Raw genomic sequence first — 230,686 nt, 5'->3', positions numbered from 1 at the left:
CGTCGCGACGACCTGCTTCTTGTGGGCCTCCCAACGCGACTGGGCCAGGGCGTACTCCTGCTCCCAGGCGTCGCGCTGCTCCTCGAAGCCTTCCTTCCACTCGTTGGTCTCGGGGTCGAAGCCTTCGGGGTACTTGTAGTTGCCCTGCTCGTCGTACTCGGCGAGCATGCCGTAGAGCGCGGGGTCGAACTCGGTGCCCTCGGGGTCGACGCCCTCGTTCGCCTGCTTGAGCGACAGTGAGATGCGGCGGCGGTCGAGATCGATGTCGATGATCTTGACGAACAGCTCCTGGCCGACCGAGACGACCTGCTCGGCGAGCTCAACGTGACCGGTCGAGAGCTCCGAGATGTGCACGAGGCCCTCGATGCCGTCGGCGACGCGGACGAACGCACCGAAGGGAACGAGCTTGGTGACCTTCCCTGGCGCGATCTGGCCGATGGCGTGCGTGCGGGCGAGCACCTGCCACGGGTCTTCCTGGGTCGCCTTCAGCGAGAGCGAAACGCGCTCGCGGTCGAGGTCGACCTCGAGGATCTCGACGGTGACCTCCTGGCCAACCTCAACGACCTCGCTTGCGTGGTCGATGTGCTTCCACGAAAGCTCCGAGACGTGCACGAGGCCGTCGACGCCGCCGAGGTCGACGAACGCGCCGAAGTTGACGATCGACGAGACGACGCCCTTGCGGACCTGGCCCTTCTGAAGGTTGTTCAGGAAGTTGGCGCGGGTCTCGGACTGGGTCTGCTCAAGGAGCGCTCGGCGCGAGAGCACGACGTTGTTGCGGTTCTTGTCGAGCTCCAGGATCTTGGCCTCGAGCTCCTGACCGAGGTACGGCGAGAGATCGCGGACGCGGCGCAGCTCGATGAGCGACGCGGGCAGGAAGCCGCGCAGGCCGATGTCGACGATGAGGCCACCCTTGACGACCTCGATGACCGTACCGGTGACGACGCCGTCGTCTTCCTTGATCTTCTCGACGTCGCCCCACGCGCGCTCGTACTGCGCGCGCTTCTTCGAAAGGATCAGTCGGCCTTCTTTGTCCTCCTTCTGGAGCACAAGGGCTTCGACGGCGTCGCCGACCTCGACGACCTCCGTTGGGTCGACGTCGTGCTTGATGGAGAGCTCGCGCGAGGGGATGACGCCCTCGGTCTTGTAGCCGACATCGAGGAGAACCTCGTCCCGGTCGATGCGAACGACGGTACCTTCGATGAGGTCGCCGTCGTTGAAGTGCTTCATCGTCGATTCGACCGCGGCAAGGAAGTCCTCAGCAGATCCGATGTCATTTATGGCGACCTGCTTGGTTGCCTGATCGGTCGTAGTAATGGTCATGTAGCTTGTGCTCCGGATTGGGGATGCTCGGCCCCGACGGGCCTGCCACGATGACCGCGACGGGCGCATCCGTCGAGGAGAAAACGGATAGGAAACGCACAGGAGTGCCCGTCAAGCTTAGCCGGTCGGTCCAAGTTCTGACAAGCTGGGCGCCGGCCGCCTCAGCGTGTCGCGGCGACTCGCATCAGACACGCCCGAGACTGCGGACGGATCGCAGTGAGCGGGGGCACAATGACCGAAGGAGGTCATCATGAGCCCTGCAGCCGCGTCCCCCACCATCATCGTCGGCGTCATTCCCGGTCGCACCGCGGCCGTGGTTCCGAGCGCCGTCGAGTTCGCCGAACGATTCCGTGCCTCGCTGCTCTTCGCATACGTGGATGCTGCGAGCGCGCTCGTGAGCCCCGTGCCCGACGCGACGTTTGTCGCCACCCCGCTTGCGCCCGAGGTCATCGACGAGATCGAGCAGACGGCGGGCGAGCAGCTGACGGCTGAGATCCGGCCGCTGCTCGACGGCCACGCCGTCGAATGGTCGGCGGTCGGGCGCGTCGGCGACCCGGCGCGGTCGCTCATCGGGCTGGCCGATGACCGTGAGGCACTCATGATCATCGTCGGCACGCGCGAGGGGTTGCGCGGATCGATCCACGAGTTCTTCAACGGCTCGGTCGCCGCCCGGCTGTCGCACTGGCAGCACCGGCCCGTCGTCGTGATCCCGCTGGCGCCGAAGGGCGTCGGCGCCCCGCTGCCTTGGAACAGGGGCGGCGACGCGGGGAGCGAGCCGGCCGATGGCGCCGGACCGGCCGGCACGTCGGGCGGGCCGGAGGCGTCTGGCTAGTCGGCCTGGCCCGTACCGGCCGGTCGGTCCTGCGAGCCGTTCGGGCGCGGTCGGCCGGCGGGATCGACGAGCTCGGAGCGGATGAGGAAGCGCTTTCCTTCCGGGGCCTCGAGCGAGAAGCCGGCGCCCCGGCCGTCGACAACGTCGACCGTGAGGCGCGTGTGCTCCCAGTAGCGGAATTGCTCGCGCGACATCCAGAACTCGAGCGTGCTCGGCTCCGTCTGCGTTCCGTCGGGACCGGACGAACCCGGCAGTTCGAAGACGCCGAGCAGCACGTCGGCGTCGCCGGTCATGAACTCACCGGCCGGGTAGCACATGGGCGCGGAGCCGTCGCAGCATCCGCCCGATTGATGGAACATGAGCGGGCCGTGCGTCGCGGCGAGCTGCTGCAGCAGCGAGATCGCCGCGGGCGTCAATGCGACGCGAGATGCGGTCTCGCCCGGGATCGTCGGCGTCGACGCAAGCGCTCCGGTTTCAGACATGCGGGCCTCCAGAGTGGTGAGCGGTGGGTGATGAACGGTGCGCGCCCAGATGCACGTGGACGTCCGGGCGCGCCGTCAGCGGCGTCGCGAAGCCCGCGGCGACCGCTGCCAGTGTCGTTCGTGGGGTGCGGGACGCGTCAGAAGAATCCGAGCTTCTGCTCGCTGTAGCTCACGAGCACGTTCTTCGTCTGCTGGTAGTGGTCGAGCATCATGAGGTGGTTCTCGCGCCCGATGCCCGACGACTTGTAGCCGCCGAAGGCCGAGTGCGCCGGGTAGTTGTGAAAGTGGTTCACCCACACGCGCCCGGCCTGGATTGCGCGGGACGCTCGGTAGACGGTGTTGCCGTTCCGCGTCCACACGCCCGCGCCCAGGCCGTACAGCGTGTCGTTCGCGATGGCGATCGCGTCGTCGTAGTCGTCGAACGCCGTCACGGCGACCACGGGCCCGAAGATCTCCTCTTGGAAGATGCGCATGGAGTTGTCGCCCTCGAAGATGGTCGGCTGCACGTAGAACCCGCCCTCGAGCTCGCCGCCGAGTTCGGCGCGGGCACCGCCGATACGGATTTTCGCGCCCTCCTGCGTCCCGATGTCGATGTAGCTGAGGATCTTCTCGAGCTGATCGTTCGATGCCTGCGCGCCCATCATGGTCTCGGTGTCGAGGGGGTTGCCCTGCACGATGCGGGACGTGCGCTCGGCGACCGTGTCGAGGAAACGGTCATAGATCGATGACTGGATGAGGGCCCGCGACGGACACGTGCAGACCTCGCCCTGATTGAGGGCGAAGAGCGTGAAGCCCTCCTGCGCCTTGTCCCAGTACGCGTCATCGTGCGCCATGACGTCGTCGAAGAAGATGTTCGGGCTCTTGCCGCCGAGCTCGAGCGTGACGGGGATGATGTTCTGCGAGGCGTACTGCATGATGAGGCGGCCCGTCGTCGTCTCGCCGGTGAACGCGACCTTGGCGATGCGGGGGTTCGAGGCGAGCGGCTTGCCGCACTCGACGCCGAAACCGTTGACGATGTTGACCACTCCCGGCGGCAGGAGGTCGGCGATGAGCTCGATCAGCACGAGGATCGATGCGGGCGTTTGCTCGGCGGGCTTGAGCACGACGCAGTTGCCTGCGGCGAGCGCGGGCGCCAGTTTCCAGACGCCCATGAGGATCGGAAAGTTCCACGGGATGATCTGCCCCACCACGCCGAGGGGCTCGTGGAAGTGGTAGGCGGTCGTGTCATTGTCGAGCTGGCTGAGGGTGCCCTCCTGCGCTCGGATCGCACCTGCGAAGTAGCGGAAGTGGTCGACGGCGAGGGGGAGATCGGCGTTCAGGGTCTCGCGCACGGCCTTGCCGTTGTCCCAGGTCTCCGCGACCGCGAGCAGTTCGAGGTTCTCCTCGATGCGGTCTGCAATCTTGTTGAGGATAATCGCGCGCTCGGTCGGGCTCGTCGTGGTCCACGCGGGCGCCGCCGCGTGGGCGGCGTCGAGCGCTGCCTCGATGTCCTCGGCCGTACCTCGCGCGATCTCGGTGAAGACCTGCCCTGTCACCGGGGTCACGTTCTCGAAGTACTGGCCCTTCGCGGGGGCGGTCCATTCGCCGCCGATCCAGTGCTCGTAGCGGGGCTTGAACGAGACGACCGATCCGTCGGTCCCGGGGTTCGCGTACACAGACATTCGTGCTCCTTCGACGTCGTTGTCGGGTGCTGGCATCGCGCGGGTGCGCGATTCGCGCAGCCTATGCAGCGGAGGGTTGCAACACGGTTGCGACGGCGAACGGCCGCGGACCGGGCGGTGCCCGTGACGCGCGAAGGGATGCGGTCGAGGCGAAAGGCCGGGCTTGCCGCTATGCGCCGAGGGCATCGAGCCGCGCGATGATTGCGGCGCGCCGCGGCGAGCGCGGTGGCAGCAGCCTGAGGGCGAGCAAGTTGGCCTCGATGTCGTCGGCGTGGCCCGGTCGTTCGAGGAGGGCGATGACCGCCTCGGCGTTTCCGTGACCGAGCACCGCCTCGCGCAACGTCGTTGTCGTGCGCGCGCGAATCGCCTCGACGCCCGGCGCCTCTGAACCGGGAAGCGGTGCACCCGCGTAGTCACGCAGGGCCCTGCGGTGCGCGCCGCGGTCGATGGAACGCAGGACGTCGTCGGCGTCGGTGCCGAGTTCGGCGTTCAACCGGTACGGCTGCGAGGCGAGCCGGATGCCAGGGTCGAGTCTGGTGAGCGCGGCGCGCAGCCGCGTGACCTCGGCGCGCAGGGTCACGGCATTGCCGTCGTCGCGGTACAGCTCGGCCGCGAGCTCCGGGCCCGAGAGTCCGGACGGGTGGGTCGCCAGCAGCAACATGATCTCGCTGTGCCGCGGGGTGAGCTCGATGCGGGCGCCGTTCGACGCGGCGAGCTCGGCACGGTCGCGCCCGAGCAGGCGCAGGTGGAGCCGGGCCGGCGCGCGCGCCTCGCCGGACGCGTGCCCGTTGAGCGCTGAGCGTATCGACCCACTCCCCTGGGCCAGGGCCCGGACGTGCAGCTCGGTCGTGGCCGCCGCGGCGGCGGCCCGCAGGAGCGGAATGGTGTGGGGCCCGATCGCGTCGGTACCGCCCGTGACGTCGATGACGCCGAGCAGCTCCCCCGATCCGGGCCTGCGGACGGGGACGGCGCTGCAGCTCCACGCCTGCGCGGCCGGAGCGAAGTGTTCGCGGCCGGCGACCTGCACGGCATCGCCGGTCTCGAGGGCCGTGCCCGGCGCGCACGTCCCCACCGTGCGCTCCGACCAGTCGGCGCCCGGCACGAACGCCATGCCCTCCGCGCGGCGCAGGGTCGCGTCGTCTCCCTCGACCCACACGAGACGACCGGCCGCATCCGTGATCGCCACGATGAGTCCCGTTGCCGTCGCGGGCTGCACCAGCAGGGTGTGCAGGACGTCGTAGACGGGTGCGAGCGGATGCCCCGCGCGTCGGCGATCGAGGTCGGCCTCCGCCGCATCGACGGCCGGCTGCGCTCGGTCGGGCGAGCCGAGGAGGCGAAGCGAACGACGGCGCGACGCGGCGACGAGGTCGCGCATGCGCTGCGCGGTGCTCCCTCGTGGAGCGCCTCGTTCCGCGGCGATCGTCATCGGTGGCCTCGACCCCTTCGTCTCGGTGCGATCAGCATACGGCGCCTCGATGCAGGTGGGCGGGTTCCCTGTGGCGACGGCCCATGCGTTGCTCCGGCGCCCACAACTTCCGCGCTCGCGGTGACCAGCGCTCGCGGTCACCGGCGCTCGCGGTCACCGCGCGACGACGGTGCGCAGCGTGTCGAGGCCGACACCACCGAGGTCGAGCGCGCGGGTGTGCCACGCGCGCAGATCGAACGCGGCGCCCCTGGCCGCCTCTGCGCGGGCGCGAACTTCCTCCCAGATGCGCTGACCGACCTTGTACGACGGGGCCTGTCCCGGCCAGCCGAAGTACCGGTTCACCTCGAATCGAACGAACGCATCCGGCATGTTGACGTTGCGGCGCAGGAACTCGAGCGCGACGTCGTGGTCCCACACCTGGGCCACGCCGATCTCCGCGGAGGCGGGCACGCGTTTGCCGAGGTGCACGCCGATGTCGAGCACGACTCGGGCGGCGCGCATGCGCTGGGCGTCCAGCATGCCCAGCCGATCGGCCGGGTCGTCGAGGTAACCGAGCTGCGCCATGAGGCGCTCGGCGTACAGTGCCCATCCCTCTCCGTGGCCGCTCGTCCAGTTGTTGCGGCGCCATGAATTGAGGTGGTCCTTGCGGGCGATCGCGTGCGCGATCTGCAGGTGATGCCCTGGAACGCCCTCGTGGTAGACGGTGGTGAGCTCGCGCCACGTATCGAACGCCGTGACACCGGGCGCGACCGACCACCACATGCGTCCCGGCCGTGAGAAGTCATCGTTCGGACCGGTGTAGTAGATCGCGCCCTCCTGTGTCGGCGCGATGCGGCACTCGAGCGTGCGCATGGGTGCGGTGATGTCGAAGTGCGTGCGGCCGAGCTCGTCGATCGCACGGTCGCTCGTCTCCTGCATCCACGCGCGCAGCGCCTCGGTGCCGTGCAGCTTCCGCGACGGGTCTCCCTCGAGCCGGGCGATCGCATCGGCGACCGTGCCGCCCGGCACGAGTTCGTTCGCGACCGCCTCCTGTTCACCGGTCATTCGGGCGAGCTCGTCGAGTCCCCACTCGTAGGTCTCATCGAGGTCGATCTCGGCGCCGAGGAACGACCGCGATGCGAGTGCATAGTGTTCGCGTCCGACGGCGTCCGTCTCGGCCGCGACGGGGGCGAGCTCGCGCGCAAGCACATCGGCGAGATCGGCGTACGCCCGTTGAGCTGCCGCCGCACCCCGCTCCAGGTCGACGGCGAGGGACGCTGCCGCGCCGATGCCGGATCTCGAGCCCGTGGCGACCGCGAGGGTCGCGAAGAAGCCGTCGGGCTTGGCGTACTCACGGACCTGGGCGACGACCTCGGCGACTTGGCGTCTGGCGGGCACGATCCCCCGCCGAACGCCTTCTCGAAGCGTCTCGAGGTACCCGCCGAGGGCGGCGGGGATGTTCGCCATGCGTCGCGCGATCGCGGCGCGGTCGTCATCCGTGTCACTCGGCATGAGGTCGAAGACCATGCGCACCGCTTGTGCGGGCGAGGCGATGTTGTTGAGGTCGCGGTAGCCGACGCCGGCCGCGAGCTCGTCGAGCGCGAGACGGAGGGTGCGACGCAGTTCGAGCAGCGTCACCCGATCGACCTCGTCGACGGGTGACGCGTCGTCGAGTCTGCGAAGCGTCGCCGTCACGGCCTCGCGACGGGCCTCGAAACGGTCGGGTGACAGGTCGCCGTACTCGCTCTGGTCGCCCGGGAGGCCGAGCTCGACACGCCGCTCCGGCTCGAGCTGGACCTCGGTGCCCATCCACTCCTCGGCGACGCGATCGATGTCGGTCTGCGGGCGCGGGGCGTCGTCGATCATTGCGTCAGCGTAATGGGGCGGCCGCTCGACCTCGTGGAGGGGCGAGCAGCGGCGTCGCTGCGCGATCGCTGTCACCGGCTCGCCGCGCGGCTTCTGGGTCGCACCGCCGAAGAACGAGCGCGCTGCGCGTGCGCGTCGTGGTCACCGGACGGACCGTCAGCGCTCCCGGGTCGGCTGCGTCGTGCGCGGAGGCGGCGTCGGCTGCGTCGGCTCCCCCACGAGCTCTCGCAGCAGCAGGACGCCGCCGGCACTCAGCGCCGGCGTCGCGACGACGGCGCCGCCCGGCACGAGGAAGCTCAGGTACGCGCCGATGCCGAAGCCGAGCGACAGGGCGCGCCGGCTCGCGAGCAGGCGCTGGCGCTGCGTCAGCGTCAGGCCGCGATCATCACCAGGGGTTCCCGTCAGCTCGATGGCGAGAGCCCGGCCGCCGAGGACCGCGCCGGTCGTCCAGCCGAGCACTCCGCCGACGAGCGGGATCAGGCCGAGCAGGAACACGGCGACGCCCGAGAGGAGCGCAGTGCCGACGAGCACGACGCCGTCGCCGATGCCGCGGCCGAGCGCCGTCCAGAAGCGCTCGTCCGCGCCTTCCGGCGCCGCGCCGAGTCGGCGATCGGTCAGCCGGGCGATCTGTTCGGAGAACGGCGACGCGACCGTGAGGGTGACGGCGGCGAACGTGAGCGCGCCCACCGCGATTGCGGCCGCGACGATCGCGACGCCGACGAGCACGCGGACGCCGTCTCGCCAGACGGCATCCCACTCGTCGGCGAATGGCGTCGCCCACTCCGCAATTCCCGGGACGAAGACCGCCAGCGTGACGATTGCCGCGAGATAGACCGCGCTCACGATGAGCCCGGGGATCGCCCCGAGCGCCATGAGCCTCGGGCTGCGGCCCCACATCCCGAATCCGCGCACGAACAGGCGCAACCCGAGGAAGAAGTCGGACACCGCGCCGATCACCTGCCCGTCCCCTCGCCCTCGGCGTCCCTAGTGGGCGGCCGCATCCCAGTTCGGCCCGATGCCGACCTGCACGTCGAGCGGCATCGCGAGCTCGGCCGCACCCGACATCTCGGTGCGGACGAGCGCCTCGAGTACCTCGGTCTCGCCAAAAGCGACCTCGAAGACCAGTTCATCGTGCACCTGGAGAAGCATCCGGCTCGAAAGGCCCGCTGCCCGCACCCGTGTGTCGATCGCGATCATCGCGCGCTTGATGATGTCGGCGGCAGACCCCTGGATCGGCGAGTTCAGGGCCGCGCGCTGGGCGTTCTCGCGCGCGAGCCGGTTCGTTGACTTGAGGTCGGGAAACGGGCGGCGGCGACCGAAGATCGTCTCGGTGTATCCGTTCTCCGTGGCCTGCTCGACGACACCGCGCAGGTAGTCGCGGACCTTGCCGAAGCGGGTGAAGTAGTCCTCCATGAGGCCCTTCGCCTCCGCGACCTCGATCTGCAGCTGCTTCGAGAGCCCGAACGCGCTGAGCCCGTAGGCGAGGCCGTACGACATCGCCTTGACCTTCGAACGCATCTCAGGCGTCACATCGGCCGGATCGACGTGAAACACGCGCGCCCCCACGAAGCGGTGCAGGTCCTCCCCCGCGTTGAACGCCGCAATGAGCTGCTCGTCGCCCGAGAGGTGCGCCATGATGCGCATCTCGATCTGTGAGTAGTCGGCGGTCAGCAGCGTCTCGAACTCGCCCCCGTGCGTGAAGGCCTGCCGGACGCGCCGTCCCTCCGACGAGCGGATCGGGATGTTCTGCAGATTCGGATCGTTCGAGCTCAGACGACCCGACGCCGAGCCGACCTGCACGTAGGTCGTGTGGATCCGGTCGCTGCCCGGCGCCTCGCCCACGATGATCGCCCTCATGAGGGTCTCTTCGATCTGCAGCAGCTTCGTGGTGTCGCGGTAGAGGCGGAGCGCGCCGAGGAATGGGTGCGGGTTCGACCGCTCCAGCTCGGCGAGCGCGTCAGCGTCGGTCGAGTACCCGGTCTTCGTCTTGCGCGTCTTCGGCATGCCGAGCCGATCGAACAGCACCTCCTGCAACTGCTTGGGCGAGCCGAGGTTGACGCTCTCGACACCGGCGGCCTCGAGGGCAGCCGTGCGCAACCCCTCGACTTTCGCCCGCTGTTCGTCGATGAGCGCCTGCAGGAAGGAGCGGTCGACCGCGACGCCGTCGAGCTCCATGCGCGCAAGTACCGTCAGCAGCGGTGCCTCGATGTCGTCGAAGACCCCGCGTGAGCCGGGATCGAGTCGGGCGAGCGCCTCGAGGGTCGCCCGTCGCACGAACCATGCGTCGGAGGCGGCGAACGAGACGGCGTCCTCGGGCGGCACGAGCTCGTTCGGGTCGCCCTCCGGCAGTGCCTCGTCGAGTTGCTGCTGTACGAACTCCGCGAGGCGCTTGGGCGGATTCTGGGGCCGCGCGAGCCACGACGCGATCTGGCCATCGACGATGGCGCCACCGACCGCCAGGCCCGCCCGGAGGAGTGCCTTCAGTTGCGCCTTCGCGTCGAACATGATCTTGGGAGCACCGCTCGCGAGCCACGACTCAAAGGGGGCGTAGTCGGCCCGGCCGGGAATCCAGGTGAGGAACGTCGCCTCGTCCGGGCCCGAGATGCCGACCTCGGTGACGATGCCCTCGAGCGTGCGCACCGTCAGCGCAAGCCCTTCCGGCGACGCCGCTACGGCCGTCTCGAGCCAGCGCTCGAGCTCTTCGTCGAGCAGCTCCGCGCGGACGGGGGCGGCCGCCTGCGGGGGTGCCGACGTCTCGGCCCCGTTGCTCTCGGCCAGCGCGAGGATTCGCTCCTGCAGTGTGCGGAACTGCAGGCGCGTGAACACCTCCCGGATCGCCGTCGTGTTCATGGGGCCGCGCGCCAGGTCGCCCGGCTCAACGGGAAGATCGATGTCATCGACGAGCCGGTTCAGCTTTCGGTTGCGAACCGCCTCCTGCTGGTGCTCGCGGAATGACTCGCCCACCTTGCCCGTGATCTCGTCCTGATGGTCGAGGATGCCCTGCAGCGATCCCCATTTCGCGAGCCATTTCGCGGCCGTCTTCTCTCCCACCTTCGGGATGCCCGGAAGGTTGTCGGACTTCTCGCCCACGAGGGCGGCGACATCGGGGTACTGCTCCGGACGCACGGCGTATCGCTCGACGACGGCATCCGGCGTGTAGCGCTTGAGCTGCGAAACGCCCTGCGTCGACGGGTACAGCAGCGTGACCTCGTCGTTCACGAGCTGAATGGTGTCGCGGTCGCCCGAGACGAGGAGCACGTTGAACCCCTCCTCGCGGCCCTTGCGGGCGAGCGTTGCGAGGATGTCGTCGGCCTCGTAGTCCTCTTTCGTGAGCGTCGGAATGCCCATCGCGCGCAGCGCATCCTGCAGCAGCGGCACCTGCCCCTTGAACTCCGGCGGCGTCACGTCACGCGTCGACTTGTAGTCGGCGTACTCACGCGTGCGGAACGAGTGACGAGAGATGTCGAACGCGACAGCGAGGTGCGTCGGCTGCTCGTTTTGCAACAGCAGCACGAGCATGGAGATGAACCCGTGGATGCCGTTGGTGTGTTGGCCGTCGTTCGTCACGAAGCTGTCGACCGGCAGCGCGAAGAAGGCGCGGTAGGCGAGCGAGTGGCCGTCGATGACCATGAGCGTAGGCTTTTCGGGCGCTGTCACCCCGGCAGCCTATCGCCGCCACCGAGGAGCAGCATGGCCGACGCGAGCGCGACGACGTTCCCGCCCTACCCCTACGCCGAGACCCCGGCAGAGGTCAACGGCTACGAGATTCCCGATCAGGACGCGCTGCGAAGTCGGTTCGGCGGGTTCGGCGACCACCACGTCGATCTCGCACGACGGCTCGGGGTGCTGTACGTGAAGCTCGACGCCGAGGAGTCCATCGCGGTCATGCCGGTCGACGGCAACACGCAGCCGCTCGGGCTCATGCACGGCGGCGCGTATTGCGTGCTCGGCGAGTCACTCGGCTCGTTCGCTGCCAACGCGCACGCGCTGCCCGAGCGTATGGCGCTCGGGGTCGACCTCAACGCGACGCACACGGGGTCGGCCTCGAGCGGGTTCGTCACGGGCGTCTGCCGTGCCATCCATCTGGGCGGCAGTCTCGCGGTTCACGAGATCGTGATCACCGACGCACGCGGCCGCCGGTGCTCCACGGTCCGCATCACGAACATGCTGCGGCCGGTGCGCGGGGCGCGATAGGGGCCGGTGCGCGGCACCGGAGAGGCCGAGTCGGGCTACGCCGAGTCCTTGGCGCCGTCGTTGCCGTCGGCGCCGTCGTTGTCCTTGCCGCCGTCCTTGCCCTTCTTCGGCGGAGCGAGCTGCAAGATGACGGCCTGGGCGACCTCGAGCATCGTCAGGCGACGATCCATCGACGCCTTCTGAATCCACCGGAACGCTTCCGGCTCCGAAAGCCCCATCTTCGCCGTGAGCAGCCCCTTCGCGCGGTCGACCTGCTTCCGGGTCTCAAAGCGCTCGGCGAGGTCGGCGACCTCGGATTCGAGGGCGAGGATCTGCTGGTGACGGGCCAGCGCGATCTCAATGGCTGGGAGCAGATCGTTCTGCGTGAACGGCTTGACGACGTAGGCGAGGGCGCCCGCCTCAGTTGCGCGGTCGACGAGCTCCTTTTGGCTGAACGCCGTCAGCAGCACGACGGGCGCGACGTTGTTCTTCGCCAGCTGCTCGGCGGCCGAGATGCCGTCGAGCTGGGGCATCTTGACGTCCATCACCACGAGGTCTGGGCGCAGTTCGTTCGCGAGCGCGACGGCGGTCTCGCCGTCGCCGGCCTCTCCGACAACGTCGAACCCGTTATCGCGGAGGATCTCGACGATGTCGAGTCGGATCAGCGATTCATCTTCGGCGACGACGACCCTGCGCGGGGCCTGGTTTGCTTCTTCGGTCACATGAGGAGCCTACGGTATCGTTGCAGCGCTCAGGTCAGCCGGCTTGGCGGAACGGTAGACGCGACGCACTCAAAATGCGTTATCCGAGAGGGTGTGTGGGTTCGAGTCCCACAGCCGGCACCGCGCGCAGCTTGCGTCGTCCGCCTTTCTTCTCCTACTGCACGGCTCCTCACCGGCCCGCGCCGCCACGCTGAGACGCGTCACACGTCGTCACGAGCGGGCGCACGACGAGTCCGGGCGGGTCGCGGCCGTTTCCGTGCGGCTACGCTGATCGACACCGCGCTCGCGACGCACGGTTCTGCGATGCACCGTTCTGCGATGCGCGATCGACGCATCCAACGACGGTTGAAGGACACGCCGCATGCAGCACTCTCCCGATGGCCCGGTCGTGCGCGAACTCGAACCGAACCCGGGCATGCCGGCGAGCGTGTGGCGCCTTCGACTCGACGCCTGGGAATATGTGCGGTATGCGGTGAGACTGCTCGCACGCGGCGACACCGACCTCAGTGACGCGGCCGGGCTCAGTGAGATCCACCGCTCGCTCCGTGCGCTCGAGACCGTCGAGATGTACTGGGCGGGATTCGGGCAGCGGTACGTCAAGAGCATCCGCTCGCTCATCGACGCCGGCGAATACCGGGCCGCGCTCGATCGCATCGGCCCCGTCATGCAGCGCATGCGTGGGAGCGGCTCGCTCGATGCCCCGGAGCGTCCAGGCGAGAGCGAGCAGGCGGCGAAGCTCGCCGACGAAGGCATCGACGCATCGGCCGATGCACGCCCGCGTTTCGAGGTGCTCGTCGTCGACGAGATGAGCCCTGCCGATCGCGACAATCTGAAAATCGAGATGCTCCGGATGCGCGCCGAGGCCGACGACTTCATCTACGACCTCGTCATCGTGCCGAGCGTCGAAGATGCGATCGCCGCCGCGCTCACGAACCCCAATCTGCAGGTGTGCGTCATCAGGCCGGGCTTCACCGGCCGGTCAACGCAGGCGCTCAGCCGGGACCTCAGACGCACGATCACGCTCGCCTACGAGCAGTACGGCGGAACGGGGAAGGGGCGCTCGTCCCGGGGCACGTCGACGCAACTCGCCTCGATCCAGCGCATCGTGTCGCTCGCGGATACGCTGCGCGGCATCCGGCCCGAGCTCGACCTCTACCTCGTGGCGGGCGCGCACATCGAGGACCTCGCCGGGGCGCTCTCGCGTCGGTTCCGTCGGGTGTTCCGGCGCGAAGACCGCTTCGAGATGCACCTCTCCTTCCTGCGCCGCATCTCGCATGTCTACGACGCGCCATTCTTCACAGCGATCCAGGAGCACGCGCGCCGTCCGGCCGGCGTGTTCCACGCGCTGCCCGTCTCGCGCGGCGGCTCGGTCGTCGGCTCGAAGTGGATCCGCGACATGGCCGACTTCTACGGCCTCAACCTGCTGCTCGCCGAGACGAGCGCGACGTCAGGCGGCCTTGACTCGCTGCTGGCGCCCGTGCACACGCTCAAGAAGGCGCAGGAACTCGCGGCGCGCGCCTTTCACAGCGACACGACCTGGTTCGTGACGAACGGCACCTCGACGGCGAACAAGATCGTGCACCAGGCCGTCACGGCCCCGGGCGACATCGTCATCGTCGACCGCAACTGCCACAAGTCACACCACCATGCCCTCATGTTGTCGGGCGCACGGGTCGCCTACCTCGACGCCTATCCCCTCAACGACTACGCCTTCTACGGCGCGGTCCCCGTCAATCGCATCAAGCAGCTGCTGCTCGACTATCGTGCGGCCGGCCGGCTCGACGAGGTGCGCATGGTCACCCTGACGAACTGCACGTTCGACGGCATCGTCTACGACCCGGAGCGCGTCATGGCCGAGTGTCTCGCAATCAAGCCCGACCTCGTCTTCCTGTGGGATGAGGCATGGTTCGCGTTCGCGGCCTTCCATCCCGTGACCCGCCGGCGCACCGCAATGTCAGCCGCGAAGCAGCTCGAGGCGCTGAAACGGAGCGCCGAGCACGCCGATGCCTACGCGAAGCAGCGCGCCCGGCTCTTCGATGCGGAGACCGGCGAGCCCGTCCCAGACGACGTGTGGCTCGGCGAGCAGCTGCTGGTGCCGCCCGACGCGACGCTCCGCGTCTACGCGACGCAGTCGACGCACAAGACGCTCACGGCGCTGCGACAGGGGTCGATGATCCACGTGCGCGATCAAGTGTGGCGCACCGAGGCGGAGGAGGCCTTCCACGAGGCCTATATGACGCACACGTCGACGTCGCCGAACTACCAGATCCTCGCCTCGCTCGACATCGGCCGCCGTCAGGTCGAGCTGGAGGGCTTCGAACTCGTGCAGCGTCAGCTCGACCTGGCCACGAGCGTCGCGCACGCCGTCGCGAGGCATCCCCTCCTCAAGAAGACCTTCCGGGTGCTCACGACCCACGACCTCGTGCCCGCCGAGTACCGCAGTTCGAAGCGCCCGATGCCCCATCGCGACGGGCTCTCGACCATGTGGGAGGCGTGGGCGGGTGACGAGTTCGTGGTCGACCCGAGCCGCATCACGGTCGAGATCACGCGAACCGGCGTCGACGGCGACACCTTCAAGCACGAGTACCTCATGGATCGCTACGGCATCCAGGTCAATAAGACGAGCCAGAACACGGTGCTGTTCATGACCAATATCGGCACGTCGCGAAGCGCCGTCGCCTACCTCATCGAGGTGCTCGTCAAGCTGGCCGAGCAGTTCCAGGACGACGAGGTTCCGCCGACGTCGGCGGCGGAGCCGGCCGACCGCTCACTCCCCCCGCTCCCTGATTTCAGCGAGTTCGCGGGCGGGTATCGCGCGGCCGACGGACTGCCCGACGGTGACATCCGCACCGCCTACTACGCGGGACTGCGCGGCGGCCAGGTCGAGCTCGTGCCCGGCGAGGAGCTCCGCAGGCGGGTCGCCGCGGGCGAGCGCCCGGTATCGGCGGGATTCGTCACGCCGTATCCCCCGGGGTTCCCCGTGCTCGTACCCGGACAGGTCATCACGCCGGACGTGCTCGCCTTCATGGCCGTGCTCGACACCCGCGAGATCCACGGCTATGACGCTCGCCAGGGCTACCGCATCATGCCGGAGCCGACCGGCTGACGCGCGTCACGGGCGGGAGACCGCGCCGACGCCCTCAGCGTGTGGCAGGGAGCGCGCCGGCCGGTGCGGCGGGTACCGCGGGCGCATCGGGGTCGGAGGCCCGCGTGACCGCCGGGCGCGTCGTCCGCGCCGCAGGCGCGGGTGCGGCCGCCCGCCCCGCCCCGCCCCGGTTCGGCGGAGGCGGCAGCTCGGGCGACCAGAAGTAGATGCCGAGCGGTCGCCCCTCGATCTCGTGGATCGGAATGTGCATGTCATAGATCTCGGCGAGCCGAGACGTCTGCATGACGGTCTTCGGCGTGCCCTGCAGCACGACCTCGCCGTCGCGCATGGCGATGATCTCATCGGAGTACACGGAGGCGAAATTGATGTCGTGGATGACGATGACGATGGTCTTACCGAGATCGGTTGCGATGCGCCGGAGATGCTGCATCATGTTCACCGCGTGCCGCATGTCGAGGTTGTTGAGCGGCTCGTCGAGGAGCACGTAGTCGGTGTCCTGGCAGATCACCATGGCGACGTAGGCGCGCTGGCGCTGCCCGCCGGAGAGTTCATCGATGTATCGGTCAGCGAGGTCGGTCAGGCCGAGGAACGCGAGTGCGTCGTCGATGTGCCGGTGGTCGTCGGCCGTCAGGCGGCCCTTCGAGTGCGGGAAGCGGCCGAAGGAGACGAGGTCGCGCACGCTCAGGCGCACGGACAGGTGGTTCTCCTGCCTCAGGATCGCGAGACGGGTGGCGAGCAGCGTCGACTTCGTCGTCGTGACATCGAGCCCGTCGACGGTGATGACGCCGGCTCCCATGGGCTCGAGGCGACTCATGAGGGCCAGGAGCGTCGACTTGCCGGCCCCGTTCGGGCCGATGATCGAGGTGATTCCCCCGGAAGGGATGCGGAGGTTGATGTCGTCGACCACGACGGTCTCGCCGTATGATTTCGTGACGGAGTCAAGGGTGATCACCGTGCCGTGCTCCTCGTCTTCAGGGCTGTTCGGGCGAGCCTTCAGGGCTGTTCGGGCGTGCCGCCGCGTTGCCGGCCGACCACTGTTAGGTTAGCCTAACCTGCGTCACCCCTGAATCCGGCCTCGCTGGCCGCTGACCCTCGGAGATCTCCTTGCGGAACACATCCACACGCTTTCTCGCTCTCGCCGGTGTCGTCGCCGTCGCCCTCACGGGCTGCGCGCCCGGCGGCGGTGCGACAGCCGACGACGGCGGCGCCGACGCGGTCGGCACGGTCACGGTCGAAGACAACAGCGGCACGCACGAAGTGCCCTCGCCTCCGCAGTCGGTCGTCGCCCTCGACAACCGTACCTTCGAGCTGCTCTCCGATTGGGGCGTCGAACTGTCCGCGGCGGCCGTTTCGCTCATGCCGGACACGATCGGCTACGTCAACGACCCCGAGGTCGTCGACGTCGGCACGCATAATGAGCCGGATCTCGAAGTGATCGTCGCCGCGCAGCCGGACGTCATCATCAGCGGCCAGCGTTTCTCGCAGTACGACGAGGACATCGCGAAACTCGTCCCCGATGCCACGATCATCAACCTCGAGCCGCGCGACGGCGAGCCGTTCGACGCCGAGCTGCGCCGCCAGATCGAGGTGCTCGGCGAGATCTTCGGCAAGCAGCCGGAGGCCGAGCAGATGATCGCCGACTTCGACGCGGCGATCGAGCGCGTGAAGGCGTCGTATCCCGCGGATGCGACGGTCATGGGCGTCAGCACGTCCGGCGGGGAAATCGGCTACCTCGCACCGAGCGTCGGCCGCACCATCGGCCCGCTGTTCGACATCTTCGGCTTCACGCCGTCGCTCGAGGTCGACGATGCGTCCGACAACCACATGGGTGACGACATCTCGGTCGAGGCGATCGCCCAGTCGAACCCAGACTGGATTCTGGTGATGGACCGCGACGGTGCCATAACCCCGGACGACGCCGAGTACACGCCAGGTGGCGATCTCATCGCCGGCTCTCCCGCGCTGCAGAACGTGACGGCGGTGCAGGAGGGGCACGTGGTGGTCATGCCGCAGGACACGTACACGAACGAGGGAATGCAGACGTACACCGAGTACTTCAACCAGCTCGCTGACGCCTTCGAGGCCGCCGCGTAGTCGATTCGCGACCGCGCGCGTGTTCACGCGCGACGTTCGTGGCCGGGGCCGGATCGGCTCCGGCCACGATGGCGCCGAGGCGGCCGTGAAGGCCGCGACCGCAGGCGCCCGTTCCACCGCATCCGAGGGACTCATGACCACGACCGCCGACCGCAGCCGCAGCCGGAGCCAGACCGCGCCGCCGCGGCGCTTCGACTGGACGCTGCTGCTTGCCGTCCTCGGCGTCGCCGGCCTCCTCGCCCTCTCACTCGTCACGGGCGTCTACGACATCGCTGGCGCCGACGACGGGGCCGAGATGTTCGGCATCACGCGCGTTCCGCGCACCATCGCCCTCGTGCTCGCGGGCGCCGCCATGGCGATGTCCGGCCTCGTGATGCAGCTGCTCACGCAGAACCGCTTCGTCGAGCCGAGTACGACCGGCACGACCGAGTGGGCAGGACTCGGCCTCCTCGCCGCTCTCGTGCTCTTTCCTTCCTCGAGCATCCTCGTCAAGATGGCGTGCGCGGTCGTCGCCGCGTTCTTCGGCACGATGGTGTTCTTCGCGTTCCTCCGTCGCGTGTCGGTGCGCTCGTCACTCATCGTGCCGATCGTCGGGATCATGCTCGGCGCGGTCGTGAGTTCCATCTCCACGTTCTTCGCCCTGCAGACCGACATGCTGCAGAACCTCGGCGTGTGGTTCGCCGGCAGCTTCACCTCCGTCATCAAGGGCCAGTACGAGGTGCTCTGGGTGGTCGCGGTCGTCGCGGTCGCCGTCTTCGTACTCGCCGACCGCCTGACCGTGGCCGGCCTCGGTGAGGACGTCGCGACCAACGTCGGCCTGAACTACCGCCGCATCATGCTCATTGGAACGGGGCTCGTGGCCATCGCGACCGGCGTCGTGACGGTCGTCGTCGGCAACCTGCCCTTCCTCGGGCTCATCGTGCCGAACGTCGTCTCGATGTTCCGCGGCGACAATCTCCGCAGCAACCTGCCATGGGTGTGCCTGCTCGGCATCGCGATCGTGACCGCCTGCGACCTGCTCGGCCGCGTCATCATCATGCCGTTCGAAGTGCCGGTGTCACTCATCCTGGGCGTGCTCGGCGCCGCCGTGTTCATCGTCCTGCTGCTGCGAAAGCGACGCTATGGCTGAGCCGCCCGTCCGTACGCCCGCCAACAACAACGAGGGGCCGCCGTCAGCAACAGGCCCGACCGGCGCGCAGCCACGCAGCCGGGCCATTACAAGGGTGCCCGCGCCGGCAGGGCGCGGCAGCGGGCCCTTCGCGACGCCGAAGCACCGCCGACGGTACTGGTTCGCGTTCGGCGCCCTCGCCCTCGCCGCCCTGTTCTTCGCCGGAGCTCTGCTCTGGTACGGGAATCCCATGCCCGTCGACGACCCGGCGTTCTGGCTCATCGCGGAGCGACGGGCGACGAGCGTGTTCGTGATGCTCGTCGTCGCGATCTGCCAGGGACTCGCGACCGTCGCGTTCCAAACCGTCACCAATAACCGCATCCTGACCCCATCGATCATGGGGTTCGAATCGCTGTACATGGTGATCCAGACCGGGACCCTGTTCTTCTTCGGCGCGACGGCCCTCATTGGATTCCGCGGGCTCTGGCAGTTCTCGCTGCAGGTCGCGCTCATGATGGCGCTGGCACTGCTGCTCTACACGTGGCTGCTCAGCGGCCGGTTCGCCAACCTCCAGATCATGCTGCTCGTCGGCATCATCATCGGTGGCGGGCTCGGTTCCGTGTCCACGTTCATGCAGCGACTGCTCACGCCGAGCGACTTCGACCTGCTGACGGCCAGGATGTTCGGTTCGGTCAACAACGCCGATCCGTCGACGTTTCCCGTCGCGATCCCGATCGTCGTCGTTGCCGCGGCGCTGCTCGTGCTTCGCTCACGCCGCCTCAACGCGATCGCACTCGGTCGCGACATCGCGGTGAACCTGGGCATCTCGCACAAGCGAGAGCTCATCATCAACCTCACGCTGATCTCGGCGCTCATGGCCGTCTCGACCTCGCTCGTCGGCCCGCTCACGTTCCTGGGATTCCTCGTAGCGACCCTCGCCTATCAGCTCGCGCCGACCTATGACCATCGCTACGTGTTTCCCATGGCGGCGCTCACGGGCTTCGTCGTGCTCACCGGCGCCTACTTCATCATGAACCACGTGTTCTACGCGCAGGGCGTCGTCGGCATCATCATCGAGCTCGTCGGCGGCCTCGCGTTCCTGGTGGTCATCCTCAAGCGCGGCAGACTCTGACGGCAGCAGCCCCGTCCGAGTCGCTCGGCCGGGGCTGCTGCCGGGAGTGAGGCGGGCAGGTGCGACTACTCGCCCGATCCCGCGGCCGTGTCGGCGCCGCTCGTGCGGAGGCCGGGCACCGGGAACCTCGAATGGCGCGCCTCGTACGCGGGGGCGGCGGCGTCGACGGCGTCGCCGATGGTGTGCACGCGCATGTCGTTCGTCGAACCGGCGATGCCTGGCGGCATGCCGGCGACGATGACGACCTTCTCGCCGCGCCCCGCGAGGCCGAGGTCGAGCAGGGTCTGGTCGACCTGCATGAACATCTCGTCGGTGTGCATGACGCGGTCGACGAGAAACGCCGAGACTCCCCAGTACAGGTTCATTCGCCGACGGATCGACTCGCGCGGCGTGAAACCGAGGATTGGAATGCCAGCGCGCAGGCGGGACATGCGACGCACCGAGTCGCCCGACTCGGTAAAGACGCAGTAGTAGCGCGCGCCGAGGAACTCGCCGACCTCGGCCGCCGCGAGCGTGATGGCGCCACCCTGCGTGAAGGGCTTCGTGCCGAGCGGCGGGATGCGGTCGAGGCCGTGCGCCTCGGTGGACTCGATGAGGCGCGCCATGGTCTCGACCGCCGTGATGGGGTGCGCCCCGACGGAGGTCTCCCCCGAGAGCATGAGCGCGTCGGCGCCGTCGAGGACGGCGTTCGCGCAGTCGCTCGCCTCGGCGCGCGTTGGCCGAGGGTTCTGGATCATCGTCTCGAGCATCTGGGTCGCCACGATCGATGGCTTCGCCCGACGACGCGCGAGTTCGATCGCGCGCTTTTGCACGATAGGCACCTGCTCGAGGGGAAGCTCGACGCCGAGATCGCCGCGGGCGACCATGATGCCGTCGAATGCATCGACGATCTCGCGGAGGTGCTCGACGGCCTGCGGCTTCTCGATCTTGGCGATGACGGGCAGCGTCACGCCCTCCTCCGCCATGATCTCGTGCACCCGCACGATGTCGTCCGGTCCCCGAACGAACGACAGCGCGATCATGTCGGCGCCGATGCGCAGCGCCCACCGCAGGTCGTTCTCGTCCTTCTCGCTCAGGGCCGGGACGTTGACCGCCACGCCGGGCAGGTTGATGCCCTTGTTGTTCGAGACGGTGCCGGGCACGATGACCTCGGTGGTCACGGAACGCTCATCCACCTCGATGGCGCGCACGCGCACCGCCCCGTCGTCGATGAGCAGGTCGTCCCCGGGGTGCACGTCGCCGCTCAGGCCCTTGTACGTGGTGCTGACGCGGTCCTTCGTTCCCTCGACGTCGTCGACCGTGATCGTGAAGGTGTCGCCGGCCTCGAGTCGGTGGGGTCCGTCGGCGAACGTGCCGAGGCGGATCTTGGGGCCTTGGAGATCGACGAGGATCGCGATGGCCTCGTCGGCCTTCTCCGCGGCGTCGCGCACGAGGCGGTAGTTGGCCTCGTGAACGCTGTGGTCGCCGTGACTGAGGTTGAAGCGCGTGACGTTGACACCCGCTTCGATGAGTGCGCGGATGCTCTCGGGGGTGTTCACTGCCGGTCCAAGGGTCGCGACGATCTTTGCTCGACGGCTCATGACGTTCTCCTCGCATTCGACGCACGATGGCTCGGCGGCCACAGTACGGCACGACGGTTTCGATGGTGTGGATCCTGCGACGGGTGGTGAGGACGGGCCGCGCACGGCGAAAGTCCGGTCCCGTTGGGAGACCGGACCTTCGTGGTCTGGCGGGAGACCCGCGCGACTACACCGACATGGCGCGGGCGTGCGCCGGAATCGGAGCGGGCAACGAGGTTCCGCCCTCAAGATACCGGTCGACGGCCGCCGCCGCCGCGCGTCCCTCAGCGATGGCCCACACGATCAGCGACTGTCCGCGGCCCGCGTCGCCGGCGACGAACACCCCCGGCACGTTGGTGGCGTAGTCGTTGGTGCGCTCCACGTTGCCGCGGTCGGTGAATTCGATGCTGAGCTGCGACGACAGCGCCTCCCGTTCGGGGCCGGTGAAGCCCATGGCGATGAGCACGAGGTCGGCGGGGAGCTCACGCTCGGTCCCCGGCTTCGGCACGCGCCGACCGTCGTCGCGGAACTCGGTCTTGGCGACCTTGACGGCGCGCACGGCGCCGGCGTCGCTGGTCGCGAACTCAATGGTGGAGGCCTCGAAGGCGCGCTCGCCGCCCTCCTCGTGGGCGGTAGAGACCTCGTACACCGTCGGCTGCATCGGCCATGGCTGGTGCGGGGGCCGCTCGAGCGGCGGCATCTTGCCGATCGCGAGGTTGGTGACCGACTTCGCGCCCTGGCGGTGCGCCGTGCCGATGCAGTCGGCGCCCGTATCGCCCCCGCCGATCACGATGACGTGCTTATCCTCCGCCGTGATCTGCGAGGCGACGTCGTCGCCGGCGACGGCGTGGTTCGACTGCACCAGGTAGTCCATTGCGAAGTTCACGCCCCGCAGGTCGCGGCCCGGCACCGTCAAGTCGCGCGGCACGGTCGCCCCGGTCGCGATGACGATCGCGTCGTAGCGCGTGCGCAGCTCGTCCCACGAGATGTCGATGCCGATCGTGACGCCGGGGCGGAAACGCGTGCCCTCCGCCCGCATCTGCGCGAGGCGCGCGTCGAGCACGCCCTTCTCCATCTTGAAGTCCGGAATGCCGTAGCGGAGCAGACCGCCGATGCGATCGTCGCGCTCGAAAACCGCGACCGTGTGGCCGGCGCGCGTCAGCTGCTGCGCGGCGGCGAGGCCCGCGGGACCGGAGCCGACGACCGCGACCGTCTTGCTCGTGAGCCGCTCGGGCGCGTGCGGCTCCACCCAGCCGTGGGCGAACGCCTGGTCGGCGATCTCCTGCTCGACCCGCTTGATCGTCACGGGCGGCTGGTTGATGCCGAGCACGCACGATGCTTCGCACGGTGCCGGGCACAACCGTCCGGTGAACTCCGGAAAATTGTTCGTCGCGTGCAGACGCTCCGATGCGGCGCGCATGTCGCCACGGTAGGTGAGGTCGTTCCACTCTGGAATGAGATTGCCGAGCGGGCAGCCCTCGTGGCAGAACGGAATGCCACAGTCCATGCAGCGGCTCGCCTGGCGGCGCAGCTGTGACTGGTCCTGCTGCTCGTACACCTCCCGGAAGTCCATGATCCGGACGGGCACGGGACGGCGAGGGGGAAGCTCCCGCTCGCGGTGAGTGAGAAATCCGCGCGGGTCAGCCACGAGTCGCCTCCACAATCTTCTGCCACGTGTTGTGGTCGTCGGGGTCGAGGCCGCTCTCGACGGCCTCGCGCCGTATGTCGGTGACGGTCGCGTAGTCACGCGGCAGCACCTTGGTGAACTCGCGCGCCGTCTCGCCGAAGTCCGCGAGCAGGTCGCGGGCGAGCGCGGAATCCGTCGCCTCGACGTGCTGCTCGAGCAGGTCGCGCAGGATCTCGGCATCGGCGTCGGTCAGCGGGTGCAGCTGCAGCTCGCCGGATGAGAGCGAGTCCGGGTTGACGAGGCGCGGGTCGAGGTTCCGCACGAACGCGACGCCGCCGGACATGCCGGCGCCGAGGTTCTTCCCGGTCGGGCCGAGGATGACGGCCTGGCCGCCCGTCATGTACTCGAGCGCGTGGTCTCCCACGCCCTCGACGACCGCGGTCGCGCCCGAGTTGCGGACGAGGAAGCGCTCGCCGACGACGCCGCACAGATGCAGGGTGCCGCTCGTGGCGCCGTACCCGATGACGTTGCCGGCGATCACGTTCTCGTGGGCGGTGAACGCTGCACGCGCATCCGGCCGCACGACGATCTCGCCGCCCGAGAGGCCCTTGCCCACGTAGTCGTTCGCGTCGCCGAAGAGGCGGATGCGTACCCCTGCGGGCAGGAACGCGCCGAGCGATTGGCCGGCGGTGCCCCGCAACACGATGTCGATCGATCGGGCAGGAAGTCCGTGCTCGCCCGCCGCGAGGGTGACGGCGTTGCCGAGCATCGTGCCGACGGCGCGGTCGGTGTTCTGCACCGGCAGGTCGAACGCGACCGTCTCGCCGTTCGCGGCGGCGGAGGTCGCCGCCAGGAGCTGCTGGTCGAAGTGCGCGTCGAGCTCGTGCTCCTGTTGCCGCAGATTGCGGCGCGGCGTGTCGGTCGGGAACTCCCGCGCGCCGAGGATCGGCGCGAGGTTGAGGCCCTCGGTCTTCCACGTGCGGACCGCGTCGTCGACCGACAGCAGGTCGGCGCGACCGATGATCTCGTCGAGCGATCGTGCGCCCAGTTGCGCCAAATACTCGCGCACCTCCTGTGCGATGAACTCGAAGAAGTTGACGACGTGGTCGGCCTGACCCGTGAAGCGCTCACGCAGCTCGGGGTTCTGGGTCGCCACGCCGACAGGGCAGGTGTCGAGGTGGCAAACGCGCATCATGATGCAGCCCTCGACCACGAGCGCGGCAGAGGCGAACCCGTACTCCTCGGCACCGAGCAGGGCACCGATCACGACGTCGCGCCCCGTCTTCAGCTGCCCGTCGACCTGCACGACCACGCGATCGCGCAGCCCATTGATCATAAGCGTCTGCTGTGTCTCGGCGAGGCCGAGCTCCCACGGCGTTCCGGCGTGCTTGAGGGAGTTCAGCGGCGAGGCACCGGTGCCGCCGTCGTGGCCAGACACGAGGACGACATCCGCGAGGGCCTTCGTCACCCCGGCCGCGACCGCGCCGATGCCCGACTCGCTGACGAGCTTGACGTGGACGCGAGCCTTCGGATTGGCCCGCTTGAGGTCGAAGATGAGCTGCTTGAGGTCTTCGATCGAGTAGATGTCGTGATGCGGCGGGGGCGAGATGAGGCCGACGCCGGGGGTCGCATGACGCGTCCGCGCGATCCACGGATACACCTTCGTCGGCGGGAGCTGGCCGCCCTCGCCGGGCTTCGCGCCCTGCGCGAGCTTGATCTGGATGTCGTCGGCGTGCGTGAGGTACATGCTCGTGACGCCGAATCGCCCGGAGGCCACCTGCTTGATGGCACTGCGACGCGTCGGGTCGAGGAGCCGCTCAACGTCCTCGCCGCCCTCACCCGTGTTCGACTTGCCCCCGATGCGGTTCATCGCGATCGCGAGCGTCTCGTGCGCCTCCTTCGAGATCGAGCCGTAGCTCATGGCGCCCGTCTGGAAGCGACGCGTAATCGACTCGATGGGCTCGACCTCGTCGATCGGGATCGGCGTGCGACCCTCGGTAGTGAACGTGAACAGCCCGCGCAGCGTCATGGCGTGCGCCGCCTGTTCGTCGACGAGCTTCGTGTACTGCTTGAAGATGTCGTACCGGCGCTCGCGAGTCGAATGCTGCAGGCGGAAGACGGTGTCGGGGTTGAACAGGTGGGGCGGGCCCTCACGGCGCCACTGGTACTCGCCGCCGATGTCGAGCGGCCGATGCGAGACCGGCGCTGCGTCGATCGGGTACGCGCGCAGGTGGCGCTGCTCGTTCTCGGCGGCGATGACCGCGAGGCCGGCACCGCCGATGCGCGTCGAGGTGCCGGGGAAGTACTCGGCGACGAACTCCGCATCGAGGCCGACGGCCTCGAACGTCTGCGCGCCGGCGTACGACGCCACCGCCGAGATGCCCATCTTCGACATGATCTTCAAGACGCCTTTGCCGAGGGCCTTGATGACGTTCGCGACCGCCTGCTCGGCCGAGACGGTTGGCAGCTGGCCCGAGCGCACCATGTCCTCGCACGTCTCCATCGCGAGGTAGGGATTGACGGCGCTCGCGCCGTACCCGAGCAGAGTGGCGATGTGGTGCACCTCTCGCACGTCGCCGGCTTCGACGACGAGACCAACGCGCATGCGCCGCTGGGTCGCGATGAGGTGGTTGTGCACGGCGCTTACGAGCAGCAGCGACGGGATCGGCGCGTAATCGCGGTTGGAGTCGCGGTCGGAGAGGATGAGGAAGCCGACGCCGTCATCGATCGCACGGTCGGCCTCCTTGAACAGCTCCGTCAGGCGCTCGCGCAGGCTGTCGACGCCTCCGTCGGCGCGATACAGCCCGCGCAGGGTGCGAGCGGCGTCGACACCGGGGCGCTCCTCGATGTGCTGGATCTTCGCGAGCTGGTCGTTGTCGATCACGGGGAAGTCGACGACGACCTGGCGCGCGTGCTTCGGCCCGTCGGTCAGCAGGTTCGCGCTCGGGCCGATGGTGCTCGACATGCTCGTCACGATCTCCTCGCGGATCGAGTCGAGCGGCGGGTTCGTGACCTGCGCGAACGCCTGGGTGAAGTAGTCGAAGAGGAGGCGCGGGCGTTCGCTGAGGACCGCGATCGGCGTGTCCGTTCCCATTGCGCCGATCGGTTCCGCCCCCGTGCGGGCCATGGGCGCGAGCAGCACGCGGAGCTCTTCGTCCGTGTAGCCGAAGGCGCGCTGGCGCCGTTCGACCGACGACGGGGTGTGGGTGACGTGCTCGCGCTCGGGGAGCTCGGCGAGGTTGATGCGGCCCTCGTCGAGCCAGTCGCCCCACGGCATGAGCTCGGCGAGGTCGCGCTTGACCTCGTCGTCCTCGATGATGCGTCCGACCTCCGTGTCGACCAGCAGCACCTGGCCTGGGCGCAGGCGGCCCTTGCGCTCGATCGTCGCCGGGTCGAGGTCGAGCACGCCGACCTCTGAGCCGAGCACGACGAGCCCATCGTTCGTGACGACGAAGCGGCCGGGGCGCAGGCCGTTCCGGTCGAGGGTCGAGCACACGTACCGACCATCGGTGAAGCTCATCGACGCCGGTCCGTCCCACGGCTCCATGAGCATCGAGTGGTACTCGTAGAAGTCGCGGACCTCGGCGGTCAGGTCATTGGCGTTCTCCCACGCGGCCGGCACCATCATGTGCACCGCGTGGGGCAGGGAACGGCCGGAGAGGGTCAGCAGCTCGAGCACCTCGTCGAACGACGCCGAGTCGCTTGCGCCCTCCGTGATGATGGGGAAGAGGTCGCTGATGTCGCCGAGCAGCGGGCTCGCGAGCTGCGATTGGCGGGCGCGCATCCAGTTGCGGTTGCCGCGCACCGTGTTGATCTCGCCGTTGTGCGCCATCATGCGCAGGGGTTGCGCGAGGGGCCACGACGGGAACGTGTTGGTCGAGTAGCGCGAGTGCACGATCGCGAGCTTCGAGGCGAAGCGCTCGTCCTGCAGATCGGGGTAGAACGGCTCCAGCTGCAGCGTGGTCACCATTCCCTTGTAGGTGACCGTCCGGCATGAGAGCGACATGAAGTACACGCCGTACTCGTGCTCGACCTGCTTGCGGAGGCGGTAGCACTGGCGGTCGAGGGCGAGGCCCTTGCGCGGGTTCCCGCGGTAGTTCTGGCGCTCCGACCGAACGAACAGCTGCTCGATCTTGGGCATCGCCTCGCGGGCGAGCTTGCCGAGCCCCTCAGGATCGATCGGCATCTCGCGCCATTCGAGAATGCGCAGCTCCTCCTGGGAGGCGATGCGCGCGATGCCCTCCTTGACCCGCGCGCGCTCGTCGGGATCCTCGGGAAGGAAGGCGTTGCCCACGGCGTATCGGCCGGCCGGCGGCAGCTCGATCCCGACGACCGAGCGGAAGAACTCGTCGGGGACCTGCGTGAGGATGCCTGCCCCGTCGCCCGTTCCGGCGTCGGAACCCACCGCGCCGCGGTGCTCCATGTTCCGCAGGGCGGCCAGGGCGTGGTCGATGATGTCGTGTCCCGCGTGCCCCCGGAGCGTCGCGACCATGGCAAGGCCGCACGAGTCGTGTTCGTTGACCGGATCGAAGAGCCCGCTTGCGACGGGCATCGCGGAAAAGGCCTGCATGCCGGTGGCTGCAGTCTCGCCTGCAGTTGGCGATACGTCGTTCGTCATGGTCGTCACCCCTCGTGTCGTGATCTGGGGCCGGCCAGGGCGCGGTCCCTGAAAAGGACGCACGCCATCGGGCTCGGTAGGCGCAGAAAAGCGAAGGTAATACTATGACGCGTCGTGTTACCGGGATGTTTCGGAGGGGTGTTCCGAGTCGACCTCGGTGGTCGCGGTGCCGTCGTCGTCGGCGCCCGCGTCGGGCTCGTCCCGGGTCTCGGGCTCGTCCTGTCGTGCCGCGGCGGCATCGAGGTCGGCCGGACCTCGGCCAGGGAGGTAGACGCCGGGTTCCGGTTCCGGGTGCCGCCGGGCCTGCACAATGTAGATCACGATTCCGATGATCACGAGACAAAGTGCCCCGAAAACGTTCGAGCGCATCCCGAGAATGATCTCGGAATAGTCGACGCGCAGCGATTCGATCCAGATGCGACCGATGCCGTACCAGACGAGATAGAGGGCGATGGCCTTGCCCCAGCGCAGGCGGAACATCCGCTCGGCGAGGAGGATCAGGGCGACGCCGGCGAGGTTCCAGAGCAGCTCGTACAGGAACGTCGGGTGGAAGAGGGTTCCCTCGGGGAGTCCGACCGGGAACGCCGGGTTCGAGGCGTCGATCTGCAGGCCCCACGGCAGGTCGGTCGGCTGGCCGAAGAGCTCGTTGTTCACGTAGTTGCCGAGACGGCCGATGGCCTGCGCGAGCAGCAGCCCCGGCGCGAGCGCGTCGGCGAAGCTCCAGAACCGGATTCCGGTGTACCTGCTGGCGATGAAGATGCCGACGGCGCCGCCGATGAGCGCGCCGATGATGGCGTTGCCGCCCTCCCAGATGAAGAAGATCGCCAAGGGGTTCGCGCCTTCGTAGAAGTAATCGGCGGGGTGCGTGAAGACATGGTAGAGACGCGCGCCGAGCAGCCCGAGCAACACGGCCCAGAGGGCGATGTCCATGACCACCCATGGCTCTCCCCCGCGCTTCGTGAGCCGGTGGTTGGTCCACAGCGTCGCCGCGACGATGCCGATCAGGATGATGATCGCGTACCAGTGCAGCGTGAGGGGGCCGAGCGTGAACGATGCCCACTCGATAGGGGGCGAGGGGATGCCGGCGCGCAGCGTCATCGGGATCGGCTCGCGCGGGCGCCTGCGGCGAGGTCGCTGGCGAGTCCTCGAACGCGTTCGACGCCGCCGTCGGTGAGCGCACGAACGAGGGCCGACCCGACGATCGCCCCCTCCGCGTACTCCAGCACGTCGGCGACCTGTTGCGGGGTCGAGATGCCGAGGCCGACGCACGCTCGCGCGCAGCCGAGACCGTGCAGGCGATCGGCCAGGACGCGCGCGGCCCGGTCGACGTCGTCTCGAGCACCCGTGATGCCCATGGTCGATACCGTGTAGACGAACCCTCGGCTGCGCTCGATGACGGTGCCGAGCCGCTCGTCGGACGACGTCGGCGCGGCGAGGAACACCCGGTCGAGCCCGTGCGTCTCGGACGCGGCGAGCCAGTCGGCCGCTTCGTCGGGAATCAGGTCGGGGGTGACGAGGCCCGCTCCCCCGGCCGCCGCGAGGTCGCGGGCGAACGCCTCCACGCCGTACTGCAGCACGAGGTTCCAGTAGGACATGACGAGCACGGGCTTGCCGGTGCGCTCGGTGACGCGCCTCGTGGCCTCGAAGACGTCGGCGACGCGGAACCCGTTCTCGAGCGCCTGCACCGTCGCGGACTGGATGACCGGGCCGTCCATGACGGGATCGGAGTACGGCAATCCGAACTCGAGCACGTCCATACCGCCATCGAGGATCGCGCACGCCGCCTCGACGGATTCGTCGAGGGACGGGAATCCGACGGGGAGGTAGCCGATGAGCGCCCCCTTGCGTTCGGCCAGCGCGGCGTCGATGGCCCGCTCGACCGCGCTCACGAGTCGCCTCCGATCTTTTCCACGGCCTCGGCCTCCTCGGCGGGCATCACCTCGAGGTCGGTCCGATCGGGCTCGCCAAGCTTGAAGTACTCCATCGCCGTTTCCATGTCCTTGTCGCCGCGCCCGGAGAGCGAGACGACGATCGTCGCGTCCGGCCCGAGCTCGCGGCCGAGATCGAGCGCACCGGCCAGGGCGTGCGCGGACTCGATCGCTGGGATGATGCCCTCGGTGCGCGACAGCAGCCGCATCGCCTGCATGGCGGCGTCGTCGGTCACGGGCACGTAGGTGACCCGGCCGATGTCGGCGAGCCAGGCGTGTTCGGGCCCGACGGCCGGGTAGTCGAGGCCGGCCGAGATCGAGTGCGACTCGATCGTCTGACCGTCCGAGTCTTGCAGCAGTCTCGTGCGGGCTCCGTGGAGCACGCCCTTCCCGCCTTTGGTGAGGGTGGCCGCGTGCCTCGGTGTGTCGGCGCCCTCGCCGGCGGCTTCGAATCCGTAGAGGCGCACCTCTTCGTCGTCGAGGAAGGCATTGAAGATGCCGATAGCGTTCGATCCCCCGCCGACGCACGCGACGACGGCCGTCGGGAGCCCGCCCGTCATCGAGATGGACTGCTCGCGGGCCTCCTCGCCGATGATCGACTGGAGGTCGCGCACGAGCTCGGGGAACGGGTGCGGCCCCGCGGCCGTTCCGAACACGTAATTGGTGCGCTCGACGTTGGCGACCCAGTCGCGCATGGCCTCGTTGATGGCGTCCTTCAGGGTGGCGCTACCGGCCTCAACGGCCACGACCTCGGCACCGAGCAGGCGCATTCGGGCAACGTTGAGGGCCTGGCGCGCGGTGTCGACGGCACCCATGTAGACGGTGCACTCGAGGCCGAAGAGCGCCGCAGCCGTCGCGGTGGCCACGCCGTGCTGGCCCGCGCCCGTCTCCGCGATCACCCGGTCCTTGCCGAGTCGCTTCGTGAGGAGCGCCTGGCCGATCACGTTGTTGATCTTGTGCGAGCCCGTGTGGTTGAGATCTTCGCGCTTGAGCAGGATGCGTGCGCCTCCCGCATGCTCGCGAAGCCGTACGGCGTCCGTGAGGAGCGAGGGGCGCCCCGAGTAGTCGCGGTGCAGCCGCGCGAGTTCGTCCTTGAATTCGGGGTCGGCCTTGGCCGCAGCCCACTCGGCGGCGATCTCGTCGAGCGCGGCGATGAGGCTCTCGGGGACGAAGCGCCCCCCGTACTCACCGAAGTAGGGGCCGGATGCGTCGCGAAGATGTGTCATGCGTTGAGGAAGCTTTCGAGTGTGGCGGCGGGGTCGGCGCCCGTGACGAGCGCTTCCCCGATGAGGACGGCGTGAGCACCGGCGTCGACGTAGCGACGAACGTCGGCCGGTGTTTTGACCGCCGATTCGGCGACTCGGACGGCATCGCTCGGGAGCTCTGCGGCGAGATCGCCGAAGCGCTCCGGATGCAGCTCGAACGTGTGCAGATCGCGGGCGTTGATGCCGACGACGGTGGCACCGGCGTCGACCGCGCGAAGCGCCTCGTCGCGGGTGTGCGCCTCGACGAGCGCGGTCATGCCGAGCTCGCGCGTGAACGCGTGCAGTCGCTCAAGCAGCGGCTGATCGAGGCAGGCGACGATGAGCAGCGCGATGTCGGCACCCGCGGCGCGAGCCTCGAGCAACTGGTACTCCTCGCCGATGAACTCCTTGCGGAGCACGGGCACCTCGACGGCGTCGCGCACGGCGCGCAGGTCGTCAAGCGAGCCCTTGAATCGCCGTTCCTCCGTGAGCACCGAGATCGCGGCGGCTCCCGCCCCCGCATAGGCGGCGGCCAGCGCGCTGGGATCGGAAATGTTCGCGAGGTCGCCGCGCGAAGGGCTCGCGCGCTTCACCTCGCCGATGATGTTGATCCTGTCGCTCCGGCGCAGCGCGGCCTCGGCGTCCATGGCGGGCGCACGGTCGAGGGCGTGTCGTTCGGCGACGCGGGTCGGAACGGCGCTGCGTCGTCTGGCGGCGTCTTCGAGCGAGCCGCGCAGCAGCTCCTCGAGCACTAGTCGTCCTTCTCGCCGACGCCGGCGGCCTTGAGGATCGGCCACATGATGGCGCCGAGCAGGGTGATCCCGACCCCGACCCACACGGCGACCTCGATCGCGAGGTAGAAGCTCACGGTGCCGATCAAGAAGCCCACGATCATGGTGAGCACGCACACCCAGCCGATGATCGAGTGCCCCTCGTCATCGTGGTGTTCGGCCTCGATCGACGTGCCCTCCGCGTCGGTCGTCCCCTGCGTGTCAGTCATGCTCGGGTCTGCCGTGCTCCGGTCTGCCATGCTGTTCTCCTTGTGCTGGTGGCCGGGGGCCAGTCTAGTCATTGCGCTCGTCCGCGTCTGGCCGCCCGTTCGGTCGGGCAGTTTTCTCGCCGTCGGCGCCGCGGTCGTCGTCCCGTTCGTCATCGGGGTCGTCGTCCTGTTCGTCACCGGTACCGTCGCCCGCCCACGTCGGGTCGTCTCCGCTCGAGAGCGCATCCCACCGCTCGACGCTGTCGACGGGCAAGCCGGTGTCGGCTTCGACGAAGCGCGTCTCGAATCGCCGGCCGCTCGACGGCCACCGCCCGGCCGTGACGACGACGGCGGCGCCGAGCGCGGCGAGCAGCACGCCTGAGAGCACGCCGACCCACGGCCACGGCGTGGCCACGACCCCGGCCGGATCGACGAGGTCGGTCGTCGACGTGCTCCCCGCGACGCCCGTCAGATCGGTGACGAGTCGCGACACCGCCCTGACGGGGTCGGCGATCGCCAGCGCGCTCGTCGCGATGGCCGTACCCCCGATCACGACGACCAGGGCGCCGAGCACCCATCGCAGGATCACGCCGGCTAGGGCGAGGCCGGCGAGTGCCGCGAGCCCGGCCAGGGCGAGCGCCATGAGCGGGGGCGCCGCGACATCGCCGCGCGCCTCCGCCTCGCCGCCCAGGTGCGTGCCCGCAACCTCCGTCAGATGAAACCAGGGCTGCGACCACGCGAGCACGGCGAGCCCACAGCCGAGCGCGAGTCCGAGTAGCAGCACGCGCTTCGTGCGAGCGCCCGCCCGTTCGTCGCGCGCCGGCGTCTCCGCGACCGTCACGCGCGCTCACCGGTGGCGTCGGCGAATCGCACGGCAAGCTCGTCGCCGTCGAAGCAGGTCCGCGTGCCGGTGTGACACGCTGGACCGACCTGGTCGACCTCGAAGTGCAGGGTGTCGGCGTCGCAGTCGAGCGCGAACGCCATCAGGCGCTGCGTGTGACCAGAGGTCTCGCCCTTGCGCCACAACTCGCGTCGCGAACGCGACCAGTACGTCACCCGCCGATCGCTCAGCGTTGCCCGCAGTGACTCCGCGCTCACGTAGGCGAGCATGAGGAGCTCGCCCGTTCCGTGCTGCGTGACGATCGCTGGGGCGAGGCCCCGCTCATCGAACGCGATTCGGCCCACGACCTCCTCGATCTGTTCGTCCGTGAGTGCCGCCGCCACGCGCTCGTTCGCGCTCATGCGCCGGCCTGCCGCACGGTAATGCCCGCATCCGCCATCGCCGACTTCACGTCGGGGATCGTGAGCTCCCTGTGGTGAAAGACGCTCGCGGCGAGCACGGCGTCGGCTCCCGCTTCGACGGCGGGGGCGAAGTCCGTGACCTTGCCCGCACCACCGGACGCGATGACGGGCACGCTGGCGAGTTCGCGCACGAGGCCGATGAGCTCGAGATCGAACCCGCGTTTCGTGCCGTCAGCATCCATCGAGTTCACGAGCAGTTCGCCGGCCCCGCGCTCGCAGGCCTCACGGGTCCACTCGAGCGCGTCGAGACTGGTCTCCGTTCGGCCGCCGTGGGTGGTGACGACGAAGCCGGATGGAGTGCGAGGAGAGCGCTTGATGTCAAGCGAGAGCACGAGCACCTGGCGCCCGAACGCCGCGGCGATCTCGTCGAGCAGCTCGGGCCGCGCGATCGCTGCCGAGTTGACGCCGACCTTGTCGGCGCCGCAGGCGAGCAGACGGCGCACGTCGTCGACCGAGCGCACCCCGCCGCCGACGGTCAGCGGAATGAAGACGTGCTCGGCGGTCCGCGTCACGACGTCGTAGGTGGTCTCGCGGCCGTCCGAGGTCGCCGTGACATCGAGGAAGGTGAGCTCGTCGGCCCCCTGGCTCGCGTAGAGGGCCCCGAGCTCGACCGGGTCGCCCGCGTCCTGCAGGTTCTCGAAGTTCACGCCCTTGACGACGCGCCCCCCTGCGACGTCGAGACACGGGATGACCCGGGTCGCGAGCGTTTCGGGTGCGGTGGTTGCTGCTGCGGTTGTCGTCACGACGCGCCTACATCCGCGCGGCCTGCAGCGCGGTCACGAAGATGGCGCGCGCGCCGAGGTCGTGGAGAGCATCCATGAGTTGATTGACATCGCCCGTCGGCACCATCGACCGTACGGCGGACCAGCCCGGCTCGCGCAGCGGCGAGACCGTCGGCGACTGGAAGCCCGGCGTGATCTTGGTCGCCTCCTCGAGGTGCTCGTTAGCGATGTCGTAGTCGATGATCGCGTAGCGGCGTGCAACGAGCACGCCGTCGAGCCGGCCGAGCAGGGTCTTGGCGGCCTGCTCCTTGGCGGGGGTCGAGATGAGGACCGCGGTGGACTCGAGGATGACGGGACCGAACACCTCGAGGCCGGCCTTGCGCAGGGTCGCTCCGGTTGACACGACGTCGGCAACCGCGTCAGCGACGCCGAGGCGGATCGCCGATTCAACGGCTCCGTCGAGCTTCACGAGCGTCGCATCGATACGGTGCTCGGCGAACCATCGCTCGAGCAGCCCCGTGTAACTCGTTGCCACGCGCTTGCCCTCGAGTTCGTGCACGTCGGCGAACGCGCCGGCGGGGCCGGCGAAGCGGAACGTCGAATCGCCGAAGTCGAGCGAGCGGATCTCGATCGCCGGGGATGCGGCGTCGAGCAGCAGGTCGCGACCCGTGATGCCGACGTCGAGGACGCCCGAGCCGACGTAGGTGGCGATATCGCGGGGACGGAGATAGAAGAACTCGACATCGTTCTTCGGGTCGATCGCGTTGAGCTCTTTCGCGTCGCGGCGGCCGCGGTAGCCGGCCTCCTGCAGCATCTCGTTCGCGGTCTCGGCGAGCATGCCCTTGTTGGGCACGGCAACACGCAACATTGTTTGGGGTACTTTCGGGTCGAATTCTGGTGAGTCGTGACAGCCGGAGCGTGCCGTCACAGATGTCGGTACACGTCGGCGGGCGTCAGACCTTTCGCGAGCATCATGACCTGCACGTGGTAAATGAGCTGACTCATCTCGGCCGCGGCCTCGTCGACGCTCTCGTACTCACTCGCCATCCAGACCTCTGCGGCCTCTTCGACGATCTTCTTGCCGATGAAGTGCACGCCGGCGTCGAGTTCCGCGACGGTACCCGATCCCTCGGGCCGGGTACGAGCCTTCTCGCTGAGCTCATCGAACAGTGCATCGAACGTCTTCACGGCACCAGCCTACTTGCCGCCGCGCCTCAGGGCGCGCCGGCACCCGTCAATGGGCGTGGGCCGCGGCCGCCCGCCGGAGTGCGTCGATGCGTTCGGCCGGGTCGCCACGGAAGACGGCCGAGCCGGCGACGAACGACGTAGCGCCGTGCTCGGCCGCCATGGCGATCGTGTCTTCGGCGATCCCGCCGTCAACCTGCAGGTGCAGATCGAGGCCGGTGCGGTCGGCCAGCTCGCGCGCGGCGCGCAACTTCGGCATGGTCTCCGGCATGAAGGCCTGTCCCCCGAATCCGGGCTCGACGGTCATGATGAGCAACTGGTCGAACGACCCGAGCAACTCGTCGACGGCCGAGAGCGGCGTGCCGGGGCGCAGCGCGATGCCCGCTCGCGCGCCGCGTTCGCGAATGCGGCGCGCGAGCGTCGCGGGCGCTGTCGCCGCCTCCGCGTGGAAGGTGACGGACCACACGCCGAGCTCGGCGAATTCGAGCGCCCACCGGTCGGGCGCCTCGATCATGAGATGGAGGTCGAGCGGGATGGGGCTCACCTGCTGCAGGCGCGCGACCATGGGCTGCCCGAACGTCAAGTTGGGCACGAAGTGGTTGTCCATGACGTCGACGTGCGCCGCATCGGCGGTCGAGATGCGCTCGAGTTCGCGTTCGAAGTTCGCGAAGTCTGCCGCGAGGATCGAGGGATGGATGCGTGGCGCGCGGCCGCTCGGGCTGGTGTCGTTCACTCGGGCTCCGTCGGGTTGTGGATGCGTGGATGCGTGGATGGCGTGGCGGCGGATGCCACGGATACGTGGACCGCGCGGGTCACGACCGCGCCGGTCTGCGCAACAGCGCGAGGAACATCGCGTCGGTGCCGTATCGGTGGGGCCACAGTTGCACGGTCGAGCCGCCCTCGAGGGACCGCTCGGGGAGATCGACGCCCGGAGTCGAGCAGACGTCCGCGACGACGCGCGCGGCGTCGAGCACCTCGAGGCCGCGACGCCTGACCGCGCGCCGCACGATACTCGTCGTCTCGGCGAGGTGCGGAGAGCAGGTGACGTAGGCGACCACCCCACCGGGCACGAGCGCCGCCACGGCGGCATCCAGCAGGTCCTCCTGCAACGCGGTGAGCTCGGCGACGTCGGCCGGCGTCTTGCGCCACCGAGCCTCCGGCCTTCGGCGGAGCGCGCCGAGCCCGGTGCAGGGCGCGTCGACGAGCACACGGTCATACCTCGCCGGTCGCTCGCGGCCGATCTCGCGGCCGTCGAGCTCACTGACGTCGACGCCCAGCCCGAGCGGTTCGACCGAGCGGCGCACGAGCCGTGCACGGGCGGGAACGGGCTCGTTGGCCTCGACCGTGGCGTCGGGCGCTGCCGCGGCCGCGAGGAGGGCGGTCTTCCCTCCTGGGCCGGCGCACAGGTCGAGCCAGCGCTCGCCCGCGCTGATCGGGGCGGCAGCCGCGAGCGCGAGGGCGACGAGCTGCGACCCTTCGTCCTGCACCCGCACATGGCCACGATCGACGCCGGGGATCATCGCTGGGTTGCCGCGCTCGAGCTTGAGCGCGACGGGGCTCAGCTCGCCCTCGTGGAGCGTGCCGTCGGCGCCCGCGACCACATCGTCGCGATCGGCGAAACCGGGGAGCACGGCGAGCGACACCGTCGGCGACGCGTTGTCGGCCTCGAGTGCGGCCTCGAGCTCGTCGCCCCGTCCCTCGGCCTCGAGCGATTCGCGGATGGCGCGGACGATCCAGGCCGGGTGCGACGTGCGCACGCTGAGGCGATCCTCACCCGTCATGCCCTTCGAGGCGACGTCGGGCCACGCGTCCGCGTCGGTCCGCGTCATGGTGCGAAGCACGGCGTTGACGAACCCCGAGGCGCCGCGTGCACCGATCTCGCGCGTCAACTCCACCGTCTCGTGCACGGCAGCGTGGGTCGCGAGCCGCATGTCGAGCAACTGGTGGGCGCCGAGCCGCAGCACATCGAGCACCGGCGCGTCGATGTCGTCGGTCGAGCGTCCGGCCGCCACCTCGATGACGGCGTCGTAGTAGCCGAGCATGCGGAGGGTGCCGTACGTCAACTCGGTCGCGAGCGCGGCATCCGGACCGTGCATGCCCGCGTCGCGCAGCCGCGTCGGCAGCAGGAGATTGGCGTAGGCGTCGTCGCGCTGCACGGCCCGCAGCACGTCGTAGGCCACGCGCCGCGACGACGGGGCGGCTGGTGCCCCGGCACGCCGCGCGCCGCCCTGCTCGCCGCCGCGGTGATCGGCGCCCTGGTCCCCGCCCCGCGCGCCGGAGCCCTGCTGCCGGTCTCCCGGACCGCGCCGGTCTCCCGGACCGCGCCGGTCGCGGCGGCCGCGGCCCGCGGGCCCCGAGGGCCCGCCTTCCGGGGAGCCTGGCCGTCGGCCACCGGCTCCCCCGCTGCTTCGGTCACGCCCCGCGTTCACTCGAACACCGCCCCATCCGCATCCCTCGCCCCGCGCACCCAATCGAGGGCGGGCATGCCCCGCTTTCCCGGCGGCTGCACCGTGACGAGCTCGATCGTTCCATCGTGCGTGTCGACCAGCACCCGCCCGTCTTCGAGTCGGATGCGCCCGGGCTCGCCATCCGGCGCGGTGGCGCCGACGCGGGCGCGAAGCACCTTGTACGGCGCCCCGCGGAACGTCGTCGTCGCCCCCGGTTCCGGGGTCGCGCCGCGGATGCGCGCCGAAACGTCCGCCGTCGACTGCGCCCAGTCGATTCGGCCGTCGTCGGCGCGGAGCTTGGGAGCGTACGTGGGTTCGCCTGCCTGGGCCACGGGCTCGGCGCCCGCCTCGATCGCCTCGATCGCGTCCAGCACATCCTGCGCGCCCTCGACGCCGAGACGCTCGAGCAGCTCACCGGCCGTCTCGTCGGGCCCGATGGCGACCCTGCGGCGCACGAACGTCGGACCCGTGTCGAGCCCGGCCTCGAGCCGGAACACGCTCACGCCGGTCGATCGCGCTCCCGAAAGCACGGCGCGCTGCACCGGGGCGGCGCCCCGCCAAGCCGGGAGCAGCGAGAAGTGGAGGTTGATCCATCCGTGCGCCGGCACCGCCAGCAGCGGCGGGCGGATGAGCCCGCCATAGGCCACCACCACACCCAGCTCCGGCTTCAGGGCGGCGATCGCGCGGGTCTCGTCGTCACCGAGCCGGGCCGCGCGCAGCACGTCCAGACCGAGCTCGTCGGCGCGACGCGCGACGCGTGACGGCGTGAGCACTCGTTTCCGCCCCACGGGCGCATCGGGACGCGTGACGACCGCCGCGATCTCGTGATCGGCGGCGTGGAGGGCGTCGAGCGTCGGCACGGCAACGTCGGGAGTACCTGCGAAGACGAGTCTCATCGCCGCAAGCGTAGTGCGCTGCGCCCGGTGACGCCGCGAGAGGCCGGTGACGCCGCCTGTGGCGCTGCGTCAGAACCGGCCCGGTTCGTCGAGGTGGACCCGGAGGGTCGAGGCACGCGGGGCGGACCGGCCCCCGCGCGCAGCGCGCCGCGCCGTCGCGCCTCGCACGAGTTCGGCCTTCAGGCGCCTGGCGACCTCACCCCCCGCCGCGTACGCGAAGCGGAGCGTTGCGACGACCGCGTCGTCGGCGACGGGCTCCCCGTTCGCGTCGAGGTCCGGAGCCGGACCGTCGACTCGCAGCTGCTCGACGCCGTCGAGCACGTCGAGCGCGGCCTTCACCTCGGCGCGCGTGCCGCGGAGCGCGCCGACCCGGACGGCCGGGGGAAACGCCAGCGCGCGCCTAGCTGCCAGCTCGTCGCGCGCCGCATCCGCCTGTCGCCAGTCGCGCAGGGCGCGGCCAGGCCCCTCGTCGGCGCCGACGAGGAGCACCGTGGCACCGTCACGGGCAAGGGCGGCCGCATTCGACCACCACCGCAGCGTGTCGGCCCCCGCGTCGAGGGCCTCGCGCGCGAGCAGGCGTTCACCGTCGAGCAGGAGGACCGCCCGGTACCCGCCTCGCGCGGCGGGCTCCGCGCCCCGCGTCGCGACCACCAGGGCGGGTGAGTCGCCCACCTCCACGCGCCTGGTCTCGCCGTCCGCCACGATGACGGGCACACCGGGAAAGGCGCGTCCGAGCTCCTCAGCGGTCCGCCCGACCCCGACGCTCATCGCCCGGAGCGTCGCACCGCCGCACGCGCCGCAGTGCCACGTCGGCTCGGCCGCACCGCACACGGTGCATCGCGGCACGGACGATCGCGCGGCGAGCCGCAGAGGGCCGCCGCACGTGCGGCAGCGGGCGGCCTCGCGGCACGCGCCGCAGGCGAGGCGCGGCACGTAGCCTGCGCGAGCCACTTGCACGAGCACCGGCCCGTCGCGGAGGGCGTCGGTGGCGGTTCGCCACGCGATCGAGGGGATGCGCGCGTGTTGCGCGAGCCGCTCGTCGCCGACGACCGCGTCGCTCGGGACGACCCTCGGAGGACGTCGAACCGCAGATGCGCTCGTAAGCCAGCCGAGCTCGACCAGGCGTTGCGCCTCAAGGCTCGGCGCGTGCGATGCCAGCACGAGCGTGCATCCCTCTTGCCGCTGTCGCTCGAGCGCCACCTCGCGGGTGTGCGGGTACGGCGTCAACGGCTCGACGTAGCTTTCGTCGGCGTCGTCCCACACGAGCACCACACCGAGCCGCGCGACCGGAGCGTACACTGCGGAGCGGGTGCCGATGATGGCGACGGGGCCGTCGAGGCAGGCGAGGTAGTCGCGATAGCGATCGGTCGGTTTCGCGGCCGCGTCCGCTCGCCGGACGAGCGGCGCATCGAGCCGGCTGAGAAGGGCTCGCCGACCGAGCTCGACGTCGCGGAAGTCGGGCACGATCATGATCGCGCCCCGCCCGGCACGCACGTGCGCCGCCGCGATGTCGGCGAGCATCCCGAGCGCGTTCGGCACGGCATCGGGGCCGACGCCGACCGGGGCTCGCACGGCGACTCGCGCCCCGGGCTCGCCCGTGAGCGCGCCCGCGGCCTCTGGCCCCACGGCCGCCTCGACGGAAGCGCGGTCGTCCACGGCGGCGGCGCCGCGCGACGGTTGTCGCGCCGCTGGAAACGCGCCGTCACCGCGGGCGGCGAGCCACTCGGACTCGACCCGCGCCCGGCGGGTGGGGATCGCGAGCCGGAGGACGTCGGCCGTCGTGCCGGCCTGCCGGTCGGCGACGGCGCGCGCGAGCCGCGCGACCGCGGGCGTCAGCACCGGTGCCGGCGATAGGAGCGCATCGAGCTCGGACAGGGTGCCCTCGAACTGCGGTCGGTCGGTCACCCGGAGGACGAAGCCGTCGAGGGTGCGCCGGGCACTGCGCACGGGAACGCGCACGCGCATCCCGGGACCGACCTGTCCCTTGAGGTGCTCGGGAATGCGGTACTCGAACTCGCGGTCGAGCTGCGGCAGCGGCGACGCGACCACGACGACCGCGACGTCGGCCGTCACGTGGCTCAGACGCCGACCTCGCGGCGAAGGTCCTCGACGCGGTCGGTGCGCTCCCACGTGAACTCGGGCAGCTCGCGGCCGAAGTGCCCGTACGCGGCAGTCTGGGTATAGATGGGGCGCTTGAGACTGAGATCGCGGATGATTGCGGCGGGGCGGAGATCGAAGACCTCGCGCACGGCGGCCTCGATGCGGGCCACGTCGGCGTGGGCGGAGTCGAAGGTCTCGAGGTACAGGCCGACGGGATCCGCTTGCCCGATGGCATAGGCGACCTGCAGCTCGACCCGGTCGGCGAGGCCGGCGGCGACGATGTTCTTCGCGACCCAGCGCATGGCGTAAGCGCCCGACCGGTCGACCTTCGACGGGTCTTTCCCGCTGAAGGCGCCGCCGCCGTGCCGGGCCATGCCGCCGTAGGTGTCGACGATGATCTTGCGGCCCGTGAGGCCCGCGTCGGCGCGCGGACCGCCGTCGATGAAGCTGCCGGAGGGGTTGACGAGTACCTTCGGGGTCGCGTCGCCGAATCCCGTGCGCTGCAGCACCGGGCGGATGACGTGCTCCTCGACGTCGTTCGTGATCTGAGCGAGCGGGATGCCGGGATTGTGCTGGGTCGACACGACGATCGTCTCGACGGTGCGAGGAATCGATCCCTCGTACCCCAGCGTGACCTGCGTCTTGCCGTCCGGCCGCAGATACGGGACGGTGCCGTCCTTGCGCACCCGGGCGAGTCGTTCGCTGAGGCGGTGGGCGAGCCAGACGGGAGCCGGCATGAGGACCGGGGTCTCGTTGCTCGCGTAGCCGAACATGATGCCCTGATCGCCGGCGCCGAGGCGCTGCAGCTCATCGGCCGAGCCCTCTCGGTGTTCGAGTGAGGTCTCGACCCCCTCGGCAATCTCCTTCGACTGCTCCCCCACCGAGATCGACACGCCGCAGGACCGGCCGTCGAAGCCCACGTCGCTGGACGTGTAGCCGATCTCGCTGATCTTGCGGCGCACGATACCCGCGATATCGGCGTACCCCGCGGTAGCGACCTCGCCGGCGACGTGGACCTGACCGGTCGTCACGAGCGTCTCGAGGGCGACGCGCGCGTCGGGGTCCTGCGTGAGCAGCGCGTCGAGGATGCTGTCGGAGATCTGGTCGCAGATCTTGTCGGGATGCCCCTCGGTCACCGACTCGGACGTGAATGTGCGCAGCTCTGGCATCGTGCCTCCTCGGCGGCTTGGACGTGGTGGACGGCTCGGGCGTGCCGGGTCACCCGGCGACGACGTCAAGGATGGCATCGGCCACCGACATCTTGTCGCCCTCGTGTCGTCGCACGACGTCGCCGTCCGCCGCGAGAATGACGACGGAGTTCTCGTCCCGCTGGAACCCCTCGTGCCAGCCGACGCGGTTGACGGCGAGGTAGTCGCAGCCCTTGCGGGCGATCTTGGCCCGCCCGAGCTCGAGGAGTTCGTCGTCGTCGGCCGCGGTCTCTGCCGCGAAGCCGACGATGATCTGGCCGTCGACGCGAGCGGCCGAGAGGTCGCGCAGGATGTCGGGGTTCTTCGTGAACGCGATCGTCAGCTCGTCGCCCGACTGCTCCTTCTTGATCTTGCTGTCGGAAACCCGGTCGGGACGATAGTCGGCGACGGCGGCGGCCATGATGATGACCTCGCGCCGGGGGGCGATCTCGGCGCACGTCTCCGCCATCTGAGCGGCCGTCGAGACCTCGACCACGTGCACGCCGTCCGGGACCCCGACCTCGAGATTGGCGGCGACGAGCGTCACGTCGGCCCCGCGGGCCGCGGCGCGCGCCGCGATGGCGACGCCCTGCCGGCCGCTCGATCGGTTGCCGAGGAATCGAACCGGGTCGAGAGGTTCGCGCGTGCCGCCGGCCGTGACGAGCACGGTGCGGCCGGCCAGATCGTGCGATCGGGCGGCGGCGGCCCGCGACGCGTCGGCGCGACCGGCCGCACGCTCGATGGCCGAGACGATGGTCTCGCTCTCGGCGAGGCGACCCGGTCCGACATCGTCGCCCGTCAGCTGCCCCGAATCGGGGCCGACGATGATCGCGCCGCGCGCCGCGAGTCGTTCGACGTTGGCCTGCGTCGCAGGATGCTGCCACATCTCGGTGTGCATGGCCGGTGCGATGACGAGCGGGGCCGTCGAGGCGAGGGCGGTGGTGCCGAGCAGGTCGTCCGCGAGCCCGTTGGCGAGGCGCGCTATGGAGTTCGCCGTCGCGGGGACGACGGCGATGACGTCGGCGCGCTGACCGAGCGCGACGTGGCGCACTTCGGCCACGTCGTCGAAGAGGTCGCTCGTGACCGGATTGTGCGAGATCGCCTCGAACGTCGGCCTGCCGATGAACCGCAGCGCCGATTCGGTCGGCACGACGTCGACGTGGTGGCCGGCGAGCACCAGATCACGGACGACCTGGACGGCCTTGTAGGCGGCGATGCCGCCCGTCACGCCGACGACGACGCGAAACGCGCGCCCGTTGTCCGACTCCTCGTTCACCGGGTTCGCTATTCGGTCGTCGACCCCGGGTCGTCGTCGAACGAGAGCAGCTCGCCCTCGTCGTCCGCCCCGGTCTCCTCCGCGACGAGCGGCAGCGGCTTCGGCGCTTCGGCCATGACGAGCTTCTGCTCGTTGATCTCGCGCAGCGCGATCGACAGCGCCTTGTCGTCGATGTTCGACTCGACGAGCGGCCCGACGTTCTGGTACAGCGCGCCTTCGTGCAGGTCGGCGTAGTAGTCGTTGATCTGCCGGGCGCGACGCGAGGCGAAGATCACGAGCTGGTACTTGTTGTCGACGCGCTTGAGCAGCTCGTCGATGGGCGGGTCGATGATGCCCGGGTTCTTCTCCGTCACGTGGACTCCCTCGGTGGTCGTATTCAGTGGTTGGACTCGGCGGTGCGCCGGTCAGTCGGTGGAGCGCGCCTCGCTCGTAAGCGCCTCCGGCGAGAGACCCATGAGCTCCACGAGCCGCCGAGCTGCCTCTGGCACCGTGTCGTTCACGATCTCTTCGTCAAACTCTTCTCGCGCCGCCAGCTCGACCTTCGCCGTCTCGAGGCGCCTGGCTTGCTCTTCGGCCGATTCAGTGCCCCGCCCCGTGAGTCGTCGGACGAGTTCGTCCCAGCTCGGCGGCATCAAAAACACCAGTCTAGCCTCTGGCATGCGCCGCTTCACCTGGCGGGCACCCTGAATGTCGATCTCGAGGAGCACGGGCGAGCCCGTGGCGAGCGCGCGCTCGATCGGCGGCCGCGGCGTGCCGTAGCGGTGGGCGTTGTGCACAGTGGCGTACTCGAGGAACTCATCGCGTTCGATCATGCCGTCGAAGTCGTCCGGTTCGAGGAAGAGGTAGTTGACGCCGTGCACCTCCCCGGGGCGCGGAGGCCGAGTCGTGGCCGAGACGGAGAGCAGCACCTCGGGATAGTGCTCGCGAATGTAGTTCGAGACGGTGCCCTTGCCGACGGCTGTCGGGCCCGCGAGCACCGTCAGCCTCCGTGTCGCCCGCGACGGCTTGGGCATCCGCTCGACGAGATACTCGCGCAGCCGCTCGCGTTGCTTCGCGCCGAGGCCCCCGAGCCGCTTCGAGGGCGAGATCGCGAGATCGTCGAGGACCCGCGTCATCTTGGTCGTGCCGACGTGCGGAATCGAGAGCAGGAAATTGGTCACGCGAAGCGAATGCTCGGCGGCGTTGGTGACATCGGCGCTCGCATCGAGCACCTCCACGGGCGTGCGCTCCCCCGCCGCGATGGCCCGCTTCACCTCGGCGCGGGCGCGCCTGGCGGCGACTGCGGCACGTGAGGCCGCGGCCCGGTCGACCGGGGGTGGCACCGGGGTCATGCGTAGGCCTCGCGGAGCGCGTCGACCTGTGCCTCGATCTCGTGCTCGAGGCCGTCCGGACCGGCAGCGAGTACGCTCCGTGCCGAGGTCACGATGGTCGCGTCGGCGACCTGACCGAAGATTCCGCGAACGTCGCTGAACGACGCCCCCTGGTGGCCGAAGCCGGGGGCGAGCACGGGGGTCGTCGGTGCCCCCGCGAGGTCGTCGAGGTCGATGCCGAGGAACTCGAAGTCGAGGGTCGCCCCGAGCACCACGCCGATCGAGCCCGCCGACCTGCCCGCGGCGTGCTCGCGGTTCCATTTGGCGGCACGACCGGCGATGCCGCCGGCGACCGTTCGACCGTTCATCGACCCTCGGATGCGGCGTGCGGTTTGGATGCTCGCCGATTCCGGGTTCGAGGTGGCCGCCAGGATGAACAGCCCTTTGCCGTGCGTCTCGGCGAGTTGGAGCGGGTGCGCGAGCGTGTCGAAGCCCTGGTACGGGTTGAGCGTCATCGCGTCCGCCTCGAGTGGCATGCCGGGAGTGAGCCACGCCTCGCTGTACGCCTCGAGCGTCGTGCCGACGTCACCGCGCTTGACGTCGGCGATCACGATGAGTCCGGCATCCCTGGCGGCCTCGAAGACCTCCTCGAGCACCTTGTACCCGATGGACCCGAAGCGCTCGTAGAACGCGACCTGCGGCTTCACGATGCCGACGCGCCCCTTCAGCGCCTCGACGACGCGCAACCCGAACGCGTGTGCGCCGACCGCCGAGACCGGCAGCCCCCACTGCTCGAGCAGGTAGGTGTGCGGGTCGATGCCGATACACAGGTGCCCGTACCGATCGATGGTCTCGGCGAGCCGATCGCCGAACGGCACGATGCCGTGGCCGTCGTCGGTGGAGTTTGTCACGTCGTCAGTGTCCTTCCCCGTCACCCGCCCCGTGCGCGTTCGCGCGCAGTGCGTTGTACTCCTGTAGCGACCGGACGTCGAATCCCCGGGCGAGGGCCCGGTAGGAGCCCACTGCCGCGGTGAGTTCGGCGATGGTCGTGAAAATCGGGAGATCCGCGGTGATGGCCGCCGCCCGGATCTCGTACCCGTCTGCACGGGCCCACTGGCCGGACGGCGTGTTCACGACCATGTCGATCTCGCCGCCTTGGATCATCTCCACGATATTGCCACTCGGCGTCTCGCCACCAGTGGGCCCGGTGCCGCGCGCGCCCTGTGCACCGACGCCGCCGGCGAGCTGGGAGTACTTGCCGACCACCCGGGAGGGGATGCCGTGCCGCCGCAGGACGAGCGCTGTGCCTTCCGTCGCGACGATCTCGAAGCCGAGGTCGACGAGCCGGGCGACCGGGCTCACGACCGACCGCTTGTCCGTGTCGGCGACCGAGACGAACACGGTGCCCGAGGTCGGCATGCCGCCGTACGCCGCGATCTGACTCTTGGCGAACGCGGTCGGGAAGTCGACGTCGATGCCCATCACCTCCCCGGTCGAGCGCATCTCCGGGCCGAGCACCGAGTCGACGGCGCCGCCCTCGACGGTGCGGAAGCGCTTGAACGGCAGCACCGCCTCCTTCACGGCGATGGGGGCGTCGATCGGCAGATACGTGCCGTCCTCGGCGCGCAGGAGGCCTTCCGCGCGGAGTGAGGCGATCGTGTCGCCGACCATCACGCGCGCGGCGGCCTTTGCGAGCTGGGTGCCGATCGCCTTGGACACGAACGGCACGGTGCGCGAGGCTCGCGGATTTGCCTCGAGCACGTACAGCACGGGACCGGCGAGGGCGAACTGCACGTTGAGCAGGCCCCGCACGCCCACGCCCTTGGCGATCTCGAGGGTCGCCGCACGGACCCGCGCGAGATCGGCGTTGGCGAGCGAGATCGGGGGCAGCGTGCAGGCCGAGTCGCCCGAGTGGATGCCGGCCTCCTCGATGTGCTCCATGATGCCGCCGAGGTAGAGCTCCGTGCCGTCGTAGAGCGCGTCGACGTCGATCTCGGTCGCATCGTCGAGGAACCGGTCGACGAGCAGCGGGTGGTCCGGCCCGACGATGGCCTGCCCCTCGATACGCGCGAAATAGTCGACGAGTTGTGCTTCGTCGTACACGATCTCCATGCCGCGCCCCCCGAGCACGAAGCTCGGCCGAACGAGAACGGGGTAGCCGACCTCGGCGGCCACCGTCGCCGCGCTCGCAAGATCGGTCGCGGTGCCGTTCTCAGGCGCGCGAAGCCCCGCGGCATCCAGGATCCGCGAGAATTGGCCGCGCTCCTCGGCGAGATCGATGGCCGCGGGCGAGGTGCCGAGAATCGGCACGCCCGCGTCTTCGAGCCCCTTCGCGAGTCCGAGGGCGGTCTGGCCGCCGAGCTGGACGATGACGCCGAGCAACTCGCCCCCCGCCCGCTCCGCCTCGATGATCTCGAGCGTGTCCTCGAGTGTCAGCGGCTCGAAGTAGAGGCGGTCGGAGGTGTCGTAGTCGGTCGAGACCGTCTCCGGGTTGCAGTTGATCATGATGGTCTCGTAACCGGCCTCGGCCAGCGCGAACGAGGCGTGCACGCACGAGTAGTCGAACTCGATCCCCTGGCCGATCCGGTTCGGTCCGGAGCCGAGGATGACGACCTTGCGACGATCGGACGGCGTCACCTCGGTCTCGGTGTCGTAGCTCGAGTAGTGGTACGGCGTGTGGGCGGGGAACTCGCCGGCGCAGGTGTCGACCGTCTTGAAGACGGGCCGGATCCCGGCGCCCCAGCGCCGCGCGCGCAGCTCGGCTTCCGTCGTCCCGCGCAGCTCGGCGAGCTGCGCGTCCGAGAAGCCGTGGCGCTTGGCGTGGCGAAGCAGCCGGTCGTCGAGCGTCTCGGCGTCGGCGACCTGCTCGGCGATCTCGTTGATGAGCGCGATCTGGTCGATGAACCACGGGTCGATGCCCGTGGCGTCGAAGACCTGCTCCGGCGTCGCGCCCTTCGCGAGGGCGATCTGCACGTCGATGATGCGGCCGTCCGTCGGGGTGCGCATCGACGCGAGCAGCTCGTCGACGCTTCGGGGATCGTCGGCCCACGTGAACGAGGATCCCCGCTTCTCGAGCGAGCGCAGGGCCTTCTGCAGCGCCGTCGTGAAGTTGCGACCGAGCGACATCGCCTCGCCGACCGACTTCATCGTGGTGGTGAGCATCGGGTCGGCGGCCGGGAACTTCTCGAAGTTGAAGCGCGGCACCTTGACGGCCACGTAGTCGAGCGTCGGCTCGAAGCTCGCGGGCGTGACGCGCGTGATGTCGTTCGGAATCTCGTCGAGGCGGTAGCCGAGGGCCAGCTTGGCCGCCATCTTCGCGATGGGGAATCCGGTCGCCTTCGACGCGAGCGCGGAGGACCGAGACACGCGGGGGTTCATCTCGATCACGATCACGCGGCCGGACGCGGGCTCGACGGCGAACTGGATGTTGCAGCCGCCGGTGTCGACGCCCACGAGCCGGATGATGTCGATGCCGATGTCGCGCAGGCGCTGGTACTCGACGTCCGTGAGGGTGAGCGCCGGGGCCACCGTGATCGAGTCGCCCGTGTGCACGCCGACCGGATCGACGTTCTCGATCGAGCAGACCACGACCGTGTTGTCGGACGTGTCGCGCATGAGCTCGAGCTCGTACTCCTTCCACCCGAGGATCGACTCCTCGAGCAGCACCTCGCTCGTCGGCGATGACTGCAGGCCGTCGCCGACGAAGCGGATGAGCTCCTCGCGCGAGTGGGCGAAGCCGGAGCCGAGGCCGCCCATCGTGAAGGAGGGACGCACCACGAGGGGGTACCCGAGGTCGTCCGCGAACTCGATGGCCTCGTCGAGCGTGCGGGCGATGTGGGAGCGGGCCACCTCGGCCCCCGCCTCGATGACGAGGTTCTTGAACTGCTGTCGGTCCTCGCCGCGCCGAATCGCGTCGACCTTCGCGCCGATGAGCTCGACGCCGTGGCGCTCGAGCACACCTTCCTCGTGCAGGCGGATCGCCGCGTTGAGGGCCGTCTGACCGCCGAGCGTCGGCAGGATCGCATCCGGTCGTTCGGCGATGATGATCTTCTCGATGATCTCGGACGTGATCGGCTCGATGTACGTGGCGTCGGCGAAGTCGGGGTCGGTCATGATCGTCGCGGGGTTCGAGTTCACGAGGATGACGCGAACCCCCTCCTCGCGCAGCACCCGGCAGGCCTGCGTGCCGGAGTAGTCGAACTCGGCGGCCTGGCCGATGACGATCGGGCCCGACCCGATCACGAGCACCGAATTGATGTCGTCGCGCTTGGGCATTACGCCTCCTTGCTCTTGGGGCCGGCGGGCTGCGTGCCGGCGATGTGCTCGAGCACCATGTCGCGGAACCGGTCGAAGATCGGGGCCGCGTCGTGGGGACCGGCGGCGGCCTCTGGGTGGAATTGGACGCTGAACGCGGGCAGGTCGAGGCAGCGCAGGCCCTCGACCACGTTGTCGTTGAGGCCCACGTAGCTGACCTCTGCCCGGCCGAAGCCCGCCGGGGTCTCGACGACCTCGCCGATTGGAGCGTCGACCGCGAAGCCGTGGTTCTGCGCCGTGATCTCGATGCGGCCCGTCGCCTGCTCGCGCACTGGCTGATTGATGCCGCGGTGACCGAACGGCAGCTTGTACGTGCCGAATCCGAGGGCGCGCCCGAGCAACTGGTTGCCGAAGCAGATGCCGAAGAACGGCACGCCGTCGCGCAGAACGCCCCGCAGCAGCTCGACGTGGTCGTCGGAGGCGTCGGGGTCTCCCGGACCGTTGGAGTAGAAAACGGCGGTTGGAGCGAGCTCGCGCAGCTCCTCGACCGTGATCGTTGCCGGCACGACGTGCACGTCGAAGCCGCGCGCCGCGAGGGCGCGGATCGTGGCGCCCTTGATGCCGAGATCGACGATGGCGACCGAGCCGATGCGGTCGGTCGTAGCCGGGTGCACGTAGGCCTCGGCGGTGGTGACGACGTCCGAGAGGTTCCTCCCGGTCATGGAGTCCTGCGCGCGCACATCGTCGAGCTGTTGCCGGGGGTCGCGGTCGGCGGCCTCACCCGAGAAGATGCCGCCGCGCATCGCGCCCTCCGACCGGATGCGACGTGTCACCGCGCGCGTGTCGATGCCGGCGATGCCGACGACGCCGCCCGTGATGAGGGCGTCATCGAGCGTGCCCTCCGCGCGCCAGTTCGATACGACGCGGCTGGGGTCGCGCACGACGTAGCCGGATGTCCAGATGCGGTGCGACTCCATGTCGGTGGCGTTGATGCCGGTGTTGCCGATGTGCGGGGCTGTCTGGACGACGATCTGCCCGGCGTAGCTCGGATCGGTCAGGGTCTCCTGATAGCCGGTCATGCCGGTCGAGAAGACGACCTCGCCGAGCGTCGTGCCGACGGCGCCGAACGCCTCGCCCTCGTAGCGGGTGCCGTCCTCGAGTACGAGCACGGCTGGAGTGAAAGTGGTCATCGTGACTCCTCGTTCGATGGTGTCGTCGCCGGGCGGAGCGTCGCGAGCGCCGCCTCGAGGCGGTCGCGCTCGGCGCTGTCGACGACGCGGAAGCTGGTGTGAACGACGATCGACTCGGCGTCGGCGTCGGCGGCGGCCACGGGCGGGGCCGACGCGCGCGCGCCGCCCTCGGCGGTCGCGAGCCGCCAGGAGACGGTCGTCAGGCCGTCGCGTTCGACGACGCGGTCGATCGTGGCGGTGCGGGCGCCGACGGCCACGATCGACGACCGCGGGATCGCGAAGCTCTCGATGCCGCGGATCGTCACGCGCACGCCGTCGACGAGCACCTCGAGCAGGCAACGGCCGCGGAACGCGAGGGGCGCGTGCACGATGCGCTCGAGCGGGCGTCCGTCGAGCGTCGTGGCGACGTAGTGCACGTCGTCGAGGCGCTCGACGAGCCGGCCTCCGACGGCGTCTCCGGGCGGAGGCGGGCAGATGTCGGCCTGGGCGCGGCCCTTTGCCCGCCACCCAGCCCGAAGGGCGAAGAGCAGGAGCACGAAGACCGCGAGGATTGCTGCGCCGATCAGCCAGCGCGCGTCGAGATCGCTCATGCGGAAACGCCCCTCGCGTGCATGGCATGACGGGTACGGGCCCGGTCGGCGGCCGTCGACGGGTCGACGAGCTCGCCGTCGACCAGCGTGACGCCGCCCCGGTAGACGGTGTGTACGACGCGGCCGGGCAACTGGCGACCGAGGAACGGCGAGTTGATGCTCTTGCCGCTGAGATCGGCGGTCGTGAACTCGCCGCCGTCGTCCGGGTCGTAGACCGCGAGGTTCGCGAGCTCTCCGACGGCGATCGGGCGCCCGGCCGCGTCGTCCAGCCCGATGCGGGCGGGCGTCTCCGACAGCACGCGCGCGACGCCGCGCCAGTCGAGCCTGCCGGTCGCCACCATCGTGGCGTGCACGACGCGCAGCGCGGATTCGAGCCCGACCATGCCCATTGCGGCCTGGTCCCACTCGGTGTCCTTCGCATCGACCGGATGGGGCGCATGGTCCGTCGCCACGATGTCGATCGTGCCGTCGGCGAGCGCGTCGCGCAACGCATGCACGTCGTCCTCCGTGCGAAGCGGCGGATTGACCTTGAACCGGGCGTCGAACCCGCGCACGAGCTCCTCGGTCAGCAACAGGTGGTGCGGCGTGACCTCGGCGGTCACGTCGATGCCGCGAGCCTTCGCCCAGCGGACGACGTCGACCGAGTCGCGCGTCGAGACGTGGCACACGTGCAGGCGCGACCCAACGTGCTCGGCGAGCAGCACGTCGCGCGCGATGATGGAGGTCTCCGCGACCCCGGGCCATCCCTCGAGGCCGAGCTCGGCGGCGAGAGCGCCCTCGTTCATCTGGGCACCCGGTGTGAGGCGGGGATCCTGCGCGTGCTGCGCCACCACTCCCCCGAACGTCTTCACGTACTCGAGGGCGCGTCGCATGATGAGCGGGTCGAAGACGCACCTGCCGTCGTCGGAGAACACGCGGACCCGGGCACGGCTCGTGGCCATGGCGCCGATCTGGCTGAGGCGTTCGCCCTCGAGGCCGACGGTGACCGCTCCAATGGGGCGCACATCCGCATACCCGGCCTCGCGCCCGAGCGCGGCGACCGACTCGACTACGCCCGCCGTGTCCTGCACGGGAGACGTGTTGGCCATTGCGAACACGGTCGTGAAGCCGCCGCGGGCCGCCGCCTGCGTGCCGGTGCGGACCGTCTCGCTCGACTCCGAGCCAGGCTCGCGCAGGTGCGTGTGGAGGTCGACGAGGCCGGGAAGGACGACGAGTCCGCCCGCGTCGAGCCTGGTGCAGTCGGCGGGTGCATCGAGCGAGCCAGGCTCGCCGATCGCCGTGATGCGGTCGCCCTCGATCAGCACGTCGCGGGTGTCGTCGCCGTACAGGAGGCCGCCCTCGATGAGGATGGCGACGTCCGTGCCGTCGGGGGTGATCGGGATGCTGGTCACGCGGCGCCCTCCTGCGATCCTGAGAGAAGGTGGTAGAGCGCGGACATGCGCACGGCGACCCCGTTCGCGACCTGTTCGAGCACGGTGGACTGGCTGGAGTCGGCGGCGGCCGACGAGATCTCGAGGCCACGGTTCATCGGCCCGGGATGCATGATGGCCACCTCCGAGCCGAGGGCGTGGAAGCGCGCCTCGCTGAGGCCCCAGAACGTCGCGTACTCGCGCGTGTTCGGGAAGAAGGCGTCGCGCATGCGCTCCGCCTGGATGCGCAGGAGCATGACGGCCGTCGGATCGTCGGCCAGCGCCTCGTCCAGGTCGTAGGTCGTGCGCGCCGGCCACATGGACGTGTCGGCCGGCAACAGCGTCGGCGGCCCGACGAGCGTGACGCGCGCCCCGAGCGTGCTCAGCAACCACACGTTGGAGCGGGCGACGCGGGAATGCAGGATGTCGCCGACGATGACGACGTGGGCGCCATCGAGGCCGGTGCCGCGCGCGCCGTCGCGGCCGTGCAGCCGGTGGCGGAGCGTGAACGCGTCGAGCAGCGCCTGGGTCGGATGCTCGTGCATGCCGTCGCCCGCATTGAGGATCGGCGTGTCGATCCAGTCGCGCTCGGCCAGCAGCTGCGGCGCGCCCGATGAAGGGTGACGGATCACGACCGCATCTGCGCCGATGGCGCGGAGCGTCTGCGCGGTGTCCTTCAGGCTCTCCCCCTTCGAAACGCTCGAGCCCTTGGCGGCGAAATTGATGACGTCGGCGCTCAAACGCTTCTCGGCGGCCTCGAACGAGATGCGGGTCCGCGTCGAGTCCTCGTAGAAGAGGTTCACGACGGTGATGCCGCGGAGGACGGGGAGCTTCTTGACCTCGCGGTCGCTGACGTCAGCCATGTCCTCGGCCGTGTCGAGCAGCATGATGGCGTCGTCGCGACGGAGATCGCGCGTGGCGAGCAGATGCTTCACTCCGCCTCCCTGGTCTGTGTGTCGGTCGCGTCCGTGATGACCACGGCATCCGCACCGTCGATCTCGGCGAGCTCGACGCCGATCCGTTCGCTGCGCGCGGATGGCAGGTTCTTTCCGACGAAGTCGGCACGGATCGGCAGCTCGCGGTGACCGCGGTCCACGAGCACGGCGAGCTGCACGGCGCGCGGCCGCCCGACGGCGCTCACCGCGTCGAGGGCGGCGCGCACGGTCCTCCCCGAGTACAGCACGTCGTCGATGAGCACGACGGTCTTGTCGTCGACGCCCATCGGGGGGATCCGCGTCGGCTGCGGGGCGCGCGGGGCGCGGCGTCGCAGGTCGTCGCGGAACATGGTCACGTCGAGTTGGCCCGTGATCGACGCGGGATCGAGCTCGTTGCCGGCCTGCTGCTCGATGCTGGCGAGGTTGCGGGCGAGCCGCTTGGCGAGGGCCACGCCTCGGGTCGGGATGCCGAGGAGCACGACACCGTCGATGCCCCGGTTGTGCTCGATGATCTGGTGCGCGATGCGGACGAGCGCGCGCTCGATGTCGGCGGGAAGCAGCACGGTGCGCTGGCTCACGTCGACCCTCCCTTCCCCGCCTCACTGGACGGCATTAAAAGGTTGGTCGGAACGACGATCAGGGTAGCACCCGCGCGAGCGTCCGCTGGACGGGCGCTCTCGATGCCGTCGAGAGGCGGTGCGGCCGGGAAACAAGCCCCGACCTGGGGATCACGGCGACGTCGGCAGCTCGGCGATGCGGCCGAGGACGCCGTGTACGAAGCGGCCCGAGTCCTCGGTCGAGAGCGTCTTCGCGCTCTCGACGGCCTCGGTGATGGCGACGGACGGCGGCACGTCGCTGCTCCAGCGGAGTTCCCAGACGCCAACCCGCAGGATCGCGCGGTCAACGGCGGGCATGCGATCGAGCGGCCAGCCCCTCGAGTACGTCGTGAGGAGCTCGTCGATCTCGTCGCGGTGCTCCCCGACGCCGAGAAGGATCTGCCGCGCGAACGCCCATGACGTGGCGCGCTCGGGCTCGTGCTCCGCTCGCGATGCCTCCTGGGCCAGGATCTCGGCGACCGGGACGCCGCGCACGTCGGCGGCGTAGAGCACGTCGGTCGCGCGCCTGCGGCCCTTGGTGCGTGCGCCCATCAGTCGTTGACGCGGCTGAGGTACTCGCCCGTTCGCGTATCGACCTTGACCCTCGTGCCGGCGTCGACGAACAGCGGCACCTGGATCTCCGCACCGGTCTCGACGGTCGCGGGCTTCGTGCCGGCGTTCGACCGGTCACCCTGCAGGCCGGGTTCCGTGTAGGTGATCTCGAGCACGACCGACGGGGGCAGTTCGATGTACAGCGGCTCGCCCTCGTGCAGCGCGATCTGCACTTGCTGCTGCTCGAGCAGGAAGCCCGCGGCGTCGCCGACAAGGGTCTCGTTCAGGGTGAGTTGGTCGTAGTCGCTAGTGTCCATGAACACGAAGCCGTCACCGTCTCGGTAGAGGTACTGGTAGTCGCGTCGGTCGACCGTCGCGGTCTCGATCTTGGCGCCGGCGTTGTAGGTGCGGTCGACGATCTTGCCTGAGACGACGTTCTTGATCTTCGTGCGAACGAACGCGCCGCCCTTGCCGGGCTTGACGTGCTGAAACTCGACGACCTGCCAGAGTTGGCCGTCGATCTTCATGACGACGCCGTTCTTGATGTCCGCGGTCGATGCCATACCGTGTGCCTCTCGGTTCTGTGCCCTGTGATCTGCGTGCCGTGCGGGCGGGCGGCCCGACGGGCCAGCCTACCGCGTCGCCGTGGCGTGCGAGGGCGCGCCGCCACGGCGGCCCGGCCGGGCGGCGTGCTGGATCGCCGTCAACGCCGCGAGGTACGAGCCGAGACCGAAACCGGTGACGCTGCCGGTCACCGCGCTCGCGACGAAGTTGACCTGTCGGAAGGCCTCCCGCCGGTGCGGGTTCGAGAGATGCACCTCGACAACCGGCGTGCCGGTCTCGATGACGATGGCGATGGCGTCGTGCAGTGCGACTGACGTGTGCGTCAGCGCGCCAGCGTTGAGGATGACGGGCGATCCCGTGTCGGCGGCCTCATGCAGCCAGCCGACGAGGTCTCCCTCATGGTTCGTCTGCCGGCCGTCGATCTCGACGTCGTCGCCCGCGGCGTTCTGCAGGGCGGCGTGGATGTCGTCGAGCGTGTCGGTGCCGTAGACGTCAGGCTGCCTGGTGCCGAGTCGATTGAGGTTGGGGCCGTTCAGCACGAGGATGCGCATGGCGCCATGGTAGCGAGAGAACGAAGGTGATCCGGAGCTAGACGGACGAGCCGACGAGGACGGCCCCGAAGATGCCGATGAACACCAGCACGTACAACAGGTAGAACAGCACGATACCGACCCACACTGCGGTGAAGACGTAGCCGATGATGAGTCCCGCGAGGGCGAGGCCGTGTCCGTCTTCGCCGGTCCGCTTGATCTGGTTCAGGGCGATGTGGCCGCAGACAATGCCGACGACGCCGGTCAGGATGCCACCGACGAGGGCGATGATCGCCATGGTGTTCGTCGGCCGCGGGGCCGCGTAGGACTGGGGCTGATACGGCACGGGCGCGTAGCCCGGAGCCGGCGGCACAGCGCCGTGCGATGGGGCCTGGGCGCCGCCGGCTCCCGGGTCGTGGCGTGCGCCCTCGATGGACTGCCCGTGGGGGCCGCTCGTGGTCACGCGGTGCCTTTCTGTCGGTCAGCCGTGCTTCTGCCGAAGCGTGCGGCTGCTGCCGCTCAGGAGTACGTCGTCGAGTAGCTGAAGACCCAGGCGAAGAAGACCACGTAGAGGATGACAACGATCACCGTGATCGCCAGCATGACGTAGCCGATGATGAGGCCGGCCATCGCGAGACCGCGTCCCTGCTCGCCGGTCTTCTTGATCTGGTTGAGCGCGATGTGGCCGCAGATGATGCCTGCGATCGAGATGAAGAACGACGAGACGAGCGCGATGATCGCCATCGTGTTCGTTGATTGCGCTGGCGCCGGGCTCGCGCCCGGGTAGCCGCCAGGAGCGGGAGCGCCGTAGGCGGGCGGAGGAGGCGGTCCGGGCTGGACCTGATTGGGCTGGCCGTATGGGTCGTTGTTCGACACGACGGAACCTTTCGTGTAGAGGGGCGGCGCGGCCCCCGAAGCGTGCGGGCCGCGCCGCCCGGAGACTAGTTGTAGGTGACCGCGGCCCCAATGCCGGCGAAGACGATGATGATGCCGATGATGGCGATCGCGGTGTACACGTATCCGATGACGAGGCCGATGATGGCGAGCACTCGGCCGCCTTCGCCCGTCTTCTTGATCTGGTTGAGCGCGATGTGGCCGCAGATGATGCCCACGATCGGGATGAGGATCGAACCCACGAGGGCGATGATCGCCATCGTGTTGGTCTTCTCCTGCGGCGCGACGCCACCGGCGTTGTAGGGGGCAGGCTGGGTCATGAGGAAGTCTCCTGGGAGTGTTGCGGAACGGCGAAGCCCCGGCAAGTCGGGGCTCGCCCTCTATTCTGCACGACGGTAGGGGCCGACCGCGCCAAGTCATCCCGGTGACGCGAAACGTCAACCAAAAGTTGGCCGGGGGCATCCGCGGGTCGCGCCGGACTCGCGGCGCGACGGCGGATGCTGCGCTACGTGGCGATCTCCTGATACGCCGCGAAGAGCAGCGACTCGTCCGGCGCCTGGATGACGGTCGGCTTGGCGAGGCCGTCGAGCACGACGAAGCGCAGCATCGCACCTCTGGCCTTCTTGTCGCGACGCATCGCGGCGAGCAGCGTCGGCCAGCGCGAGGCCGGATATCCCATTGGCAGGCCGAGCAGCCCGAGGATGCGTGTGTGGCGATCGGCGGTCTCGTCGCTCAGCCGGCCCGACAACCGGCCGAGTTCCGCGGCGAAGCGCATGCCGATCGCGACGGCCGCGCCGTGGCGCCACTGGTAGCGCTCAGCGAGCTCGATCGCGTGCCCGAGGGTGTGGCCGTAGTTCAGGATCTCGCGCCGTCCCTGCTCGGTGAGGTCGTCGCCGACGACGTCGGCCTTCACGCGGATGCTCAGCTCGACGACGCGGCGGAAGGCGGGCGTTCCGGGGTCGGTCGCGGCGTCGGGGTCGGCCTCGATGAGGTCGAGAATTTCGGGCTCGGCGATGAACCCGGCCTTGACGACCTCTGCGAAACCGGCGAGCAGCTCGTTGCGCGGGAGGCCTGCCAAGACGTCGAGGTCGACGACCACGCCGGCCGGCGGATGGAAGGCGCCGACGAGGTTCTTCCCCTCGTTCGTGTTGATGCCCGTCTTGCCGCCGACGGCCGCGTCGACCATCGCGAGCACGGTCGTCGGCACGTGCACGACCTTCACGCCGCGAAGCCACGTGGCGGCGATGAACCCGCCCACGTCGGTGGTCGCGCCCCCGCCGATGGTGATGATCGCGTCGGAGCGCGTGAAGTCGGCCTGACCGAGGATCTGCCAGCAGAACGCGGCGACCTCGACGCGCTTGGCGCCCTCGGCATCCGGGATCTCGGCCACGAGGACCTGCGCGTACTCGGCCGCGAGCGTCTCTCGCACGTCGTCAGCGATCGCGGCGAGCGTCGGCGCGTGCACGATGAGCAGCTTCTCGACCTTGCTGCCGAGGAGCGGAGGCAGGAGTTCCCGCAGCGACGCGATGAGCCCGCTGCCGACGAGAACCGGCCCGTGCTCGCCGGACACCTCGATCGTGGTGTGGCTCATATCGTGCTCGTCCCTTCGTGTCGTGCCGTGCCGAGCACCGCGTGATTCGTTTCGCGGAGCCACGCCTCGATGTCGTCGACGACGCGGCTCATCGGCCGGAACGACGTGTCGAACGTCGCGTCGGCCAGCCGCTCGTAGACCTCGCGGCGACGCTCGTAGATCGCGCGCCAATCGTCGAGGCTCTTGATGAGCGGCCGCTTCGTGCTGCCGGAGATGCGCTGTTCGATCGCCGCAGGGGAAGCGAGCACCTGGATGACCGTGTGATGGCCGAGCAGCGCCTGCGTCGCGTCGTCCATGACGGCGCCGCCACCGAGTGACACGACCTCGACCTCTCGCAGTGCGCGCGCGACATAATCGCGCTCGAGCGCCCGGAACGCTGCTTCGCCCCGCGTCGCGAAGAGCTCGCTGATGGGGCCGTGATCCGCGGCGATGCGCCGGTCCGTGTCGGCGTAACTCGCGCCCAAGCGCCGCGCGAGGCGCCGGCCCGCGCGCGATTTCCCGGCGGCGGGTGGACCAATGAACGCGATGGTCATACGCGCCACTCGCTCAGCGAGTCGCCCATCGGCGACTCGTCCACCTCGGCCTCGGCCGGGCGGGCGGACGCGGGATCGGCGAGTTCCGGTGTCGTGCGCAAGTGCGCGGGAATCGACCGGACGTAGGCCTCCAGGTTGCGGCGGGTCTCGCCGACGCTGTCGCCGCCGAACTTGTCGAGCAGCGCGTCGGCGATCGTGAGCGCGACCATCGCCTCGGCCACGACCCCGCTCGCGGGCACGGCGCAGACGTCGGACCGCTGGTGGTGCGCCGTCGCGTCGCCCCCGGTGGCGACGTCGACCGTATGCAGGGCGTGGGGCACGGTCGCGATGGGCTTCATGCCCACCCGTACCCGCAGCCGGGTGCCCGTGGTCATGCCGCCCTCGATCCCGCCAGCCCGGTCGCTCGAACGCGCGATGCCGTCACCGGTCGCGTAGAGGGGGTCGTGTGCCGCCGAACCGCGTCTGCGCGTCGTGCGGAACCCGTCGCCGATCTCGACGCCCTTCATGGCCTGGATGCTCATGAGCGCTGCGGCGACTTTGGCGTCGAGCCGGCGATCCCAGTGCGCGTACGAGCCGATGCCGCTGGGAAGGCCCGTGACCACCACCTCGGTCGATCCGCCGATCGTATCGCCGTCCTTGCGGATCTCGTCGATCAGTTCGACCGCGCGGGCCGACGTCTCGGGGTCGAGGATGCGGACGGGATCGGCGTCGATGGCCTCGAGATCCGCCAGCGTCGGCACGCGCGCGTCGTCCGGCACCTCCACCTCGCCGATCGCGATGGTGTGGCTGACGGTCTCGATGCCGAGCTCGGCGAGGAAACGCTTGGCGATGGCGCCGAGCGCGACGCGCGCCGCGGTCTCCCGCGCGCTCGCGCGCTCGAGGACCGGGCGTGCCTCGTCGAAGCCGTACTTCTGCATGCCGGTGAGGTCGGCGTGACCGGGGCGCGGACGCGTGAGCCGCTGGCCGCGGCCGGTCTCGAACACCGCGTCGTCGACGGGGTCCGGGCTCATGACCTCGGTCCACTTGGGCCATTCGGTGTTGCCGATGCGCAGGCCGATCGGCGACCCGATCGTGAGCCCGTGGCGCACGCCCGCCGAGAGGTGGAGCTCGTCCTGCTCGAACTTCATGCGCGCGCCCCGCCCGTAGCCGAGCTTTCGGCGCGCCAGGTCGGCGCGGACGTGGTCGAGTGAGAGCCGCACGCCGGCGGGAAGCCCCTCGAGAATGGCGAGCAGTTCTGGGCCGTGCGATTCACCGGCCGTGAGCCATCTGAGCATTCGGCCATTGTTCCATGTCGGGGGTGCGCCCGTCGGCCATCGCGGGGCGGCGCCCGAGGCCATAGGCTGAGCGCCGAGCGCAACCCGAGGACAGCAGCGAGTGACGATGCCGAACCGCAGGACCACACCGATCAGGTCCCCTGACACGTCCGTTCCGCCGGCCACCGGCAGCGATGCGGCGACGCCGTTGTCGGCCGGTGCCGCGGCCACCGCGCAGTTCCCGCGGGGGGCGGCGCCGAGGAGCGCGGCGATGGCGACGCGTTCGTCGTCGTCGAGGGCGGTGAATTGCGCATCGACTTCGATGACCGCGCGGCCGAGGGCGATCCATGGGTGCCGAACACGCTCGTCGAGCGATCGCCATGGGGGTCCGCGGACGGACTCGAGCTGGCGGTGACGGTCGGCACCGACGGCGCGATCGACGTCGACCTGTCGGCGTTCTAGCGCGGCCGCAGCTCGGAGCCGCCGGACCCGGTCACCTCCCGAGCGCAGCGCGCATCGCGGCGAGGAGTTCGGCGTCCGTGACAGCCCGCGCGCCATCCTCCGGACGCGTGAAGAGTCGCACCTGCGCGATCGCCTGGTACAGCAGCATGTCGAGCCCGCTCACGACCTGCCCGCCGGCGTCGAGCCAGTGGGCGGCCAAGGACGTCGGCCAGGGGTCGTAGATCACGTCGAACAGGGTCGCCGTTCGGCGCACGGGCTTGGGATACCGCACGCGCAGTCGGTCGCCGCCCGGGATCGTATTGATGACGAGGTCGACGTCGTCCATGCCGTCACCGGTGCGGGCCGGGTCATCGTCGAGGTGCACCACGCGCACGGACATGCCGAGCGACGCGGCGAGCCGCTCGGCGTCGCGGGCGCGCTCTGGCGCGCGGGCACGGATGACCAGCTCGGTCGCCCCGCGCTCCGCGCACGCGAGCAGCACGCTCGACGCCGTGCTGCCCGCACCGAGCAGTTCGACGCGCGCCGTTCCGGCGCCCGCCTCATCGAGGGCGCGCCGGACGCCCTCCACGTCCGTGTTGAAGCCGTCGAAGGGCGCATCGGGCTCGGGGCCGTCGAACACGATCGTGTTGACAGCGTCCGCGCGTTGCGCAACGGGCGAGACAGTGCGGCACATGGGAACGGCGACCGACTTCAGCGGCATCGTGAGCGAGCATCCGCGCCACCCGGGTTCCCGCGAGGCCAGAAACCCGGCGAGTTCGTGTTCGCGGAGTTCGACGGCCGAGTACTGCCGTTCGACGCCGAGCGCCCGGGCGGCCGCCTCGTGCAGCCGCGGCGATTTGGAGTGCGCGATCGGCGAGCCGAGCACGGCGAGCCGTTGCGGTGACGGGGTGCGCATGCGGCTACTGGTACTCCGGGTGGTCCGCCATCCACGCCTGCCACTTGTTGACCGCCGCCAAGTGCTCCTCGTACGTCGTCGAGAAGATCGTCTCCCCCGTCTCGAGGTTCCAGGTCACGAAGTAGAGCCAATCGCCGTCGACGGGATTTACGGCGGCGTCGATCGCCACGTCGCCGGGATTCGAGATGGGACCGACGATCATGCCCGGATGCACGTACGTGTTGTACGGATTGGACGCGTCGACGCGCTCGGCCTCCGTCGTCTCCACGTGGTCATCCCTGCCGACGCCGTAGTGGACGGTTGAATCCGCCTGCAGCGGCATGCCGATGTCGAGCCGATTGAAGAACACGCGCGACACTTTGTAGAAGTCGTCGCGCAGCCCGGCCTCGCGCTGCACGAGCGATGCCATGCGGATCACGTCCCAGCGTTCCTCGGGGGCGACGCCCGCGGCGTCGAGCGACTGGAAGGAACGGTCGACCATGGTCGCGAGGACCGTGCTGGCATCGGTCTCCGGCGGGAACTCGTAGGTCGCCGGGAAGAGGAATCCCTCGAGGGTCGTCGCCTCGGCGGGCAGGCCGTACGACGCCACGTCCGCTGCCGCGGCCTCGAGGTCCGCGAGCGGGATGCCGAGGCCGTCCTCGATGATCGCGAAGATATCCTTCATCCACGTGCCCTCCGGCACGACGAACGAGCCGTGCTGCAGATTACTCGCGTCGGTGAGCGCATCCACGGCGGCTGCCGCGCTCATCTGCTCCTGCATCCCGTAGGTGCCCGGCATGAAGGTCGGCTCCGGGTCACGGCTCACCACCTCGGCGACGAAGGCGTCGCTCGTTTTCACGATGTCAGCCTCGGCGAGGCGCTCACCGATCGAGGTGCCCGTGTCGCCGTCTTGCACCGTGAACGTCACCTCGGTGCCGTTCCCGGGGCCGCTGTAGTCGTCGGCCCCGAACATCGAGCCGATCCGGTCGCCGAACACGACCCACCCGATTGACCCCGCCGCGATGAGGGCAATCACGACGATCACGACGATGATGATGCGGTGCCTCACCGCTCGGCGGCGCTGCTCGCTTCGCCGACGATGACGGCGGCCACCGGACGCCGCGGTCGCGCCGGCGCGATCTTCATCGCGGTCATCGAGCAGCCCGGCAAAGTCGTCGCGCTTCTCGGTGTCAGGCATGGTCGTCCTTTCCGGTGACGAGCGTTCCAGGCGGTGAACCCGTGGATCGCTCGCCGTCGAGGGCGTTCTGCAACAGTACAACTGCAGCGAGTTGGTCGATACGGTCTCGCGACGTGCTGGCCTTTCGCCCCACCTCGCGCAGCTGCCGCGTCGCGGTCACGGTCGTGAGCCGTTCGTCGACGAGACGGACGGGGATGTCGACCGCGGCGGCGATCTCCTGCGCGACATCGCGGGCATCCTGCGTCGAGGCCGTCTCGTTCCCGCTGAGCGCGATCGGCAACCCCACGAGCACCTCGACCGCCTTCGATTCGCGTGCGTGCGCCGCGATCGCCGCCACGTGGACCCCACCGCCGCGGTCTCGCGCGACCGTCTCGATCGGGGTCGCGATGAGGCCGTGCGGATCGGAGCGCGCGACGCCGATGCGGGCCTTTCCGACGTCGATGCCGAGGCGGGTACCGGTCCGCACGCTAGTTGCCGGCCAATTCGCGCTCGACGGCGGCGAGCGCGTCACGGAGTTTCGTGGGGTCCTGTCCCCCGCCCTGCGCGAGGTCGTCCTTCCCGCCGCCCCCGCCGCCAAGCACCGGCGCGGCGACGCGCACGAGGGCTCCGGCCTTGACCCCCGCCTCACGGGCGGCCGCATTCGTCGCGACGAGCACGACCGGCTTGCCGTTCGAGACCGCGCCGAGCGCAACGACCGCCGGTGCCGACCCGAGCCGTTCACGCACGTCGATGGCGAGCTTGCGCACGTCGTCGCCGCCGCGCACGTCGCCGAGCTCCGCCGCGACGAGCCGTACCGCGCCCACCGAGCGTGCCGAGGACACGAGCGACGGCGCGCGTGTGAGCAGGGCCGCCGCCTCAAGGTCGGCGATGCGCTTCTCGGCCCGCTTGAGGTCGTTCACGAGACTCATGACGCGCGACTCGAGCTCGACGCGAGGCGTCTTGAGATTCGACGCGAGCGTCTGGACGATCGCCCGCTCCGCGGCGAACTCCTTGAATGCCTCCCGGCCGACGAGCGACTCGACGCGGCGGTTGGCCGCGCCCACCGATCCCTCACCGATCAGGTTGATGAGGCCGATCTCGCTCGAGTGCGCCACGTGCGTGCCGCCGCAAAGCTCGCGTGACCAGGGGCCTCCGATGTCGACCATGCGCACGATGGCACCGTACTTCTCGCCGAACAGTGCCTTGGCCCCGAGCGCCTTGGCCTCATCGATGGGCAGCTCGCGGGTGACGACCTCGTAGTCCTGCCGGATCGCGTTGTTCGCGATCTCCTCAAGCTCGCTGCGGGTCTGACCTGAGAGCGGCTGCGACCACGAGAAGTCGAGGCGCAGGTAGCCGGCGCGATTGTACGAGCCTGACTGCAGGGCGTCGGGCCCGAGCACATCGCGCAGGGCCGCGTGCACGAGGTGGGTCGCCGAGTGCGCCTGGTTCGCACCGCGCCGGTAGGCGGCGTCGACGATGGTCTCGACGCGGTCGCCGACGGCGACGTGACCGCTGGTGACCGTGACGGTGTGACTCACGAGCCCCGGCACAGGCCGCTGCACGTCGACGATCTCGGCGGCGAAGTCGCCCGCGTGGCCAACGATCGTGCCGGAGTCGGACTCCTGGCCGCCCGACTCGGCGTAGAGCGACGTGCTGTCGAGGATGAGCTCGACCTGCTCGCCGGACACCGCCTCTGCGACCGGGTGGCCGTCACGCAGGATGCCGAGTACCTCGGCCTCGTGCTCGAGGTCCGTGTAGCCGACGAAGCCGGTCTCGCCGAGGGCCCGGAACTTGCTGTAGACCCCGAGGTCGGCGAGGGCGGTGCGCTTCGACTTGGCGTCGGCCTTGGCACGAGCGCGCTGCTCGGCCATCAGCTCGTCGAAGGCGGAGCGGTTGACCTGCAACCCGGCTTCCTCTGCCATCTCGACCGTGAGGTCGATGGGGAACCCGAAGGTGTCATGGAGGAGGAACGCCGTGTTGCCGGGAAGTGTCGAAACGCCCTCGTGGCGGGTGCGTGCGACCGCGTCGTCGAGGATGGCCGTGCCCTGGGAGAGGGTACGCAGGAAGGTCTGCTCCTCTGCGAAGGCGAGGCGCCCGATGCGGTCGAAGTCGGTCGCGACCTCGGGGTAGGCGTCGCGCATCGCGTCGCGCGACGCGGCGAACAGCACGGGGAAGGTCGCGCCCTCGACACCGAGCAGACGCATCGAGCGCACGACGCGCCGCAGCAGGCGCCGGAGGATGTAGCCGCGGCCCTCGTTGCCCGGCTGCACGCCATCCGACATGAGCATGAGCGAACTGCGCACGTGATCGGCGATGATCCGCAGCCGCACGTCATCCTCGTGGGTGCGGCCGTACGAAACGCCAGCCAGCTCCGCCGCGGCGTCGAGTACTGGGCGCACCTGATCGATCTCATACATGTTGCCGACGCCCTGTTTGATGAACGCGATGCGTTCAAGCCCCATGCCGGTGTCGATGTTCTTGGTCGGCAGGTCGCCGATGATCTCGTAGTCGTCCTTGGACGTGCCCTCGCCGCGCACGTACTGCATGAACACGAGGTTCCAGATCTCGACGTAGCGGTCGTCGTCGGTTGCCGGGCCACCGTCGGCGCCGTGCTCCGGACCGCGGTCGAAGAAGATCTCGGAGCACGGGCCCGCCGGGCTGCCGGCGCCGCCGGCTGACCAGAAGTTCTCGCCCATGCCGAGCCGCTGAATGCGTTCCTCGGGGAGGCCTGAGATGGAGCGCCAGATGTCGTGCGCCTCGTCGTCGTCGAGGTACACCGTGACCCAGAGGTCGTTGGGATCGAACCCCAGACCGCCGTCGGCCTCCGGGGTCGTCAGTAGCCCCCAGGCGAAGGCGATCGCCTCGCGCTTGAAGTAGTCGCCGAACGAGAAGTTGCCGCACATCTGGAAGAAGGTGCCGTGGCGAGGGGTCTTGCCGACCTCCTCGATGTCGTTCGTCCGGATGCACTTCTGCACGCTCGTCGCGCGCGGATACGGCGCGGGCACCACGCCCGTGAGGTACGGGATGAAGGGAACCATGCCCGCGATCGTGAACATGATCGTCGGATCGTCGCTCACGAGCGACGCGGACGGGACGGGCGTGTGACCGTTTCGCTCGAAGTAGTCGAGGAAGCGCTGTCGGATCTCGGCGGTCTTCATTCGGTCATCGTCATTCGACGGTGTTCATTGGGCGTGCGCATTGAGAATCGGGTGTGCCTTTGGCTGTGAGGGCGGCTGGGGTGTCGTCAGCCCGGCAGGTCGTTCGAACGACCCGCGGGCGTCCGTGCGAGTCAGCGATCGATCGCGTCGAGCAGCTCGTCCGTGCGGGCGTTGTAGCCGTCTTTGACGGCGCCCACGAACTCGTCGACGCGCTCGTTCACCCGCCCGAAGACGGCGCGGCCGCGCTCCGTCGAGTTGATGATGTGGGCTGCGGCGAAGCCGAGGGCGACGCCGCCGATGAGGAAGAGCGCGGACTTCACGGCGACCCCTAACGTCCCCTGCGCGCGCTGCGCAGCGAGGAAAGCCCGGCCTTCACCGCGGCGGTGAACCCGGCGAGCTTGATCAGCGGCCCACCGAGCGTCGCTGCGGTGAGCGCGACGAGGCTCGAGACGTTCGTCGTCGTGTCCGCCACGTTGGTCGTGATCGTGTCGACCTTCTCGAGCTGCTTGTTGGTCTCCTTCACCGTGACCTGCGTCTCGGCGAGCGTCGGCGTCAGCGCATCGACCGATTCGCGGATACCCGCGCGCAGTTCGTCGAAGACGCCGCCGAGCTTGAGCAGCGGCACCGCGAGCAGTGCGGTCAGGACGAGGAACACACCTGCGGCGATGAGCCCGGCGATGTCACCTCCGGTCATATCGAACCCCAATTCTCCTTGAGTGAGCCGGCCCGGGAGGCCATCGTCGTCCCGGGTCCGCCGAGCGTGCACGAAGGGCGGGCCACGCGCGGATTGCGCATGACCCGCCCCATCGTAGCGGCGCTCGGTCCGTCGGCTTGGCCGGGATTAGCGAGCGGCGTAGTACTCGACGACGAGCTGCACTTCACACGTGACGGGCACCTCGGCGCGCTTCGGGCGACGCTCCAGCTTGGCCGTGAGCGTCGCGGCGTCGCTCGAGAGGTAGCCCGGAACCTTGGGCAGCACGTCGAGGTGACCGCCCGCGGCGGCAACCTGGAAGGGCTCGAGCTCTTCCGAGCGCTGCTTGACCTGGATAGTCTGCCCCGGCTTCACGCGGAAGCTGGGACGGTCGACGATCTTGCCGTCGACCATGATGTGGCGGTGCACGACGAACTGCCGGGCCTGCGAGGTCGAGCGGGCGAAGCCCGCGCGCAGCACGAGCGCGTCGAGGCGCATCTCGAGCAGCTCGACGAGGTTCTCACCCGTCAGGCCGGGGTGTCGGCGCGCCTCTTCGAAGGTGATGCGCAGCTGCTTCTCGCGGAGGCCGTACTGCGCCCGGAGGCGCTGCTTCTCGCGAAGGCGAACCGCGAAGTCGGAGTCGGTCTTGCGGCGCGTGCGGCCGTGCTGGCCGGGCGCGTACGGGCGCTTCTCGAGGGCGCGAGCGGCCTTCGGGGTCAGTGCGACACCGAGGGCACGGGAAAGGCGAACCTTCGAGCGGGTGCGTGAGGTCTTGGACATGAGTTCCTTATCGGTCGTTCGGCGCGCGTGAGCGCGCAGAGGTGCTCCGCATCCGGATGCTCGCCCGCACGAGGGATGCGGGCGCACCCTGAGGATGCGTCAAACGAGGCGGTCGCGTGGCGCGCCCGGCTACAGGGCTCCGCCGTCCCTTCGGCGCCCAGCCGCAGGCGACACGAATCGGCGACCGTGTCACATTACCAGATGCAGCGAAGTACGGGGCGGCGCGGTGCGCACCTCAATCGGCGCGGGTGATACGGCGGATGCGTTCGAGCCGCGCCGCGAGGTCGCGCTCGGCGCCGAGGGGGCGGGGCGTGAAGTACTCGACGCCCTCGAGCGTGTCCGGTAGGTACTGCTGACGCACGACCCCGTTCGCGTGATCGTGCGGGTAGACGTAGCCCTTTCCGTGCCCGAGCCGCTTCGCGCCCGCGTAGTGCGCGTCGCGCAGGTGCTTCGGCACCCGTCCCGACTTCCCGGCCTGCACGTCGGCGATCGCCGCATTGATCGCGGTGTAGGCCGCATTCGATTTCGGAGCGGTCGCGAGGTAGATGGTGGCCTCGCTGAGGGGGATGCGACCCTCCGGCATACCGATGAGCTGGACGGTCTGGGCCGCGGCCACGGCGATGGGCAACGCCTGCGGGTCCGCCAGCCCGATGTCCTCCGCGGCCAGGATCATGAGCCGGCGGGCGATGAACCGGGGGTCCTCTCCGGCGACGATCATGCGCGCGAGGTAATGCACCGCCGCGTCCGGGTCGCTGCCCCTGACCGACTTGATGAACGCGCTGATGACGTCGTAGTGCTCGTCGCCGTCCCGGTCGTAGCGAAGCAGCGCCTGGTCGGACGCCGCCTCGACGTGCTCACCCGTCACGCGGGACTCGTCGGATGCCTTCGCGGTCGCGGCGGCGGCCTCGAGGGTCGTGAGCGCCCGCCGGGCGTCGCCGGAGGCGAATTGTACGATCGCGCGGCGAGCATCCTGGTCAAGGTCGATCGCGCCGCCGAAGCCGCGATCGTCGCTGATGGCCCGGTCGAGCAGACCCTCGAGGTCTGCGTCGTCGAGCGGGTGCAGCGTCAGCAGCAGACTGCGGCTGAGCAGTGGTGTGATGACCGAGAACGACGGGTTCTCGGTGGTCGCGGCGACGAGCGTGACCCAGCCGTTCTCGACACCGGGGAGCAGCGCATCCTGCTGCGCCTTCGTGAAGCGGTGGATCTCGTCGAGGAAGAGGACGGTCTGCCGGCCGTACAGGTCTCTGCGGCCGAGCGCCTCGTCCATCGCCGCGCGCACGTCCTTGACCCCTGCCGAGATCGCGCTCAACTGTACGAACGAACGGTCGGCGGTGTGGGCGATCGCCTGTGCGATCGTGGTCTTCCCGGTGCCGGGCGGGCCCCACAGGATGACCGAGGTCCCCGCCGAGTGGGGATCTCCGGGCTCGGCCAGCTTGCGGAGCGGTGATCCGGCTCGAAGCAGGTGACGTTGGCCGACGACCTCGTCGAGCGAGCGCGGGCGCATCCGCACGGCGAGCGGCGCCGTCGCCGACGCCCCCGTGAGGCCCACCGCGCCGCTCGTCATGATCGGCAATGGTAGGCGCTGCGCCGGCGAGACGACGAACCGGCCCGCCCTCCGACCGGCGCACGGTCCCGACAGGTCAGGCGAACGGGGCGCCGACCGGGCTGCGGGTAAACTCGCTGCGGCGCCGGGCCCGGCGCGAGACAGGCCGAGCGAAGAGGAACCGTGGCGAGCTCCAAGAAGACGAAGGAAGAACGTCGGCGCAAGCGCGAGTACGAGGCGCGCGTAGTGGTGAACGAGCGCCAGGTCAAGCGCAACAGGCGCGACAACATCGCGGCCCTCGTCGCCCTCGCCGTCGTCGTCGTGCTCGTGACCGGTGCACAGGTGTACTACTTCACGGGCGGGCCGGGGTCGACGGCGGCGGAGACGAGCGACCCCGCGACGACCGAGACGGCGCCCGCGACTCCCGACGCCACCGAACCCGAGCTCGACCCGAACGTGCCGTCGGCCGACCTCGCCGAGGGCCGCTCCTGGACGGGCACCATGACGTTCAACGACGAGCTCGAGCTGGGCATCGAGCTCGACGGGTCGTCGGCTCCGCAGGCGGTGTCGAACATGATCGCGCTCGGCGAGGAGTCCTACTTCGACGGCACGTCGTGCCACCGACTCACCACCTCCGGGCTGTTCGTGCTGCAGTGCGGCGATCCGGAGGGGACGGGGACCGGCGGCCCCGGCTACTCGTGGGGCCCCGTCGAGAACGCGCCGGAAGACGGCGTCTACCCCGCGGGCACCATCGCCATGGCGCGCGTCGGCAACGACGGGTACAGCATGGGCAGCCAGTTCTTCATCGTCTACGAGGACACCGAGTTGCCGGCGGATTCCGCGGGCGGCTACACCGTCATGGGCCAGGTGACGAGCGGGCTCGACGACCTCGTCGCGCAGATCGTCGACGAGGGCGTCGAGGGCGGGGCGACCGACGGTGCGCCCGTCGCCCCCGCGGTGATCACCGACCTGACGCTCGAGTAGCGGCTCGCCGGGCCGCCGCTCCCGCGCGCTGGGCGTGCCGGGACGCCGTCGCGGCGGTATCCCGGGGGCGGGGCCAGGGTGGGCCGAGTCGCTCCCGTGCCCTAGGCTTGTCGCACTTGCGTCACGCCTATCCCTGAGGAACCTCCACTCATGTCCGAGCTCACTGGCTCCCCTTTCGGCCGCGTCGACGACGACGGTACGGTCTACGTCATCGAGAATGGCGCCGAGCGCGCCGTCGGCCAATACCCGGACGGCTCGCCGGAAGAGGCGCTCGCCTACTTCACGCGTAAGTTCGCCGATCTCGAAGGTCAGGTCGCGCTGCTGGAGCAGCGCGTTCGCAACGGCGCCCCCGCCGATGCGGTCGCCCGTTCGGTGGCGCACCTGCAGGAGCAGCTCGTGGGCGCCAACGCTGTCGGCGACTTCGCGAGTCTCAAGGAGCGCGTCGCGGCGCTCGGCGGCACGGTCTCAGAGCTCACCGAGCTGCAGCAGGAGGCGTCGCGAGCCCAGCTGCAGGAGGCCATCGCCGAGCGCGAGGCGATCGTCGTGGAGGCTGAGCAGCTCGCGGCGCAAGATCCCGCGAGCATCCAGTGGAAGCAGACGCAGGTGGCCATCGAGGCGCTCTTCGCGCGCTGGCAGGCGCACCAGCAGACGGGACCGAAACTGCCGAAGGGCGAGGCGAACGCCCTGTGGAAGCGGTTCCGTCAGGCCCGCTCGACCCTCGACACCGAGCGGCGTGCATTCTTCGCGAAGCTCGATGCGGCGCACCGCGAGGCGCGCGAGGCCAAGAACGAGCTGATCGCCAGGGCGGAGGCGCTCGCTCCCAAGGGCGCAGACGGCGTCGGCGAGTACCGCCGCCTGCTCGACGAGTGGAAGGCCGCGGGACGTGCCGGCCGCAAGCACGACGACGCCCTCTGGAACCGGTTCAAGGCGGCCGGCGACGTGCTCTTCCAGGCGAAGAACGAGGTCGACGCCGCGGAGAACGAGGAGCTCAGCGGAAACCTGGAGCGGAAAGAGCAGCTCCTCACCGAGGCCGAGCCGCTCTTGCGAGCGCAGGACCACCGGGATGCCCGTGCCAAGCTCACCGACATCCAACGCCGGTGGGATGAGATCGGTCACGTTCCCCGTGATCGTTTCCGCCAGGTCGAGGATCGCCTCCGAAAGATCGAGCAGCACGTGCGCACCATCGAAGAGGAGCACTGGGCCCGGTCGAACCCGGCGAAGCAGGCTCGCAACGAGGGACTGCAGTCGCAGCTCAGCGAGGCCATCGCCAAGCTCGAGGCCGAGCGAGACGCGGCGGCCGCGAGCGGCAATGCAAAGCGGCTCAAGGAGGCCGAGGAGGCCCTCGAAGCCCGGAAGACCTGGCTCGGGGCGCTCGGCAACTGAGGCCTGACGCCTGAGGCCTGACGCGGAGTATCCACAGGCCGCCGACCTGCGCCACGCGCGCGGCGCGGACCATGCGACGATGGCGTTCGTGCGTGCGATCCCACTTGCTGCGTTGCCCGAGGTCGAACGTCAGGCTATGCGGCTCGACGGGGACGTGATCGTGGCCGGCCCGGCCGACGCGGCCGTCTGGATTCCGCCCGACCAGCCCGACGACCCGGGGTTCCGGGCCTCGCTCCTCCGGCCGCTCGTGCCGGCGGGCTGCGTCGTGTCGGGTGCGACAGCGGCGTGGGTGTACGACGGCCTGTGCCCGGGCAGGCGGCTCGAGCTCGTGGCCGAGCGACGGCGACGTCGCCCTGTCCGCCGGCCGGACCTGGTGATCCGGTTCGCCCGCGCGCCAGAGCGGCATGTCGTGACGATCGCTGATGTGCGCCTAACGAGCATCCCCCGGACGCTTGTCGACCTCGCGGTCGCCGACGCCTGCGACGTGAACCGCCTGGCGGCCCTGTGGTCGTCGGTCGCGGGCGTCCGCAGCGACGACGAGCGCGCGGAGCTCATCGAGGAGAGCCGTGCCGCCATGTGGCGGCGTCGCGGGGCCGAGCGCGCCGCCGGCCGCCTGCGCGCGGCGCTCGGGCCAGAGTGGGACCGGCCTGACCGGGCGGCGCCTACGAGGTGATGCGGTAGACGTCGTAGACGCCGTCGATGCGGCGCACGGCGTTGAGCAGCCGGTCGAGGTGCACGGTCTCGCCCATCTGAAACGAGAATCGGCTCGTCGCCAGGCGCGCGGTCGTGGTCTGCACGGAAGCAGAAAGAATGTTGACGTGGTGTTCACTCAGCACGCGCGTCACGTCCGACAGCAAGCCCGATCGGTCGAGGGCCTCGACCTGGATGTTCACGAGGAACACGCTCGTGCTCGACGGCGCCCACTCGACGTCGATGAGCCGTTCGGGCGACTGCTGCAGGTCTGCGGCGTTCGAGCAGGTGATCCGGTGCACGCTGACACCTTGCCCGCGGGTGATGAAGCCAAGGATCTCGTCGCCCGGAACAGGGGTGCAGCACTTGGCGACCTTGACGAGGATGTCGGGCGAGCCGCGCACAAGGATTCCCGAGTCGCCCGTGCGCGGCGGGCGCGCGCCGACGACGGGGATGCTCGCGGTCGCGGTGCCTTCAGGGTCGCTACGCAGCTCTTGCTGCAGTTTCTCGATGACCGACTGCGACGACACGTGTCCGTCACCGACGGCCGCGTAGAGCGCCGTGACGTCGTTGTAGCGAAGCCGGGAGGCGACCCCTCGGAACGCTTCGGCGACCCCGTCACCGCTCAGGGACAGATTGGCCTTGCGCAGCGCCCTCGCCATGGCGTCTTTGCCCTGCTCGATGGCCTCATCGCGGCGTTCCTTCGAGAACCACTGCCGGATCTTGTTGCGCGCACGAGCCGACGTGATGAAGCCGAGCCAGTCCTGCTTCGGCCCGGCGTCGGGGCTCTTCGACGTGAAGACCTCGACGACGTCGCCGATGTTCAGCACGGTGTTGAGCGGTACCAGCCGGCCGTTGACCTTGGCCCCCATAGTCCGGTGGCCGACGTCGGTGTGGATCGCATAGGCGAAGTCGACGGGCGTGGCATCGGCGGGAAGCCCGATGACCTTGCCCTGGGGCGTGAAGACGTAGAGCTCCTTGACGCCGATCTCGAACCGCAGCGAGTCGAGGAACTCGCTCGGATCGGTCGTCTCCGCCTGCCAGTCGTTGAGGTGCTGCAGCCACGCCATCTCGGTGCGCTTCGGCGACGACGAGGGGGCACCGCTGTTCCTGCCCTGCTCCTTGTATCGCCAGTGGGCCGCGACGCCGTACTCGGCGCGGCGGTGCATGTCCTCGGTGCGGATCTGGATCTCGACGGGTTTGCCATCGGGCCCGACGACCGTCGTGTGCAGTGACTGGTAGAGGTTGTACTTCGGCGTCGCGATGTAGTCCTTGAACCGCCCGGGCATCGGCGTCCAGCGAGCGTGAATCGATCCCAGCACGGCGTAGCAGTCGCGAACCGTGTCGACGATGACGCGAATCGCCGTGAGGTCGTAGATCTCGTCGAAGTCGCGCCCTCGTTGGATCATCTTCTGGTAGATCGAGTAGAGCTCCTTCGGCCGGCCGGAGACCTCGGCCTTCACGCGCATGGCCGCCAGGTCGGCCCGGACCAGGGCGAGCACCCGGTCGACGTACTGCTGGCGCTCCGGTCGCCGCAGCGCGACCAGATTCGAGATCTCAGAGTAGATCTTGGGGTAGAGCACACCGAACGAGAGGTCCTCGAGCTCGTTCTTGATGGTCTGGATTCCCATGCGGTGCGCGAGCGGGGCGTAGATCTCGAGCGTCTCCTTCGCCTTGCGCTTCGCCGACTCGGGCTTCATGAAGCCCCAGGTGCGGGCGTTGTGCAGGCGGTCGGAGAGTTTGATGACGAGCACGCGGATGTCTTTTGACATGGCAACGACCATCTTGCGGACCGTCTCGGCCTGGGCGTGGTCGCCGTAGGTCACCTTGTCGAGCTTGGTGACGCCATCGACGAGCATCGCGATCTCATCGCCGAAGTCGGTGCGAACGTTGTCGAGCGTGTACTCCGTATCCTCGACCGTGTCGTGGAGCAGCGCAGCCGAGACGGTCACCGCGCCCACCCCCAGGTCGGCGAGGATCTGCGCGACGGCGATGGGATGCGTGATGTAGGCCTCGCCGCTGCGACGGAACTGCCCCTCGTGCGCCCGCTTGGCCACCTCGAACGCGCGCTGCACGAGCGCGACGTCTGCGCGAGCATCCTGCCGTCGGAGCGTGCGGACAAGCTCGTCGATCTCCGGTGCTTCGCTCGCGCGCGTGAAGAGCCGCGGTACGAGCCATCGCAGTGACGACGGCGAAGTATCGCTCATCGTCACCTCCCGGGATTCTGCGCCCCGCGCGACTGGGCTCGAGGGTCGGCCCCGGCGGGGTGCGATAAAACTACACCACCCCGGCCGCGGGTCGTGACGCGGCCGGGGCGATGTTCGCTCTCGGCGCCGCTACCGCCGCCGGCGCTTGCGCTTGCGCGCGTTCGGCCGCTGTCGGCCACGGTTGCCGACCCCGGCCTCCGCCTTCTCGCGGCCCGACGCGGTGCCCTCCTCGACCGTCGCGTCGGGATCGACATCCTCGTCGTCGCCCGGCTCGTCGTCAGCTGACTCGTCGTCGCCCGGGACGCCGTCGACTCCGTCGTCGAGTGGCTCGTCGTCGAGTGGCTCGTCGCCCGGCTCCTCGTCCACCTCGGCGCCCTCGAGCTCCCACGGGCTGTCCGCGTCCTTGCTCGCGCGGGACTCGCGTTCGGCATCAGGATCCCCCGCGACCGCGGTCGGGCGGCGTCGGCGGACCGGTTCCTCGACCGGCTCCTCTGAGACCTCGACATCTTCGCCGCGCAGCTTCCTGACGCGTGCGTCGATGTGCTTGATCCGCGCTTCGCCCGACCGGAGCCAGGCGTAGACGGGACCGGCGAGGAAGATCGTCGAGAGTGCACCGACGAGGATGCCGATGAACAGCGCGAGCGCGATGTCGCGAAGCGTGCCCGCGCCCATCACGACGGCGCCGATGAACAGGATCGCGGCGACGGGCAGAATCGCGACGACCGACGTGTTGATCGAACGCACGAGCGTCTGATTGATCGCGAGGTTGACGAGCTCGCCGAACGTGCGCGAGCCGTCTGGCAGATGCTCCTCCGTGTTCTCGCGGACCTTGTCGAACACCACGACCGTGTCGTACAGCGAATAGCCGAGGATCGTCAGGAAGCCGATGACGGCAGCAGGGGTCAGCTCGACCCCGGTGATCGCGTAGACCCCGACCGTGACGACGATGTCGTGCGCCAATGCCGCGAACGCGGCGACGGCCATCTTCCAGGTACGGAAGTACAGGGCCATCAGCGCGGCCGCCAGCAGGATGAACACGCCGAGGCCGACGAGCAACTGCCGGGTGATGTCGGCGCCCCACGACGGACCGATCGTGGAGACCGCGACCTCGGTCACGTCGACGCCGAACGCGTCTGCGAGTTCCTGGCGCAGCTGCGCGTTCTCCTCCGCCGTGAGCGATTCCGTCTGCACGCGAACGGAGCCGTCGCCGACGACCGACACCCGCGGGGGTGTGTCGGTGTATTGCTCGGCGATCTCGGTGCCGACCGCCTGGTCAGGAGTGGTCGACCCGGAGACGGTGAACTCGCTCCCGCCCGTGAACTCGATGCCGAGCTCGAGGCCGCCGCGCGCGAACGGCGCGGCGATGGCGACGGCCATCAGGAGCGCGGCGATCAGGACGAACAGTCGGCGACGCCCGACGAAATCGATCGACCGCTCCCCCGTGTAGAGCTTGTTGCCGAGCTTCTGGAAGCTGGCCATCAGGCGTCCTCCCCGTTCGTCGAGGCGGCTCGGCGTCGTGCGCGTCGCCGCCGTGCGCGTTGCAGTGCGGGGCTCTCGTCGGCGGCGTCGTCGACGCCCGTCGGCGACGCGATCGCATCATCCTCGGTGTTCGCCGCGCTGGGCTCTTCCGCGTCTGCGTCTGCCTCGACTGCGTCGGCCTCGGCGTCGTCCGCGTCGGATTCTGCCTCGCCGGACTCGGCCGCGTCCGCGTCCGCTTCGTCGGCGGCTTCGTCTTCGGCTGCGTCCGGCTCATCTGCGTCGTCCGCCTCATCGAGCGCGGCATCCGTCGCGCCAGGGGCCTCATCGTCGGCGAGGTTCCGGTCGCGGAGATCGTCCTCGCGGAGGTCGTCCTCGCTCGTGAGCTCGTCGGTGTCGTCGTCGCGCTCGAGGGTTGCGGTCGACGTGCGCTCGGCCGCCTCGGTTTCGCGGGTGCGTGTGGACGGCGCCTCGGCGCGTTTTCTGCCTCGTCGCCTCTTCGGCGGCGCCTCGACGGGCTCGTCCTCGAGCACTTCGCCGCGGGCTTCCGCCGCCTTGCGCTCGGCGAGCGTTCGCCGCCGAGCGGCTTCGCGGGCCGCCCCCTTGCGGCCCCCGGCCGAGCCGCGGAACGAGCCGCGCCCGCGGTACACGGCGCCGAGCGCGCGGGGGTCGAGGCCGGACGCCGGATGCCCGGAGCCGAAGAAGCGCGTGCGAGCCAGCAGGCGCATGACCGGGTGCGTGAACATCGTCACCATGATCACGTCGACGATCGTCGTGAGGCCGAGCGTGAGCGCGAAGCCGCGAACGTTGCCGACCGCGATGAAGAACAGGACCAGCGACACGAGCAGCGTCACGGCGTTCGACACCAGGACGGTACGGATGGCGCGCGACCAGCCGGTCTCGACGGCGGACGGCAGGCTCTTGCCGTCTCGCAGCTCGTCCTTGATGCGCTCGAAGTAGACGACGAACGAGTCGGCCGTGATGCCGATCGCCACGATGAGCCCCGCGACACCGGCGAGCGACAGGCGGTAGCCCTCCTGGCTCGATAGCCAGGTCACGACGAGATATGCCACGCCCGCGGCGATCGCGAGCGAGGCGATCGTGACGAGCCCGAGCACGCGGTACTGGAACACCAGGTACACCACGACGAGCGCGAGGCCGATCGCGCCGGCGATGAGGCCGCTGATGAGCTGCGATGTCCCGAGCGTCGCGGAGATCGTCTGCGACGACTGGGTCTCGAAGGTGAACGGGAGGGCACCGAACTTGAGCTGGTCGGCCAGCGCCTGTGCGCCCTCCTCCGTGAACGAACCGGAGATCTGCGGACGCCCGTCGGTGATGATGGCGTTCGTCGTGGGAGCGACGATGACGCGATTGTCGAGGGTCGCCGCGAACTGGTTCTGCGCCTCGGTCAGGTTGTAGAGGCGCTGCGTCATGCTGGCGAACGCCTCGGTGCCCGCGGCATCGAACTCGATGTTGACGGCCCACTGGTTCGTCGTCGCGCCCGTCGAGGACTGCACGAGCCCGGCGTTGGCGTCGCTGATGTTGGCGCCGGACACCTCGACGGGTCCGAGGATGAATTTCTGCTCCCCGGTCTCGTCACAGGTGATGAGCGGCTCTGCGGGGTCGATCTCGCTGGCCGGCCTGAGATCGGTCTCGCAGTTGAACTGCAGGAAATCGACGTACAGCGTGTCGTAGACCTGCACGAGGTCGCTCGGGTCGGTGGGCTCGGTGGCCGGCGCCGTCGAGAGGTCGTCCGGCAGCATCTCCGGCGGGATCACCTGCGTGTTCGCGGCAGCGTCGGTCACGAGCACGGGGCGGAAGTCGAGGCGTGCCGAGCTCTCGATGCGGGAGCGGGTCTGGTCATCCATCTCGCCCGGCACGGCGACCACGATGTTGCGGCCACCCTGCGTGGTGATCTCGGCCTCCGAGACACCCGCAGCGTCGACGCGCTGGCGAATGATCGAAACGGCCTGCTGCATCTGCTCCGCGGATGGGTCAGAGGCGCCCTCAGGCAGCTGCGCCTCCAGAACGATCTGCGTACCGCCCTCGAGGTCGAGGGCGAGCTGTGGCGCCCATGTGCCGCCCTGGAACGCGACCGCGATCCAGTTGAGCCCTCCGAGCACGAGAATGAGCAGGAGCAACCAGGTGAGGGTACGCACCGCTTTGGTCGCGGCGCTGGCGCCGTACCTCCGCTGCGTGCCTGTCGATGAGGACTTCGCCAACGCAGTTATGCCTTTCGCCCGATGGGGCAGGTGTGAGGTGGGTCAGGCCTTCGCGGGGCCGTTGTCGTCGCCGCGGTACTGACCGAGCGGGTCGTCGCCGTTCGCCGACTCCACCTCATCGGCCTCGATGGCGTCGGGGTCGATGTCGGCTTCGCGGTTGTCGAGCCCATCGTCAGCGTTCTCGAACTCCGCGCCGAGCTCGTCGTCGGTCTCCTCGAGATCATCCTCGCGCTCGTCGTCGTCCCACGCCTCGGTGTCATCCGCGTCCAGGGCGTCACCATCTGCGGGCGCCGCAGCCCCGGCGGGCTGGGGAAGGCCGTCGTCGTCCAGCGCGGAAGCGTCATCCGGCACGGTCGGCGAGAGCACATTGATCACGGTCGCCGTGTGCACCCGGAGGGTCGTTCCCGGCGAGGTCTCGAGCGTCGTGACGTTGTTGTCCGCGTCCTGCGCAACGATGGTGCCGTAGATGCCGGCCTGCGTCATGACCTCGGCGCCCACCACCATCTGCTCGCGCAGCGACTGTTGCTGCACCGCACGCTTCTTGTTGCCGCGCCACATGAAGACGAGCAGGACCGCGATCAGCAGGAGTGGGATGAGGAGCATTGGGTCCATCGGCGAAACCTTTCAATAGCCGGCTGGGTGGAGAGGCCACCCCGAGCGAACGGCAAACACGCCGAGTATACGCATGCCCGTGCGCCGAACCGTGAATCAGACGCCGTCGAGGGGCACGTTCCCGCCGGTGGCGGCGCCCGGACGAGCGTATCCGAGATGAGCGTAGGCCGCGGGCGTGGCGATTCGCCCGCGCTGCGTGCGCGCGATCAGCCCGGTACGCACGAGGAACGGCTCGACGACCGCCTCGACGGTCTCGGCCTCCTCCCCCACGGTCACGGCAAGGGTGCGGATGCCGACCGGTCCGCCCTCGAACCGGGCGATGAGCGCCTCGAGCACGGCGCGGTCGAGGCGGTCGAGGCCGAGCTCGTCGACGTCATACACGTGCAATGCGTGCTGCACTGCGGCAAGGTCGGCCGGCGTGTCGTGCACGAGGGCCACATCGCGAACGCGCCGCAGCAGTCGATTCGCGATGCGGGGCGTTCCGCGCGACCGTTTCGCGATCTCGCGGATCGCCGCCCGCTCGACGTCGAGCCCGAGCAACCCGGCCGCGCGAGCGACCACCTTCTCCAGCTCATCGTCGGCGTAGAACTCGAGGTGGGCAGTGAATCCGAAACGGTCGCGGAGCGGGGTCGGGAGCAAGCCCGCCCGCGTCGTCGCGCCCACGACCGTGAACGGCGCGAGCTCGAGCGGCACGCTCGTCGCCCCCGCGCCCTTGCCGACCATGATGTCGATGCGAAAGTCCTCCATCGCCAGGTACAGCATCTCCTCGGCCGTGCGCGCCGTCCGGTGGATCTCGTCGATGAAGAGGATCTCGCCCGGCACGAGGCTCGAGAGCACGCTCGCCAAATCGCCCGCATGCTGCAGTGCCGGCCCGCTCGTGAGGCGGATCGGGTGCCCCGTCTCCTCGGCGACGATGAGCGCAAGGGTGGTCTTGCCCAGCCCCGGCGGGCCCGCGAGGAGGATGTGGTCGGGCGCTCGCTGCTGGAGCGCTGCTGCCCGCAGCAAGAGATCGAGCTGAGACCGCACCTTTTGCTGACCGACGAACTCGGCGAACGACGCGGGTCGCAGCGCCCCCTCGAACGCGAGTTCCGCGGCCGACTCCACGACGCCCGCCGGTTGTGGAGCGCGCGATGCGCCGTCGTCGCCGGGGGCGGTCATCGGCGTCCCTTCGGTGCGGACAGGATGCGCAGGGCCGCCCGCAGGAGCGAGGCGACGTCGAAGAGACGTCCGTCGTCGGGAGCGTCCGGAGCGTCGACGAGCGTGGCCGCGGCGTCGTCGACCGCAGGGCCGGCGATCTTCTCGGCGTATCCGAGGCCGACGAGCGCTTCGACGACGTCTGCGCGCGTGCTCGGGGCAAGGAGGCCGGCCGGGGCGGCGCCGTCGACGGCGTCTTCTGGGTGCTGCGGCGTCGCCCCCCTCGTCACGGGAGCGACGATCTTCCCCTTGAGCGAGACGATGATGAGGCCCGCGCTCTTGGGGCCGATGCCGCTCACCCGCTTGAACGCGGCGACGTCCTCGTTGGTGACGGCCCGCGCGACGTCATCGGGGCTCAGCTGCGAGAGGACGCCCAGCGCTGACTTCGGCCCGACGCCAGAGACCGAGATCAGGTGCTCGAAGATCTCGAGCTCGTCGTCGTCGCGAAATCCGAAGAGGGTCCACGCGTCCTCCCGGACGACGAGGTGAGTGATGACGTATGCCTCGTCGCCGACGCGGAGGTCGAGGGCGTGCCTCGGCGTGACGTGGACCCGGTAGCCCACGCCCTGGACGTCGAGGTGCACGGTTTGCGCGCCGAGCGCGAGCACCGTGCCGCGGAGTGAGGCGATCACCCCGTCACACTAGGCCGTCCGGCCCGCGCTCCGCCGCAGCAACACGGGGCTCTTCGGCCGTCACCCGAGCCCGGTGACGGGAGCATTCCCTCGCGAGGGCGTCTCAGCGTCCGCGGGAGCGCCGCTCCGCGTCCGCCCACGCGCGCTGGGCCGGTGTGAGGGTCTCTGAGCCTGACGCCCGCGCAGCAAGCAGGCCACGGCGTTCGGCCGCGGCTTCGCTGGCGGCGGCCGCGACGGGCGATTTCCAGGCGGCGCAGATGGCGAGCGCGAGCGCGTCGGTGGCATCCGCGGGTCTCGGCTGCTCGGCGAGGCCGAGAATGCGCTGCACCATGACGCCGACCTGCGGCTTGTCGGCCGAACCGTAGCCCGTGACCGCGGCCTTCACCTCGCTGGGGGTGTGGAGGGCGACGGGCAGGCGACGCTTCGCCGCCTGGTACAGCACGACGCCCGAGATCTGCGCCGTGGCCATGACGGTGCTCACGTTGTGCTGGGCGAAGACGCGTTCGAGCGCGACGCGGTCGGGCGCGTGCGCGTCGAGCGCTCGCTCGATCCCCTCGCCGATGACCCGGATGCGATCGCCGAGTTCGGCGTCGGCGCTCGACCGCACGACCTCGACGTGCACGAGGGAGACGCGGCGGCGCGCATCCACGTCGATGACCCCGATCCCACAGCGGGTGAGACCGGGGTCGATACCGAGAATGCGCGCCATGCCGGCGACCCCGCCGCTACTCGTCGTCCTCGTCGAGCTGCGACCGCACCTCTGGCGTGAGCTCCATGCTGGTGTACACGTTCTGCACGTCGTCGCTGTCCTCGAGCGCGTCGACGAGGCGGATGACCTTGCGCGCCGTCTCGGCGTCGACCTCGATCTTGACGCCGGGCACGAACTCGGCGTCGGCCGAGTCGTAGTCGATGCCCGCGGCCTGGAGCGCGCTTCGGGCGCCCACCATGTCGCTCGCCTCGGTGCGGATCTCAAAGGCTTCGCCGTGGTCAATGACCTCTTCGGCCCCTGCGTCGAGCACGACCTCGAGCACCTCGTCCTCGGTGGGCGTCTCGCCGTGCGGCACCGCGATGATGCCCTTGCGCTCGAAGTTGAAAGCGACCGAGCCCGGATCGGCCATGTTGCCGCCGTTTCGGGTCATTGCGGTGCGGACCTCGGCGGCGGCGCGGTTCTTGTTGTCGGTCAGACACTCGATGAGCAGGGCGACGCCGCCAGGCGCGTATCCCTCATACATGATAGTCGCGTACTCAATGGACTCGCCCGTGAGGCCCGCGCCACGCTTGACGGCGCGATCGATGTTGTCGTTGGGCACGCTCGTCTTCTTCGCCTTCTGAATGGCGTCGGCGAGCGTCGGATTGCCCGACGGGTCGGGGCCGCCCGTCTTCGCGGCGACCTCGATGTTCTTGATGAGCTTGGCGAACGACTTGGCACGGCGCGCATCGATGACGGCCTTCTTGTGCTTGGTCGTGGCCCACTTGGAGTGTCCTGACATACGGCTTCCTCGATTGTGAGTACGTAGCTCACAATGCTAGGGCGTCGCCGCCGGGCGGCGCGGAGGCGTGCCGTGGCGGGTCCGAAGGAGCACCCCGGCAAGCAGGGGGAACACCAGGACCGTGACCGCGCCTGCCGTCACCATGATGGAGGCGGTGGCATCCGTGATGACCTCGGACGAGGCGGCGACCTGCGTGACGGCGACGATGATGGGCAGCCCCGTCGCTGCGAAGAGGCCGAGGGCCGCGCGGTCGCTCGTGCGCGTGAGCCCCGAGTGCGTTTCGGTCCATTGCTCGCGGAGGAACACCGGCAAGCCCCGCACGAGGGCGATCACGACCACGAAGCCGACGAGCAGCGGCCATTCCTCGAGCACGGCAACCGGATCTATGCCCATGCCGCTCGTGACGAAGAAGACCGGGATGAGCAGGCTGAAGCCGACGACCTCGACTTTGTGCATGATCTCGGTCGCGTGGTCGGGAGCCGCGCCCTTGATCATGGCGTTCAGCAGGAGGCCGGCGGTGAACGCCCCGAGGGCGACGTCGAGCTCGAAGACCGCCGTGAGCAGCATGAGCGTGAGCAGCACGAGCACGGTGACGCGAAGCGTCGTCTGCATCGTGGAGTTCGAGGCGGCGACGAAGGCCCGTCCGAGCAGCGGCACGCGACGGAAGATGCGACCGGGCACGGCGACCGTCAGCACGGCGGCGAGCGCGAAGGCGATGAGCAGCAGCGCCGACAGACCGGTGCCGTGCGCCGACAGCAGGAGCGACATCGCGACGATCGGGAGCAGCTCGCCGTACGCGCCGTGCATCAGGGTGGCCCGGCCGAGCGGGGTGGGGAGCGTCCCGGCGTCCTTGAGAATCGGCAGCAGCGTGCCGAGCGCGGTCGACGTCGAGGCGATTCCGAGCACGATCGCGACGTGCCAGTCCCCCTGCACGAGCAGCATCCCCGCACCGACGCCGAGCGCGGCGCAGATGAACCAGGTCAGCGCCGCATGCCGTCCCTGCCGGCCCCGCATGTCGGTCGTGTTGACCTCGAAGCCCGCCAGGAGGAAGAGGAACCCGATTCCGAGCTCACGGATGAACGCGACCGACCCGGTCGATTCGGCGACGCCGAGCACATTGGGGCCGATCACGACGCCGAACGCGAGAAGCCACACCACGTCGGGGATCACGCGGCGCGTGACGAGCGCCAGGATCGGCGCGAGCACTGCCGCGAGGCCGATCCACCACATCGAGAGCAGGTTGTCGATGAGCAGGTGCGCCTCGTCCATCCGATGAGGCTAGCGTCCAGGTGTCAGGCGTGCTCGGGCCAGCCGCCCGCGAGGAACACCGCCAGTGCGCGCTCGAGCGCGTGTGCATCGGCGATCGCGCATACCTCGCGCGCCGAGTGCATCGAGAGGATCGGGATGCCGACGTCGACGGTCGAGACGCCGAGCCGCGTCGCCGTGATCGGTCCGATCGTGGAGCCGCAGGGGATCGAATTGCGTGACACGAACGGCTGCGTGGTTACCCCCGCGTTCGAGCAGACGCCCGCCCAGAGCGCCGCTCCCCTGGCGTCGCTGGCGTAGCGCTGGTTGGCGTTGACCTTCAGGATCGGCCCGCCCCCCGCGATCGGGCGGGCGCCGTCATCGTGCCGCTCGGGGTAGTTCGGGTGAATGCTGTGGCCGACATCGCTCGAGACGCACCAGGATGCCCCGAGTGCGCGCGCGCGGTGGCTGGGTGAGACGGCTCGCGCATCCTGGATTCGGTCGATCACCTGCTCGAGGAGCGGGCCCGCCGCCCCGGAGCGCGTGCCGGAACCGACCTCCTCGTGGTCGAACGCCGCTATGACGGGGATCACGCCGGAGGGCACGGTGTCGACGATGGCGCGCATTGCCGCGTGCACGCTGACGAGATTGTCGAGGCGGCCTGCGGCGAGCATCGTCTCGTCCGAGCCCAGGAAGGCGGGTGCCTGCGTGTCGGCGAGGGCGAGGTCCCACGCGACGAGGTCCTCCGCCTCGACGCCGGCGGCGGCCGCGATGATGCTGCGGGCATCGGGCCCGTTCTCGGGCCCGGTGACGGGGGCGGTGTGCAGTTGGGGGTCGAGTTTGAGCCCCTCGCTGTTCACCTGCCGGTCGAGGTGCACCGCGAGCTGCGGAATGCGCGCGATGGCGCCGGTCTGCACGAGCCGGGTCGAGCCATCCGTCAACGACACGCGTCCCGCGAGGCGCAGCTCGCGGTCGAGCCACGAGTTCAGCAGCGGCCCGCCGTAGACCTCGACCGCGAGTTGACGCCAACCGTGCGCGACACGGTCGGGCGACGGCTTCAGCCGAAACCCCGGCGAGTCGGTGTGCGCGCCGACGATGGCGAAGGGCGCGGTGTCGTCGATCTCCTCGGGGATGCGCCAGGCCACGACCGCGCCATCGCGCAGCAACACGTAGTCACCCGGTTCGGCCGGCCACTCGTCACGCTCCTCGACGCGGGCGAATCCCGCGGAGGCGAGGTGGTCGGCCACTGCCGCAGCGGCGTGGAAGGAGCTCGGCGATCGCTCCACGAACTCCGCGAGCGAGTCGGCGCAGGCGCGCTGACGCTGAACGTGGGAATTGCGGCGTCGTGCGGCGGCCATGGTGGGCTCCTTCGATCGTCGACGGTTGCGAGATGCTGGCGGGTGGTCGGTCAGTCGGCGTCGCCGGCCGCGACTCTGGCGAGAAAGTGGCGGTGCAGGCGCGTCTCGCCCGCGACCTCGGGGTGGAAGGCGATGCCGATGAGATTGTCCTGCTCAATGGCGACGACGCGGCCGTCCGGCAGCGCACCGAGGACGGTGGCCGACGGACCCACTTCGGTGACCAGCGGTCCGCGGATGAACACGGCGTGCACGGGGTCGTCGCACACGAGGGGCATGTCGAGATCGATTTCGAAGGAGTCGCGCTGCGAGCCGAAGGCGTTGCGCTGCACGGTGACGTCGAGCCCGCCGAACGTCTGCTGATCGGGCAGGCCGTCGACGATGCGGTCCGCGAGCAGGATGAGCCCGGCGCACGTGCCCAGCACGGGCATGCCGTCCGCGACGCGATCCCGGATCGGCTCGCGCAGGCCGAAGATCCTCGACAGCTTGTCGATCGTGGTCGACTCGCCGCCGGGGAGGACGAGGCCGTCGACGGTGCCGAGGTCGTGCGGCGTGCGCACGAGCACCACCTCGGCGCCGAGCGAGCGCAGCGCGGCCACGTGTTCGCGCACGTCGCCCTGGAGGGCGAGCACGCCGACACGCGGCGGCGCTGCGTGCGACTGCGGCTCGGCCGTATCCGGTGGTGACTCGGGCGTCACCGACTACCAGCCGCGCTCGGCAAGGCGGTGCGGCGCCGGGAGATCGGCGACGCTGATGCCGACCATGGCCTCGCCGAGGCCGCGCGACGCCTCGGCGACCGCCTTCGCGTCGTCGTACATGGTCGTGGCCTTGACGATCGCGGCGGCCCGCTTCTCGGGCTCCCCCGACTTGAAGATGCCAGAACCCACGAAGACGCCGTCGGCGCCGAGCTGCATCATCATCGCCGCGTCCGCGGGCGTTGCGACGCCGCCGGCCGTGAACAGCACGACGGGCAGCTTGCCGGTCTCGGCGATCTCGGCCACGAGCTCGTAGGGCGCCTGCAGTTCCTTGGCGGCCACGTAGAGCTCGTCGGCGCTCTTCGACCGCAGGGCGCGGATCTCGCCGGAGATCTGCCGGATGTGCTTCGTGGCCTCGCTCACGTCGCCCGTGCCGGCCTCGCCCTTCGAGCGGATCATCGCCGCGCCCTCGGTGATCCGGCGCAGGGCCTCGCCGAGGTTGGTCGCGCCGCAGACGAATGGCACGTCGAACTGCCACTTGTCGATGTGATTGACGTAGTCGGCCGGGCTCAGCACCTCGGATTCGTCGATGTAGTCGACGCTCAGGGCCTCGAGCACCTGCGCCTCGACGAAGTGGCCGATGCGCGCCTTCGCCATCACGGGAATCGACACCTCGGCGATGATCGCCTCGATGAGGTCGGGGTCGCTCATGCGGGCGACGCCCCCCTGCGCGCGAATGTCGGCGGGGACGCGCTCGAGCGCCATGACGGCGACCGCGCCCGCGTCTTCCGCGATACGCGCCTGCTCGGGCGTGACGACGTCCATGATGACGCCGCCCTTGAGCATCTCGGCGAGGCCGCGCTTGACCCGGCTCGAGCCGGTCGTGACGACCTGGGTGCTTTCGTCGGTCATGATGTCCTTTCTGGTGCCCGGGTCATCGGGCGTTGTGGTGTTCCGCGCGGTGTGGCGGGGCGAGCCTCGTGCCCTATTTCGGCCACGCCGCCGCAAGGTGGTTGCGGAGGTCGCCGAGCAGCACGGGGAATGCCTTGGTCTTTGCGATGATGGGAAAGAAGTTCGCGTCGAGTGGCCACCGCGGCACGATGTGCTGATGCAGGTGACCGGCGATGCCGGCACCCGCGATCCGGCCCTGGTTCATGCCGAGGTTGAAGCCCTGCACGTGCGACTGCTCCCGCATCACCCGCATTGCGGTCTGCGTGAGTCGGCCGATCTCGAGGATCTCGTCGTTGGTCGCCTCGTCGTACATCGCGATGTGACGATAGGGACACACGAGCAGATGTCCATTGTTATACGGATAGAGGTTCATGACCACGAACGCGTGTTCGCCGCGAGCGACGATCAGGACCTCTTCATCGGGCCGTTCCGGTCCCCGGCAGAACGGGCAGACATCCTCGTGGGGATCCTGTCCATCCGTGATGTAGGTCATGCGGTGGGGCGTCCACAGCCGCTGGTACTCGTCCGGAACGCCCATGAGCTCGTCCGATGTCTGCACCTCGACGTCCTCGAGTTCCTCGGCCGGAAACCCGAGTCCGCCCCTCGCGCCCATCCCGGCCGGAAAGCGAAGGCGGCCGGACGCCGCACCTGAGGTGCCGGCGGCCGCAGCAGCGCCGTCGGCGGCGGGGACGTCCGTCGCGCCCCGTTCGTCGCCCGTCAGCATCAGAGGTCGCTTTCGCCGTTCACGAGGTCGTGGCGCTTGATCGCGGCGAGGATGCGCGCGACCGCCTCATCGACGTCGACGCCGTTGCGCTGGGAGCCGTCGCGGAAGCGGAAGCTCACTGTGCCGGCGTCACGGTCCTGCTCCCCCGCGATGAGCATGATCGGGACCTTGGCAGTCGTATGGCTGCGGATCTTCTTGGGCATGCGGCCGTCGCCGTCATCGAGGTGCGCGCGGACGCCCTGTGCTTTGAGGGTGTCGATCACGTCGCCCAGGTACTCGACGTATTCGTCGGCGACGGGGATGCCGACCACCTGTTGCGGCGCGAGCCACACGGGGAACGCGCCGGCGTAGTGCTCGACGAGCACGCCGAAAAACCGCTCGATCGACCCGAACAGGGCGCGGTGGATCATGACGGGCCGCTTGCGAGTGCCGTCCGACGCCGCATACTCGAGGTCGAAGATCTCGGGAAAGTTGAAGTCGAGCTGAATCGTCGACATCTGCCAGGTGCGGCCGATCGCGTCGCGCGCCTGCACCGAGACCTTCGGGCCGTAGAACGCGGCGCCGCCCGGATCGGGGACGAGGACGAGGCCGGATGCCTCGGCCACCTCGCGGAGCGTGCGCGTCGCCTCCTCCCAGATGTCGTCGCCCCCGACGAACTTCTCGGGGTTCTTCGTCGACAGCTCGAGGTAGAAGTCGTCGAGACCGTAGTCGCGCAGGAGTGAGAGGACGAAGTCGAGCGTGGTCGTGAGCTCATCGCGCATTGACTCGTGCGTCGTGTAGATGTGCGCGTCGTCCTGGGTGAAGCCGCGCGCGCGGGTCAGTCCGTGGACAACGCCTGACTTCTCCATGCGGTAGACCGTGCCGAACTCGAACAGCCGCAGCGGCAGTTCGCGGTACGACCGCGCCCTGCTGCGGTAGATGAGCGTGTGCATGGGGCAGTTCATAGGCTTCAGGTAGTAGTCCTGCGCCGGCTTGGTGACGTTGCCCTCGGCGTCGCGCTCCTCGTCGATCTGCATGGGCGGGTACATGCCGTCGGCGTACCAGTCGAGGTGACCCGACGTCTCGAAGAGCTGGCCCTTCGTGATGTGCGGCGTGGTGACGAAGCTGTACCCCTCGGCGATGTGGCGCTTTCGCGAGTACTCCTCCATCTCGGTGCGGATAATGCCGCCATTCGGGTGGAAGACCGGCAGACCGGAGCCGATCTCGTCGGGAAAGCTGAAGAGGTCGAGCTCGCGACCGAGACGTCGGTGATCGCGCTTCTGGGCCTCCTCGACGCGGGCCTGGTAAGCGCGCAGCTCGTCCTTGGTCGGCCAGGCGGTGCCGTAGATGCGCTGCAGCATCGGATTGCGCTCGCTGCCGCGCCAGTACGCGCCCGAGGAACGGGTGAGCGCGAACCCGTTGCCGATGAGTCGCGTCGACGGAAGGTGCGGCCCGCGGCACAGGTCGCTCCAGTACCGCTCTCCCGTCTTGGGGTCGACGTTGTCGTAGATCGTCAGCTCGCCGGCTCCGACCTCGACATCCTCGCCGTTGCCGGCGTCATCAGCGTCGGCGCTCGAGCCCTTCAACCCGACGAGCTCGAGCTTGTACGGCTCGTTCGCGAGCTCGGCTCGTGCCTCGGTTTCGGTGACGACGCGTCGGGCGAAGCGCTGCCCCTGGCGCACGATTCGCGACGCCTCTTTCTCGATGGCCTTGAGGTCGTCGGGCGTGAATGGCTCCGCGACGTCGAAGTCGAAGTAGAAGCCGTCCTCGATGGGCGGACCGATCCCGAGCTTGGCCTCGGGGTTGATTCGCTGCACGGCCTGGGCGACGACGTGGCCGGTCGAGTGGCGCAGGATCTTCAAGCCGTCGGGCGAACCGATCTCGATCGGCTCGACCTCGTCGCCGTCGGCGAGTTCCCGAAACAGGTCCTGAGGCTCGCCGTTGACCCGCATGGCGATGATGCTGCGATCGCTGAAGAGGTCGAAGCCGGTCTGCCCGGTCGCCGCGACGATCGCCTCGGGCGTCGCCGTCACGCCGGCCGCGGGATTCGTCGTGTCGACGCGGCCGTCGTTCGAGTGTGACGGGGATGCGTGTGCGCTCAGCTGAGCGGCTTCGGCCATTCGAGGGCTCCTTCGGCGTGCGGTTCGCGCCATACCCGGGCGCGATGCGGACCAAGTTCCCAGTCTATCCGCCCGCGCGCCGCGCTGTCGCGCCAGGCCGAGCCGCGTCTACGCGGGCCGTGACGCCCGCCCGTCGTCACTCACGTTCCGGAACTCGCCGAGGTGCTCGGCGTCGGGAGCCTCATGGCCGGCGGCGGTATCGCCCGGGCTTCGTCGTGCGTGGTCGACGACGAACTCGATGGCCTTGAGCGCGACGAACAGCTTGTTATGGTGCCGCCCCTGCCATCGTTCGTCGAGCTGCTCGGCCCACTCGACCGCCTTCACCTTGATGGCGGTCTCGCGGCCGACGACCGCCTTCTCGAGACCGCCGCGCAGCTGATCGACACGCTGATTGACGGCGTGGGACTTCCGCCCCGACGTCGAGCCGTCGGGCGTGTGCCCGTGTGCGCCGTCGCGCGCGGTGCTGTCGGACTGCTGGGTCATGGCACCCTCCGCGGTTCCAAAGTGGCCGGGTCGTCGAGGCGCGCGGCCATCGCGCCGGGCAATCGTACGCCCGCTTCGCGATATATCGCGTGTGAGGATGCTGGGTGCCGACGGTGACCCGGTTGGTCACCGAGGTGCGAGACGACGCAGAAAAGCCCCCTGGCTTGTCCGCCAGGGGGCTTTCCATCCGTGCGCGATACTGGGATCGAACCAGTGACCTCTTCCGTGTCAGGGAAGCGCGCTACCGCTGCGCCAATCGCGCATACCTCCGCTGAACCGCCAGTTCTGCCGAACGCCGTCAGTAGAGATGTGCTCTGTGATGCTGTTGTCAGGTGCGTTACCGCAAGCTGCTCCCGAGGGAGCGGCCGAGGTGACGACGGGATTCGAACCCGTGTACGCGGCTTTGCAGGCCGCTGCCTCGCCTCTCGGCCACGTCACCGTGTGGGTTTTCATACCCGTGCTTCACGACTGAGCGGGACCGCTTGGCCTGCGTGCTTTCGCCGCAGTCAAACTGGTCCCGCTGCAGTGCATGTCACACTCGAGCGGATGACGAGACTCGAACTCGCGACCCTCACCTTGGCAAGGTGATGCGCTACCAACTGCGCTACATCCGCATGCTCCGACGTGGTCGGCGTTGCTCGGTTTCCCGGGCTTCGCATCCCTCGTTCAGCGCGTCATTGACTCTAACGGAAGTTCCACGGCTTCGCAAAACCACCCCGGCCGCGAGTACGCAAACCCCAGATCACCGTCGGGAAAATTGCTGTTCACACCGGTGTCATTCACCCGCTTCGCACCGTTCAATCACGCGACCACCCCGTGCGTTCACGTCTGCCATCCGGACACTGCCTCATCGACGGCGGTCAGTGCGACACGCACGGGCGAGCCGGACTCGCCCGCGCACCGATCGTGTGGCAAGATGATTCGTCGTTGCGCTTCACGCGCATCTGGGCGATTGGCGCAGCTGGTAGCGCGCTTCCTTCACACGGAAGAGGTCGTCGGTTCGAGCCCGGCATCGCCCACCCAAGCATTCTTACGGGAACACGACATCGAGAGATCGAGCGGGTTCCCGTTTGGTGTCTTTGCTTCCCCCGCTGCTGCTGTTCGCGTCGTGGCCCGGTCCGCTCGCCGTGCTCATCGCCCTTCCCGCTTCCTCAACTGCGCCCTCCTGGTGCGTGTCTGATGGGACCTCCGCCGTCACCAACCGTGCCTGGCGGCGCTTCGTCGCGCCGGACTTCTTCGCCAGTTTTCTCACTACGCTCCTGCTGATCATCGAATGGAGCAACGCATGACCGACCATTCCCACACGCCGCATTCTCGCGGCCGCCTGCGCGAGCACGATTCGGCGTTCAACGTCGCCTCCGGCGTGCTCGTGGATACCTTTGTGGTGCGAACCTTGGTCGTACCCGTGTTTTCCGACATTGGGTGCTCGATCCGGCGGCGGTCTTCGAAGCTGAGCCCGAGCCACACCGCGCACCCGCGATGAGGCTCTGGTCGTTGCATCCGCAGCACCTGGATCGGGCGGGCCTCGTCGCCGGATGGCGCGAAGCCCTGCTTGCCCAGGCGGTGCTCGCCGGGCGAACGAAGGGTTATCGGCATCACCCGCAGTTGGTGCGCTTCACGGCGACGCCCAAGCCCCTGGAGTCAATCGGGGCGTTCTTGTCCGGTCTTCGGGATGAAGCGGAGCTGCGCGGGTACCAATTCGACGCGAGCCGGATTCTCGAACCCGCCGCCGAGGTCGCACAGATCCCCGTTACGCAGGGTCAAATCACCTTCGAATGGCATCACCTGGGCAAAAAACTGATGCGTCGAAGTCCGGAGGATGCCCACCGCTGGGAGCACTCCGGCCCGTCCCCACACCCTCTCTTCATCGTCGTTTCCGGCGAGATGGAACGCTGGGAGCGACCATGAGTCGCTCACCAAGGATCGAATGGGCGCGACGCAGGGTGCCATGACATGGACGATCCCGCTTGTCGCCGGCGGTTGCCTGATCGTCCGTGGAGTTCCCGCTGATCACGGGATCCAGCGAACATTGAGTGCATCTCTATCAAGTTTTGAACCTTCGCGGCCTGCGGCGTCGCATAATGGAGCCACCTGCAAAGGAACCGAGTGGATGGGTGTCCCTCGGGTAATCGCGCCACACGCGGCGCTGACGGAGAAGGAGTGATTGAGAGTTGTCGAACACCATGCTGATGAACCCGTTCCGCGACATCGAGCGCTTGCTCTCTGACGCGGCGCGGCCTTCGGGGACCTTCGCGATGCCCATGGACGTCTTCCGTGACGGCGAGAACTTCGTCGTCAAGGTCGACCTGCCCGGTGTCGCCCCAGAGTCCATCGACGTCGACGTCGAGGACCGCACGCTGACCATCCGCGCGGAACGCCGCGACGAGGAGCAGCGTGAAGGGTTCGAGTGGCTCGTTCGCGAGCGCCCGGCGGGGAGCGTCGCCCGCCAGATGACGCTCGGCACGAGCCTCGCGACCGACCGCATCTCGGCGTCGTTCGAGGACGGCGTGCTTCGCGTCACCATTCCGGTTGCCGAAGAGGCGAAGCCGCGGAAGATCAGCATCGAACGCGGCGGAAGCAGAACGCAGCTCACGAGCTAGCACGGTCCGCGCGGTGGCTGACGCCGCGGAGCGCTCGTGCGCTGTGGGCGGCCGACTCACCCGGGGCTCGAGGTCGGTGACCTCGAGCCCCGTTTCGTCGGCGCGGGGCGGCTCCGCCCGGGCCCTAGGCGGTGCGCTCGTACTGCCGCGCGCGGCCGCGAAGACCGGCGAAGCGGAACGGCCCCGTCGTCACGCGCGGCGTCTCGACGTCCCCGTCGTCGGTGCCGATCGCGGCGTGGAGCGAACGATACGTCGCGACGTCGATGCGCGTGCGAGCATCCATCGCCGCGGCCGCCCGGGCCGGGTCGAGCGTCGCCCGGTACCCTGGCTGCACGATGCCGGTGAAGAGCTCGCTGACCGCGCCGGATCCGTAGCTGAAGAAGCCGAGGCGGGCGCCCTCGAGGCCGCGCGCGGCACCCCGTCCCTCATCGAGGTCCAGCAGCGCGGCGAGTGCGCCGTAGATGGACGCCGTGTAGGTGTTCCCGATGCGCCGGTTGTAGGCGAAGCTCGACTCGAGCGTTGACTCGTCGAGGGGCGCTCCCGTGACCTTTGCGAGGTGGCGGTGCCCCTTGCGGGCCATCTTCGTGAACGGCTGGTGGTAGAGGAACCGTTCGATCTCGCCGATCGGCGCGCCGCCGCGCGCGGCGAAGTCGCTCCACGCCTGATGCAGGGCGTCGAGGTACGCGGTGACCGACAGTGCGCCGTCGACGACCGCGGTCGTCGAACCGTTCGGCCGCCAGAAATCGTCGACGTCGGTCGTGCTGACCCCGGAGACGGGCTCGATGGCGACGAGCGCAGGGTCGGTGCTCACGAGGAACGCGACGGCACCGGCCCCCTGCGTCGGCTCCCCCGACGAATCGAGCTCGTAGCGGGCGATATCGCTCGCGATCACGAGCACGCGCTCGTCGGGGTTGCGGGCGATCATGCCGGCGGCCATCTGGAGGGCCGCCGTCGCGCTGTAGCAGGCCTGCTTGAGCTCGACGACGCGCACGGTCGGCGAGAGTCCGAGCAGACGGTGTACGAACACGCCCGCCGACTTCGACTGGTCGACGCCCGTCTCGGTAGCGAAGAGCAGCGTGCGGATGCCGCCGGTTCCGTTGCGTTCGAGGATGGGCGCCGCGGCCTCCGCCGCCATGGTGACGATGTCCTCGTCCGGTGCAGCAACGCTCATCTCGTCCTGCCCGAGGCCGATGCGGTACTTGTTGGGGTCGATGCCGGCATGCTCGGCGAGGTCGCCGAGGTCGAGCACGTGGTGCGCGGTGGCGAGTTGGATGTCGTGAATGCCGATCTCAGTCATGCCTGCTCCTTCTGGGCTCGCTCGAGCTGCACGTGGGCGCGCATGAGCTCGCCGGGGTTCGTCTGCGCGGCGAGCAACGAGAGCTCGCCGCAGAGCACCGTCGCCGCGATGAGGCCCGCGAGCCGTCGCGCGTTCTCGCCCGGTTCGCGCGGCTCGCGGCAGCCGAGCCGCTCGAGTGCGGCCTCGACGCCGGTGAGGTGCTTGCCGTTGCCGACCGTTCCGACGATGAGGTGCGGCAGCTGGCATGAGAAGTACAGATCGCCGTCGCGGTTCTCGGCGTAGGTTATGCCCTGCGAGCCCTCGACGATGTTGGCCGCGTCCTGCCCCGTCGCGAGGTAGAAGGCGAGCAGCATGTTCGCGTAGTGGGCGTTGCCAGAGCGCAGCGCCCCCGCGATGGTCGACCCCACGAGGTTCTTGCGCACGACGAGGTCGCACATGCGCGCTGCGGTCGTGCGCAGCTGCTGCTCGACGAGTTCGCGCGGGATGAGGATGTCGGCGACGGCGCTGCGGCCGCGGCCCAAGATGCCGTTGACCGCCGTCGCTTTCTTGTCGGAGCAGTAGTTGCCGGAGATCGAGCCGTACTCGAGTCCCGACTCCCACGAGCGCACCAGCGCGATGAGCGCGTCCGCGGCGTTCGTCACCATGTTGTGGCCCGACGCGTCGCCCGTCGCGAACGCGAAGCGGATGAACAGCAGGTTGCCGACGATCTCGCTGTGCACCTCGAGCAGCCGGGCGTAGGAGCTTTGCGCGGAGACGGCTGCGGCGAGCTCGTCCTGGCGTTCCCTGATGCGCTGCGCGGCCGCGTGAGCCTGTGCGGCGTTGGTCGCGGTCAGGATGACCGAGCGCGTCATGCGCTCATCGACGACCGTGACCTGGATGCCTCCCTCGACGAGGCGGGAGATGCGCGCGCCGCGGCCGACCGATGGCCACAGCGGCGTCTCGTACGTCGCGAGGGGCACGCGCACCTCGTCGTCGACGGCGTTCCCGCTCACGCGGATCGGGCCGACCCAGCTGGTCGGGATCGGGGTGACCTCGGTTGCGCTCAACATGGTCATACCTCCAGGTCGCTTCGTGCGTTCCGTTTCACAACTCTCACCGCGCGCTCGGTGCGTCGGGCGCCCGGCGGCGGGTGGGGTCGATCCCCCGCAGCTCGCAGAACTCGCGCACGCGTCCGCGCACGAGCACGTCGTGCGACGCGAGCTCGGCGACAGTCTCGGCGCCGAGCATCGCGAGCAGCTGAGCGAGCTGGGTGCGCCATGCGCCGATCACCTGAACGGCACGGGTCTCGCTCTGCATCGCCGCGCGAAGGAAGACGCCGGCGACGCCGACCGCGTCGGCCCCCAGCGCGAGCGCGCGGACGGCGTCCAGCGGCGTGCGAACCCCGCCGGAGGCGAGCAGGGCCGGCAGCACGCCCCGGCCCTCGAGCAAGCACTCGACCGCCGACTGGCCATACCCGGCGAGATAGGCGAAGTCACCGGTATCGCGGCGGTCGTTCTCGATGCGCGCGAAGTCGGTGCCGCCCCGCCCGGCGACATCCGCGACGCGCACGCCGAGGTCGCGCAGCCGGTGCAGCGTTCGCCGGCTGAGCCCAAACCCGACCTCCTTCACGAACACCGGAACGGGCGACGCGGCGACGATCGCCTCGATGAGCGGGGCCCAACCCGAGAAGTCGCGCGCGCCCTCCGGCATGACCGTCTCCTGCACGGCGTTGAGGTGCACCTGCAGCGCATCCGCCTCGAGGAGTTCGATGGCTCGCAGCGCCTCGTCGGCGCTGCGCCCGGCGCCGAGGTTGGCGATGACGATGCCGTCGGGGTTTTCGTCGCGGAGCACCCGGAAGGTCCGCGCCGTTTCGGGGTCGTCGAGGGCGACGCCGACTGATCCAGATGCCACGGGCATGCCGTGCTCGCGCGCCGCGACGGCGAGGGCGCGGTTGATGCGCTCCGAGCCGGCCGACCCCCCGGTCATGCCGTTGATGAAGAGCGGAACGGGCCAGCGCCAGCCGTCGATGCTGGTGTCGAGGCACACGCGCTCCGCGTTCACGCCGTCGAGCGCGTGGTGCACGAGCTCGACGTCGTCGAAGTCGTTGGCGGCCGCGGGCGACTGCGACGAGGCGAGCTCGATGTGCTCGTCCTTGCGGCGTGAGGCCTGTGACGGCCCCTGGCGGTCAGCGCTCATGCTGGTCTTTCTCCGTCGGGTGCACGGTGAGCTCGAGCGGCCGGATGCCCGCGGCGCGCCACGCGTCGTGCATCGCGTCGGCGTCGACGTGGCCCGGTGCCAGCACGATGCCGCAGTCGCCCCCGCCGGCGCCCGAGGGTTTGCCCGCCGCTCCGCCGCGCTCGGCGCTGTCGCAGAGTCTCCGCAGCGTCGGCGTCTCGATCTCGATTCCGGTCGCGTCGCCGAGCGCCTGCAGCAGGCGGCGGGCCCGGCGGATCGCGTCGAGCGCGACGGCGGGCGAGCCGCTCGGCGTCAGGTTATCGACGAGATCCGCGACGCAGCTCGCGCTCTCGGCCAGGAAGGTCTCGTAGTCCGGGCCGCGGCGGTGGGCGCGTCCCCCGGCGCCACCACGCACGCCTCTCACCAACCGCTCCGTGGAGGCTGGCGAGCCCGTCCAGCCGACGAGCAGCCTCAGGCCGGCCGGGGGCTCGAGCGACGCGACGTCGAATCCCTGCCAGGCTTCGGCATCCGAGAGCGTCGCCGCGATGCCGTGCTGATCGACGTGCGATGCGAGCCGGGAACGGTCGGGGGCCGAGTACCGGATCCACCCGCCGTAGGTGCTGGCGGCGAGATCGCCGCCGGATGCGCCCGGCGCGATCGTGATCGTCGCCAGCAGCGCGAGCTGGAAACGCTCGGTGCGGCTGAGCGACATGCCGTAGAGCTCATCGAGCGCCGCGACGACGGCGACCGTGACGGCGGCCGACGATCCGAGCCCGAACTTGCGGCCGTCGGCGTCGTCGAGCTCGCTGGAGATATGCAGGTCGAAGTAGTGCCCGGGAATCCCGCGTTCGACCCGCAGGCGGTCGACCGTCGCGATGGCGCTCATGACGTAGTCGGCGGGTTGGTGCTCGATGACGATGCGATCCCCGTCGGGGTCGCGCGACCACACGAGCGGCAACCGCCCGTATTCGGACGAGTGCACGCGGCCTTCGTCCTCACTCGGCGTCACGCCGACGGTGATGTACCGGTCGACGGCGACGAGCACCGAGGGCTGCGCCGGCTCGACGACCGCGTACTCGCCGGCAACGAAGAGCTTGCCGGGTGCGCGGGTCTCGATCACGCGGTGCCTCCGGCCGGTTCGACCAACGCGGCACCGGGCCCGGGACCTGCGATGGTGGTCTCGCCGAGGTGCGCGAGCGCGTCCGCGACGGCCTCGGCGTCGGCGGGGCGCGCCAGCGCGACGACGTTGGGGCCCGCGTCGGCGGTTGCGTACGCCTCGAGTCCCTCCGCGCGCAAGCGGCGCACTTCGTCGAACGCCGCGACGCTCGTGGGGGCGAGATACTGGATCGGTGGGTCGGCCGACTGGATCACGGCGTGCATTCGCAGGGCGTTCGTCTCGGTGATGCGGCCGATCCGTGTGAAGTCGCCGTCGCGGCAGGCGACCAGCATCGCCTCGAGCGCCTGGGCCGTGTCGGAGATCCAGGCAGCGTGGAACGGCGACGTGAGCGCCGTTCGGCGCATGGCCTCGCGGCTTGAGACGGCCTTCATCGCCCGGTCGATCGTCACGATCACCATGCTGAGCGGCGGCGCGTCGACGGGCTCCGCGAACGACGACCCGTCGTCTTCGCCCGCATGCCACACGGCGACGCCGGGCACGATCGATCGCGCGGCCGATCCAGAGCCTCGGCGGGCGAGGCGGCTGAGCGCGAGCCGGTCGGCGTCGAGACGGTAAGCCGCCGCGGCGCTCACGGCCAGAGCCGCGAACCCCGACGCCGAGCTCGCAAGGCCCGCGCCCGTCGGGGCAGCGTTCGTGGAGCGCACGACCGCGCGCGCCGTCGTCCCGGCGCGTTCGCGGACGAGATCGAGAAAGCGCGTCACGCGACCGGTCTGCTCCTCGCTCGCGGGCGCGCCGTCGAGCTCGAACCGGTCACGATCGGCGCCGGGATCAACCGTCACGGTGGTCTCGGTCGGGAAGACGTCGAGGGTGAGCGAGAGGCTTCCGGCTGCCGGCAGCATGAGCCGTTCGTCGCGCTTGCCCCAGTACTTCACGAGCGCGATGTTCGGGTAGGCGCGCGCGGTCGCCGATGCGTTCGAGGTCTGGGCGCGCTCATCGCCCGCTCCTGCCGATGGCGCCACCGTCGTCATTCCGCCTCCTGATTCGAGCTTGCGCCCACGGTCGTCGTCCAGACCCTCGCCGCCCCGGCGGCGACGAGCGCCGACGCGAGCGGCGGTGCGTCCTCACGGGAGGGGGCGAGCGCCAGCACGCAGCCGCCCCGTCCTCCCCCGGTGAGCTTCGCACCGAGGGCGCCGGCGGCGGTGGCGGCGACCACGAGCGCGTCGAGCTCGTGGCTCGAGACGTCGATGCGGACGAGCAGGGCGTGCGCCTCGTTCATCCGGTCACCTAGCGCATCCGCGCGCCCGTCGACCAGATCGGCGGCGGCCTCGTCGGCAAGCGTTGCGAGCCGCCGGATGACCGCGTCGATCCCGGCCCGGTCGGCCTCGCGGCGCGCGCGGACCGAGGCGACCGCCTCACGGGTCGAGCCGCGCACGCCGGTGTCGGCGACCACGAACGTCAAGGGCGACGCGACGCCGGCCGGCTCGGCGCGCCCCCGGTCGAAGCGGATCGGCGTCGGCGCGACGACGGCGCGCGCGTCGAGCCCGCTCGGCGCGCCGTGCGCGACCCGCTCGGCGCGCTGGATGAGTTCGTGGCGCGTGTCCTCGTCCGGCGCGGCACCGACTGCGTCGGCGACCGCCGTGACGATGGCGGCGGCGGTTGCGGCGCTGGAGCCCAGTCCCCGTTCGTACGGAATGTCGCTGTGCAGGGTCAGTTCGAACGGGCCGGCACCGGGTGCGAGGACGGCGCGGGCGGCGCGAACAGCCTCGACGATGGGCGCGAAGCGCGCGGGGGCGCCGTCGACGGCGCCCTCGTAGAGATCGCTCGCGATGCGGGCCTCTGGTGCGGCACGGATGCTCGCCGTCGCGTTCATCTCCAGGAGCGGGAGCGCGATCGCCGGTCCCTCGTACACGATCGAGTGCTCGCCGAGCAGGATCGCCTTGCCGTGCCCGCGTCCCGTTCCCGTCGATCCCTCACGGAGTGACGACGGACGAGCGCGCGCGGTGGCGTTCCGGTGGTCGTGTCGCTGAGACGTCATGCCTGTTTCCTCCCGGACACCGCGCACGGCGGGCGCCGGGATTGCTCGTGGGGCGCGCACCTCATCCGGACCGTGGCCAGGGCGTTGCGCAACCAGGACAGCCTAATCCACGCGCGCGGGGTGTTGCCGCTCCGCGTGGACGCGACACGTGGCGGCCGCGGCATGCCCGCGAACGCCGGCGCGGCGTCGTCACGCCCCGGTCGCGAAATGCACGAGGATCGAGATCGCGAGGACCATGAACGCGAAGAAGGCGCACGCGAGCTCGATCAGCATGCCGAGCCCGAGCGACTTCATCGCGACCCACGACGTGTCGAGCGCCTGCTTCCAGTCACCGAGCCGGAAGTACTCGGCGACGACGAGGCCGACGATGAATCCGATGGGGAGCCCGAGCAGCGGGATGACGAAGAGACCGACGATGCCGGCCCCCGCAGCGACGAGCACGGGCCAGTTCGGGATCTTGCGCTTGTCGAGCCCGCGCTTGGCCAGCACCCAGCCGCTGATCATGCCGATGAGCACGGGAACCCCGCCGATCGCGAAGGCCGCCCAGGCCCATCCGGAGCCTCCCCAGATCGCCCACACGAGCAGCCCGATCAGCACGGTGATGGAGCCGGGCAGGACCGGGAGGATGATGCCGAGCACGCCGACGATCGCGAGGATGCCGGCGACGATCGCGGCGATGACATCGGGGGCCATTCCTCCAGGCTAGCTGGACGAATGGCCCCCGATGCTGAGGCGGCGGACGCACGGGTTCCGCGAGCGCGTTATGGACGCGTGGTCACCGCGCCAGCGCGTACCCGGTTTCGCCGTGCACGACCACGTCGACGCCCGCCACCTCGTCTTCATGCCGGATGCGGAATCCGACGGTCTTCTGGATCACCGACGCGACGACGAACGACACAACGAAGGAGTAGACGAGCACCGCGACCGAGGCGATTACCTGGACCAGAAGCTGGCTCGCGTCGCCGCCCGTGAAGAGGCCGGTCTCGAAGGCGAACAGGCCAGGGAAGATCGAGCCGATGAGGCCGCCGACGAGGTGCAGGCCCACGACGTCGAGCGAGTCGTCGAAGCCGAGCTTGAACTTCAGCTCGACAGCGAGGCAGCACAGCACGCCGGAGACGAAACCGAGCAGGAGGGCCCAGCCGGGGGTCAGTACCGCGCAGGCCGGCGTGATAGCGACCAGGCCGGCGATGGCGCCCGACGCGGCGCCGATCGACGTGGGACGACCGTTGCGGATGCGTTCGATGAGGATCCAGCCGAGGATGCCGGCGGCGGGGGCGGCCATCGTGTTGATGAAGATGAGCCCCGGCACGCCCTCGATGAGGTTGGCCGTGCCTTCCGCGCCGACGTTGAACCCGAACCAGCCGAACCAGAGCAGGGCGGTCCCGATGAGCACGAGCGGGACGTTGTGCGGCTTGAGGATTCCCTTCTCGAAGCCGTGGCGACGGCCGAGCACGATGGCCAGCGCGAGTGCTGCGGCGCCGGCGTTGATGTGCACCGCGGTCCCGCCGGCGTAGTCGATGACCTCGATGCCCTCGAAGCCCATCGCCTCGCCGAGCTGCATGATCCAGCCGCCGCCCCAGACCCAGGCGGCAACGGGGAAATACACGAGCGTCGCGAACACGCCGGCGAAGATCATCCAGGAGCTGAACTTCGCGCGGTCGGCGATCGCGCCGGAGACCAGAGCCGTCGTGATGATGGCGAAGGTCGCGCCGAAGGCCGAGCCGGCGAGGCCCTCGTTGTCGTCGACGAGGCTCGTCATCGCGAAGTCCTCGAATGGGTTCCCCGCGAACTGGAAGAACGACTCGCCCGAGACGGCCGACATGCTGTGGCCGTAGAGGATCCACAGGACGATTACGAGCCCCATCGAACCGAAGCTCAGCATCATCATCGAGATGACGCTCTTCTCCTTGACCATGCCGCCGTAGAAGAACGCGAGACCGGGCGTCATCAAGAGCACGAGAGCTGCGCTGATCAGCAGCCAGGCCATTCCACCAGTATCCATCGTGAGTCCTTTCGTGACCCGCGGTGCCACTGGTTCGGTGGCGGTGTCGTGACGCGGGTCCGCTGTCAAGGAGTCAACGGCGCTGCGGTGTCATCCGCGCTGCGGTCGGGTTTCGAACGTGTTTCGATGCAGGCGAGCGCGTTACGTCTGTGTTTCGACGGCGGGCGCGACTCGGTTTCGACGACGGGCGCGACTCGGTTTGGACTACGGGCGCGACTCGGCGGCGGCGGCCGTCGAGGCGATGAGACGCGAGACGCAGCGCAGGTACTTCTTGCGGTAGCCGCCCTCGAGCATCCCGCCACCGAAGATCTCATCGAGCGCCGTGCCCGACGCCGTCACCGGCACCTGTGCGTCATAGATGCGGTCGATGAACGCGACGAAGCGAAGGGCATCGGCCTGGTCGGTGAGTTCGTAGACGTCGTCCAGGGCGAGCGCGTCGATGCCGGCGACGAGGCGGACGTACTTGGAAGGATGTACGCGGGCCAGGTGGCGGATGAGGGTGCCGAAGTGGTCGTGCGCCACGATCTGACCGGCCGACACGCGGGCGTCGACCTCGCGCTCGAGCGCGCTCGGCGGCGTGACCTCGGCGTGCCCCGCGATCGTGCGACGCCGGTAGTCGGTGCCATCGATGCGGATGGTCTGGAAGACGTCGGCGAGCTTCGTGATCTCACGGAGGAAGTCCTGCGCCGCGAACCGCCCCTCGCCGAGAGCGTTCGGCGGGGTGTTGCTCGTTGCGGCGACGTTGGTTCCCGTTTCGACCAGCTCGCCGAGCAGTTTTGACATCATCATGGTGTCGCCGGGGTCGTCGAGCTCGAACTCGTCGATCGCGATGAGCTTCGTTCCGCGGAGCGTGCGAACGGTCTCGCTGAATCCGAGCGCGCCGATGAGCGCGGTGTACTCGATGAACGTGCCGAAGTACTTGCGGCCTGGATACGCGTGCCAGATCGAGGCGAGCAGGTGGGTCTTGCCGACCCCGAAGCCGCCGTCGAGGTAGAGCCCCGGCTTGACGGCGGGCTGCGGCTTGAACCGGTCGAAGAAGGATCGACCGCCCGTGGCCGCGGCGGCGACCTTCTGCCCGCTGAACCGCTGTGCGGCGAGGAGTGCCTCGGCCTGCGACGGGTACTCGTCGTCGGGCCGGTACGTCTCGAAACGGGCCTCATTGAACTGCCGCGGTGGCACGAGCGCGCGCACCATCTCGTCGGCCGACACCTCAGGCACGCGTTCGGACAGGTGAACGATGCGACCGTTGCTCATGCACTTCCTTCGCGTTGTCGCCGGCGGACGCCGGCTGCGGCCCGGCCGGCTGATCGAGGCGATCTCAGCGACGGGCGATCGGGCGACAACAGCGTAGTCGGATCGGGAAGGATGCAGTGTCGGCGGGTGTTTCTAAGATGGGTGAGGTCGCGCAACCCGCGTGGCCGCCGCTGAGACATGCGGTTGCCGACCCCGCCGCCGCCCGCGGCGTCGGCGCATCAGACACCGAAGGAGCAGCCATGCCCGTCGACATCGACCGCGATCCCCGCTTCGCCGAGTACGCGCATCCCGAGCGACTCGTCTCGACCGAGTGGGTGGCGAAGCACCTGGGCGAGGACGGGCTCGTGATCATCGAGTCCGACGAAGACGTGCTGCTGTACGAGGTCGGTCACATCCCGGGCGCCGTCAAGCTCGATTGGCACGTCGACCTGAACGATCCGGTCACGCGCGACTTCGTCGACGGCGCGGGGTGGGCCAAGCTCATGAGCGAACGCGGCATCTCTCGCGACGACACGCTCGTCATCTACGGCGACAAGAACAACTGGTGGGCGGCGTACGCGCTGTGGATCGCCACGCTCTTCGGGCACGAAGACGTGCGGCTCATGGACGGCGGCCGCGACGCGTGGATCGCTGAAGGCCGAGAGCTCACGACCGAGGCGACGCGGCGTCCTCCCACCGACTATCCCGTTGTCGTGCGCGATGACGCCACCTTCCGGGCGTTCCGCGACGACGTCGTCGCGCATCTCGGCAAGCCGCTCGTCGACGTGCGCAGCCCCGAGGAGTACTCGGGCGAGCGCGCCACGGCGCCCGCGTACCCGGACGAGGGGGCGCTTCGCGCGGGACACATCCCGTCGGCCGCCTCTGTCCCGTGGAGTAAGGCCGTCGGCGAGGATGGGCGCTTCAAGCCGCGCGCAGAGCTCGAGTCGATCTACTTCGGCAGCCCCGAGGCCGGTGGCGCGGGCGTCGACCCCGACGGGCCGGTGATCGCGTACTGCCGGATCGGCGAACGCTCCAGCCACACCTGGTTCGCCCTGCATCACCTGCTCGGCATCGAGAGCGCCCGCAACTACGACGGGTCGTGGACCGAGTGGGGCAGTCTCGTCGGGGCCCCGGTCGTCAAGGGTTCCGCCCGCGGTGAGGTTCCCGCGTGACCGGCGCGAACGAGACCGGCGTCGCGGGGGGCCGTGACCGGCTGCCCGCGCCGCTTGCCGAGATCCGCGGTGAGTTTCACGACCTTCCCGCGTCGGAGCGGCTGACGTTGCTGCTCGAATTCGCCGGCGAGCTGCCGGATCTGCCGTCCCGCTACGCCGATCATCCCGACCTGCTCGAGCGCGTCCTCGAGTGCCAGTCGCCCGTGTTCCTGTTCGTCGAGGTCGACGATCGCGACGAGGTGCGGATGTTCGCGTCGGCCCCCGAGGAGGCCCCGACGACGCGGGGTTTCGCGTCGATCCTGCAGCAGGGCACCGAGGGCATCGGCGTCGACGAGCTGTTCGCGATCGACAGCGATATGCCCTTCGGCCTCGGACTCACCGAGCTCGTCTCGCCGCTTCGTCTGCGCGGCATGGTCGGCATGCTCGAACGGGCCAAGCGCCAGGCGCGGCTGCGGCTCGATGAGCGGGCGGCGGCGGCCGCCGGTGCGGCTTCGGCCCCGCCCGGAGACGAGTCGTGACGTTGCCGATGCCGGCGCCCCGGGAGTTCCGCCTGCTCTGGAGCGACGGTCGCGTCGCCCCGCCCATCACGCCCGGGTCGGTGATCGACGTCGGCACTGACGAGGCGCTCGCCGAGCTTGATCGCCTCTACGCCCCGCCCCCGGGGCCATGGGTGCGCATGAACATGCTCGGCACCCTCAACGCCCGCGCGGCCGGGCCGGACGGGACGAGCGACTCGATCTCGAACCGCGCCGACCGAGCGATTCTGCGACGCATCCGGCTCGCAAGCGACGCGATCATCGTGGGCGCCGAGACCGTCCGGCAGGAAGTGCACATGGCGACCGGCCCGCGGCGACTCGTCGTCGTGACCAACAGCGGCGATCTCACAGGCCACCACATCAGCCCGGCGATCGCCGAACAGCGCGTCACGGTGGTGTGCCCGCGAAGCGCCGCCCCGACCGTCGCGCGCACCATGCCGGGAGCGTCCATGCATCATCCGACCGGCGAGCGCTTCGGCGTCGACGCGGTCGTCGAGTGGTGTCGCTCACACGGCCTCGACCGGCTGGTCGTGGAGGGCGGTTCCGGCCTCATCGCCCAGTTCCTCGACGCGGAGGCCATCGACGAGGTGTGCCTGACACAGGCGCCCGTCTTCGGCGATCCGGACTCGCCGGGGCTTCCCGGCTCGACGGCGCCGCGCCGATACCGGCGCGCCCTCCTCGCGGCCGACGACCTCGGATTCGTCTACTCGCGGCTCGTGGCCGAAACCGCTGACGCCTCCTCGACCGAGGTGAACTGACGCACCCACTGGCGCCACGCCCGCTCCCACCGGGGGGCGTCGACGTTCCAATTGCGCACGTGGAGCGCCTCGTCGAACTGCTCGTACGTGACCAGGTCGGGCCGGGCGCGGGCCAGGCGGGCACTGGGGTGGTACGGCACAACGGTGTCGCCCGTCGAGTGGAACAGCAGCACCGGCACGCGCAGATCGCCCGCCCGCCGCGTCAGCTCCATCGCGTCGATCGGGATGGGCGCGGCGGTTCGCACCAGGAGCGGCGCGAGCGGCGAGGCCAGGAGCCACGTGGTGAATCGGATGACCCACCACGGCAGCTTCAGCCGGCGCCCCTGCAGCGCGAGCGTCGCGCGCCAGCTCACGACTGGCGACTCCAGCACGACGCCGATCACCCTGTCGCGGTGCGCCGACGCGAAAAGTGCCTGCATCACGGTCGCCCCGCCCATCGACCAGCCGACGAGCAACAGGCGCTCCGCGCCACGAGAAAGCGCGAACGCCATGGCCGCTTCGACGTCGCGCCATTCCGTCGCGCCGAGACCGAACTTCCCGTCGGGCGACCGGGGTGCGCCGAGATCGTTTCGATACGAGATCACGAGCGAAGTCCAGCCCTCGTCATGCAGGAGCCGCACCGACCGCAGCGGTTCGGTCAGCACGGCGCCTCGCCCGTGCACATGGATCGCCCAGTCACGCGAACCTGGAGCCTCGAACAGCCATGCCGGAGCGTCGCCGAGCTCGGTTGGCACGCGACGTTCACCCCAGGGAACCCCGACGTCGTCGATCGAGCGTTCGGGCGCAGAGGCGACGCGCACGAACTGCTGCTCCTCGAGGGCGGCGCCCGTCTCGTCGGAGTAGCGGCGGGTGACGGTGCGCTCGTTCTCCGAGACGATCTCACCGAGACGGCAGCTGCCGCGGCCGGCCGCATACACCAGGGTGTAGTTCCCGGCAGCTGCCGATTCCGTCGTGCGCGCCAGGGTCACGGTGCTCGCGGCCGGATCGATGGCGTGCAGACGCACAGGGTCGCGACGCTGATCCGGCGGCGTTACGACGGCTCGTCCGACGAGGACGCCGACCGTGCTGCCCACGGCGGCGATGGTGGACATCACGACGGTGGCCGCCAGCGACAGTCCGGCAGCGGCGCGCGCGACCTCGGCCCCCCACGTCGCCGTGCGATCGCGCCGTCCGGTGCTGCGTCGAAATCCGGGCATGAACGTACCGTCCTCGTCGAAGTCGATGCGGTGCTCGGTGCGTCGCCGCACACGCGGCGTGCCGCCCCCGGGAGGGCACCCGACGAGCATAGTCTCGACGCGTGGTAGTGAGCCTGCATGTCCCGCCCGGAGCCTTCGAGGCCGCGGCCGATTCGGTGCGCGGGGCCACCTATAGGTCCGAGGTCCGCGTGCACGAGATCCGCTCCCCCGCCGGACTGGCGCCGAATTCGATCGCGTTCGCGGGCGATGTCGACCCCATGGCCGACGAAGGCGACTCCGAGGTCGGAACCGGACGGTTCATCCTGTTGCACGACCCCGACGAGCCCGACGCGTGGCACAGCGACTTCCGCGTCGTCACGTTCGCGCAAGCGCCGCTGGAACCCGAGATCGGCGTCGACCCGTTCGTCTCGGAGGTGGCGTGGGCATGGCTGGTCGACGCCCTCGCCGCGCGTGGCGCCGACTACACGCACGCATCCGGCACGGCGACCATCATCAATTCACGAGGGTTCGGTGAGCTCGAATCGCAGGGCGTCGGCGCGCAGATCGAGATCCGCGCCTCGTGGACCCCGCGCGACACGGCGTTCGCGGCGCATGCCGAAGCCTGGGGAGACCTGCTCTGCCTGCTGGCAGGGCTGCCACCGGTCGAAACCGACGACGTCGCCGTGCTTCGCCCGCGCCGGGGACCCCGTGGCAGCTGAGCCGTTGACCCCCTGGACGTCCTCCGGGCCCGAGCCTTCGGGCGCGGAGCATCCCGCCGCCGAGCACCCCGCGGGCGAACGGCCGGCCGTCGACCGACTGGCCGTCGTCGACACCGGACCGTTGCTCGAGCACGCGATTCGGCGCCTCGGCCAGGGCATTGGTCCCGTTGCGGTCGATGCCGAGCGCGCGAGCGGGTTCCGGTACTCCGACCGCGCCTATCTCGTGCAGTTCTACCGGAGGGGCGCCGGCACGTTCCTGATCGACCCGATCCCCTTCGGCTCGCTCGGCGACCTCGGCGACGTCATCGGCGACGAAGAGTGGGTCTTCCACGCCGCGACGCAGGACCTTCCCTGCCTGCGCGAGATCGACCTCGACCCGGAACGCATCTTCGACACCGAGCTCGGCGCCCGGCTGCTCGGCATGGAGCGCGTCGGTCTCGGCGCCGTCGTCGAAGAGCTCCTCGGGGTGCACCTCGCCAAGGCGCACTCCGCAGCCGACTGGTCGAAGCGGCCACTCCCCCGCGATTGGCTCGAGTACGCCGCCCTCGATGTCGAGCTCCTGCTCGATGTCCGAGACATCATGGCGGAGCTCCTCGACGAGGCGGGCAAGGCGCGCATCGCCGAGGAGGAATTCGACTCGATCCTCACCCGCGAACTACAGCAGAAGCGCGAAGAGCCATGGCGTCGCCTGACGGGTCTCTCGAAGCTGAAGACGCCGCGACAGCTGGCGGTCGCACGCGAGTTATGGCACGCCCGCGATGAGTACGCGAGGCAAACCGATCGTGCTCCGGGGCGCATCGTCCCCGACCGGGCGCTCGCGGCGGCGGCGCTGGCGATGCCTTCATCCATGGGCGCGCTGCAGGCGCTACGCGAGTTCACGGGCCGCGAGTCGCGGTCGCAGCTTCCGCGGTGGTGGGCCGCGATCGAACGTGGGCGCGCGACCGACGAGCTGCCGTCCCGTCGCGTCTCGAGCGGCAACGGGATGCCATCGCATCGCACGTGGTCGCAACGCGACCCCGACGCCGACCTGCGCCTCAAATCGGTGCGCGCCGAACTCGCCGAACTCGCTGAGGTGCTCCACATGCCGGTCGAGAACGTGTTGACGCCCGACACGCTGCGCCGGGTCTGCTGGTCGCCGCCGGCGGATCCCACGCCCGAGAGCGTCGGCGCGATACTCCGCGAGTACGGCGCGCGCCCGTGGCAGGTACAGGCCACGGCTGCCGTCATCGCCGCCGCGCTCCGCGACGCGCCGGCACTCGCGGCGACGGGCTCGCAGGAGGCGGAAACGGCGGAGCGCGCGGCCGGTTCTCCGACGTCCTCCGCTGAGTGACGGCGCACCGCCTTCGGCGATGGGCCGATGCGGCTTGTGGAAGGTGTCCAAGCGAACCGGGCCGCACCCGCGCCTCGTTCGTGATCCCATGACGGCCATGCGTCACTCACCCGCTCCCTCTCTAGGATGACGGTAACGATCCAACCAATGGAGGCAGCGTGGGCAATCGCGACCGCGACGTCCTCTTCGTCGATGGCGTTCGAGTCCCCTTCGGGCGCGCCGGCGAAAAGGGCATGTACTGGAAGACCCGAGCCGACGATCTGGCCGTCAAGACCGTTCGTGCCCTGCTCGAGCGCAACCCGTCGATCCCGCGCGATCGTTACGACGACATCGCCATCGCGGCGACGACGCAGCAGGGCGACCAGGGGCTGACGCTCGGCCGCTCGGTTGGCATCCTCGCCGGCCTGCCCGACACCGTGCCCGGTCTCGCGATCGACCGCATGTGCTCTGGCGCCATGACGGCGGCCACCGCGATGGGCTCCGGCATCGCGTTCGGCGCCTATGACGTCGCGATCGCCGGCGGGGTCGAGCACATGGGCCACCACCCCCTCGGCGAGGGGATCGACCCGAACCCTCGCTTCGTGTCGGAGAAGCTCGTCAGCGAAGACGCGCTCAACATGGGCAAGACCGCGGAGCGCATCCACGACCGGTTCCCCCATCTCACGCGCGAGCGCTCCGACCGGTATGCCATGCGAAGCCAGCACAAGGCGGCGGCCGCATACGAGGAGGGACACATTCCGCCCGACCTCGTGCCCGTCGCGCTCGAAAGCGAGTCGGGCTGGGGGCTCGCCTCGCGCGACGAAACGCTGCGCCCCGACACCGACATGGCGACGCTCGCAACGCTGAGCACCCCGTTCCGCCCGCACGGCCGCGTCACGGCCGGCAACGCCTCCGGACTCAACGATGGCGCGACCGCGTGCATCCTCGCCTCGAGCCAGGCGGTCAAGGACTTCGGCCTCGAGCCGCGAATGCGCATGGTGCAATTCGCGTTCGCCGGCGTGGAGCCCGAGATCATGGGCATGGGCCCGATCCCCTCGACCGAGAAGGCCCTGCGTCGTGCGGGGCTCACGATCGACGACATCGGCCTGTTCGAACTCAACGAGGCCTTCGCGGTGCAGGTGCTCGCGTTCCTCGACCACTTCGGGATCGAAGACGATGATCCCGCCGTCAACCGCTGGGGCGGGGCGATCGCCTTCGGTCACCCGCTCGCCTCATCCGGGGTGCGCCTCATGAGCCAGCTCTCGCGTCAGTTCGAAGCCCACCCGGAGGTTCGGTACGGCATCACGGCCCTGTGCGTCGGCCTCGGCCAGGGCGGAACGGTCATCTGGGAGAACCTCAACTGGAACGGCAAGAAGCACAGCCGCGCCGCCGCCACCGGTAGCACCCCCAAGAAGGGACGCAACAAGTGACAGATCTGCGCACTCGATACGCCGACCTGCTCGCAGTCGCCGACGACGAGGTCGCCACGCGCGGGCTCGTGCGCGACGTCGACCTGCCAAGCGGCGCGACGCTCGCGCTCATCACCCTCGACAACGGACACGACTACAAGCGGCCCAACACTCTTGGCCCCCGTTCGCTCGTGGGGCTCGGCGAGACCTTCGCCCAGCAGCGCGAGCGGGCCGCACGCGGCGAGATCGACGCGCTCGCCATCACCGGCAAGCGGTTCAACTTCGCCGCGGGCGCAGATCTCTCGCGGGTCAATGACATCCCCTCACGCGAGGTCGCGGCACTCCTCGGTCGTCTGGGGCACGAGGTGCTGGGGGCGCTCACGGGCTTCGGCGTGCCGACGTTCACCTTCTACAACGGGCTGGCGCTCGGAGGCGGCGTCGAGATCGGCCTCAATTGCGACTACCGCACGATCGACGCGTCGGTTCCGGCGTTCGCACTGCCAGAGGTGTTCCTCGGCCTCGTTCCCGGCTGGGGCGGGGCCACGATCCTGCCGAACCTCATCGGTATCGAGAATGCGCTCAAGGTCGTCATCGAGAACCCACTCAAGCAAAACCGGATGCTCAAGGGCCCCCAGGTGGCGGAGCTCGGCATCGCCGACGTGATGTTCGAGCCGGTGAACTTCCTCGAGGACTCGCTGCGCTGGGCCGACGAGGTGATCACCGGTGCTCGCACGCCCTCGCGCCCGCACGAGCCGGGCAAGCTCGAGCGTCTCGCGAAGTGGGACATCGCGATCGGGATCGCGCGCAAGTCCCTCGAGGAGAAGATCGGCACGACGCCGGCCTCGCCCTACCGCGCGCTCGACCTGCTGAAGCTTGCCAAGTCGAATGACCGGGCGAAGGGGTTCGCAGCCGAAGACGACGCGCTCGCCGACCTCATCTCCGGTGACCAGTTCATTGCCTCGATCTACGCGTTCAACCTCGTGCAGAAGCGGGCCAAGAAGCCGGCCGGCGCACCGGATGCGACGCTCGCGAAGCCGGTCACGAAAGTCGGCATCGTCGGCGCGGGGCTCATGGCGAGCCAGTTCGCGACGCTGTTCGTCCGGCGTCTGCAGGTGCCGGTCGTGATCACCGATGTCGACCAGGCGCGCGTTGAGAAGGGCCTCGACTCCGTGCGTGGGGAACTGCAGGAACTGGCCGACAAGGGGCGCATCGGTCCGGACGAGCACAACCGCCTGATCGGTCTTCTGCGCGGCACGACCGACCGCCGCGAGTTCGCCGACTGCGACTGGGTCATCGAGGCCGTCTTCGAAGAGCTCGAGGTCAAGCAGCAGGTGTTCCGCGACATCGAGCAGATCGTCGCCGACGACTGCATCCTCGCCACCAATACGTCGGGACTATCGATTCCCGACATGGCGAGCGTGCTCGAGCATCCGAACCGCCTCGTCGGCTTCCACTTCTTCAACCCGGTGGCGGTCATGCCGCTCATCGAGGTCGTCAAGACGGGAACGACCGACGACACGACGCTCGCAACCGCGATGAGGACGGCGAAGGCGTTGAAGAAGACGGCGATCATCACGCGTGACACGCCTGGCTTCGTCGTGAACCGCATTCTGGCCAAGGTCCTCGGCGAGGCGATGCGCGCCGTCGACACAGGAACGCCGTTCGAGGTCGTCGACAACGCGCTTGACGACTTGGGCATGCCCATGTCGCCCTTCGAACTGCTCGAGCTGGTCGGGCTCAAGGTGGGGGCGCACGTGCTCGACACCAACCATGCCGCGTTCCCCGACCGCTTCTACCGGTCGGAGAACCTGCACCGGCTCGCCGACTACGGGAAGCTCTTCGATCGCGACGGCAAAGGCAAGATCAAGGGCTTCGACAAGCAGGCTCGCAAGATCGTCGCCGGCGGGAGCGAGCCGATCACGGCCGAGGAGTTCCAGCAGCGCGTCGAGGTCGGCCTCGCTGACGAGATCAAGCGAATGCTCGACGACAACGTCGTTGCCGCCGCGGAGGACATCGATCTCTGCATGATCCTCGGGGCCGGGTGGCCGTTCCACGCGGGCGGCATCACGCCGTATCTTGACCGTGCCGGTGCCTCGCAGCGGGCGTTCGGCGACACCTTCCATCACCCGCCGCTTCGAGGGGCTGCGCACCGCTGACGCGCTCGCGCCGGGCGCCTCGCTTCGGGAACGGGCTCGCGCTACCGGTGCGAGACGATTCGGTAGCCATGTACGCGCGGCGGAGCGCCATGGTCGCTAGCCCGGGTGATGGCCCGACCACGGGCTCGCGACGCCGGCCGCCGGGGCGGGCGAGGCTAGACGCTGCGGGTCGCCGCGTCGGGCGCTCGCTCGGCGTCGCGCGCTCGCTCGCTCTCGACCCCCCGCTCGGGGCGGGCATGGGGAACGCGGATGCCGAGCACCTGTGCGACGACGTCGCGCGCGATGCGCTGGGGCGTGAGCCCGGCCTCGGCGAGGATCTGCGCCCGCGAGCCGTGCGGGATGAACGCGTCGGGCAGTCCGAGTTCCGTGACCGTCGTGTCGATGGCGGCCGCACGCAGATCCTGGCGGATGCGCGTGCCGACTCCCCCGACGACGATGCCGTCTTCGATGGTCACGACGAGGCGGTGCGAGCTCGCGAGCTCGAGCACCGTCGCCGGCACGGGGACGACCCAGCGCGGGTCGACGACGGTCGCGCCGATGCCCTGCGCCTCGAGTCGCTCAGCGACCTCGATCGCGAGCTCGACCATCGGGCCGACACCGACGAACAGCACGTCCCGCCTCGAACCCCAGCGCAGCACGTCAACGCCGTCGCGCAGGCGCGCGCTCGCGACCAGTTCGCGACCGACGCTGCCCTTCGAGAACCGAACGACGGTCGGTGCGTCGTCGACGGCAACGGCTTCGCGCAGCTCCTCCCGGAGACGCGCTGCGTCGCGGGGAGCCGCGATGCGGATGTGCGGCACGGACTGCAGCAGCGCGAGATCCCACATGCCGTGGTGGCTCGGACCGTCCGGGCCCGTGATGCCTGCGCGGTCGAGCACGAAGGTGACGCCGGCGCGATGCAGTCCGACGTCCATGAGGATCTGGTCAAACGCTCGATTGGCGAAGGTGGCGTAGATCGCGACGACGGGGTGCATCCCCCCGAAGGCGAGGCCGGCGGCCGAGGTGACCGCATGCTGCTCGGCAATTCCGACGTCGAGGACACGATCGGGAAACGCCGCCGCGAACTTGGCGAGCCCGACGGGGCGAAGCATTGCCGCAGTGATGCCGACGATACGCGGGTCCTGTGTGGCCAGTTGCACGATCTCGTCGGCGAAGACGCCCGTCCACGACTGCCCGGCCGCGGCCGAGACGGGCTCCCCTGTGATGGGATCGATCTGGCCGACCGCGTGGAACTGATCGGCCGCGTCGTCGATCGCGGGCTGGTAGCCGCGCCCCTTCTGGGTGATCGCGTGAACGATTACGGGAGCGCCATAGTCGCGCGCCTGACGGAGCGTGTGCTCGAGGGCGCCGAGATCATGCCCGTCGACCGGGCCGAGGTACTTGATGTCGAGGTTCGAATAGAGCTCATCGGTGTTGGTGAAACGACTCAGGAAGCCGTGCACCCCGCCCCGTATGCCGCGGTAGACGGACCGGCCAAGTGCGCCACCGAACCGGCCGAATGCCTCGTCGCTCTGGCGCTGGAGCATCCGGTAACTGCGCTGGGTGCGGACGGTGTTCAAGAAGCGGGCGACGCCGCCGATCGTCGGGGCGTAGGAGCGCCCGTTGTCATTGACGACGATGATGAGGCGGCGGGCGTTGTCGTCGGAGATGTTGTTGAGGGCCTCCCAGGTCATGCCGCCGGTCAGTGCGCCGTCGCCGACGACCGCGACGACGCGTCGGTCGGCCTGTCCGGACAAGCTGAAGGCACGCGAGATGCCGTCGGCCCAGCTGAGCGACGACGACGCGTGCGACGACTCGACGATGTCGTGGGGCGATTCCTCGCGCTGCGGGTAGCCGGCGAGTCCCCCGCGCTCGCGCAGCCGAGAGAAGTCCTGCCGGCCCGTCACGAGCTTGTGCACGTACGACTGATGCCCTGTGTCGAAGATGATTGGGTCGCGGGGCGAGTCGAAGACCCGGTGGAGTGCGAGCGTCAGTTCGACGACTCCGAGGTTGGGGCCGAGATGGCCGCCGGTGCGAGAGACCTCGTCCACGAGGAACGCCCGGATCTCCTCCGCCAAACGCGTGAGCTTGCGCGCCGGCAGCCGCCGCAGATCCGCGGGACCGCTGATCGTCGGGAGGATCTGGCAGGCCATCGTGCTCCTGGGGTCGGTCGTCAATGCCGGGGCGGGCGTGCCCGAGCGGGCTCATGAGTCTACGCGCGACGACGCGGCTGACGCCGAAGCCGTGGACGGCGGGTGTGCGGACGGGCCCCGGCCGATCACCCGGAGTCCATTCCACCGGGAGACGGTGATCGATCGGCGCCGGTCAGCTGCCGCAAGACGAACGCTCACTCCCTCGCTGCCCCTTTTCAGCGCTCTCCACCGTGCCGGCGTCGGCTCGACTTCGACCGATTGAGCCAAGCCCGTTCTTCTCGCGGATTCGGGCGTCGCGTATCGCTGGTGTGGAATGGTGATCATGGAGTATCGGCGGTTTGCCCCGGATCCGCGCTTGAGCGAGACGGTGGAACACTATTGGCTGATCGTCGCGCCAGCACCCGTTGAGGAGATCCGCGCAGTGCTCATCCCCAACGGCAGGGCCACGGTGCAGTTCTGTCTCGGTGAGCCCGGTCATCGGCTCCGACCCGGTACAACATCGGTCGAGCTGAATGCTGACGTGCTGCTGCCCGTGACAACTGATCCCTATGTTCTGGTGCAGAGCGGCCCATCTCACTATGTCGGAGTGCAATTCACACCGTGGGGCGCAGCGACCGCGTGGCACGATGCGCCGCGCGAGCCGACTCCGATCGGTGACGTGGCTACGGGTCACCCAACGGACGCGGCACTGAAGGACGATCTCTGCGCCGCGCTCGACCGATGGCTCCTCGCGGAGCTGTCGCCCGGCCCGGTGCGAGGGCGACGGGATACTGTCGTCTCCGCCGTCCGGATGGTGGATCAGGACACCGAGGGGCACACCGTCGCAAGCCTGGGAGCCACACTCGGGGTGTCGACCGCGACGCTGTATCGCGCATTCCGCCGATGGATCGGCATCAGCCCGAAAGAGTACCTGTCAGTGCGTCGCTACGAACGCTTCATGGCCCGGCTGATTGAGCAGTCGCGAGGCAATAGCCCGGCGATGCTGGCCGCCGCCGCCGGGTACGCGGATCAGGCGCACGCCGCGCGCGAGTTCCGGCGGCACACCGGGATGAACGCGACCGCGTTCCGTGATCGTCTGGACGGAATCGCCGAAATGATGTTCCGCGACATGCCGCCACGGTGACCGGTCTGCCGCCGATCGAAGTGAACGATTCGTTCAAGACGGGGCAGTGCATTCGTCCTACGTTGGCCTGCATGGGACGAATCATTCATTTCGAGATCACTGCCGATGACCCCGAATCGACGGCACGGTTCTACGCGGACGCCTTCGGCTGGCAGAGCGAGACCTCACCCTTCGTGCCCGGATATCACCTCGTCGACACCGGCGACGGAAACGGAATTAACGGAGCGGTCATGAGCCGGGAGTACCGTCGACAGCCGGCGATCCTCTGGCTGGAGGTCGACGACATCCGTGACAGCGTCGCCGCTGTCGAAGCGGCGGGCGGGCGGCATGACGGAGCCGTGAATGAAATTCCCGGCCAAGGACTCGTCACCTACGTCACCGACCCGAGCGGCACGGCGATCGGCCTCAAACAACCCCTTCACTGATCGCGGATTCCCGATCGCTCGGCGGTTCCACCCCGGCCGGGCCCTGATCGTTGGAAGACCTGCCCGTACCGGCCACTGCCTATCAGCACGGAACAGCAAGCACCCCGCCAGGCCGAAGCCTGACGGGGTGCTTGTGCGACATTCCGCGGCAGCTGGCTACCGCCTCCTCGCTGAGCTTCGAACCCTTCAGCTCAGGAAGCGACGAGCTGCCGCAGCACGTACTGCAGGATGCCGCCGTTGCGGTAGTACTCGGCCTCACCGGGGGTGTCGATGCGCACGATCGCGTCGAACTCGACCGTCTGCTTGCCCTCGGCCGAGTGCTCGCTCGGTTCGGCGACGACGTGCACCGTCTTCGGGGTCACGCCTTCGTTGAGCTGCTCGAGCCCCGTGATCGAGACGACCTCGGTGCCGTCGAGCCCGAGCGACGACCAGCTGGATCCCTCGGGGAACTGCAGCGGAACGACGCCCATGCCGATGAGGTTCGAGCGGTGGATGCGCTCGAAGCTCTCGGTGATAACCGCTTTCACGCCGAGCAGGCGCGTGCCCTTCGCGGCCCAGTCGCGCGACGATCCGGATCCGTACTCCTTCCCGCCGAACACCACGAGCGGGACGTCCTGCTCCTGGTAGTTCTCGCAGGCGTCGTAGATGAACGACTGCGGGCCGTCCGGCTGCGTGAAGTCGCGGGTGTAACCGCCCTCGATCACCTTGCCGTTGTTGACGGCGGCGGTGAGCTCGTTCTTGAGGCGGATGTTCGCGAACGTCCCGCGGATCATGACCTCGTGGTTACCACGACGCGACCCATAGGAGTTGAAGTCCTTCTGCGTGACACCGTGCTCGGTGAGGTACTGTGCCGCCGGCGTGCCGGCCTTGATCGTACCGGCCGGGCTGATGTGGTCGGTCGTCACCGAATCCCCGAGCGTCGCCATCACGCGGGCGCCGGTGATGTCGGCGACCGGCTCGAGCTCCGTGCTCATGCCGTCGAAGTACGGGGCCTTGCGCACGTACGTCGAGTTCGTGTCCCAGTCGAAGGTCGGGCCGGTCGGCGTCGGCAGGTTGCGCCAGCGCTCGTCACCGTCGAAGACAGTCGCGTACTGCTTGATGAACTGCTCACGCGAGATCGACTCGTCGATGACCTGTTGCACCTCGTCGGGCGCAGGCCAGATGTCCTTGAGGTAGACCGGGTTGCCCTCGCGATCCGTGCCGAGCGAGTCGGCGTCGAAGTCGAAGTGCATCGAGCCGGCGAGCGCGTACGCGACCACGAGGGGGGGCGAGGCGAGGTAGTTCATCTTGACGTCGGGGCTGATGCGTCCCTCGAAGTTCCGGTTGCCCGAGAGCACGGCGGTGACGGCGAGGTCGTTGTCGTTGATGGCCGACGACACTTCTTCGATCAACGGGCCCGAGTTGCCGATGCAGATCGTGCACCCGTAGCCGACCGTGTAGAAACCGATCGCCTCCAGCGACTTGTCGAGCCCCGACTTCTCGTAGTAATCGGTGACGACCTTCGACCCCGGCCCGAGCGTCGTCTTCACCCACGGTTTCCGGTCCAAACCCTTCTCCACCGCCTTCTTGGCGAGGAGTCCGGCGGCGATCATGACCGTCGGGTTCGACGTGTTGGTGCAGGAAGTGATCGCGGCGAGCGTGACGGCGCCGTTGTCGAGCACATAGGAGTAGCCCTCCTTCGTGTCGACGCGCACGGGATTGGACGCGTGAGCGACGCTGCCGCTGCTGATGATCACGGTGCCGTTGGTCTCGTCGTCTTTTCCGGGAGCGTTGCCGGGGTCGGACGCCGGGAAGGAGTCCTGCGACTCGAGGTCGACGATGTCGTCGCTCGATGACACGCTCGCGTAGCTGACGATGTCCTTCTCGAACTGCTCCTTGGCCTCCGACAGCAGGATGCGATCCTGCGGACGCTTGGGGCCGGCGATCGAAGGGACGACCGTCGAGAGGTCGAGCTCCATGTACTCGCTGAACTCGGGCTCGCGGCTCGGGTCGTGCCAGAGGGTCTGCTCCTTGGCGTACTGCTCGACGAGCGACACCGCGTGCTCCTCGCGGCCGGTGAAGCGCAGGTACTCGAGCGTGACGTCGTCGATGGGGAAGATCGCGGCGGTCGAGCCGAACTCCGGGCTCATGTTGCCGATCGTCGCGCGGTTGGCGAGAGGGACCTCGGCGACGCCCTCGCCGTAGAACTCGACGAACTTGCCGACGACGCCGTGCTTGCGGAGCATGTCGGTGATCGTCAGCACCACGTCGGTCGCCGTGACCGCCGGTGGGATCTCGCCCGAGAGCTTGAAGCCGACGACGCGCGGGATGAGCATTGAGACGGGCTGGCCCAGCATGGCGGCCTCAGCCTCGATGCCGCCGACGCCCCAGCCGAGCACGCCGAGGCCGTTGACCATGGTCGTGTGCGAGTCGGTGCCGACGCACGTGTCGGGGTAGGCCCGGAGCACACCGTCGACCGTGCGGTCGTAGATGACCTTCGCGAGGTGCTCGATGTTGACCTGGTGCACGATGCCGGTGCCGGGGGGAACGACCTTGAAATCGTCGAATGCGGTCTGGCCCCAGCGGAGGAACTGGTAGCGCTCGCCGTTGCGCTCGTACTCGATCTCGACGTTGCGCTCGAGGGCGTTCTCGGTGCCGAACACGTCGGCGATGACGGAGTGGTCAATGACCATCTCTGCCGGCGAGAGCGGGTTGATCTTGTTCGGGTCGCCGCCGAGCTCGGTGACGGCTTCGCGCATCGTCGCGAGGTCGACGATGCAGGGCACGCCCGTGAAGTCCTGCATGACGACGCGCGCGGGGGTGAACTGGATCTCGGTGTTCGGTTCGGCAGATGGGTCCCAGGCCCCGAGCGCGCGAATGTGATCAGCGGTGACATTGGCGCCGTCTTCCGTGCGCAGCAGGTTCTCGAGCAGAACCTTGAGGCTGAACGGGAGGTCCTCGTACCCCTCGACCTTGTCGATGCGATAGATCTCGTACTCGGTGCCATCGACACGCAGCGTGTCCTTGGCGCCGAAACTGTTGACTGCAGTCACGTCGGTTCTCCTTCGTAGCGACATTCGGTTCGGGTGCCCAGTCCCATTATGTCGCCAGTCGTTCGGCAGCCGTCGTGAGGGGCGCTCTGGCGTTCGGCACGCGCGGCTGCGTTCGTCGTCGATGTATCTCGACGTCGAGATAATTGTACGCGATCGCGCTCAGAATGCGAACGCGATGCGGGGCGTTTCGCGCGCCGCGTGGTACACCCGTCAGCCGCCGTCAGCTCGTCGGGAGGCCTCCACGGCGCCGCGCTCCGCGTCGCCGTCGCCGAAGCCAGCCGCCCGGAACGCGCCGCGGGCGAACAGCGCCGTCACGACGAGCAGCACGCCGTACATGGGGGTGCCCATGACGAGTCGAGTGACGCCGAGCGCTTCAACGTTGCCCGCGAAGTAGAGCGGCAACTGCACGGCGAGCCGCAGCGCGAAGAACACGACCCACCCGAGCGTCACGAGCGTCATCCACCGCTTCAGCCTGGCGTTGGCGCGCCAACGCCCGCCCGCATTGAACAGCAGTCCAGCGAGGACGCCGATGAGCGGCCAGCCGACCACGACGGACACGAGGAACGCCGCCCCGTACGCGCCGTTCGTCCAGAACCCCGTGAGGTAGTAGTCGATGCCGTCGCCGCTGCGGATGGCGAGAAATCCTGAGATGACGGCGCCGAGGAGACCGGCGATGGCTGGCATGGCGGTCTGCCTCGCGATGAGTCGCGCCACGATGAAGACGACGCCGAGCGCCGCAGGGACGCCGACCGACCACCACAGGTCGCCCGTGAACGTGAAGAGCACGAGGAAGGCGAGACCCGGTACAACCGCTTCGACGATGCCGCGCACCCCGCCCATCGCGGCCAGGAGCGATCGACCCCCGAGGCCGCCCTCGACCACGCGGCCGAGTGCGCTCGCTCGCGCAGCGTCGGCGGCCGATCGCGCGCGGTCGTCCGGCTCAGCCGTCACGGCGCTTCGACGAGCGCCCCTCGGCGCGCTTCGAGTCGGGTGAGGGGCTGGATGCCCCACCGGAGTCGACCGTGCCGGCCACCTTCGCGGTCTGTGCGGCCCGGGGCTGCTTGGCGTCGGCCATGTGCTCGGCCATGGCCTTCGGAACGACGAGCGGGAGGAGCTCGCGCGGCGGCATGGCCTCGTCACCCCGAACGACCACGATGCTGCGGAAGAGCTCTTCCATCGCGTCGCGCGCGGCTTCGTCGCGGAGGGCCTCGCCCGTGAGCACGCCCCGGAGGAACCAGCGCGGGCCGTCGACACCGATGAACCGGGCCGATCGGTGCCCCACTCCCCCCGACGCCCCCTTGGCGACCGGCAGCTTCGTGTCGAGCACGGTCCCGAGGGCCGCCTCGACCTCTTCGGCCTGGCCGCCCTGTTTCTCGACCTGCTCCACGAGCTGACGACGGATGGGGTGCCAGAGTCCCGACGACCGCGGGGCGGCGAACGCCTGCACCTGCATGGTGGATCCCTGATAGTCGAGAGCGACGGCGACGAGGCGCTTTGTGCGCTCCTCGACCTCGAGCCGGAGGCCGAGACCGGTGCGAGCCGGCACGCGGATGGCCCCGAGGTCGACGTAGCGCTTGGCCGGATTCGCCTCGGTCACGTCGAACGGGCCGCGCTCCTCGCGATCGTCGGGCGCAGACTTGTCGTCGAAGCGTTCGTCATCATCGTCATCGCCCTCGTCAGCGACGACGTCGGAGTCGAGGTCGTCGTCGGCGACGAGCCGATCGGCCTTCTGTCGCGGCGTATCGTCGTCGCGGCGCAAGAAATCAAGCAGCCCCATCGGATGCCTCTTTCGTGGTCGTGTATCCGGTTGAACCGAAGCCCGCTTCGCCTCGCTCGCTCTCGGACAGCTCGCCGACCGGCACGAACTCGACGGGCGGAATCGGTATCACGATCAGCTGCGCAATCCGGTCGCCCGCCTCGATCGTGTAGGTCTGCGCGGCGTCCGTGTTGAGCACGATCACTTTGAGCTCACCGCGGTACCCCGCGTCGATCGTGCCGGGTGAGTTCACCAGCGTTATGCCGTGCTTCGCCGCAAGGCCACTGCGCGGGACGACCAGTCCGACGGTTCCCGACGGCAGGGCGATCCGCACCCCCGTTGGCACGACGGCGCGGGCTCCGGGCGGCAGGATGGTGCGCTCCGCCGCCGTGAGATCGGCCCCTGCATCATCCGGGTGTGCGAATCGGGGCTGGTCGCCGACAACGGGCACGCGGATCGGGGAAGTCACGACCACTACCGTACGCCACGGCGATCGGACGATGAGCATCCCTCGAGGGCGCCTGAGGGTGGCGAACGGACGTGCGATCGGTCGTGGGATGGAGCGCCTCCTCACCGGGCGCACAGTGATCGCGGGCCGCGCGTCCAGGGCGCACCGGCGCAACGTGCTGGAATAGGGGCATGAATCGGTACCACGAGCGCGTCTGGCCCTCGGCGTGGATGTTCATCGCAGCGCTGCTCGTGATTCCCGCGACGGTGCTCGTGTTCCTCCGCATCAACGTGTGGGTCGGCGTGTTCCTCGGGATCGCGATTTACGCCGGCTACGTCGCGCTGCTGATCGTGGCGTCCCCCGTCGTCGAGGTGTCGAATCGGCAACTGCGCGTCGGGAGTGCACGCATCCCCCTCACGGTGACGGGCGACGTGACGGCCTACTCGACCCGAGAGGCCGCCCGCGTGGCTGCCGGCCCGGACCTCGACGCCAGGGCGTGGCTGTGCCTTCGCGGATGGGCTCCGACCTCGGCTCGCGTGGACGTGACGGATCCCGTCGACCCGGTGCCCTATTGGCTGTTCTCGACCCGGAACCCGGATGCCGTGCGCGCGGCCATCGAAGCCGCCCGCGCAACGCAGGCGCGCGACGACCTCCGGTGAGGAGTGCGCGCGAGCGGTACTGCGGGCACGCGAAACGCCCGCCGATGTCGGGAGCACCGCGAGCGTTTCGATAATGCCGGACCTGGCCGCGTGACGGGCCGGTACGGCTTAGAGGCCGGCGCAGTCCCGGCAAATGGGGCCGTCGGCGGTCTTCTCGGCGAGCTGCGAACGATGCTGGGCCAGGAAACAGCTCACGCACGTGAACTCGTCCTCCTGGACCGGGATGACGACCGTCTCGAGTTCGACGTCGGCGAGGTCGGCCGCCGACAGGTCGAATGAGCCCGGGTTGTCGGCATCTTCGGCATCGACGCTGCCCGACATACGGTCGGGAACGCGCTCCTTCAGGGCCTCGATCGAATCCGCCTCGTCGTCGGTCTTGCGCGGTGCGTCGTAGTCCGTTGCCATGCCAGTCCAAATCTCTCTGCCGCGGGCTGGGTCACCGACGGCGCCGACATACTGCACGACGCGATGCAGGAGTGCAACTCGATGCGGGCGTGTTCGCCGTCAACGCAATTCGCGACGGTCACGCGACCCGGGTCGAGGTCGATCCTGCGGACTCCCTCGTGCCCGCCCGCCCGCGGCGCGAGCAGGAGGCAGCAGGGCAGATTGGGCGGCGCGCCCGGCCGCCATCGCCGTATTCGTCCGGCGCCGTGTGATGCTGTGGCAAATCAGGCGTCGCAGTGGCGTCGACACGACGTCGCAGTGGCGTCGACACAGGGCCCCGCGAGGAAGACGGACATGCAGGAACTCAGGTTTATCGCAGCCGACGACGCTGCGCTCATCGTGTCTGACGAAGCCGGCGAGCAGTACCGCGTCATCGTCGATGACGCGCTTCGCGACGCGCTGCGGCCGAGGCCGCACGTGCGCGCCGAGGCGCCAAGGGTCGCTCCGCGCGAGATTCAGCAGCTCATCCGATCCGGCCGCACGGTCGACGAGGTCATCGAGCTGACGGGAGCCGAGCGCTCCGACGTCGAACGCTTCGAGGGACCGGTCCGCGCCGAGCGCGCGCATATCGTCAACCAGGCCCGCCTCGTCAGGGTGCGCGTGCAGCCCGACGCCGACCCGCTCGACCCTGACGCGGCGACCTTCGGTTCGGTCATCGATGACCGCCTGGAGGCGCTCGGCGCCGCATCCATCGAGTGGGATGCGTGGAAGGACCCGGAAGAGGGCTGGCGCATCGGTCTCGAATTCGCCGTTGAGGGCATCAGCCGGGACGCCCTGTGGGCCTACGATCCGCGAGCCCGCGCCCTGTCGCCGCGGAACCCCGCCGCAGTGACGCTCTCGCAGCAGGGCGAGCTGTCATCGCTGCAGGCGCCGCGGCTGCGGGCCGTCGAGCCGGAGCTCCCCGACTTCGCGGGATCGCTCCACGAACCGGGCGAAACGCAGCCGACCGATCCCGCGAGCCAGGCGGCGTCGTCGGGCCCCGAGGCTCGCAACGGCGAGAGCCCAGTGCCGTCTCGGGCATCAGACCCGCGTGGGGCCGGATGGGTCGGGGCTGCCGTCGCGGACATCGGCCAGCAGCGTACCGATTCGCCGCGCGACGAGACGGCGGATCTGCTCGAGCAGCTACGGCGCCGCCGAGGTGAGCGAACGCACCAGCCCTTCGAGGAGTTCGACGACGAGACCGGCGATCCTCTCGACGCGGCGCACGGCGAACTGGGCGATGGCGTTGAGCCGGACGGCGGCGAACTCCGCCCCGCTGCGCCGTCGACCGTGACATCCCTCTCTTCCGTACGGGAACGCTCGAACCGCACCCGCGAAGGCACGTCGACCATGGGCCTGGACGACACCGGGGCGGAAGCCGACGAGACACCGGGCACGGAAGGCTCCGGCCCGGACGAGGCGGTGGCGCCTCCGACCGGTGCCGGCCGGGTCCGCGCCGTCGACGTGCCGCTGGATGGGTTCGAGACCTCGGACGACAGCCCGCGTCACTCGTCCCGCACGGCGCTCGTCGGCCGCGGCACGACTGGCCCGGTGTCGCGGAAGCGCGGACGCGCCTCGCTGCCGAGCTGGGACGAGATCGTCTTCGGCACTCGCAGCGACGACTGACCGCAGGGCTCCGGGCGGGTCGTGCGCCTCACTCGATCGTGAAGGCGCCCTTGCGGATGAGCGGGACGATGGTCTCCTCGGGCGAGACCGAACCGTGCTGGCCGATGACGTCACGCTGGCCGCCCTGCATCCACTCGGCGTAATAGGTGACGCCCCTCGTTGCGGCGACGATCACGTCACCGAGGCGAGCGGCGGCGGCGGGGTGGACGTGGCCGGGATCGCCGTACCACCCGGCGGCGAGCGCGTCGCGCCGCGTGATGGCCGTCGCTCGGTCCCCCTCCGCCGAGTTCCAGCGGGCGGCGAGGCGCTCGGCGTCGGCGCGGGTCGCGTCGTCGCCAAGGGAGAGATGCCGCAGCCGCGGTTCCCCGGCGACCGCGACGACGCCCTCGAGCAGCTCCGAATCCGCGGGGATGTCGCGCTGGCGTTCCCGGGGGATGTCGAGCATGCCGTGGTCGGCCGTCACGAGAAGTCCGACGTCATCGGGGAGACCGGCCTCGAGCGTCGCGAGCGCAGCGTCGGTCTCCTCGAGTCGCTCGATCCACGCGTCCGACTCCCAGCCGTGCTTATGGCCCGCCTGATCCAGCTCCGCGACATAGAGATACACGAGCGAACGGTCGGATGCCACGGCGTCGAGCGCGCGATCGACCCGGTCCGCGATCGTGTCGCCGACGATGTACTCGGCACCGCGCAGAGACGCGCGCGTGAGGCCGCTCGCCTCGTACGCCGAGAGCCCGATGGCGACCGGGCGCAGGTCGCCCCGGTCACGGAGCGTCTCGAAGACGGTCGGCTGCAGCTGCCACGTGTACGGGTCCATGTCGGCACCCCAGCCGTGGAGCTGGTTTCGCACCAGGCCGGCCGGGCGGTCGTAGAGCGAGTACCCGCAGAGGCCGTGCACACCGGCAGCCGTCGCCGTCGTCAGGCTCGTGACCCCCGCGACGGTCGTCGAGGGAAAGCTGTGGGCGGTGTGCTTCCTGCCCCACCCGTGCATGAAGCGGCGGGCGTGGCCGGCACGCGAACGGAGCATCCCCGCCCCCAGTCCGTCGACGAGCATGACGACGGCGGCGCGCACGGGCGCAAGGCCCAGCATTCCGACCTCGCCCCGCATGGCGGCGACGCAGTTCGGCAACACGTCGGCGAGCGTGGGCCGCCCCGTCGCGGGGCTCATTAGCATGGTCGACATCGTGCCCCAGTCTTTCACAGCGGGCGTTCACGCTCCGTTCCACAGCCGTCACCTTCGAAGGTACCCATGAGTCGTCCCCCCGCAGAGCCCGCCTCGACCCCCGAGGAGCGCATCGTCGACATCGATGTGTCCTCCGAGATGCAGACATCGTTCCTCGAGTACGCGTATTCGGTCATCTACTCCCGCGCACTGCCCGACGCCCGCGACGGCCTCAAGCCGGTGCAGCGGCGAATCCTGTATCAGATGCGCGAGATGGGCCTGCGGCCCGACCGCGGGCACGTGAAGTCGGCCCGCGTCGTCGGCGATGTCATGGGGCGCCTGCATCCGCACGGCGACACGGCCATCTACGACGCCCTCGTGCGCCTGGCCCAGCCGTTCGTGCAGCGCGTGCGGACGATCGACGGGCACGGCAACTTCGGTTCGCTCGACGACGCTCCTGCGGCGCCGCGATACACCGAGGCGAGGCTCGATGCGTCGGCGATGGCGATGACCGACGACCTCGACGAAGACACGGTCGACTTCATCCCCAACTACGACAACTCCATCCAGCAGCCCGAGGTGCTGCCGGCGGCGTGGCCGCACCTGCTCGTGAATGGGGCGAGCGGCATCGCCGTGGGAATGGCCACGAACATGGCCCCCCACAACCTCGGCGAGGTCATCGCGGGCGCACGTCATCTGCTCGAGCATCCCGACGCGACGCTCGACGAGGTGATGGCCTTCATCCCTGGCCCCGATCTGCCGTCTGGTGGGATCATCGTCGGCCTCGACGGGATCCGGGAGGCGTACGCGTCGGGCCGCGGCGCATTCAGAACCCGCGCCGCCGTGTCGATCGAGCGGGTGACCGCGCGCAAGCAGGGCATCGTCGTCACCGAGCTGCCGTACCTCGTCGGCACCGAGAAGGTGATCGAGAAGATCAAGGACGGGGTGCAGTCAAAGAAGCTCGCGGGCATCGCCGATGTCGCCGACTTCACCGACCGCACGAACGGCATGCGCCTCGTCATCGAGATCAAGACGGGCTTCGCGCCCGAGGCCGTGCTCGAACAGCTGTACCGCTACACGCCCCTCGAGGACACGTTCCACATCAACAATGTGGCGCTCGTCGACGGCGGGCCGCAGACACTCGGCCTTCTCGACCTCCTCCGCGTCTATCTCAAGCACCGGATGAGCGTCGTGCGTCGCCGCAGTACATTCCGGCTCGCGCGCCGGCGCGAGCGACTGCACCTCGTCGAAGGCCTGCTCATCGCGATCGTCGACATCGACGAGGTCATTCAGATCATCCGCAGCTCGGATGACGGTGCGGAGGCGTCGACGCGGCTGCAGCAGGTGTTCGACCTGTCGGAGGCGCAGTCGGAGTACATCCTCGAGTTGCGGCTGCGACGCCTCACGAAGTTCTCCCGGATCGAGCTCGAGGCCGAGGCCGACGAACTCCGTCGGGCGATCGCCGAGCTCGAAGCCCTGCTGGCCGACGAGACGATGCTGCGCCGCAAGGTCAGCGACGAACTTGCAGCGGTTGCCGAGCAGTTCGCCACGCCGCGCCGCACGGTGCTCACCGAGGCGGCCGCCCCCGCCACTGGCAAACAGAGGAAGTCGGCGGCCCCGAGCGCCGAGGAGCTCCGGCAGGCCGAAGCGCCGACGCGCGTCATCATGTCGGCGACCGGCCGGATCCTTCGCGTTGACGTGACCGAGCCCGGCGCCCCCATCCCGGCCGCCCGACGTCGATCAAAGCACGACGCGATCGCCGCCCGCATCGAGACGACCGTGCACGGGTCGTTCGGCATCGTGACGAATCGCGGTCGACTCTTGCGCCTGCCGGTCGTCGCGCTGCCATCCGCGCCGGCGGCGTCCGTGCTGCTGAGCGCCGGTGTGAAGGCGCGCGACTACGCGGGGCTGACCGATCGCGGCGAGCGGGTCGTGGGACTCGTGCCGGTCGACGGCGCCGAGCCGATCGCGCTCGTGACCGCCCTCGGCGTGGTCAAGCGCGTGGTCCTCGGCGACCTCGGCAAGCTTGCTGAGGCCGACATCATCACGTTGAAGCAGGGCGACGAGGTGCTCGCCGCCGCCGTGGGACGCGACGAGGACGAACTCGTGCTGGTCGCCGACGATGCCCAGCTGCTGCACTTCCCTGCTTCGGCGGTGCGGCCGCAGGGTCGACCGGCGGCCGGAATGGCGGGCATCAAGCTCGCCGACGGCGCACGGGTGCTCGCCGCCCGCATCCTGTCACCCGCAGAGACGGAGCGCGCGGAAGTGGTCACGATCGCGACGTCGACGGCCGCGCTGCCCGGCACCGACACGGGCTCGGCGAAGGTATCGCCGTTCGCCGAGTTTCCCGCAAAGGGACGCGCGACGGGGGGCGTTCGAGCGCACCGGTTCACGCGAGGCGAGGACCGGCTGCGGCTTGCCTGGGTGGGCGCCGAGCCCCGCGCGGTCGCGGCCGACGGCGCGGTCCGCGACCTGCCGGCCGGCGGCGCGAAGCGCGACGGGTCCGGGGCGGCGCTGGAGGCGAGTATCGACGCGCTCGGCGGCCCGGTCGGCGACGCCGCCGCCCTCGGCTCGGACGATGTCGTCGCGCGCGACGACGCGCCCGGCGAGGCGTAGTCGCTAGGCCGTGGCCGAGTTCGTGCGGTCGCCGGATTCGGTGAGCTCGTCGTTCGAGACGGGCAGGCAGACCACGAAGGAAGCGCCGGTGCCGTCGTCGTCGGCGCGCGTAGTCGCGTCGACGTGGTCGGCGGTCACGTCGCCGCGCTGGTAGCGGATCGACCCGCCGTGGGCGTCGACGAGCGCAGCGACGATCGCGAGCCCGAGCCCCGTGGAGCCGTGGCGGCGCGATCGCGACTTGTCGTTGCGGGCGAAGCGCTGGAAGAGGGTGGGTTCGAACTCGGGATCCACGCCAGGGCCGGAATCGGCGACCACGAGCTCCACGGTGCCGTCGCGCGGCGGTCGCACGCGAAGCGTCACCCGCGTGCCCTCCGGGGTGTGCGTCGTGGCGTTGCGAAGCAGGTTCGCCACGATCTGCGTGATGGCCGAATGGTCGCCGTCGACGAAGACGGGTTCGTCGGGGAGCTGCGTGCGCCACCGCCAGTCGGGTGAGACGGTGCGGGCATCGTTCACGGCGACCTGACCGAGGTGGCAGAGGTCGACCGGCTCGGAGCGCAGGCCACCCTGTCCCTCGTCGAGGCGCGAGAGGAGGAGGAGGTCGCCGACGAGCATCGTCATTCGCGCAGCCTCCGACTCGATGCGGGCGAGCGAGGCCTCCGTGAGCGGCGGCAGGACGTCGCTCTCCTGCCGTGTCAGCTCGGCGTACCCCTGGATCGAGGCGAGGGGCGTGCGCAACTCATGGCTCGCGTCGGTGACGAACTGGCGCATTCTGCGATCGGTCTGGGCGCGGGTCGCGAGCGCCGCGTCGACGTGCTCGAGCATCCGATTCATGGCACCGGCGACGCGGCCGGCCTCCGTGCTGTCGTCGATGTCGCGGTCGTCGAGCCTCGGGATGCCTTGGACATCGCCGCTGTGGAGCGGCAGCGACGAAACGACATCGGCCGCCCGCGCGACCCGTTCGAGCGGCCTCGTCGCGAAGCGGACGATCATGACCGTCGCCATCGCCATGCCAGCGAGCACGAGGAGGCCGACGATGACGGTGGCCAGTGTCGACCACGTTGCGGTGGTCTGCTGATCGGCGAGTGACACCGCGGCGATGAGCCGCTCGCCGTGCACGTTGTCGCGCACCTCGACGAGGTGCGTGCCGAGGCCGGGGATGTCGAAGGTCGTCCGCTCGCCGTCCGACCATTCCTGCGACTCGATTGCGGTGACCGCGGCGGCGGAGAGCGGGGCAGGCGACTCATCGGAGAACACCGCCGAATCGGTGACGGCGCCGTCGACCATGACGGCGATGACACTGCCGGCTGCCTGCGAGGTGTACTCGACGAACGGCTTGTGGGGCCGGTCATGCGGACGCGCCGAATGCCCCTTCTCGACCATCCGGTCGAGGCTGGTCAGCGAGTTGTCGAGCTTGTCGTCGACCATGCTCGAGACGGCGGTCGTAGCCACCCAGGTGGTCGCGACGCCGAGGAGCAGCAGGCCCGCGGTCGTCAGCGCCACGAGCGCGAGCGTGAGCCTCGCCCGAAGCGACTTCGGCAGAAATCTCCTCATGATGCTGCACGCAGGGCGTAGCCGACGCCACGGATCGTATGGAGCATCGAGGGCCGCCCGAAGTCGATCTTCTTCCTGAGATAGGAGACGTAGAGGTCGACGATGCTCGTGCGTCCCGCGAAGTCGTAGTTCCACACGTTGTCGAGGATCTGGGCGCGGGAGAGCACGTGCTCGGCGTTCTTCATGAAGTACCGCAGCAGCTCGAACTCGGTTGCCGTGAGCGCGATGGCCCGGTCGCCGCGGCGCACCTCGTAGGTCGCTTCGTCGAGGCTGAGGTCGCCGACCGTCAGGAGTTCGCCGCCGGCCGGAGGCTCGTCGATCACGCGCCGGAGGAGCCCCCGAAGGCGGATCACCAGTTCCTCGAGACTGAACGGCTTCGTCATGTAGTCATCGCCGCCGGCCGCGAGGCCGAGGATGCGGTCGTCGACCGAGTCCTTGGCCGTGAGGAAGAGCGTCGGCGTGTGCCGCCCCAGCTCCCGCATGCGGTGCAGCACCCTCAGGCCGTCGATGTCGGGAAGCATGATGTCGAGCACGACCACGTCCGGGCGTTCAGCGCGGAACCGCCTGATGGCCTCATTCCCCTCGGACGCGGTCGTGACGCGCCACCCCTCGTACGAAAGCGCAACGCTCACGAGCTGCGCGAGCGACTGCTCGTCATCGACGAGCAGCACGCGGATGGGCGAGCCGTCGGCACGGGTCATGCGCGGCAGCTTGGCGAGGACGGCTCGCCGGCGGGGTGTCCCTTCGACGAGGTCGGAGGCGCGGGGGAAGGTCACTGAACTACGGTAGGCGATACCGGTGCGGTGACGGCGACGGGTGCCGTTGCTTCATGCCACATGCAGAGATTGCGCGGCCCGACGTGCCGTTGCGCCGGCGGGCCTCCGACTACACGTCGATGAACTCCGGCGCGATGCTCTTCGAGCTCTCAAAGAGGAACTCCTTGCGCGGCGCGACGTCAGTGCCCATGAGCAGGTCGAAGACGCGTTCGGCATCGGCCGCGTGCGTCACCGAGACACGGCGAAGCAGGCGGGCTGCCGGATCCATCGTGGTGCTCCAGAGCTGGTCTTCGTCCATCTCGCCAAGGCCCTTGTAGCGCTGAATCGGTTCCTTGTAGGAGGCGTTCTGCCGCGCGAGGCGCTTGAGAAGCCCGTCGAGCTCCGCCTCCGAGTACGTGTAGACCATCTCGTTCTTCTTCGCCCCGCGGCGCACGATCTCGACGCGGTGAAGCGGCGGCACCGCGGCGTACACGCGGCCTGCTTCGAGCATGGGCCGCATGTAGCGGAAGAACAGGGTGAGCAGAAGGGTGCGGATGTGCGCGCCGTCGACGTCGGCGTCGCTCATGAGGATGATCTTGCCGTAGCGGGCCGCACCGAGGTCGAACGATCGCCCCGACCCCGCCCCCACGACCTGGATGATGCTCGCGCACTCGGCATTGCTGAGCATGTCGCTGACCGAGGCCTTCTGCACGTTGAGGATCTTGCCGCGAATCGGCAGCAGCGCCTGGAACTCCGAGTTCCGGGCCGGCTTGGCCGTGCCGAGCGCCGAGTCCCCCTCGACGATGAACAGCTCGGAGTGCTCGACGTCGTTGGAGCGGCAGTCGACGAGCTTCGTCGGCAGTGAGGAGCTCTCGAGCGCCGTCTTGCGACGCTGGGTCTCCTTGTGGGCGCGGGCCGAGATGCGCGCCTTCATCTCGGAGACCACCTTCTCGAGCAGCATCGACGCCTCGGCCTTGTCTTGGCGCTTCGTGGAGGCGAAACGCTCCTTCAACCCGTTCGTGATCACGCTCGACACGATCGCGCGAACGGGTGGTGTCCCCAGCACTTCCTTGGTCTGCCCCTCGAACTGCGGCTCCGGGATGCGCACGGTGACGACCGCGGTGAGGCCCGCCAGCACGTCGTCCTTCTCGAGCTTCTCGTTGGCGCCCACTTTGAGCTTTCGGGCGTTTCGCTCGACCTCGGCGCGCACGAACTTCAGGAGCCCCTGTTCGAACCCCGCGTGGTGGGTGCCGCCCTTGGGGGTGGCGATGATGTTGACGAAGGAACGCACGGTCGTGTCGTAGCCGACGCCCCAGCGCAGAGCGAGATCGACGGTCGCGGTGCGCTGCACCTCGCGCGACACCATGCGACCCTCGTCGTCGAGGACGGGAATGGTCTCGGTGTAGTCCCCCTCCCCCTCGATGCGCCACACGTCGGTCGTCGGCGCATCTGGCGCGAGAAACTCGGCGAACTCGGCGATGCCGCCGTCGTACCGGTAGGACTGGTCGATCGGCTCGGCCGAAACGTCACGGGCATCCCGGATCACCATCTCGAGCCCCGGCACCAGGAACGCCGTCTGGCGTGCCCGCGCAGCCAGCTCATCGGGCTGGAACGATGCGCCCTTGATGAAGATCTGCGGATCGGCCCAGTAGCGAACGCGCGTTCCGGCGCGACCGCGGGGCGCCTTGCCGACGACGCGCAGCTCGGACCCCTCCGTGAACGGGGCGAACGGCGCATCGGGCCGCGGCTGCCCCTCGCCGTCGTCGAACACCCCGGGCTCGCCCCGGTGGAAGCTCATGGCGTAGACCTTGCCGCCTCGCGTTACCTCGACATCGAGTCGCTCGGACAGCGCGTTGACGACCGAGGCGCCGACCCCGTGCAGGCCTCCCGCCGTGCCGTAGTTGCTCGCACCGAACTTGCCGCCGGCGTGGAGCTTCGTGAAGACCACCTCGACGCCCGTCAGGCCGGTCTTCGGCTCGATGTCGATCGGGATGCCGCGGCCCGCGTCCTCGACCGTGACAGAGCCGTCGGCATCCAGCGTCACGGCGATGCGATCGCCGTGCCCCGAGAGCGCCTCGTCGACGGAGTTGTCGATGATCTCCCACAGGCAGTGCATGAGGCCGCGCGAATCGGTCGACCCGATGTACATGCCCGGTCGCTTGCGAACGGCTTCGAGGCCGTCGAGCACGGAAAGATGCCGGGCGGAGTACTGGTCGGGCGTCGGTTCTGCCACGCTGCTCCTTCATTCGGGCTGGGGGCGTTCGGGCTGGAACGTGCTGTCGGGCTGGCACGACCTTCCGAGCCTACTGGCGCAGCGGCGTGTCGCCGGCCGAGACACGCGTCATGATGCCCGACGCCCGGCGCGCGACCGGCTGTTAGCCTGGCGCAGCCCTCGAGAAAGGTCCCTCGTGTCCGCCGATTTCCGCATCCCGCACTCTGTGCGCCGCGTCGCCGAGATCTCGCTCGACGCGCTCGTCACGAACCTCGGCGCACTGGGCGGCGAGAACCCGGCGGTCGATGTGCGCGCGGACGCCTACGGCCATGGCCTCGAGGTCGTGGCGCCGGCGTTGCTCGAGGCGGGGGCCCGCACGTTCGTGGTGTCGCCCGACGTCGACGTCGACGCGACCGGGTCACTCGGTCGCCTCCTGGCCTCGCAGGGCGCTCGTGCGATGACGGCAGCGACGATGGCCGAGCGCGGCGAGACGTTCATCGGACCGGAGCTGTACGGACTCACCGACCGTTCGCTGCGGCCGGCCATGCGGTTCGCCACCGAGGTGCTCGGTCTCAAGGCCGTGCAGGCCGGCGAGGGTGTGTCGTACGGCTTCACCTATCGCCCCGGCAGCGACACCACGCTCGCTCTCGTCGGCGTCGGCTACGCCCACGGGGCGGTGCGCCGCGCCTCGAACCGCGTGCGCATCCGGATCGGCCGCGGCCTTCACCCCGTCGCCGGCGCGATTTCGATGGATCAGCTCTCGGTCGACCTCGAGGTGGCGCCCACGGCCGATCCGCGCGACGCCGCCGTGCGGGTCGGCGACGAAGCCGTGCTGTTCGGCGACCCCGCCATGGGCGAGCCCCACGTGCTGGACTGGGCCGAGGCGACAGGAATCCCCGCACCCGCGATCACCTCGCGGGTGTCGAGCGTCGTCGCCCGTGTGGCGATGCGCGGCGGGCGCGAGGCCGCGCGTTCGGCCGAGCCGTCGGTCTCGACGGCCGCGCTCGACCTCGCGCAGCTTTCGGCGAGCGCTGTGCCGTCGCGGGCGACCCCGGCCGCAGCTGGGAAAGCGCGCCCGAGAGCCGAATCTTCGAGGGCCGCGGCCGTCGCGGCGCCTGCTTCGCGCGCCGTCGCCCGTATCGATCTCGACGCGCTGCGCCGGAACGTTGCGACGCTCGCGGCCACGGTCGCTCCCGCGAGCACCATGCTCGTGGTGAAGTCCGACGCCTACGGGCACGACCTGTTCTCGTGCGTGCACGCCGGTCTCGACGCGGGAGCGACGTCGCTCGGTGCGCTGGAGATCGGTGCCGGTCTCGCGCTTCGCGACGGCGGCATCACGGTGCCGCTGTTCGCGTGGATGCACGGAACCCGCGCCGACTTCCGCCGGGCCATCGAACGCGACATCGATCTCGGCGTCTCGGCGCTCTGGCAGCTCGACGCGATCGCGGCCGCCGGCTCGGACGCGGACCGCGGCCTCGCGCGCGTGCACCTCAAGATCGACACGGGCCTGCGCCGCTCCGGCGCCAACCGCGAGGACTGGCCGCGGCTGGTGTCGCACGCCCTCGACCTCGAGCGGCGGGGCCTGCTGCAGGTCGTCGCCGCGTGGAGCCACCTGAGCGACACCTCGCCAGACGACGACCGTCGCTCGCTCGAGAGCTTCTCATCCGCCGTCGACGAGGCCAGGTCGCTCGGCGCCGAGTTCGAACTGCTGCACGTCGGGGCCTCGGCCGCGGGCATCGACTATGCCGAGGCCCGCCACAGCGTCGTGCGGTTCGGCATCGCCGCCTACGGCATCTCGCCGTTCCACGACCGCTCGGCCGGCGACCTCGGGCTGGCGCCGGTGATGTCGCTCGAGACGCGCGTGCTCCACGTCGCCGACGGCCGGGCGCTCATCTCCGCCGGCTACGGCGACGGGGTGCAGTGCCCCCGAGACGCCCAGACGCTCGTACGCATCGGCGATCGTCTGGCGCGCGTCGTCGAGGTGGACGTCGACACCGCGGTCGTCGACCTCTCGGCGAGCGGAACGGAGGCGTCGCCGGCCGACGCCGCACGAGGAGACACCGTCGTACTGTTCGGCGGCGCCGGTGCGCCGACGGCCGAGGAATGGGCTGAACGCTGCGACACGGTCGGCGACGAGCTGGTCACGGGCGTCACCGCGCGGGTCCCTCGCGTGGCGCACACGGGCTGACCCTCGACGCCGACCTCGCGCCCGCTCACGACCGCGTCGGCCCGCGGACGGCGGCGCCGACGGCCTGACGCCGGGCGCGCCCCGACCCTTCGCAGGCACCGGCACGCCCGGCTGTTCATCGGTCGGAGAGCGGCAGCGCGAGAGGGCACCGCGAGCGGCCCGGTTGGCGTGGCGCTAGGCCGTCGCCCTCGCCCCCGTGCGGCCGATGATGGCCTCGCGCGCCCGGCGGGCGTAGTCATCGACGCGGTCGATCCAGTCGCCGGCGGGACCGGCTTGGCGCTGCAGGGAACCGCCCGCACCGGCCGTTCTCGCCCGGATGGCGGCAGCCAGCATCCCGTCGGCCACGACCGGATTCAGCGCGAGCACGGTGCCGTGCAGGTGAGTGCCGATCGACGACCCGACGACGACGCCCTCGAGACCCGCGTCGGGCGCATCGGCGCCGAGGTTGCCGAAGCCCTGCACGACCTGGCCGAACGACGATGCACCGTCGTCGAGCGTGGTGACCGCGTTGTGGTTCACGTAGCCGGCGACGGTTCCGCCGGGGGTGGCGAGGACGGTCTCCCCCACCGCGTGGTTCGCACCGCGCACCGCGCGGGTGGGGAAGACGCCGAGGCCTTCGAGGGCCCGTCCGTCCTCGGTTCGGAGGCTGCCGCCGAGGAGCTGCCAGCCGCCCGAGACCGCGAGGAAGGGCACCCCCGCACTCCGCCAGGACCGCAGGCGCTCGGCGTGCCGGTACGCGTCGGGCAGGACCGCCTCGATGGCCGAGAGTGGCCCAGAGCCGACGTGCACGAGGTCGGCCCGGTCGGGCAGAGCATCGCCGATGCCGGCCGACACGACCTGCACGTCGAGGCCATACGCGGCGCCGCGGCGCTGCAGGACCGTCACGTTGCCGACGTCGCCGTTGATGCCGAGTTCGCGCGGGTAGAGGTGCAGGAGGATGAGGCTCACGAGTTGACCTTCCCCTCGAGACCGGATGCGCCGAGCCTGCGTCTGATCGCCATCATCTCCTCGTAGTTGACGATGAGCAGCTTTCGGCCGTTCGACGGCGCGGGCAGCTGCAGGAAGGCATCGACGGCCGCCGAGGTGTTCGGCTCGACGCGCTCGACGTGGATGCCCCCGTACTCCAGGCGGGCGGCGATCTGCCATGCCTTGGTCCCCGAGACGAGATCGACGCGGCGAAGCTTTGACAGGTCGGAACCGAAGATCCACGACGGGTCCGGCGTTCCCTCGTCGACGGCGACGAGCACGCGCTCCGGCGTGCCGTCGAGCGCATCGAGGTTCATCTGCAGACTCGGCGGGTTCTTCATCATGACGATCTCAAGTTCCTGGCCACGATGGACGAGCACCTCCCCGCGGCCGTAGACGGTCTTCGTCACGGCGAGGGCGTCGCGCACGGTCGCGGCGCGGAAGTCGGAACCCAGGATCTGCATCGCTGTCGCGACGGCGCCGGCCGCATCGACCGCGTAGTGCAGGCCACGGGCGGGCAGCGCGACCTCCTCCGTCACACCGCCCATGCGCAGGTGGGTCCGGCGATCGCCGAGCCCGGTGACCTGCACCGTGCGGAACTCGTCGTCGACGAGGGCGGGCGCGCCCGAGGCCGACTCGAAGTTGGACAGGCCGTTCGGCGCGGTCCGGGCGACGTCGTCGTTCACGCCGAACCACGTCACCGGCTGGGCAAGGCGCTCGCCGAGGCCGCGGAGCGAGTCGTCATCGGCGTTGAGGACAGCGAAGTCATGACAGGCACGAGCGATCACCTCGAGGAAACCCGCGACGCGGGTGGGGTCGTAAAAGCGGTTGAGCTGGTCGACCTGCACGTTGAGCAGCAGCACGCCGCGCGGGCGGAGGTGTTCGAGCAGCTGCGGGCCGAAGGCCTCGTCCACCTCGAGCACGGCGATGTCGGCCCGCAGCCGGCCGTCGGGTCCCACGTCCGGCAGCATCGACGAGGCGATGCCCTGCGGCAGGTTGCCGCCGGAGGAGTTGGTGAAGACCTTCAGTCCGTGGGCACGCAGCATCGTCGTGAGGAAGTGCGTCGTGGTCGATTTGCCGTTCGAACCCGATACGAACACGACGCCGAGCGGAAGCCCCTCGACGGCGGCGCGCAAGAAGTCGGGCGAGATCGCGAGGGCGACGCGCCCCGGCACGGCCGATCCGCCGCCGCGCAGTCGCATCGCGGCCCGGGCGCCACGCCCGAGCGTCGTGGCGACCCCACGTCGAATCCGGTCAAACTGAGCCACGTAAGTCCTCCCTGGCGCAAGAGGCCGCTCGAGGTCCCGGTACGCCGTATCGTCGTGAAGCCGCGTTGCCGGAGTCGGCGCGCGGGCACGGTGCCCCAGTATCCCATGCACGCCCGCCCTTGACGGGTGCGCGCATGTCAAGTGCGAGTGAGCGGTTCCCGTTCGCTGCGCGCTGAGCGAAACGGGGTCACTTTCGTCTCGAATCTCGGCCGCGCGTGCTTGGATGGTCGGACCCCGGAACAAGGAGGCACCACATGATCGACACCACGACTGCCCCCGCATCCGCATCGACCCCGCTGACGGCCTTCGACCGCTGCGACGCGTGCGGTGCGCAGGCTTACGTCCGCGTGGAACTCGCCCTCGGCGAGTTCCTCTTCTGCGGCCACCACGCCGCGAAGCACGCTGAGAAGCTCCGCCCCGAGGCGGTGCACTGGCACGATGAGCGCTCGAAGCTCTACGCGGGCGATGCCCGCACCGCGCCGGTCGGCGCCGACAGCTAGCCGACAACGCACACGAACGGCCCTCGCAATCGCGAGGGCCGTTCGTGTGCGTTGAGCGCGCGCCGACGCTACTCGAGGTAGTCGCGCAGCGACTGCGAGCGAGAGGGGTGGCGCAGCTTCGCCATCGTCTTCGACTCGATCTGCCGGATGCGCTCGCGCGTTACGCCGAACGTGTCCCCGATCTGGTCGAGCGTCTTCGGCATCCCGTCGCCGAGGCCGAAGCGCATGCGGATCACTCCGGCCTCGCGCTCGCTCAGGGAGTCGAGCAGCGACTCGAGCTGCCGCTGCAGCATCGTGAAGCTCACGGCATCAGCCGGAACGACCGCCTCGGTGTCCTCGATGAGATCGCCAAACTCGCTGTCGCCGTCTTCACCGAGCGGCGTGTGCAATGAGATCGGCTCGCGGCCGTACTTCTGCACCTCCACGACCTTCTCCGGCGTCATATCGAGCTCGATGGCGAGTTCTTCCGGCGTGGGCTCGCGCCCGAGATCCTGGAGCATCTGCCGCTGCACGCGGGCGAGCTTGTTGATGACCTCGACCATGTGCACGGGAATGCGGATGGTACGCGCCTGGTCGGCCATCGCCCGGGTGATCGCCTGGCGGATCCACCACGTCGCGTAGGTCGAGAACTTGAAGCCCTTCGTGTAGTCGAACTTCTCAACGGCACGGATGAGGCCGAGGTTGCCCTCTTGGATCAGATCGAGGAACTGCATCCCGCGTCCGGTGTAGCGCTTCGCCAGGCTGACGACGAGGCGCAGGTTGGCACCGAGCAGGTGGCTCTTCGCGCGCTTCCCGTCGCGAACGATCGACTTGAGCTCTCGCTCGAGCTTGCGGTCGGTGATGTTGCCGTTCGCCAGCTTGTCTTCGGCGAAGAGGCCCGCCTCGATCCGCATGGCGAGGTCGACCTCCTCTTCGGCGTTGAGGAGCGCAACACGGCCGATCTGCTTGAGGTAGTCCTTGACGGGATCGGCGGTCGCGCCCGTGATGGCGGCCGAGTAGACCGGCGTCTCCTCCTCGTCGTCGGTCGGCGTGAGCACGAGCGCGCCCGCGGCCTTCACGGCGGCGGAGGCGGCCTCGCTCTGGTTGGCCCCCGGCTCCTCTTCAGCCTCGTCGAGCTCGTCCGTCACGTCGGCGGCGGCGTCGCCCGCGACGACCTCGGGGCTGATCGCCTCGGTGTCGGCCTCCGGCGCGTCGGTCTCGTCGTCAGCCGTGTCCTTCGCGGCGCGCTTCGTCGATGCGCCCTTGGCCGCCGTCTTCTTGGCGGCGGGCCGCTTCGCTGCCGGGCGCTTCGCAGCCGGCTTCTTGGCCGGCGTCGCCTCGGCCGCCTCGCCGGCATCACCGGTCGTCGCCTCGGCGTCGGCCCCGGCCGAGTCCGCCTCCGGAGCGCGCTTGCGCGACGCCGTTGACGCCGGCTTCTTCGCGCCGACAGGCTTCTTCGCTCCGGTCGTCGTTCGCGCAGCAGTCTTCGTCGCCGTCGAAGCGGCGCGGGAGCGCGTCGAGGACGCCGGCGCCGTTGCCGTGGCCTCGTCGACCGCGGCAGTCGTCGCGTCGCTCGTCTGAGTTGTGGTTGCCATCAAATGTTCCCTTCGCAAGAAGCTGCGGGCATAAGGAAGGCCCATGTCAAGCCCCAAGAGGGGCAAGCTGGGTCCAAGGATCCAGTGTCTCACGGATTTGCTGGCCTTCCGCACAGAGCACCGGCGCTCCCCCGTTCGATCGTCAATCTGCGGCCGGTCAGGCGGCGCGGCGTTTCGACGGCCCTTCATGCGGGTGACGCCGCGAGCCCGGCCGGAATGTCATTCGGCGCGTCCCTCCACGGGCATCCGGATGTCCTCCATACAACACACGTCGTCGCCCGATATTCCCCTCGGACCATCACTCACCGAGGTTTCGTCGCTGCCGCCAGCGGCGCGCGACCGCGACCCAGAGCCGTCCGACGATGATCCCCTCGTCGTGTTCGAGGCGGCGTCGCGCCTTATGCCGCACGATGATGATCGCCGTCATGCCTGCCACCAGGATCACGGGGTACACGGCGTACGCGGCGCGGTAGTCGCCGAGCGTCGGCACGCCACCCGCACCGGGGCCGACGAGGTCGAGCACGACCCCGATCACGAACATCGTCGTGAGGCTGGCGAGGAATCCGCCCACGTTGACGACGCCCGATGCCGCACCGAAGCGCGCCGCCGGGTTCGAGGTGCGCGCGAAGTCGAACCCGATGGTGGAGCCGACGCCGCCCGCGCCGAGCACGGCGATCACGACGATGACGAACCAGAGCGGAGGAACCCCCGGCCAGACAAGGAAGGTGACCCAGGTCGCCAGCGTGAGACCGCTGATGCCGAGCACGAGATTCGAGCGGCGGAATGGAAACCTCGCCGTGAGCACGCCGATGACGGGTCCGATCGCGAGACCGAACACCACAATGAGCGACAACAGCAGCGACCCGAGCGCCGGCGAGTAGCCGAGGCCGTTGACCATCATCGGGTAGCCCCACAGCAGCGAGAACGACACCATAGAGAACTGTGTCGTGAGATGCGTCCAGAAGCCGAGTCGCGTGCCGGGGTGTCGGAACGCCTCGTTGACGCTCCGGAGTGCGTTCGCCGCCGAGACGGGCGTGCCGGCGAATCGGGTACCCGCGCTGTCGCGGAGCACGGCGACGCCCAGGACGAGCGACACGACGGCGAGCCCCGCGATGGACAGAAACGCGGGCGCCCATCCGGTCGCTCCGAGCAGGGCGGCGAAAGGGAGCACCGACAGGATCTGACCGGTCTGACCGGTCGCGGAGTACCACTGCGTCATGATCGGCACCCGCGGCGCCGTGAACCACGAACCGATCAGCCGGAGTCCCGAGACGTACGTCGTCGCGTCGCCCGCCCCGACGAGCATCCGCCCGACGATCGCCCAGCTCAGATCGGGCGAAAGGGCGACCGTCGCCTGCCCGACGACCATGAGGGCCGCTCCCGTGAGGATGAGCCGCGAGGGACCGAACCGGTCGAGCAGCATGCCGACCGGGATCTGGAGCGAGGCGTAGACGATGACTTGCATGACGCCGAGCGCCGCCAGCTGCGTCGCGCTCGTCTCGAACCGCTCGGTTGCGATGATGCCGGCCGCCCCGAGCGACGATCGCTGTGCCACCGCGACGAGGTAGGCGAATGCGGCGACCGCGAAGACGAGCTGCGAGCGACGTGACGACACCTTCGCATTGTGGCAGGCACACGGGCGTCAGCCTGCATCCCGGTCGACCGGTCCCCCTTTGTCGCCCTTGTCGTCGCTGTCGCGGGTCCGAGCGAGGAACTGCTCGAGCTCGCGCGCCAGGTCGTCGGCCGTCGGCAGGTCCTCTGCATTGATCATCGACGGCTGGTTCGGGAGGTTCGCAAGGTAGGAGTCGTGCTGCTGCTCGAGCGACGAGATGAGTTCGAGCACCTCGTGGTTGCCGGTGATCTGCTCGTCGACCGACTGGCGGAACTCGCGGTCGGCCTCGCGCAGCGCCGAGGTGGAGAGCATCAGGCCCGTCACCGTGCCGAGACCCTCGATCACGGCGATCGCGCCGCTCGGCACGGGCACCTCGGCGACGTAGTGCGGAATGAGCGCGACGAGGCCGAGCACGGGATAGTCGCGCTCCGCCAGCCGTGCCCCCAGGACGTGCGCGAAGTGCGCGGGGGCCTCGGTGTGCGGCGACCAGACGGAAAGCTGCTCCGCGAGATCGGCCCGGTTGCCCGTCACGCTCAGACGGACCGGACGGGTGTGCGGCACCGGCATCGCGAACGAGTGCGCCCAGGTGACCGAGGAGACCTCGAGATCATCGGCGAGCGCCACGAGCTCGTTCGCGAGCGTGTCCCACCGATAGTCGGGCTCGAGGCCCGCGAGAAGGAGATAGGGGATGCCGGCGTCGTCGTGGAGCAGGCGCACTTCAAGGGACGGCATTCGGATTTCGCCGAGCGACGGCCCGTCGATCGCGACGATCGGCCGCCGGGCGCGGTAATCGAAGACCTCGTCGATGGCGACGCGCGCGACAACCGTCGAATCGACGTCGTCGAGCAAGTGCTCCCGAAGCTGCGGCACGACCTGGCCGGCATCGCGATAGCCGGCGAGCACGACGACGAGCGGCATGCCGGGGGGCAGCTCAATCGTCGGCCATTCGCGGTGGACGAGTCGTTCGGCATCCATGGTCCTCCCAATCGTAGGGCGTCCACCACCACGACGTCGGACGGTCGCCGTACCCTGGCACGGTGCTGATTCCTGATTTCGAAACCCGTTCCTCCCGCTTCGATGACGATGTCGTGACGATCATCGGCGTTCGCGACGCCGACGGCACTCCCGAGCTGCTGCCAACGGCCGGCGCCGAATCGCTCGCCGACGCGCTTGGCGCCCTCGGCGCGACGGGCAAGCACGGCGAGGTCACGCGGGCGCTGCTCGGCGCCGCCGGTCGCACCGTCCGCGTCGCGCTCCTTGGCCTCGGCTCCGGCGATCCGACCGTCGACGACTGGCGCGCCGCGGCGGGCTCGGCCGCGCGGGCCCTCGGCGGCGAGCCCGCCGTCGCCGTCGCCGTCGACGGGCTCGATGACGCGCTGGCCGAGCAGATCGCCATCGGTTACACGCTCGGCGCGTACCGGTTCGAGAACTACCGTTCCGAGACCAAGCCCCCGATCGAGCGACTCGTCTTCGTCGTCGAGGAGTCCGGCGTACTCGCTTCGGCGCTCGAGCGGGCTCGCATCGTCTCCTCGGCCGTGGCCCTCGTTCGCGATCTCGTGAACACGCCCGCGAACGATCTGAGCCCCGCGAACTTCGCCGACCTCGCGTCCGCCACCGTCGGGGGGCTCGGCATCACGACCGAGGTGCTCGACGAGGCCGCCCTCGAGGCGGGCGGGTACGGAGGGCTGCTCGGTGTCGGCCGGGGATCGGTGCGGCCGCCCCGACTCGCCGTGCTGCGGTGGCAGCCGCAGGGCGCGAGGGTCAGCGTCGCGCTCGTCGGCAAGGGCATCACCTTCGACACGGGCGGGCTCTCGCTCAAGCCGGCCGGATCGATGGTGGGGATGAAGTTCGACATGGCGGGCGCCGCTGTCGTCGTCGGCGTGATGTGCGCGCTCGCGCAGCTTCAGGCGCCCGTCGCGGTCACCGGCTACCTGTGCCTCGCAGAGAACATGCCGTCCGGCGAGGCGACCCGGCCCGACGACGTCCTGACGATGCGCGGCGGCAAGACCGTCGAAGTAACGAACACCGACGCCGAGGGCCGGCTCGTCATGGCCGACGCCCTCGTCGACGCGAGCAGCACACACCCCGACGCGATCATCGACATCGCAACCCTCACGGGTGCGCAGGTGGTTGCGCTCGGCAACCGCACGACCGGCGTCATGGGCAACGACGACGCGTGGATCGAGCGCGTGACCGACGCCGCGGCACGCGTGGGAGAGCCCGCCTGGCGCATGCCCATCCCGGAAGAGGTCGGCAAGCCGCTCGAGTCGGGGATCGCCGATATCGCCAATGCGAGGCCAGGTAACCGAGCGGCGGGCATGCTCACGGCTGCCTGGTTCTTGCGCGAGTTCGTCGGGCGGACCGAGTCGGGAGAACCCGTACCGTGGGTGCACCTCGACATCGCAGGCCCCGCCAACAACGACACGTCGGCCTTCGGGCTCACACCGAAGGGTGCGACCGGAGTGATGACGCGCACGCTCATCGAAGCACTCGAGTCGGTCGGTGCCGAGGGCGTTTCACCCGGCGGCGTCGGCGACCCGGCCGTCTAATCCACCTTGGCCGTGCGGCCTTATCCGCCGCTGCACCCCATGCTCGCCCGGGCTGGGCGGCCGGCGAGCGATGGCGTTGCGAGGCGTGCTCGTCCCACCGGATCGTGGGAGGCCGCGTAGTAGGGTTGACACGCGTCTTTTCGCTCGGTTCGGCGCGCCACCAGCGGCCGAGTCGTCATGTTTTCAATGAGGGAGCACTTGAGTGTCAGAACAGAACTTCGACCTCGTCGTCCTCGGAGGTGGAAGCGCAGGTTACGCGGCCGCGCTCCGCGCCATCCAGCTCGGCTCGACCGTTGCACTCGTCGAGAAGGATAAGCTCGGAGGCACGTGTCTGCACCGCGGGTGCATCCCCACGAAGGCGATGCTCCACTCGGCCGAGGTCGCGGACACCGCGCGTGACGCGGCAAAGGTCGGCATCGACGCCGAGTTCACGGGCGTGAACATCGAACGCGTCGGCGAGTTCCGCGACGGCATCGTCGCGAGCAAGTTCAAGGGGCTCACCGGTCTGCTCAAGGCGAAGAAGGTGCAGGTGTACGAGGGCGAGGGCAAGCTCACCTCTCCCACGACCGTCCAGGTGGGCGACACGGCTCTCATCGGCAAGAACGTCGTGGTTGCCACGGGTTCGTACCCCCGCTCGCTGCCGGGCCTCGACATCACCGGGAACGTCATCACCTCCGAGGAGGCCCTGCGGCTGGACTGGGTGCCACAGCGGGCGATCGTCCTCGGCGGCGGGGTCATCGGGCTCGAGTTCGCGAGCGTGTGGCGCTCGTTCGGGGCCGAGGTGACGATCATCGAGGGCCTCCCGCACCTGGCTCCCAATGAAGACGAGGACATCTCGAAGGCCCTCGAGCGCGCGTACAAGAAGCGCGGCATCGCCTTCAAGCTCGGCGCGCGGTTCTCCGGCGTCACGCAGGACGACTCGGGCGTGCACGTCAGCCTTGAGAACGGCGAGACGCTCGATGCTGACCTGCTGCTCGTGGCAGTCGGCCGTGGTGCCGCGACCGAGGGCATCGGCCTCGAAGACGTCGGCGTCACGACCGACCGGGGCTTCGTGCCGGTGGATGCCGGCCTGCAGACCAATGTGCCGGGCGTGTACGCCATCGGCGACATCGTTCCCGGCCTCCAGCTCGCGCACCGCAGCTTCCAGCAGGGCATTTTCGTCGCCGAGCAGATCGCCGGGCTGAACCCGGTCGCGGTCGACGACGCCAACATTCCCAAGATCACGTACTGCGAGCCGGAGATCGCCTCGGTCGGCCTCAGCGAGGCGAAGGCCAAGGAACTGCACGGCGACGTCGTGACGACCTACGACTACAACCTCGCCGGCAACGCGAAGAGCTCGATCCTCGGCGGCGCCGGGTTCGTGAAGATGGTTCGCCTCAAGGACGGACCCATCGTCGGCGTGCACATGATCGGGCCTCGCGTCGGCGAGCTCGTGACCGAAGCTCAGCTCATCGTGAACTGGGAGGCCTACCCGGAGGACGTCGCTCAACTCGTGCACGCCCACCCGACGCAGGGCGAAACCCTCGGCGAAGCGGCCATGGCGCTCGCCGGGCGCCCCCTGCACGCAATCTAAGAAGGCCGGCATCAAACCAGCGCGCCCGCGCGGCGTAGGTGAGGAGAACACGAACCATGAGTGAAGACGTCAAGCTGCCGGCGCTCGGCGAGAGCGTGACCGAGGGCACCGTGACCCGGTGGCTCAAGTCCGTCGGTGACACGGTCGAGGTCGACGAAGCGCTGCTCGAGGTGTCGACCGACAAGGTTGACACCGAGATCCCGTCGCCGGTTGCCGGCGTCGTCGAGGAGATCCTGGTCGACGAAGACGAGACAGCCGAAGTGGGCGCCGTGCTCGCGCGCGTGGGTGAAGGGTCGGGCCAGGGCGGAGACGACGCGGCGCCAGAAGCCGATTCCGCTCCCGCTGAGGCCGAGGAGGCACAGGCCGAGGAGGCACAGGCCGAGGACGCGCAGGCGGACGAGGCCCAGACAGAGAAGGCGCCTGATGAAGAGGCGTCAGAACCGCCGACTTCCGACGCGCCGGCCGAGGCCGCTGAAGAGGACGTCGACGAGTCGCCCGCCGAGAAGGGCGAGACGGGGAACGGAGCGTCGCAGGACGTCACGCTTCCGGCGCTCGGCGAGAGCGTCACCGAGGGCACCGTGACCCGGTGGCTCAAGTCCGTCGGTGACACGGTCGAGGTCGACGAAGCGCTGCTCGAGGTGTCGACCGACAAGGTCGACACCGAGGTCCCGTCACCCGTCGCGGGAACGCTCCAGGAGATCCTCGTCGGCGAGGACGAGACCGCCGAGGTCGGTGCCGTGCTCGCACGGGTCGGTTCGGGGGTCTCGGCTCCTGCTGAGGAGACACCTCCCGCGGACGCCGACACGGAGCCCGAGGAGGCTGCCGCCGAGGAGACGGCCCCCGCCGACGAGGATGCTTCGGAGGGCGATGCGTCAGCGGCGGAGTCCCCCACCGAAGAACCGGCAGCGCCGTCCTCCGACGGCGAGGAGGCACGTGCCGAGCCGAAGGCACCAGCCGCACCCAAGGCGCCGGCCGAGCCGAAGGCACCGAGTGCCGAAACGGCGCCGGCCGAGCCGAAGGGCGGGTCGAACGCGAGGTACGTCACTCCCATTGTGCGCAAGCTCGCGAGCGAGCTCGGGGTCGATCTCGAGACCGTCACCGGTTCCGGAATCGGTGGTCGCATCCGTAAAGAAGATGTCCAGGCCGCCGCCGAGTCGGCGAGCAAGCAGGCGCCTGCCGGGAAGCCCGAGACCGTCGATGCCGGTTCGTCGCTCTCCCCCGCGCCGGTCGAGGTCTCGGAGCTGCGTGGCACTCGGACCAAGATGTCGCGTCTGCGCAAGGTGATCTCGACGCGCGCCGTCGAGTCCATGACCTCGACGGCGCAGCTCACGAGCGTCGTGGAAGTTGACGTCACGCGCATCGCGTCGCTCCGCTCCCGTGTCAAGGACGCCTTCCTCACGCAGACCGGCAACAAGCTGTCGTTCCTGCCGTTCTTCACGCTCGCGGCGATCGAGGCACTGCAGACCTACCCGATCATCAACGCGACGGTCGACGGCGACGAGATCGTCTACCCCGCCACCGAGAACGTCGCGATGGCTGTCGACACCGAGCGCGGGCTGCTGACGCCGGTGATCAAGGACGCGGCAACGTTTGACATCAACGGCCTCACGGCGGCGATCGCCGACCTCGCCGCACGCACCCGGGACAACAAGCTCGTGCCGGACGAGCTCGCCGGGGGCACGTTCACGGTCACGAACACGGGGTCGCGGGGAGCGCTCTTCGACACGCCAGTCGTGTTCCTCCCGCAGAGCGCGATCCTCGGAACGGGCATCGTGGCGAAGCGCCCCGCTGTCGTCAAGACGGCCGATGGGGGCGAGTCGATCGCGATCCGCTCGCTCGTGTACCTGGCGCTGAGCTACGACCACCGCATCATCGACGGGGCCGACGCCGCTCGGTTCTTGAGCCAGGTCAAGGCACGCCTCGAGGAAGGCGCGTTCGAGGGCAACCTCGGCATCGACCTGTAACGGCGCGATGGGCCGGCCGGCCGATCGCACAGGGTGGGGCACCTTCGGGTGCCCCACCCTGTTGGCGTTCGTGTCACCGGGTTTCCAGTTCGCGTAGCAGCCAGCAGGTGCCGGCCCACACGATGGTCGCGGTCGTTCCCGATTCCGGCGGCATGCCGGCCTCGGTCGGCGACGTCTGAGGCGCCCCGCTCGGCTCGGCGCAGACGATGAGCGCCACGTTTCCGTTCCGATCGGCCACCGCGCAGCCGCGCGTGTGCGCCGATATCGGCGGCGCAGGATGATCGATGATGGCGAGGTCGACCTCGAGCCCGGGAGCGTCGCCGGCGTACAGCGCCATGAGACACGTTTCATCGCGCGAAAGGGCGCACGAGTTTCGTGCGTCGAGCAGGGCCGTGGCGGCCGCGAGCGGGTCGTCGATCTCGGTCGTGCCCTCGATCGGCGTGGCGGAGTGCCCACCCCCGCCGCCGGCCGCGGCCTCGTCTGCAACCGCGCCGTCGCCGCGAGCTTCGTCGCTGGCGCTGCGCGCTCCCGGGTGCGCCCCCGGTGCCTCCGGGCTCGCATCGTGAGCACCGTCGACGAGCACGACTGCGGCGAGCGCTGCGGCGCAGACCGCTGCGACGGCCCCAAGAAGCGGCCGGCGTCGGAGCGCACCGAGCACGCCCCGTTGCGACCATCTCTCTCCGGCGGATGCGAGACCCGCAGATGCCGAGGGCTCGTACCGATGCCCGGCACTGCCCGAACCCCCGGCGCCGCCGATGAGATCGAGCGGCTCGGGGACCGACCAGGCATACAGCGCCTCGGCGAAGGCCTGTGCCGGCGATGACGACTCCGTGGCCCGGCGAGCGGTCGGCGCTTCGCCCGTGCTCGGGATCGCGGCGGCGGTGACGCGTTCGACCTCGGTTCCCGTCGCGAACGAATGATCGTGCGCCGCCCCGGTGCCCAACACCTCACGCAGGGCCGCGGCCAGGGCGTGCGTGTCGGAGCTCCGCGCATCGAGGGGGGCTCGCCGCCGGAGGAGCCGCCTGGGGGCCCGGCGCGACGGCCGGGCGAGCCGCACCACGTGCTGCCAACCGCCGAGCATCGGCTTGCCGCTGGGATCGACGACGATGGCCTCGAGTGAAACGGCGCCATGGGCCACACCGAGCGCGTGCGCAATCGCCAGGGTTTCCGCGACGGGAGCCAGCAGGGTCACCGCCTCGCCCGGACGCAGTGGCCCCCTCGAGGCGGCGAGCGCGGCCGCGCTGATCGAGCCGTCACCGCGCCGCGTAAGCGAGGTCGCGTGGCCGCCGCGCGCCACGATCGCCGCGACCAGCCTCCGCACGGCTCCGGCAGCATCCCGCCCGCCCTCGATCCCCGCTTCGGCCATGCTGCCGAGTTTGCGCGAGACGTCGCCACCGCGGCCACTCCCCGATCGGCGGCTGTGGACGACCTCGGTGTCAACAGGCTCCCGGCGAACACCGCCGAGCCGGTATCCTGAACGACACTATGTCTCAATCTTCCACCTCGGGTGCCCAGAAGGAACCAGGTCGCTTCAGGCAGATCTGGCAAGTGCTTCGCATGACCGTGAAGTACGACAAGACTTCGCTCTGGCTGCTGATCGGCGCGTTCGTCGTGCCCGTCCTGGTCTCGGTCGGCGTCGTACTGCTCGTCGATCCGGGCAATCCGCTCATGTGGATCATCTCGATCGTGCTCGGCGTCATGGTGGGCCTGCTGCTCGCGATGTACACGCTCAACTGGCGCGCTGAGAAAGTCGCCTTCTCACAGCTCGAGGGCAAGCCCGGCGCCGCCGGCGCCGTCCTCACGTCCTCCCTGCGCGGCAGGTGGCAGACGAGCGACACCCCGGTCGCGTTTAACGCCAAGACGCAGGATGCCGTGTTCCGGGCCGTCGGCAAGCCGGGCATCGTGCTCGTTTCCGAGGGCAACCCCAACGTCTGCAAGCGGCTCGTCGGCGACGAGCGTCGGCGCGTGCAGCGCATCGTGCCGAACGTCGACATCATCCACATCCACGTCGGCAACGGTGAGGGCCAGACGCCCCTGCTCAAGCTCCGGCGCAGCATGCGCAAGCTGCCGAAGAAGCTGCAGAAGACCGAGATCCTCGCGGTATCGAACCGCCTCCGCGCCATGCCGAGCTCGTCACTGCCGATCCCGAAGGGGATTGACCCCAACCGCATCCGGCCCTCGCGCGCGCATCTGCGCTGACCCAACGCGAGACGTTGGCGCGCCCGCCGCATCCGCGACGAAGCGGCGGGCCGCCGTCACGAGAGGTGTGCGTCGCCCCGCATCACCGGCGCGCGCGAAGTGCGAGCCCGGAGACGATGTCGTGTCCCCCGCGGTTGTCGCTGTCCCATACGATCGCCGGCAACACGAGTATCAGCAGGAGCTGCCGCACGGCGGGGCGCCACCAGCCAGGCTGCTCCCCGGCCAGCGTCGTGACCTGCATGCCGAACACCAGATGACCGAGGCTGCCGCCGAACATGATGATCGACACGGCCGTGAGCACGAGGAAGATCGCCGAGATGGCGATGGCTTCGCCGCCGAAGAGCGCGTTGCCGATCCCGAGCGCGCTGGCCCAGTCCACCACCAGACCTCCGAGGCGGCGCCAGAAGCCGGCCATCGATCCGCGGCCCTCTTCGGGGAATCCGAGCCGGTATCCGGGATACTTGTTGTTCTCGGGCTTCGCGAAATCGGCGGATGCTGCGGGCATCCACCGATCGTAACGGCAGGTTGTTGCGCGGCGGGCGCCTCGGCCTCGAGGCCCCAGGTAACATCGCCGAAACATTGCAGTCACGACGGAGCAACAGCCACTCCATAGTGTGTCTGCGGTGCGGCGCCCGCAAGCCGTGCGCGACTGCGTTCGCGAGCGGCAGCGCCGACCTCCCGAAGACACGACCGATCAGGAGATCCAATGTTCAAAGACCCGTCCGAGGTACTCGCGTTCATCAGGGACGAGAACGTCACCTTCCTCGACATTCGCTTCACCGATCTCCCCGGCGTGCAGCAGCACTTCAACATCCCCGCGAGGACGGTCGACGAGGAGTTCTTCTCGATCGGTCAGCTCTTCGACGGTTCTTCGATTCGCGGGTTTGCGAACATCCACGAGTCCGACATGCAGCTCATCCCCGACGTGACGACGGCGTACCTCGACCCGTTCCGCGCCGAGAAGACGCTCGTCATGGTTTTCGACATCTACAACCCCCGCACGGGCGAGATCTACCACCGCGACCCGCGTCAGGTCGCGAAGAAGGCGGAGAAGTTCCTCGCATCGACCGGCGTGGCCGACACCGCGTTCTTCGCGCCCGAGGCCGAGTTCTACGTGTTCGACGACGTGCGTTACGACGTGACCTCGCAGCACAGCTTCTACTACGTCGACTCGGAAGAGGGCGCCTGGAACACGGGCCGAGTCGAGGACGGCGGCAACCTGGGAAACAAAACCGCCTACAAGGGCGGCTACTTCCCCGTCCCGCCGGTCGACAAGCATGCCGATCTGCGCGACGCGATCTCGGTCGAGCTCATGAACGCCGGGCTCGAGCTCGAGCGAGCGCACCACGAGGTGGGCACGGGTGGCCAGGCAGAGATCAACTACCGCTTCGACACGCTCGTGCACGCGGCCGACGACATCCTGAAGTTTAAGTACATCGTCAAGAACGTCGCCGACCAGTTCGGCAAGGTCGCCACGTTCATGCCGAAGCCGCTCTACAACGACAACGGCTCCGGCATGCACACGCACCAGTCGCTGTGGAAGGGCGGCGAGCCGCTGTTCTACGACGAGGCCGGTTACGGCTCGCTGTCGGACGTCGCGCGCTGGTACATCGGCGGCATCCTGGCGCACGCCAACTCGCTCGCGGCGTTCACGAATCCGACGGCCAACTCTTACCACCGTCTCGTGAAGGGCTTCGAGGCGCCCATCAATCTCGTGTATTCCGCGGGCAACCGATCGGCGGCCATCCGCATCCCGATCACGGGCTCGAACCCCAAGGCGAAGCGCATCGAGTTCCGCGCGCCAGATGCCTCGTCGAACCCCTATCTGGCCTTCGCGGCGCAGCTCATGGCGGGTCTCGACGGCATCAACAACCGCATCGAACCCCACGAGCCCATCGACAAGGACCTCTACGAGCTGCCCCCGGAGGAGGCCAAGAGCATCCCGCAGCTCGCGACGAGCCTGCCGGCGGCGCTCGCCGCACTGGAGGCCGACCACGACTACCTCACGCAGGGCAACGTCTTCACGACCGACCTGATCGAGACGTGGATCGACTACAAGAACGAGAACGAGGTGCAGCCGCTCGCGCAGCGCCCGCACCCCTACGAGTACGAACTGTATTTCGGCGTGTAGTTCGGCACATCGGCGTCGACGCCCAGCTCCCGCAGAAGGTCAGGGGGCTGGGCGTTCGTCGTTTCCGGCTCGCCGTCCCCGCGCGAACGCACAACTACCCTGGACGACGATGACTCGCCGTTGGGCGCCCGTGTCCATCGCGCTCGCGAACGGGAACCCCGGCGAACCGCACAACCTGGAAGGAAGTCACCATGATTCTGATCGTCGTCAAGTTCGAGACCAAGCCCGAGTACACCGACACGTTCCCCGAGCTGGTCCGCGACTTCACCGAGGCCACGCGCGCCGAGCCCGGCAACAAGTGGTTCGAGTGGAACCGGTCGCTCGAGGAGCCGAACGTGTTCACCCTGGTCGAGGCGTTCGACGACGACGGGGCCGCCGCGCACGTGAACTCCGACCACTTCAAGCAGGCCATGGTCCACATGAAGCCGCTGCTCGCGACGACGCCGCACATCATCAGCCGCACCGTCGAGGGCGACGGGTGGGACCGTATGGGCGAGCTGCGGGTCGACTAAGGGCGGCAGCGCGACATGACCGGCTCGACGGGCCTCACCGCGGGTCGTCGGCCTGCTCGTGTTCGCCGTAGAAGTGCCGCTCGAAGATCCAACGGGCGCGGCGGGTCGTCGCGAGGTAGAGCTCTTCCAGTTGCTGCGCCTGACCGGGCTCGTGCCCGAGCAGCCGATTGACCCCGTCGAGTTGCTCTCCCTCGGTCGGCAGCACGTCCGACTGCCGGTTGCCGTGCAAGTAGACCGCCGATCGAACGCGCGAGGCGAGCGTCCACGCCTGCCGCAGCGCCGAGGTATCGTCGGCGTCGATGAGCCCGGCATCGCACGCCGCCTCGAGCGCGCCGATCGTCGAGGTCGTTCGGAGCGTCGGGTGGTCGTGCGCGTGCTGCAGCTGCAACAACTGCACAAGCCATTCCACATCGCTCAGCGAGCCGCGGCCGAGCTTCAAGTGTCGGGCCGGGTCCGCGCCGCGCGGCAGCCGCTCCGACTCAACACGCGCCTTGATGCGGCGGATCTCTCGCACGTCGTCGGCTGAGAGCCCGCGAGGGTACCGAGTGCGGTCGGCGATCTCGATGAACCGGGCGCGCAGGTCGGCGTCACCGACCACATCGCGCGCGCGAAGGAGGGCCTGCGCCTCCCACCCGAGCGACCACTTCTCGTAGTAAGCGCGGTATGCCGCGAGCGACCGCACGAGCGGGCCCGACTTTCCCTCCGGTCGGAGGTCGGCATCGAGGTCGAGCGGTAGCCGCGGATCGGTGAGGAGTTCCCCGATCCGGTTCACGAGGCGCTTCGCCGCCCGCGAGGCGTCCTCGCTGGCCGGACCGTCTTCGCCGGTGTCGTAGACGTAGAGCACGTCGAGGTCGGAGCCGAACCCCAGCTCTGCACCCCCGTATCGCCCCACGGCGATGATCGCGAACGGCGGGTAAGTGCCCGCGCCGTCGAGCCCGAGCACCGCGAGATAGGCGCCGCGGAGTGTGACGGTCGCCACGTCTGCGAGCGCCCGCCCCGTCGCCTCGATGTCGTTGATCTGCAGGATGGCGCCGATGGCGAGACGGAGCACCTCGCGCCGGCGAAACGTGCGGATGGCTCGCCGTAGCTCCCCCTCGTCATCGTGTCGGCGCACGGTCTCGCGCATCTCATCGATCATCACGTCGATGGGGCGCGGCTGCAAATGGCGGTCGCCATCGAGCCATTTGACGGCTTCCGGATGCAGCTCGAAGAACACGGCGGCGAACTTCGAGCCGGACAGCAGCGTCGTGAGGTGCTGTGCCGCGGTTTGACTGTCGCGCAGCGTGCGCAGGTACCAGGGCGCTTCGCCCAGTTGCTCGCTGAGGCGCCGGAAAGCCAGGAGCCCCTGGTCGGGGTCGGCGCCCTGCGCGAACCAATCGAGGAGCACCGGCAGGAGATTGCGCTGCAACTGCGCACGCCGCGACACTCCTCTGATGAGCGCCTGGAGATGCGCGAGGGCGCCCTTCGGGTCGCGATAGCCGACGGCACGAAGCCGCTCGAGGGCCTGCTCGCTCGTGAGCACGAAGTGATCGCTCGGCAAGGCCGCGACGGCCTGAATGAGCGGGGCGTAGAAGACCTGCTCGTGCAGTCCCCGCACCCGCACCTTCACGGCTTGCCACTGCGAGGTGAGTGCGGCGCCGTCGTGGAACCCGGTGGCTCTTGCGAGGGCACGAAGGCTGGCCGCGTCGCGCGGCATGAGGTGCGTGCGGCGAAGGCGGCGCAGTTGCACGCGGTGCTCGAGCAGCCGCAGAAACCGATAGTCGGCGGCGAATCGCTCGGCGGGCTCGACGCCGATGTAGCCGCCGTCGCGCAGCCGCTCGAGTGCCTCGAGCGTGCCGCGCACCCGCAACGTGACATCGCGTTGCCCGTGCGTCAGCTGCAGCAGCTGCACCGTGAACTCGATGTCGCGAAGCCCCCCCGGCCCGAGCTTGAGCTGCTGATCGACCTCGTCGCGAGGGATGTTCTCAGTCACGCGTTCGCGCATCGCCCGCGCCTGGCCGACGAAATCCGACCGCGATGCGCTCGCCCACACGTAGGGCGCGATCCGATCGACGAATCGTCGTCCCAGCTCGAGATCGCCGGCAATCGGCCTCGCCTTCAAGAGGGCCTGGAACTCCCAGTTCTTGGCCCACCGCTCGTAGTACTGGACGTACGAGTCGACGGTGCGCACGAGCGCACCGTCTTTCCCCTCCGGGCGGAGGTTTGCGTCGATATCCCACAGCGCCGGCTCAACGTCGACGTCGTCGATAACGCGCATGGCAGCCGCCGCGAGGCGGGTGCCGATCTCGATCGACCGGCTCGTCGAGACGTTCCCGCCGTCGTTCGCTTCGACGACGAACATGACATCGACGTCGGAGAGATAGTTGAGCTCCTCTGCGCCCGCCTTGCCCATGCCGATCACCGCGAATCGCACCTCGGCGACCTCGTTCGCGGCGAACCGCCCGAAGCCCGCAGCGGGCGACGTGAGTTCGGTGTGCGCGACGGCGAGGGCGGCGTCGAAGGCGGCACCAGCGAGGGCGGCGAGCGCGTTGGCGACGTCCGGGACGGCCGCGACCGGGTCATCGCGCCACAGATCGTACGCGGCGATCTTCGCGAGCTCGGTGCGATAGCAGATGCGAAGGGCGTTTCGAGCATCCGCCCCCGAAAGGGTTGGTGCGCGGTCGCGTCGCCCGGAACTGAGCGGTGCGGACGATTCGGCCGCGTCGGAGGGAACGGTGACGGCCTCGGCGAGCCTCGGGGCGAGTCTCGCCGACGGCGCAAGGCCGTCGCGTGCCTCGTGGGCATCGAGCAGCGCGCGGGGATGCCGATGGAAGAAGTCGGCGAGGCCGCTCGAGGCCCCGAGCAGCACGAGCGCGCTGCGAACGACGTCGAGGTCGGCGAGGACGGAGGCGGCCTCGGCGCTCCCGTCGCGCAGGATGCGAGCGAGCTGCTCGACGGCCTGGTCGGGGTCAGCGACGCGCGCGCCCACGAGCTCGATGAGCTCGCCCGCGTCGCGTCCGAGCGCGACCGCCGCCTCCGTGACGTGCTGCTCCGCCGTCGACGGCTCGGCGAAACCTGCCCGAATGAGTGCGGTGCGCGGCCCACCCCGCTTCATCGGTCGACCGTCCCGACTCAGAGGGTGCGAAGGCCCGTGCGCAGTTCGTAGGGCGTGACCTGCGAACGGTAGTGGTCCCATTCGGCGCGCTTGTTGTCGAGGAAGTACCGAAAGACCTGCTCGCCGAGCGTCTCGGCGACGAGCTCCGAGCGTTCCATCAGATCGATGGCCGCCTCGAGCGAGCCCGGCAGCGGCTGGTAGCCGAGCACGCTGCGCTCGCGCGGCGAGAGGTCGCGGATGTCTGCCTCGACCTCTGGCGGCAGCTCGTAACCCTCCTCGATGCCCTTGAGGCCGGCGTTGAGCAGCACGGCGTAAGCGAGGTAGGGGTTCGCGGCAGAGTCGAGGGAGCGGAACTCGATTCGCGCCGATCCGCCCTTGTGGGGCTTGTAGAGCGGCACGCGCACGAGCGCCGACGAGTTGTTGTGCCCCCAGCAGATGTAGCTCGGCGCCTCATCGCCACCCCAGAGCCGCTTGTACGAGTTCACGAACTGGTTCGTCACAGCCGTGATCTCGGCCGCGTGCGTCAGCAGGCCGGCCATGAACTGCCGACCGATCCTGGAGAGCTGATACTCGGCACCAGCCTCGTAAAACGCGTTCGTGTCGCCCTCGAACAGCGACATGTGCGTGTGCATGCCGTTGCCCGGCTGGCCCCACACCGGCTTCGGCATGAATGTCGCGTGCACGCCCTGCTCAATGGCGACCTCCTTGATGACGGTGCGGAAGGTCATCACGTTGTCGGCGGTCGCGATGGCGTCGGCGTAACGGAGGTCGATCTCGTTCTGGCCGGGCCCGGATTCGTGGTGGCTGTATTCGACCGAGATGCCGATGTCTTCGAGAATGCGAACGGCGCGGCGGCGGAAGTCATGGGCCGTGCCGCCCGGCACGTTGTCGAAGTAGCCGGCCGTATCGACGGGAACGGGCCCGTCGGGCCCGTGGTCGGCCGATTCGAAGAGCGAGAATTCGATCTCCGGGTGGAGGTAGTACGTGAACCCCTTGTCGGCCGCCCGGTCAAGGGCCCGCCGCAGCACGTTGCGGGGGTCGGAGACCGACGGCTCACCGTTTGGCGTCGAAAGATCGCAGAACATGCGTGCCGTCGGATCGATCTCGCCGCGCCACGGCAGCACCTGGAAGGTGGTGGGGTCCGGATGCGCCAGCATGTCGGCCTCGGTGCGACGTGTGAAGCCCTCCACCGCGGAGCCGTCGAACCCGATGCCCTCGTTGAAGGCGCCCTCGACCTCGGCGGGCGCGATGGCGACGGATTTGAGCGTGCCGACCACGTCCGTGAACCACAGCCGGATGAACTTGATGCCGCGATCCTCGATCGTCCGGAGAACGAAGTCCTGCTGCTTGTTCACGTCGCTCCTCAAGCTCTCGCGCGGGCTACCGCTGTCCTGCGGGCAGCACGCAGCGCCGCCCGATCAGTCCAGGCTAGTGGTCGGCGGCGGTTCCGCGCTGGACGGGCGCGCCTAGACTTGCGCACATGTCAGAATCCGCACCGCGAAAGCGCGTCCGAATCCGTCATTTCGCCCGCGCGAAGGCGGCGGGCGAGAAGATCACCGCGCTGACGGCCTACGACGTCATCTCGGCGCAGATCTTCGATGAGGCCGGTATCGACCTGCTGCTCGTCGGCGACTCGGCCGCCAACGTCGTGTATGGCTACGACTCGACCCTGCCCGTTTCGATGGACGAGCTCATCCCCCTCGCCAAAGCGGTCACGCGGGGCGCCACCCGCGCTTGCGTCGTCGCGGACCTGCCGTTCGGGAGCTACGAGCGGGGCCCCGAGCAGGCGCTCGATACGGCCGTTCGGTTCATGAAGGAGACCGGCGTCACCGCGATCAAGCTCGAGGGCGGCGAACGCAGCGCAGCCGTCATCAGGCGCATCGTCGATGCCGGCATTCCCGTTATGGGCCACATCGGCTACACGCCGCAGGCCGAGCACGGACTCGGCGGCCACGTCGTGCAGGGGCGTGGTGACGACGGGGCCGCGAAGCTCATGGCGGACGCACTCGCGGTGCAGGAGGCCGGCGCGTTCGCCGTCGTGCTCGAGATGGTCCCCGCGGAGATCGCGGCGCAGGTGACGGCGAAGCTCGAGATCGCGACGATCGGCATCGGGGCGGGTGCGGGATGTGACGGGCAGATCCTGGTGTGGACCGACGCGTTCGGCATGAGCGCCGGCCGCATTCCGTCGTTCGTGCGCATGTTCGCGAATGTACGCGAAACGTTGCTGCAGGCGGCGACCACCTACCGCGACGAGGTGCGGTCGGGCGGTTTCCCGAATGAGCGGGAGTCGTTCACCGACGCCCCGAACGCCTAGGCGGTCGACGACGGGACGGCCGACCCGCCCCACTCGGCCGCCGACGGGCGATCATGTCCGCCCGCATCACGATGCTGCGTGACGCGTGATCGCATTGGAGCAGCGTGCGTGTTGCGCTTCCGTCCGGCTGTCGGAATGACGCGCTCGCAGGCGAGTGGATCGTGTTGCGTCCTCGGCGTTATGGCGACGGCGTCTGGTTGAGCGCAAAAGTCAGTATGGGGACGTCGAGTGCCATATGGATCGCAAACGCCCAGAAGGACCCTCCCGTCTCCTGCATGGACTTCGCCAAGACGAACCCGAGGAAAGCCGACATGAAGGCGCCAGCGAGTCCGTTCGGCGCGATTCCCCAGTAGTGATAGACACCGAACACGACCGAGCTCATGACGAGCCCGTATGTCCGTGAGTTCGTAGCGTTCTCGCCCATGGTGACGAACGGCAGCCGGAAGATCGCCTCTTCCGTGAAGGCATTCATCGCCGCGAACGGGAGCACCAGTGCGATGTGGGCCCAGTGAAAGGTGAACCCGCCCGGAAGGAACTGGAAGTACGTGACCGTTCCGACGATCGCGACCATAATGAGGCCGAGGAACCAGCCGTCGGATTCCCACCGCCCTCCGCCTCGTTGCGCGAAGAAAGGGCGCATCGCACCGGTGCGCTTGAGACTGAGGTAGCGAAGCCGGCCCCTCCCCGCGAACAGGAACGTCAGGAGCAGGGCGAGCCCTGCCACCGGTAGGGCGCTGAGCTGATAGTTCAGCATCCGGTTCGTGAATTCGCTCGCAAACGGGCTGAACCCGAATAAGGGGTCGTTGACGACCACGAACAGCAGGCCGGCGGTCAGGGTGATGAGGACGGAGAAGACGATGAGCTTCACGAACCGAGTCCCCCGGCCTGCGTCAATGCTCGCTTCCTTCGACACGCTCACCCTCCACTCGTAGAGTTCGTCCGACCGTACTAGAGTTAGTACGTGCGTACAAACGGGGATTCGACCACGGAGGGTCGCGGCACCGTCGGCGGGCGCGCGCGACGGAACCAGATCGAGCGGGCGGCAGCCGAGGTGCTGTCCGAAGTCGGCTACGCCGCCGCGTCCGTCGGTCGCATCGCGCAGCGTGCGGGGGTCAGCAAAGGCGTCATCACCTATCACTTCGCGAGCAAGGACGAGATCTTGCGCCGGGTGGCGCTGACCCTTTTCGAGGAGTGCGTCCTGCACATCACGGCCGGCGTGCCCAGCGAGATGTCTCCCGCGGCGCGTCTGCGCGCGCAGCTCAGCGCCGAACTGGAGTTCTTCTCCTCGCGACGCGTCGAGTTCCGCGCGATGGTGGAGGTCATGTCCAATCACCGCGAACCGGCCTTCATCCGGGCGTTCGAGAACGTCTCGAGCGACGAAACCGAGGCGCTTGCCGACCTGCTGCGACGGGGCCAGGCACAGGGACAGTTCCGGGCCTTTGACGTCTACGAGGTCGCCCAACTGATTGGTGCCGCGAAGAACGACGTGCTCGACCGATGGGCATCCGACGAGACGCTCGACCTCGTGCCGATGACGGCGACGATGCTCGACTTCATCGAGCACGCCGTGCGCGTCTGAACGGCGCGATGAAGCCGGTCAGGTCTCTCTGGGTGAGCGACTGCCGATCGATGACGCCGGTGGAGTACAACCGGTTGACGTCCTTGGTGTAGCCGAGGTGAGAGGTCCCAGCCCTCTCAACGCGCGAAGCGGGTGAAACGGCGAGCCGGCCGCCGGCGGGCGATCGACTCAGTCGTCGTTCTCGGCTTCTTCCTCCGCCCAGCGGCGGGCGTTCTCCTGGAGGCGCTCCGGCGCGCGTGACGCCTCGGCGGCAGTCGCGAACGGGCCGACGAGGTCGCTCGCGATCGACTGTTTGCCATGCTCGACCTCGCCGGTGCGCGTGTTGTACCAGTAGGACGTCGAGGTCTCGCGGTCGTGCTGCTCGGTCATAGAGTTGAGGGTATGCCCAAAAACCCTTCAACGGGGCTGCTCACTCCCGGAACTGTGACCCCGCAGCGCCCCGTCCCGGCCTCGATCGCCCGCCCGCACTATGTCGGCCGTCCCGCTCCCGAACCATGGTCGGGTGGCGATGTCTACGCGGAGGACGACATCGAACGCATCGGGCGGGCCGGGTCGATCGCCGCGGCGGCGCTCGCCCACCTGGAGCAGTTCGTCGCGCCGGGCGTCACGACCGACGAGCTCGACGCCATCGCGCATGACTTCCTCGTCGAGCGGGGCGCCTACCCGTCGTGCCTCGGCTATCGCGGCTTCCCCAAGGCGATCTGCACATCGCTCAATGAGGTCGTATGCCACGGCATCCCGGACGACACGGTGCTCGATGACGGTGACATCCTCAACGTGGACTGCACCGCGTTCGTCGACGGGGTTCACGGCGACACCAACCGCATGTACCTCGTGGGAGAGGTCGACGACGAGAGCCGGCTGCTGGTCGAACGCACGCGAGAGGCGCTTCGCCGAGGCATCAAGGCGGTGAAGCCCGGCCGGGAGGTGAACGTGATCGGTCGCGTGATCGAGAAGTACGCCAAGCGCTTCGGGTACGGCGTCGTACGCGACTACACGGGCCACGGCGTCGGCAAGCCCTTCCACTCCGGACTCGTCATCCCGCACTACGACAGCGATCAGCAGCGCGACACGATCGAGGTCGGCATGGTGTTCACGATCGAGCCGATGCTGACGATCGGGGGCGGTCACGAGTGGACACTGTGGGATGACGACTGGACGGTCGTCACGGCCGACGGCTCGAGAACGGCGCAGTGGGAGCACACGATCGTCGTGCGAGAGCACGGCGCGGAGGTGCTCACCCTCGCATCCGGTGACGACTGGGGGCTCTGAGCGTCAGGGCTCACGCACCGGCCCGAGCGGGAGCCGGTTCTTGAACGCGATGTAGCCGTCGTCGACGCTCACGACCGTGCCGTTGATCGCGTTGGCGCGGTCGGACGCGAGGAAGGCGACGACCTCGCCGATCTCGGACGGCTCGGTGAGGCGGCCGCGCAGCTGTTCCTTCGCCATGAACTCGGTCAGCTCTTCGGAGAAGCGCGCGATGATCGGGGTGTTGGCGCGCCCCGGGGTGATGGCGACGACGCGGATGTCGTGCTCGGCGAGTTCGAGCGCGGCCGAACGGGTCAACGAGATGACCCCAGCCTTGGCGGCGCCGTAGACGAGCGCCCGCTCGCCCGCTGACTGGCCGTAGATCGACGACGTGTTGATGATGACTCCCGGCGTCCCCTGCGCCGCGAACTGGCGGGCCGCAGCGAGGATGCCGAAGTACACGCCGTCGAGATCGACGCGCATGATCGGGTAATAGTGCGCGTCCGGCTCTTGTTCCAGAATCGGATAGCCGCCGGGGATGCCGGCGTTGTTGAAGATCACGTCGAGCCGGCCGAAAGCGTCGACCGCTGCCGCGACCATGGCCCGCACGTCATCCCAGGAGCCCACGTCTGTGCGAACCGCGACGACGCGTCCGGCGAATCCGGCGGCCTCCTCCTCGACGACGACCGTCCTGGCCCCCTCGAGGTTGATGTCGGCGATCACGACGCGTGCTCCCTCGCGGAGGAATGTCGAGACGCTCGCGCGCCCGATCCCGCTCGCCCCACCGGTGATGATGGCGACCTTGCCATCGAGTTCCATGTTCGCCTCTTCCGTCGCGGTCGGTCTCGTTCGCCGCTCAGGGCAAGGGAACGAATTCGTCGGTGATCCAGCTTTCGGGGTCGCCGCCCGCTGTCGCGAGCTCGGCGTCGACCATGACGTCGTATGCCTCTTGCCAGCGGTCGTGGTCCTGCTCGAGGATGCCGTGGGACCCATCCCCCACCCAGACCTGGCGATACAAGTCGAGCGCTTCAACGGCCACCTCGTCGTTGTCGAGCGCGTCGAAGCTGAACTCCGTGCGAATGATGTCGAGGGTCTCGGAGAGGTCCTCGTCCTCGATGATGAACTGCGTCGCCTTCGCGATCGCGCGCATGAACCGTTCGATCTGGTCGGGATTGTTCTCGATCTGCTCTGGGGTGGTGACGTACGACTGGACGTCCGGCGGGGCGGTGAGGCCCGCGGGACTCGAGATGGCATCCTCGTTCTGCGCCGTGACGAGGACCGCCGTGTCGATGCCGAGCATGTACCCGTCGATCCGGCCCTGTTCGACGAGCGCGAAGGTGGCCGCCGTGACGGGAACCGCCTGCCGGGCGACGTCCTCAGCCGAGTACCCGGCCGCTTCGAGTGCAAGATCCAGGGTCTTGGTGCTGGTCCCTCCCTCGGACCCGACGCCGATCGTCGTGCCGGGGAGGTCATCGATGGATTCGATTGCGTCGCTCTCCGCGGAGACGATGCGGAAGCCGCCCCCGCGCTCGAGCGTGCCGATGTTGACGAGGGTATGGCCCTCGGACGAGACGCTGAGGACATCGATCCCGCCGGCTCGCGTGACGTGTCCGCTGCCACCGATGAGCGACTGGATCGCGACGGGCGAGCCGTTGACGGGCTCGAGCGTGACTTCGAGCCCCTCCTCTTCGAAGTACCCGCCGGCGTAGGCGAGCATCTCCGGGGCCAGCGAGAGGGTTTCGAGCGGGAGATAGCTGAGGAAGACCATCTCGTCGAGGTCTCCCGTTCCGCCATCCCCGGCGCAGCCGCAAAGGGCGAGGACAGCGGCGAGCGAGACGGCGCCCGGGGAACGAAGGCGCCCGGTGCGGCGCGGTGCGGATGTGGGCAGATCAATGGTGTGTCGCATGGTCGACTCCTGACTCGTCATTGAGCGGGGTTCCCTGGCGGCCCATCCTGCGCCACTGTAAGTTGGGAACCCAACACTGTTTTCACTCTGCGAAAGACCCGCCGGAAAGGAGCGCCATGGGCCCAGCTCAGATTCCCGAGGGAGCGATCCCCGCCCCGCTGACGAACGTCATCGACGAGGCGACGTTCGCCCCACGGCTGCTGGCCATGCTCGCGAACATCTTCGCAACCACGGAGGCGCGGTCGCTTCGCCGGCGATTCGGGCACAGCATCACCGACTGGCGCGTGCTTTCGGCCGTCGCCAGGCGGCCCGGTACGACCGCGGCCCGCATCGCCGCGACGGTGCTGATCGACAAGGGCGAGGTGTCGCGCAGCGCCAACGCGCTCGCGCGAGGCGGGTACGTGGTGTCCGTGGACGGCGCACGTCGTTCGAAGCACCTCTACCTCACCGACGAAGGGGCCCGGCTGCACGACCAGATGCTCCCGGTTTCGATGCGCGGCCAGCGGCTCGTGGAGCAGACCCTGACGCCGGACGAATTCCGGACACTCACCGATCTCCTCGCGCGGCTGATCGACCGGGCAGGCAACGGATCCCCGTGGCCCGCGGATTCGGCGTCGGCGAGCGCCGGCGACGCTTCGCCGGCGGAGCGGGAACCTGGCTAGGCTCGACGCATGGCGAAGACTCCTGCGCATCGGTCTGAACATCTCGCCATCGGCATCGACGTCGGTGGCACGGGCATCAAGGGCGGCGCGGTCGATGTCCGCACGGGCGAGCTCGTCACGGCGCGCCATAAGGAGACGACGCCGAAGGGCGGATCGCCCGTCGATATCGTCGCCGCAGTCCAACAGGTGCGCGCGTCAATTCTGAGCGAGCTCGACATGAAAGCCCGCCACCTCCGCGTCGGCGTCTGCCTGCCATCGGTCGTCCGCCACGGCGTCACGTCGACGGCCGCGAACATCTCGCCCGACTGGATCGGGCTCGACGCCGCGGCGCTGTTCGCCGACGAGCTCGGCGGCACCGTCTCGATCATGAACGATGCCGACGCCGCCGGCTACGCAGAGGTGGTCTACGGCGCCGCGAAGGGACGCACGGACACGGTCATCGTGACGACCCTCGGCACGGGCATTGGGAGTGCGCTCGTGCACAACGGCCAGCTGTTTCCCAACACCGAGCTCGGTCACCTCGAACTCGACGGGCACGCCGACTACGAGCGATACGCATCGGCCAAGGTTCGTGAGCGCGAGGACCTCGGCTTCGAGGACTGGGCCGCGCGGCTCGTTCCCTACTACCGCAAGCTCGAACAGCTGTTTTCGCCCGACCTGTTCGTCGTCTCCGGCGGTGTCTCGAAGCGCGCCGACGAGTTCCTGCACTTCGTCGACGTGACGACACCGCTCGTCGCGGCCAAGCTGCGCAACAACGCCGGTATCGCCGGCGCCGCGCGGCTCGCGTCCGACGGCTGGGAGTAGCCGTCGAGAACCGATGAACGGGTCGGCCGGTACGCCGGGTTCTGTACGGACGAATCCGTGACGGCCATCTCTCTCGGGCGCGCGTTGCCGCGCGCCTCTAGCGGTCTACCCGGAGACTCGGCGGGCAGCGTCGTCGTCTCCTGTCTGACCTTGCTCCGGACGAGGTTTACCGTGCGACGCCTGTCACCAGGCGCCCGGTGCGCTCTTACCGCACCCTTTCACCCTTACCCGCGCGAAGCGGGCGGTCTGCTTTCTGTTGCACTGGCTCGCGGGTTGCCCCGGGTGGGCGTTACCCACCGTCCTGCCCTGTGGAGCCCGGACGTTCCTCGGCACCGGCGGCGAACCGACCGGCGACGCGACCGTCTGGCCGGCCCGTTCATCGACCGCCCAGTCTACTCGGTCTAGGCGTCGTCGGCTCGAGCCCCGGCCGTCGACGCGCTTCGCTGGGTCCGCACGAGAATGGCGTTCGAATCGGGGCACAGCAGCACCTCGTCGGGCGAGGCCGCGAGAATCCGGGCGACATCGGCGGCGTCGAGCGTCACGTTCGAGCCCGTCGTCACCTGCCCCACGAGTTCCGCCGCACCGACCCCGTAGCGTTCTCGCTGCCGCTCATACAGCTCGACGAGCTCGGCGGGGAGCCCGGGCAGGAGAGCTTTGCGCGCACCGGCGATCACCTTGGCCTCGGCCTGCAGCTCGGCCCGTGCGGCGTCGCGCCGCGTCACGAGCTGTTCGGCGTCCAGCTCGACGGCCGCCTGCGCCGAGGTCGCGCGCTCGAGCTCCCGCTCGGCGTCTTCGACGCGCTGCATGACCTCGAGCTGCGCGTCATCCAACAGCGCCCGGCGGCGCAGCAGGGTCTCGATCTCGGATTCCAGCCCTTGCACGTCTTTCACCGACGACGACGTCGACTGCCGTTGGCGATCGCGTTCCAGCCGCTGCTCGACGAGCATCGTGTCGTCTTGCACGCGCTTCAGCTCGGCGCGGGCGTCTTCGAGCGCGCCGGTCGCGCGGGCGACCCAGGCGCGGTGCTCGACGCGTGCCTGCTCCATCCCCTTGAGCTGCTGCTGCTCTGGCATGGTGTTGGCCCGGTGCTGCAGCCTGGTGCGGCGGGCGTCGAGCTCGGCGAGGTCGAGCAGTCGGCGCTGGATTTCGGGGGATGCTCTCATAGTCGCTCCATTCTGCTGCACGCCGCCACGACGCGCACGCCGAGCGGAGCCGCGGGCCGAGGCACGAGCATCCAGTGACCGGGACTATTGCGGAATCGCGAAGTCCCAGGGGTCGGTGCTGCGCTCGCTCACCGTGACTTCGAGGGCCGGATGCGCGTCTCGCAGTTGCGCCGCCGCCGCCTCGAGCCACAACCATTCGCTCGCCCAGTGCGAGGTGTCGATGAGGAACGGGCGCCCGCCACGCAGGCGTGCCTGCTCGATCGCCTCGGAGGCCGGATGGTGGCGCAGGTCGCTCGTGATGTAGACGTCGGCGCCGAGCACGGCGCCGTCGGCGAGCAGCGAGTCGCCCGCTCCCCCGCACAGCGCAACGCGTCGAACCTCTGCCTGGTACTCGCCAGCGGCGCGGATGCCGGTCGCCGTCGCGGGGAGGATGCGCGCGAGCGCGCCCGCGAGCTGACCGAGCGTCGTCGGCTCCGGCAGGTCGCCGACGCGCCCGAGACCCAGCTCGGGCTCGTCGCGCGCCGGCACAATCGGCCGCTGGTTCGTGAGCCGAAGGCGCCGGGCGAGTTCACCCGAGGTCCCTCGCTCGACGACGTCGGCGTTCGTGTGCGCCGCGACCAGCGCGCATCCGCCGCGGATCAGTCGTGCGAGCACGCGTCCCTTGTACGTCGTCTCAGCCACGGTCGTCACGCCGCGCAGCAAGAGGGGGTGATGCGTCAGCAGGAGCTCCGCTCCGGTGTCGAGGGCTTCGCCAATGGTTTCGTCGACGGCGTCGACGGCGAGCAGCACCCGCTCGATCGGCGCGTCAGGGTCGCCCGTGACGAGGCCCACCGAGTCCCACGCCTCGGCACGCCTCGCGGGCCAGAGGGATTCGATGGTGTCGAGCACGTGCTGCAGCGTCGTCATATCACCATCCTGCCGGACTCGATCGAACGCTTCATTGCGGCGTCGGTCGCAGCGCTGGATGCGGGCCTCGGAACCCGTCGCGCCATGTGGCCGGCGGGTCCGCGTTCTCGGCTAGGCGGCGCAGTCGACGCACGTACGGGCGACCGGCCTCGCACGGAGCCGCGCTTCCGCGATCGGGCGCCCGCACGCTTCGCAGATGCCGAACGCGTCACGCTCGAGGCGATCGATGGCCGCAAGGATCTCGGTGCGCTCGAAGCGATTGTCCAGCCGCATGCCGGCGAGCCGCGACCACTCCCCCGAGACGGGTGCTCCATCCGGATCGTGCTCGTCGTCGGTATTCGGGTCGCGAAGGTCGCCGAGCCCGACGAGCTGCGCCTCGATCTGTGACGCCACGGCCTCCGCGCGCGCGAGCCGCTCGCGCAGCAGTCTCCCGAAGTCCGGCGCCTCCGTGGTCACCCACCAATCGTCGCACGCCCCGAGCGCGAACCGTCGCTCGCCGGCACCCCGAGTGGCGCCGACCGGCAGTTCCGCCCGACGAAACCTCGATTGCCACGCTGAGATCGCCGCGCGATGGTGAGCCGTGCGACGCGCCCATCTCGAGGCGCGTGACGATCTTCGATGGAGAGGACGGCATTCATGTCACCGTCGCGCCCGCGCCAACTGACACTCACCATGTTCACGATCGGCTTCGGGTACCACAACGATGCCTGGCGCCACCCGTCGAGCGTCGCCGAGCAGGTGGGCTCGCTGAAGGTCGTGGCCGAGATGGCCCAGGCTGCCGAACGCGCGAAGCTCGACGCCGTGTTCTTCGCCGACAACGTCGCTTCCGGCGCCATTCGCAAGAACGCCGTGCGTGGCGCGTCGTTCTACGAACCGATCGCCACGATGGGCGCCCTCATCGGTAGCACCGAGAAGATCGGCATGATCGGCACGATGTCGACGACCTGGTCGGAACCGTTTCAGGTCGCGCGGCAATTCGCCGCGCTCGACCAGCTCAGCGGCGGCCGCATCGGATGGAACGTCGTGACATCGATCAACGGCAACGAGAACTTCGGACGCGAGCAGATGCCGCTGCCGGAGCAGCGCTACGAGCGGGCGATGGAGTTCGTCGACGTCGTGCTGCAACTGTGGGACAGCTGGGATCGCGACGCCATCATCTGCGACCGCGAGACGGCACGCTGGGTCGATCCGGATCGCGTGCGCGAGATCGACCACGTCGGTGAGCACTTCCGCGTCAAGGGACCGTTGTCGATCCCCCGGTCGCCGCAGGAGCGCCCAGTCGTCGTGCAGGCCGGCCAGTCGGCGGCAGGCATCGAGCTCGGTTCGTCGTACGCCGACCTCATCTACACGGTGCAACCCGAGCTGGATGCCGCGATAGCGTTTCGCACCGACTACCGGCAGCGGGTCGCCGCCAAGGGGCGCAATCCCGATGGCGTTCGCATTCTTCCCGGCATCATGCCGATCACCGGCCGCACGAAGGCCGAGGCGCAGGAGTTCGCGGATGAGCTCGCGAACTGCATCTACGAGCCTGGCGGGCGGGAGGTCGTCGAGCGGCTGCTCGATGTTTCGGTCGCCGACCTCGAACTGACCGAGCGCATTCCGCTCGAGCGGTTGATCGACGGGCCACAGCGCATGGAGCGGTGGAAGCTCTTCCGCGATCTGTCACAGGAGATGACGCTCGGCGAGCTCATGGTGCACGTCTCCCGGGCCGTCGGTCACCGCGTCATGGTCGACACGCCCGACCGCATCGCCGACTCGATGATCGAGTGGTTCGAGGCGGGCGCCTGCGACGGCTTCAATTTCAACCCGCCGAGCGTGCCGGAGGGCATGCACAGGATGTTCGACCTGCTCGTGCCGGTGCTGCAGGAGCGAGGGTACTTCCGCGAGGACTACGAGGGTGACACGTTCCGCGAGCGATCGGGGTTGGTGCTGGATGAGCCGTCGACGGTCGCGGAACCGGTCGGCTGAGGGCGAGGCCGGCCGTCGAATCCACGGCCGGCCTCGCGTACCGCCGTGCGCGCTCAGGCCGTGACGGCCCTGTGCCGCCGACCGCGGATGATCGACGTGACACCGATGACGACGTAGGCGATCAGCAGGACGAAGGTGATGACACTCGTGATCACCGCGGCGGGCCGTTCAGCGTCCCCCGCGAGCAGGTCGCCGATCTGCGCGACGTTCATGGCGGTCCCGAGGATGCCAAGCACCGCGATGACGAGTGCGGCGTAGAGGCCGCCACGTGGTCGCTTGACGGCGATGACACCGCAGATGAGCAGGACGACGCCGAGAATGGCCGGAATCAAGGCCGTCCAGCTCGCGAATGCTGTCGCGATGTACGCGATGATGCCGATGACGATGAGGACAACACCGAGTCCGATGGTGAGACGAGGCATGGGGAACTCTTCCGTGAGGGGTGAATGGGGTCCCGTCTACGTTAGGGGGTGCGTTCGTCGGACTCCTCAACAAGGGCGAGCGCGGCCGTCAGCAGGGCCAGGTGGCTGAGCGCCTGCGGAAGGTTGCCCATGAAGGCACCGCTCTCCGGGTCGACCATCTCGGCGAGCGAGCCGACATCGTTGCTCAGAGCTAACGCCTCGTCCATGAGCGAGCGCGCCTCGCTCATCCGGCCGACCGATGCGAGTGCCGCGACCATCCAGAACGAGCACGCGACGAACGCACTCTCCTCGTGCTCCATGCCGCTGTACCGGTAGAACAGTGGGCCTCGGCCGAGTTCGTCGCGCAGCGCGTCGAGCGTCGAGCTCATGCGCGCTCCGCGCTCGTACCCCGTCATCGCGTGCAGCACGACGGACGTGTCGAGCTCATCCGATCCCGCGTACCACGTATACGCCTGTCGATCCGATGACCAGCATTCGTGTTCGATGAACTCGCGGATGGCGTCGCGCTCCTCCTTCCACCGCGCGGTGTTCCCCTCGATCGTTCCCGATTCCGCGAGCGCGACGGCGCAGTCGAGCGCGTCCCAGCACGCCATCTTCGAGCTCGTGTAGTGACGCTGCTCCGGCAACTCCCACATGCCCGCGTCGCGACGCCGCCACAGGTCGCATAGCGTGTCGGCGAGGTCGGCGAGCATTCGGCCCGTTGCGGCGTCGATGATGTTCCCGCTGTCCGAGTACGCGCGGACCATGTCGAAGATGTCGCGATACACCCCGAGTTGCAATTGGTCGGAAGCCTCGTTGCCGGCGACGACCGGGCCGATGCCGCGCCAGCCCGGAACGTCGAAGGTGCGCACGGCAGACGGGGGCACGTCGCCGTGGAGCCGGTTGAGGACGTGGAGCTTCGGGCTCTGCCTCCGCGTGAGCCGTAGCAGCCACGAGACGGCAGCGTGCACGTCCTCCTGCTCACCGAGCCAGATCAGCGCCGTGAGGGCATACGACGCGTCGCGCAACCATGCGAACCGGTAGTCGTAGTTCTTGCGGCCCTCCGGGTTCTCGGGCAGGGACGTGGTTGCCGCTGCCGCGATCGAACCCGACGGGCCGTGTTCGAGCAGCTTCAGGATGAGCGCCGATCGATGCACGTCGTCCCGGTACGGCCCCTCGTACTGCAGCAGCTCCGACCATCGACGCCAGTGTTCGCGCGTGAGTTCGAGGTTCTTTCGCACGCTTTCGACCTGGGGCATCCGGAGCGGCTCGTTCCAGGTCGCCACGACGGCGACGACGTCGTCGCTTCCATCCCGCGCCGTGAAGCGGCCACTGATCCGTCGTTGCCCGTTGGATCTACGCTCCATGGCACGATTGCTGCGCACGCCGATCGAGTACTCGGCGACGCTGATCACGGGCCCGTGCGGGCTCTCATGCACCCATGGCGATGCGGTGCCGAGCATGGTCCCCGGAGTCACCGACCAGTGCATGTCCACTGCGCCGTCGAGACTCTCGATACGACGGGCGAGCTCCGTCCACGGCAGTGCGCCCGTCGAACCGACGTTGAGCGAATCGGTCACGCGCACGGCGCCCGTCGCGGTCGTGAAGGTGGTCTGCAACAACGGGGTCCCCGGGATGTACGCGCGTTCAACCTCGAAGTCGTCGACGGGCTGCAGTTCTATGTATCCGCCGCCTTCGGCGTCCAACAGGCGGGCAAAGACCGGCGGCGAGTCGAGGTCGGGCAGCGGGAACCAGTCGATGGCGCCGTCGTGCGCGACGAGTGCGACCGTGCGGCCGTCACCGATGGGCGCGTACGACGCCAGGTCGACGTAGCCGTCGCGCCGAGCTGCGTACGCGGTCAATCCGTCGGCTCGGTCTTGACGGGCGGGGTGTCCGGCCGATCAGCGCTCATGTCGCCGGGATCCGCGACGGGATCGCTCGTCGACGAGGCGTCAAGCGTGACCGCGTCGTGCACGGCCTCTTCATGGGAGGCCGCTTCACGGGCGAGTGCCTCGTTGATGGGGTCGTCACCGGTGTCGCCGATGTTGGTCATGTGTTCCTCCGAACCTCATGCTCAGACTGATCAGGGGTGACGCCGCAAATGGGGCGCACGGATCGACCATAACGAGGCGACTTGCGAACGACGTGGATGTCGCCTCATGACGCCGCCGTGGGCGGCAACTCCTCGGGCGGCGCGCCTGAGCGGTCGGCGAGCAGGGCGAGGAACTCGTCGGCCATCGCCAGCTGACGGGCCAGTGTGGCCCGCCGCTGTGCGGCGTCTGCACGGAAGTCCTGCAGCGATTGCCGGGCATCGGCTGCAGCTGCCGCATCTCCGGTCACCGCCTCGGCTGTCGAGTCGATCGCTCGCAACAGGTCGGCTGATTGCTCGAGTGAGTACCCGAGGGGTTTCATTCGGCGGATGAGCATGAGGCGCTCGTAGTCGCCTTCGGTGTAGAGACGGAAGCCGCCCTGGGAGCGTCCGGACGGTGTGAGCAAGCCGATCTCGTCGTAGTGACGGATCGTCCGCAGCGACAGGCCCGTCCGCTCGGCGAGCTCTCCTATGTGCATCATCCCGGCTGCTGGCACGGCGCATCCCTCTCCCAGTTCACCGAAACCCTCACGCTACGTTAGAGTCTACCGGCGAACCCGCATGTCCTCGCGGGCCACCTCCGCCTTTCGCACTCCCGAGTGCGACGACAGGCGCGTGACGGAATGCGCGCACGCGGCTCGATGGTGTCATACCCATCCCTGACTCTTGGAGGCCTGTTCATGACGAAGGCGACCGCGGACGACCGAAACCGATATCGGCCCGAGCCCTCGGTACTGACCGCCCTGAAGTCCCCGCGCATCCTTACCCGCGAAGTCCTCGCCGGCCTCGTCGTGGCCCTCGCCCTGATCCCCGAGGCGATCTCGTTCTCGATCATCGCCGGCGTCGACCCGAAGGTCGGGCTCTTCTCGTCGTTCATCATGGCGATCACGATCGCGTTCGTCGGCGGACGTCCGGCGATGATCACCGCAGCCACGGGCGCGGTCGCGCTGGTCGTCGCGCCCGTAGTCCGCGAGTACGGGATGGACTACTTCATCGCGACGGTGCTGCTGGCCGGTCTGCTGCAGATCGCGCTCGCGCTGTTCGGCGTTGCGAAGCTCATGCGGTTCGTCCCGCGCAGCGTGATGGTCGGCTTCGTCAACGCCCTGGCGATCCTGATCTTCATGGCGCAGGTGCCCGAACTCATCGGTGTGCCCTGGATGGTCTATCCGCTGGTCGCGGTGGGCCTCCTGATCATGATCGGGATGCCCAGGCTCACGAAGGTCGTCCCGGCTCCGCTGGTGTCGATCGTGCTCGTCACCCTCGCTGTGGTGGTGTTCACGATCAACGTGCCCGCGGTCGGCGACAAGGGCGAGCTGCCGCGGAGCCTTCCCGAGCTGTTCATCCCCAATGTTCCCTTGACGTTGGAGACCCTGTCGATCATCGGTCCGTACGCGCTGGCCATGGCGCTTGTCGGACTCATGGAGTCGCTCATGACGGCCAAACTCGTCGATGACGTCACCGATACTCGCTCCAACAAGACTCGCGAAGGCTGGGGTCAGGGCGTGGCGAACCTCGTCTCCGGGCTCTTCGGCGGCATGGGCGGGTGCGCGATGATCGGGCAGACCATGATCAACGTCAAGGCATCGGGCGCGCGCACCCGCATCTCGACGTTCCTCGCAGGCGTGTTCCTGTTGATCCTCATCGTCGTCCTCGGCGACGTCGTCGCGATTATCCCCATGGCGGCTCTTGTCGCGGTGATGATCATGGTGTCGGTCGCCACGTTCGACTGGCATTCCATCAGGCCCTCCACGCTGAAGCGGATGCCCAAGAGCGAGACGACCGTCATGATCGTCACGGTCGCCGTGGTCGTCGCAACCCACAACCTCGCCATCGGGGTCATCGTCGGCGTGTTCGTCGCGAGCGTGATGTTCGTGCGCCGCGTCGCTCACCTGATCAGCGTGAAGCGCGAGGTCAGGGACCGCCAGGGCGCCCCGGTCGCGCACTACACGGTCGAGGGGCAACTCTTGTTCGCTTCGAGCAACGACCTGACCACGATGTTCGAGTACGTCGAAGACCCGGAGAGGGTCGTCATCGACTTGACCCGGTCACACGTCTGGGACGCCTCGACCGTGGCTGCGCTCGATGCCATCGAGACGAAGTACGCGGTGCACGGCAAGGCCGTGGAGTTCGTTGGCATGAACGAGTACACCTCCGCGTTTTACGCCCGGCTCACCGGCGGCCTCGGTGACGGCCACTGAGGCGTTCGATCCCCCGCCCGCTCACCGACCTCGGTGTCGCGACGCAGTTGCGACAATAACGTCGCCGTTGTGCGGGAGGGATGCTCCGAACGTCAGCGGCACGGCGGTGGCGTGTTCAACCCGGCTACCGGTGATCGCCTGAACATGGACGTGGGGTTCAGTGCTGTTGCCGGAGTTGCCGCAGCGGCCGAGCACGTCGCCGGCGCGCACGTGTTGACCAGCGCGGACCTCGGTGCTGGCACGTTGGAGGTGGCACAGGGCGACCACGACTCCGTCGCGCTCGATCATCACGTGGTTTCCCGCCAGTGCAAGCCACCCGTCAGCGGCCCGCCGTCGCTGGGTCACTGCGTAGCCGATCGAAGGAACGCCACGATACGCCGGATGGTCGATCTCAGCGTCGTGCACGGCAATGACGGTTCCCGAAATGGGCGCCAGGATGGGACGCCCGAATCCGGGAAACCTCTCGGGCGGTTCCGGGCGCACAAGCGAGCCGATCGTGATGGGCGCCGTGCGGCCGTTGTCGCCGACCGGCACGAAGTCGATCGCGTAGGCGGTGGCGAACAGCGTCGTGCCGTGGCTCGGCACCCGATCGGCAGGGCTGTTCTGCACGAGCCAGCGGCCGGCGAACGGATAGGCCAGGTCGATGGGATTGGGAGTGGCCACGACGTGCTTCTCTCCCGCCCGATGCTCAGCGAGCGTCGACGCCGCCCTCGACCGCGACGATACGGTGGTCGCGATCGTGGGTGAGCTCGGTGCGCAGGAACAGGTCGTCGACCGGGAGATGCAGATCGAAGCGGGCATAGGCGACGAGCCGTAGATGGCCGCGCTCCACGGTCAGGTCGAGCACGTGTCCGCCGGCGAGGCGGTCGTCGGCGAGGAAGTGCAGGTGCAGCCCGGCCACGGCGATGCCCTGGTAGATGGTGGGAGCCCAGTAGCCCACAAGGGTTCCCGCCCGCCGCGCGAGAACGGTCTCGACCTGCTCGCTCGTCACCTTGTCGAGCGGAGGGAACGGGTGCTGCTGTCGCGGCGTCGCGCGGATGCGCGCCGTGGCCATGACTCCGTCCAGGCGCACCGCGTGGAACAAGTTACGGCTGAGGAGCCGCCCCTCGACGGCGGCCGTGACCCCCTCGAGGTCGAGATCGCGCACCTCGGCCGAATCCGTCACAGGGAACGCCGCGACGTCGACGAACGGCAGGATCGCGGCATCGGTCATGGGCGACGGCGGGCCGTCGACCGTGCACTCGAAGGCCTCACCATCGACGATGACGACTTCGCCGCCGAGGCGGTCGCAGCATCCGATTCCGAGGTCACCATGACCGAGCGCGTCGCGCACCGTCATGCCCGACGCATACACACCCGCGAGGAGTGCGTCGAGCACGGCGAACTGGGTCACGGCGCCGTCGGAGAGTGAGGTCACGGTGGCGACGCTATCGTGCCAGAGCACTCAGCCTCTGGGAGCAGGAGCACCCCGGGAGCCGCCACGCTCACACTTCAGATCGCCATGATGGCGCGTCTCATCGGGCATGCGCTCTCCATCAAGACGAAAGTTTTGCACCTCGCCCTCCGCAAGCAGGCACGGACGGTAGATTCGGGAACGCCGGGTCGGCGCCTGAGCCTCCTCTCGTCACCGGCCGTCCGCTGCGTCCGTCGCAGACTGTGAACGGGTCAACGCGAGCCTTCAATCAGCCCGGCGCCCAACTGTGCAACGGTGAATCTCGAGCGGTGTGGGAGGGGTGGTGACTGTGCGTGACGCGGACGGTGTGCGGTCCGTCGTCGTGTCCTGGCGGGTACCGGCGGGGCGACCCGACTGGCTGATGGGCACCGGGGCGACGGCCGTCGAGCGAGGGCTGGTCTGGGCTGGCGCCTTGGCCGGTCTGGGAGTCGTCGCCCTCGTCGCCGTGGCCCAGGGGACGCAGTGGTCCTGGTGGCAGTGGGTACTGGTCGCGGTGGTCGTGCTGGACGTCGTCGGCGGAGTCACGGCCAATGCGCTGGGTTCGGCAAAACGCTTTTACCACTCCGCGCCGCCGGCGGATGCTGGGCTGCTGCGCCGGCTGCTGCACCACCCGGTGGGCTTCACCGCCGCACACCTGCACCCGTTCCTGCTGGCGGCGCTGCTGCCCGGTGGCACCTGGGCCTGGGCGACCGGCTGGTACCTGGGCTGCCTGCTGTCCGTGGTGGTCGTCAGTCGGGTACCCACCTATCTGGCGCGTCCGGCGGCGTTCACGCTGGTCACCCTGCTGGTGCTGGCCGCACCGCTGCTGGCCGCCCCGGACGGCATGGACTGGTTCGGGCCGGTGCTGGCCCTCAAGCTCGTGCTCTCCCACGCTCTACGGGAGGAGCCCTACCGACCGGATGCCGACAGCTGACCCGCTGGACGCACCGGCCCTGCGAAGCCGCCGTCGAGGACGACAACCGCCGCGTCCCCACGCCGCTGGCGGTGTTCGCCTTCTCGGAGGTGTCGGCGTCAGCACCGCGACCCGCTGGGCCCGACTCGCGGGGCCTGATGGAACCGCTTTGCGTCGTTGCCCCGCGGACCCCCGGTTCGTTGGTGTCAGTCGTGGATCGTGGTGTCACGTTCGCTGGCAGCGACGCGTGCTGTATCGATCTGGAACGTCGAGTGGTGGATGGATACCTCGAAGTGCTCGGCCACACACTGTTTGCTGTCGTGCAGGATCTCGGCGGCATGAACGACCTCCAACACGCTTCACGACGAGGAAGTGGACGCTATGCGAACAGCCGGGGTCTCATGAGTCAGGTGTCTCGACGCCGAAACAGCCACAGGGCGGGGAGGTAGAGCGCTGCCGTCCACGCGATGATGGTGAGCCAGGCGATCGGCGCGGCGGGTGCCCCCTCGGGCGGTGACGTGTACATGAGGGTGTAGGCGGCGATGTCCGGCAGGAAGTACAGATACTGCGATGCCTGCAGCACTGGACTGAGGATCGTCAGGTAGACCACGAACACGGCGGCCGCGGGGATGGCCTTGCGGATGATCGAGCCGACGGCTGCGGCCAGCACAGCCATCAGCGTGAGATGCGCGGCGGTGTTGAGGACGATGCGCATGGTGAGCGCGGGATCCAGCGCGCTCGGCGAGATGCCGGTCTCCAGCAGTGCGCTTGCGATGCTCGCCAGGGCGGTCACGACCGCGATCGGGAAGACGACGGCGATGAGCGCGAGAGTCGCGGCGAGGCGCTGCATGCCGCGCGACGGTATGGCGGTCAGGGTGGTGCGGATCTGCCCGCCGATGTACTCCGAGGTGGTGGCGAGGACGCCAAGGACGAAGAACCCGATCTGGGTCCAGCCGATCGCGACGATCCCGAGGTCGATGAACTGCGCACTGCCGTCCCCCAGACCCAGTTCGCTTTCTGCGGTGATGCCGAGGCTGTTGGAGAGGAAGTACGCGAGCACGACCGTGGCGATGAGGGTGCCCAGGGCAGCGAGCCACATCGGACGGAGTGACAGGAGCTTGGAAAGCTCGGCACGCACGGTGTCAAGGAACGCCTGGTGCGCGGTACGTGCGGGCGCGATCCGTGCGGGTACGGTGCTGTTCATGCGTCTCTCCTGGTGAACACGATCCCGGCCACGACGAGCAGCCCTGCCACCCATGCCGCCATGATCACGCCACCGGCGAGCGGAGCGATCTCGACGTTGGTGTCGATGGTGGTGAACATGCGCAGGCCTGCGAGGTCGGGCAGGTAGTTCGCCGGGGCCAGCCCGCGTGCCAGCAGATAGGTCACGGCGACCGCCGACGAGTTCGCTACCAGCACGGCCATGGGAATGATGCCGTTGCGGACGATCATCGTCAGGGCGAAGGCCAGCAACGCGGTGAGCACCCAGTAGACGAGCGTGCCGAGTACCTGCCCGAGGGTCTGCGCGTCGAAGGCGAACGCCCGGGGGTCGCCGGAGAACATCATCACCGTCTGCACGCCGGCCATGCCGGGGATCCAGAGAGCCACTGTCGCGATGATCAGAGCGAGGGCCTTTGCGATCATCGCTTTCAGACGCGACCCCGTCACGGTCAGCGTCGTGGTGATCTGTCGACTGGAGGCGGATTCCTCACCCTCGGTGGTGTATTCGCTGCTGATGATCACGACCCCCAGCACGATCACACCCGCGACGCCGAGGCCGAACTCGCTGAAGCTCGAGTCCGCGCGGGGGTCGCCGGTCGCGCGGGTGATCGCGGTGATGCCGATGGGCATGATCAGCCCGGTCGCCACCGCGATCCAGGTGAACGGCAGGCTGAGGAGCTTCGAGAGCTCGGAGCGCAGCGCTCTCATCGTACGCCTCGATCCCCGGTCAGCGTGAAGAACGCGTCCTCAAGCGTGGCGTATCCGCTCGTGACCTCGGTGAGAGTGCCGTCGGCGACGATCTCGCCCCTGCTGATCACGACCACATCGTCGACGGTCTCGGCCAGCTCTCCCATCAGATGCGAGGACAGCAGCACGGTCCTGCCCTGCTCGGCCTGCTCGCGCAGGAAGAGGCGGATCCACCGGATGCCCTCGGGATCGAGACCGTTCACCGGCTCATCGAGCACCAGCGCCTCGGGATCGGCGATCAGCGCGGCGGCGAGACCGAGGCGGCGGCCCATACCCAGCGAGTACGTGCTGACCCGCTTGCCCGCCGCATCCGCGATGCCCACCTGCTCCAGCATCCGCTCGACCCGGTCGTTGCCGATGCCCGCGGCACGCGCGACCCAGCGTAGATGCGCACGCCCGGTCCGGGAGCGATGCGCACCGGAGCCGTCCAGCACCGCACCAACCTTCCGCATCGGATCCCGCAGCGACGCGAACGGCCGTCCATCGATCAGCGCGGTGCCGGAGGTCGCACGATCCAGACCCAGGAGGATCCGCAGCGTCGAGGATTTCCCCGCGCCGTTCGGGCCGAGGAAGCCCGTCACCCGGCCGGGCTTGGCCTCGAAACCGATATGAGACAGGATGTCGCGGGAACCGCGACGTTTCGTAAGATCGCTGAAGGTGAGCATGTCTCTAGCTCAGCAGCGACGCTCCTCGCTTTGATCACCCCGGAGTGCAGTCTTCCACGCCGCAACTACCCTCGAGTCTCATAGACCCTGGGGCGATCCCGTTCCCGGCCAAGCTCCCTACGCTGGAGGCGTGGAAGCAGTCAGCACCAGCAACGCGCACCGTCCGAGCTGGATCCCGTGGATGTGGCCTGCGGCGTTCCTCGCGCTCAGCGTCCTGGTCTTCGCTGTGCTGTCGTGGGAAGCGGGACCAGCCGTGATCTGGGTCACGTTCGTCGATCTCTCGCTGATGGTCGCGATCATCATATGGACGATCAGATACACCCGACGCCAGCGCCGCCGCTACGAAAGGCGACTCGAGGAATGGGCGCGAACCGACGCCGTGCTCCACGAACGGCTCCGCATCGCCAGAGATCTGCACGACCTGGCCTCCCACGGCCTCGGATTGATGACGGTGCGCGCAGCGACGGCGAAACTCTCCGATACCGGCGAGCAGCAGCAGGCGCTCGATGACATCGAGAGCGTCGGCCGGCGCGCGATCGCGCAGCTGCGGCAGCTCTTGACGCTCCTGCGCGATCCCCAGGGCAGCACCACCGAGGTCTCCGCACCGCTTCGCCCGCTCGGCACGCTGGCACAACTGCCCGAGATCGTCGCGCAGGCGCAGCAGGCTGGCATTCGGATCGGCGCAGCATCACTCGACATCAGCGACGAGACGAGGGCGCAGTTGCCGGCGGAACTGCAGGTCACGATCTGTGCGATCGTGCGTGAAGCGCTCGCGAACATCGCGCGTCACGCCGGCCCGACCAGCGCAGCTATCGACGTCTCCGCGACCGCCTCCAGACTGCGCATCGACATCCTGGACGCGGGACCAGCCCCGGGCTGGAATGCCGTGCCGGGCACCGGACACGGGATCATCGGGCTGCGCGAGAGAGTCGCCCTCCACGACGGCACGCTCGTGACCGGACCGTTCGAAAGCGGCTTCCGGGTCTTGGCCTCACTGCCCACCGACGGAGGGAGTACTCCGTGATGAACACCATGTCAGGAGAATACGAGAGCATCACCGTGCTCCTCGTAGACGATGAACCGCTGCTCCGCCGGAGCCTGCGCATCGCGATCGACCACGAACCGGGCCTGACGGTCATCGGCGACGCCGGCACCGGAACCGAAGCCGTGAGCCTGACGTTCGACCTCCGGCCCGACGTGGTGCTCATGGATATCCGGATGCCCGATGGGAACGGAATCGATGCCACACGGCAGATCACAGCCGATTGCACGGATGGTGCGCCGAAGGTGATCATCCTCACCATGTTCGAACTCGACGAGTACGTGTTCGAGGCCCTCTCAGCGGGAGCCAGCGCGTTCCTCCTCAAAGACGCCACCCCGGGGCAACTCGTCGACGCGGTGCGCAAGGTGCATGCAGGCGAATCCCTTTTCGCGCCAACCGTGCTTGACCGGCTCATCCGCCACTACGTGGACAATCCCACGTCAGGACGCCCGCACTCGGCCCGACCGACAAGCCCGGGGGTCCAGTACCTCACGAATCGCGAACTGGAGGTCTTGACGCTCATCGCGAAGGGCTTGTCGAACGACGAGATCGCGCATCGCCTCTCAGTCAGCCCCCACACCGTCAAGGCCCATGTCGGCAGCCTCCGATCAAAGCTCCATGCTCGCGACCGAGCGCAACTCGTCATCGCAGCGTACGAAGCCAGGATCAACTGCCCCACCCCGGGCCCCGATTGATTCGCGAGCCAGCGAGCGCAGGATCGCTCGATCTCTCACCCGGCCTCACATAGGTAGCGGAGGACCGCTTCACTGACCACTACGGGAAAACCCAACATCTACTGATGTCGCATGTTCCCGTAAGACACTTTGGGTGGGCCCTGCCGGGATCGAACCGACGACATCCACGGTGTAAACGTGGCGCTCTACCAGCTGAGCTAAAGGCCCTCACACGCCCACCTCCGAGAGCGGGGATGCGCGGCGTCCGGTTCCATTGTGCCAGCTCACTGGGTGTGCGGCGACGCGTTTGTCGCGGCACGCTCGGGAAGCCCGACGCGTCGTTCGTTGTGGCATTCCGCCACTAAGCTATCGGGGCGGTTGTCGCCACACGACGGTGACGCCGCCCGCGACACGACAGCGCACGAGCGACAGTCACACCCAGGCGAGAAACGAGGCGAACATGGCCGTTCACGACCAGGACCCATACTCCGAGCACTACGTCGATTCCGACCCGCAGGAGACGCAGGAGTGGCGCGAGTCGCTTGACGCGGTGATCGACGAGCGGGGTCGCCAGCGCGGTCGCGACGTGATGCTGTCGCTCTTGAAGCGCGCGAAAGAACGTCACCTGGGCGTGCCGATGGTTCCCGTCACCGACTACGTGAACACGATCGCCCCCGAGGACGAGGCCGACTTCCCGGGCGACGAGCAGATCGAGCGCCGCTACCGACGCTGGATCCGCTGGAACGCCGCCATGACGGTGCAGCGCGCGCAGCGTCCCGACATCTCGGTTGGCGGCCATATCTCGTCGTACGCGTCGCAGGCGAGCCTCTACGAGGTCGGTCTCAACCACTTCTTCCGCGGGTACGACCACCCGAGCGGTCCCGATCAGGTGTTCTTCCAGGGGCACGCATCACCCGGCAACTACGCCCGTGCGTACCTCCAGGGACAGCTCACGGCCGAAGAGCTGGATGGATTCCGACAGCAGAAGTCGAAGGCCCCGAACGGCCTCCCCTCGTACCCGCACCCGCGCCAGTTGCAGGAGTTCTGGCAGTTCCCCACCGTTTCTATGGGGCTCGGGCCGATCAATGCGATCTGGCAGGCCAACTTCAACAAGTACCTCGCCAATCGCGGCATCAAGGAAACCGCCGACTCGCACGTGTGGGCCTATCTCGGCGACGGAGAGATGGACGAGGTGGAGTCGCGCGGGCAGTTGCAGTTCGCGGCGAACAACAACCTCGACAACTTGACGTTCGTCGTCAACTGCAACCTGCAGCGGCTCGACGGGCCGGTGCGCGGCAACGGCAAGATCATCCAGGAGCTGGAGAGCTTCTTCCGCGGCGCGGGCTGGCACGTCATCAAGGTCGTGTGGGGCCGTGAGTGGGACGACCTGCTCGCCCGCGACGAGTCAGGCGCCCTGCTCAACCTCATGAACGAGACGCCGGACGGCGATTTCCAGACCTACAAGGCCGAGTCGGGCGGCTTCGTGCGCGAGCACTTCTTCGGTCGTGACGAGCGGGCCCTCAAGTTGGTCGAGGACTACACGGACGAGCAGATCTGGGGCCTCAAGCGCGGCGGCCACGACTACTCGAAGGTGTACGCCGCCTACCAGGCCGCACTCGAGCACAAGGGCCAGCCCACCGTCATCCTCGCCAAGACGGTGAAGGGCTACGGGCTCGGCACCCACTTCGAGGGCCGGAACGCGACCCACCAGATGAAGAAGCTGACCTTCGAGGATCTGAAGACGTTCCGCGACGAGATGCAGGTGCCCATCACCGACGCACGGCTCGAGGGCGTGTACGACGCGCCGTACTATCACCCGGGCGAGGACGACGAGGCGATCGAGTACATGCAGGAGCGCCGCCGGGCGCTCGGCGGTTTCGTTCCGGAACGCCGCTCGAAGTACACGCAGCTCGACCTGCCTGAGGACAAGGCGTTCGCTGCGACGACGAAGGGGTCGGGCTCGCAGGAGGTCGCGACCACCATGGGCTTCGTGCGCCTGCTGAAGGACCTCATGCGCGCCGGCGAGTTTGGCAAGCGAATCGTGCCCATCATCCCCGACGAAGCCCGCACGTTCGGCGTCGACGCGTTCTTCCCGACCTCGAAGATCTACAACCCCAACGGCCAGCACTACATGTCGGTCGACCGCGAACTGCTCCTGGCCTATCGCGAGAGCGAGCAGGGCGTCATCCAGCACGTGGGCATCAACGAGGCCGGCGCGATGGCCGCCTTCACGGCGGCCGGCACCTCGTACTCGTCGCACGGCGAGATCATCGTGCCGATCTACATGTACTACTCGATGTTCGGCTTCCAGCGCACGGCCGACGCGATGTGGGCAGCCGCCGACCAGCTCGCTCGAGGGTTCCTCATCGGCGCGACCGCCGGCCGCACCACGCTCGCGGGCGAGGGGCTGCAGCACATGGACGGCCACTCGCACGTCATCGCGAACACGAATCCGGCCGTCGTCTCGTACGACCCGGCCTACGTGTACGAGATCGGCCACATCATCCGCGCCGGTATCGAGCGCATGTACGGCGGGCAGCACCCCGACCCCGACGTCATGTACTACCTCACCATGTACAACGAGCCCATGGTGCAGCCGTCCGAGCCCGAGAACCTCGACATCGACGGTCTGCTCAAGGGAATGTACTACCTGCGCGGCACCGACCAGGAGGGCCCGCGCGTGCAGTTGCTCGCCTCCGGTGTGGCCGTTCCCTGGGCGCTGCACGCGCAGGAGATCCTTGCGGAGGACTGGGGCGTCGCCGCAGAGGTGTGGTCGGTGACGAGCTGGAGCGAGCTCCGCCGCGACGGCCTCGCCGCCGAGGAGCACACCTGGTCGAAGCCGTCGGAAGAGCCGCGGGTCCCCTACCTGACCGACAAGCTGTCGGGCTCCGGAGGCGGGCCGTTCATCGGCGTGAGCGACTACTCGCACTCGCTCCCCGACATGATCCGTCCCTTCGTGCCCGGCGACTACGCAACGCTCGGGGCCGACGCCTTCGGCATCTCCGACACCCGGCCCGCCGCTCGCCGCTTCTACCTCATCGACAGCCATTCGATCGTCGTGCGGGCGCTCGAGCGTCTCGCGGTCAAGGGCGAGGTCGACCGCGCCGTCGTGCAGCAGGCCATCGACCGCTATGACCTTCACAACCCGAAGTCTGGCGTGAGCGGCACGGCCGGGGGCGACTCGTAGAACGGGCGACGCGCACACCATGCCGCACCAACGCACCAAACAACAGACGCTCGCCTGGCTCAGGGCGAACACGGGCGAGCTCGCGACGTCGACGTCGAAACGACTGCAAGAGACGCTTCCCTGGTACAGCGAGATGCCGCCGGGCCGACGCAGCGCGATCGGCCTGGTCGCCCAGGCCGGCATCACCTCGTTCGTGAGCTCGCTCGAGCGGGGCGACGGCGACGTTGGTGATCGAACTTCCCCGGAATCGAAGCCGTGGATCGCGCGCGACGTCTTCGACGCGGCACCGCGCGAGTTGCTCAGGTCGATCAGCCTGCAGCAGACGCTCCAGTTGATCCGCGTCGTCGTGAGCGTGGTCGAGGAGCGTGTTGCGGACGGCGACGGCGAGGTGCGCGAGGCGGTGCTCCGGTACTCCCGGGACGTGGCCTTCGCCGCCGCCGATGTCTACGCTCGCGCCGCTGAGGCCCGTGGGCTCTGGGATCAACGTCTCGAAGCGCTCGTCGTCGACTCGATCCTCACGGGAGAGCACGACGACGAGCTGCCCAGCCGGATCGCCGCGCTCGGTTGGCACGGCCGCGGAGAAGTCGCCGTCCTCGTCGGCACAACACCGAAGATGCTCGAGGCCGACCAGCTGCGCCGCGCGGCCAGGCACGCCGATGTCGACCTGCTCATCGGCGTGCAGGGCAACCGCCTCGTGCTCGTCATCGGCCGCGCCCACGCCTCCGACGAGGAGGCGACGACGGATGCGGGTGACGCCGGCGACGCGCGAAACCGTGGCCCCGGCGACGCGCCGAGCGCCGCTCCGCACGCCGAAGCGGATGATCGGGGTCGCGAGGAGCTGCCGTTCCTCGATATCGCCAAGCGCCTCGAGCCCTTCTTCGGCGAGGGGCGGCTCGTTCTGGGGCCGACCGTGCCGAGTGTCGTCGACTCGTCGCGCAGCGCGCGCGCCGCGCTGGCCGGATTCGCGGTCGCGGGCGCCTGGCGTGCCGCCGATCGTCCAGTGCCGGCCGACGATCTGCTCCCAGAGCGGGCGCTTGCTGGCGATCCGCTGGCGCGGCAGACCCTCGTCGCCCGTATCTTCCGCCCGCTCGCCGACCACCAAAGCGACCTGCTCGCCACGCTATGGTGCTATCTCGACAATGGTCGCTCGCTCGAGGGCACGGCGCGCGAGCTCTTCGTGCACCCGAATACGGTGCGCTACCGCCTCAAACGCATCAGTGAGCTCATCGGCTGGGATGCGACCGGTGCTCGCGAGGCCCTGATCCTGCAGTGCGCGCTCATTCTCGGGCAGATCGCGGACCCGGTTCCGGCCGAACCGAGACGTTCGCAGAAGCGCGCAGCTAGATCCCCTCGCCGTTAGCGACATCCTCTAATCTTTTTCACCAAAGTCGCGTGCATTCATACGAACAGTCGCGAACGATCACTGGAATGATGGTCCCCATGCTTGTGCTCACGTGCCCCGGTCAGGGCGCACAAAAACCCGGTTTCCTCGCGCCCTGGCTCGAGGACGCCGCGCACCGCACGCTGCTCGAACAGCTGAGCGACGCTGCTGGCGTCGACCTCGTGCGCCACGGCACCGAGTCCGACGCCGAGACGATTCGCGACACCGCGATCGCGCAGCCGCTCATCGTCGCCGCCGGCATCCTTACGTGGAACGCTCTCACCTCTGATGACGACGCCGACGAATCGGGCGGCTTCGCCGCGCGCATCGGGGGTGTGGCCGGCCACTCCGTCGGCGAGGTGACGGCCGCCTACTGCGCCGGCATCTTCGACGCCGAGACCGCGATCCGCTTCGTGGCGACCCGCGCCGAGCTCATGGCCGCCGATGCGGCGACCGTGCGCACCGGCATGAGCGCCGTGCTCGGCGGTGACCAGGCGGAGATCGAGGCGACTCTCGAGGGCCTCGACCTCACGCCCGCCAACTACAACGGAGGCGGCCAGATCGTCGCGGCGGGACTCCCAGAGCGGCTCGACGAGCTGGCCAGCACGCCGCCGGCCCGCGCACGGGTCGTTCCGCTGCAGGTCGCTGGCGCCTTCCACACCCCGTTCATGGCGACGGCGCGCGCCGCGCTGGCCGACCAGCGCAATGCCTTCCAGACCGGGGATCCCGTACGCACGATCTGGACGAACCGCGACGGCAGCATGGTCACATCCGGCGCCGAGTTCGTGGATGCCATGATCGAGCAGGTCGCGCGCCCCGTTCGGTGGGACGCGTGCATGGCGTCGTTCGCCGACGCCGGCGTTTCGGGCCTCGTGGAGGTCGCGCCGGGTGGCACGCTCGTCGGGCTCTCGAAACGCGGCTTGCGGGGCACGCCCGCCGTGGCGATCACGACACCCGCCGACCTCGACACCGCCCGCGAACTCGTCGCGGCGTGACCCGGAGCCCCGGAAGGACCACGACAGCATGACCACTCCCACGCTTCAGGTGACGGAAGGCCCCCGGTTCACGCGCATCTACGGCATCGGGGCCGCCCGAGGCGAGAACGCGGTGCCGAACGACGACCTGATCGGCCCCATCGACTCGTCTGACGAGTGGATCCGGCAGCGGACGGGCATCGTTACCCGCGCCCGCGCCGGCGACGACGTCAACGCGCTCGACCTGTCGCGCGAAGCGTCGCTCGAGGCCATCGAGCGCTCCGGCATTTCGCCCGACGAGATCGGCGTGGTCATCGTTGCGACCGTCAGCAACATGATGCAGACGCCGTCCATCGCGGCCCGGTTGGCGCATGAGGTCGGGGCGACCCCCGCCGCCGCCTTCGATAGCAACGCGGCGTGCGCGGGCTACTGCTACAGCGTCGCACAGGCGGATGCGCTGATTCGCTCGGGCGTCGCCACCTACGCGCTCGTGGTCGGCGCCGAGAAGCTCTCCGACATCATCGACCCGGCCGATCGCAGCATCTCGTTCCTGCTCGGCGACGGGGCCGGTGCCGTCATCATCGGCCCGAGCGACACGCCGGGCATCTCCCGGTCCCTTCTCGGTAGCGACGGCGAGCGTTGGCAGGCGGTGTCGATGAACGCCACGCTGCAGGAATTCCGCCGAGGCGAGGTGCCGTGGCCGACCCTGCGTCAGGACGGGCCCAGCGTCTTCCGCTGGGCGGTGTGGGACATGGCGAAAGTCGCGCGCCAGGCGCTCGACGAAGCCGGGATCACGGTCGAAGACCTCGCGGCCTTCGTCCCGCACCAGGCCAACATGCGCATCATCGACGAGTTCGCGAAGCAGCTCGGACTGCCCGAGCACGTCGTGGTCGGCCGCGACATCGAGACGACCGGCAACACGTCGGCGGCATCGATCCCGCTCGCCACCCACCGGCTGCTCGACGAGCACCCTGAACTCAGCGGCGGCCTGTCGCTGCAGATCGGGTTCGGCGCCGGTCTCGTCTACGGCGCACAGGTCGTGCGCCTGCCCTGAGGCCTGCATCCGCCCGATCGCGCGCGGCAGCGCTCCTCGCCCGCCGCGCACCCGAACCGATGCACCCGAATACACTTGCGGTGGTCATCGAGAACCAAGGAGAGAAACTCATGGCAGTTAGCAACGAAGAAGCGCTCGCCGGCCTCGCCGAGCTCATCAACGAGGAGACCGGAATCGCGGCCGACACCGTGACGCCCGAGAAGTCGTTCACGGACGACCTCGACATCGACTCGATTTCGATGATGACGATCGTCGTCAACGCCGAGGAGAAGTTCGACGTCAAGATCCCGGATGACGAGGTCCCCAACCTCGTGACGGTCGGCGACGCCGTCAACTACATCGCCAAGGCCTCGGCCGAATAGTCGCGCGGCGGGCGGCCCCGCGCGTGGGCTGCCCGCCTCGGCCTGTTTCATCGTTTTCAGGAGCCCGTATGACCACAAAGATCGTTGTGACCGGCCTCGGCGCCACAACCCCGCTCGGCGGCACCGCCCGCGAGACGTGGAATGCGCTGCTCGCCGGAGAGTCGGGCGCCCGCACGCTCGAGGCAGACTGGGTCGCCACCTACGAACTTCCGGTGACCTTCGCTGCCAGCGTCAAGGTGCCGGTCTCCGAACAGCTCGACCGCGTCGTCATGAAGCGGCTCGACCCCTCGAGTCAGTACGCGCTCGTCGCCGGGCGGGAAGCGTTCGCCGACGCGGGCCTGGGCGATGCCGACATCGACCCCGACCGGCTCCTCGTGGAGTGGGCGACCGGTATCGGCGGGGTGTGGACCCTGCTCGACGCCTGGGACACGCTGCGCGAACGCGGCCCGCGACGGGTCCTGCCGCTCACGGTGCCGAAGCTCATGCCGAACGGCCCCGCCGCCGCGATCGGCATGGAGTTGAACGCGCGGGCGGGCGCGCGCACCGTCGTATCGGCGTGCGCGTCCAGCACCGAGTCACTCATCAACGCCGTCGAGCACCTGCGCGCGGGGGTCGCCGACGTCGCGATCACGGGCGGATCGGAGGCTGCGATCCACCCGCTCCCCCTCGCGGCGTTCGCCTCGATGCAGGCCCTGTCGCGTCGCAACGATGACCCCTCCCACGCGTCGCGTCCCTACGACGTCGACCGCGACGGCTTCGTCCTCGGAGAGGGTGCAGGCGCACTCGTGCTGGAGACCGAGGAGCATGCGAAGGCGAGGGGCGCGCGGATCTACGCCGAGGTCCTCGGCGGCGCCGTGACGGCCGACGCATATCACATCACGGCCCCTGACCCCGCGGGTTCGGGCGCCGCACGCGCCGTTCTGGACACCCTTGAGCGCAGTGGCGTGGGGCGCGACGAGGTTCGCCATGTGAACGCGCACGCGACGTCGACCCCGGTCGGGGACATCGCCGAGTACACGGCGCTCGAAGCGGTCTTCGGCGACCGCGCCCGAGAGATCCCCGTGACGGCCACCAAGGCGTCGACGGGCCACCTGCTCGGCGGGGCCGGCGCGATCGAGGGCATGTTCACCGTGCTCGCGCTCGCCGAGGGCGTGCTGCCGCCGACGATCAACATCGAGCATCAGGACGACGCGATTCCGCTCGACGTGGTGACCGAGCCGCGTCCGTTCGACGCCAAGGGCGCCGTCGCCATCTCGAACTCATTCGGATTCGGCGGGCACAACGCCGTCATCGCCTTCCGCGGCGTGTAGCCGGCTCGCACGACAAACGAGGCCGGGTTCCCGAAAGGAACCCGGCCTCGTTCGTCACCACCGTCAGCGCGGAGCCCGACCCGCGTCGACGGTCGTTGGCCTAACCGACGCGGTGCATCCACACGACAGGGCTTTCGTCGCCCGCATACCGGAACGGCTCAAGCTCGTCGTCCCATGCCTGGCCCAGGGCCAGGCGAAGTTCACGGTGCAGCTCGGAGGCGTTGCCGCCCGCGATCTCCATCGCATAGCGAACCCGGTCTTCGGGAATGACGGTGTTGCCCGAGGTATCGGTCTGCGCGTAGTAGATGCCGAGGTCGGGCGTGTGAAGCCACCGACCTCCGTCCGCGTCAGCGCGAGGTTCTTCGGTCACTTCGAAGCGGAGGTGCACCCAGCCACGAAGCTGCGCAGCGATTGTCGCCCCGGTGCCGGGTTGTCCCTCCCAGACGAACTCGGCGCGCTGCGAGCCCTGGATGACCGGCTGATCGATCCAGGGCAGGTGTACGGCGCGCCCAAGCGCTCGCCCTACGCCCCACTCGACGTGCTGGCAAAGGGCTCGCGGCGAGGAGTGCACGTACAGCACCCCGCGGGCAGTTGGTGCATCCATGTCTTCCTCCATTCACGTGGTACGTCTTCCCCTACGACCAGTGAACGAATGCAAGGCGGCTTTCCCTTTCGTGAGAAAGCGTGATGCAACGTATTCGATTGTGATGGCTGCGTGTCGCCACTGGAATTATGCCTGACAGTAGTGGCGAATCACAACCCTGTGATTCAGCGTGGCGGCGTGTCCCCCGTGGTTCGCCTCATCAGGCGTCTGCGATGACGGCGCGCGCGTGCTCGGCGCGCGTCTGCAGGTCGTTCCAGATGTACCCGGCTGATTGCTGGTCGACCGGAATGAATGAGGTGAGGGTGCCGTCCGGACCAGTCGCGACCACTTCGTAGCCGCCGCCGAGTCGCTGCTCCTTCACGAGCAGGAAGAAGAGGCTGAAAAAGGTGACGAGGAAAAAGCCGACGATCGCGAGAACGATCGCCCACGTGGGCGTCTTGTTCTCGAGTCGAGTGTGGTTGTTGACGAAGATCTGGGCGCCCCTCGCGGAGATGGCGCCCTGCGGCGAACGGATGGCGTCGCGGGTCACGGTCATGTCGCCGATGAACGCCTCGTCCGCCCCCGGCCAGGAGCCCCCATGCCCCTCGCCGCCGAACGTGGCAATGGCGTGCGACGGGGTCGGCTGCGGATCATTCGACTGCGAGGGGTATGGAGCGACGGGGATGCCGCCCTGCCCGGGCACGTGGTCGCCCTGCCGTGCCGTCGTGTCGTCGGTCATGTCTGCATTCCCCTTTGGCGTTCGCCGATCAGCCTGCGAGCGTCGATCCTAATGGCGCCGATTGTCCGGCCCGAGAACAGATCCGGCCCGTGAACAGGTGTGCCAGCGTCACGGGTTCGCTGTACCCGCGTTACTCAGCGCCGCCGCGGCCCTCGTCGAGCGCTCGCTCGAGGCGCTCGAGCTTGCCGTCCAGCTCACCCGTGCGTCCGGGCCGGATGTCCGCCTTGAGCACGAGTGACACGCGCGTCCCGTAGGCGCCGACGGCATCCGTGGCCGCCTTGACGACGCCCATCACCTCGTCCCACTCCCCCTCGATCTCGGTGAACATCGACGAGGTTCGATTCGGAAGGCCCGACTCGCGGACTACCTTGACGGCGGCGGCAACGGCCTCGTGGACCGAGTCGGACCCGTCCGGCCCGCCACTGGGCGCGATAGAGAATGCGACGATCATGGTTCCTCCTCGAGTGGATACGGGCGGCATCGAGACGAGTGGCAGCAGCGCCGGACGGACATTGATTTCGCCATGCTACGCGTTCTCACGCGAGGCCCGCGTGGCAGTGGACGGCGTCGCCGCGTTGCACGGACGATAGACTCGTGCCGCTTCCGGGGCGTTAGCTCAGCCGGTTAGAGCAGTGGACTCATAATCCATCGGTCGCGGGTTCAAGTCCCGCACGCCCCACGAACGCGAGCGCGCGCCGACGCGTCTCCATCGACCACGCTCGCGTGGCGCATCAGTGACCCCGGTCGGCTCGGGCATCCTGTGTCCATGACGAACTCGATGACGCCCCCAGGGCAGCATTCGGAACAGCGCGGCTTCGAGCGCGCAATGAGCGGATTGGACGCCCTCTTCGTGGGCTTCGGAGCGATGATCGGCTTCGGCTGGATCACGCTGACGGGTGGCTGGCTCGAGTCGGCAGGCACGTGGGGAACGCTGCTCGCACTCCTGGCGGGCGGTGCGATCATGATGCTCGTCGGCCTTGTCTACTCCGAGCTCGTCTCGGCAATGCCGGCCGCCGGCGGGGAACACAACTACCTCATGCGAGGCATGGGGCCGCGGTGGTCGATGCTCGGCTCATGGGCGATCACCGGCGGGTACGTCAGCGTGATCCTCTTCGAAGCGGTCGCGACCCCGAGGACCATGGACTATCTCTTCCCCGGGCTCGCCGGTCTCGTCCCCATGTACGACGTGGCGGGCTACACCGTCGGCCTTCCCTGGGCACTCGTCGGCGTCGTGTCCGCCGTCGCCGTCACGTGGATCAATTACCGCGGCGTCAAGGTCGCCTCGCTCGTGCAGACGTTCGTCGTGTGTTTCATCCTGCTCGTCCTCGCCGTCCTCCTCTTCGGCGCAGTCGTCGGGGGCGACGTCGCCAATACCCAGCCGGCCTTCGTCGGCGGCGCGACCGGATTCATGGTGGTGCTCGGTGCCGTGCCGTTCCTCTTCGTGGGGTTCGACGTCATCCCGCAGACCGCCGAGGAGATCAAACTCGAGCCCAAGAAGATCGGCCGGCTCGTCATCGCATCCGTCGGTCTCGCCGTCGCGTTCTACCTCGTCGTCGTGTACGCCACCTCGCTCTCCCTGCCCGCGAGCGACCTCGCCGAGTTCAACCTGGTCAGCGCCGACGCGCTCTCGGCGGTCATGGGCGGTGAGATCTGGGGCAAGATCGTGATCGCCGGCGGCATGGCGGGCATCCTCACGTCGTGGATCGGCTTCCTCCTCGGCGCCTCACGCCTGCTGTGGTCAATGGCGAACGCGGGCATGATTCCCGCGTGGTTCGGCAAGCTGCACCCGCGCTACAAGACGCCGTCGAACGCGATCCTCGCGATCGGCGGGCTGTCGGTCCTCGCCCCGTTCGGAGGAACCGCGATGCTCGGGTGGGCGGTCGACGGCGGGTCGCCGATGATCGTGCTGGCCTATGCGCTCGTCGGGTTCGCCTTCATCGCGCTGCGCGTGAAGGAGCCGGCCATGGCGCGGCCTTTCCGCGCGGGCGGGCGCGGCCGCATCGGCGGACTGGTCCTCGGCGTCACGACGACCCTCCTGTGCATCGTGCTGTTCCTGCTGTACGTGCCGAACGTCACGCCGATCAGCATCACGCTCGACTGGCAGTCGTACGCCTTCCTCGGTGCCTGGATGCTCGTCGGTCTCGTGTTCGCGCTTCGGCTCCCGAGCGGCATCAAGGCAGGCCCCGAGACCGAGCGGCTGTTGCTGAAGGCCGTTGCCGAGCGACGCCGGCGATAACCGCAGCCGGCGGTCCGCGCGGGATTCCTCTCGATGGAAAGCGCGGTGGCGCCTGCGTGCCCCACCCTTCAAACTGGAGGGTGACGCAAGGAGGCGCCAATGACCGCAGTCGACAGCACCGCACCATCCAATGAGGCCGCGACGCCGGCCCGATCGCACGCCGACATCGCCGAGACGCTGCCCTACCGGCACGTGACCGACTTCGGCCGTGGCGAGATCGGCGATCGCGACCTCATCGAGGTGATCGACCCGACGACGGGACAGGCGTGGGGTTCGGCCCCGGTCGGCACGCCGGACGATGTGGATGTTGCGGTCGCCGCCGCGAGGGCGGCGCTTCCGGCGTGGGCGGCGCTCCGGCCGAGCGACCGCGCCGAGTACCTGCGCCGCATCGCGGACGGCATCGAGCGGCGCGCCGAGGAGATCGCGCACACGACCACCCTCGAGAACGGCGCGCCGATCGCCGAGACCGGTGGCGCAGCCATGGGGGCGGCGCTCCTGTTGCGCACGGTCGCCGGCCTGGCTCCCCACTTCGAGGCGCCCGACGTGCGGACGATCGACGGTGTACCCGTCGAGTCGCTCGTCCGGCGTGTGCCCTACGGCGTCGCGGGGCTCATCGTGCCGTGGAACTACCCCGTGCACCTCGTAGTGTCGAAGCTCGCGTCCGCCCTCCTCGCGGGCTGCACCGTCGTCATCAAGCCGGCGCCCTCGACACCCCTGTCGGTGCGCTACGTGCTCGACGCGGCCGTCGAAGCGGGCCTGCCGGACGGCGCGGTCACCCTCGTCACGGGAGGCAACGAAACCGGCGAGGCGCTCGTGCGGCACCCGGGCGTTGACAAGATCGCCTTCACCGGATCCACGGCCGCCGGCCGCCGCATCGCCGCCATCTGCGGCGAACTGCTGCGACCGGTCACGCTCGAACTCGGAGGCAAGTCCGCTTCGGTCGTGCTGCCGGATGCCGACCTCGACGTCGTCGCGGAGCAGTTGCTGCCGGTCAGCCTGCGGAACACGGGCCAGACGTGCTTCGCATCGACCCGCATCATCGCGACCCGCGAGAACTACGACCGCGTCGTCGACGTCGTCGCCGCGACCGTCCGCGGGCTCCGGGTCGGCGACCCGCTCGACCCGGCGACGCATCTCGGGCCGCTCGCGTCGAGCATCCAACGCGAGCGCGTCATGGGCTTCGTCCGAACCGGGATCGATGAGGGAGCTCGCGTCGTACTCGGCGGCGATGTGCCACCGCCCGTCGAGGGCGGGGCCTTCGTCGCCCCGACGGTGTTCGCCGACGTCGACCCGGGGGCGCGCATCGCACAGGAGGAGATCTTCGGCCCGGTGCTCACCGTGCACGTCGCCGAGTCGATCGAGCACGCGATCGACATCGCGAACGCCACCAGCTACGGGCTCGGCGGGGCGGTCTTCGGCACCGACGAAGACGCCGCGGCTGCCGTCGCCGCCCGCATCGACACAGGAACGATCGGTGTCAACGGGTACGGCGGGAGCTTCCTCGCGCCGTTCGGCGGCCGCCGCGATTCAGGAATGGGCGCGGAATTCGGCATCGAAGGGGTGTCCGCCTACCTCGCGACGCAAACGCTGCACCGCCCCGCACACTGAGCAGTCGCGGCACCCACGCCCGGGACACCCGGGAGGGCGTCAGGCTCCGCCGTCGTCCGCACCCTCGATCTCCTCGCGCACCCGGTGGAGCTGGGGCACGGCCCGCTCGATGAACTCGTCGGTCATGCGCTCGGTCGGGCCCGACAGTGAGATGGCGAAGCCGGGCTGTTGTCCGCCGGATGCCACTGCGACGGCGACACATCGCACGCCGACCTCCTGCTCGCCGTCGTCGATCGCGTACCCGTCTCGGGCCGCGCGCTCGATGCTCTCGCGGAGGCCCTCGACGGTCGTGATGGTCTTGTCCGTGTAGCGCGGCAGCGCGAGCCGGGAAAGGACCCCTTCGAGCGCAGCAGGGGGCATGCGCGCGAACAACGCCTTCCCGACGGCCGTCGCATGCGGGAGCACGCGGCGGCCGACTTCGGTGAACATGCGCATCGACCGCGTCGACTGCGCCTGCGCGATGTACACGATCATCTCGCCATCGAACATGGCCAGGTTCGCCGACTCGCCCAGCTCGTCGGCGAGCCGCCGCAGATGCACGCGGACAGACCCCGCGACAGACTGGGTGGCGCCTTCCGCGAGCGGCACAAGGCTCGGACCGAGAAGATACCGGCGCGCGGCGTCCTTGCTCACGTATCCGCGCACGTGCATTGTGGTCAGCAGCCGGTGCACGGTCGCGGCGGGGAGCCCGCTCGCCTCATGCAGGCCGTGGACCGATTGCGCGCCGTCTCTGGCCAGGATCTCGAGCAGGTCGAATGCTCGGTCGAGCGACTGCACCCGGCCATCGCCGTGGGGCTTCGACGACGACGCACCGCTGTCGTTCACGCCCGACCTCCTTCTCGCGGCATCGCGTCACCGCTGACTGGTCGCCGTGCCACGACTCGCCAGCATAACGACGCGACCGACCCGCCATTCGTCGACGGTTTTTCGCAGGGTTTCATCCTATTCCGCATTACGGTAAGTTTACACCACCATACGGAATCGTCCGCGGACGTCACGAGAGTGCGGAGGGCACGATGACCACCTATGTTTCGCGCGCCGACCTGAGCGTCGCGCAGCCGATCGCCGACTTCGCTGAGGCCGCGCTCGCGGATGCCCGGCTGGACGTGACCGAGTTCTGGATGAGCGTGAGCGAGATCGTTCGCGACCTCACGCCTCGGAACGAGTCGCTCCTGCGGGTCCGCGACGACCTGCAGGCCAGGCTCGACGCCTACCACCGCGAGCATCCGGGCGCCCTGGAACCCGCGGCGTACCGGGCGCTCCTCACCGAGATCGGCTACCTGCGCGACCAGCCCGAGCACGTCGAGGTCATGACCGCGAACGTCGACCCCGAGATCGCGGAACTCGCCGGCCCGCAGCTCGTCGTGCCCCTGCTCAACGCACGGTTCGCGCTCAACGCGGCCAACGCCCGCTGGGGATCGCTCTACGACGCCCTCTACGGCACCGACGCCATCGACCAGTCCGGCGAGCTCGCTCCCGGGCCCGGCTACAACGCGGCCCGCGGCGAGGCGGTCATCGCCCGAGGGCGGGCATTCCTCGATGAGATCGCGCCCCTGTCTGCAGGCACCCACACCGAGGCGCGGGCGTACCGCATCGGCGACACGGGCTTGGAGGTCGTGCTTCCCGAGGGACCCGTCACGCTGGTCGACCCTGCGACGTTCCGCGGCTACGCCGGACCTCGGGATGAGCCCAGCGCCGTGCTCCTTCGGCACAACGGTCTGCACGTCGAGATCGCGATCGACCCTGACGGGCCGATCGGGCGCGGAGATTCGGCGGGCGTGCAGGACATCGTGCTCGAGGCGGCGCTCACCACCATCATGGACCTGGAGGACTCGGTCGCCGCCGTCGACGCCGACGACAAGGCCCTCGGCTATGCCAACTGGCGGGGCCTCATGGCGGGGACTCTCACGGAAGAGGTCACCAAGGGCGGCCGCACGTTCGTGCGCACCCTCGCTCCCGACCGCGCGTACCTGACGCCCGGCGGCGACACGCTCGAGCTGCCCGGGCGATCGGTGCTCTTCGTGCGCAATGTCGGGCACCTCATGCGCACCGACGCGGTCAAAGACGCGACCGGCGCCGACATGTTCGAGGGCATGCTGGACGCCATCATGACGGCACTCGGCTCGCTCTCCGATCTCCGCGGCGAGGCGGCCGGTGGCAACTCGCGTACGGGGTCGATGTACATCGTGAAGCCAAAGATGCACGGTCCCGACGAGGTCGCGTTTGCCGTCGAGCTGTTCGACCGGGTCGAAGCGCTCCTCCACCTGCCGCCGATGACGCTCAAGATCGGCGTCATGGACGAGGAGCGGCGGACCTCTGTGAACCTGGCCGCGTGCATCGAGGCGGCCGCTCACCGCATCGTGTTCATCAACACGGGGTTCCTGGACCGCACGGGCGACGAGATCCACACCTCATTGCACGCCGGGCCCGTTGTCCCGAAGAGCGACATGCGGTCGCAGCCGTTCATGCGCGCCTACGAGGACCGCAACGTGAAGCTCGGAATCTGCACCGGTCTCGGCGCTCGCGGACAGATCGGCAAGGGCATGTGGGCCAAGCCCGACCTCATGCACGACATGCTCGAGCAGAAGGCCGAACACGTCCGTTCCGGGGCATCGACGGCGTGGGTTCCATCACCGACGGCGGCCACGCTGCACGCCCTGCAGTACCACCAGGTCGACGCGTTCGCAGCGCGCCGGGCCTTGCCTCCGCTGCCCGCGACGAGCCTCGACGACCTGCTCATGCCGCCGCTCGCTTCGCCGTCCGACCTCGCGCACGACGTCGTCGTTCGCGAGGTCGACAACAACGTGCAGTCGATCCTCGGGTACGTCGTGCGCTGGGTGCATCAGGGGGTCGGATGCTCCAAGGTGCCCGACATCGCGGGCACGGCCCTCATGGAGGACCGGGCGACACTGCGGATCTCGAGTCAGCTCCTCGCCAACTGGCTCGCGCACGGGGTGATCACCTCCGAACAGGTCGACGAGAGCCTCCGACGGCTCGCATCGGTGGTTGACGAACAGAACGCCGGCGACCCCGCGTACGAGCCGCTGGCGCACGACGACGAGCCGCCCCTTGCCTACACGGCGGCCCGCAGGCTCATCATCGAGGGCGCGGCTCAGCCGAGCGGGTACACCGAGCCGCTCCTGCACGAACTCCGCCGCGAGTTCAAGGCCGCCGGGGGGCGCTGACCTCGCTCGGTCTGGGACTGCTCGAGGGCGCCGCGCCCGCTGTCCAAGCCCTACGGCCGCACGTGACCCGTGCCAGTCACGACCCACTTGGTTGTGGTGAGCTCCGCGAGACCCATCGGCCCGCGTGCGTGCAGCTTCTGTGTCGAAATGCCGAGCTCGGCGCCGAGGCCGAGCTGTCCGCCGTCGGTGAAACGGGTCGACGCGTTGATCATGATCGCCGCCGCGTCGATCTCGTTCTCGAACCGCTGTGCGGAGACGAGGCTACCGGTCACGATCGCCTCGGTGTGCCCCGAGGTGTAGGTACGAATGTGCTCGATCGCGGCGTCGAGGTCGGGCACGACCCGAACGGCGAGTTCGAGCGCGAGGTACTCCGTCGACCAATCCTCCTCACTCGCCGCGACGGCGTCGATCGCGAGGCCGCTCGCCGAGTCCAGCGTGTGCTGGTCGCCGTGGATGACGACGTCGCGCTCGCGCAGGGCCGCGAGCACGAGCGGAAGGAACTCGTCCGCGATGGCCTCGTGCACGAGCAGCGACTCGGCCGCGTTGCAGACGCCGACGCGCTGCGTCTTGGAGTTGAGGACGATCTCGAGCGCGTCGCGCTGGTCGGCAGACTCATCGACGAACACGTGCACGTTGCCGATGCCGGTCTCAATGACGGGAACGAGTGACTCGCGGACGACGGTCTGGATCAGGCTCGCACCGCCACGCGGAACGAGCACGTCGACGAGCCCCCGTGCGCGCATTAGCGCGACGGCCCCGTCTCTGCCGTACCGGTCGATCGACTGCACGAGGTCGGCGGGAAGCCCGCAGGTGGCGAGCGCCTCGCCGAGCACGCGCACGATGACGCTGTTGCCGGACTCCGCGGCTGAACCGCCGCGCAAGACGACCGCGTTGCCGCTCTTGAGGCCGAGGCCCGCAACGTCGACCGTGACGTTCGGCCGAGCCTCGTAGATCATGCCGACCACGCCCATCGGCACGCGCAGCTGGCGCAGGCGCAGCCCGTTCGGCAGGGTCTGTCCGCGCACGACCTCACCGACCGGATCAGGAAGCCCCGCGACCTCCCGCAGCGAGGCCGCGATGGCGTCGATCCGCTCCGGCGTCAGCGCGAGCCGATCGAGCAGCCCAGGCTCCATGCCGCGTTCACGGCCCCGCTCGAGGTCGAGCGCATTCGCCTCGACGATCTCGGCAGTCGCGGCAACGAGCGCGTCCGCCATTGCGTGGAGCGCGGCGTCCTTCGTGGACCGGTCCGCGGTCGCGAGCGAGCGCGCCGCGACACCGGCACGGCGCGCGATCTCGCGCACGCCCTCGGTGGGGTCGTCAGGGAACGGGCCCGCTGTGGATGCGACGGTGGCGTGCAGAGGGTCGTGCGGAGAGGTCGTGGTCACGCCGCCATGCTACCGAGCCGCGTCCGTCCGGCGGCGGACGACCGCGAGGTCGTCGCGGTGCACCACCTCGCGCTCGAACCGGTCGCCGAGCTCTGCCCGGAGTTCCCGGGTGGAGCGGCCGAGCATCTCGGGCAGTTCGGCCGCGTCGAAGGCGACGATGCCGCGGGCGACCACCGCGCCCTGCACGTCGACGAGCTCGACGGGTTCCCCTGCGCGGAAGTCGCCCTCGACGCGCACGATGCCGGCGGCGAGCAGCGACGCCGTGCCGTCGACGATCGCGCGCACGGCGCCGTCGTCGAGCACGAGCTTGCCGTTTCCGCGCGCGGCATGCTCGAGCCACACCTGGCGCCGCGACGCCCGCTTGCGGGTGGCGTGGAACCACGTGCCCTTCGCGGTTCCGGCGAAGGCAGCCCGAACGTTCGCGGCCGTCGTGAGGAGTACGGGAATACCCGAGCTCGTGGCCATCGACGCCGATTGCAGCTTCGTGATCATGCCGCCAGTGCCGACCCGGCTGCCGGTTCCCGTCACCTCGACGCCCTCGAGCGCGTCGACCGACTCCACCACGGGGATGTGGCGTGCGCCGGGTCGGCCCGGCGGGCCATCGTAGAGCCCGTCGACGTCGGTGAGCAGCACGAGCGCGTCCGCTCGCACGAGCTGTGCGACGAGGGCGGCGAGCCGGTCGTTGTCGCCGAACGTGAGCTCGTCGGGCGCGACCGCGTCGTTCTCGTTGATCACGGGCACGACGCCCGCCGCGATGAGTCGCTCGAAGGCGCGCACGGCATTGCGGTACCGGGAGCGACGGATTGTGTCCTCCGCCGTGAGCAGCACCTGTCCGACCGGGACGCCGTGCGCGGCGAACGCCTCGGTGTAGTGAGCGATGAGCAGCCCCTGCCCGACCGACGCGGCCGCCTGCGCCTCAGGGGTGTCGCGCGGCCTGCCGCTGAGACCGAGTGGTCCGCGACCAGCCGCGACCGCGCCGGAGGTGACGAGCACGATCTCCTGGCCGGCGACGCGTCGCTCGGCGAGCGCATCCGAGACCGCGATGAGGCGGTCGACGGCGAGCGAGCCGTCCGGACCGGTCAGCGACGACGAACCGACTTTGACCACGACGCGGCGCGCCGTCGACAGCTCGGCGGCGGTGCGGAGCATCGTCACGCCTCGGCTCCGTCACCTCGGCGGCCCTCGGCCGAAGGGAGGTCTGCCGGCGGTCGGGATGTCTCCGGCAGCGTGATGGTGCCGGTGCGCGGCGCCCCGTCGAGCGAATGATCCTGCTCATTCACGGAGTCGGCCGCGACGTCAGCGATCGATTCGCCGAGGTAGAGCCGCTCGAACAGGTCGAACGTGCGGTCGATGTCGTGCACCTGAACGAGCCGCAGCCCCTCTCTCCCCAGCCGGTCGCGCTCGGCGGCGGGAGCCCGGAGCACCCACTCGAGGCGCCTGGCGAGATCGCCCGCGTCGCCCGGCTCGAACAGGAAGCCGTTCTGGCCGTGGTGCACGAGGTGTGGCAGGGCCATCGCGTTCGCCGCCACGACGGGCAGCCCCGACGCCATCGCTTCCATCGTCGCGATGGACTGCAGTTCCGCGATCGACGGCATCGCGAAGACGGTCGCATCCGTGAGCATCCGCCGAACCTCGGCGTCGGTCGCGAGTCCGTGGAACGTCACGCGGTCGTCGATGCCAAGCTTCGCCGAGAGCCGCTGCAGCGCGTGAAGGAGGTCTCCCCCGCCCACGATGTCGAGCTTGGCATTGAGGTCGGTGGGCAGCCGACGGAACGCCTCGAGCAGCACGTCGATCTGCTTCTCGCCCGTGACCCGGCCGAGAAAGAGGATGCGGCGTTCCGGTTTCTCGCCGAACTGCGCCGTGTAGTCAGAGGTACGCAAACCGCACGAGATGGCGAGCACGTCATTCACGCCGCCGTTGGCCTCGAGGAAATCGGCGGCGCGGCGCGTGGGGGTCGTCACCGCGGCCGCACGCCGAAGCGTTGCGCTCGCGTCGCGCCACCAGATGCTGGCCGCCGTGGGCTGGAGGAACTTCGGGATGCCCGAGTGCTCGATGACGTTCTCGACCATCAGGTGGTTCGTGGCGATGACGCGGATGCCGCGTCGTTTCGCCTCGATCGAGAAGGCTCGGCCGAGGATCACCGCAGACTGGAAGTGCACGACGTCGGGCTGGACCTCGTCGAGGATGCGCCTGGCGTGCGCCCGGGCGCGCCACGGGACGACGAATCGCAGCCAGTCGTGCTTGAACCAGCGGTATGAACGCACCCGGTGCACCGTGATGGGTTCGTCCCCGTACGTCTCGGTGAACCGGCCGTGCCGGCGGCTGGCCGCCGGCGCGACCACGTGCACGTCGTGCCCGCGAGCCTTCATGCCCATCGCGAGGTTCTCGGTGAACTTCGCGGCGCCGTTGACATTCGGGCTGAACGTGTCTGCGGGGAGCATGATGGTCAGGCGGTCGCGCTTCGCCCGCGGTTCGCGGCCTGCGTGGTCGGTTCCGGATGCCTGCACGTACGTCCTCACGTTAGCGCCTTGCCCGTGTGGTGGCGGCGAGCAAGGTCGCCTTGCAGCCTAACCGGTACCCGGGTCGCGCTCCGTTGCCGACCTGCCGAGCGCCCGTTTCTTCGTCGCGTCGAGTTCGGCCATCGTTTGACCGCGCTCGAGCACGACCACGCCGGCAACGGCGAGTGCGCCGAAGATGATGAACAGCACGTAGGTGAACCACGGCGCCCCGTTGACCTCGAGCAGTACCGACACCCCGATGACGACTGCGACGAGGGGGTCGATGACGGTGAGACCGGCGATCACCATGTCGGGCGGGCCGGACGCATAGGCCGTTTGCACGAAGTACGCGCCTGCCGCCGTGCCGATGAGGATGCCCGCGATGCAGATGAGCGTCAGCCATTCGACGTTGCCGTGTTGCACCCGATTGATCGTGATCTTCGCGAGCGTTGCGACGAATCCGTAGATCACGCCCGCACCGACGATGTAGAAAAGGGCCTTCGACTTGCGCCGGAAGAGGGCGAAGAGCAGCGCGTAGACGCCGATCACGGCGACCATGACCAGGAGCACGGTCACGATCTGCCATTCCACGATGACGACCTGCACCGAGTAGAACCCGGCGACGGTCACGAATGCGCCGACCCCCACAACGCACATCCCGACCGCTAGCCACTTCTGCGGCGAGAGCGGGATGCGGATCTGCCGCGCCGTCACGAGCGTCGTGATCACGAGCGAGACGACGCCGAGCGGCTGCACGATCACGAGCGGCGCGAGCGCGAGGCTCGTGAGCTGCAGCAGGATCGCGAGCCCGAGCATGACGGTTCCGGCGATCCAGCTCGGGCGGGTGAGCAGCCGCACCAGATGGCGGGGTGAGAGGCCGTGCGCCGCCTCGTGACGGCTCGCGGCCTCGACCTTGGTCACGCCGCGGTGCTGGTAGATCGCGCCGAGCGACATGAAGACGGCCCCGAGCAGCGCGATCGGGATGCCGAGCGATTGCAGGGGGGTGAGCCCGCTGACCTGCTGCAGCACGTCGTCGCTGCCGAGCCCATGCGCGACAGCGGCCACGGGCGAGGTTTCTGCCAGAACGGCTGCGAGGGGATGCACGAACGGCGATTCTAGTCCGCCGATACGCTGAGCCCATGGCAATCCTCCCCATCCGCATCTACGGCGAGCCCGTGCTGCACGAGCCTGCGACGCCGGTCGGCGACATCACCGACGAGATTCGCGCCCTCGTCGACGACATGTTCGAAACGATGGATGCGGCGCCCGGCGTGGGGCTCGCGGCCCCGCAGGTAGGGGTCGGTAAACGACTGTTCACCTATGGATACCGAGACGACGACGGCCCCGAGCGTCGGGGCGTCGCCATCGACCCGGTGCTGTGGCAGGCGCCGCTCGTGCCCGAGGCGCTCGACGAGCTCGATGACGAGCACGAGTCGGAGGGGTGCCTCTCGTTTCCCGGGGAGCGCTATCCGCTGCGCCGCGCGGAATCGGTACGGATGCGCGCGCGAGACCTCGATGGCGAGCCCTTTGAGCTCGAGGCGAGCGGCTGGTTCGCACGAGTGCTGCAACACGAGTACGACCACCTCGACGGGGTCATCTACGTCGATCGCCTTTTGCACCCCTGGTACAAGGACGCGTTCAAGGTCATGCGGAAGCGCTCGTGGGGCGGACCGGGCATGTCGTGGCTGCCGGGGCGCGACAACCTCGAGGGGTGACTCAGGCGCCGGTGAGCCCGGCCGTCGCTCCCGCCCCGTCGTCCCCGTCCGCCGGAGCCTGCGGGCCGCCCCCGAGGCCGGTCCCGTCCGCGGGCGCCTCGGGCGCGGCGGGCGCGGTCCCGGGATCGCCCAGCCCCGACTCTGACGCTCCTGCGCCGTCGCCGACACCGCCGCCCATGCCGGTTGAGCCGCCGGGCTGAACGGCGACCTCGATCGGCGCGTTCAGCAGTTCGGTCGCGGCGTCCACCGCCGGCAGCTCGGTGATCGGCGGCGCCGCGGGCTCGTCAGCGGGCGCGGCCGGCAGCCACGGCAAGGACGGACGATCGGTGATCTCGACGTCCGCGCCGTCGGCGTAGCGCAGGAGGAAGGCAAGCGGGTCGCGGTGCACGCCATCGACGATCGTCTCGAGGTGCAGGTGCGGCCCAGTGGAAGCGCCCGTGTTGCCGACGGAGCCGAGCCGTTCGCCCGCCCGAACCTCGTCGCCGACCTCCACGGTGATGCTCTGATAGTCGAGGTGACCGTAGACCGACGTCACGTTGTGACCGTCGATCTCGTGCTCCACGACGACGTGAAGCCCGAGACCGCCACCGTCCGTGTACATGGCTTCCGTGACGACACCGTCAGCGATCGCCCCGATCGGGGTGCCGGTCGGGGCGGCGAAATCGAGCCCCCGGTGATTCGACGAACACCCGGCGCACGGCGAGACGCGCCATCCGAAGCCGCTGGTGAGCGTGGCGTCGCCGGTCTCGAGGGGCCACTGCACGAGGTAGTCGAGGGCGCCGTCCGTCGTCGTCCGCGTGGCGGCGCCGCCCGGAGCACTGCCGGTCGACGCCTGTGCCGGTGCGGGCAGGCATGTCGCGGCCGCAGCGAGTACGCCGGCCGCGAGCGTCACGACGGTGGCGCGGCGCACGACGGGGCGTCCGGCGAAAGCAAAGGGAACGGAGGTTGAGCGGTGGTCGGTCACGAGGCCGCTGGCCTTTCTTCCGAGCGCGCGCGGCGTGCACGGCGGCACCTGCGTGACTCGAGAACTTGAGGGCGATCAGTTGGTCATCGAGCCGATCGGTGACGCTCAGGACCGGCCAACGACCAACTCTGGCCACTCAAGGTGAACGGCGGGTAGTCACTCGGTGTCGGGTTCGCCGGGCGAGGAGCCGCTTGGGCCGGCCTGGCCGCCCTCACCGGGAGCATCCGGTTCCTCCCCGCCCGGGGTGACACCGGTCGCCGACTCCCCCGGTTCGTCGCCGTCCTCCGTGCCTCCCGGCGTGTCGCCCGTGTCCCCGGGAACGCTCGGCGCACTGGTCTCAGCGGGCTCGGGCGTTTCGACCTCCACCGGCGCGGGTGCCGTCGGGCCCGGAGGATACGTGGTCACCGTCTGGTCCGGGGTCCAGCCCTCCCCCTCGGCGCCGGGCTCCGGAGACGCCCACGGGAGCGACGGGCGGTCGGTGATCTCGACGTCGCGGCCATCGGCGTAGCGGTAGAGGAAGTTCAGGGGGTCGACGTGCACGCCGTCGACGATCGTCTCGAGGTGCAAATGGGGACCGGTCGACGCGCCGGTGTTGCCGAGCGACCCGACGCGTTCGCCGACGTCGACAGCGTCACCGACGCGCACGGTCACGCTCCCGTGGTCGAGATGCGCGTAGACCGACTGCACTGTGCGTCCGTCGATGGCGTGCTCGACGACCACGTGGATGCCGAGACCCCCGTTATCGCCGTAGCTCGCCGAGATGACGTGACCGTCCGCGATCGAGCCGACCGGCACGCCGACGGGCCCCGCGAAGTCGACACCGCGATGGTTGGACGAGCAGCCTCCGCACGGTGAGACCCGGGGGCCGAATCGAGACGTGACGGTGGCGTCGCGTGACGCGAGCGGCCACTGCACGACGCCCTCGGTGTACCCGTCGGCGGCGCCGGTCGACACTCCGAGCCCGGTGTCGGCCCTGAACACCTCGCCGACGGGGAGACCGACAAGCGCGCCGTGCGGGGCTCGTGCCTGCTGGCCCTCGGCCACCAGATCGATGTCGCCGCCGTCTCGCACCGTGAGGGCGTTCGCTACGACGGGGACGCACACCGCGAGCACGCTGACGATGCCGGCGAGGGCGGCGGTAAGTGGATGCGTGCGCCGGCCCCGCGCCCACGCGCGCGCCGGTTCGGGGCTTACGGCTGTTGCGCTGGGCGCCGAGCGGCGTCCGGTCGTCTCCGGTGCTGGAGTCACCGAGGCATCCGCCTTTCACATCTTCTGCGCCCCTGCGGCCATTGCAGCCCGGCGTCGCGCTGAGGGGTCGGCGGCCCACCGGCCGCCGGTGCGGGGTTCGACGGTGAACGCCGCACGATTGTCATGCTAGGCGCGCGCAGGCAGCGCACACGGAGATCAAGGACGATTCGCAGCGAGTCCGCACCTCGTCGGGCGGCGCGACCCTCAGACGAGCGGCCAGGGATACCGCATACCGGTCGGATCGACGGGCAGGCGCCCGGCCGCCAGGACGTACCGGGCCCGACCGCGGATCGCGCGCACCTCGCTGTCGTCGAGCTGTTCGGCGATGCTCTCCGGCACCTCGTCGACGAGCCGGGCGACGTCGTCGACGAGGTCCGGGGTGATCTCGTCGCCCGCGAAGTCCCAGATCACCGTCCGGAGTTTAAGCGGGGCGGCGAAGCACAGCCCGTGGTCGATACCCCACACGTGTCCGTCTCGATCGCGCAGGACGTGGCCCGATTTGCGGTCGGTGTTGTTCGCCACGACGTCGAAGACCGCGAGGCGCCGCAGCTGTTCGTGCGTCTCGGGTGCGTCGGCGTACAGCGTGAAGTAGTGCTCCCCCGGCTCGGCGTCGATGAAGCGCTGCAGCGATCCGACGCCGAACGGGGCGTCGTGTCGGATGACGGTGCGCGGCACGAGGTTCCAGCCGAGCGCTTCACTGAGCAAGTACGCGGTCCGCTCGCGACGGTACAGGCCGGGTTCGAAGTCGTGCAGGGGTCGCTCGCCGGCCTCGGGTTTGTAGACGGCGAACGTCTGCTCATCACCGCAGGTGAGCTCGACGAGGAACGTCTCGTTGCTGCTGTCGACGAAGCGCCCGACGAGCTGGATGTCGCCGTGCTCGAGTGCATCCGGCGCGTCGTGCTCACCCGGCGTGCCGGTCGCGTCGAACGCGTCGGCATCGTTCTCGGGCGTGGACACGGGTGTCCCTACGTCACGAGCAGCTCGCCGAGCGGCGCGCTGGTCGAGTTCACCGTGAGCACGCTCGTACTGCCGTCACGGCCGAACGAGAGCGCGGTGACCGAGCAGGTCGCGATGCTGATGCGCTGCATCGCATCGAGGGGCATGCCGAGCGCGTGGGACACGTACACCCGGATGGGATCGGCATGGGAGAAGCAGGCGACGGTTCCCCCCTCGTTCGCCATGCGGATGCGCTCGATCGTCTCGCGCATCCTATCGCGGAGCTCGGCGAAGCTCTCGCCGCCTGGAAACCGGAACACCGACGGCGTGCGCTGCACAGTCGCCCACTCCGGCAGTTTCGCCAGGTCGCCGAGTTCCCGGCCTGTCCACTCCCCGAACTCGCATTCGAGCAGTCCAGCCTCCCGGCGCACGCCGAGGCCGGTCCTGTGGGACGTCGGCTCGGCCGTCTCCACCGTGCGCTCGAGCGGCGACGCGTAGATCGCGTCGAGGCGCAGGGGCGCGAGGCGCTCGGCCACGACTTCGGCCTCGTCCCGCCCCCGGTCGGCCAGGTGGAGGCCGGGCGCGCGGCCCGGGAGCACGCGCCCCGTCGTTGGCGTGGTTCCATGGCGGACCAGCAGGATGCGGGTCGGGGGCTGCTCGGCGTTCATCGCGTTCCACACTAGGTCGCCGGCGCGGGGTTCGCCGCGGGCGTTCGCCCACATCGGTCCGCACACGTATCCGGAACCTTCGGCGTCTAACGTGGCTGACGTGAGTGAACAGCCAGAGATCCGGACGCTCGGGGCACTTCGCGCGAGCGGCCATGTGCTGCGCGGCCTTCGGGACGAACTGCGCGAGAATCTGCTCGCGGCACTCGCCGATGGGGTCGATCCGTGGGCGGGGCTGCACGGCTTCCAGCACACGGTGATTCCGCAACTCGAGCGGGCGCTCATCGCGGGTCACGATGTCGTGCTGCTCGGTGAGCGCGGCCAGGGGAAGACCCGCCTGCTGCGCACGCTCGTGAGCCTGCTCGACGAGTGGTCGCCCGAGATCGCGGGCTCGGAACTGCACGAGCACCCCTTCGATCCCATCACGGGAGCTTCCCGCAGGCGTGTCGCCGAGGAGGGCGATGACATGCCGGTCGCCTGGCGGCACCGGTCGGAGCGGTACGTCGAGAAGCTCTCGACCCCCGACACGTCGGTCGCGGACGTCATCGGCGACGTCGACCCAATGCGGGTTGCGGAAGGCCGCCGCCTCAGCGACCCGGAGACGATCCACTACGGCCTCGTGCCGCGCGGGAACCGGGGCATCGTCGCCCTCAACGAGCTGCCCGACCTGGCCGAGCGGATTCAGGTCGCGCTGCTGAACGTGATGGAGGAGCGCGACATCCAGATCCGGGGCTACGTGATCCGGCTTCCACTCGACGTCCTCGTCGTCGCTTCCGCGAATCCCGAGGACTACACGAACCGCGGGCGCATCATCACGCCGCTGAAAGACCGGTTCGGTGCCGAGATTCGCACCCACTATCCGCTCGACCTCGCCGATGAGCTCGCCGTCATCAGGCAGGAGGCGAATCTGACCGCCGAGGTTCCGGATGCTGTGCTCGAGATCCTCGCCCGCTTCACGCGCGAGCTTCGCGAGTCGCCGGCGATCAATCAGGCCTCGGGCGTCTCGGCGCGGTTCGCGATCGCTGGAGCGGAGACCGTCGCCGCCGCGGCCAGGCGCCGCTCCGCACTGCACCCTGCCGATGCTGCCGTCGCCCGCCTCGTCGATCTCGAGACGGCCGCCGACGTGCTACGCGGCAAGCTCGAGTTCGAGCCGGGCGAGGAGGGACGCGAGGCCGAGATCCTCGAGCATCTGCTCCGCGTCGCGACCGTCGAGACCGTCCGTGAGCACTTCCGCGGCCTCGACTTCGGCGCGCTCGTCGAAGCGTTCGACGGGCAGCGCACCATCGTGACAGGCGACCACGTCACGGCCGACGACTTTCTCGCGTCGCTTCCCGAGCTCACCGACCCGGACCTGTACGACGAGATCGCTGAGCGTCTTTCGGCAACGGAGCCCGGCGCCCGCGCCGCCGCGATCGAGCTCGCGCTCGAGGGACTGTTCCTCGCGCGACGACTCTCCAAGGATCGCGACGCGGGCGCGACGGTCTACGGCTAGGCGATCCCATGGCGGCAGAGCGCGCGTACCGATACGGCAGGTTCGATGACGGCCCGGACCCGCTCGCGCCGCCGTTCGACCTGTCGGAGGCCCTCGACGGCATCGCGGATGACGTGATGGCCGGATACGCTCCCGAGCAGGCGCTGCGCGAGTACCTGCGCCGCGGCGGGCGCGGCCGCGCCGGTCTCGACGATCTCGCCGGGCGCGTCCACCGGCGCCGGCAGGACCTGCTGCGGCGTCACAGCCTCGGCGGCACGCTCGACGAGGTCCGCAAACTCCTCGATCGGGCCGTCCTGCAGGAACGCGGGCAGTTGGCGCGGGATGTCGGCCTGGACGACACCGACCGGACGTTCCGGGAGCTGCAGCTCAATGACCTGCCGGACTCAACTGCGGCGGCCGTCACCTCCCTCGCGAACTACGACTGGCAGTCGGCGGATGCTCGTGCGACCTTCGAGCACATCCGGGATCTGCTCGGTCGAGAACAGCTCGACGCTCGCTTCGCCGGCATGAAGCGGGCGCTCGAGAGCGCGACCGATGACGACCGCACGGCGATCACCGAAATGCTGCGCGATCTCGGCGAGCTGCTCGACAAGCACTCGCGCGGCGACGACACCGACGACGACTTCGCGCGGTTCATGGCCGAGCACGGCGACCAGTTCCCCGAGCGACCGCAGAGCATCGACGAGCTCATCGATACGCTCGCGAAGCGGTCGGCCGCCGCCGCGCGCATGCTGCGGTCCATGACTCCCGAGCAGCGCGACGAGCTCTTGACGCTCTCGGCGCAGGCCTTCGGTTCGCCCGAGCTCATGGCCCAGCTGGACCGCATCGACGCTGCCCTGCAGTCGCTTCGCCCCGGCCTCGATTGGTCGGGTGCCGAATCATTCGAGGGCGACGAGGGGCTCGGCATGGGCGACGGCACGGGAGTCCTCGAAGACCTGGCCGATCTGGATCGGCTCGCCGAGCAGTTGGCGCAGGCGAGCGACGGTTCGCCGCTCTCGACCATCGATGTGGAACGCCTCGGCGCGCAGCTCGGTGGAGACGCGGCCGTCTCCGCTCGCGAACTGGCCGCGATCGAGCGCGCGCTCCAGCGTTCGGGGCACCTCCGCGTGGGCGCCGACGGAGATCTACGCCTCTCGCCCGCCGCCGTCCGGCGCCTCGGCCGCTCGCTGCTCCGAGCCGCCGCCGATCGCCTGTCGCAGCGCACCGGTCGCCGCGACACCCGCCTCGCAGGATCGGCCGGCGAGCAGACGGGTGCCACGCGGACATGGCAGTTCGGCGATGTCGAGCCGTGGGACGTCGGTGCGTCGATCACGAATGCCATCGTCCGCCAGGCGGGCGACGTTTCGTCCGCGCCGTCGCCGATCCTCGGGCCGCGTCTCGGCGCTGCCGGGCGCGTTCGCCTCACGGTCGATGACATCGAGGTGCGCGAGACCGAGGCGCGAAGCCGGGCGGCGGTCGCGCTGCTCGTCGACACCTCGTTCTCGATGGCCGCCGAGGGACGCTGGGTGCCGATGAAGCGGACCGCTCTCGCGCTGCACCACCTCATCGAGACGCGGTTTCGAGGCGACGATCTGCAGCTCGTGAGCTTCGGCCTCTACGCGCAGCGGCTCGGCATCGACGCCCTCACGAGTATGGCGCCCCGACACGAGCAGGGCACCAACCTGCACCACGGCCTGCTGCTCGCCTCGCGCTTCTTTCGCGCGCACCCCGGCCAGCAACCTGTCCTCCTCATCGTCACCGACGGCGAGCCGACCGCCCAGCTGCTCCCCGGCGGCGAACCCTGGTTCTCGTATCCGCCGGACCCGTCGACCCTCGCGTCGACGGTGCGGGAGCTCGATAGGGTCGCGCGATTCGGTGCCGACGTGACGTTCTTCCGACTTGGCGACGACCCGGGGCTCGAGTCGTTCCTCGCCGCGATGGCGAATCGCGTGGGCGGAACCGTCGTCTCGCCCGACCCGGACGACCTGGGCGCGGCGGTCGTCGGAGAGTTCCTGCGCGCCCGATCACGCCGCGGCGACACCGACGAGCACTAACCTTGCCCGCGCTCGGACGAGTCGGCGTCGTCGGGCAAGTCGTCGCCGAGCCGGCGCAACTCGGGCTCCGGACGAGCAAGCCCGGCCGCGCGTTCGGCCGCGTTCGTGACGTTGACGAGGAGCATCACCCGCGTCATTGGCCCGAGCCCGCCCGGATTCGGCGTGAGCCAGCCGGCGACGCCGGCGGCCTCGGGGTCCACGTCACCGGCCAGCTTCGCCTTCCCGGTCTCGGACGTGCCGACGCGCGTGCTGCCGGCATCGAGAACGGCGGCGCCGGGCATGATCCAGTCGGCCCGGACGAGGTTGGCCTCGCCGCTCGTGGCGATGACGACGTCCGCACGGCGAACCTCGTTCGCGAGGTCTGCTGTGCGCTCATGTGCGACGGTGACGGTCGCATCGACGCCCTCGCGCGCGAGCAACAGGCCGAGGGGCCGACCGATCGTCGCGCCACGGCCGATGACGATCACGCGCCGGCCGTCCAGCGCGATCCCGTACCGCTTGAGCAGTTCGATGACTCCGGACGCCGTGCACGGTAGGGACGCGCCGGTCGAAACGTCGGCGTCGACATCGAGGACGAGCCGCCCGAGATTGACGGGATGCAGTCCGTCGGCATCTTTGGCGGGATCTCCCCGCTCCAGCACGGCGGCTTCGTTGATGCCGGACGGAAGGGGCAGCTGCACGATGAATGCGGTCACCGCGGGGTCGCGGTTCAGCCGGTCGACAGCGGATTCGATGTCGCCCTGAGTTGCGTCGCCCGGTAGCTCGACGCGCACCGACTCGATGCCGACGTCGGCGCAGTCGCGGTGCTTGATGTCGACGTATGAGCGCGACGCCTCGTCGTCGCCGACGAGCAGCGTGCCGAGGGCGGGGGTGATGCCGTGCTCCTTGAGCCGCTCGATCCGAGCAGCGAGCTCGCCCTTGATACGCTCTGCGGTCGCCCGTCCATCGAGCACCGTGGCTGCTGATTGCGACATGTCTCTCCTCTCCGGCCGTGAGGGCGACCGAATCGTGACGGCCGCCCCGCGCATCATCGCCTACCCGCCTTGCCGCGCGCTGATGTCGCACGGTGTTACCGTGACCACCACCGCGCTCGCTGCGCACGAGAAAGGCCGAGGCCGTGACTGCACACCCGCCCTCCGACTCCGAGCGCCGCACTGCCGAACGAAAGGCCGGCAACGGCAACAGCCGTGTGCACCACCACGCCGACCGTGGCGGGCGGCACGGGGCCGGAGGTCCCGGTGGCCTCCCCGCCTGGGTGCGCGTCGGCCTTCCCATTGTGCTGATCGCCGTGTGGTTCGTCGCCGCGGCGGTCGGCGGGCCGTACTTCGGACGCGTGAGCGAGGTGTCGTCGAACGACGGCACGAGCTATCTCCCCTCGACAGCCGACGCGACCGTCGTGCAAGACCGGTTGGGCGACTTCAACGATGTCGACGCGATCCCCGCGATCATCATGTTCACGAGCGACAGCGAGCTGTCCGCCGAGGAGATTGACGGCATCGACGCCGTCCTCGACGAGATCGACGGGATCGACGCCGTCGTCGACGAGATCTCGCCGGCGATCCCGTCGGACGACGGCCAAGGGGTGCAGGCGTTCGTTCCGATCGACGCCGCCGGTGATCTGGACGTCGCCGTCGAGGCCATCCGGGCGGCCCTCGCGTCGAGCACGCCCGACGGCGTCGACGCCTACGTGACCGGGCCCGCCGGGTTCACGGCCGATCTCGTCGAGGCCTTCGCCGGTATCGACGGGTTGCTCCTCCTCGTGGCGCTGGCAGCGGTACTGATCATCCTCGTCATCGTCTATCGCTCTCCCGTACTCCCGTTCGCCGTGCTCGCCACAAGCATGTTCGCCCTGTGCACCGCGCTGCTCACGGTGTGGTGGTTGGCGAAGGCCGGGGTGGTGCTGTTGTCAGGGCAGACCCAAGGCATCCTGTTCATCTTGGTGATCGGCGCCGCCACCGACTACTCGTTGCTCTATGTGGCGCGATATCGCGAGGCACTTCGCGTGCATCCCACGCGATGGGCCGCAACGGGCGCGGCGCTCAAGGGGTCGTTCGAGCCCATCCTGGCCTCGGGCGGCACCGTCATCGCTGGCCTCCTCTGTCTGTTGCTCAGCGACCTCGAATCGAATCGCTCCCTCGGCCCCGTCGCGGCGATCGGCATCGTGTTCGCCATGCTCGCCGGACTCAGCCTGCTGCCCGCGTTGCTGCTGGTCATCGGACGTGCCGCATTTTGGCCTCGCCGCACCGGGTACGACCCCGACAGCGCGTCTGGCGTCGATGCGCCGTCGTCCAAGGGCGTGTGGGCGGCGCTGAGCCGAGTCATCGTGAAGCGACCCCGAACGATCTGGGTCACCACTGCGGCGGTGCTGCTGGGAGGCGCACTCGGGGTCGTGCAGCTGCAGGCCGAGGGCGTGCCGCAGAGCGATCTCGTGCTCTCGGAGTCGGATGCGCGCGACGGCCAGATCGCGCTCGCCGAGCACTTCCCGGGCGGCTCGGGAAGCCCCGCCTACATCGTGACCGACGAGTCCGCGCTCGAATCGACGGCCGCGACGCTGCTCGCCAGCCCCGGGATCGACTCGGTCTCGGTGACTTCGGCCCAGTCGCCGAGCGGGACGGCCCCGGTAACCGAGGACGGCGTACAGGCGATCGGACCGCCGGGCACTCCCCCGTCCGCCCCCACCGTCGTGCGAGGCGAGGTGCTCCTGCAGGCGACGCTCGTCGACACCGCCGACTCGGCAGCCGCCCAGCAGACCATCCGCGACGTGCGCGCGGCGCTCGGCGACACGGCGCTCGTCGGCGGCGTCACCGCCACGGCGATCGATACCAACGATGCCTCCGTGCGCGACCGCAACCTCATCATCCCGATCGTGCTGCTCGTGATCCTCGCCATCCTCATGCTGCTGCTTCGCTCGGTCCTCGCACCGGTGCTGCTCGTTCTCACGACGGTCCTGTCGTTCGGCACGGCGATGGGCGTCTCGGCGCTCGTCTTCAATCACGTCTTCGGGTTCACAGGCGCTGACCCCGCCGTGCCCCTCTACGGCTTCGTCTTCCTCGTCGCGCTCGGCATCGACTACAACATCTTCCTCATGACGCGCGTGCGCGAGGAGTCGCTGCTGCACGGCACGCGGGCCGGCGTGGTGCGCGGCCTCGCTGTCACGGGCGGCGTCATCACCTCCGCGGGCGTCGTGCTCGCCGCGACGTTCGCGGCGCTCGGTGTCATTCCAATCCTGTTCCTCGCGCAGCTCGCGTTCATCGTGGCGTTCGGCGTGCTGTTGGACACGATCGTCGTGAGATCGCTACTCGTCCCGGCGCTTTCCATCGACATCGGGCGGGCGATCTGGTGGCCGTCACGGAGACTGCTGCACACCGACGACCGGGTTCGGCACCCTCCAGGCGGTCGCTGAGTGCGCCCTGTGTCGTTCATCGACAGGTGCGCAATCGGGACCGGAGAGTGCCATGGCTTCCTTAGCCTGAGTTGACGCGGACCGCCGCCAATGGCCGGCTTACGACCGATCGACCACGACGGCCGCCGATTGGAGCAAAATGTACTTTCACCGGCAGGAACTGCAGCACACCGCCACCCCGGAGAGACCAGATGCGGTCTATGCGCGCAAGCTCCAGGAGGTGCTCGGCGGTCAATACGGTGAGATCTCCGTCGCAATGCAATATCAGTTCCAGGCATGGAACATGCACATCCCCGGAAAGTACCGCGACCTTGTCTTCGGTATCGGCGCCGAAGAAATGGGCCACGTCGAGATGCTCGCCGTGATGATCGCGAGGCTCCTCGAGAAGGCCCCGCTCGGCATCACGGACGACGCCGTCCAAGAGGACCCCACGGTCGCGGCGGTCGTCGGCGGCACGGACGTCCAACAGGCCATCGTGGCCGGCGCGGGCGCCCGCCCGGTCGACAGCAACGGGAACCCGTGGATGGGCAGCTACATCACGGCGAGCGGCAACCTGCTCGCCGATTTCCACTCGAACGCCAACGCGGAGATGCAGGGACGCCTGCAAGTGGCTCGCCTGTACCACATGACCGACGACCACGGCGTCCGCGATCTGCTGTCTTTCCTCTTGGCGCGCGACACCATGCACCAGAATCAGTGGCTCGCCGCGGCGGCCGAGCTCCAGGCCGAGGGCACCGAGACGCTCCCCGTGCCGAGCAACTTTCCGCTCTCGAAGGAGCAGCGCGACGTGGCCTACCAGTACATCAACTTCTCCGACGGAGCGCACGCGAGCGAGGGCTCGTGGGCGTCCGGGCCGACCCCCGACGGCCGCGGCGAGTTCAGCTACGTTGCCGAGCCGGAACCGGGCGTGCCCATGCCGCCGCCTACGCACCCCGACACGCGCTTCTATGGCACGACAGAGCTGCCGAACATCGTCGAAAAGGCGGCGGGAGCCGCGCAGGACGCATTGAAGAAGGAGTGATCCTCCGTCCCGCCAGACCCCGCTGGCGGTCGGTGCTCCTGTGCCGTTGACGGTCTCGCGGACCACGCTCGTGGTTTGCGGGACCGTTACGGTCGTGACGTCGGCCCTGGAGCGTCAGGCCGCCGGGCGACGACCCGTCGAGGTCACGTGCGCCAGGATGGCGGACATCACGGCACCGGGCGCCGACCGTTGGACGACATGGTGGCCGTGCGGAATCCGCACGAGGGTCGAGGCCGGAGCCCGCTGACGAAGTCGACGGCACCAGTCCTCCCGGGCGATCGGGTCCCGAGCGCCACGGATGATCAGCACCGGAACGCGCACCTCGGCGACGCGCTCCTCGATCCGGTACGCGAGCATGTGGCGCAACTGGGTGAGATACCAGGGGATACCGCAGCGAACGTAGTCGGTGTAGACCATCACGTTGGTCCACGGCAGCTCTCCGAGCGAATCCAGCGCGAGCGAACGAAACTGCGCCATTGCGGTTCGGCGACGATCATCGGTCACGGGACCGATGAGCACAACGTTCGTCACGAGATCAGGGCGCTGCACCGCCGTTTCCACGGCCCACTGCGTGCCCATCGAATGACCGACGAGCACGACCGGGCCGAGACGCAATGCGTGCAGGAGGCCTGCGAGCGCGCTCGCCATCGTGGCCACGTCCACGTCGTCCAGCGGCTTTGGGAGCCCGGCGAATCCGGGGAGGTCGATCGATATCACCGTGCTCGCCGCCGCCAGCCGCCGGTGCAGGCGAGCGTGGTACCGGTGGGAGACGCCGATTCCGTGGAGAAGAACGAAGACGGGCGTGTCCGCCGGATGCCGGGATTCGATGACGCGGAACCTGAGACCCTCGAGTTCGACGTGACGCACGGTCCTTCGTCGGTCACGCATCATTTCCAACCCCGCTCTCTCTCGTCACAGCGAGGCTCACTTCACTCATTTTGTTCTCATCCCCACATCGTGCCCGACTGCGGCGCTACGGCACGTCACCGTCGGCACGTCGACCGCTGATCCGAGGATCGTGTGGCACTTTGGTATCGAGCGCCGCAGCACCCCGAAGGGCCCGGTCGTTCAGGACGAACGACCGGGCCCTTGGCGATGTGGCTAACTGACGCGGTTGCGACGGACCAGCAGTCCGCCGGTGATCAACGCGCCGATGGCCAGCGCGAGGGCGCCGAGCCCGGCGAGCCCCAACGCGCCATCGGTCGTGACAAGCGACCCGTCATCGTCGGGCCCTGCCGCATCAGGCGTCGGCGGCGTCGTCGGCGGAACGATCACCGTCGTCACCGTCGTGACCGTGTCGCTCTCGGACTCCGTCGGCTCGTCCGCACCCGGAGCCATGCCCGTTGCCGAAGCGACGTTGACCACACCGCCGGACTGGACGTCGGCCTCCGTCACGACGTACGGGTCGGCCAGGAACGTGAATCGTTCGCCGGGCGCGAGTGTGTCGATGGACGCTGGCACGAGAGCACTGATCCGGTCATCGATCACGGCGACATCGCTGAGCGTCACGTTGCCGGTGTTCACGACATCGAACGAATACAGAATCTCCTCGCCGACATCGGCCGTGCCGTTGTCGTTGGCGTCCTGCAGATCCGCGAACTTCTCGATCGTGAGGCTGGGATCCGCGGCGGGCACGTTGATCACGTTGTCCACGGGAGGCGACGTGATCTCGGGGCCATTCGGCACGCGCCCGCGAGCCGAAGCAGTGTTCGTGACGCTGCCAGCATCGACGTCCGCTTGGGTGACCGTGTACGGGGCGGCAACGAACTCGACGCTCTCTCCGACCGGGATGGTTGCAGAAACCGGCTGGAGACCGTCGACACGCTCGTCGAACACGACGACATCCACGAGGGTGGTGTTTCCGCGGTTGTGCGCGGTGATCGTGTAGCTGATCGTCTCGCCGACATCGGCGAGGCCGTTCTCGTTCGTGTCGTCGAGGACACCGTCTTTCACGACCTCGAGCGCCGGGGCACGGTCGGCACCGACGGTGTCCGTGGACGGGCTCGAGTTCACGGAGACGGGACCCTCGGGCGTCACATACGCGCCCTCGGCAGTTGCCGTGTTCGCGACCTCACCCGCATCGACGTCGTCTTGCGTCACGGTGTAGTCGGCGGTGAACGTCCCTGTACCGCCAACGGCGATGTCCATGCTCTCCGGCATCGTCGAGGACACGCGCGGATCGTTGATGCGCACGTCGGCGACATCGACATTGCCCGCGTTGTGGACGGCGAACGTGTAGGTCACCACATCGCCGAGGTCCGCGAGCCCGTCGCCATCGACATCACCGGTCAGTGCGCCGGTCTTCTCGAGCGTCAGCAGCGCAGCCGGCGGGACCGTCTCAACCCGGTCGAAGTCGGGAACGCCGACGTAGCGCTCGCCGTCCTCGTTGATCGGGTCGATCGCCGAAACAGACGCGGTGTTGTAGACCTCGCCGAGCGAGACATCTTCGGAGGCCACGGTGTAGGAGGCCGTGAACGTGTGCTGATCGTCCGGGCCCAGCGTCACGGACGCCGGTACGATCTCGCCGACCTTGGGATCCTCGACGGTCACGTCGTGCAGCGTGACGTTGCCGGTGTTGGTGACGAGGAACGAGTAGTCGATGGTCTCGCCGACGTCGGCCAAGCCATTCTCGTTGGTGTCGTGCAACGTGCTCGACTTGTCGACTGTCAGGCCGGGCACGCGGTCCGTACCCGGAACCTCGTTGTCGGCCGTGTCAGTGGCGACCGTTCCGCCGCGAGGATCGGTGCCCGAAGCGCTCGCCTCGTTGTAGACGGAGCCGCTGTCGACGTCAGCCTGAGTCACCACGTACGAAGCGGTGAAGGTGGCGATGCCGTTGACCGGGACCGACTGCGACGAAGGCTGAATCCCCGACACCTTCGCGTCGGCGATCGAAACCTCGGTCAGGGGAACGGTGCCGGTGTTCTCCACGGTGAACGTGTACGTGATCGTCTCACCCACGTCCGCGAGGCCGTTCTCGTTCGCGTCGTCGAGTTCGCCGTCCTTCACGAGCGTCATCGCCGGGCTGAACGGCAGCACGTCGATCGTGATGAGCGCAGTGGCGAGGAGACCGTCGCTGTTCGCGACCTGATACGTGACGGCGTCGGTCAGGCCGGTGAATCCTTCAGCGGGCGCGAAAGTGACGACACCGGTCGCCGTGTCGACCGAGTACTCCCCCTGCTCGGTCAGAAGGGTGTCGACCGGGTTTCCACTCTCATCGAGGAATCGCACCGACGAGGGGTCGAGCGTGGTCGACGGGTCGGTCGAGTCGTTCGCGAGGGGATCCAGCTGGACGGATTCGTCGACATACGTCGATGTCTCGTCGTCCTCGGCGACGGGAGGACACGCCAGCGAGTAGTCCAGCGTCAGACCACTTGCGTCCCACGACCTCGAACCGTTGTGGAATCCCTCAAGAGCGACGTAGTACGTCAGTCGCCCGTCGACGAGCTGCTCCACGGGAACCGTGGCGGTCGTCGTCACCGTGCCGCTCCAGCCGAGTGGAGTGTTGTACGGAGGGAGGCCCGTGGACGTGCCGACGCGGGTCGTGCCGTCGAGGACGAAACTCGCATCCGCCGTGCCGCCGACGCCCGCGGTGGGGCCCATCAGCTCGACGTCGAAGGAGAGCGTGAGGTCGACCGTTCCACCGCTCGTGCAGATGGGATCGGTGGGTGCGTTCACCCCACCGATGGCCATCGGGTACGTGTCACCGCGTGCCGGGGCGAGGTCGGCCGGGAACGTGAACTCCCCGCCGTCCCAGAATGCCTGCGGATTCGAATTCGGATCGACCGCCTCCACGGACGGGTACTTCGCCGGAAGGTTCTCCGGCACGTAACGGTCCGGCGATGACGACTCATCAGTGATGGTCAGCGCGCCTGTCGTAGCGGCTGACGCTGCCTCAGGGATAGCGACAGGGGCGGCGATTGCAGCCGCGACGCCGAGCGCGACGGCAGACGCCAGGACGCGGCGTCTCACGAGAGTGTTCGGGGGCACAGAGGTCTCCTTCGATCCGGTGAACAAGCTTCACCCTACATGCGGCTGTGAGTTCCCTGAGCGTCCGAAACGTCCATCCATCGCCCTCGAGCCGACGGAAACGACGCGCTGATGCCGAGCGGGAAACCGATCGATCGAGGCCGCGACGGCGCGGCCGTACGCCGCGTCCTCGCGGCGGACGAGCACCCATTTCCCTCTGCCTGCGGCACGATCATGCGTCGCTTTGGAGTGGTCCGACGGCTCGTTCGGTCTCAGCGTCGCCTTCGACAACGTTCACCGTCGGTTCACCATCGAGCGAGCGTGCGACGAGCTTCTCGCCATGCACCCGTTCCATCGCCGTGAGTCGATCGGATCGCGACCGCACCGAGAAGGGCGTCCCGCCGTTGCGCGAGAGACGGATACCGCCATCGTGGCGGAAGGCCGACGCAGCATCGGACAGAAGACTCTTGCTCCCCGAGTTGGACTCGAACCAACAACCTGCCGGTTAACAGCCGGCTGCTCTGCCAATTGAGCTATCGGGGAATGCTGCGTTGGCAACCCCGATACTGTAGCAAAGGCGGCGCGTGCGACGAAATCGCCGACCCGTCAGGTGCGGCGCAGTCGATAAGGCGCCGCGCCCGACGGCGGGTCATGAGCCGCGACGGGTCGAGGCGCTCCCCCGCGAGTCGATTCGCGCTCCCGCCCGGCGCTCGATCACCCGGCCGGCGATGAGCATCGTTACGACGATGACGGCGCCCAGCAGGAACCAGAGCGCCACCGGCAGCACCTCGCCGCTCGGAGCGAGGAGTTCGCGATCGCCGCCCTGCCACGGCCATAGCGCGCGAAGCGAGCCGGCCATGAGTCCGGTCATGATCGCGAGCGTGATGCGGTGGTGCCGACGCAGCAGCCAGCGAAGGACCTGCACGAAGACCGCCAGACCGATGACCATGCCCAGCATGAAGACCGCGAGATAGCCGTAGTCGCGGTCGTTGAGGGCCGCGAGCGTCGGCTCGTACACGCCGATGACGAGGAGCACGAACGATCCGGACAGTCCGGGCAGAACGAGCGCGCACACGGCGAACGCGCCGGCGACGGCGACGAGGGGCAGGGCGGGGGCGTCGGAGGACGCCGGTGGTAGGCCTGAGATCACGAAACCGGCGACGGCCGCGACCACTGCAAGCGCCCACTCGTGCGCGCGCCACGGCCAGCCGACCATGCGAGCGGGCACGAAGAGCGCGACGATGATGAGTCCAGCGAAGAGCGCCCGGGCCTCGACCGGATGCTCATCGACGAGCGGAGCGACGACGCGTGCCGCCGTCAGCAGCGCGATGCCCATGCCGATGACGACCGGAATCACGAGCCGCCAGTCCACCCGGCCGAAATGCGCTCCAGCGGCCGCGAGTCCGCGTCCGCGCAGCACGTCGACGACGAATCTCGCGATGCCCCGGAGGAACTCGCTGAGCGATTCGATGAGCCGCTCATAGATCCCGACGATGAGGGCCACGGTGCCGCCGCTCACCCCGGGGATGATCTCGACGACCCCGATGAGGGCCCCACGGACCAGGTCAAGAAGAATGCGAAGGAAGTTCACACGACAGCTTTCTCGGAAGGGCGGCGCGCTCCGCATGTCCGCCGCCGGCGGGCACGCGGACGCCCGGGGACGCTCGGGAGATCAGTACCCGAGGACGGGGTCGGCGACGCCGATGAAACGACCGCTCGACAGGAATGCCTCGACGTTGGCACGGCAGCGTTCGAGGAACAGCGGCTTGATCATGTCGGGAGTGTCCGCCGAGTGCGGCGTGATGATCGCTCGTTCGTGGGAGAACAGCGGGTGGTCGTCCGGCAGCGGCTCGGGATCCGTCACATCGAGCCCGGCCCCGAAGAGCTGCTCATCGTCAAGGGCACGCACGAGCGCCTCGGTGTCGATGAGCGGGCCCCGAGCGATGTTCACGAGCACAGCCGTCTGCTTCATGGCGCGGAGTTCGGCGTCGGCAATGACATGGCGCGTCGCCCCGGTCGCGGCCGCGGCGAGGACGATGACGTCGGCTTCCGGAATCGCGGCGCGGAACCCGTCGAGGTCGACCGTTCGATCGGCGCCGGGCACGGCTTGCGCGGCGAGGCGGCGCCCGACGGTCACTGTGACGCCAAAAGGACGCATGAGGTCGATGAGCTCGAGGCAGATGCCGCCGGCCCCCAGGATCAACGCGTTCGCGCCGTACAGCGAGAGCCCGGACTGGCGACCCCACGAGGTGGCTCGCGCCCGCATCGGCAACTGGCGCTGCAGTGCGAGCGCGAGGGCCAGCGCGTGCTCGGCGACGGGTTGCGCGTAGGCGCCCTTGGCCGATGTGAAGAACACACCGCGTTCGGCGTGCGGCTTGAGCCGGTCCGCGAAGTGGTCGATGCCCGCGAACGGCAACTGCACCCACGAGATCTGCGGGTGGCGCTCAAGCGCGTCGATGAGCCCGTCGACGTCGCGAGGCGACGTGAAGATGAGACCGCGCGTCTCGTCGCCGAGCGGCACGAGCGTCGCTCCCGCCGCTTCGAGCACCGACTCCCCGCCGGCCAGCCCGCGATCGGCAGGCAGGATCGTCACGGCGCCGACGGCGGGCCGCCGGTCGTCGCCCACGAGCTCGGCCTCAGTCGCAGTCCGGGAACGGTGGCTGTACGCGAGCGCGGTGCGGTTCGCCTTCGACGTCTGGACGGTCTCATGGGTCATTCCGTGTCTCCCTGTTGGAACCTTGCGAACTCTGGCCGCTGCCGCGCGAGTTGCTCTTCCGCGCGTTGCGCGTCCAGGCGCGCCTCGATGTCATCATCGATGTCCTCGAACAGACCGTCGGCGACGCGCTCGACCGCCTGCAGCGCTTCGTCGTCCACCAGACCGGGCAGCGGAGCCTGCGCGAACTCCCGCGCCTCGCGCATCCGCTGGACGTAGGGGTGGTCGCTCGACGACAGCACCTCGTCGATGGTTCCGCGGGCGATCACGAACCCCTGGTCGAGCACCAGCACGTCGTTCGTGAGCCGCTGCACGGTCGCGAGGTCGTGGCTCAAGATCACCATCGTGCACTGCCGAGCCGCGTTGATCCGTTCGAGCAGCCGGAACAGCGCCGGGCGGGCGATGATGTCGACGCCCTGCGCCGGCTCGTCGACCACGAGCACGCTCGGCTCCACGATGAGCGCAGCGGCGAGCGCGACGCGCTGACGCTGGCCGCGCGACAGCTCGAACGGGAAGCGGCCGAGCATCCCCAGCTCGAGATCGACCGCGTCGATGAGCAGCGCGGCGGCCCGACCGAGCTTGCGCTTATCGAACGTGCGGTCGCGCGACAGGATCGGCTCGGCGATGTTCTCGGCGACCGTGAGATCGTTGCGCAGCTCGTCACCGCTCCCCTGCGCGAGGTAGCCGATGTCGAGCGTGATGCGTCGGCGCTCACCGCGCGACGGGCGGCGAAGGTCGAGGTCCGCGACGTGGAGCGTGCCCCCCGAGATAAATGGCCACGAGTCGCGCCCCTCGAAGCCTCGGCCGGACAGGACGCGGCCCAGCGCGGTCTTGCCGGATCCGGCGGTTCCGACGATCCCCAGAATCGCCCCTCGCCCGACCTCGAAGGTCGCTCCCGACAGTGCCTCATAACGGCTGCCGGCCCCGTGCTCGATGTACGAGATCGACAGATCGTCCGCGACGATCGCGGGGGTCGGGCCCGTCGCCGGGGAGACGCGGGCGGCTGCACCCTGCTCGTGCGTCGTCACTGCCCCTCCGTCCGAATCGCGTGCTGATCATGGTAGCCCGGCACTGCTGATGCGACGCCGGGGCACTCATTGCGGGGTCGCCGCAGCTCGCGCAGCAGCACGCGAACCGGAAGCGTGCGCACCCGCCGTGGCAGCATCCGGTACGCCGGCACGGCGACGGCGAGCGCGAGCTCGACCACGAAGCGGTGCTTGCGCCCCCACGCGGGAGCGAACTGGCGCCGTACGCCGGTCGGAAGCATCGCGAGCCCGAGCTGCCACGCGAGCGGGAGCGTCGCGCGCACCCACCACTCGGCGCCGCCTGGGCGACGCAGCTGCGCGAATGCCGCTCGCGCGTCGTCGGTCACCCGTGCCGTCGAGACCCGCTCGTCGAACCACGCGTCGAATGCGGAAACGGAGGCCGGCCACGCCCGCGGCGGCACGCGCAGCGCGGTCGCGATGGGGGCGAAGCCTCGCAGCAAACGCTCCTGATCGGCCGCCGACAAGGAGCCGAACGCCCGTCGGTGCATCGCTCTGGCCGCCCAGAACAGCGTCGCCGCGACCCACAACTGGGCGTCGGGCTCGTTGGCGTCGTACGCAACGCCAGCAGCGGCGCCGCTCCCATCGCCGCCGTGTACGGGCGCATGCGCGCGCTCGACGTCTCGCACCACGCCCTCGATGTCGCGCGCATCACCATGCACGATCGCCGACACGTAGGTGAGCGTGTGCAGGAGGCGTCGGGTCGGGGCGGCGGCGAAATCGCTGTGTCGGCGCACGCCCCGCGCCACTCTCGGATCCGCGAGCTGCAGGAGGATCGCACAGGCCCCGCCCGTGATGACGATGCCCTCCGATGTCACCCGGCGAGTCAGAGACCGGGCGTCGGCGTCGCCCTCCGGTCTGCCCGCCGTTGCGGCATCGCCTGCCACCGTCGATGTGGCACGTGCCCGCCGGCTACTCCTCACGCAGCGCACGCTTCTCGTTCTCGATCTCGACGAGCGCGCGCTGCAGCTCGAGCGAACGCTCCGGATCTGCGGCCTGGTCTGCGCGCTGCAGCGCTCCGAGCAGCTCCGCCTTCCGGCGCAGCAGGTCGCGTTCGATGAGCGAGGCGCCGATGGCGCGAACATAGGCGGTGATCTGCGCGTCGTCGTCGCCGGTCGGAAGCGGCGTCACGGCCAGCTCGCTGACGAGATTGGCGAACTGCTGCGGCACCTCCTCCGAGACGATCGCGATCCACCGGTTGGTTCCGATCGCCTGCCGCGACGCGGCGATGCCGTCGCGGACGGTCGCGAGTGTGGCGTTCGCGTATTCGCACGCCAGGATCCGTTCGAACACGCCGCGCTCCAGCGCGGTCGGGTACTGCAGCAGCGCCATGACGACCTGCGATTCGAGCCGCGTAACGGGGTCGGCACCGAGGTCCGCCATGCGGATCGGCGGCATCCCGGCGTCGAACGCCGCGCTCGCGCCTGCCGCTCCCGCTCCGCCGGCGCCTCCACCAAAGGAATCCCGACCGCGCGGCGCGCCCACGCCGCCGAGCTCGACGCCCCGCCGCTGCTCGTTGGGGCCTGGCGGCGGGTCGCCGATCCACCCGTCGGCCGAGCGGGTGGACGACCGGTGAGCCGAAGACTGCGCCCCTCTCCCCCAGCCGGAACGCCCCTGACCGCCACTCGGCGTCGCCCCGCCGGAAGCGGCACGAGCCCCGCCCCGCCCGGCTCCACGGCCGGCCTGCGTCACCGCGCGCTCGACCATCGGCAGGTCCATGCCCAGCCACCGCGCGAGCTGACGACTGTAACCGGGACGGATGGCGGGGTCGCGGATGCCCGCCACGACGGGTGCGGCCTGCCGCAGCGCGGCAACCCGCCCCTCGACGGTGTCGAGGTCGTGTCCCTCGAGCTGCCGCTTGATGACGAACTCGTGCATCGGGACCGCGGTGTCGACGAGGTCGCGCACGGCCGCGTCACCGCGGTGCAGGCGCAGGTCGCACGGATCGTACCCGTCGGGAGCCACGGCCACGAACGTCTGCGCCACAAAGCGCCGCTCCTCCTCGAAGGCCTTCATCGCGGCCTTCTGCCCCGCCTCGTCCGGGTCGAAGGTGAAGATCACGCGGCCGTTGCCCGACTCGTCGTCGAGGATGCGCCGCAGCACCTTGATGTGGTCGACGCCGAACGACGTGCCGCAGGTCGCGACGGCGGCGGGCACGCCGGCGAGGTGCGCCGCCATGACGTCGGTGTATCCCTCGACGACGACGACACGACGATCGCGCGCGATCGCGCGCTTGGCCAGATCGAGCCCGTACAGCGCCTGCTGCTTGTGATAGACGGGCGTCTCGGGGGTGTTCAGGTACTTCGGGCCCTGGTCGTCGTCGAACAGCTTCCTCGCGCCGAACCCGACGGTCTGGCCGGTCGTGTCGCGAATCGGCCATACCACTCGGCCGCGGAACCGGTCGTAGCTCGAGCCGCGGTCGCCGACCGAGACGAGTCCCGCATCCCGCAACTCCTGATCGGTGAAGCCCTCGCCAACGAGGTGCGATTTGAGGGCGTCCCACGATTTGGGCGCGTAGCCGACACCGAAGTGCTCGGCGGCCGGCCCATCGAACCCCCGCCCGCCGAGGAACTGCTGCGCGGGCGCGGCGTCGTGCGTCGCCAGCCGGCTGCGGAAGAACGCCTCGGCCGCCCGGTTCGCTTGCAAGAGGCGGATGCGCCGAGAGCCGTCGGGCACCGAGCCCCCGTCTTCGTAGGTGACGGTGTAGCCGAGTCTCGCCGCGAGCCGTTCGACCGCCTCGGTGAAGGTGATGTGGTCGATCTTCTGCAGGAACGAATACACGTCACCCGACTCGCCGCAGCCGAAGCAATGGAAGTGGCCGAGTGCTGGGCGGATGTTGAAGGACGGCGTGCGCTCATCGTGGAACGGGCACAGCCCCTTCATCGAGCCGACGCCGGCGTTGCGGAGCGTGACGTAATCGCCCACGATCTCGGCGAGATCGGTCCGGCTGCGCACCTCTTCGATGTCAGTTTTCCGGATGCGCGCCATGCGCGAATCCTAAGGGATGCGAACCCGGCCGGAACGGACCGCTACACGAGGCGCAGGGCCGTCTCGCCCGTGAGCCGCGCGTGCCAGGTGATCGCCGATTGATCGGTGAGACTCGCGATCTGGTCGACGATGACGCGTCGGCGCGCCACGTCGTCGTCCGCCGCCCCGAACGCTGCGGCGAACGGCACATCCAGGGCGGCACTCCCCCGCTCCCACAAGAGGTCGGCGAGCTCGGTCAGCAACTCGCGCTGATTGGCGTACAGGGGCTGGCGCCCGTCGTGCGACATCACGAATCCGGCCACGATGCCCTTGAGCATCGCGATCTCGGCGTGGATGGCGCGCGGCACCACCACCTCGGCCCGGTAGCGGACGATCGACTCGCCCGGGTAGGCCTCCCACGTCGCCTCCGTCGCGGTGCGGGCGAATCGTCCGATGAGCTGCGATGTCAGGTTCTTCAGCCGCGCCTGGTCTCGCATTGACCCGTCGTAGCCGTGCACCCAGTGAGGGAAGGCCAACAGCCGATCGAGTGCGGCGCCGAGCTCGTCCGCGGTGAATCGCCCCCCACTCCAGTCGAGGGCGTGGTAGAGGATCGCCTCGCGGTTGTCCCGGCTCTCGACCTCGCCGATCAGCACGGAGCCTGCCATGACCGCATCCTCGAAATCGTGGACGGAGTAGGCGATGTCGTCGGACAGGTCCATCACCTGCGCCTCGATGCAGGTCTTGCCGCGCGGGGCATCCATGCGAAGCCACGCGAACACGGGCACGTCGTCGGAATACACGCCGAACTTCCGCGTGCCCAGCAGCACGCCCTCTTCGCGTGTCCACGGGTACTTCGTCGTCGCGTCGAGACTCGCCCGCGTGAGGTTGAGCCCGTACGGCTCGCCCTCCGGCCCAACGACCTTTGGCTCGAGTCGCGTCACGACGCGGAGCGTTTGCGCATTGCCCTCGAAGCCACCGATGTCGTCGCTCCACGCGGCGAGCGCGCGCTCGCCGTTGTGACCGAACGGCGGGTGCCCGAGGTCGTGGGCGAGGCATGCCGTGTCGACGACATCGGGATCGAGGTCGAGGCTCGCCGCGATCTCGCGGCCGACCTGCGCGACCTCGAGCGAGTGCGTCAGCCGGTTGCGCGCGAAATCGAGGCCAGCCGTCGGCGACAGCACCTGCGTCTTCGCGGCGAGCCGGCGAAGCGCGCTCGAGTGCACGAGCCTCGCGCGATCGCGCGCGAACGTCGACCGCCGCCGGTTCTCGTGCTGCTCCGGCAGGAACCGCGCGCGGTCACGTTCACCGTACGGGCTGCCGGCGGGCGGCAGCTGGGGCAGCGGCACGGGCTAGCCCCCCGAGTTCGACAGCTCGGCGGCCGAGATGTCTGCGCGCTGGCGCTCGTTGAGCTCACGGCTCTCGAGCCAGGCGTCGGGAAGTGCCGGTCGCTTCGGGGTGCCGGCACGCCCCCGCGGGCCCTCCGCGTCGGCTCCGGGGTAGGCCGCGCCGGCGTCCAGCTCGCCGAGCAACTCCTCCATCTGCGCGAGCGATTCGACGCGGGCGAGCGCCGCGCGCACCTCCCCGCCGACGGGGTAGCCCTTGAAGTACCAGGCGACGTGCTTGCGGATGTCGCGACAACCGCGGTCCTCGTCCTCGAAGAACTCGACGAGGAGTTCCGCGTGGCGTCGAAGGGCCTGCGCGACCATCCCGAGGGTCGGCCGGTTGCGGTGTTCCTCACCGCGGAACGCGGCCTCGAGGTCGCCGAACAGCCACGGGCGGCCGAGGCAGCCGCGGCCGACGACGACGCCGTCGCATCCGGTTTCGCGCATCATGCGCACGCCGTCCTCGCCCGACCAGATGTCGCCGTTCCCGAGCACGGGAACGCTCGTCACGTGCTGCTTCAGGTCGCCGATCGCATCCCACTGCGCCTGGCCGGAATAGTGCTGCGCCGCGGTGCGGCCGTGGAGCGCGATGGATGCGACGCCCGCGTCCTCAGCGATGCGACCGGCGTCGAGGTACGTGAGGTGGTCGGCGTCGATGCCCATTCGCATCTTGACCGTGAGGGGGACATCGCCCGCGGCCTTGGCCGCGCCCTCGACGATCTGCCGGAACAGCGTGGTCTTCCAGGGCAGGGCGGCGCCGCCGCCCTTGCGCGTCACCTTGGGCACTGGACAGCCGAAGTTCAGGTCGATGTGGTCGGCACGCCCCTCGGCCACGAGCATGGTCACGGCCTCGCGCACCGTGACCGGATCGACCCCGTACAGCTGGATCGAGCGGATCTCCTCCGACTCGTGGTGCTCGATGAGGCGCATCGTGACGGCATTGCGTTCGACGAGCGCGCGCGAGGTGATCATCTCGCTCACATAGAGCCCGCCGCCGTACTCGCGGCACAGGCGCCGGAACGCCGCGTTGGTGATGCCGGCCATGGGAGCGAGCACAACGGGCGTTGTCAGTTCGAAAGGACCGATGCGCAGCGGCGCAACGCCGGACGCGGCGCCCGCGCGGATCTGCTGAGTCATCGTCTGCGTCATAACCGGCCTATTCTCCCAGGTTTCACGGCTTCGTGCAGCCCGCCGGGTGCGCGACCGCGCCAGTCACCGGCCGACGAGTTCGCGCAGGATCTCGGCCGCGGGCGCCGCGCGGGCGGCACGCCATCGCTCGCCCGCATAGGCGCTCACGCCGTGCACGTCGCCCGCCGCCTCGGCGGCGGCGCGCAGTGGCCCCGTGAGCTGATTGACCTCGGGATAGGCGGCGGGAGCGAGCGCGCCGACGCAATCGGTGAACTCGTTCCGGATGGCGCGCGCGAACCGTCCGCTGAACGCGCGCGTCGTCACCGTCTCGCCAAGGCCGGAGTCGGTCAGCGCCCGGAGCACGGTCGGTTTCGTTCCGGCCTCGTCGGCGCGAAGCAGGGCCGTGCCCACCTGCACGAGGTCGGCGCCGGCCACGCGTGCAGCCGAGTATCGCTGGGGCCCGTCGATGCCGCCGGCCGCGACGATCACGGGACGGGGATGGCCCGGGCCGTGACGCACCTCCGCGATGGAGCGCACGACGACCAGCGTGTCGTCGGCGTTGGGCTGTTCCTGGACGCGCCACGTCGATCGGTGACCGCCAGCGCGCACGCCCTGCGCGATGACGACGTCGGCACCCGCATACGCCGCCGCAAGGGCGTCGGATCGGCTCGTCACCATGACACCGACCGCCGAGCCGACGGCGTGGAGCCGCTCGAAGACGGCGAGGTCCGGCAGTCCGAACGTGAAGGTTACGACCTGAACCGGTTCGGTCTCGAGGAACGCCAACTTCGCGTCCCAGTCCTCGTCGTCATCGGTGCTGAAGGCGCCGAGGTCGGCCCGCCCGACGCCCAGCCTCGCCGCCAGCGCGCTCGCGGCCAGGTGCGTCGCGTAACGGTCGATCGCTGCGACGTGCGCCGCGAGGTCGGCGATCTGCCGCTCGGCGACGTTCGCGATACGGGGCACGAAGAGGTTGACCCCGATGGGGGCGTCGTGCGCGCCGGCGGTCGCCAACAGGTCGCGAGCGGCCCTCACGGATGCTGCCAGCGCGTCGGCGCGGATCGATCCCCCGGCGAGCATCCCGAGCCCCCCGGCGAGTGTGACCGCCGCGGCGAGCGTCGGCGCGGACGGACCGCCCGCCATCGGTGCACCGATGACGGGGATCGGCAGCGAACGGAGGTCGATCATGCCTCGAAGGTACGCCCGGTGATCGGCCGACTGCCAATGTCCGCGCTGGCCTCCCCGCGGGCGAACCGCGATGGATCAGGCGCCGATGAGTTTCGGCGCGAGGTAGGCCTCGACCTGATCGAGCGAGACGCGCTCCTGCGACATCGTGTCGCGCCCGCGGATCGTGACGGCCTGGTCGTCGAGCGTGTCGAAATCGACGGTGACGCAGAACGGCGTGCCGATCTCGTCTTGGCGGCGATAGCGGCGGCCGATCGCCTGCGCGTCGTCGAAGTCGACGTTCCAGTGCTTGCGGAGGGCGTCGGCGAGATCCCTGGCGGCGGGCGAGAGCCGTTCGTTGCGGCTGAGGGGCAGCACGGCGACCTTGACGGGCGCGAGCCGCGCATCGAGTTTCAATACCGTGCGCACGTCGACCCCGCCCTTCGCGTTCGGCGCCTCGTCCTCGGTGAACGCGTCGATGAGGAATGCCATCATCGACCGAGTCAGGCCGAAGCTCGGCTCGATCACGTACGGCGTGTAGCGCTCGCCGGTCGCTTGGTCGAAATACGACAGCTCGGTGCCGGAGGCCTTCGAGTGCGATGACAGGTCGAAGTCGGTGCGGTTGGCGACTCCCATGAGTTCGCCCCACTCGCCGCCCTGGAAGCCGAACCGATACTCGAAATCGATCGTTCCGGCCGAGTAGTGGGCGCGCTCCTGGGCCGGCACGTCGAACCGGCGAAGATTCTCCTCGCGCAACCCGAGGTCGGTGAACCAGTCCCAGCAGTCCTCGACCCAGCGTTCGAACCAGGTCTGGGCGTCATCGGGCGCCGTGAAGTACTCGATCTCCATCTGCTCGAACTCACGTGTGCGGAAGATGAAGTTGCCTGGCGTGATCTCGTTGCGGAACGCCTTGCCGACCTGGCCGATGCCGAACGGGGGCTTGCGGCGTGCGACGTTCAGCACGTTGTTGAAGTTGACGAAGATGCCCTGGGCCGTCTCTGGGCGCAGGAAGTGCAGGCCGGACTCATCGTCGACGACGCCGGCATAGGTCTTCATGAGGCCTGAGAACGAGCGCGGTTCGGTCCAGTTGCCCCGCTGTCCCGTCTCGGGGTCGGGAACCTCGTCCCAGCTGTTCGGCTCGCGACCGTGCTTCTTTTCGAACGCCTCCCACAGGTGGTCCGCCCGGTACCGCTTGTGCGTGAGCTTCGACTCGACCGACAGGTCGGTGAAGGTCTCAACGTGGCCGGACGCCTCCCAGACGGCCTTCGGCAGGATGATCGACGAGTCCAGGCCGACCATGTCGTCGCGGCCCCGGACGAAGGTGTTCCACCACTGCCGCTTGATGTTCTCCTTCAGCTCGACGCCGAGTGGCCCGTAGTCCCACGCCGACCTCGAGCCCCCGTAGATCTCGCCCGCCTGGAACACGAATCCGCGCCGCTTTGCGAGCGCGATGACCTGATCGAGCGTGGACTGAGCCATATGGCGGAACTCCTCGTGGCGGGGACGGTGTCGTGGGGCGGTGCGCCGGCGGGCCGGCCGACGACAGGCGGCAAGTCTATTGGGTCAGGGGCGCACCGATGTCGGCTCGGGCGACGGGGCGTCGGTGGCGCCGCCGAACCGGCGGTCGCGACCGACGTACTGGGCGATAGCCGCCCACAGGTGACGACGGCGGAAGTCGGGCCAGAGCGTGTCGAGGAACACGAATTCGGCGTAGGCCGACTGCCAGATCAGGAAGTTGGAGGTGCGCTGCTCGCCCGATGAACGGAGAAAAAGATCGACATCGGGGATCTCGGGCTGGTAGAGGTGACCGGCGAGGTGCCGCTCGCTGATGCGGTCGGGATTCAGCCGCCCTGCCGCCACTTCCCTCGCGACGTCGCGCACCGCGTCGACGAGTTCACCGCGACCGCCGTAGTTGACGCACATGTTGAGGGTCATGCGCGAATTGTCCCGTGTCAGGTCCTCGGCGAGACGGAGGTCCTTGATGACGGACTTCCAGAGACGCGGCTCGCGGCCGCTCCACCGCACTCGGACGCCCCATTCGTTGAGCTGGTCGCGCTGACGGTGCAGCACCTCGCGGTTGAACCCCATGAGGAAGCGCACTTCGGCCGCGTCCCGCTTCCAGTTCTCGGTCGAGAACGCGTAGACCGAGAGGTGTCGCACGCCGATCTGGAGCGCGCCCGCGACGACGTCGAGCAGCGCCGCTTCGCCGGCACGGTGGCCCTCCGTGCGCGGGAGTCCTTGCCGGTTGGCCCATCGGCCGTTGCCGTCCATGACGATCGCGACGTGCTCCGGCACCGCGGCCGCCGGCACGTCCGGCGGTTGCTCACCCGTCCAATCGACGGGCTTGAAGTGCGAGGTGGAAGCCGAACTCATGCCGTCAGGCTAGTTGTGATCTCGGGGTCGGTCGTTCACCGACGTTCGGGTCGTCGGACGCACCGGTGAGGTGCGTCACGCGTCGACGCCGCTCCAGAACGCGGCGAGGCGTTCCGCGAGTGCCGCGTGCACCTGCATGGGGAGCGAGTGCGTCGTGTCAGGCCACACCTCGACATGAGCGCCGGGAATTCCGCGGGCTCGGCGAAGCGCGCGCTCGCCGCCGACGAGCGATGAACGCGAGGCGATCGCAATGTAGACGGGCATCGATAGTCGATTGACCTGTGCGTCCGTGAGCGGCTTCGGCGTGGGGAGGGCTGCACGGAACTCGGCCGACCCGGACGCGATCATCTCCGAGATGGCGGACCGGGTGCGCACCTCCGCCACGTCGATGCCGCCGATCCTCGCCAGCGCGTGGTCTCGCAACGCCTGCGGCAGCGGAAGCGACGCGATGACCGTCAGTAAGAACGTCGACACAGGCGGCAGCGCGAGCGTGAACGCCGGCTCGAGAAGCGCCAGCGACGCCACGCGACGAGGCCGTTCCACCGCGAGGGCGGCGGCCGTCGCGCCGCCGAAGGAGTGACCGACGACATGTGCGCACTCCTCTCCCATACCGCCGAGCACCTCGTCGATCCACGTGGCCTGATCGGTCATCGAGCTCATGGGCGCGGTCTGCGTCGAGAGCCCGGCATCCCCGAGGGCGTCGACCGCTATGACGCGACGGTGAGGCAGCAGCTCGGGAAGGTTCTCCTTCCACATCGGCACTCCAGAGCCACGTCCTGGCAGCAGCAGGACTGGGGTGCCAGGCGCTTCGCCGCTCACCCATTCGTATGCTCGTACGTCACCGAACCCGGTGGGCACGTCGATCGTGCGCGATGGCGCGGGCATCTCGGCCAGGGCACGCTCGTACGCAGCGACATACGTCGCGCGCCCCTTCGCGCTGCGGAAGGCTCCCAGGGACATCGCTCCTCCGATACACTCGTATTGTAGGTTCTCATCATGGCAGAGCGAACGACCCGCGCGACACCGTCAGCGCGGAGCCCCGGACATATCGCGGAATCCGTCTGGGCGGTGATCGCCGAACGCGGCGTTGCCGGCGTGTCAATGCGGTCCGTTGCGGCGCAGGCCAGGGTCTCGACGGGCCTGGTACAGCACTATTTCTCGACCCGCGAGAACCTGTTGCACGCCAGCATGGATTTGATGGTTGCTCGTGCCGCAACCCAATATCGGCGGGTGGAGTCGCCCCGCGAAGCGCTGGAGCACGCACTCTCGCACGCGGTCCCCGCCTCCGATGCCGCCCGCCGCGGCGCTGCCGTATGGCACGCGTTTCTCGCCCTCAGCACCACGGATGCCCGAGCGGCCGACATCCTCGCCCGCGCCAAGACGAATCAGGAACGCGAGGTCGCTGGCCTCCTCGCCGAGCTGAGCGGACGACCGGACTCCGTTCTCGGCGCCCGCTGCCTCATCGCTCTCGCGGATGGTCTCGCCGCTCGTGCGTTGATCGCCGATCTGGATCCGGCCGAGTGCCTCGAGCTCATTCGCGATGCGATCGCCGCACAGCTGCGTTGAACGGCCTCGCCACGGTCGTCGCCGAACGAGCTGACAGGGCCCGCCGACGTCTCGCCACCGTCGTCGAGCTACCCGGGCGCGTCGACAGCGTGCCTGGGCATCACACCTCGTCGGACCGCATCGGTTCGTGAAGCGTCGAGCGACGCTCGGCGTCGGTCACGTGAAGCGAGCGCAGGCCCCGCTCCAAATGAAACTGCGCGTAGGCGGCCACGACGGTCGACGCCCGGTCGCGATCCGCTGAGCCGGCGGCCTCGACGACGCCCCAGTTGCCGGCGAGCAACGCCCACAGCACGCGCATGGCGTCAACCGACACGGCGATCGTCGGCCCCGCCTCCCGCGCGCAGGCGTCACACACGGCGCCCCCTGCGGCAAGCGAGACGCGCTCGAAGCCGCCGGCGGTGCCGCATCGGGCGCAGGCGGCGAAATTCGGCCGCCATCCGGCGAGCGAGAGCGCACGCAGCAGATAGGCGTCGCGGACGCCGTCGGATCGGCGCTCACCCCTGGAGAGCACGCGCAGCGAGCCGGCGAGCAGCACGTACTGCTGTTCTGCCGCGTGCGTCGAGTCCGCCGCATCGGCGAGGCGTTCGGCCGCCTCGACCATGGACGATGCCGCGGCGTATGCATCCCAGTCGGCCGCGATGTCGGCGCCGTAGGGGCTGATGGTCACCGCCTGCGTGACCGTATCGAGACTCCGCCCCTCCCGTTGTCGCCCTTCGAAGAGCTGCAGGTCGACGACCATGAACGGCTCGAGCCTGGCCCCGAACTTGGAGCTCGTGCGCCGCACGCCCTTCGCGACGGCACGAACGACCCCGCGCTCGCGCCCGAGCAGGGTCACGATGCGATCGGCCTCGCCCAGGCGCTGCGTGCGCAAGACGACGGCCTCCTCGCGGTAGGTCGGCATCTGTCAAGTATCCACCTCGATCGCCGCATTCGGCGGCGACCTTCCTCACCCTTCGCCGCCACTGCATCCGGCGCGCGGTCCCCCACGGAACGCGCCCGGCTCCTCACCGAGCTGATGCAACCGCCCCTCGAGATGGCGTCGTTCCGCGCCCGGCGGACACGCTTCGATCGCGAGCCGGTAAGCCACGCGCGCGTCGTCGACTCGCCCGTCACGCCGCAGGAGTTCGGCTCGGACGAGCTCGACCCGGTGGTGCCCCGGAAGCGCATCACCCGCCGCACGGAGCACCGCGAGTCCCGCCATGGGACCGTGGACCTCCGCCAGCGCTACGGCCCGGTTGAGCCGGACGACGGGCGATCCGGTAAGCGACTCGAGCCGCGCGTAGGCCACCGCGATGGCGCGCCAGTCGGTGTCGCCCGCTCGCCGGGCCCGAGCGTGCACCGCCGCGATCACCGCCTGCAGGCCGAGCTCCTCGGCGTAGGCGGATTCGTCGCGGCGACTGGCGGCGGTGCCGGGCCAGGCGGCAGCTCCGCTCTCGGATGGGAGTCCCTCGAGGAGCCGGAGCCCGAGGGCGATCTCGTCTCGGTGCCAGCGCGTCCGGTCCTGGTCCGCCAGCACGATCGGCTCCCCTTCCGGCCCTGTGCGGGCGTCGCGCCGGCTGTGCTGGATGGTCACGAGCGCGGCGAGGGCTTGCAGCGCGGGCTCCTCGGGCAACGCTTCGTGCGCAACGAGCGCGAGCCTCACCGCGTCGCCCGCCACGTCGGCCCGCACAGTCGACTCGTCACCGGGCGCGTAGCCGGCGGTGAACGCCAGCAGGATCGACCTCGCCACGTCATCGACGCGTTCGCGCCACATCGCGCGAGCGGGCGCGGCGAGCGGGATGCCCGCGCGCACGATTCGACGTTTCGCGCGAGTCAGCCGTGCCGCCATCGTGGTCGTGGGCACGAGGAACAGCCGCGCGATGCGCCATGTCTCGACGCCGAGCACGAAACGCAGGGCGAGCGCCGCGCGCACGTCCACGTCGAGTGCGGGATGCGTCGCGAGGAACAACAGCGCGACGCGCTCGTCGCGCTCGCTCCCCGGCGGGGAGGCCTCCGACAGGAGCGCCGTCTCGGCGGGCCCGGGGCCCGGCATCGTCGCTGGCGCAGCGACCAAGTGGGCTTTTCGCAGCCGCGTCCGGTCGGCGCGGATCGCGTCGAGCAGCCGCCGCCGCGCGACCGTGGCGAGCCACGCCGAGGGACGCTCGGGCAGCGCACGTCGCCATTGCGCGGTCGCTTCGCTGAACGCCTGGGCCAACGCATCTTCAGCGAGGTCTGCGCGACCCGATGCCCGGATGAGGTGTGCGAGAATCCGGCCCCAGTCCTCGCGCATGGCGCGGGCCAGCGCGGCTTCGGCGGCGTGCGCCGATGAGGGCGCCGCCGCCGAACCGGTTCGGGACTCCGAGGTCATCGAACGCGCGCGGGCAGTGAGTGCACTATCACCCGAGCACGGAAACGGGCATGACCTGCATGTCGTACGCCGGCAGCACGCCCAGCAGCTCGATGAGCACGTCGTGATCGG

The 230,686-nt window shown here is 69.3% G+C and carries 199 protein-coding genes, 8 tRNA genes, 1 other RNA gene and 3 pseudogenes (2 of these 211 running past the window's edge); 62 read left to right on the top strand and 149 right to left on the bottom strand.

From position 1 onward, the window contains the following. Positions 1-1,320, bottom strand: the 5' portion of a protein-coding gene (gene rpsA, locus F8O04_RS07960; RefSeq protein WP_158028709.1) for a 30S ribosomal protein S1. The gene continues 138 nt to the left of window position 1, outside the view; the window shows 1,320 of its 1,458 coding nt (coding positions 1-1,320); its start codon is at positions 1,318-1,320; the stop codon falls past the left edge of the window. 250 nt (positions 1,321-1,570) lie between these two features. Here rpsA and F8O04_RS07955 point away from each other — a divergent pair, with 250 nt between their 5' ends. Continuing rightward, on the top strand, positions 1,571-2,152 hold the full coding sequence (locus F8O04_RS07955) for a universal stress protein (RefSeq protein WP_158028708.1): 582 nt from the start codon (positions 1,571-1,573) through the stop codon (positions 2,150-2,152). On the opposite strand, the gene F8O04_RS07950 is transcribed toward F8O04_RS07955, so the two are convergent. The 6 genes from F8O04_RS07950 to polA all read right to left on the bottom strand — a co-directional run bounded on the left by F8O04_RS07950 (position 2,149) and on the right by polA (position 11,196). After that, on the bottom strand, positions 2,149-2,634 hold the full coding sequence (locus F8O04_RS07950; RefSeq protein ID WP_158028707.1) for a DUF779 domain-containing protein: 486 nt from the start codon (positions 2,632-2,634) through the stop codon (positions 2,149-2,151). The two genes, F8O04_RS07955 and F8O04_RS07950, sit on opposite strands and share 4 nt — an antisense overlap. A 137-nt stretch (positions 2,635-2,771) precedes the next feature. Then, positions 2,772-4,295, bottom strand: coding sequence for an acetaldehyde dehydrogenase ExaC (exaC, locus tag F8O04_RS07945; RefSeq protein ID WP_158028706.1), 1,524 nt, complete (start codon positions 4,293-4,295; stop codon positions 2,772-2,774). A 169-nt stretch (positions 4,296-4,464) separates the two neighbouring features. Further along, the gene (locus tag F8O04_RS07940; protein ID WP_188726210.1) at positions 4,465-5,670 is read right to left on the bottom strand and encodes a GAF domain-containing protein; all 1,206 of its coding nucleotides are present in this window, start codon (positions 5,668-5,670) and stop codon (positions 4,465-4,467) included. Between the two features lie 204 nt (positions 5,671-5,874). Next, a complete protein-coding gene (locus F8O04_RS07935; RefSeq protein WP_158028704.1) occupies positions 5,875-7,566 on the bottom strand; it encodes a DUF885 domain-containing protein in 1,692 nt (563 codons plus the stop codon). 156 nt (positions 7,567-7,722) lie between these two features. Further along, a complete protein-coding gene (locus F8O04_RS07930; protein WP_192497427.1) occupies positions 7,723-8,523 on the bottom strand; it encodes an EI24 domain-containing protein in 801 nt (266 codons plus the stop codon). 27 nt (positions 8,524-8,550) lie between these two features. Continuing rightward, positions 8,551-11,196 (bottom strand): DNA polymerase I, encoded by a 2,646-nt coding sequence (gene polA, locus F8O04_RS07925; RefSeq protein WP_188726448.1) that lies wholly within the window; start codon positions 11,194-11,196, stop codon positions 8,551-8,553. 60 nt (positions 11,197-11,256) lie between these two features. On the opposite strand from polA, the gene F8O04_RS07920 reads away from it, so the two are divergent. After that, positions 11,257-11,760: a hotdog fold thioesterase gene (locus F8O04_RS07920; protein ID WP_158028701.1), complete on the top strand. Its 504-nt coding sequence runs from the start codon at positions 11,257-11,259 to the stop codon at positions 11,758-11,760. 104 nt (positions 11,761-11,864) lie between these two features. Here F8O04_RS07920 and F8O04_RS07915 read toward each other — a convergent pair. Next, positions 11,865-12,461: pseudogene (locus F8O04_RS07915) on the bottom strand (ANTAR domain-containing response regulator); the annotation flags it as partial. A 37-nt stretch (positions 12,462-12,498) separates the two neighbouring features. On the opposite strand from F8O04_RS07915, the gene F8O04_RS07910 reads away from it, so the two are divergent. Together F8O04_RS07910 and F8O04_RS07905 are read left to right on the top strand one after the other, a co-directional pair. Next, a tRNA-Leu gene (locus F8O04_RS07910) sits at positions 12,499-12,581 on the top strand. A gap of 241 nt (positions 12,582-12,822) precedes the next feature. Next, positions 12,823-15,567 (top strand): aminotransferase class I/II-fold pyridoxal phosphate-dependent enzyme, encoded by a 2,745-nt coding sequence (locus F8O04_RS07905; RefSeq protein ID WP_158028700.1) that lies wholly within the window; start codon positions 12,823-12,825, stop codon positions 15,565-15,567. A 34-nt stretch (positions 15,568-15,601) separates the two neighbouring features. Here the strand turns inward: F8O04_RS07905 and F8O04_RS07900 are convergent, their stop codons facing one another. After that, the gene (locus F8O04_RS07900; RefSeq protein WP_158028699.1) at positions 15,602-16,519 is read right to left on the bottom strand and encodes an iron ABC transporter ATP-binding protein; all 918 of its coding nucleotides are present in this window, start codon (positions 16,517-16,519) and stop codon (positions 15,602-15,604) included. A gap of 152 nt (positions 16,520-16,671) precedes the next feature. Between F8O04_RS07900 and F8O04_RS07895 the strand changes: the two genes are divergently transcribed. The 3 genes from F8O04_RS07895 (at position 16,672) to F8O04_RS07885 (ending at position 19,901) form a co-directional block, all read left to right on the top strand. Next, positions 16,672-17,661, top strand: a complete 990-nt coding sequence (locus tag F8O04_RS07895; RefSeq protein ID WP_158028698.1) for a siderophore ABC transporter substrate-binding protein — start codon at positions 16,672-16,674, stop codon at positions 17,659-17,661. A gap of 133 nt (positions 17,662-17,794) precedes the next feature. Then, on the top strand, positions 17,795-18,790 hold the full coding sequence (locus F8O04_RS07890; RefSeq protein ID WP_158028697.1) for an ABC transporter permease: 996 nt from the start codon (positions 17,795-17,797) through the stop codon (positions 18,788-18,790). Continuing rightward, positions 18,783-19,901: an iron chelate uptake ABC transporter family permease subunit gene (locus tag F8O04_RS07885; protein ID WP_158028696.1), complete on the top strand. Its 1,119-nt coding sequence runs from the start codon at positions 18,783-18,785 to the stop codon at positions 19,899-19,901. Before F8O04_RS07890 ends, F8O04_RS07885 begins: the two co-directional genes overlap by 8 nt. Before the next feature lie 65 nt (positions 19,902-19,966). Here F8O04_RS07885 and pyk read toward each other — a convergent pair whose 3' ends face one another. The 37 genes from pyk to aroC all read right to left on the bottom strand — a co-directional run bounded on the left by pyk (position 19,967) and on the right by aroC (position 59,193). Beyond that, entirely contained in the window at positions 19,967-21,481 is a 1,515-nt protein-coding gene (gene pyk, locus F8O04_RS07880) for a pyruvate kinase (protein ID WP_158028695.1), read from the bottom strand. Between the two features lie 166 nt (positions 21,482-21,647). Beyond that, entirely contained in the window at positions 21,648-23,108 is a 1,461-nt protein-coding gene (locus F8O04_RS07875; RefSeq protein ID WP_158028694.1) for a glutamate synthase subunit beta, read from the bottom strand. Then, positions 23,101-27,657: a glutamate synthase large subunit gene (gltB, locus tag F8O04_RS07870; RefSeq protein WP_158029158.1), complete on the bottom strand. Its 4,557-nt coding sequence runs from the start codon at positions 27,655-27,657 to the stop codon at positions 23,101-23,103. Before gltB ends, F8O04_RS07875 begins: the two co-directional genes overlap by 8 nt. Before the next feature lie 165 nt (positions 27,658-27,822). Then, positions 27,823-28,803, bottom strand: a complete 981-nt coding sequence (gene lgt, locus F8O04_RS07865) for a prolipoprotein diacylglyceryl transferase (RefSeq protein WP_158028693.1) — start codon at positions 28,801-28,803, stop codon at positions 27,823-27,825. Further along, positions 28,800-29,594 (bottom strand): tryptophan synthase subunit alpha, encoded by a 795-nt coding sequence (gene trpA / locus F8O04_RS07860; RefSeq protein WP_158028692.1) that lies wholly within the window; start codon positions 29,592-29,594, stop codon positions 28,800-28,802. Before trpA ends, lgt begins: the two co-directional genes overlap by 4 nt. Further along, positions 29,591-30,859 carry a tryptophan synthase subunit beta gene (gene trpB / locus F8O04_RS07855; protein WP_158028691.1) on the bottom strand — a complete coding sequence of 423 codons (1,269 nt, stop codon included), beginning with the start codon at positions 30,857-30,859 and terminating at the stop codon, positions 29,591-29,593. The genes trpA and trpB overlap by 4 nt, the downstream gene beginning before the upstream one ends. Next, positions 30,856-31,629, bottom strand: a complete 774-nt coding sequence (gene trpC / locus F8O04_RS07850; RefSeq protein WP_158028690.1) for an indole-3-glycerol phosphate synthase TrpC — start codon at positions 31,627-31,629, stop codon at positions 30,856-30,858. The genes trpB and trpC overlap by 4 nt, the downstream gene beginning before the upstream one ends. Next, positions 31,629-31,907, bottom strand: coding sequence for an HGxxPAAW family protein (locus tag F8O04_RS07845; RefSeq protein WP_158028689.1), 279 nt, complete (start codon positions 31,905-31,907; stop codon positions 31,629-31,631). The genes trpC and F8O04_RS07845 overlap by 1 nt, the downstream gene beginning before the upstream one ends. A 34-nt stretch (positions 31,908-31,941) precedes the next feature. Then, positions 31,942-32,697 (bottom strand): Trp biosynthesis-associated membrane protein, encoded by a 756-nt coding sequence (locus tag F8O04_RS07840; RefSeq protein ID WP_158028688.1) that lies wholly within the window; start codon positions 32,695-32,697, stop codon positions 31,942-31,944. Next, positions 32,694-33,098 carry a phosphoribosyl-AMP cyclohydrolase gene (gene hisI / locus F8O04_RS07835; RefSeq protein ID WP_158028687.1) on the bottom strand — a complete coding sequence of 135 codons (405 nt, stop codon included), beginning with the start codon at positions 33,096-33,098 and terminating at the stop codon, positions 32,694-32,696. Before hisI ends, F8O04_RS07840 begins: the two co-directional genes overlap by 4 nt. Further along, entirely contained in the window at positions 33,095-33,901 is an 807-nt protein-coding gene (gene hisF / locus F8O04_RS07830; protein WP_158028686.1) for an imidazole glycerol phosphate synthase subunit HisF, read from the bottom strand. The genes hisI and hisF overlap by 4 nt, the downstream gene beginning before the upstream one ends. 7 nt (positions 33,902-33,908) lie before the next feature. Then, positions 33,909-34,748 (bottom strand): ATP phosphoribosyltransferase, encoded by an 840-nt coding sequence (gene hisG / locus F8O04_RS07825; RefSeq protein ID WP_158028685.1) that lies wholly within the window; start codon positions 34,746-34,748, stop codon positions 33,909-33,911. Between the two features lie 56 nt (positions 34,749-34,804). Next, positions 34,805-35,068: a phosphoribosyl-ATP diphosphatase gene (locus tag F8O04_RS07820; RefSeq protein ID WP_158028684.1), complete on the bottom strand. Its 264-nt coding sequence runs from the start codon at positions 35,066-35,068 to the stop codon at positions 34,805-34,807. Between the two features lie 46 nt (positions 35,069-35,114). Further along, positions 35,115-35,798 (bottom strand): ribulose-phosphate 3-epimerase, encoded by a 684-nt coding sequence (gene rpe / locus F8O04_RS07815; protein WP_158028683.1) that lies wholly within the window; start codon positions 35,796-35,798, stop codon positions 35,115-35,117. 79 nt (positions 35,799-35,877) lie between these two features. Next, positions 35,878-37,245: an RsmB/NOP family class I SAM-dependent RNA methyltransferase gene (locus F8O04_RS07810; RefSeq protein ID WP_158028682.1), complete on the bottom strand. Its 1,368-nt coding sequence runs from the start codon at positions 37,243-37,245 to the stop codon at positions 35,878-35,880. A 245-nt stretch (positions 37,246-37,490) separates the two neighbouring features. Then, the gene (fmt, locus tag F8O04_RS07805; protein ID WP_158028681.1) at positions 37,491-38,408 is read right to left on the bottom strand and encodes a methionyl-tRNA formyltransferase; all 918 of its coding nucleotides are present in this window, start codon (positions 38,406-38,408) and stop codon (positions 37,491-37,493) included. Positions 38,409-38,477: 69 nt separating this feature from the next. Beyond that, complete coding sequence (locus tag F8O04_RS07800; protein WP_158028680.1) at positions 38,478-40,481, bottom strand: primosomal protein N' family DNA-binding protein; 2,004 nt, start codon at positions 40,479-40,481, stop codon at positions 38,478-38,480. A gap of 5 nt (positions 40,482-40,486) precedes the next feature. Then, the gene (gene metK / locus F8O04_RS07795; protein ID WP_158028679.1) at positions 40,487-41,677 is read right to left on the bottom strand and encodes a methionine adenosyltransferase; all 1,191 of its coding nucleotides are present in this window, start codon (positions 41,675-41,677) and stop codon (positions 40,487-40,489) included. Positions 41,678-41,726: 49 nt separating this feature from the next. Next, on the bottom strand, positions 41,727-42,971 hold the full coding sequence (gene coaBC, locus F8O04_RS07790; protein WP_158028678.1) for a bifunctional phosphopantothenoylcysteine decarboxylase/phosphopantothenate--cysteine ligase CoaBC: 1,245 nt from the start codon (positions 42,969-42,971) through the stop codon (positions 41,727-41,729). Between the two features lie 8 nt (positions 42,972-42,979). Continuing rightward, a complete protein-coding gene (gene rpoZ, locus F8O04_RS07785) occupies positions 42,980-43,324 on the bottom strand; it encodes a DNA-directed RNA polymerase subunit omega (RefSeq protein ID WP_158028677.1) in 345 nt (114 codons plus the stop codon). A gap of 51 nt (positions 43,325-43,375) precedes the next feature. Further along, positions 43,376-44,302, bottom strand: coding sequence for a guanylate kinase (gene gmk, locus F8O04_RS07780; RefSeq protein WP_158028676.1), 927 nt, complete (start codon positions 44,300-44,302; stop codon positions 43,376-43,378). Then, positions 44,299-45,192 carry an orotidine-5'-phosphate decarboxylase gene (gene pyrF, locus F8O04_RS07775; RefSeq protein WP_225734915.1) on the bottom strand — a complete coding sequence of 298 codons (894 nt, stop codon included), beginning with the start codon at positions 45,190-45,192 and terminating at the stop codon, positions 44,299-44,301. Before pyrF ends, gmk begins: the two co-directional genes overlap by 4 nt. A gap of 4 nt (positions 45,193-45,196) precedes the next feature. After that, complete coding sequence (gene carB, locus F8O04_RS07770) at positions 45,197-48,556, bottom strand: carbamoyl-phosphate synthase large subunit (protein ID WP_158028675.1); 3,360 nt, start codon at positions 48,554-48,556, stop codon at positions 45,197-45,199. Continuing rightward, complete coding sequence (carA, locus tag F8O04_RS07765) at positions 48,556-49,725, bottom strand: glutamine-hydrolyzing carbamoyl-phosphate synthase small subunit (protein ID WP_158028674.1); 1,170 nt, start codon at positions 49,723-49,725, stop codon at positions 48,556-48,558. The genes carB and carA overlap by 1 nt, the downstream gene beginning before the upstream one ends. Beyond that, positions 49,722-50,315, bottom strand: coding sequence for a PH-like domain-containing protein (locus F8O04_RS07760; RefSeq protein WP_158028673.1), 594 nt, complete (start codon positions 50,313-50,315; stop codon positions 49,722-49,724). The genes carA and F8O04_RS07760 overlap by 4 nt, the downstream gene beginning before the upstream one ends. Next, positions 50,312-51,697, bottom strand: coding sequence for a dihydroorotase (locus F8O04_RS07755; protein WP_373285872.1), 1,386 nt, complete (start codon positions 51,695-51,697; stop codon positions 50,312-50,314). The genes F8O04_RS07760 and F8O04_RS07755 overlap by 4 nt, the downstream gene beginning before the upstream one ends. 5 nt (positions 51,698-51,702) lie before the next feature. Then, positions 51,703-52,659 carry an aspartate carbamoyltransferase catalytic subunit gene (locus tag F8O04_RS07750; RefSeq protein ID WP_158028671.1) on the bottom strand — a complete coding sequence of 319 codons (957 nt, stop codon included), beginning with the start codon at positions 52,657-52,659 and terminating at the stop codon, positions 51,703-51,705. After that, the gene (gene pyrR, locus F8O04_RS07745; protein ID WP_158028670.1) at positions 52,656-53,237 is read right to left on the bottom strand and encodes a bifunctional pyr operon transcriptional regulator/uracil phosphoribosyltransferase PyrR; all 582 of its coding nucleotides are present in this window, start codon (positions 53,235-53,237) and stop codon (positions 52,656-52,658) included. Before pyrR ends, F8O04_RS07750 begins: the two co-directional genes overlap by 4 nt. A gap of 150 nt (positions 53,238-53,387) precedes the next feature. After that, positions 53,388-53,807: a transcription antitermination factor NusB gene (gene nusB / locus F8O04_RS07740; RefSeq protein ID WP_158028669.1), complete on the bottom strand. Its 420-nt coding sequence runs from the start codon at positions 53,805-53,807 to the stop codon at positions 53,388-53,390. After that, positions 53,807-54,370 (bottom strand): elongation factor P, encoded by a 564-nt coding sequence (efp, locus tag F8O04_RS07735; RefSeq protein ID WP_158028668.1) that lies wholly within the window; start codon positions 54,368-54,370, stop codon positions 53,807-53,809. Before efp ends, nusB begins: the two co-directional genes overlap by 1 nt. 69 nt (positions 54,371-54,439) lie before the next feature. Continuing rightward, positions 54,440-54,922 carry a type II 3-dehydroquinate dehydratase gene (locus tag F8O04_RS07730; protein WP_158028667.1) on the bottom strand — a complete coding sequence of 161 codons (483 nt, stop codon included), beginning with the start codon at positions 54,920-54,922 and terminating at the stop codon, positions 54,440-54,442. 37 nt (positions 54,923-54,959) lie between these two features. Continuing rightward, the gene (locus F8O04_RS15040) at positions 54,960-55,364 is read right to left on the bottom strand and encodes a DUF4190 domain-containing protein (RefSeq protein WP_225734914.1); all 405 of its coding nucleotides are present in this window, start codon (positions 55,362-55,364) and stop codon (positions 54,960-54,962) included. Between the two features lie 56 nt (positions 55,365-55,420). Beyond that, positions 55,421-55,777: a DUF4190 domain-containing protein gene (locus F8O04_RS14805; RefSeq protein ID WP_188726476.1), complete on the bottom strand. Its 357-nt coding sequence runs from the start codon at positions 55,775-55,777 to the stop codon at positions 55,421-55,423. A gap of 65 nt (positions 55,778-55,842) precedes the next feature. After that, positions 55,843-56,115, bottom strand: a complete 273-nt coding sequence (locus tag F8O04_RS07715; RefSeq protein WP_158028666.1) for a DUF4190 domain-containing protein — start codon at positions 56,113-56,115, stop codon at positions 55,843-55,845. 185 nt (positions 56,116-56,300) lie between these two features. Continuing rightward, complete coding sequence (aroB, locus tag F8O04_RS07710; protein ID WP_158028665.1) at positions 56,301-57,386, bottom strand: 3-dehydroquinate synthase; 1,086 nt, start codon at positions 57,384-57,386, stop codon at positions 56,301-56,303. Beyond that, positions 57,383-57,919, bottom strand: coding sequence for a shikimate kinase (locus tag F8O04_RS07705; RefSeq protein WP_158028664.1), 537 nt, complete (start codon positions 57,917-57,919; stop codon positions 57,383-57,385). The genes aroB and F8O04_RS07705 overlap by 4 nt, the downstream gene beginning before the upstream one ends. Next, on the bottom strand, positions 57,916-59,193 hold the full coding sequence (gene aroC / locus F8O04_RS07700) for a chorismate synthase (RefSeq protein ID WP_158028663.1): 1,278 nt from the start codon (positions 59,191-59,193) through the stop codon (positions 57,916-57,918). The genes F8O04_RS07705 and aroC overlap by 4 nt, the downstream gene beginning before the upstream one ends. Positions 59,194-59,478: 285 nt before the next feature. Here aroC and F8O04_RS14800 point away from each other — a divergent pair, with 285 nt between their 5' ends. Then, positions 59,479-59,634: a hypothetical protein gene (locus tag F8O04_RS14800; protein WP_188726211.1), complete on the top strand. Its 156-nt coding sequence runs from the start codon at positions 59,479-59,481 to the stop codon at positions 59,632-59,634. Between the two features lie 31 nt (positions 59,635-59,665). Here F8O04_RS14800 and F8O04_RS07695 read toward each other — a convergent pair whose 3' ends face one another. The 8 genes from F8O04_RS07695 to F8O04_RS07660 all read right to left on the bottom strand — a co-directional run bounded on the left by F8O04_RS07695 (position 59,666) and on the right by F8O04_RS07660 (position 67,878). Then, positions 59,666-60,529: a shikimate dehydrogenase family protein gene (locus F8O04_RS07695; RefSeq protein WP_158028662.1), complete on the bottom strand. Its 864-nt coding sequence runs from the start codon at positions 60,527-60,529 to the stop codon at positions 59,666-59,668. 4 nt (positions 60,530-60,533) lie between these two features. Further along, positions 60,534-61,706 carry an endolytic transglycosylase MltG gene (gene mltG / locus F8O04_RS07690; protein WP_158028661.1) on the bottom strand — a complete coding sequence of 391 codons (1,173 nt, stop codon included), beginning with the start codon at positions 61,704-61,706 and terminating at the stop codon, positions 60,534-60,536. Next, positions 61,699-62,172, bottom strand: a complete 474-nt coding sequence (gene ruvX, locus F8O04_RS07685; protein WP_158028660.1) for a Holliday junction resolvase RuvX — start codon at positions 62,170-62,172, stop codon at positions 61,699-61,701. Before ruvX ends, mltG begins: the two co-directional genes overlap by 8 nt. A 1-nt stretch (position 62,173) precedes the next feature. Further along, positions 62,174-64,843 (bottom strand): alanine--tRNA ligase, encoded by a 2,670-nt coding sequence (gene alaS, locus F8O04_RS07680; RefSeq protein ID WP_158028659.1) that lies wholly within the window; start codon positions 64,841-64,843, stop codon positions 62,174-62,176. A 131-nt stretch (positions 64,844-64,974) separates the two neighbouring features. After that, on the bottom strand, positions 64,975-65,163 hold the full coding sequence (locus tag F8O04_RS07675) for a hypothetical protein (RefSeq protein WP_158028658.1): 189 nt from the start codon (positions 65,161-65,163) through the stop codon (positions 64,975-64,977). Positions 65,164-65,171: 8 nt separating this feature from the next. Beyond that, positions 65,172-65,537: a DUF948 domain-containing protein gene (locus tag F8O04_RS07670; protein ID WP_158028657.1), complete on the bottom strand. Its 366-nt coding sequence runs from the start codon at positions 65,535-65,537 to the stop codon at positions 65,172-65,174. Positions 65,538-65,684: 147 nt separating this feature from the next. Further along, positions 65,685-66,314 carry a 30S ribosomal protein S4 gene (gene rpsD, locus F8O04_RS07665; RefSeq protein WP_158028656.1) on the bottom strand — a complete coding sequence of 210 codons (630 nt, stop codon included), beginning with the start codon at positions 66,312-66,314 and terminating at the stop codon, positions 65,685-65,687. 235 nt (positions 66,315-66,549) lie between these two features. Beyond that, on the bottom strand, positions 66,550-67,878 hold the full coding sequence (locus F8O04_RS07660) for a replication-associated recombination protein A (protein WP_158028655.1): 1,329 nt from the start codon (positions 67,876-67,878) through the stop codon (positions 66,550-66,552). A gap of 162 nt (positions 67,879-68,040) precedes the next feature. On the opposite strand from F8O04_RS07660, the gene F8O04_RS07655 reads away from it, so the two are divergent. From F8O04_RS07655 to F8O04_RS07645, 3 genes are all read left to right on the top strand, one after another. Next, positions 68,041-68,841 (top strand): peptidylprolyl isomerase, encoded by an 801-nt coding sequence (locus F8O04_RS07655; protein ID WP_158028654.1) that lies wholly within the window; start codon positions 68,041-68,043, stop codon positions 68,839-68,841. 150 nt (positions 68,842-68,991) lie between these two features. Continuing rightward, on the top strand, positions 68,992-70,224 hold the full coding sequence (locus tag F8O04_RS07650; protein WP_158028653.1) for a DUF349 domain-containing protein: 1,233 nt from the start codon (positions 68,992-68,994) through the stop codon (positions 70,222-70,224). Between the two features lie 79 nt (positions 70,225-70,303). Continuing rightward, positions 70,304-70,897, top strand: a complete 594-nt coding sequence (locus F8O04_RS07645; protein ID WP_158028652.1) for a hypothetical protein — start codon at positions 70,304-70,306, stop codon at positions 70,895-70,897. Here F8O04_RS07645 and F8O04_RS07640 read toward each other — a convergent pair. The 18 genes and pseudogenes from F8O04_RS07640 to F8O04_RS07550 form a co-directional block, all read right to left on the bottom strand. Further along, positions 70,887-73,121 carry a RelA/SpoT family protein gene (locus F8O04_RS07640; protein ID WP_158028651.1) on the bottom strand — a complete coding sequence of 745 codons (2,235 nt, stop codon included), beginning with the start codon at positions 73,119-73,121 and terminating at the stop codon, positions 70,887-70,889. The two genes, F8O04_RS07645 and F8O04_RS07640, sit on opposite strands and share 11 nt — an antisense overlap. A 513-nt stretch (positions 73,122-73,634) precedes the next feature. After that, positions 73,635-74,600: pseudogene (gene secF / locus F8O04_RS07635) on the bottom strand (protein translocase subunit SecF); the annotation flags it as partial. Further along, positions 74,600-76,732, bottom strand: a complete 2,133-nt coding sequence (gene secD / locus F8O04_RS07625) for a protein translocase subunit SecD (protein WP_308420210.1) — start codon at positions 76,730-76,732, stop codon at positions 74,600-74,602. The gene secD and the pseudogene secF, both read right to left, overlap by 1 nt. Positions 76,733-76,861: 129 nt before the next feature. Next, complete coding sequence (locus tag F8O04_RS07620; RefSeq protein ID WP_158028649.1) at positions 76,862-77,431, bottom strand: preprotein translocase subunit YajC; 570 nt, start codon at positions 77,429-77,431, stop codon at positions 76,862-76,864. Between the two features lie 96 nt (positions 77,432-77,527). Continuing rightward, positions 77,528-78,589, bottom strand: a complete 1,062-nt coding sequence (gene ruvB / locus F8O04_RS07615; RefSeq protein ID WP_158028648.1) for a Holliday junction branch migration DNA helicase RuvB — start codon at positions 78,587-78,589, stop codon at positions 77,528-77,530. Further along, positions 78,586-79,257 carry a Holliday junction branch migration protein RuvA gene (ruvA, locus tag F8O04_RS07610; protein ID WP_158028647.1) on the bottom strand — a complete coding sequence of 224 codons (672 nt, stop codon included), beginning with the start codon at positions 79,255-79,257 and terminating at the stop codon, positions 78,586-78,588. The genes ruvB and ruvA overlap by 4 nt, the downstream gene beginning before the upstream one ends. A gap of 103 nt (positions 79,258-79,360) precedes the next feature. Then, positions 79,361-79,966 (bottom strand): crossover junction endodeoxyribonuclease RuvC, encoded by a 606-nt coding sequence (gene ruvC / locus F8O04_RS07605; protein ID WP_158028646.1) that lies wholly within the window; start codon positions 79,964-79,966, stop codon positions 79,361-79,363. 16 nt (positions 79,967-79,982) lie between these two features. Next, positions 79,983-80,747, bottom strand: coding sequence for a YebC/PmpR family DNA-binding transcriptional regulator (locus F8O04_RS07600; RefSeq protein ID WP_158028645.1), 765 nt, complete (start codon positions 80,745-80,747; stop codon positions 79,983-79,985). A 36-nt stretch (positions 80,748-80,783) separates the two neighbouring features. Further along, positions 80,784-82,016 carry a cation:proton antiporter gene (locus F8O04_RS07595; protein WP_158028644.1) on the bottom strand — a complete coding sequence of 411 codons (1,233 nt, stop codon included), beginning with the start codon at positions 82,014-82,016 and terminating at the stop codon, positions 80,784-80,786. A gap of 23 nt (positions 82,017-82,039) precedes the next feature. Continuing rightward, positions 82,040-83,350, bottom strand: coding sequence for a M18 family aminopeptidase (locus F8O04_RS07590; RefSeq protein ID WP_158028643.1), 1,311 nt, complete (start codon positions 83,348-83,350; stop codon positions 82,040-82,042). A 50-nt stretch (positions 83,351-83,400) separates the two neighbouring features. Further along, entirely contained in the window at positions 83,401-83,979 is a 579-nt protein-coding gene (pdxT, locus tag F8O04_RS07585; protein ID WP_229741665.1) for a pyridoxal 5'-phosphate synthase glutaminase subunit PdxT, read from the bottom strand. 69 nt (positions 83,980-84,048) lie between these two features. Continuing rightward, positions 84,049-84,954, bottom strand: a complete 906-nt coding sequence (gene pdxS / locus F8O04_RS07580) for a pyridoxal 5'-phosphate synthase lyase subunit PdxS (protein WP_158028641.1) — start codon at positions 84,952-84,954, stop codon at positions 84,049-84,051. A 73-nt stretch (positions 84,955-85,027) separates the two neighbouring features. Beyond that, positions 85,028-85,606, bottom strand: a complete 579-nt coding sequence (locus F8O04_RS07575) for an HIT family protein (RefSeq protein ID WP_158029153.1) — start codon at positions 85,604-85,606, stop codon at positions 85,028-85,030. Between the two features lie 110 nt (positions 85,607-85,716). Beyond that, positions 85,717-87,648, bottom strand: a complete 1,932-nt coding sequence (gene thrS / locus F8O04_RS07570; RefSeq protein ID WP_225734991.1) for a threonine--tRNA ligase — start codon at positions 87,646-87,648, stop codon at positions 85,717-85,719. 276 nt (positions 87,649-87,924) lie between these two features. Next, the gene (locus F8O04_RS07565; protein WP_158028639.1) at positions 87,925-88,299 is read right to left on the bottom strand and encodes a hypothetical protein; all 375 of its coding nucleotides are present in this window, start codon (positions 88,297-88,299) and stop codon (positions 87,925-87,927) included. Between the two features lie 190 nt (positions 88,300-88,489). Further along, positions 88,490-88,561 (bottom strand) — tRNA-Val (locus F8O04_RS07560). Between the two features lie 106 nt (positions 88,562-88,667). Continuing rightward, positions 88,668-88,738 (bottom strand) — tRNA-Cys (locus F8O04_RS07555). Between the two features lie 102 nt (positions 88,739-88,840). Then, positions 88,841-88,913: transfer RNA gene (locus F8O04_RS07550), tRNA-Gly, on the bottom strand. Between the two features lie 332 nt (positions 88,914-89,245). On the opposite strand from F8O04_RS07550, the gene F8O04_RS07545 reads away from it, so the two are divergent. The 5 genes from F8O04_RS07545 to F8O04_RS07530 all read left to right on the top strand — a co-directional run bounded on the left by F8O04_RS07545 (position 89,246) and on the right by F8O04_RS07530 (position 90,899). Then, positions 89,246-89,318 (top strand) — tRNA-Val (locus tag F8O04_RS07545). 54 nt (positions 89,319-89,372) lie between these two features. Then, entirely contained in the window at positions 89,373-89,588 is a 216-nt protein-coding gene (locus F8O04_RS07540) for a UbiA prenyltransferase family protein (RefSeq protein WP_158028638.1), read from the top strand. After that, entirely contained in the window at positions 89,585-89,782 is a 198-nt protein-coding gene (locus F8O04_RS14795) for a hypothetical protein (RefSeq protein WP_188726477.1), read from the top strand. The genes F8O04_RS07540 and F8O04_RS14795 overlap by 4 nt, the downstream gene beginning before the upstream one ends. Further along, positions 89,779-90,207 carry a pyrimidine dimer DNA glycosylase/endonuclease V gene (locus F8O04_RS07535; RefSeq protein ID WP_158029152.1) on the top strand — a complete coding sequence of 143 codons (429 nt, stop codon included), beginning with the start codon at positions 89,779-89,781 and terminating at the stop codon, positions 90,205-90,207. The genes F8O04_RS14795 and F8O04_RS07535 overlap by 4 nt, the downstream gene beginning before the upstream one ends. 263 nt (positions 90,208-90,470) lie before the next feature. Continuing rightward, complete coding sequence (locus tag F8O04_RS07530) at positions 90,471-90,899, top strand: Hsp20/alpha crystallin family protein (RefSeq protein WP_308420186.1); 429 nt, start codon at positions 90,471-90,473, stop codon at positions 90,897-90,899. A gap of 124 nt (positions 90,900-91,023) precedes the next feature. On the opposite strand, the gene F8O04_RS07525 is transcribed toward F8O04_RS07530, so the two are convergent. The 9 genes from F8O04_RS07525 to zapE form a co-directional block, all read right to left on the bottom strand. Continuing rightward, positions 91,024-92,196, bottom strand: a complete 1,173-nt coding sequence (locus tag F8O04_RS07525) for a hydroxymethylglutaryl-CoA synthase (RefSeq protein WP_158028637.1) — start codon at positions 92,194-92,196, stop codon at positions 91,024-91,026. Next, positions 92,193-93,245: a hydroxymethylglutaryl-CoA reductase gene (locus tag F8O04_RS07520; RefSeq protein WP_225734913.1), complete on the bottom strand. Its 1,053-nt coding sequence runs from the start codon at positions 93,243-93,245 to the stop codon at positions 92,193-92,195. The genes F8O04_RS07525 and F8O04_RS07520 overlap by 4 nt, the downstream gene beginning before the upstream one ends. 43 nt (positions 93,246-93,288) lie before the next feature. Beyond that, on the bottom strand, positions 93,289-94,371 hold the full coding sequence (fni, locus tag F8O04_RS07515) for a type 2 isopentenyl-diphosphate Delta-isomerase (RefSeq protein WP_158028635.1): 1,083 nt from the start codon (positions 94,369-94,371) through the stop codon (positions 93,289-93,291). Beyond that, positions 94,361-95,470 carry a phosphomevalonate kinase gene (locus tag F8O04_RS07510; protein WP_158028634.1) on the bottom strand — a complete coding sequence of 370 codons (1,110 nt, stop codon included), beginning with the start codon at positions 95,468-95,470 and terminating at the stop codon, positions 94,361-94,363. The genes fni and F8O04_RS07510 overlap by 11 nt, the downstream gene beginning before the upstream one ends. Next, the gene (mvaD, locus tag F8O04_RS07505; protein WP_158028633.1) at positions 95,467-96,495 is read right to left on the bottom strand and encodes a diphosphomevalonate decarboxylase; all 1,029 of its coding nucleotides are present in this window, start codon (positions 96,493-96,495) and stop codon (positions 95,467-95,469) included. Before mvaD ends, F8O04_RS07510 begins: the two co-directional genes overlap by 4 nt. Beyond that, the gene (mvk, locus tag F8O04_RS07500; protein WP_158028632.1) at positions 96,492-97,502 is read right to left on the bottom strand and encodes a mevalonate kinase; all 1,011 of its coding nucleotides are present in this window, start codon (positions 97,500-97,502) and stop codon (positions 96,492-96,494) included. The genes mvaD and mvk overlap by 4 nt, the downstream gene beginning before the upstream one ends. 189 nt (positions 97,503-97,691) lie before the next feature. Beyond that, positions 97,692-98,195, bottom strand: coding sequence for a DUF456 domain-containing protein (locus F8O04_RS07495; protein ID WP_158028631.1), 504 nt, complete (start codon positions 98,193-98,195; stop codon positions 97,692-97,694). Positions 98,196-98,277: 82 nt separating this feature from the next. Further along, positions 98,278-99,504 carry an ammonium transporter gene (locus F8O04_RS07490; protein ID WP_158028630.1) on the bottom strand — a complete coding sequence of 409 codons (1,227 nt, stop codon included), beginning with the start codon at positions 99,502-99,504 and terminating at the stop codon, positions 98,278-98,280. A gap of 204 nt (positions 99,505-99,708) precedes the next feature. Beyond that, a complete protein-coding gene (gene zapE / locus F8O04_RS07485) occupies positions 99,709-100,758 on the bottom strand; it encodes a cell division protein ZapE (RefSeq protein WP_158028629.1) in 1,050 nt (349 codons plus the stop codon). A gap of 239 nt (positions 100,759-100,997) precedes the next feature. Between zapE and F8O04_RS07480 the strand changes: the two genes are divergently transcribed. From F8O04_RS07480 to F8O04_RS07470, 3 genes are read left to right on the top strand one after another with little or no spacing between them, the layout of a single operon-like run. Beyond that, entirely contained in the window at positions 100,998-101,909 is a 912-nt protein-coding gene (locus F8O04_RS07480) for a sulfurtransferase (protein WP_158028628.1), read from the top strand. After that, positions 101,906-102,427 (top strand): SufE family protein, encoded by a 522-nt coding sequence (locus F8O04_RS07475; protein ID WP_225734912.1) that lies wholly within the window; start codon positions 101,906-101,908, stop codon positions 102,425-102,427. Before F8O04_RS07480 ends, F8O04_RS07475 begins: the two co-directional genes overlap by 4 nt. After that, positions 102,424-103,203 carry a dihydrofolate reductase family protein gene (locus tag F8O04_RS07470; protein ID WP_158028627.1) on the top strand — a complete coding sequence of 260 codons (780 nt, stop codon included), beginning with the start codon at positions 102,424-102,426 and terminating at the stop codon, positions 103,201-103,203. Before F8O04_RS07475 ends, F8O04_RS07470 begins: the two co-directional genes overlap by 4 nt. On the opposite strand, the gene F8O04_RS07465 is transcribed toward F8O04_RS07470, so the two are convergent. Next, positions 103,149-104,399 carry an alpha/beta hydrolase family protein gene (locus F8O04_RS07465; protein ID WP_188726213.1) on the bottom strand — a complete coding sequence of 417 codons (1,251 nt, stop codon included), beginning with the start codon at positions 104,397-104,399 and terminating at the stop codon, positions 103,149-103,151. The two genes, F8O04_RS07470 and F8O04_RS07465, sit on opposite strands and share 55 nt — an antisense overlap. A 113-nt stretch (positions 104,400-104,512) precedes the next feature. On the opposite strand from F8O04_RS07465, the gene F8O04_RS07460 reads away from it, so the two are divergent. The 4 genes from F8O04_RS07460 (at position 104,513) to F8O04_RS07445 (ending at position 109,971) form a co-directional block, all read left to right on the top strand. Further along, entirely contained in the window at positions 104,513-105,097 is a 585-nt protein-coding gene (locus F8O04_RS07460; RefSeq protein WP_373285873.1) for a DUF3000 domain-containing protein, read from the top strand. A gap of 97 nt (positions 105,098-105,194) precedes the next feature. Then, positions 105,195-106,427 (top strand): ribonuclease D, encoded by a 1,233-nt coding sequence (locus F8O04_RS07455; RefSeq protein WP_225734990.1) that lies wholly within the window; start codon positions 105,195-105,197, stop codon positions 106,425-106,427. Between the two features lie 158 nt (positions 106,428-106,585). Next, positions 106,586-107,836, top strand: coding sequence for a thiolase family protein (locus tag F8O04_RS07450; protein ID WP_158028623.1), 1,251 nt, complete (start codon positions 106,586-106,588; stop codon positions 107,834-107,836). Then, a complete protein-coding gene (locus tag F8O04_RS07445; RefSeq protein WP_158028622.1) occupies positions 107,833-109,971 on the top strand; it encodes a 3-hydroxyacyl-CoA dehydrogenase NAD-binding domain-containing protein in 2,139 nt (712 codons plus the stop codon). The genes F8O04_RS07450 and F8O04_RS07445 overlap by 4 nt, the downstream gene beginning before the upstream one ends. Before the next feature lie 155 nt (positions 109,972-110,126). On the opposite strand, the gene dxs is transcribed toward F8O04_RS07445, so the two are convergent. Continuing rightward, positions 110,127-112,103, bottom strand: coding sequence for a 1-deoxy-D-xylulose-5-phosphate synthase (gene dxs, locus F8O04_RS07440; RefSeq protein WP_158028621.1), 1,977 nt, complete (start codon positions 112,101-112,103; stop codon positions 110,127-110,129). Positions 112,104-112,416: 313 nt separating this feature from the next. On the opposite strand from dxs, the gene F8O04_RS07435 reads away from it, so the two are divergent. Both F8O04_RS07435 and F8O04_RS07430 read left to right on the top strand, forming a co-directional pair. After that, a complete protein-coding gene (locus F8O04_RS07435) occupies positions 112,417-113,226 on the top strand; it encodes a helix-turn-helix domain-containing protein (protein WP_158028620.1) in 810 nt (269 codons plus the stop codon). After that, a complete protein-coding gene (locus tag F8O04_RS07430; RefSeq protein ID WP_192497426.1) occupies positions 113,223-113,651 on the top strand; it encodes a VOC family protein in 429 nt (142 codons plus the stop codon). Before F8O04_RS07435 ends, F8O04_RS07430 begins: the two co-directional genes overlap by 4 nt. Before the next feature lie 191 nt (positions 113,652-113,842). Here F8O04_RS07430 and acnA read toward each other — a convergent pair whose 3' ends face one another. The 4 genes from acnA to dut all read right to left on the bottom strand — a co-directional run bounded on the left by acnA (position 113,843) and on the right by dut (position 118,908). Beyond that, positions 113,843-116,683, bottom strand: coding sequence for an aconitate hydratase AcnA (acnA, locus tag F8O04_RS07425; protein ID WP_158028618.1), 2,841 nt, complete (start codon positions 116,681-116,683; stop codon positions 113,843-113,845). Between the two features lie 210 nt (positions 116,684-116,893). Next, entirely contained in the window at positions 116,894-117,634 is a 741-nt protein-coding gene (locus F8O04_RS07420; protein WP_225734911.1) for a DUF3159 domain-containing protein, read from the bottom strand. Further along, positions 117,624-118,460 carry a DUF3710 domain-containing protein gene (locus F8O04_RS07415; protein WP_158028617.1) on the bottom strand — a complete coding sequence of 279 codons (837 nt, stop codon included), beginning with the start codon at positions 118,458-118,460 and terminating at the stop codon, positions 117,624-117,626. Before F8O04_RS07415 ends, F8O04_RS07420 begins: the two co-directional genes overlap by 11 nt. After that, positions 118,447-118,908: a dUTP diphosphatase gene (dut, locus tag F8O04_RS07410; RefSeq protein ID WP_188726216.1), complete on the bottom strand. Its 462-nt coding sequence runs from the start codon at positions 118,906-118,908 to the stop codon at positions 118,447-118,449. The genes F8O04_RS07415 and dut overlap by 14 nt, the downstream gene beginning before the upstream one ends. Before the next feature lie 170 nt (positions 118,909-119,078). Between dut and F8O04_RS07405 the strand changes: the two genes are divergently transcribed. Then, positions 119,079-119,546 (top strand): DUF3093 domain-containing protein, encoded by a 468-nt coding sequence (locus F8O04_RS07405; RefSeq protein WP_158028616.1) that lies wholly within the window; start codon positions 119,079-119,081, stop codon positions 119,544-119,546. A gap of 108 nt (positions 119,547-119,654) precedes the next feature. Here F8O04_RS07405 and F8O04_RS07400 read toward each other — a convergent pair whose 3' ends face one another. Then, positions 119,655-119,951 (bottom strand): DUF4193 domain-containing protein, encoded by a 297-nt coding sequence (locus F8O04_RS07400; protein WP_158028615.1) that lies wholly within the window; start codon positions 119,949-119,951, stop codon positions 119,655-119,657. A 333-nt stretch (positions 119,952-120,284) separates the two neighbouring features. Between F8O04_RS07400 and sepH the strand changes: the two genes are divergently transcribed. Beyond that, positions 120,285-121,595: a septation protein SepH gene (gene sepH, locus F8O04_RS07395; protein ID WP_188726217.1), complete on the top strand. Its 1,311-nt coding sequence runs from the start codon at positions 120,285-120,287 to the stop codon at positions 121,593-121,595. A gap of 28 nt (positions 121,596-121,623) precedes the next feature. Here the strand turns inward: sepH and F8O04_RS07390 are convergent, their stop codons facing one another. Further along, the gene (locus F8O04_RS07390; protein WP_158028613.1) at positions 121,624-122,775 is read right to left on the bottom strand and encodes an alkaline phosphatase family protein; all 1,152 of its coding nucleotides are present in this window, start codon (positions 122,773-122,775) and stop codon (positions 121,624-121,626) included. A gap of 66 nt (positions 122,776-122,841) precedes the next feature. Here F8O04_RS07390 and F8O04_RS07385 point away from each other — a divergent pair, with 66 nt between their 5' ends. Further along, positions 122,842-125,370, top strand: coding sequence for a DNA gyrase/topoisomerase IV subunit A (locus tag F8O04_RS07385; RefSeq protein ID WP_158028612.1), 2,529 nt, complete (start codon positions 122,842-122,844; stop codon positions 125,368-125,370). A gap of 3 nt (positions 125,371-125,373) precedes the next feature. On the opposite strand, the gene F8O04_RS07380 is transcribed toward F8O04_RS07385, so the two are convergent. The 3 genes from F8O04_RS07380 to F8O04_RS07370 all read right to left on the bottom strand — a co-directional run bounded on the left by F8O04_RS07380 (position 125,374) and on the right by F8O04_RS07370 (position 129,909). Next, on the bottom strand, positions 125,374-126,921 hold the full coding sequence (locus F8O04_RS07380; protein ID WP_158028611.1) for a sensor histidine kinase: 1,548 nt from the start codon (positions 126,919-126,921) through the stop codon (positions 125,374-125,376). After that, entirely contained in the window at positions 126,918-127,622 is a 705-nt protein-coding gene (locus tag F8O04_RS07375; protein WP_158029147.1) for a response regulator transcription factor, read from the bottom strand. Before F8O04_RS07375 ends, F8O04_RS07380 begins: the two co-directional genes overlap by 4 nt. Positions 127,623-127,806: 184 nt before the next feature. Further along, positions 127,807-129,909: a DNA gyrase/topoisomerase IV subunit B gene (locus tag F8O04_RS07370; protein ID WP_158028610.1), complete on the bottom strand. Its 2,103-nt coding sequence runs from the start codon at positions 129,907-129,909 to the stop codon at positions 127,807-127,809. 175 nt (positions 129,910-130,084) lie between these two features. On the opposite strand from F8O04_RS07370, the gene F8O04_RS07365 reads away from it, so the two are divergent. Next, positions 130,085-132,076, top strand: coding sequence for an alanine racemase (locus tag F8O04_RS07365; protein WP_188726218.1), 1,992 nt, complete (start codon positions 130,085-130,087; stop codon positions 132,074-132,076). A 174-nt stretch (positions 132,077-132,250) separates the two neighbouring features. Here the strand turns inward: F8O04_RS07365 and F8O04_RS07360 are convergent, their stop codons facing one another. Continuing rightward, positions 132,251-133,024, bottom strand: a complete 774-nt coding sequence (locus F8O04_RS07360; RefSeq protein ID WP_158028608.1) for a type 1 glutamine amidotransferase — start codon at positions 133,022-133,024, stop codon at positions 132,251-132,253. Then, positions 133,021-134,310, bottom strand: a complete 1,290-nt coding sequence (locus tag F8O04_RS07355; RefSeq protein WP_225734910.1) for a MurT ligase domain-containing protein — start codon at positions 134,308-134,310, stop codon at positions 133,021-133,023. The genes F8O04_RS07360 and F8O04_RS07355 overlap by 4 nt, the downstream gene beginning before the upstream one ends. Before the next feature lie 254 nt (positions 134,311-134,564). On the opposite strand from F8O04_RS07355, the gene F8O04_RS07350 reads away from it, so the two are divergent. Further along, on the top strand, positions 134,565-134,810 hold the full coding sequence (locus tag F8O04_RS07350; protein WP_158028607.1) for a DUF7455 domain-containing protein: 246 nt from the start codon (positions 134,565-134,567) through the stop codon (positions 134,808-134,810). A 68-nt stretch (positions 134,811-134,878) separates the two neighbouring features. Here the strand turns inward: F8O04_RS07350 and F8O04_RS07345 are convergent, their stop codons facing one another. The 3 genes from F8O04_RS07345 to F8O04_RS07335 form a co-directional block, all read right to left on the bottom strand. After that, positions 134,879-136,384, bottom strand: coding sequence for an RNA polymerase sigma factor (locus F8O04_RS07345; RefSeq protein ID WP_158028606.1), 1,506 nt, complete (start codon positions 136,382-136,384; stop codon positions 134,879-134,881). A gap of 298 nt (positions 136,385-136,682) precedes the next feature. Next, positions 136,683-137,999 carry an MFS transporter gene (locus F8O04_RS07340; protein ID WP_158028605.1) on the bottom strand — a complete coding sequence of 439 codons (1,317 nt, stop codon included), beginning with the start codon at positions 137,997-137,999 and terminating at the stop codon, positions 136,683-136,685. 27 nt (positions 138,000-138,026) lie between these two features. Continuing rightward, entirely contained in the window at positions 138,027-138,971 is a 945-nt protein-coding gene (locus F8O04_RS07335) for a proteasome assembly chaperone family protein (protein WP_158028604.1), read from the bottom strand. Between the two features lie 62 nt (positions 138,972-139,033). Here F8O04_RS07335 and F8O04_RS07330 point away from each other — a divergent pair, with 62 nt between their 5' ends. From F8O04_RS07330 to sucB, 3 genes are all read left to right on the top strand, one after another. Continuing rightward, the gene (locus F8O04_RS07330) at positions 139,034-140,545 is read left to right on the top strand and encodes a leucyl aminopeptidase (protein ID WP_158028603.1); all 1,512 of its coding nucleotides are present in this window, start codon (positions 139,034-139,036) and stop codon (positions 140,543-140,545) included. Between the two features lie 202 nt (positions 140,546-140,747). Next, positions 140,748-142,118: a dihydrolipoyl dehydrogenase gene (gene lpdA, locus F8O04_RS07325; RefSeq protein ID WP_158028602.1), complete on the top strand. Its 1,371-nt coding sequence runs from the start codon at positions 140,748-140,750 to the stop codon at positions 142,116-142,118. A gap of 56 nt (positions 142,119-142,174) precedes the next feature. Continuing rightward, positions 142,175-144,082, top strand: coding sequence for a 2-oxoglutarate dehydrogenase, E2 component, dihydrolipoamide succinyltransferase (gene sucB / locus F8O04_RS07320; RefSeq protein ID WP_158028601.1), 1,908 nt, complete (start codon positions 142,175-142,177; stop codon positions 144,080-144,082). 73 nt (positions 144,083-144,155) lie between these two features. Here sucB and F8O04_RS07315 read toward each other — a convergent pair whose 3' ends face one another. Further along, a complete protein-coding gene (locus F8O04_RS07315) occupies positions 144,156-145,448 on the bottom strand; it encodes a hypothetical protein (protein WP_158028600.1) in 1,293 nt (430 codons plus the stop codon). Positions 145,449-145,567: 119 nt separating this feature from the next. On the opposite strand from F8O04_RS07315, the gene F8O04_RS07310 reads away from it, so the two are divergent. Next, entirely contained in the window at positions 145,568-146,281 is a 714-nt protein-coding gene (locus F8O04_RS07310; RefSeq protein ID WP_158028599.1) for a DUF4191 domain-containing protein, read from the top strand. An 82-nt stretch (positions 146,282-146,363) separates the two neighbouring features. Here F8O04_RS07310 and F8O04_RS07305 read toward each other — a convergent pair whose 3' ends face one another. Then, positions 146,364-146,786, bottom strand: coding sequence for an RDD family protein (locus F8O04_RS07305; protein WP_158028598.1), 423 nt, complete (start codon positions 146,784-146,786; stop codon positions 146,364-146,366). Positions 146,787-146,987: 201 nt separating this feature from the next. On the opposite strand from F8O04_RS07305, the gene glnA reads away from it, so the two are divergent. Together glnA and F8O04_RS07295 are read left to right on the top strand one after the other, a co-directional pair. Continuing rightward, a complete protein-coding gene (gene glnA / locus F8O04_RS07300) occupies positions 146,988-148,412 on the top strand; it encodes a type I glutamate--ammonia ligase (protein WP_158028597.1) in 1,425 nt (474 codons plus the stop codon). A gap of 191 nt (positions 148,413-148,603) precedes the next feature. Then, positions 148,604-148,924 (top strand): putative quinol monooxygenase, encoded by a 321-nt coding sequence (locus F8O04_RS07295; protein ID WP_158028596.1) that lies wholly within the window; start codon positions 148,604-148,606, stop codon positions 148,922-148,924. Between the two features lie 34 nt (positions 148,925-148,958). On the opposite strand, the gene F8O04_RS07290 is transcribed toward F8O04_RS07295, so the two are convergent. Together F8O04_RS07290 and F8O04_RS07285 are read right to left on the bottom strand one after the other, a co-directional pair. Next, a complete protein-coding gene (locus F8O04_RS07290) occupies positions 148,959-152,018 on the bottom strand; it encodes a bifunctional [glutamine synthetase] adenylyltransferase/[glutamine synthetase]-adenylyl-L-tyrosine phosphorylase (protein WP_158028595.1) in 3,060 nt (1,019 codons plus the stop codon). Between the two features lie 17 nt (positions 152,019-152,035). Further along, positions 152,036-153,373 (bottom strand): glutamine synthetase family protein, encoded by a 1,338-nt coding sequence (locus tag F8O04_RS07285; RefSeq protein WP_158028594.1) that lies wholly within the window; start codon positions 153,371-153,373, stop codon positions 152,036-152,038. A 125-nt stretch (positions 153,374-153,498) separates the two neighbouring features. On the opposite strand from F8O04_RS07285, the gene panB reads away from it, so the two are divergent. Further along, positions 153,499-154,332, top strand: a complete 834-nt coding sequence (gene panB / locus F8O04_RS07280) for a 3-methyl-2-oxobutanoate hydroxymethyltransferase (protein ID WP_158028593.1) — start codon at positions 153,499-153,501, stop codon at positions 154,330-154,332. A gap of 178 nt (positions 154,333-154,510) precedes the next feature. On the opposite strand, the gene F8O04_RS07275 is transcribed toward panB, so the two are convergent. Beyond that, a complete protein-coding gene (locus F8O04_RS07275) occupies positions 154,511-155,245 on the bottom strand; it encodes a CPBP family intramembrane glutamic endopeptidase (protein WP_158028592.1) in 735 nt (244 codons plus the stop codon). Between the two features lie 48 nt (positions 155,246-155,293). On the opposite strand from F8O04_RS07275, the gene F8O04_RS07270 reads away from it, so the two are divergent. Continuing rightward, positions 155,294-155,911 carry a TetR/AcrR family transcriptional regulator gene (locus tag F8O04_RS07270; protein WP_158028591.1) on the top strand — a complete coding sequence of 206 codons (618 nt, stop codon included), beginning with the start codon at positions 155,294-155,296 and terminating at the stop codon, positions 155,909-155,911. Between the two features lie 168 nt (positions 155,912-156,079). Here the strand turns inward: F8O04_RS07270 and F8O04_RS07265 are convergent, their stop codons facing one another. After that, positions 156,080-156,280 carry a hypothetical protein gene (locus F8O04_RS07265; protein WP_158028590.1) on the bottom strand — a complete coding sequence of 67 codons (201 nt, stop codon included), beginning with the start codon at positions 156,278-156,280 and terminating at the stop codon, positions 156,080-156,082. A gap of 12 nt (positions 156,281-156,292) precedes the next feature. Between F8O04_RS07265 and map the strand changes: the two genes are divergently transcribed. Then, the gene (gene map, locus F8O04_RS07260; RefSeq protein ID WP_158028589.1) at positions 156,293-157,183 is read left to right on the top strand and encodes a type I methionyl aminopeptidase; all 891 of its coding nucleotides are present in this window, start codon (positions 156,293-156,295) and stop codon (positions 157,181-157,183) included. 3 nt (positions 157,184-157,186) lie between these two features. Here the strand turns inward: map and F8O04_RS07255 are convergent, their stop codons facing one another. Together F8O04_RS07255 and F8O04_RS07250 are read right to left on the bottom strand one after the other, a co-directional pair. Beyond that, on the bottom strand, positions 157,187-157,978 hold the full coding sequence (locus F8O04_RS07255; RefSeq protein ID WP_158028588.1) for an SDR family NAD(P)-dependent oxidoreductase: 792 nt from the start codon (positions 157,976-157,978) through the stop codon (positions 157,187-157,189). 37 nt (positions 157,979-158,015) lie between these two features. Continuing rightward, a complete protein-coding gene (locus F8O04_RS07250; RefSeq protein ID WP_188726220.1) occupies positions 158,016-159,065 on the bottom strand; it encodes an ABC transporter substrate-binding protein in 1,050 nt (349 codons plus the stop codon). 116 nt (positions 159,066-159,181) lie between these two features. Between F8O04_RS07250 and F8O04_RS07245 the strand changes: the two genes are divergently transcribed. Together F8O04_RS07245 and ppgK are read left to right on the top strand one after the other, a co-directional pair. After that, a complete protein-coding gene (locus F8O04_RS07245) occupies positions 159,182-159,727 on the top strand; it encodes a MarR family winged helix-turn-helix transcriptional regulator (protein WP_188726221.1) in 546 nt (181 codons plus the stop codon). 9 nt (positions 159,728-159,736) lie between these two features. Beyond that, a complete protein-coding gene (gene ppgK / locus F8O04_RS07240; RefSeq protein ID WP_158028585.1) occupies positions 159,737-160,531 on the top strand; it encodes a polyphosphate--glucose phosphotransferase in 795 nt (264 codons plus the stop codon). Positions 160,532-160,545: 14 nt separating this feature from the next. Here the strand turns inward: ppgK and rnpB are convergent. From rnpB to F8O04_RS07220, 4 genes are all read right to left on the bottom strand, one after another. Then, positions 160,546-160,906: RNase P RNA component class A (rnpB, locus tag F8O04_RS07235), an RNA gene on the bottom strand. Between the two features lie 26 nt (positions 160,907-160,932). After that, entirely contained in the window at positions 160,933-161,694 is a 762-nt protein-coding gene (locus F8O04_RS07230; RefSeq protein WP_158028584.1) for a zinc ribbon domain-containing protein, read from the bottom strand. An 84-nt stretch (positions 161,695-161,778) separates the two neighbouring features. Further along, positions 161,779-162,600: a Nif3-like dinuclear metal center hexameric protein gene (locus F8O04_RS07225; RefSeq protein WP_158028583.1), complete on the bottom strand. Its 822-nt coding sequence runs from the start codon at positions 162,598-162,600 to the stop codon at positions 161,779-161,781. Between the two features lie 111 nt (positions 162,601-162,711). Next, positions 162,712-163,056 (bottom strand): TraR/DksA family transcriptional regulator, encoded by a 345-nt coding sequence (locus F8O04_RS07220; protein ID WP_158028582.1) that lies wholly within the window; start codon positions 163,054-163,056, stop codon positions 162,712-162,714. Positions 163,057-163,236: 180 nt separating this feature from the next. Between F8O04_RS07220 and F8O04_RS07215 the strand changes: the two genes are divergently transcribed. Beyond that, the gene (locus F8O04_RS07215; RefSeq protein WP_188726222.1) at positions 163,237-164,568 is read left to right on the top strand and encodes an NtaA/DmoA family FMN-dependent monooxygenase; all 1,332 of its coding nucleotides are present in this window, start codon (positions 163,237-163,239) and stop codon (positions 164,566-164,568) included. A gap of 53 nt (positions 164,569-164,621) precedes the next feature. Here F8O04_RS07215 and F8O04_RS07210 read toward each other — a convergent pair whose 3' ends face one another. The 4 genes from F8O04_RS07210 to F8O04_RS07195 all read right to left on the bottom strand — a co-directional run bounded on the left by F8O04_RS07210 (position 164,622) and on the right by F8O04_RS07195 (position 167,555). Continuing rightward, positions 164,622-164,990 carry a cytochrome d ubiquinol oxidase subunit II gene (locus F8O04_RS07210; RefSeq protein WP_158028580.1) on the bottom strand — a complete coding sequence of 123 codons (369 nt, stop codon included), beginning with the start codon at positions 164,988-164,990 and terminating at the stop codon, positions 164,622-164,624. Positions 164,991-165,031: 41 nt separating this feature from the next. Next, positions 165,032-166,831, bottom strand: coding sequence for a glycoside hydrolase family 15 protein (locus F8O04_RS07205; protein ID WP_158028579.1), 1,800 nt, complete (start codon positions 166,829-166,831; stop codon positions 165,032-165,034). Further along, the gene (locus F8O04_RS07200; RefSeq protein ID WP_158028578.1) at positions 166,828-167,022 is read right to left on the bottom strand and encodes a hypothetical protein; all 195 of its coding nucleotides are present in this window, start codon (positions 167,020-167,022) and stop codon (positions 166,828-166,830) included. The genes F8O04_RS07205 and F8O04_RS07200 overlap by 4 nt, the downstream gene beginning before the upstream one ends. Positions 167,023-167,126: 104 nt before the next feature. Continuing rightward, the gene (locus tag F8O04_RS07195; protein ID WP_158028577.1) at positions 167,127-167,555 is read right to left on the bottom strand and encodes a MerR family transcriptional regulator; all 429 of its coding nucleotides are present in this window, start codon (positions 167,553-167,555) and stop codon (positions 167,127-167,129) included. A 183-nt stretch (positions 167,556-167,738) separates the two neighbouring features. Between F8O04_RS07195 and F8O04_RS07190 the strand changes: the two genes are divergently transcribed. Continuing rightward, entirely contained in the window at positions 167,739-169,256 is a 1,518-nt protein-coding gene (locus tag F8O04_RS07190; RefSeq protein WP_158028576.1) for a SulP family inorganic anion transporter, read from the top strand. A gap of 21 nt (positions 169,257-169,277) precedes the next feature. Here the strand turns inward: F8O04_RS07190 and F8O04_RS07185 are convergent, their stop codons facing one another. Together F8O04_RS07185 and F8O04_RS07180 are read right to left on the bottom strand one after the other, a co-directional pair. Then, positions 169,278-169,919 carry a M23 family metallopeptidase gene (locus F8O04_RS07185; protein WP_225734909.1) on the bottom strand — a complete coding sequence of 214 codons (642 nt, stop codon included), beginning with the start codon at positions 169,917-169,919 and terminating at the stop codon, positions 169,278-169,280. Between the two features lie 25 nt (positions 169,920-169,944). After that, positions 169,945-170,673, bottom strand: coding sequence for an acetolactate decarboxylase (locus tag F8O04_RS07180; protein WP_158028574.1), 729 nt, complete (start codon positions 170,671-170,673; stop codon positions 169,945-169,947). 319 nt (positions 170,674-170,992) lie between these two features. Between F8O04_RS07180 and F8O04_RS07175 the strand changes: the two genes are divergently transcribed. Continuing rightward, the gene (locus F8O04_RS07175) at positions 170,993-171,622 is read left to right on the top strand and encodes a hypothetical protein (protein ID WP_158028573.1); all 630 of its coding nucleotides are present in this window, start codon (positions 170,993-170,995) and stop codon (positions 171,620-171,622) included. A 385-nt stretch (positions 171,623-172,007) separates the two neighbouring features. Here F8O04_RS07175 and F8O04_RS07165 read toward each other — a convergent pair whose 3' ends face one another. Genes F8O04_RS07165 through F8O04_RS07155 form a run of 3 tightly spaced genes read right to left on the bottom strand, consistent with a single transcriptional unit; the run spans position 172,008 to position 174,234 of the window. Beyond that, complete coding sequence (locus tag F8O04_RS07165; RefSeq protein ID WP_158028572.1) at positions 172,008-172,805, bottom strand: hypothetical protein; 798 nt, start codon at positions 172,803-172,805, stop codon at positions 172,008-172,010. Continuing rightward, positions 172,802-173,530 (bottom strand): ABC transporter permease, encoded by a 729-nt coding sequence (locus F8O04_RS07160; protein ID WP_158028571.1) that lies wholly within the window; start codon positions 173,528-173,530, stop codon positions 172,802-172,804. The genes F8O04_RS07165 and F8O04_RS07160 overlap by 4 nt, the downstream gene beginning before the upstream one ends. Then, on the bottom strand, positions 173,527-174,234 hold the full coding sequence (locus F8O04_RS07155) for an ABC transporter ATP-binding protein (protein ID WP_158028570.1): 708 nt from the start codon (positions 174,232-174,234) through the stop codon (positions 173,527-173,529). The genes F8O04_RS07160 and F8O04_RS07155 overlap by 4 nt, the downstream gene beginning before the upstream one ends. A 130-nt stretch (positions 174,235-174,364) precedes the next feature. On the opposite strand from F8O04_RS07155, the gene F8O04_RS07150 reads away from it, so the two are divergent. Continuing rightward, complete coding sequence (locus tag F8O04_RS07150) at positions 174,365-175,258, top strand: sensor histidine kinase (RefSeq protein ID WP_158028569.1); 894 nt, start codon at positions 174,365-174,367, stop codon at positions 175,256-175,258. Next, entirely contained in the window at positions 175,258-175,971 is a 714-nt protein-coding gene (locus tag F8O04_RS07145) for a response regulator (protein ID WP_225734989.1), read from the top strand. Before F8O04_RS07150 ends, F8O04_RS07145 begins: the two co-directional genes overlap by 1 nt. 134 nt (positions 175,972-176,105) lie before the next feature. On the opposite strand, the gene F8O04_RS07140 is transcribed toward F8O04_RS07145, so the two are convergent. Beyond that, positions 176,106-176,178 (bottom strand) — tRNA-Val (locus tag F8O04_RS07140). 232 nt (positions 176,179-176,410) lie between these two features. Here F8O04_RS07140 and aceE point away from each other — a divergent pair. From aceE to F8O04_RS07110, 6 genes are all read left to right on the top strand, one after another. Beyond that, entirely contained in the window at positions 176,411-179,137 is a 2,727-nt protein-coding gene (aceE, locus tag F8O04_RS07135; RefSeq protein WP_158028568.1) for a pyruvate dehydrogenase (acetyl-transferring), homodimeric type, read from the top strand. Between the two features lie 19 nt (positions 179,138-179,156). Then, a complete protein-coding gene (locus tag F8O04_RS07130; RefSeq protein WP_158028567.1) occupies positions 179,157-180,497 on the top strand; it encodes a PucR family transcriptional regulator in 1,341 nt (446 codons plus the stop codon). An 80-nt stretch (positions 180,498-180,577) separates the two neighbouring features. After that, the gene (locus F8O04_RS07125; RefSeq protein WP_158029144.1) at positions 180,578-181,513 is read left to right on the top strand and encodes an ACP S-malonyltransferase; all 936 of its coding nucleotides are present in this window, start codon (positions 180,578-180,580) and stop codon (positions 181,511-181,513) included. A gap of 28 nt (positions 181,514-181,541) precedes the next feature. Continuing rightward, entirely contained in the window at positions 181,542-182,546 is a 1,005-nt protein-coding gene (locus F8O04_RS07120; RefSeq protein WP_158028566.1) for a beta-ketoacyl-ACP synthase III, read from the top strand. A gap of 110 nt (positions 182,547-182,656) precedes the next feature. Further along, on the top strand, positions 182,657-182,908 hold the full coding sequence (locus tag F8O04_RS07115) for an acyl carrier protein (protein WP_158028565.1): 252 nt from the start codon (positions 182,657-182,659) through the stop codon (positions 182,906-182,908). 68 nt (positions 182,909-182,976) lie between these two features. Next, positions 182,977-184,218, top strand: coding sequence for a beta-ketoacyl-[acyl-carrier-protein] synthase family protein (locus F8O04_RS07110; protein ID WP_158028564.1), 1,242 nt, complete (start codon positions 182,977-182,979; stop codon positions 184,216-184,218). A gap of 100 nt (positions 184,219-184,318) precedes the next feature. Here F8O04_RS07110 and F8O04_RS07105 read toward each other — a convergent pair whose 3' ends face one another. From F8O04_RS07105 to F8O04_RS07095, 3 genes are all read right to left on the bottom strand, one after another. Further along, positions 184,319-184,822 (bottom strand): DUF3145 domain-containing protein, encoded by a 504-nt coding sequence (locus F8O04_RS07105; RefSeq protein WP_158028563.1) that lies wholly within the window; start codon positions 184,820-184,822, stop codon positions 184,319-184,321. A 199-nt stretch (positions 184,823-185,021) separates the two neighbouring features. Beyond that, positions 185,022-185,540, bottom strand: coding sequence for a hypothetical protein (locus tag F8O04_RS07100; protein WP_158028562.1), 519 nt, complete (start codon positions 185,538-185,540; stop codon positions 185,022-185,024). Positions 185,541-185,670: 130 nt separating this feature from the next. Then, positions 185,671-185,991 (bottom strand): thiamine-binding protein, encoded by a 321-nt coding sequence (locus tag F8O04_RS07095; protein ID WP_158028561.1) that lies wholly within the window; start codon positions 185,989-185,991, stop codon positions 185,671-185,673. A gap of 154 nt (positions 185,992-186,145) precedes the next feature. Here F8O04_RS07095 and F8O04_RS07090 point away from each other — a divergent pair. The 3 genes from F8O04_RS07090 (at position 186,146) to F8O04_RS07080 (ending at position 189,384) form a co-directional block, all read left to right on the top strand. Next, positions 186,146-186,219 (top strand) — tRNA-Ile (locus F8O04_RS07090). 87 nt (positions 186,220-186,306) lie between these two features. Next, complete coding sequence (locus tag F8O04_RS07085) at positions 186,307-187,776, top strand: APC family permease (protein ID WP_158028560.1); 1,470 nt, start codon at positions 186,307-186,309, stop codon at positions 187,774-187,776. Positions 187,777-187,875: 99 nt separating this feature from the next. Beyond that, positions 187,876-189,384, top strand: a complete 1,509-nt coding sequence (locus F8O04_RS07080) for an aldehyde dehydrogenase family protein (protein WP_158028559.1) — start codon at positions 187,876-187,878, stop codon at positions 189,382-189,384. 39 nt (positions 189,385-189,423) lie between these two features. Here the strand turns inward: F8O04_RS07080 and F8O04_RS07075 are convergent, their stop codons facing one another. After that, entirely contained in the window at positions 189,424-190,209 is a 786-nt protein-coding gene (locus F8O04_RS07075; protein ID WP_158028558.1) for an IclR family transcriptional regulator, read from the bottom strand. A 191-nt stretch (positions 190,210-190,400) separates the two neighbouring features. Here F8O04_RS07075 and F8O04_RS07070 point away from each other — a divergent pair, with 191 nt between their 5' ends. Next, positions 190,401-192,569, top strand: a complete 2,169-nt coding sequence (locus F8O04_RS07070) for a malate synthase G (RefSeq protein ID WP_158028557.1) — start codon at positions 190,401-190,403, stop codon at positions 192,567-192,569. Positions 192,570-192,619: 50 nt separating this feature from the next. Here the strand turns inward: F8O04_RS07070 and F8O04_RS07065 are convergent, their stop codons facing one another. From F8O04_RS07065 to F8O04_RS07050, 4 genes are read right to left on the bottom strand one after another with little or no spacing between them, the layout of a single operon-like run. Next, entirely contained in the window at positions 192,620-193,927 is a 1,308-nt protein-coding gene (locus F8O04_RS07065) for a glutamate-5-semialdehyde dehydrogenase (protein ID WP_158029143.1), read from the bottom strand. 36 nt (positions 193,928-193,963) lie between these two features. After that, positions 193,964-195,103: a glutamate 5-kinase gene (proB, locus tag F8O04_RS07060; protein WP_158029142.1), complete on the bottom strand. Its 1,140-nt coding sequence runs from the start codon at positions 195,101-195,103 to the stop codon at positions 193,964-193,966. A gap of 2 nt (positions 195,104-195,105) precedes the next feature. Beyond that, positions 195,106-196,473 (bottom strand): glycosyltransferase, encoded by a 1,368-nt coding sequence (locus F8O04_RS07055; RefSeq protein WP_308420187.1) that lies wholly within the window; start codon positions 196,471-196,473, stop codon positions 195,106-195,108. Between the two features lie 48 nt (positions 196,474-196,521). After that, positions 196,522-197,556, bottom strand: a complete 1,035-nt coding sequence (locus F8O04_RS07050) for a DMT family transporter (protein WP_225734908.1) — start codon at positions 197,554-197,556, stop codon at positions 196,522-196,524. Positions 197,557-197,591: 35 nt separating this feature from the next. Between F8O04_RS07050 and def the strand changes: the two genes are divergently transcribed. Then, positions 197,592-198,167: a peptide deformylase gene (def, locus tag F8O04_RS07045; RefSeq protein WP_158028556.1), complete on the top strand. Its 576-nt coding sequence runs from the start codon at positions 197,592-197,594 to the stop codon at positions 198,165-198,167. Between the two features lies 1 nt (position 198,168). Here the strand turns inward: def and F8O04_RS07040 are convergent, their stop codons facing one another. From F8O04_RS07040 to F8O04_RS07025, 4 genes are all read right to left on the bottom strand, one after another. Then, complete coding sequence (locus F8O04_RS07040) at positions 198,169-199,077, bottom strand: M23 family metallopeptidase (RefSeq protein WP_188726223.1); 909 nt, start codon at positions 199,075-199,077, stop codon at positions 198,169-198,171. Positions 199,078-199,287: 210 nt separating this feature from the next. Next, positions 199,288-200,379 (bottom strand): M23 family metallopeptidase, encoded by a 1,092-nt coding sequence (locus F8O04_RS07035; protein ID WP_158028554.1) that lies wholly within the window; start codon positions 200,377-200,379, stop codon positions 199,288-199,290. 204 nt (positions 200,380-200,583) lie between these two features. Beyond that, the gene (locus F8O04_RS07030; RefSeq protein ID WP_158028553.1) at positions 200,584-201,336 is read right to left on the bottom strand and encodes an SCO1664 family protein; all 753 of its coding nucleotides are present in this window, start codon (positions 201,334-201,336) and stop codon (positions 200,584-200,586) included. 8 nt (positions 201,337-201,344) lie between these two features. Then, positions 201,345-201,983, bottom strand: coding sequence for a histidine phosphatase family protein (locus F8O04_RS07025; protein WP_158028552.1), 639 nt, complete (start codon positions 201,981-201,983; stop codon positions 201,345-201,347). A gap of 100 nt (positions 201,984-202,083) precedes the next feature. Here F8O04_RS07025 and F8O04_RS07020 point away from each other — a divergent pair, with 100 nt between their 5' ends. After that, complete coding sequence (locus F8O04_RS07020) at positions 202,084-203,472, top strand: sigma 54-interacting transcriptional regulator (RefSeq protein ID WP_158028551.1); 1,389 nt, start codon at positions 202,084-202,086, stop codon at positions 203,470-203,472. An 8-nt stretch (positions 203,473-203,480) separates the two neighbouring features. Beyond that, on the top strand, positions 203,481-205,505 hold the full coding sequence (locus F8O04_RS07015) for a vWA domain-containing protein (protein ID WP_158028550.1): 2,025 nt from the start codon (positions 203,481-203,483) through the stop codon (positions 205,503-205,505). Between the two features lie 74 nt (positions 205,506-205,579). On the opposite strand, the pseudogene F8O04_RS07010 reads toward F8O04_RS07015, so the two are convergent. Continuing rightward, positions 205,580-206,479: pseudogene (locus F8O04_RS07010) on the bottom strand (tetrahydrofolate dehydrogenase/cyclohydrolase catalytic domain-containing protein); the annotation flags it as partial. Positions 206,480-206,760: 281 nt separating this feature from the next. Between F8O04_RS07010 and F8O04_RS07005 the strand changes: the two are divergent. Further along, positions 206,761-208,908 carry an MMPL family transporter gene (locus F8O04_RS07005; protein ID WP_225734987.1) on the top strand — a complete coding sequence of 716 codons (2,148 nt, stop codon included), beginning with the start codon at positions 206,761-206,763 and terminating at the stop codon, positions 208,906-208,908. Positions 208,909-209,047: 139 nt separating this feature from the next. Then, positions 209,048-209,929: a manganese catalase family protein gene (locus F8O04_RS07000; protein ID WP_158028548.1), complete on the top strand. Its 882-nt coding sequence runs from the start codon at positions 209,048-209,050 to the stop codon at positions 209,927-209,929. 114 nt (positions 209,930-210,043) lie between these two features. Here the strand turns inward: F8O04_RS07000 and F8O04_RS06995 are convergent, their stop codons facing one another. The 14 genes from F8O04_RS06995 to F8O04_RS06930 all read right to left on the bottom strand — a co-directional run bounded on the left by F8O04_RS06995 (position 210,044) and on the right by F8O04_RS06930 (position 227,622). Then, the gene (locus F8O04_RS06995; RefSeq protein WP_225734907.1) at positions 210,044-210,796 is read right to left on the bottom strand and encodes an alpha/beta fold hydrolase; all 753 of its coding nucleotides are present in this window, start codon (positions 210,794-210,796) and stop codon (positions 210,044-210,046) included. Positions 210,797-211,030: 234 nt separating this feature from the next. Further along, positions 211,031-213,916, bottom strand: coding sequence for a DUF7507 domain-containing protein (locus F8O04_RS06990; RefSeq protein ID WP_158028546.1), 2,886 nt, complete (start codon positions 213,914-213,916; stop codon positions 211,031-211,033). Between the two features lie 449 nt (positions 213,917-214,365). Beyond that, positions 214,366-214,438 (bottom strand) — tRNA-Asn (locus F8O04_RS06985). Between the two features lie 106 nt (positions 214,439-214,544). Next, positions 214,545-215,486 (bottom strand): DUF368 domain-containing protein, encoded by a 942-nt coding sequence (locus F8O04_RS06980; RefSeq protein ID WP_225734906.1) that lies wholly within the window; start codon positions 215,484-215,486, stop codon positions 214,545-214,547. 81 nt (positions 215,487-215,567) lie between these two features. Beyond that, positions 215,568-216,611 (bottom strand): NAD(P)-dependent oxidoreductase, encoded by a 1,044-nt coding sequence (locus tag F8O04_RS06975; protein ID WP_158028544.1) that lies wholly within the window; start codon positions 216,609-216,611, stop codon positions 215,568-215,570. Further along, positions 216,608-217,636 (bottom strand): ATP-binding cassette domain-containing protein, encoded by a 1,029-nt coding sequence (locus tag F8O04_RS06970; RefSeq protein ID WP_158028543.1) that lies wholly within the window; start codon positions 217,634-217,636, stop codon positions 216,608-216,610. Before F8O04_RS06970 ends, F8O04_RS06975 begins: the two co-directional genes overlap by 4 nt. Continuing rightward, positions 217,633-218,469: an oxygenase MpaB family protein gene (locus tag F8O04_RS06965; protein WP_188726224.1), complete on the bottom strand. Its 837-nt coding sequence runs from the start codon at positions 218,467-218,469 to the stop codon at positions 217,633-217,635. Before F8O04_RS06965 ends, F8O04_RS06970 begins: the two co-directional genes overlap by 4 nt. 94 nt (positions 218,470-218,563) lie before the next feature. Continuing rightward, positions 218,564-220,639, bottom strand: coding sequence for a DNA primase (gene dnaG / locus F8O04_RS06960; RefSeq protein ID WP_158028541.1), 2,076 nt, complete (start codon positions 220,637-220,639; stop codon positions 218,564-218,566). A gap of 41 nt (positions 220,640-220,680) precedes the next feature. Then, a complete protein-coding gene (locus tag F8O04_RS06955; protein WP_158028540.1) occupies positions 220,681-221,964 on the bottom strand; it encodes a deoxyguanosinetriphosphate triphosphohydrolase in 1,284 nt (427 codons plus the stop codon). A gap of 3 nt (positions 221,965-221,967) precedes the next feature. Then, positions 221,968-223,137, bottom strand: a complete 1,170-nt coding sequence (dusB, locus tag F8O04_RS06950) for a tRNA dihydrouridine synthase DusB (RefSeq protein WP_158028539.1) — start codon at positions 223,135-223,137, stop codon at positions 221,968-221,970. Positions 223,138-223,212: 75 nt separating this feature from the next. After that, on the bottom strand, positions 223,213-224,313 hold the full coding sequence (locus F8O04_RS06945) for a nitronate monooxygenase (protein ID WP_158028538.1): 1,101 nt from the start codon (positions 224,311-224,313) through the stop codon (positions 223,213-223,215). A 75-nt stretch (positions 224,314-224,388) separates the two neighbouring features. Beyond that, the gene (locus F8O04_RS06940) at positions 224,389-225,768 is read right to left on the bottom strand and encodes a glycine--tRNA ligase (RefSeq protein ID WP_158028537.1); all 1,380 of its coding nucleotides are present in this window, start codon (positions 225,766-225,768) and stop codon (positions 224,389-224,391) included. Between the two features lie 84 nt (positions 225,769-225,852). Next, entirely contained in the window at positions 225,853-226,662 is an 810-nt protein-coding gene (locus F8O04_RS06935) for an isoprenyl transferase (RefSeq protein ID WP_158028536.1), read from the bottom strand. A gap of 75 nt (positions 226,663-226,737) precedes the next feature. Then, positions 226,738-227,622, bottom strand: coding sequence for an alpha/beta fold hydrolase (locus tag F8O04_RS06930; RefSeq protein WP_158028535.1), 885 nt, complete (start codon positions 227,620-227,622; stop codon positions 226,738-226,740). Between the two features lie 36 nt (positions 227,623-227,658). Between F8O04_RS06930 and F8O04_RS06925 the strand changes: the two genes are divergently transcribed. Next, on the top strand, positions 227,659-228,228 hold the full coding sequence (locus F8O04_RS06925; RefSeq protein WP_158028534.1) for a TetR/AcrR family transcriptional regulator: 570 nt from the start codon (positions 227,659-227,661) through the stop codon (positions 228,226-228,228). A 100-nt stretch (positions 228,229-228,328) separates the two neighbouring features. On the opposite strand, the gene recO is transcribed toward F8O04_RS06925, so the two are convergent. The 3 genes in view from recO to F8O04_RS06910 are tightly spaced (at most 45 nt apart) and all read right to left on the bottom strand, a layout consistent with a single transcriptional unit that may run on beyond the window. Beyond that, positions 228,329-229,129, bottom strand: coding sequence for a DNA repair protein RecO (recO, locus tag F8O04_RS06920; RefSeq protein WP_158028533.1), 801 nt, complete (start codon positions 229,127-229,129; stop codon positions 228,329-228,331). Positions 229,130-229,174: 45 nt separating this feature from the next. After that, entirely contained in the window at positions 229,175-230,575 is a 1,401-nt protein-coding gene (locus tag F8O04_RS06915; protein ID WP_188726225.1) for an RNA polymerase sigma factor, read from the bottom strand. Between the two features lie 28 nt (positions 230,576-230,603). Next, positions 230,604-230,686: the end of a YciI family protein gene (locus F8O04_RS06910; protein WP_158028532.1), read on the bottom strand. It continues 271 nt past the right edge of the window; the window shows 83 of its 354 coding nt (coding positions 272-354); the start codon falls outside the window, past its right edge — the gene reads right to left on this strand; its stop codon occupies positions 230,604-230,606.

Origin of the sequence: Pseudoclavibacter endophyticus, from assembly GCF_008831085.1 — a bacterium.
In the GTDB taxonomy this organism is placed as follows: Bacteria; Actinomycetota; Actinomycetes; order Actinomycetales; family Microbacteriaceae; genus Pseudoclavibacter; species Pseudoclavibacter endophyticus.
Note: the sequence above shows the minus strand (reverse complement) of the source record. Positions and strands in the feature narration are given on the sequence as shown.

Coding starts and splice junctions, on each gene's coding strand:
- F8O04_RS07955 (WP_158028708.1), top strand. CDS start 1,571: ATGAGCCCTGCAGCCGCGTCCCCCACCATCATCGTCGGCGTCATTCCC.
- F8O04_RS07950 (WP_158028707.1), bottom strand. CDS start 2,634: ATGTCTGAAACCGGAGCGCTTGCGTCGACGCCGACGATCCCGGGCGAG.
- exaC (WP_158028706.1), bottom strand. CDS start 4,295: ATGTCTGTGTACGCGAACCCCGGGACCGACGGATCGGTCGTCTCGTTC.
- F8O04_RS07940 (WP_188726210.1), bottom strand. CDS start 5,670: ATGCGCGACCTCGTCGCCGCGTCGCGCCGTCGTTCGCTTCGCCTCCTC.
- F8O04_RS07935 (WP_158028704.1), bottom strand. CDS start 7,566: ATGATCGACGACGCCCCGCGCCCGCAGACCGACATCGATCGCGTCGCC.
- polA (WP_188726448.1), bottom strand. CDS start 11,196: ATGGTCATCGACGGCCACTCGCTCGCCTACCGCGCCTTCTTCGCGCTG.
- F8O04_RS07920 (WP_158028701.1), top strand. CDS start 11,257: ATGGCCGACGCGAGCGCGACGACGTTCCCGCCCTACCCCTACGCCGAG.
- F8O04_RS07905 (WP_158028700.1), top strand. CDS start 12,823: ATGCAGCACTCTCCCGATGGCCCGGTCGTGCGCGAACTCGAACCGAAC.
- F8O04_RS07890 (WP_158028697.1), top strand. CDS start 17,795: ATGACCACGACCGCCGACCGCAGCCGCAGCCGGAGCCAGACCGCGCCG.
- F8O04_RS07885 (WP_158028696.1), top strand. CDS start 18,783: ATGGCTGAGCCGCCCGTCCGTACGCCCGCCAACAACAACGAGGGGCCG.
- pyk (WP_158028695.1), bottom strand. CDS start 21,481: ATGAGCCGTCGAGCAAAGATCGTCGCGACCCTTGGACCGGCAGTGAAC.
- gltB (WP_158029158.1), bottom strand. CDS start 27,657: ATGCAGGCCTTTTCCGCGATGCCCGTCGCAAGCGGGCTCTTCGATCCG.
- lgt (WP_158028693.1), bottom strand. CDS start 28,803: ATGACGCTGCGCGCCGGCATCCCCTCGCCCCCTATCGAGTGGGCATCG.
- trpB (WP_158028691.1), bottom strand. CDS start 30,859: ATGACACATCTTCGCGACGCATCCGGCCCCTACTTCGGTGAGTACGGG.
- F8O04_RS07845 (WP_158028689.1), bottom strand. CDS start 31,907: ATGGCAGACCGGAGCACGGCAGACCCGAGCATGACTGACACGCAGGGG.
- hisI (WP_158028687.1), bottom strand. CDS start 33,098: ATGAGCGCGAACGAGCGCGTGGCGGCGGCACTCACGGACGAACAGATC.
- hisG (WP_158028685.1), bottom strand. CDS start 34,748: ATGTTGCGTGTTGCCGTGCCCAACAAGGGCATGCTCGCCGAGACCGCG.
- fmt (WP_158028681.1), bottom strand. CDS start 38,408: ATGAGACTCGTCTTCGCAGGTACTCCCGACGTTGCCGTGCCGACGCTC.
- metK (WP_158028679.1), bottom strand. CDS start 41,677: ATGCCAGAGCTGCGCACATTCACGTCCGAGTCGGTGACCGAGGGGCAT.
- gmk (WP_158028676.1), bottom strand. CDS start 44,302: ATGACCCCGGTGCCACCCCCGGTCGACCGGGCCGCGGCCTCACGTGCC.
- carB (WP_158028675.1), bottom strand. CDS start 48,556: ATGCCCAAGCGCGACGACATCAATTCGGTGCTCGTGATCGGGTCGGGC.
- carA (WP_158028674.1), bottom strand. CDS start 49,725: ATGACCACTTTCACTCCAGCCGTGCTCGTACTCGAGGACGGCACCCGC.
- F8O04_RS07760 (WP_158028673.1), bottom strand. CDS start 50,315: ATGAGCGATCTCGACGCGCGCTGGCTGATCGGCGCAGCAATCCTCGCG.
- nusB (WP_158028669.1), bottom strand. CDS start 53,807: ATGGGCGCACGCACCAAGGGCCGCAGGCGCGCGACCGACGTGCTCTAC.
- efp (WP_158028668.1), bottom strand. CDS start 54,370: ATGGCATCGACCGCGGACATCAAGAACGGCGTCGTCATGAAGATCGAC.
- F8O04_RS07730 (WP_158028667.1), bottom strand. CDS start 54,922: ATGCGCATCCTCGTGCTGAACGGCCCCAACCTCAATCGACTCGGCACC.
- F8O04_RS07715 (WP_158028666.1), bottom strand. CDS start 56,115: ATGACCCAGCCTGCCCCCTACAACGCCGGTGGCGTCGCGCCGCAGGAG.
- aroB (WP_158028665.1), bottom strand. CDS start 57,386: ATGAGCCACACCACGATCGAGGTGTCCGGCGAGCACGGGCCGGTTCTC.
- F8O04_RS07705 (WP_158028664.1), bottom strand. CDS start 57,919: ATGACCATCGCGTTCATTGGTCCACCCGCCGCCGGGAAATCGCGCGCG.
- aroC (WP_158028663.1), bottom strand. CDS start 59,193: ATGCTCAGATGGCTCACGGCCGGTGAATCGCACGGCCCAGAACTGCTC.
- F8O04_RS07695 (WP_158028662.1), bottom strand. CDS start 60,529: ATGCGCACCCCGTCACCGCAACGGCTCGCCGTGCTCGGCTCGCCGATC.
- mltG (WP_158028661.1), bottom strand. CDS start 61,706: ATGCCTGACACCGAGAAGCGCGACGACTTTGCCGGGCTGCTCGATGAC.
- alaS (WP_158028659.1), bottom strand. CDS start 64,843: ATGAAGACCGCCGAGATCCGACAGCGCTTCCTCGACTACTTCGAGCGA.
- F8O04_RS07670 (WP_158028657.1), bottom strand. CDS start 65,537: ATGACCGGAGGTGACATCGCCGGGCTCATCGCCGCAGGTGTGTTCCTC.
- rpsD (WP_158028656.1), bottom strand. CDS start 66,314: ATGTCCAAGACCTCACGCACCCGCTCGAAGGTTCGCCTTTCCCGTGCC.
- F8O04_RS07660 (WP_158028655.1), bottom strand. CDS start 67,878: ATGACGAGCGGCGCGGTGGGCCTCACGGGGGCGTCGGCGACGGCGCCG.
- F8O04_RS07650 (WP_158028653.1), top strand. CDS start 68,992: ATGTCCGAGCTCACTGGCTCCCCTTTCGGCCGCGTCGACGACGACGGT.
- F8O04_RS07645 (WP_158028652.1), top strand. CDS start 70,304: ATGGCGTTCGTGCGTGCGATCCCACTTGCTGCGTTGCCCGAGGTCGAA.
- F8O04_RS07640 (WP_158028651.1), bottom strand. CDS start 73,121: ATGAGCGATACTTCGCCGTCGTCACTGCGATGGCTCGTACCGCGGCTC.
- F8O04_RS07620 (WP_158028649.1), bottom strand. CDS start 77,431: ATGGACCCAATGCTCCTCATCCCACTCCTGCTGATCGCGGTCCTGCTC.
- ruvB (WP_158028648.1), bottom strand. CDS start 78,589: ATGACCGCCCCCGGCGACGACGGCGCATCGCGCGCTCCACAACCGGCG.
- ruvC (WP_158028646.1), bottom strand. CDS start 79,966: ATGGCGCGCATTCTCGGTATCGACCCCGGTCTCACCCGCTGTGGGATC.
- F8O04_RS07600 (WP_158028645.1), bottom strand. CDS start 80,747: ATGTCAGGACACTCCAAGTGGGCCACGACCAAGCACAAGAAGGCCGTC.
- F8O04_RS07595 (WP_158028644.1), bottom strand. CDS start 82,016: ATGGACGAGGCGCACCTGCTCATCGACAACCTGCTCTCGATGTGGTGG.
- F8O04_RS07590 (WP_158028643.1), bottom strand. CDS start 83,350: ATGGCCGCCGCACGACGCCGCAATTCCCACGTTCAGCGTCAGCGCGCC.
- pdxS (WP_158028641.1), bottom strand. CDS start 84,954: ATGACCGACGAAAGCACCCAGGTCGTCACGACCGGCTCGAGCCGGGTC.
- F8O04_RS07575 (WP_158029153.1), bottom strand. CDS start 85,606: ATGGGCGCGAGGGGCGGACTCGGGTTTCCGGCCGAGGAACTCGAGGAC.
- thrS (WP_225734991.1), bottom strand. CDS start 87,648: ATGCGGGTCAACGGCGAGCCTCAGGACCTGTTTCGGGAACTCGCCGAC.
- F8O04_RS07565 (WP_158028639.1), bottom strand. CDS start 88,299: ATGACCCAGCAGTCCGACAGCACCGCGCGCGACGGCGCACACGGGCAC.
- F8O04_RS14795 (WP_188726477.1), top strand. CDS start 89,585: ATGACCGACCATTCCCACACGCCGCATTCTCGCGGCCGCCTGCGCGAG.
- F8O04_RS07535 (WP_158029152.1), top strand. CDS start 89,779: ATGAGGCTCTGGTCGTTGCATCCGCAGCACCTGGATCGGGCGGGCCTC.
- F8O04_RS07525 (WP_158028637.1), bottom strand. CDS start 92,196: ATGACTGAGATCGGCATTCACGACATCCAACTCGCCACCGCGCACCAC.
- F8O04_RS07520 (WP_225734913.1), bottom strand. CDS start 93,245: ATGTTGAGCGCAACCGAGGTCACCCCGATCCCGACCAGCTGGGTCGGC.
- fni (WP_158028635.1), bottom strand. CDS start 94,371: ATGAGCGCTGACCGCCAGGGGCCGTCACAGGCCTCACGCCGCAAGGAC.
- mvaD (WP_158028633.1), bottom strand. CDS start 96,495: ATGACGACGGTGGCGCCATCGGCAGGAGCGGGCGATGAGCGCGCCCAG.
- mvk (WP_158028632.1), bottom strand. CDS start 97,502: ATGACGTCTCAGCGACACGACCACCGGAACGCCACCGCGCGCGCTCGT.
- F8O04_RS07495 (WP_158028631.1), bottom strand. CDS start 98,195: ATGGCCCCCGATGTCATCGCCGCGATCGTCGCCGGCATCCTCGCGATC.
- F8O04_RS07490 (WP_158028630.1), bottom strand. CDS start 99,504: ATGGATACTGGTGGAATGGCCTGGCTGCTGATCAGCGCAGCTCTCGTG.
- zapE (WP_158028629.1), bottom strand. CDS start 100,758: ATGAGCAACGGTCGCATCGTTCACCTGTCCGAACGCGTGCCTGAGGTG.
- F8O04_RS07480 (WP_158028628.1), top strand. CDS start 100,998: ATGCCCGTCGACATCGACCGCGATCCCCGCTTCGCCGAGTACGCGCAT.
- F8O04_RS07465 (WP_188726213.1), bottom strand. CDS start 104,399: ATGCCCGGATTTCGACGCAGCACCGGACGGCGCGATCGCACGGCGACG.
- dxs (WP_158028621.1), bottom strand. CDS start 112,103: ATGGCCTGCCAGATCCTCCCGACGATCAGCGGTCCCGCGGATCTGCGG.
- F8O04_RS07435 (WP_158028620.1), top strand. CDS start 112,417: ATGGTGATCATGGAGTATCGGCGGTTTGCCCCGGATCCGCGCTTGAGC.
- F8O04_RS07415 (WP_158028617.1), bottom strand. CDS start 118,460: ATGGGGCTGCTTGATTTCTTGCGCCGCGACGACGATACGCCGCGACAG.
- F8O04_RS07405 (WP_158028616.1), top strand. CDS start 119,079: ATGAATCGGTACCACGAGCGCGTCTGGCCCTCGGCGTGGATGTTCATC.
- F8O04_RS07400 (WP_158028615.1), bottom strand. CDS start 119,951: ATGGCAACGGACTACGACGCACCGCGCAAGACCGACGACGAGGCGGAT.
- sepH (WP_188726217.1), top strand. CDS start 120,285: ATGCAGGAACTCAGGTTTATCGCAGCCGACGACGCTGCGCTCATCGTG.
- F8O04_RS07390 (WP_158028613.1), bottom strand. CDS start 122,775: ATGTCGACCATGCTAATGAGCCCCGCGACGGGGCGGCCCACGCTCGCC.
- F8O04_RS07385 (WP_158028612.1), top strand. CDS start 122,842: ATGAGTCGTCCCCCCGCAGAGCCCGCCTCGACCCCCGAGGAGCGCATC.
- F8O04_RS07380 (WP_158028611.1), bottom strand. CDS start 126,921: ATGAGGAGATTTCTGCCGAAGTCGCTTCGGGCGAGGCTCACGCTCGCG.
- F8O04_RS07375 (WP_158029147.1), bottom strand. CDS start 127,622: ATGACCCGTGCCGACGGCTCGCCCATCCGCGTGCTGCTCGTCGATGAC.
- F8O04_RS07350 (WP_158028607.1), top strand. CDS start 134,565: ATGATCGACACCACGACTGCCCCCGCATCCGCATCGACCCCGCTGACG.
- F8O04_RS07345 (WP_158028606.1), bottom strand. CDS start 136,384: ATGGCAACCACAACTCAGACGAGCGACGCGACGACTGCCGCGGTCGAC.
- F8O04_RS07335 (WP_158028604.1), bottom strand. CDS start 138,971: ATGGATGCCGAACGACTCGTCCACCGCGAATGGCCGACGATTGAGCTG.
- sucB (WP_158028601.1), top strand. CDS start 142,175: ATGAGTGAAGACGTCAAGCTGCCGGCGCTCGGCGAGAGCGTGACCGAG.
- F8O04_RS07315 (WP_158028600.1), bottom strand. CDS start 145,448: ATGGCCGAAGCGGGGATCGAGGGCGGGCGGGATGCTGCCGGAGCCGTG.
- F8O04_RS07310 (WP_158028599.1), top strand. CDS start 145,568: ATGTCTCAATCTTCCACCTCGGGTGCCCAGAAGGAACCAGGTCGCTTC.
- F8O04_RS07305 (WP_158028598.1), bottom strand. CDS start 146,786: ATGCCCGCAGCATCCGCCGATTTCGCGAAGCCCGAGAACAACAAGTAT.
- glnA (WP_158028597.1), top strand. CDS start 146,988: ATGTTCAAAGACCCGTCCGAGGTACTCGCGTTCATCAGGGACGAGAAC.
- F8O04_RS07295 (WP_158028596.1), top strand. CDS start 148,604: ATGATTCTGATCGTCGTCAAGTTCGAGACCAAGCCCGAGTACACCGAC.
- F8O04_RS07290 (WP_158028595.1), bottom strand. CDS start 152,018: ATGAAGCGGGGTGGGCCGCGCACCGCACTCATTCGGGCAGGTTTCGCC.
- panB (WP_158028593.1), top strand. CDS start 153,499: ATGTCAGAATCCGCACCGCGAAAGCGCGTCCGAATCCGTCATTTCGCC.
- F8O04_RS07265 (WP_158028590.1), bottom strand. CDS start 156,280: ATGACCGAGCAGCACGACCGCGAGACCTCGACGTCCTACTGGTACAAC.
- map (WP_158028589.1), top strand. CDS start 156,293: ATGCCCAAAAACCCTTCAACGGGGCTGCTCACTCCCGGAACTGTGACC.
- F8O04_RS07255 (WP_158028588.1), bottom strand. CDS start 157,978: ATGGAACTCGATGGCAAGGTCGCCATCATCACCGGTGGGGCGAGCGGG.
- F8O04_RS07250 (WP_188726220.1), bottom strand. CDS start 159,065: ATGCGACACACCATTGATCTGCCCACATCCGCACCGCGCCGCACCGGG.
- F8O04_RS07245 (WP_188726221.1), top strand. CDS start 159,182: ATGGGCCCAGCTCAGATTCCCGAGGGAGCGATCCCCGCCCCGCTGACG.
- ppgK (WP_158028585.1), top strand. CDS start 159,737: ATGGCGAAGACTCCTGCGCATCGGTCTGAACATCTCGCCATCGGCATC.
- F8O04_RS07230 (WP_158028584.1), bottom strand. CDS start 161,694: ATGAGAGCATCCCCCGAAATCCAGCGCCGACTGCTCGACCTCGCCGAG.
- F8O04_RS07225 (WP_158028583.1), bottom strand. CDS start 162,600: ATGACGACGCTGCAGCACGTGCTCGACACCATCGAATCCCTCTGGCCC.
- F8O04_RS07215 (WP_188726222.1), top strand. CDS start 163,237: ATGTCACCGTCGCGCCCGCGCCAACTGACACTCACCATGTTCACGATC.
- F8O04_RS07210 (WP_158028580.1), bottom strand. CDS start 164,990: ATGCCTCGTCTCACCATCGGACTCGGTGTTGTCCTCATCGTCATCGGC.
- F8O04_RS07200 (WP_158028578.1), bottom strand. CDS start 167,022: ATGACCAACATCGGCGACACCGGTGACGACCCCATCAACGAGGCACTC.
- F8O04_RS07190 (WP_158028576.1), top strand. CDS start 167,739: ATGACGAAGGCGACCGCGGACGACCGAAACCGATATCGGCCCGAGCCC.
- F8O04_RS07165 (WP_158028572.1), bottom strand. CDS start 172,805: ATGAACAGCACCGTACCCGCACGGATCGCGCCCGCACGTACCGCGCAC.
- F8O04_RS07160 (WP_158028571.1), bottom strand. CDS start 173,530: ATGAGAGCGCTGCGCTCCGAGCTCTCGAAGCTCCTCAGCCTGCCGTTC.
- F8O04_RS07155 (WP_158028570.1), bottom strand. CDS start 174,234: ATGCTCACCTTCAGCGATCTTACGAAACGTCGCGGTTCCCGCGACATC.
- F8O04_RS07145 (WP_225734989.1), top strand. CDS start 175,258: ATGAACACCATGTCAGGAGAATACGAGAGCATCACCGTGCTCCTCGTA.
- aceE (WP_158028568.1), top strand. CDS start 176,411: ATGGCCGTTCACGACCAGGACCCATACTCCGAGCACTACGTCGATTCC.
- F8O04_RS07130 (WP_158028567.1), top strand. CDS start 179,157: ATGCCGCACCAACGCACCAAACAACAGACGCTCGCCTGGCTCAGGGCG.
- F8O04_RS07125 (WP_158029144.1), top strand. CDS start 180,578: ATGCTTGTGCTCACGTGCCCCGGTCAGGGCGCACAAAAACCCGGTTTC.
- F8O04_RS07120 (WP_158028566.1), top strand. CDS start 181,542: ATGACCACTCCCACGCTTCAGGTGACGGAAGGCCCCCGGTTCACGCGC.
- F8O04_RS07115 (WP_158028565.1), top strand. CDS start 182,657: ATGGCAGTTAGCAACGAAGAAGCGCTCGCCGGCCTCGCCGAGCTCATC.
- F8O04_RS07110 (WP_158028564.1), top strand. CDS start 182,977: ATGACCACAAAGATCGTTGTGACCGGCCTCGGCGCCACAACCCCGCTC.
- F8O04_RS07105 (WP_158028563.1), bottom strand. CDS start 184,822: ATGGATGCACCAACTGCCCGCGGGGTGCTGTACGTGCACTCCTCGCCG.
- F8O04_RS07100 (WP_158028562.1), bottom strand. CDS start 185,540: ATGACCGACGACACGACGGCACGGCAGGGCGACCACGTGCCCGGGCAG.
- F8O04_RS07095 (WP_158028561.1), bottom strand. CDS start 185,991: ATGATCGTCGCATTCTCTATCGCGCCCAGTGGCGGGCCGGACGGGTCC.
- F8O04_RS07085 (WP_158028560.1), top strand. CDS start 186,307: ATGACGAACTCGATGACGCCCCCAGGGCAGCATTCGGAACAGCGCGGC.
- F8O04_RS07080 (WP_158028559.1), top strand. CDS start 187,876: ATGACCGCAGTCGACAGCACCGCACCATCCAATGAGGCCGCGACGCCG.
- F8O04_RS07070 (WP_158028557.1), top strand. CDS start 190,401: ATGACCACCTATGTTTCGCGCGCCGACCTGAGCGTCGCGCAGCCGATC.
- proB (WP_158029142.1), bottom strand. CDS start 195,103: ATGCTCCGCACCGCCGCCGAGCTGTCGACGGCGCGCCGCGTCGTGGTC.
- def (WP_158028556.1), top strand. CDS start 197,592: ATGGCAATCCTCCCCATCCGCATCTACGGCGAGCCCGTGCTGCACGAG.
- F8O04_RS07025 (WP_158028552.1), bottom strand. CDS start 201,983: ATGAACGCCGAGCAGCCCCCGACCCGCATCCTGCTGGTCCGCCATGGA.
- F8O04_RS07015 (WP_158028550.1), top strand. CDS start 203,481: ATGGCGGCAGAGCGCGCGTACCGATACGGCAGGTTCGATGACGGCCCG.
- F8O04_RS07000 (WP_158028548.1), top strand. CDS start 209,048: ATGTACTTTCACCGGCAGGAACTGCAGCACACCGCCACCCCGGAGAGA.
- F8O04_RS06975 (WP_158028544.1), bottom strand. CDS start 216,611: ATGACCCATGAGACCGTCCAGACGTCGAAGGCGAACCGCACCGCGCTC.
- dnaG (WP_158028541.1), bottom strand. CDS start 220,639: ATGGCGCGCATCCGGAAAACTGACATCGAAGAGGTGCGCAGCCGGACC.
- dusB (WP_158028539.1), bottom strand. CDS start 223,137: ATGACTCAGCAGATCCGCGCGGGCGCCGCGTCCGGCGTTGCGCCGCTG.
- F8O04_RS06945 (WP_158028538.1), bottom strand. CDS start 224,313: ATGATCGACCTCCGTTCGCTGCCGATCCCCGTCATCGGTGCACCGATG.
- F8O04_RS06940 (WP_158028537.1), bottom strand. CDS start 225,768: ATGGCTCAGTCCACGCTCGATCAGGTCATCGCGCTCGCAAAGCGGCGC.
- F8O04_RS06935 (WP_158028536.1), bottom strand. CDS start 226,662: ATGAGTTCGGCTTCCACCTCGCACTTCAAGCCCGTCGATTGGACGGGT.
- F8O04_RS06930 (WP_158028535.1), bottom strand. CDS start 227,622: ATGTCCCTGGGAGCCTTCCGCAGCGCGAAGGGGCGCGCGACGTATGTC.
- F8O04_RS06925 (WP_158028534.1), top strand. CDS start 227,659: ATGGCAGAGCGAACGACCCGCGCGACACCGTCAGCGCGGAGCCCCGGA.
- recO (WP_158028533.1), bottom strand. CDS start 229,129: ATGCCGACCTACCGCGAGGAGGCCGTCGTCTTGCGCACGCAGCGCCTG.
- F8O04_RS06915 (WP_188726225.1), bottom strand. CDS start 230,575: ATGACCTCGGAGTCCCGAACCGGTTCGGCGGCGGCGCCCTCATCGGCG.